Source organism: Winogradskyella sp. J14-2, assembly GCF_001971725.1.
GTDB lineage: Bacteria > Bacteroidota > Bacteroidia > Flavobacteriales > Flavobacteriaceae > Winogradskyella.
In genome coordinates, this window is record NZ_CP019388.1 from 2,622,501 (window position 1) to 2,853,186 (window position 230,686).

Here is a 230,686-nt window from a genome sequence, read left to right on the forward strand (position 1 = left end):
AGTGTACCTGTTGTTCCGCCAGGGGCATTGCAGGGTAGCTACGTTCGGAAGGGATAAGCGCTGAAAGCATATAAGCGCGAAACCCACCACAAGATGAGATTTCTTTAAAGGGTCGTGGAAGATGACCACGTCGATAGGCTACAGGTGTAAAGGCAGCAATGTCATAGCCGAGTAGTACTAATAACCCATAGGCTTATTGTACGCCGCTCTTTTTATAGGTACAACAATCATGTGATTTTTTCAATATGTCAACAATATTAGTGTTGTATATGTTTATGACAACCAAGATTTAAGGTGGTTATAGCGACGGGGCTCACCTCTTACCATTCCGAACAGAGAAGTTAAGCCCGTTTGCGCCGATGGTACTACATCCGTGGAAGAGTAGGTCGCCGCCTTTTTTGAAAACCCTTGCTATTACTTAGTAAGGGTTTTTTGTTTTTTAGCTATTTTAAATAGCTAATACCCTTTTTTGATTTATATTCTTAATTTTACTATTAATGAATAACAATAAAGAGTTACAGTTAGCTTGGGATTTCGTAAATAAAAGCAGTCGAAATATTTTTTTAACAGGTAAAGCTGGTACAGGAAAGACAACTTTTCTTCATAAGTTAAAATTAAAATCACCTAAAAGAATGGTTATTGTTGCTCCTACAGGTGTAGCTGCAATTAATGCTAAAGGTGTAACTATTCATTCATTTTTTCAATTGCCTTTTGGACCAGTATTACCTGATAATATGCGTTCAAGTAAAAATGGATTTAAAAATAAGTTCAGTAAAACTAAGATCAATATTATTAAATCTTTAGACTTATTAGTTATTGATGAGATTAGTATGGTTAGAGCTGATTTATTAGATGCTATTGATAAAATTCTGAGACGATATAAAGATAGAAATCAAGTTTTTGGTGGTGTCCAAGTTCTTATGATTGGTGATTTACAACAATTATCACCAGTTGTAAGAGATAATGAATGGGAATTGCTAAAACCATTTTACAACAATCCTTATTTTTTCAGTAGTCATGCTTATCAATATTGTAACCCAATAACTATTGAGTTAAAACATATTTATAGGCAAGACAATCCCAAATTTATTGAGATTTTAAACGAAATAAGATCTAATAGACTATCTCAAAATTCAATAGAAGAACTTAATAAACGTTTTGATTCAAATTTTTCACCTTCAGAAAATGAAGGCTATATATTTTTAACGACTCATAATAGTAAAGCTGATCAAATTAATAATTCAGAATTAGATAAACTTTCAACAAAAAACGTAAGTTATTCAGCTAAAGTAGAAGGTAAATATCCTGAACATTCTTTTCCTAATGAAGATAAATTAGTATTGAATGTAGGTGCACAAGTCATGTTTATTAAAAACGATAGCTCACCAGAAAAACGTTATTTCAATGGTAAAATTGGAAAAGTTATTCATTTAGACAGAGACGAAGTTGTTGTTAAATGTCCTGATGATGATTTTACAATTATTACAAAACCTGAAACTTGGGAAAACATTACCTACAAAGTTGATAAGGAAACAGACGCTATAACTGAAGAAAAGATTGGTAGCTATACTCAGATGCCTTTACGTTTAGCTTGGGCTATCACAATTCATAAAAGTCAAGGCTTAACCTTTGAAAAAGCTGTAATTGATGCAGATGGTGCCTTTGCCCATGGCCAAACTTACGTAGCCCTGAGTAGATGTAAATCTTTAGAAGGTTTAGTCTTAAAGAGTAAGATTGATTCTAGACATATTATAAATGATACTAATGTTCTTAATTTTACTAAACAAGCTGAAGAAAACCAACCAGATGAAACAGAATTAAAACAATCAAAATCTATATTTCAGCTTCAATTAATTTCTGAAGTTTTTGATTTTTTTCAATTTATATATCCCGTTAATAGAATTTTAGATATCTATTATAAAAACAGAGGAAGTATCGAAGGTCACTTAGAGCAACCTTTAACTAGTATAAAGAATCGTGCTACAAACTTACTGAAAGTAGCTAATACATTCAAAAATCAATTAAAAGAATTAGCTCAAGATAAGTTGCCAGAAAACGATCAAGTGATACAAGAACGTTTTAAAAAAGCTATCAATTATTTTTCTGATGAGACTAAAAGCAAGATTATAGATGAATATCAAAACTTTAGTTTTAGCACAGATAACAAAGCTTTAGATAAAGATATTAGCAAACAATTAGATACGATTGAAGAACTTATAGCAACTAAAAAACTCTATTTCTCTGAATTGAAAGATGGTTTTGAAGTCAATAAGTTTTTAGGATTAAGAGCAAAATCGGTTTTTTTAACTAAAGACCAACCTAAAAAGCTTAGAAAAACGGTGATTGATGTTACAACAAATATCGAGTTATTTGAACTGTTAAGAACCTTAAGAAACACACTAGCGCAAGAACATGATTTAATTCACTATCAAATATTCACCCAAAAATCACTTTACGAAATGTGTAAGACCTTACCAACGACCAAAAAGGAACTGTTACAAGTAAATGGTTTTGGTAAACTGCGGGTTGAAAAGTATGGAAACGATATTCTATCGGTAATCAAAGATTACTGTGAAGATAATGGTATTGACACTTCAGATGTTAGTCAATTTCAATTGGTAGAAGAAAAAAAGCCAAAACGAAAAAAAGGTGACACACAAAAAGAATCTCTAGCACTTTTTAAGGAAGGAAAAACAATAGAAGAAATTGCTCACCTTAGAGAATTAAATGAAAACACAATTTTTGGTCATTTAGCTAAATTTATTAAATCGGGTGAAATTAAAATTTATGATTTAATGCCAAAAGCGCATTATCAAGAATTAAAAAAATTGATACCAAAACATTCATTTGATACGCTTTCAGATTTAAAACATCAACTAGATGATAAATATAGTTATGGCGAAATCAGGTTAGTTTTAGAGGAGTTAAATTCATAAAAAAGGCTTCAACATTATATGCGAAGCCTTTTCAATTTTATATAATTGAGATATTATCCTTTAATAACACCTCTAGAAATTACAATTTTTTGGATTTCAGAAGTGCCTTCATAAATTTGAGTGATTTTTGCATCACGCATTAAACGCTCTACGTGGTATTCTTTTACAAAACCATTTCCACCGTGTATTTGTACAGCTTCTACCGTTTGTTCCATTGCAACTTTACTAGCGTATAATTTTGCCATAGCACTTGCCATGTCATAATTATTACCTTGGTCTTTGTCCCAAGCCGCTTTCATTACTAACATACGAGCAGCTTCAATTTCGGTGTACATATCAGCAAGTTTAAAAGCAACTGCTTGATGGTTGCAAATTTCAGTACCAAAAGCTTTACGCTCTTTACTATATTTTAAAGCAAGCTCGTAAGCACCAGAAGCAATACCTAAAGCTTGTGCAGCAATACCAATACGTCCACCTGAAAGTGTTTTCATTGCGAATTTAAAACCAAATCCGTCTTCACCAATTCTGTTTTCTTTTGGTACTTTAACATCGTTAAATTGAAGTGTGTGTGTATCACTTCCTCTAATGCCTAATTTATCTTCTTTAGGACCAATATCAAAACCTTCCATACCTTTTTCAACTATAAAAGCATTGATTCCTCTGTGTCCTTTTTCTCTGTCTGTTTGTGCAATTACTAAATAAACATCAGATCTACCTCCATTAGTAATCCAATTTTTTGTTCCATTAATTACATAATGGTCACCTTTATCAATTGCAGTTGTTGTTTGTGATGTTGCATCACTACCAGCCTCAGGTTCACTTAAGCAAAATGCACCAATCTGCTCACCAGTAGCTAATTTTGTTAAATACTTTTGTTTTTGTTCTTCAGTACCATAAGCCTCAAGACCATAACAAACCAACGAATTATTTACAGAAACCATTACAGAAGCAGACGCATCAATTTTAGAAAGCTCCTCCATAATAAGCACGTACGAAATTGTATCCATACCGCTACCACCATACTTTGGGTCTACCATAATGCCCATAAACCCTAATTCGCCCATTTTACGAACTAATTCGTCCGGAAAAGTTTGTGTATTATCACGTTCAATAACACCAGGAAGTAATTCTGTTTGAGCAAAATCTCTGGCCGCATCACGAATCATTAAATGTTCTTCAGTTAAGCTAAAATCCATATAGTAAATTAATTATTGATTTGTTAAAAAATTCATGCAAAGATAACGCTTTCTTGCTGTATTTTCAATAAGTAATATTATTTTTACTAATATGATAAAAACTGAATATAAAGTTGTTGCGGTAATGTCTGGAACGTCTTTGGATGGTATAGATCTTATGTATGCAAGTTATAATTTTCATGAGGATTGGAGCTTCAAAATTTATCATGCGGAAACACTAAAATATTCAACCGAATGGAAAACTATCCTAAGCGCTCTCGTAGACAATTCTCTCGAAGAATTAAAGGAATTAGATTTTGCCTATTCTGAATATTTGGCTAACGCGATAAAAAGTTTTATAACCAAGCACAATCTCAGTGAAATAGACTTTATATCTTCCCATGGACACACTGCATTGCATCAACCAGATAAAGGGCTAACCTATCAAATAGGTAATCAACAGATTTTGGCAGATATCCTTAATAGAAAAGTAATTTGCGATTATAGAGTGCAAGATGTTGAGTATGGTGGACAAGGGGCACCATTAGTACCAATAGGCGATAAAATGCTTTTTTATGATTATGATTACTGTTTAAATTTAGGTGGGTTTGCAAATGTTTCGTTTGAAAAAAGTAATAGGCGTATAGCCTTCGATATTTGTCCAATTAATATCGTAATTAATCATTATGCTTCTACAATTAATTTAGAGTATGATGACAGAGGAAAGACAGCCTCAACAGGTAATGTACACCAAGGTTTATTACACCAATTAAACCAACTTGAGTTTTATAAACAATCCGCACCAAAATCACTGGGTTTAGAATGGGTTAAAGCACACATCTTTCCAACTATAGATAGATTTGAACTTAAAACCAGAGATATATTAAGAACTTTTACAGAACATATTGTGGCACAGATAGCCTTAATTTTAAAAGGGAAAGAGTCGAAAACATTAATTACTGGAGGTGGAGCTTACAATGATTTTTTAATAGAACAACTTAAATTAAAAACCCAGTCCAAGATCATAATTTCTGATAACCAAATAATAGAATTTAAGGAGGCTTTAGTATTCGGTTTATTGGGCATTCTTAGAGATAGAATTGAAATTAATTGTCTTAAAAGCGTAACTGGGGCAACTAGAGATCATTCCTCGGGTAAAATTTTATATCCCAATACTTAAAATTAATAATTAATTCACTTTTTAGGTATCTGAGTTTTTTATATTTGTTACCACTAACTAATATATATAAGTTGATAAAGACATTACTTCACAAATACGAAAACAAATCCCCAGAAATAGTATTTCACTGGAATGATCCAGAGACAGATGCCGAAGGATGGACAGTTATAAATTCTCTAAGAGGAGGTGCCGCTGGTGGCGGAACAAGAATGCGCAAAGGCTTAGATATGAATGAAGTACTTTCGTTGGCAAAAACAATGGAAGTAAAATTTACGGTATCTGGTCCAGCTATAGGCGGCGCAAAATCAGGAATTAACTTTGATCCACACGATCCAAGAAAAAAAGGAGTTTTAGAGCGCTGGTATGCTGCGGTTTCGCCATTACTTAAAAGCTATTACGGAACAGGAGGAGATCTCAATGTTGATGAAATACACGAAGTGATTCCAATTACCGAAGAAAGTGGTGTTTGGCATCCGCAAGAAGGAGTTTTTGAAGGGCATTTTAAACCCACCCAAGCTGATAAAATTAATAGAATAGGCCAGTTAAGGCAAGGAGTCATCAAGGTTATTGAAAACCCTGAATATTCCCCAAATGTATCTAGAAAGTATACGGTCGCAGATATGATAACAGGTTTTGGGGTGGCTGTGGCAGCAAAACACTTTTACGATTTATACGAGGGCTCAATAAAAGGGAAACGTGTCGTTGTACAAGGTTTTGGAAACGTTGGTGCTGCAGCAGCATTTTATTTTGCTCAAATGGGAGCAAAGATCGTTGGCATTATCGATATCGTAGGCGGTTTAATCAATGAAGAAGGGTTCACCTTTAAAGAGATTACAGACTTATATCTCAATAAAAACGGAAATACACTTGTGGCTAAAAATCTCATTCCGTTTAATGAAATCAACAAAAAAATATGGTCTCTAAAGACCGAAATATTCGCACCATGTGCAGCATCTAGATTAGTTACAAAAGAGCAGATTGACCAAATGATAGATACAGGTCTAGAAGTCATTACATGTGGGGCAAACGTACCTTTTGCAGATAAAGAAATTTTCTTTGGACCGATTATGGAGCATACTGATCAAAAGGTAAGTTTAATACCAGACTTTATTTCTAACTGTGGGATGGCACGAGTATTTGCATATTTCATGGAACGAAAAGTGCTAATGACAGATGAAGCCATTTTTAGTGATACTTCAAAAGTTATAAAAAAAGCACTACAAGAAGTTAAAAACAACAATCCTTCAAATACAGGAATAAGCGAAACTGCATTTGAGATTGCACTTAGACAATTAATTTAAAAAATAGATCCCTTAATTTATGGAAACCGTAATAATCCTAGTTTTTGTATTTGGCTATTTAGCCATTACTCTCGAACATAATATTAAAATAGATAAACTTATTCCTGCATTAGTAATGATGGCTATAAGTTGGGCGTTAATATCATTGGGTATAGATGATTTCTCACAATGGTTTGATTCTGCCAAGCATAACCTCATGGAGAACTTTGGACTGCTAAACCACGATGAGAAAATGCATCTTATGGAAGAGACACTGCTGCATCACTTAGGTAAAACAGCCGAAATTTTAGTGTTTCTTTTAGGAGCCATGACTATTGTAGAGATTATAGATTATTTTGATGGCTTCTCTACAATAAAAGCAGCTGTTAATTTTAATAGTAGAAAAAAATTACTTTGGATGTTTTCTATCTTGGCTTTTATCTTATCAGCAATAATCGATAACCTTACAGCTACGATCGTTTTAATTTCCATCTTACAAAAAATAGTAAAAGACAGAGATGTAAGAATTTGGTTTGCAGGTTTAATAATAATTGCCGCTAACGCTGGTGGTGCATGGTCGCCAATTGGTGACGTTACAACTACTATGCTTTGGATTGGGGACAAAGTATCTACAGGAAAACTATTCTCGTATTTATTTATTCCATCAGTAATTTGTATGGCAGTACCTACCTTTATCGCGTCCTTACTTCCTGCATTTAAAGGAACAGTAGAATTGCAAGAAGCTGATGAAAAGCCGAAAAGTAAGTTTAGTTCTACCATGCTGTTTTTAGGATTGGGAGCCATAATTTTTGTTCCAATTTTTAAGGTCATTACGCATCTGCCTCCATATGTAGGCATGATGCTATCGCTTGGTGTAGTTGCAATTTTTGCAGAAGTGTATAGCAATTCTAAGTTTGCTATTTCTGCTGCATCGGCAGGGCACAGTGAGCATGAAGAACACGCAAGCCATAGCCCAGTGCACTACTCATTATCTAAAATAGAATTACCTAGCATATTATTCTTTCTAGGAATTTTAATGGCTGTAGCCGCACTAGAATCTTTAGGAATTTTATTTGGCTTTGCAGATTCACTACAAACATCCATGCCAATGATGGGTACTGAGTTACACGGAGAAGGCGTTTCAGATTTAGTCGTGTTATTACTAGGTGTCGGTTCTGCGGTAATAGACAATGTACCACTAGTAGCCGCAAGTTTAGGAATGTTTTCTGAACCTATGGATAACGAACTATGGCACTTTATAGCCTATTCTGCCGGAACAGGCGGAAGCATGTTAATCATTGGTTCTGCCGCAGGTGTCGTAGCAATGGGAATGGAAAAAATTGATTTTTTCTGGTACTTAAAGAAAATCTCATGGTTAGCTCTTGTTGGGTTTTTAGCAGGTGCAGCTGCATTTATGGCTACCAGAGCTATATTCTAACATACTTAAGTTAAAAACTCAGCGTTATAACTTACAGTAACTTTTAAACTTAAAACTTATTATATGATATTACTAAGTAATATTCAAGATGGTGCAGAAGTATTAGCAGAAGGGGAGCAAGTAGAAAAAACACTTTCCATTATTGAGTTAATCACTAGTGGTGGAACTTCAGGAATGGTAATAATTCTTATCCTATTCCTACTTCTTATTGTAGCAACCTATATTTATTTTGAAAGAATTTTTGCCATCAAAGCAGCTTCTAAAGTAGATTCTAATTTTATGAATCAGATTAAAGATCATGTTAGTAATGGAAAAATAGATTCTGCCCAGATGTTATGTGCACAACAAAACTCACCAGTTTCTCGATTAATTGCTAAAGGCATTACTCGTATTGGTAAGCCACTAGAAGATATTAATACCGCAATTGAAAACGCTGGACGATTAGAGATTTATAGCTTAGAAAAGAATGTAAGTGTACTTGCAACGATCTCAGGTGTAGCACCAATGATCGGTTTCTTGGGAACTGTAGTTGGTATGATACTTTCTATTTTTGAACTAGCTAATGCAGGCGGAACAATACAAATGGATGTTTTAGCTAGCGGACTTTATACTGCAATGACAACTACTGTTGGTGGCCTTATAGTGGGTATTATAGCTTATGTTGCCTATAATCACATAGTTGTAAAAACAAATAAGGTTGTTTATCAGATGGAAGCCAACTCTGTAGAGTTTTTAGATCACTTAAACGAACCTATCTAATTTATGAATATTAGAGGACGAAATAAAGTAACACCAGAATTCAATATGGCATCAATGACCGATATTGTATTCTTGTTATTGATCTTTTTTATGATTGCTTCAACTTTGGTAACTACTAATGCAATAGATATTATTTTACCAAAAGCCAGCGGTAAAACCGAAAATAAAAAATCTACAGCCGTAAGTATTAAGAAGGATTTAACCTATTACATAGATCAGAAGCGTGTTGGGGAAAGTGTTTTAGAAAATGAATTGGTAAAAGCGCTTTCAACACAAGAGCAACCAACAATTGTGTTGCGTGCCGAGAAGTCTGTTCCTGTTGAGAATGTTGTTAAGGTTATGGACATAGCCAATAGAAATAAATTTAAAGTGATTTTGGCAGTGCAACCAAATTAAAACGGCATCGTTTTTGAAATTAAGCTTTTAAAGTGTTTGATTTGAAGTGAAATATTTAGAGACCATACATCAACGTAATGCTGCAAGAATAACAGTGCTTATTGCACTCTTGTTATTTTTGTTATTGTTTTTTGTTGGTCCTCAATATTTAGATCCACCAGAAGAATATGGCGTTGCAGTAAATTTTGGAACTACAGATTTTGGGAGTGGAAACAAACCTTTGGCACAACCAAGAGAAGCAGTAGAAGAAAAAGTAGTTGAAGAATCTCAGCCAGAGCCATCAGTATCTGAACCTACTGAAGCTCCTCAAAAAACTGAGGATGTAATGACTCAGGAAGACGCAGAAGCCATCGCTATTAAAAAGCAAAAGGAAGCAGAGGCAAAAGCAAAAGCTGAAGCAGATCGTATTGCACGTGAAAAGCGTGAAGCTGAAGAACGCAAAAAACGTGAAGAAGCGGAGAAAGTAAAAAATCTTGATAATCTTATTGGAGGTGTGAAAAATTCAAAAGGTAATGATGATGGAGGTGAGGGACCAGATAACAAAGGAGCAAACAAAGGACAGCTGGATGGTGACCCATATGCGCCAAGTTATTTTGGTGGTTCTGGACCAGGAAAAGGAGGTGTTGGTTATGGACTAGGAGGTAGAGGAAAACCTTCTCGTCAAATCTTTAAACAAGATTGTAACGAATATGGTCTAGTCGTCGTAAGAATTGAAGTTAACAGACAAGGAAAAGTTGTTAAAGCTACTCCAGGTGAACGAGGTACAACTAATACAGCACCTTGCCTATTAGAGCCAGCAAAAAAAATTGCATTATCTCACAAATGGCCAGCGGACTCTAATGCTCCTGAGACACAAATAGGTTTTGTAAGTATTAATTTTGATTTAGGTCAATAACTCCTATGAATTATCAAGATACAGTCAATTGGATGTTTCAACAACTGCCAATGTATCAAAACAAGGGTAAATCTGCTTTTAAAAAAGATTTATCTAATACACTAAAACTTTCAGCACAACTTAATCATCCCGAAAAAAAATTTAAGTCTATTCATGTTGGTGGTACCAATGGTAAAGGCTCAACTAGCCATATGCTGGCATCCATACTCCAAGAAGCAGGTTACAAAGTTGGACTTTATACATCACCGCATTTAAAAGATTTTAGAGAACGCATTAGGATTAACGGAAAGGTTGTTTCAAAACAATTTGTCATTGGTTTCATAAAGCGGAACAAAGCTTTTTTAGAATCTAATAACTTATCTTTTTTTGAAATGACCGTTGGTATGGCTTTCGATTATTTTGCAAGGCAAAAAGTTGATATTGCTGTCATAGAAGTTGGTTTAGGTGGTCGTTTAGACTCTACCAACATAATTACTCCAGTCCTTTCTATAATTACCAATATTGGTTTTGACCATATGCAGTTTTTAGGTGATACACTCCAAAAAATTGCAGGTGAAAAAGCAGGAATTATTAAGCAAAATATTCCGGTTGTAATTGGTGAAACACAGCCTAAAACACGAGCAGTTTTTGAAGCAAAAGCTAAGTCTACAAATTCTGAAATATGCTTTGCAGATCAAATAGTCAAAGATGTTTTTGAAAGTGACTTAAAAGGGTCGTACCAAAAGCATAATATAAAAACCGTCATTCAGTCAGTTAAGGTCCTAACACATTTTGGGTATAATATTTCAAATCAAAACTTAAAAAATGGATTATTAAACGTTGTTAAAAATTCAGGTTTACAAGGACGATGGCAAGTATTACAAGAGAACCCAAAAGTTATTTGTGATACAGCACACAATAGCGAAGGCTTAAGTTATACCATGAGGCAATTACAATCGGAAAAGTATAATAATTTACATATTGTTTTTGGTGTTGTAAGCGATAAAGACTTAGAAGCCATACTGCCATTATTACCAAAAACAGCCACTTACTATTTCTGCAAACCCAATGTGCAGCGTGGACTAGATGCTAAAGTTTTAAAAACAGTTTTTAATTCAAACAATCTTCTAGGTAATGCATACGCAAGTGTAAAAGAAGCATTTAGCTGTGCTAAATTGTCGGCAGATAAAGATGATTTAATTTATGCTGGCGGAAGTACTTTTGTGGTGGCAGAAATAATTTAATTTTTTTAAAAAAATCTTTTGAGATTTTAAAAACTAGTCTATATTTGCAGTCCTAATAATTAGGGCGCGTAGCTCAGTTGGTTCAGAGCACTTGGTTTACACCCAAGGGGTCAGGGGTTCGAATCCCTTCGCGCCCACAAGAGTTCACAATTATGTGAACTTTTTTGTTTTATAAAGGGTCATTAACTCAGTTGGTTCAGAGTGTTACCTTGACAGGGTAGAAGTCACTGGTTCGAATCCAGTATGACCCACTTTAAAAATTAAATCCAAACACAAGTTTGGATTTTTATTTTAATAGAAATTCTAAAATTCGTTCTAAAGCCATCCCTCTAGATCCTTTAATTAAAATCGTAGCATTTTTTATATCTAGATTTTTTAAATAAGGCTTTAAATCTTCAAACGTTTTATATTTTTTAGTCGTTGGTTTGGTGGTAGTTTTGTGAAAATTCTCACCTACTAGAATAATATTTTTATCAAAATTATATTCCGCAAAATTGGTTATTGCCTGATGTTCCATTGCAGCTTCATTGCCAAGTTCAAACATGTCACCAAGAAAGAGATACTTGAGTTCTGCGTTGAGCTGCTTTAGATTTTTAAGTGCTGCTAACATACTGGTAGGGTTGGCATTATAAGCGTCTAAAATAATTTTTGTAGAGCCTCTTTCAATAATTTCAGAGCGATTATTATTAGATTGGTACCCTTCAATGGCTTTTTTTATGGCATCTGGTTCTACTTTAAAGTGTTGGCCAATGGCAACTGCTACTGCAATGTTACTATAATTATAATCTCCTATCAGTTGACTTTCAATTTCAATATGTTTGTAGTTTAAGATTACAAATGGGTTTGCACTTTTAAACTCAACAGTACAGTCGTTTTTTCGATCTTTGCCGAAACTCACAATGTTATTATAATTGCCAATTTGTTTTAGTTGTTTGGGATCGTCTGCGTTTATGAATGCGATTTTTTTATTTGTTTTTATAAAATCATACAATTCAGACTTGCCTTTTATTACACCTTCCACACCACCAAAACCTTCTAGATGGGCTTTTCCAAAATTTGTGATTAATCCAAAATCGGGCTCGGCAATACTGCAAAGAAATTCTATTTCTTTTTGATGATTGGCACCCATTTCAACAATACCAAAATCTAAATCTTTGGTAAAGGATAATAATGTAAGCGGTACGCCAATATGGTTGTTAAGATTTCCTTTGGTTGCATTTACCTTGTATGTTGTTGAAAGTACAGCTTTAATAAGTTCTTTTGTAGTGGTTTTACCATTACTGCCTGTTAAAGATATTATAGGGACCTTAATTACTTTGCGATGGAAAGTAGCTAAGTTCTGAAGTGTAATCAACACATCATTCACTAACAAACAACGATCATCTATTACTGCGTTTTTATCATCAATGACACAATATTTTGCTCCGTTTTCAAACGCTTGCTTTACAAATTTATTACCATTAAAATTATCGCCTTTTAATGCAAAATACATATCATTTTTACTGATTGTTCTTGTATCCGTAGAGACAGAAGCACAGGCTTCGAATTTTTTATAAATAGACGCTATTTCCATAAGCTAAAAATAAAAAAAGTCCTGATTATTATATCAGGACTTTTTCAATATTATTTACTAAATTATTTTAGTTACGTTTCTTTTGTGATTTTACTGATTTTGAACCTACTCTAGAAACTGCACATCTAAATCCTATATAGTCTGTGGCCATGTCTTGAGGGAAGTAACGACGTTGAGCAGGATCTATCCAGTATGCTCTATCTCTCCAAGAACCACCCTTGTAAACTCTAACTTCGTCATTTATTAAAGAGGTTCTATTGTTAGACTTGTCATATTCTCTTATCAGTTTACCACCAGCAGAGTCTACAGATACAGTATGCTTAGGTGAGTTGTACATCTTTCCTGTTGCATCTACTCTATTGTCACCTTCATCAAAACTTTCTCTGTAATAACGGGAAGAGCGTTTATCACCGTCTCTAAAGTTTCTGTTATCACTTTTATCGAACTGAGTTCTAAGATAAGTATCTTCATTATCAACAGGAACTTTTGCAATTTCGCCAGGAAGGTTACGAGCTATAATTTTACCGTTACTTAGCGTGTCGTAAACTATCTCATCTACAGTAACAATTTTTACTGTACCGTCTTCGTTTAAAGCATTTTTAGTATAAACATTACCTCTGTAATAGTTAAAGTCATTAAACTCGTCATCAACAATAGGACGATAAACATCAGCAACCCACTCAGCAACATTACCTGCCATATCATAAAGACCGTAGTCGTTCGGTTGGTAAGATTTTACTTCGGCAGTAATGTCAGCACCATCATCAGACCATCCTGCAATTCCACCGTAATCACCTTTGCCTTGCTTAAAGTTTGCTAATTGGTCTCCACGGTTTACGCGCTTGCCAGATCTTGTGTATTGTCCATCCCAAGGATATTTTTTACGTCCTCTGTAAACGTTATAGCTTCTTAACTCACTCATTCCTAAAGCTGCATATTCCCACTCTGCTTCAGTTGGAAGTCTGTATTTTACAGGAATTAACCCAGACTCTCTATTTGCATAGACATTGATAGGATTTCCATCAGCATCTGTTTGTTGTCTCCTTCTACCACCTTGTAATACATCTTCACTCCCTCCATATGTTTCGGTTGGCGCATTGATGTAAGTGTCTACATCAAAAGTGCTTTCTGCGCTTAGATCTGTATACTGAGCATCTCTTTTAATGTAACCTGCCTCTTGCAATGACATTTCTGCGACACGGTTAGATCTCCAATTCGCATATTCTACAGCTTGTATCCAACTAACGCCAACAACAGGATAGTTAGCATAACCAGGATGGCGCAAATAATTTTCTGTCATCATTTCGTTGTATCCTAAACGATTTCTCCATACTAAGGTATCAGGAAGTGCACCCTTGTAGATTAAAGCATAATTTGGGTCATCTGGTGGATATACTCTCTTAAGATAATCTAAATAAAATAGGTAATTTAGGTTTGTAACCTCTGTCTCATCCATATAGAACGACTGTATGTGTTGCTGATTTGGTGTGTTGTTCCAATCATGCATTGGGTCATCCTGTACTTTACCCATTGTAAAGGTTCCACCTTCTACAAATGCAGTCCCAGGAGGTGTTTCTTGTTCCTTAAAGCTAGTGTTGTATTGAAAACCACCATTTTTGTCATTGATTTTCCATCCAGTTGCACTATCTACGTTGCCTGAATTAGAGTTGCGCTTGCAACTAAAAATACTCGCGCAAAGCGTCAGTACAATTAAAAATTTTAGGTTTGAGACATTTTTCATATCCATATGTTTAAGTAAGCTCGTTAAATTTTAGTTCCGCAATATAACAATTAAAGGTAAACCAACAACTTTTTTTAACTCGAAAATTCAAAAAAATATGCATTTCATCCTTTTTTTTGAACACAATAACGGATTTTTGGTCGGTTTAACGTGTTATTTTGCTCTTTAATAACGTCCGCTAAAATAAATTATTGTTGTATTTTTGAAATAAAAATTGAAGGATCATAATAAGCCTGTAATATAGCCGTTATTTTACTGTGCCTAATACAATGTCAGGTTAGTGATATTTATTTTTGTTAATGGTGGGCTTTTAAATTATAACAAGTTAGATGAAAAATTGCTTTGTTCTTATTTCTACACTATTCTTCTTCTTCACTTTTGCACAACAAAAGCAATTTACTATTGATTGGAATGGTGATAAAGTGCTAGAAACGTCATACGGAAAGATTACGGTTCCTAGTTTTAACGAAAAGTATTTTAGTTATGATGACAAAAATGGATTATTATTTTTTACTCAATGGGATGCTGCAAGTGGCTATGTCGACGAAAATTCAGTAACTATTTCTAACATTTCTTACGAAACGATAAGTCAAGCTGCGCTAAAAAACTTGAAGACTAACCTAATTCCTAAGTCGGTTAAGTATAACTTTCGTAATACTAATGCTAGAAACAAACTCAGTTATTATTTTGAGATAAGTCCTATAATAAATGATAAAGGTATCTACAAGAAGGTTAAATCCTTTACTGTAAATTATAATGCTAGAACCAACAGGCCAAAATCTGTAGCAAAATCTGAAATTACAAATTCAGTATTAAGTTCTGGTGAATGGTATAAATTTTATATAGAAGAGTCTGGTGTTTTTCAGTTAACAAAAGGGTTTTTAACCAGTTTAGGTATTAATACGAATGCTGTAGACCCGAGAACCATCAAAATTTATGGCAATGGTGGTAGAATGCTCCCATTACTTAATTCCGCTAATTATCCGTTTGACGTAGTGGAGAACGCCATAAAATTTGTTGGTGAAGAGGATGGTAGTTTTGATAATGGTGATTACATCTTGTTCTACGGCGAAGGGCCAAAAACCTATAGTGAAGAAAGTCAGACCAATCTAAACCTTTACTCAGATAAGACTTATTATTACGTAAATGTAAGTTCTGGAAACGGTAAAAGAATTCAACAAATGCCAAGTATAGGAGCAGCTGCAGATATTCAAATTAATACGTTTCAAGATTATCAGTTTTATGAAGTAGATGCCTTTAATTTAGCTAAATTGGGCAGGCGATGGTTTGGGGATGATTTTGCGATTGAAAACCAACGTGTTTATAACTTTCAGTTTCCAAATTTAGTAACTAGTGAGACGGTTAGATTTGACATAGCAGTAGGGTCGGTTTCAGAAACTGATGGTACAACTATGGGCATTACCATAAATGGTAATTTTGTTTCTAGCCTTGGTCTAGGAACTATTAGTCCTGGCTCAGTTTTAGGTACTGCAAATGCATATGGTGATGATCTTAATATCACCACAGATGAAATTACAGTAACGTTAGATTATAACAATAATGGTAACCCATCAGCAAACGCATATTTAGATTACATAAATATTGAAGCTACCAGAAACTTAGCCTACGTTGGTGAGCAATTAATCTTTAAAAATAGAGAGGTTATAACAACACCTGGCATTGCCGAGTATAATCTTTCTAATGCCTCAGGAGTTCAAGAAGTTTGGGATATTACTGATAGATTTAATGTTTCTAATGTTTTAAATACTGAAGGATTAAGCAACTTAAGTTTCAAAACGGTCTCTGGTGAGGAACGTACATATTTAGCGTTTTCTATTTCTAACGTTATGCAACCCAAAAAGGACTCAAGATCTACCTTGGCAAACCAAAACCTAAAAGGGACAATATTTCTCAACAGCCAAGGTGCTTTTGAGGATATAGATTACTTAATAGTAACACCTGCAGAGTTAGTTTCTCAGGCAGAGCGTTTAGCTCAAATTAACAGAAACCAGTACAACCTTAACGTTAAAGTTGTAGAGCTTCAAACTATTTATAATGAGTTTAGTACTGGTAGTCAAGATATCGCTGCAATAAGAAATTTTATAAAATACGTCTACGATAATGCAAGCATTCCTAACAACAGGTTAAAATACGTATGCTTGTTTGGCGAAGGTTCTTATGATTACAAAAACAGGATAAATAATAATACTAATTTGGTGCCTTCATGGTATTCTACCGCAAGCTTTAGTCTTACCAATTCTTTTGTTTCAGATGATTTTTATGCCATGCTAGATGATAGTGAAGGAGGTATGGGAAGTGCTGACAGAATGGATATTGCTGTTGGTAGAATATTGGCCGAGGATATTCAGCGCGCAAAAGAACTGGTAGATAAAATTGAAGCGTATTATCAACCCGAGGCCTTCGGAAATTGGCGAAACAACGTCTTATTGGTATCTGATGATGTTGATGTAGCCTGGGAGAACACCTTACAAGTTACTACAGACGACTTGGGTACCAATATAGAAACAGATAAACCTTTTTTTAATGTTGTAAAGATACATTCCGATGCTTTTGAGCAAGAGTCTTCCTCTGCGGGTAACAGATACCCTCAAGTAAACGAAGCATTTAAAGATGCTATTGAAGTTGGTGCTTTGGTTGTAAATTATTTTGGTCATGGTGGTGAAGATGGGCTAGCGAAAGAGCGTATATTCGATAAGTTTGATGCTCAAGAAATCAATAACATTTGTAAGTACAACCTATTTATTACAGTAACCTGTGAGTATACTAAGTTTGATGATCCAGGTAGACCTACAGCTGGTGAATTTACCTACTGGAATAAAACAGGAGGTGCTATTGCATTAATGACAACAACCAGGCAAATCTTTGTAACGGTGGGAGAGAGTTTTAATGAGGTATTAGATGATTATTTGTTTGCCTATGGCTCTAATGACTATCTCCCTCTAGGTGAAGTTTTAAGATTGACAAAAACAGACAATGGAATTGCAGGAATCACGCAAAAAAGACTAGTTTTTCTTATTGGAGATCCTGCTATGAGATTGGCCTTTCCGCAACCCGATATTAGATTAACAAGAGTTAATGATGTAGAAATTACACAACCAATAGATACACTTAAGGCTTTAAGTTATACCAAGTTGTCCGGTGAGGTTACGGATGTTAATGGTAATTTATTATCTAACTATAATGGTACATTAACTGCAACTGTTTTTGATAAGAGAATTCAAAGACAAACATTAGCTAATGATGGCACTACAGATGGTAATGGCACAATAATTTTAAACTTTAGCACCCTTGGAGAAATTATTTTTAAAGGACAAGCTACGATTGAAAACGGACAATTTGAGTTCGACTTTATAGTGCCAAGAGATATTGGTATACCTATAGGCAACGGAAAAGTAAGTTTTTACGCCCAAACGAGCAACCCTTTATCAAATCAGGCTGGTGCTAATTTTGATATTAAAGTAGGAGGTATTAATGAAGATGCACCAGAGGACAATATTGGTCCCGTAATCAATCTTTTTATGAATGATGAAAATTTTGTTTCAGGTGGCATTACTAACGAATCACCTAGTCTTTTAGCGAAACTACAAGACGATAATGGAATAAACACAGCAAGTGGTATAGGACATGATATTACAGCTATTATCGATGGTGATGAAACCAATCCCATAGTACTAAACGATTACTATCAAGCCAATGTAGATGATTATACAAATGGCACGGTATCTTTTCCTTTTAGAGATTTAGAACCTGGGCCGCACACACTTACCTTAAAAGCTTGGGATACCTATAATAATTCTTCAACTGCAGAAATTCAATTCGTGGTTTTTGATAAAGATGAAGAATTAGTTATCAATAACGTACTAAACTATCCTAATCCATTTGTTAACTACACAGAGTTTTGGTTTAATCATAATAGTGTAGAGCCACTAGATGTCTCTGTTCAAATTTTTACCGTATCAGGTAAGTTGGTAAGAACGTTAAACGGACAAACCTCAGGAGGTAGTAAATCTGTTAGTTCCTTATCTAAGGACATAGTTTGGGACGGAAGAGATGATTTTGGAGATAAAATAGGAAAAGGAGTTTATATCTATAAACTAAAAGTAAGATCTAACCGTTTAAATAAACAAGTTGAAAAAATTCAAAAACTTGTTATACTCTAATAATAAATTATATTTGCTAATGAATTAGCGCTAGGTAATTAGCACTAATAACCCAATTATTAACATGAAGAAATTTGCAATAAACCTTATCACTTTATTAACAATAAACCTTGTTTTAGCGCAAGAAACTATAACATTTCCAGACCAGTCTTCTGTAATTACAACTGGAGTTCCATTTATGCTTATAGCCCCAGATGCAAGGTCTGCATCAATGGGAGATATGGGTGTTGCAACTTCCGTAGACGGATTTTCTCAACAGTGGAATCCTGCAAAATATGTATTTTCAGAAGCAAAATCAGGAGTAAGTCTAAGCTATACGCCTTATTTAAGTAGATTGGTAAATGATATCTCAATAAGCTACGTCACCTATTTTAACAGACTAAATGAGTTTAGCGCAGTTTCAGCAAGTTTCAAATATTTTAGCTTGGGTGAAATTCTGTTAACCCAAGGCGAAAATGACCCTGGCGTTAATGTAAAACCAAACGAACTCACAGCAGATGTAGCATACACACTTAGACTAGCCGACCAATTTTCTATGGCTGTAGCTGTGCGTTATATGAGGTCAGATTTAAGAATAGATCAGGTAGATCCAAATGCCGATGCAGCAAGTACATTTGGGGCAGACATTACAGGATATTATCAAAGTGAAGAAGAAGCCTATAATGATTTTAACGGTCGTTGGAGAGCTGGTTTTGCGATTCAAAATTTAGGACCAAAGTTTAAGTACGATGATGGTGGCAGAGAAAATTTTCAACCTACAAACTTAAGATTAGGCGCAGGTTTTGATTTTATTTTTGACGAATACAGTAAATTAGGTATAACGGCTGAGGTGTCTAAATTATTAGTTCCAACACCACCAAAATTTGGTTTTGTAGATACCAATGGTGACGGAGAGCAAACAGATGACGATCCTAGTACTCCAAATATTGACGAAAGCGAACCAACAATAATAACGCAAGGGCAAGATAATGATGTCAGTTTTTTAAACGGAATTTTTCAATCTTTCGGAGATGCGCCAGGAGGTTTTAGTGAGGAGCTTAGAGAGTTTACATGGGCTTTAGGTGCAGAATACACCTACCAAGAAAACTTTGCCTTTAGAGCAGGTTACTTTAACGAAGCAGAAGATAAGGGAGCACGTAAGTTTTTTGCTATTGGAGCTGGTTTTAAATACACAACCATTAATTTGGATTTATCATATTTGTTTTCAGCATCAAGAGTGCAAAGTCCATTAGAAAATACATTGCGATTTTCACTGACATTTAATTTTGGTGATGGAGAGTATAATGAATATTAAAACGACATAAATAAAAAAGTTTCAAAAAACTATTGTCTAAAAGCAATAGTTTTTTTGTCTAAAAAAGGTTCGAGTATGAAGGAAGTTAAAATTGAATCCACGTTTAAAGTTTACGAAACCTTAAGTGAGCTTCCTGATGATATACAACAATTAATGAAGTCTGCCATAAATGCTAGAAAAAAAGCATATGCACCCTACTCAAAATTTAAAGTAGGAGCTGCAATTCTCTTAGATAACAACCAAGTTGTTAGTGGAAGTAACCAAGAAAATGCATCATACCCTTCTGGTTTGTGCGCAGAGCGTACTGCCATTTTTTATGCAGGTGCAAAATATCCTAATGCTAAGGTTTTAAAAATAGCAATAACAGCATCATCTCAAAATCAAGTAACAGATACACCAATTCCGCCCTGTGGTGCCTGCAGGCAATCCATTTCAGAATACGAAATAAAGCAAGATCAGCCCATTGAGATTTACTTCATGGGAGCCATGGGCAAAGTTGTAAAATCAAACTCTTTAGCAAATTTATTACCACTTAGTTTCGATAGAAGTTTTCTATAACGTTTTCGTTACAAATTTTACAATTTTGAGCTTTTTGGTTACTAACTAATGTGTTATTTTTGTTATTCGGATAAATAGAACGAATCAAAAAATGCAAAAAATCACCAAAGAAGTTTACCTTAAGTGGTACGAGGATATGTTGTTTTGGCGAAAGTTTGAGGATAAACTTGCCGCAGTATATATTCAACAAAAAGTAAGAGGATTTCTCCACTTATATAATGGTCAAGAAGCTGTTTTAGCAGGAGCTTTGCATGCCATGGACCTAACCAAGGATAAAATGATTACAGCTTACCGTAACCACGTACAGCCTATTGGTATGGGTGTAGATCCTAAACGTGTTATGGCAGAGTTATACGGTAAAGCAACAGGAACCTCTCAAGGATTAGGCGGTTCTATGCACATATTCTCTAAAGAACACAGATTTTATGGTGGTCATGGTATTGTAGGAGGTCAAATTCCACTTGGAGCTGGTATAGCATTTGGTGATAAATATCATGGTAGCGATGCTGTAACTTTATGTTGTTTTGGTGATGGTGCTGCAAGACAAGGCTCGTTGCACGAAACGTTTAATCTTGCAATGCTTTGGAATTTGCCAGTAGTATTTGTTTGCGAGAATAATGGTTACGCTATGGGAACCTCAGTAGAACGTTCTGCAAACCATACAGATATCTGGAAACTAGGTTTAGGGTACGAAATGCCGTCAGGACCAGTGGATGGTATGAATCCTGTGAAAGTAGCCGAAGCATTTGACGAAGCTATACAGCGCGCAAGAAAAGGAGGTGGGCCTTCGTTTTTAGAGGTTAAAACTTATAGGTACAGAGGACATTCAATGTCAGACGCTCAGCACTATAGAACAAAGGATGAAGTTGAAGAATACAAAAAAATAGATCCAATAACTCAGGTAAAAGAGGTTATTTTAGAAAATAATTACGCAACTGAAGACGAGATTAAAGCTATTGATAAACGTGTTAAAAAACATGTTTCTGAATGTGAGAAGTTTGCAGAAGAATCTCCTTACCCAGAAAAGAGTGTGATGTACGATTCTGTATATGAGCAAGAAGATTACCCATTTATACAACACAAATTATAAGCTATGGCAGAAGTTATAAATATGCCGCGTTTAAGCGATACAATGGAAGAAGGAACTGTTGCCACTTGGTTAAAGAAAGTTGGTGACAAGGTTGAAGAAGGAGATATTTTAGCTGAGATTGAAACCGACAAGGCTACAATGGAGTTTGAGTCTTTTAACGAAGGTACGTTGCTTCATATTGGAATTCAAGAAGGCGAAACAGCCAAAGTAGATGCGCTTTTAGCGATTATTGGTGAAGAAGGAGAGGACATTTCAGAATTATTAAATGGAAGCATTTCATCAGAAGAAGAAACCAAGTCAGAAGAAGAAACCAAGTCTGAAGATAAAAAAGAAGATACAACAGAAGCTGAAAATTCAGACAAATTACCAGAAGGAGTTACTGTTGTAACTATGCCTCGTTTAAGTGATACAATGGAAGAAGGAACCGTGGCTACATGGTTAAAGAAAGTTGGTGATGAGGTAGAAGAAGGTGATATCCTTGCTGAAATTGAAACAGATAAAGCTACGATGGAGTTTGAATCTTTTCAGTCAGGTACTTTACTGCATATTGGCTTAGAAGAAGGTGAATCTGCAAAAGTAGATGCATTACTAGCTATTATTGGTCCTTCAGGAACTGATGTATCTGGTATTGCAAAAAACTTTAAAGCTGGTGGTTCAGAATCTAAATCAGAGCCGAAGACAGAAAGTAAAGCAGCTCCAAAAGAAGACAAGAAAGAAGAGTCTAAGAAAGAAGAAGTGAGGTCAACACCTACGAGTGCATCAACAACAACTACTTCTTCATCAGATGGAAGAATTTTTGCCTCACCTTTGGCCAAAAAAATGGCTGAAGAAAAAGGCATTAACCTGTCTCAGGTAAAAGGCTCAGGCGAAAACGGTAGAATTGTAAAACGCGATATAGAAAACTTTACACCATCACAAACATCGGCATCCGTTGGTAAATTTGTCCCGACTGGTACAGAAGATTTTGATGAAGTACCAAACTCCAGTATGCGTAAAGCGATTGCTAAGAATTTAGCCAAATCCAAATTTACTGCACCACACTATTATTTAAATGTGGAGTTTGATATGGAAAATGCTATTGCATTTAGAGCTCAGTACAATTCTTTACCCGATACAAAAATATCATACAATGATATGATAGTTAAAGCCTGTGCATTGGCATTAAAGCAACATCCACAAGTTAATTCTCAATGGTTTGATGATAAGATGAGGTTAAATAACCATGTGCATATTGGTGTGGCTGTTGCTGTACCAGATGGCTTGGTGGTTCCTGTTGTAAAGTTTGCAAACGAGCAAAGCTTAACTCAGATTGGCGCTGCTGTAAAAGAATACGCAGGTAAAGCGAGGAACAAGAAGCTAACCTTAGACGAGATGGAAGGTAGTACATTTACTATTTCTAACTTAGGTATGTTTGGTATTGAAAGTTTTACATCGATTATCAATCAACCTAATTCGGCAATTTTATCTGTTGGTGCAATTGTATCAAAACCAGTTGTTAAAAACGGGCAGGTTGTTCCTGGCAATACTATGAAGTTAACTATGGCATGCGATCATAGAACCGTAGATGGTGCAACCGGTGCGCAATTCCTTCAAACACTAAAAGGATATATTGAAAATCCGGTGACGATGTTAGTATAATAAGTCTGCTTTTTTTTCTGAAATATCACATTGTGCGGAGTGCAATGTACAAAGTTGTAGCGTTGTTTCAGAAGCTCATTATAATTTTAAGACCTGATTTGGCATGTTTCAAATCAGGTTTTTTTATCTTTAAACTCTAATCAAAAATTAATATGAAATATATATGGTCTGCACTTAGCCTGTTGCTTTTAATGGCTTGCGGTACAAAACAAAATGGCTCTAGAGGCAAAGAGAATATTTCAGAAAAAATTACCATTACAGCCCAAGATGTTAAAATGAGTATGGATTATATGGCTTCAGATGAGCTAGGAGGTAGAGCAACAGGAAGTGAAGGTATAGAAAAAGCTGCTGTCTATATTGAAAACTACTTTAAAAAGAATGGCATAAAGCCCTATTTTGAAACCTATAGAGATAGTTTCAAAATAGGTGAAATTGATGGTTATAATGTAGTTGGAATGATTGAAGGAACAGATGATACACTCAAAAATGAATTCATAATTCTTGGTGGTCACTACGATCATATAGGAAAAGGAAAAACAGTAGAAGGAGACAGTATTGCCAATGGCGCCAATGACGATGCCTCTGGTACCATAGCAGCTATGGAGTTTGGTAGATATTTTTCAAAATCTAAAAGTAATAAACGCAGTATACTTATTACGCTATATGACGCTGAAGAAATGGGTCTAAAGGGTTCAGCGCACTTAGCAGCTAGACTTAAAGAAGCTGGTTTAAATGTCTATACCATGCTAAACTTTGAAATGATTGGTGTGCCAAGGGCAGAGGATAAGTCATTAGCTTATATGAGTGGCTATAACCGTTCTAATTTAGCACCAACACTAAATAAGTATGCAGGTGAAGAGATCGTTGGTTTTTTTCCAAAGGCTAAAGAATTTCAATTGTTTTACAGATCGGATAATTTTCCGTTTTTTAAAGAATTAAATGTTCCTGCACATGCCATTTCTACATTCGATTTTACAAATTTTGAGTATTATCATCATGTAGATGACGAAGCTGATAAAATGGACTATGATCACATGGCAAACTTTATTAATAAAATGATACCTGCTTTAAAAGGTATGATGAATTCCTCCACAAAAGAAGTCGTATTAAATGAAGAGTAAGAATATTATTATAACAGGAACGAGTAGAGGTATAGGTTTTGAGTTAGTACATCTTTTTGCCAGCCAAGGACACAATGTATTGGCACTATCAAGAAACGCCCAACCGGTTAATAACTTGCATTTTGAAAATATAACCTCTTTTGCTTTTGATTTGTGCAGAGATGAAGATTACAATAAAGTCGAAGATTTTATTGGCAATGAGTGGAAACATGTAGATATTCTTATTAATAATGCTGGTATGTTGCTAAATAAGCCTTTTGCAGAAACCACATTTCAAGATTTTGAAAACGTATATAGAACAAATGTTTTTGGAGTATCAGAAATGACCAGAATAGTCCTTCCTTTTATGAAACAAGATGGACATGTAGTCACTATCAGTAGCATGGGAGGCATACAAGGGAGTATGAAGTTCCCTGGACTTTCCGCTTACAGTTCCAGCAAAGGAGCGGTAATCACATTAACAGAGTTGCTCGCTGAAGAATATAAAGAAACAGGACCGCAATTTAATGTTTTAGCTCTGGGTGCTGTACAAACAGAGATGTTAAAAGAAGCTTTTCCAGATTATCAGGCACCAACAACTGCTATGGAAATGGCAGAATATATTTTTAACTTTTCGCTTAGCGGAAATAAATACTATAACGGCAAAGTACTGCAAGTTTCTAATTCTACACCTTAGTATGTCTAAATACAAATGCATTATTTTTGATTGTGATGGTGTTTTAGTAGATAGTGAGCCTATAAGCAATCAAGTTATGGTGGATTTGGTAAATGCGCTTGGAGCAAATATAGATTTAGATTATGCATATCGGCATTTTAAAGGTAATAGTTTCAATGAGTGTGCAAATAAAATTTCAAAACTAATTACGCAAAAACTACCAATTGATTTTGAAGAGCAATACCGAAAAGAATCTTACCAGAGATTTCAAAAAGAGATTAAGCCTATTGATGGTGTAAAAGATATTCTTCAAGATTTAAAAATTCCGTTTTGTGTAGCTTCTAGTGGTCCGGTAAAAAAAATAAAACTCAATTTAGAACTTACAGGTCTATCATCTTTTTTTCAGGATAAAACGATATTTAGTTGTTATACTATTAAAAAGTGGAAGCCAGACCCATCTGTATTCTTATGGGCCGCGTAAACTATGGGGTTTAGAAATAAGGAATGCTTAGTTATAGAAGATAGTTTAATAGGAATTGAAGCAGCGATAAGCGGAGGTTTTGATGTTTTTGGATTTACGGCCCACGACTATAGTGGTGAATTGCATAAAAAAGCGACAAAAACCTTTTTAGACATGAAAAATCTAAAAGAATTGTTAAAATTATAACGTATTTTCTATATTTAGAAAAAACTTATGGTTATAAATTTACACAACTATAAGCCCCTTTTTCTTGTTCTTCTTATTAATAGCTACATGGGAGCTCAAAACTTTGAGCGCGTTGAAACCGTTGTTGGTTTACAAAACTTAGCTCATAACAATGGAGTGGCTGTAGCAGATTATGATGGTGATAACGATCTAGACATTTTTGTCGTAGCTAACGCTGTTGAAAATCCTGATGACATTACTAGTTACAGTCGTCTGTACCAAAATAATAATGATGGTTCTTTTACAGATGTTACCGAAGCATCTGGTCTGGTTGAATTGCTAACAGCAGAAGAAGATGTTCAGCTAACTCTAGCGCAACAAGGCTATAAGTTTAGCGCATCTTGGGGAGACTATAATAATGATGGTTTTCCAGATTTATTTCTAACATATTCCTTAAAAGTTCAATTATGGAGAAATCTCGGCAATGGAACATTTGCAAACGTAACTGAAATCTCTGGATTTAGTACAACTAACGATTGTTTAAACATTAGTGCTACTTGGTTAGATTATAATAATGACGGTTTATTAGATATCTACATCACTGATTGGAGTGGGTGCGATTCTAATTCAATGTACAGAAATAATGGCAATAGTACTTTTACAGATGTAACGGCAGAATTAGGACTTACAGAAGTTGAATCAAATTACAGCTATACACCATTTCCTTTTGATGTAAATAACGATGGCTGGATGGATCTAATAGTTACAAACGATTTAGAAGATCCAAATTATTTATACATCAATCAGAATGGCATTTCGTTTACAGAAGAGGCAGCAACCTATGGATTAGATAATATGATAGATGATATGGGTCTAGCTGTAGGAGATTTTGATAATGATGGTGATTTTGATTTTTTTCATACTGGAATTGACGAAAATGTTCTTTTGCAAAATAATGGATCAAACAATTTTACTAATACTTCTGCCTCTTATGGAATTTCAGGAACAGGCTGGGCTTGGGGAGCACGATTTTCAGACTTTGATTTAGATGGTGATGAAGATTTATTTATTGTTAACGGTTACGATTTTGAAGCCAGAGGGCCAGAACAAAATGTATATTACAGAAATCTTCATAGTCAAGGACAGCCGATTTTTGAAGATGTTTCTGTAGAATTAGGTGTAAATGATAATACAGAAAGTGTAGAGATTCTAGATTTTGATTATGATAATGATGGTGATATAGATGTGTTAATTACCAATGGTAATGGTTCTGCAATTTTTTATGAAAACAAACTTCTTAATTTTGATGACACCGAGACAACTTCAAATTGGTTTAAAGTTCATTTACAAGGTACCACATCTAATAGAAACGCAATAGGCACAACTTTAACAATAACAACAACCAACGGAACACAAAAACGTTACTACACAGGAGTTGGTTTTTTAGGTCAAAGTCTTCAAGCAGTACATTTTGGGTTAGATGACGCAACGGAAGTTCTAACTTTAGAAGTAAAATGGCCTTCAGGATTAGTTGAGAATTATTCAAACATATCTTCAAACACTACAATAAAGTTAACCGAAGGAACTGGTCTAGAAATTCTAAATATAGAACCAAGCCAAAAAATTTATGGTTGTACAGACCCAACATCCTGTAATTATAATCCAGATGCTACGTTATACGATGACTCTTGTGTGTATCTACCTTCTCAAAATATTGTAGGAAGTACGAGTTCCTCTTTTTTAAGAACAGAGATTTACACCTATAATATTGCCGCAGGTTCAACAGCAAATTGGTTAGTCTCAGGTGGTGAATTAGTAAGTGGGCAAGGCTCAAATTCAATTACCGTAAGATGGCATTTAGAAGAATCAGGAAGAGTAGCTATTACTGAAACGGATGACCAATGTTCTAGTCAAGAGGTGTCAATAGACATTGAGTTAGGTGTAGATAATCTTCCAGAAAACATTTCGATTGCAAGACTATGGAATGAAGCTTTACTTGAAGCTATTAGAGACGATTTTGCAAGACCGACAGTACACGCAAGAAACTTGTTTCACACCAGTGTTGCAATGTACGATACTTGGGCAATATATGATGATACAGCAACACCTTATTTAATTGGAAATACAGTCAACGACTTTACTACAGTATTAGAAGAATTCTCAACAAATGAAGATTTAAACACTTCTGTAAATAAGACGATTAGCTATGCTATGTACCGTTTGTTGACGCATCGATTTCAAAATTCTCCAGGATTAGAAGAAACTCAAGCAAGATTTGATTTACTGATGGAAAAATTAGGTTACGATGTTAATAATACCTCTTTACTGTACGAGGATGGTGATGCTGCGGCTCTAGGTAATTTCATTGCTCAGTCTATTATAGATTATGGACTACAAGATGGATCGAGAGAAGCAACAGGTTATGACAACGCCTATTATGAGCCAGCAAATCAGGCTTATGCATTAGATGATAATAATAATCCACCAATTCAAGATCCTAATCGTTGGCAACCTCTTGGTTTAGATTCATTCATCGATCAAGGAGGAAATATTATAGATAGTAATGTACCACCATTTCTAAGTCCTGAGTGGGGAAATGTTTATAGTTTTTCTCTCAAAGAAGAAGACAAAGTTACTTACCAACGCGACGGAAATAATTATCATGTATTTCATGATCCTTCTGATCCTCCATACCTTAGTTTAACCGAAGAGAATGCTGCAAGCGATGCTTATAAATGGGGATTTTCTATGGTGTCTGTATGGCAGTCACATTTAGACCAAACAGATGGAGTTATGTGGGATATTTCTCCGAATTCTATAGGTAATGTTGACATAAGTACCTTTCCAACAAATTATGCAGACTATCCTGCTTTTTATGACTTTTTTAATGGCGGTACAAACAGTAATGGGCATGCAATTAATCCTGTAACAGGTAATCCATATGAAGTAAATATGGTACCTAGAGGAGATTATTCAAGAGTTTTAGCTGAGTTTTGGGCAGATGGCCCAGACTCTGAGACTCCGCCAGGACACTGGTTCTCTATATTAAATTATGTAAACGACCATCCTTTGTTTGAAAGACGATTTGAAGGTCAAGGAGATATTTTGGATCCATTAGAATGGGATGTTAAAGCTTATTTTATTTTAGGAGGTGGTATGCATGATGCAGCTATTTCTGCGTGGAGTGTTAAAGGTTGGTATGATTATATAAGACCAATTTCAGCTATACGATCTATGGCAGAACGTGGGCAAAGTACAGATAACACATTAGATAACTATCATGTTGGTGGAATAGAATTGATAGATGGTTATATAGAAGTGGTTGAAGCTGGTGATCCGTTGGCAGGTTTTGCCAATCAACATGTTGGAAAGATAAAACTATACACATGGAAAGGTCACGACTTTATAGGTGATACAGAAACTGACCAGGCAGGAGTTGGCTGGATTTTAGCTGAGGATTGGTACCCATACCAAAGACCAACTTTTGTAACACCGCCATTTGCTGGCTATGTGTCTGGTCATTCTACATTTTCTAGAACAGCATCAGAGTTAATGACTATGATAACAGGTAGTGAATTCTTTCCTGGTGGTTTAGGAGAATTTGTTGCGAAAGCTAACGAGTTTTTAGAGTTTGAAGAAGGGCCTTCAGTTGATGTTGTGCTGCAATGGGCAACATATAGAGATGCATCAGATCAAACAAGTTTAAGTAGAATTTGGGGAGGAATTCATCCTCCAGCTGATGACATACCTGGTCGATTTATTGGTCAAGAAGTGGCGGAAGACACGTTTGATTTTGCAGTTCCTTACTTTAATGGGTCTCTTGGTTTTGGTGAGCATGAGGTTTCATTTAATATTTATCCAAACCCTGTAACTGATGGTGAAGTTTTTATTGCCAATACTGATGGTACAGAAACTATAGAAATTTATGATATAGCTGGAAGGAAAATACAAGGTTTAATTAAGGCTTATGATACCTCAAATGCTATAACTACAATAAAATTTAAGGCGGACACTTCAGGTGTATACCTCCTCAAAGTGAATAGCACTTCTAAAATGATTATAGTTAAGGATTAATAACTCAAATCCACTACTTTTGTTTTAATGCAAAATCAACTTTTAGAGTTTATTCCAGATCAAGCACAAGCTCAGGTTAAAGCCTTACTGGCAAAGGACAATTTAGTGGTTAAAGTAAAGCAAGAACGTAAGACCAAACATGGTGATTACAGACAATTGCCTAACGGTAAGCACCAGATTACCGTAAATGCAAATTTAAATGCGTATCGGTTTTTAATTACACTCGTTCATGAAATTGCTCACTTCGAAGCATTCACTAAATTTGGACGATTTATAAAACCACACGGCAAAGAGTGGAAACTAACGTTTCAACACTTAATGTTACCATTTTTAAGGCCAGAAGTCTTTCCGTTAGAATTACTACCATTACTTGCCAAGCACTTTAAAAACCCTAAAGCATCAAGCGATACAGATACGCAACTCGCCTTAGCCTTAAAGCAATTCGACGAAGGTGAAGATAAAACCTACGTTTTTGAAGTACCTTTGGGCAAAACCTTTAGGCTCTATAACGGTAGAGTGTTTAAAAAAGGAAATACAAGAAGAAAACGAATAGAATGTGTTGAGGTTAAAACAGGTAAATTATATTTGTTTAACCCAAATGCTGAGGTAGAAATTTTAGACTGATGAAAAACAAAAATTATTACGCCATTTTAATGGCAGGTGGAGTAGGCTCACGATTTTGGCCAGTAAGTACACAGAACTTTCCTAAACAATTTCATGATATGTTAGGAACAGGAGATACTTTAATCCAAAAAACCTTTAATCGCCTAGCAAAACTTATTCCCGAAGAAAATATTTTTATTCTTACCAATGAGCGTTACAATGATCTGGTTTTTGAGCAATTACCAAGTGTTACAAAGCGTCAGGTTGTATTAGAGCCAGCAATGCGTAACACGGCGCCATGCATATTATATGCGTCTTTAAAAATACAAAAGGAAAACGAAAATGCAGTAATGATTGTGGCTCCAAGTGACCACTGGATTGAGGATGAAGATGCCTTTTCTAACAATGTGAAAACAGCCTTTGATTATTGCGAATCTAATGATGCCTTAATGACTTTAGGTATTACACCAACTTTCCCAAATACAGGTTATGGTTATATTGAATTTGATACGGTCACTGAGCGAGGTCATAGCGAAGAAGAAATAAAACCTGTAAATCAATTTAGAGAAAAGCCAGATTACCAAACCGCTAAATCTTTTTTAGCACAAGGTAATTTTCTTTGGAATGCAGGAATTTTTATGTGGAGTGTAAAATCTGTAGTCGCTGCGTTTCAAAGCAATCAACCAGAATTATATCAACTTTTTAAAAGTGGGTATAGTGTCTATAACACAGAGTCTGAAGACGACTTTATAAAAGATAACTACCCAAAAGCAGAAAACATATCTGTAGATTACGCGCTTATGGAGAAAAGTAACAATGTCTATGTGATTCCCGCAACTTTCGATTGGAACGATCTTGGTACTTGGGGAAGTTTATATGATAAATTAGAAAAAGATTCTGATGCTAACGCAGTGGTAAATGCTAGAATTTTAGCCGATGATGCTTCTGGCAATATGATCAGATCCAAAAAAGATAAAATAGTCGTTGTCGATGGATTAAAAAACTATATCGTTGTCGATAAAGACGAAGTTTTGCTTATCTTTCCTAAGGCAAAAGAACAAGATATTAAAAAAGTACTCCAAAATGTAAAAGCAAACTTTGGAGAAGAATATGGTTAACATATGAGTAACGAAAATAAATTCAATTTTTCTGAGGAAGAAAACTCAAGAGTAACAAACGAAATGAATAAAGAAGCCGCCGTTGAAGAGAAAAAAGAAGCGGTAAGAAAAGATGCTCAAGGCTTATTTGCGAGTATTAAAACATTTCTCAGTGAGTTATTAGATTTTAGAGACGATACAGATAGAGATGCAACAATAGATGCTATCAAGGCAGATATATCTTTTAAAGGTGCAACAGCATGGATTTTAGTTTGCTCAATTATGGTAGCGTCTGTAGGTTTAAATGCTGACTCAACTGCAGTAGTCATTGGTGCCATGCTAATTTCTCCTTTAATGGGCCCAATTCTTGGTGTGGGTATGTCAATAGCTATTAACGACATTGATACGCTCAAAAGATCCCTAATTAACTTAGCAACCATGATTGTACTAAGCTTACTGACTGCTTGGTTGTTTTTTAAACTTTTTCCTCTTAGCGAGGACACTAGCGAATTATTGGGACGCGTACAACCAGATATTAGAGATGTCCTCATTGCCTTTTTTGGTGGTTTAGCTCTAATTATTGCCAGGACAAAGAGAGGCACTATAGCCTCAGTGATCTTTGGCGTTGCAATTGCTACAGCATTAATGCCACCGCTTTGTACCGCAGGCTATGGTTTAGCAAAGGCTAATTGGACCTATTTTTTAGGTGCCATGAACTTATTTACCATTAATACCATATTTATTGCTTTAGCCACATTTATAGTGCTAAAATTATTGCGCTTCCCAATGCTAAAATATGCTAATTCTTCAAAAAGAAAGCGTATTGCAAGATTTGCAGCTTTAGTGGCTATTGTTGTAATGGTATATCCAACAATCACGTTTTTAAGAGTACTAAAGCAAAGTGGTCTTGATCACGACTACCGTAAGTTTATTTTAAATGAAATTGACTCTAATAACGATTTGTGGTTTCAGAAGGGAATTCCAAATTACGATGAACAAAAAATTACGCTTTACTTTAATGATGAAATTTCTGAAGCTACCGAGACAGATCTCAAAAACGAGCTTAAACAATATGAAAATATTAGCAATTTTAAATTAGAAATCTTCGGAAACAAAAACAGAAGTTTTGATAAACTATCTGATGCTTACGACAGAGCAATTGATGAGTTAGATAAAAAGGATTTTATCATTTCGGGCTTACAAAAACAAATTACAGAACTTCAAGAAACCGTCTCTGGCCTTAATAAGCAAATTGAGGCCAAAAATACAGCGTCTGGTAGTGTGGCGTTTTCTAGTTTAGCCAAAGATGCAAAGATTAGGTTTTCGGACTTAGAATACTTTGGGTATGCAAAAATGTTAGAGTCTAGAGACTTTATTAAAGTAGACACACTCACCATTGCTAACATAAAGTGGAAAGAATCTGTAAATGATAGCTTGGCTTTGGTTAAAGAGAGCGAACTGTTAGTGTGGCTAAAGCAACATCTCAATACAAATAAGGTTACAATAAAACGTAATTAGAAATTAAGAGTGTTCTTCTAAATACATTTTGCGTACTTTTTTAAATAGCTCAGATGAGTACACAAAATCGGTAACGGCTTTGTTGTCTGTTCTAAATATGGTGTCTTTAGAGCCTTCCCATTCCTTATAGCCATCTTTAAGAAAAACAATTTTTTCACCAATCTCCATAACAGAGTTCATATCGTGAGAATTAATAACTGTAGTTATTTGATATTCATCAGTAATCTCTTGAATGAGGTTATCAATAACGATAGCAGTTTTAGGGTCTAAACCAGAGTTGGGTTCGTCACAGAATAAATATTTTGGATTGTTTACAATGGCTCTGGCAATAGCAACACGCTTTTGCATACCACCAGAAGCTTCGCTAGGCATTTTGTGATGCGCGCTCTCAAGATTTACACGTTTTAAAACAAAGTCTACTCTGTCTTCCATTTCACTTTTGCTTTGCTTGGTAAACATTCGTAAGGGAAACATAACATTCTCTGCAATGGTCATAGAATCAAAAAGTGCACTGCCTTGAAACACCATTCCTATTTCAGAACGTAACTCGGTTCGTTCGTCTCTACTTAAATTACTAAAAATCTTACCATCGTAAGAAATACTTCCTTGCTCATATTCAAAAAGACCAAGTAAACACTTTAAAAATACCGTTTTACCAGACCCACTCTGACCAATAATAAGGTTAGTTTTGCCTTTGTCAAAAGTCGTAGAGATACCCTTTAAAATATGAGCATCGCCAAACGATTTATGTAAGTCTTTAACTTCTATCATTAGCCTAATAATAAACTGGTTAATAAAAAGTTGAGTAGAATGATTACCACACTCGTCCACACAAAAGCGGTTGTACTCGCTTTTCCAACTTCTAAAGCACCACCTTTCATAAAATATCCGTAGTAAGATGGTATCGTAGCAAGTATAAAGGCAAATACCATAGTTTTAATAAATGCATAAGCCATATGAAAAGGTATAAAATCATTCTGCACACCTTCAATATAATCTTCTAAAGTGCCATAGCCACCATAAACACAGGCAGCTAAACCACCAAGGATTCCTAGAAACATAGCAATTGAAATTACAAAGGGATACAGTGTTAACGCAATTAATTTAGGAAAAACCAAGTAGTTAATAGCGTTAATTCCCATAACTTCCAAGGCATCTATTTGTTCCGTAACACGCATTGTACCTATGCTAGAAGTGATAAAAGAACCAACTTTACCTGCCATAATTATAGATATAAAAGTTGGTGCAAATTCTAAAATTATAGATTGGCGCGTAGCAAAACCCACTAGATATTTAGGGATAAAGGGATTGGTGATATTAAGCGAGGTTTGTATAGCAACAACTCCACCAACAAAAAAACCAATAAATGCCACAATACCTAGGGATCCTATAATAAGATCATCAATATCTTTAAGAATTAGTGTTTTTAAGACAGACCATTTTGTAGGTCTGCGAAACATATCCTTAATCATTATAAAATAAGTGCCAATGTTATGCAGGTACTTCATGCAAGATTTTCTTATTGCTAAAGTATAAAAAAAGATGAGTTTATTAATGTTAATTTAAATTTAAGATACCAAGAAAACTGTATTTTTGACAGCTAGAATAAGCCTAAATTATAATGAAAAAAGTTCTCATCCCCTTCTTGTTAATATTACTGATTTATTCTTGTGGAGCTCAACAAGAATCCTCTAATAGTGTATCTCAAAATACCGAAAACAGCTTCATTTCAAGACCAAAACTCGTAGTTGGTATTGTTGTAGATCAGATGCGATATGATTATCTCACACGGTTTGAAGCAAAATTTGGTAAAGGTGGTTTTAAAAGAATGATAAACGAAGGCTTTAATTGCAAGAACAACCATTTTAATTATATACCAACATACACTGGTCCAGGACATGCCTCTGTTTACACAGGCACAGTACCAAAATATCATGGTATTATATCTAATAATTGGTATGATAAAGTCGTACAAAAATCTGTCTATTGTGCTCAAGATGATAATGTAGAATCTGTAGGTACGGAAAGTAGGGCAGGCAAAATGTCTCCACACAGAATGCTTACCACGAGTGTGGCAGACGAGAATAGATTGTTTACTCAAATGCGCGGAAAAACAATAGGAATAGCTATAAAAGATAGAGGTGCTATTTTGCCTGCTGGTCATACAGCAAATGCAGCATACTGGTTTTATGGTAAAGACGAAGGAGTATGGATAACCAGTACCTTCTACAGAAACGATTTACCAAAATGGGTAAAAGACTTTAATGATTCAGATACTGTGGAGTCCTATATTAAAGTTTGGGACACTCACCTACCAATTGAAACGTACCAAGAAAGCGGACCAGATCTTAACAATTTTGAAGGAGGTTTTAAAGGAAAAGAAAACGCAACATTTCCTTATGACTTGGCAGCCTTAAAATCTGAAAATGGTGGTTTCGATATTTTAAAAGCTACCGCTTACGGTAATAGTCTCACAGTAGATTTTGCAATTGCAGCTTTAAAGGGTGAAGCTTTGGGGCAAGATGATGATACAGATGTTTTAGCCGTAAGTTTCTCAAGCACGGATTACGTAGGACATAATTTTGGTGTAAATTCAAAAGAAGTAGAAGATACATACATAAGACTAGATAGAGATTTAGAACGTCTTTTTAATTATTTAGATGAACATGTAGGCGAAGACGAATACACTGTTTTTCTTACAGCAGATCATGGCGCAGTAGATGTGCCTGCGTATTTGCAATCCGTAAAAATTCCTGCGGGTTATTTAGATTATAACGATAGAAAAGAACGTTTTCAGAAGTTTTTGGTTGAAAAATACGGAACAGCTGATATTGTTGAAAATGTAAGCAACAACCAATTATTTTTTAATAAACAAAAATTAAAAGAATTAGGGCTAAACATACACGACGTAGAACAAGCTCTTGTGGATGAGCAAATTAGCTATCCTAATATTGCTAAAGTATATACAGCAACAGCTATGAACAGTACCAACTTTACCACTGGTATTGAAGCATTGTTACAAAATGGATTTAACCAAAAACGTTCTGGCGATGTTATTGTTGTAGATGATATTGCACACATAGCATATAGCAAAACAGGCTCTACACACGGTAGCGGACTTAATTATGATACACACGTGCCCTTACTGTTTTTTGGAAAAGGTATTAAGCATGGGCAAACGTATAAAAAAACCGTAATTCCTGACATTGCACCAACAATTTCGGCACTTTTAGGGATTAGTTTTCCTAATGGAGCTACAGGTCAGCCTTTAGGTTTTGTAATAGATTAAGCTTTATTTTGAACAAAAAACAACTATATTCCATAATAGCTATCATAATTTTGATAGCTATTTATGTTTTTGAGCATTACCTTAATTCTGAAGAAAAATCAACTATTGTAGAAGAAGGTCAACAACCAAAAACAGAAACCAACGAATACTTTTTACCCACTAGTACTACAGGTCAAATTGTGCATCATCAAAACTATTCATTATCATATAGTGAGCCATACGAACAGGCAGAGTGGGTAGCATATGAACTTAAGTCCTCACATTTGAGTTCTACAAATCACAAAAGACCATATTTTGAAATTGACGAAGCTGTAAAAAGCGGAGCAGCACATTGGAGAAATTATAAGCAATCGGGTTACGATAGAGGGCATCTTTGTCCTGCAGGAGATCGTAGGTATAGTAAAGCAGCACACGATGAGACTTTTTTAACCAGTAATATTAGTCCGCAAGAACATCAATTTAATGCTGGTGTATGGAACAGATTAGAACAGAAAGTAAGGTATTGGGCTAAAAAATACGATGGTGTTTTTGTGGTTACAGGAGGGATTTTAGAAGACGGTCTAAAAACAATAGGCGAAGAGAAGGTTGCTGTGCCCAATCAGTTTTATAAAATTGTATTAGATAATACCAACGGAAAACCAAAAGTATTGGCTTTTTTGATGAATCATAATGACTCAGATTTGCCATTATATACCTTTGTGGTATCTGTAGATGAGGTTGAACGATTAACAGGAATAGATTTCTTTCCAGAATTAGATGACGCTATTGAAAACAAAATTGAAGCATCAAGCAGTTATAAAAATTGGAGTTTTTAATAAATATTTTTTAATGAGATTTAGTATGAGATAGGCGAAGACCGCATTAAAAATTTAGCTATGGTTTGATTTTAGACTTTATCCCCTCCCAACGCAAGTCTCTAATAAATTTACCTTCATCTTTAGAAACCAGAAATTCAGTTTTTGAGGATTTAGCTTTAAAATATCCAGCCATATAATCTTTGAATAATCTAAAGCTGCCTTTCTTTGACGCTAATTTTATGGCAGAAATTAAAGTAATCCAAAAACCATAGCGCATTCTATACATCGCTTCGCCTTGTAGGTATTTAGAAGCCTTGTTGTAAGATTGTCCTGTAGGTTTCATGTGTTTTACATGAAGTGATTTGTCTGTTAAAACCTCCCAACCATGAAACTTTGCCAACAACTCATCTACCGTATCCCAACCCATAGAAGGTTTTAGTTGCCCAATTTCATAAAAACAGGTTTTACGATACGCTTTTAAAGCACCTCTAATATGATCCTTATTGGTGAGGTTTTCAAGAATCCATTGGTTGTTTTTTTCGATGTAACAAAAACCAGAAGCCATACCAAGTTTAGGATTTTTACTAAAATGCTTAGCCAGCGTTTCTAAATAATTATCCGGAAAAATAAGGTCTGCATCAAATTTACAAATCACATCATAGTTATCGTCTAGAGTTTCGAAACCTTTATAAAACGCATTTATAATTTTAGAACCAGGTAAATGCTGATCTGATGATTTTGAAATTATCTGAGAAATCCAAGGATGTGTTTTTGAAAAGCCATTAACTATGGCTTCTGTTGCGTCAGTAGAATTATCATTAACCACAACCAACTTTTTTGGCAAAAGTGTTTGGTTGGCTAGTGACTCTAGTGTTTTACCAATAAAGTTATCTTCGTTATGAGCTGGTATGATGATGTAAATGTTCAAATTATAAATTCTAAATTCCAAAACTAGATAAAAGGAATTATAATTTAGGATTTGCTATTTGGAATTTTTTATAGCATAAACAATATAATATCGATTTGTAAAGTGTCTTAAAAGCGGTCTAATACCGATTTTTTTTACAGGATTGGTCCATTGTTGTCGGTCTATAATTTTCCAGCCTGTTTTTTCTAATAGCCAGTCGAGTTGCCAATCTTCAAACTCATGGTAATGTCTGTCCCTTTTATCAGTTTTACTTCTATACGCTGAAGCAAACCATAATCTCAGAGGAACACTAATAACAAGTTTTTCGGTCTTAATAGATTTCAAAACTTCGTAAGGAGAGAGTAAGTGTTCAAAAATTTCGAATGCAGTAACAACATCTGCAGAAGAATTTTCTATTTTAGAACGGTCTTCGTCAAGGTCTTCTCCTTTGGTGTTTTCAACAGTGTAACCTTCAGTAAGCATAACTTCTGAAAATGGATTCTTAACACCTAAATCTAAAATAGTCTCAGAGGTAGAAATGTGTTTTTGTAGAAACTGAAGTGTGCGTTTAAACCGCTTATTGGGATATGTTTTTTCGTACATTACATTTCCGCAGTAGCGGTAATATTTTGTTAGTATCTATAAACAATGGCATTGATATGCATACCTGCGCCAACACTTGCAAATATAATAACATCTCCTGTGTTGATTTGGTGATCTTCGAGTTTATTGTTTCGTATTAAATCGAAAAGGGTAGGAACAGTGGCCACAGAACTATTTCCTAGTCTATGAATGCTCATTGGCATAATACCCTCTGGAGCTTTAGATTTAAAGAGCCTGTAGAAACGCTTAATAATGGCGTCGTCCATTTTTTCGTTGGCTTGATGTATAAGAATTTTTTTTACGTCTGTAATGTGTAGGCCACTTTTTTCTAAGCAATCTTTCATAGCTTTAGCTACGTTGGTTAATGCAAATTCATAGATTTTACGACCATGCATTTTTATATAGCGCGTGTCTGGGCATAAGTCTTTATTATTAGAATTTCCAAAAAATAAATAATAGGCTTCATCGTATGTAAAAGAAGCAGACTCGTGCGCTAAAATGCCACTGACCTCAGCAGTAGCCTCAACAATACTGGCACCAGCACCATCTGAGTATATCATAGAATCTCTGTCGTGTTTATCAACTACACGAGATAAGGTTTCTGCACCTATAACCAGACAACGTTTTGCCATACCTGCTTTAATAAAGGCATGCGCTTGTATAACTCCTTCTATCCAACCAGGACAGCCAAATAAAATATCGTAAGCGACACATTTTGGATTTTTGATGCGAAGTCTGTGTTTAATACGAGAAGCTAAACATGGTAAAATATCACTCTGAATGGTGTTGGCTTTTACGTCTCCAAAATTATGAGCACAGATAATATAATCTATCGTTTCAGGATCTATGTTGGCATCATCAATTGCTTTTTGGGCGGCCAGAAAACCAATATCAGATGCTACCAATTGATCATCAGCATATCTGCGTTCAACAATTCCTGTAATATCTTTGAATTTTTCTACTATAACTTCGTTAGGATAATCTATCTTAGAGCCATCTGCATTTAAAAATTGATGTTGGTGAAAATCCTCGTTCTTTTCTATGCTATTTGGAATATAACTACCTGTACCTGTGATTTTGATTCCCATACCTCAAAAAAAATTGCTATTAATTTACTAAACTAGTTAAACTCTTACAGATGAGAATGAATTGATCTTGTAAAAATGATATTTTTTTTAAATTCTCAATTATTCTTAGTTCTATTGTAAATACCATAAAAAAAGTGCTCGATTCGAGCACTTTTTTAATTAATGTTTATGAAAAACTAAGCTTCAATAAAATCTTCAATTGGTGCGCAGCTACAAATTAAGTTTCTGTCACCATAAGCATCATCTACACGTCTAACGCTTGGCCAAAACTTATTGTCTCTAATATACGCTAATGGAAAAGCCGCAGCTTCGCGACTGTAGGGTAATAACCATTCATCTGAAGTTAGCATTTCTAGTGTGTGAGGTGCATTTTTTAGCACGTTATTAGGCTCTTCTTTTGAGGCATTGTCTATTTCTTTTCTAATAGAAATCATAGCGTCGCAAAAACGATCCATCTCTGCTTTGCTCTCGCTCTCAGTGGGTTCAATCATCATAGTTCCAGCCACTGGGAATGATACTGTTGGTGCGTGAAAACCATAATCCATTAAACGCTTTGCGATGTCAGTAACTTCAATACCTTTAGCTTTAAAATCGCGACAGTCTATAATCATTTCGTGTGCAGCTCTACCGTTTTCACCTGTATATAATGTTGGGTAGTAACCCTCTAAACGCTCTTTAATATAATTAGCATTAAGAATTGCTACTTCGGTAGCTTCTTTTAGACCTTTTGCGCCAAGCATGGAAATATAGCCGTAAGAAATTATACATGCTAACGCAGAGCCAAAAGGTGCCGCAGAAATAGCGGAAATAGACTGATGACCACCTGTTTTAATTATTGGATTACCTGGTAAAAAAGGTACCAATTGTTTTGCAACGCAAATAGGGCCTACGCCTGGGCCACCACCTCCATGAGGAATAGCAAATGTTTTGTGTAAATTGAGATGACACACATCCGCACCTATGTTGCCAGGATTGGTTAAGCCTACTTGCGCATTCATGTTAGCACCATCCATATACACTTGTCCGCCATTATCGTGGATGATTTTTGTAATCTCTTTAATTGCAGATTCGTAAACACCGTGTGTAGACGGATAAGTTACCATCAACGCAGAGAGATTATCCTTATGTAATTCAGCTTTTTCTCTCAAATCGTCTACATCAATATTACCGTCTTCAGAAGCTTTTGTTACAACAACTTTCATGCCTGCCATAACAGCACTTGCAGGGTTTGTTCCGTGTGCAGACGATGGAATTAAGCAAATATTTCTGTGGTGATCTCCACGAGATTCGTGATAAGCTTTTATTACCATAAGACCAGCAAATTCACCTTGAGCTCCAGAGTTTGGTTGTAAAGATGTTGCAGCAAAGCCAGTGATTTCGGTAAGCTGATTCTCTAAAGTATTTAGCATTAATTGGTAACCTGCAGCTTGTTCTTTTGGTGCAAACGGGTGCATATTGCCCCAACTTGGCCAACTAAGTGGTAACATTTCTGCAGCGGCATTTAATTTCATTGTACAAGAACCTAGAGAAATCATAGAATGATTTAAAGCCAAATCTTTACGCTCTAGTCTTTTTATATAACGCATTAACTCTGTTTCTGAGTGGTATACATTAAATATATCGAAGGTTAAAAAGTCTGATTTACGCTTTAAATGATCTGGAATTGTGTCTGATTCGGAAATCGTTGTTATCTTCTCTGTAGTTGTTTCTGTTACAGCTTCAAAGATTGAAATAATTTCATTTAAGTCTGAAATTGTTGTCGTCTCGTTTATAGCTATGGTAACAGTGTTGTTATCTGGGTAATGGAAATTAACTTCTTTTTTTAGGGCTTCGTATTTTACTTTAACAGAATCTGCTTTAATTTGAATCGTGTCAAAATAATTTGAATTAACTTGCTCTAAGCCTAGTTTTTCTAGAGCAGAGGCCAAAGTTACTGCGGTATTCTGAACTTTATTGGCAATAAATTCTAAACCTTTTGGTCCGTGATATACAGCATACATTCCTGCCATAACAGCTAATAATACCTGAGCTGTACAAATGTTAGAAGTTGCTTTGTCTCTCTTAATGTGTTGTTCTCTGGTTTGTAAAGCCATGCGCAAGGCTCTGTTGCCATTAACATCTTTAGTAACACCAATGATACGGCCTGGAACATCTCTCTTATACGCCTCTTTGGTTGCAAAATAAGCTGCATGAGGGCCTCCATAACCCATCGGAATACCAAAACGCTGGGTTGTACCAAGAACTACGTCCGCACCAAATTTGCCTGGTGCTTCTAATTTTACTAAGCTTAATATATCTGCAGCTACAGCAACTTTAATATTTTGAGCGTTTGCTTTTGCTATAAAAGATTTTATGTCTGTGATTTGCCCGTTTTTACCAGGATACTGTAAAAGTGCACCAAAATAGTCTTCAGATAAATTATATTCAGCTTCATTACCTATTTCTAACTCTATACCAATTGGAGTTGCTCTTGTTTCTAATAAAGCAATGGTTTGAGGCAACACTAAATCTGAGACAAAAAATTTGTTAACTCCGGCTTTTTTCTGTGCACGATCTCTTACAGCAAATAGCAAGCTCATTGCTTCTGCAGCAGCTGTACTTTCATCTAAGAGTGAAGCATTGGCAATTTCCATTCCGGTTAAATCAATAACCATAGTTTGAAAATTTAACAAAGCTTCTAATCTACCTTGAGCGATCTCTGCTTGATAAGGCGTGTATGCTGTATACCATCCTGGGTTTTCTAAAATATTTCGCTGAATAACAGCTGGTAGATTGGAAGGATGATATCCTAAACCGATGTAAGATTTAAATACTTTATTAAGCTGAGATAGCTTGTTAATGTGATTTAAATATTCTTGCTCGCTCATGGCAGGTTCTAGATCTAGATCTTTTTTTAATCTAATACCTGCAGGTATAGTTTCTGAAACTAATTGCTCTATACTAGTTGCACCGATGGTGTTTAGCATAGCCTTTTGTTCATCTTGGTTTGGGCCAATGTGTCTAAGTGCAAAAGAGGTTGTGTCCATTCTTTATTCTGCTATTTTTTTTTGATATGCAAAAATACGGAAATCGGCTATTTTATTGGTCATTGATTATTAAAGTTTTTAACCGAAATTAAGGGTTATTAACACAATCATTATTTTTGTGATGTGCAGGTATTAAAGCAATTTTTAAATTTTTATATTAACAGTAGTATTCATGTGGCTTTAGCAGTGGTTGCGATGACTTGGGTAACACTTGTGAGGTTTCAATTACGGTACGACTGCGTTCTACTTTCTTTTGTGTTTTTTGCAACTGTAACTGGCTATAATTTTGTAAAATATTTTGGTGTCGCAAAGTTTCATCATAGAAGTTTAGCAGCCTGGTTAAAAGCAATTCAGGTATTTTCTTTCTTTGCTTTTTTTGGTATGTGCTTTTTTGCTTTAAAACTTAGCATTAATTCTTTAGTATTCCTTTCGGTTTTTGGACTTATTACTTTTTTGTACGCAATACCTTTATTACCAATGCGATATTTTAGAGATCATCAAAAAAATTTGAGACAAATAAGTGGGTTAAAGGTCTATGTCATTGCATTGGTATGGGTATTTACCACTGTCTTTTTACCGTTTTTAGAGTATAGTGATTTTATAGATGCAGATGTTGTAATAACTGGTGTTCAGCGTTTTGCTTTTGTAATTGTATTGATGCTCCCTTTTGAGATTAGAGACCTTGCTTATGATAGTGTAAAACTAGCTACAATACCTCAGCGTATTGGTGTAAAGAATACTAAGATGATGGGTGTTTTATTACTGCTATTGTTTTTCTTTTTAGAATATTTTAAAGATGAAATGCGATATGTAGATGTACTCTCAAATGGTGCTATAGTGGTTGTAACACTATTTTTTGTGCTGTCTGCCCACAAAAACCAGTCTAAATATTACAGTGCGTTTTGGGTAGAAAGTTTGCCAATTTTATGGCTACTGGTTGTATTGATGCTTTGTTAATTCTTCTTCGAATTGTTGTTTTATTTTATGGCGTTCATCATTCTTTAAGCAATCAATTTCAAGATGTTCTATAGCATCTGTCAGTTTATTATTTTTATTAGAATAGGCTCTTGTAACGCGACACCATGAAAGTCTTAAGGCTAACTTTATGCGTTCCCAGCTTGTAGCTTCGCCATATTGTGTTTTGTCACAAATGTGTTTGGCTTCTTCGCAACTTATAAATAAAAAACTTTTTTTCATTCTCATCTTGTCTTCCAAAAAGGAAGAACTATTTTGTTTAAAACCAGTTTTCTTCCATGCAATCAGCTAAAGCTGTTCTTGCTCTGTGTATTATTACCCAGAGGTTAGACGCAGTTATATCTAATTCATTACAAATAGTTTCAGTGTCGTAACCTAAAATTGTTTTCATCTTAAAAACATCAGCTTGTTTTTGAGGTAATTTAGATAAACAATCATAAATAGCATTACCCAATTCTGCGTTTTCTAGGGTATCTTCTGCGGTTTTATCAAAAGGGTCGGCTACACGTTCTTCTAACCAATCGCCTTCAGATTCTGAATTATTGTTGTAGGTCATCCTCACTTCAGCTTTTCCTTTGTTAGAATTTATTTTTCTGTAATAGTCTATGATTTTTCGTTTAAGAATAGAGATCAGCCAAGTGCGCTCACTTGCTTCCCCTTTAAAATTATTCATAGATTTTAAACCAGCCAAAAAGGTTTCAGATACCAAATCTTGAGCCATAGCTCTATCGTTAACCCTAGATATAGTATAGTTAAAAAGGTAGTCTGAATACAAATTAATCCAGTTATTAGGATTTAATTGATGGTTAGCCATTTGTTGTGCTCATTGCTGAGTCAAAAATAGGATAAAAAATTAAGACCTTAAATAAGTGTTTGTGTTTTCCTAGCGTTTAGTTGCGCTAATTATGTAATACCCAAAACTTTTAAGGTGAAAACCTGATAGAAGCGCATAGAAGGAGCCTTTTAAATTATGAAGGCTTTCTCTTTTAAGACTTTTAAATCTAAATACCTTTTTTAAAATAAAACCAGCAATGGCAAAAGGCACATGAAGTACAGATGGAGCAACTTTAAACGACACATCTTCAATTTTTATGTCTGTAAAACCTATATTTTCTAAACCTTGTTTGATGAAGTGATGTGTTTCTAACTTTTCTAAACTCCAATGATTACATAATTTATTGTAGGCAAATTTGCCACCTTTACAAAGTTGAGATCTGTCTTTTTTAAGAAAAGCATCCGCCATAACAAAGCGTCCACCTGACTTTAAAAGTCTATGCATTTCTTTTAGAGAATTATAATTATGACCAGAATGACAGAAGCTTTCAATCGCTACAGCAGCGTCAAAAGAGTTAGATTGAAATGAGGTGTTATTATAGTTTTCTTTGAGTATGATGCCGTTTTTACCTTTTAATAATTCATTTCCTTTTTTAACCTGAAAATCGGATAACGTTACTCCGTAAGCTATGATATTTTTATAGTGTTTTAATGCATATCGCATTGTAGCTCCCATGCCACAGCCTAAGTCTATAAGTCGGTTTTTAGTTTTGCCTATGTTTAGTCTTTTAGTGACTTGGTTGTTCATTTCATTTAGCATGGAATCGCGTTTAAAAGGATTTGTTTTAAACGGAATGAAATACCCAAAATGCATATTATAATCACTACTCCAAAACTCGTAATCTTCGGTAGCTTCGTTATAGAAGTCTACCATTTCTATTCGGTTTTGTTCTGCGTAATTGGTGTAGGGTATGGTTTGTGTTTTCATGGTGTTATTGGTTTAATAGGTTGTGGCTGAATAGCCAAGTGAAGACAACTGCAAAAAGAGTAAATAAGAAGTTCATGAAGTAACTACCTATCTTAAAAATTAACTTTTGAGGGATTTGGTACATAGGATAATAAGCGATTTGCGTAATCACTTTTCCAACCCAATAAGCTCCTATTAATCCTGTGAGAGCTAATGCTAGGTTTGTGCCATTTTTTAAATCATTTGGTAAAAGAATAGCTATTAAGCCGAAAGCGAAATTCAGTCCTTGAATGTATCTTCCATAAGTTTTGGCAATTTCTTGATTTAAAGGTTTTAACTGTTTAACATCATTGTACTAATCAAAAACTTTATGCCTAATGTAGGGATAAATAAGAGCTGTGAATATCTGACCACATCCTGCAAGTATGATCAACCAATTTGGAACTTGAGTTTTCATGATTTTTGAATTTTATAGGTGATATATAAATGGAAAAAAGCAATGAGCATTGGTATTACGAGATGTATGGTTATAAAGCCTGTGCTTATAATTTTTCCAAAGGCAATAACTGAAATTATAGTTACGACTGATACTAAATAAATGTTGAAAAGAAATTTTATCTGCTTTTCAAGCTTATTGTAATTATAAAGCATGTAAAAACTCATGAGCACCTGACCAACACCTAAAACCATCTGAAAGAGCATTCCTAGATATAATGTTAAGTAGAGGAGAAGCGTAATTATGACTAACCATTTGTTAATATTGTATAATTTTTTCATAATTCTATTGTTTTAAAACTTTCAAAAAAAATTGAAAGTTTGATTTAAAAAAAATAGTCTACTTCATTAACTTTAAAACAGACTTTGTTAACCAGTTTTGTTTTTGGTTTACTAATTTGTTCATTAAGGTGTCTAAATCGTCTGTAAGTTCTTTTAAAGCTTTGGTTTGTTTAATTAATTCCTTTGTTTTTTCTGTACCATCATCTTTAATAGAGGAGACCTCCTCTAAAACTTTAATTACAGGCTTTATTTCTCTACGGCTACGTTCTTTGGCAACAATACGAGCAAGTTCTTGTACATCCTTTTCTGTTGTAAAAAACTCTTTGCGTTCACCGCTTACTAAGACTTTGATTACAATTCCCCAATCTATAAGTTGTCTTAAGTTCATACTAGTGTTACCACGAGAGATTTTAAGTTCTTCCATAATCTCTTCCATAGATAATGGCTTTGTAGAAATAAAAAGCAAAGCTTGTATCTGAGCCATCGCTTTGTTGATGCCCCAAAGTGTACCTAAACTTCCCCAAGTACTAATAAATTTTTCTTTTGCTTCTACATACTCCATATAACAAAGATATAATAAATTTTAAACTTTCAATAATTATTGAAAGTTTATTTTGTAAAGAATTTATTATCTTAGATTAAAATAGCCTTAAATATGAAAACAAAACTACTATTTCTAACGTTACTTATGTTCGGAATAAGCCAAGCCCAAGTAGAGCTTGTTCCAAATCCATGCGATATAAATTCTGGTACCATTACCTTTAAATATGGTGAGTTAGGAGACTATTCGGTTTTTGACCCTTTAAGTGACCCTAATTTGTATTTATATACAGGTTTACAAACCGATGCAGATCCATTGACTTGGGATTATCATGATGATTTTTCTGATGTGTCCACACTGATTCCTTTAACTTACGATGCTGTTTTAGGGTATTATGTGGCGACTTTTAATCCAGCCACTAGGACGTATTTAGAAGAGCCTATGTTAAACACAACTACAATTCCATCGGGTACTGAAGTTTTTGATTGGTATTTTTTAATTACCAACTCTGACCAGTCACGTCAATCAGCAGATTTAAAAGGTAGTGATTATGGTTTTGGTTCGGCACTTTTATCAGTTGAAGCGTTTAATAGAACTAATGATGTAAGTGTTGGAAATGGAACAATCACCTTTAACAGTGCGGCACAATATGAGATCGCAGTTTATGATGTGCTTGGTAAAAACGTAGTTGATAAAACCTTAAATATTACTTCTCAAACCACTCACAATCTCCAGTTAAGAAAAACAGGTGTTTATCTTGTAAAAATTAGTTCTGGTAGTTACAGCCGAACGGTTAAGATGTTGAAATATTAGCTTAGCTATTTTATTTCAAAATGAATGTGATCGTCGTGCCTTACAGCTTGGCATCCATGAAATCTGATTTTGTCATATTTGCTTAGTCCTAATTCTTTTTTTAAATAAGGTTCTATAAAAATTTTTGAGTTTTTATCTCTGTAAAGTAACCCTTGAATAAGCGTTTTAGTGTTTTCTTCATCTAATTGGAGTACATCATTTTTATCTGGCGATAAGTATTTTGTTAAGTCATATTGCCAATAGCCTTGTTTTTTACACTGATTAGTAGTAGGGTTTGTATCATCTATAAAAGCGCCATAACCCATAAACGAAGGTTTTTGGTCTGTTTTGTTGTTATTTTCTAAATACATAAATGCGATATCTATTTTCTTTCCGTCATTATGACTAAGATGAGGAAATAGCGGAAACCCATTTAAAAAAGGGAAATTAGCATCTAAGTAAGTTGTTTTAATACCTAAGTGAGCCAAAACTGCTGTTGATTGTTGTAAAACATCATAAAGCTCATTGTCTACGTAATTTCTAAACAATAACGGATAAATAAGGTTTTGAGGCTTAAGTGCACTTTTTATAACAGGGAGTTTTGTTCTTCCAAAATAAGGAGCTACACTTGGAACAAAAAGGAGATTACAGGCAAGATATACTATCGGGAAAACATACCGTTTTCTTTTTTGAAGTTTTACAGCAATAAAAACACTCATTAACCATAGTAATCCTCCGACTTGGGTTAGTAAGGTTAAGAGTGCTATAAATGAGATGTGCCCTATGAGTTTTAGAAACTTCATGAAGTACTAAAACGAAATAAGTTTGTGCTTATTTTATCAACCCAGCACGTCGTAACAACGCTTCAGGTTGAGGTTCTTGCCCTCTAAACTTTTTATATAATGTCATTGGGTTTTCTGTACCACCTTGAGACAATACAAAGATTTTAAATTTATTGGCAACCGTTTTATTGAAAATGCCTTCTTGTTTAAAATATTCAAACGCATCTGCATCTAAAACTTCAGCCCATTTGTAGCTGTAGTAGCCAGAAGAATAACCTCCTTGAAAAATATGAGCAAAAGCTGTACTCATGCAGTTTTCCTCGACATCAGGATATAGTTTTGTTGCGCCAAAAGCTTCAACTTCATGTGCTTTTACGTTTGTAATTGCTGTTGGATCTATACCATGCCAGCTCATATCTAGCATTCCAAAACTCAGCTGGCGTAAGGTTTGCATACCTTCATGGAAAGTTGCTGATGCTTTTATCTTTTCAACGAGTTCCATCGGAATCACTTCTCCGGTTTCGTAATGCGTAGCAAAGAGTTTTAGAGATTCTTCTTCGTAACACCAATTTTCTAAAACCTGACTTGGTAATTCTACAAAGTCCCAATACACGCTTGTGCCAGAAAGGCTAGGATAGGTGGTATTGGCTAGCATACCATGTAGTGCGTGTCCAAATTCGTGAAACAAAGTCGTAACTTCATTGAAGGTTAATAACGAAGGTTTACTCTTTGTTGGTTTGGTGAAATTACAAACGATAGATACGTGAGGTCTCTCGTTAACACCATTTTTTATCATTTGCGGTTTGTAAGAGGTCATCCAGGCACCATTACGTTTTCCGGATCTTGGGAAAAAGTCGGCATAAAATATAGAAACCAATTCGCCTTCACTATCTCTAACTTTATAGGTTAAAACATCTTCATGATATTTATCTATGGTATTAATTTCTTCAAACTGAAGTCCGAATAATTTATTGGCAACAGTAAAAGCACCATTAATAACATTTTCTAATTTGAAATATGGCTTTAGTTTTTCATCATCCACATCGAATAATTTTTGTTTCAATTTTTCTGAGTAGTAAGCCGAATCCCATTTTTGTAATCGATCTATATTATCAATTTCTTTTGCAAAATCTTCAAGTTTTTCAAACTCTTCTTTTGCCGCTGGTTTTGCTTTATCTAGTAACTCGTTTAAGAAAGCATTGACTTTCTCAGGTGTTTCTGCCATGCGCTCTTCTAAAACAAAGTGAGCATGGGTTTTGTAACCTAAAAGTTGAGCACGTTCAAAACGAAGATTAGCAATTTTTAAAACAATATCTTGGTTGTCTAAGTCGTCGTTATGAAATCCTTTACTACCAAAAGCTTTGGATAGTTTTTCACGAAGTTCACGATTATCGGCATAAGTCATAAATGGAATGTAACTAGGATAATCTAAAGTGATTAGCCAGCCATCTTTACCTTTGCTTTCAGCCAGTTGTTTTGCTGCTTCTTTTGCCCCTTCTGGTAATCCCGAAAGATCATTTTCATCGGTAAGAAGCATTTCAAATTTGTTGGTTTCGGCTAAAATGTGCTCACCAAATTTTAGTTTTAGCTGACTTAATTCTTTATCAATAGCACGTAATTTTTCTTTTTTGTCTTCAGGTAAATTAGCACCATTTCTAGAGAAGCTTTTATATTTTTTATCCAGAAGTGTTTCTTGTTCTGTTGTTAAATCTAGTTCTGATTTTGAATCATAAACTGCCTTTACACGTTTGAATAAATCTTCATTTAAGGTAATATCGTTACTAAATTCAGATAATAAAGGTGAAACTTCTTGAGCGATTTTTTGAATCTCATCATTTGTTTCAGCTGAATTTAAATTGAAGAAAATACTAGAGATTCTATCTAGTTGTTCTCCCGAATAATCTAGAGCCTCAATGGTGTTTTTAAAAGTTGGTGATTCAGTACTATTTACAATCGTATCAATCTCATTTTTAGCATTCTCAATAGCTATTTTAAAAGCCGGAAGAAAATCTTCATTTTTTATTTTTAAGAATGGTGCTGTATTGTATTGAGTATCAAAAGTTTTATTTAGAATAGTCATTGTCTTATCGTCTAATTTTTCTTACGTATATTGTTGATAATGTGAATTTTAACGCTATTTTATGATGTTCGTTTTTATCAGTTAAATAAGTTTAATTACCTTTGTGCCATCTTTGACGAACAAGAACTTTTTGTTCTTAAGGATTGGTTAATAGCGAAAAAAGCCTTGACGAAAGTTGAGGCTTTTTTATAGGTCTTTTGCAGACTCGATAACTTTAGCTTTTAAACCTTCTTTGTAAACGATTACCTTGTCTAGAATACACTGGTCAGAACTGCCTAAAATTTGAGCTGCTAAGATGCCAGCATTTTTAGCTCCATTTAATGCCACAGTCGCCACAGGAACTCCACCTGGCATTTGTAAAATAGAAAGTACAGAATCCCATCCATCAATAGAATTACTACTTTTTACAGGTACACCAATTACTGGTAATGGAGATAGCGAAGCTACCATGCCAGGTAAATGTGCAGCGCCACCAGCACCAGCAACAATTACCTTAATGCCTCTGGTATGGGCATTTTTACTATAATCGAATAATTTTTCAGGTGTACGATGTGCGGATACGATATCAACTTCTACTTCGATATCAAATCCTTTTAGTATATCTATAGCGTCTTGCATTACTGGCAAATCGCTTTTGCTTCCCATTATTACTCCTACTTTACTCATGCTTATAATATATTTTATGTGAGGTCGAGCGCAGTCGAGACCTCTTAGATAGAAAATAAATTTTTTAGAATGACCTCCCGACTACGCTCGAGGTGACATTTTTATTCGCTTATTACTTCTATAGTTCGTTTTACATTTTCGGCAATTGCTCTAGCCTTATTGATGTCTTTATTTACAATGGTTACATGACCCATTTTACGGAACGGACGTGTTTGTTTTTTACCATAAATGTGTGGTGTTACACCATCCATTGCCATAATGTCTTCAATGTTTTTGTACAGTACGTTTCCTGTATGGTCTTCTGCGCCAACCAAATTCACCATAACACCAGCTACTTTACTTTCGGTGTTACCGAGTGGTAATCCTAAAATACATCTTAAGTGCTGCTCAAATTGATCTGTATAACTTGCTTCTATGCTGTAATGACCAGAATTGTGTGGTCTCGGTGCTACTTCGTTTACAATAATATCATCATTTTCAGTTTGAAACATTTCTACAGCCAAAAGTCCTACATGTTCAAAAGCGGCTGCAGTTTTTAAGGCCACAAGTTCTGCCTTTTTAGCAATATTATCAGGAATTCTTGCCGGACAAATTACATACTCAACTTGATTGGCTTCAGGATGAAACTCCATCTCAACCACTGGATATGTTTTTAAATGGCCTTTGCTATTTCTTGCAACAATGACTGCCAGTTCGTTTTTAAACGGGATTAAGTCTTCTGCAATGCATTCAACATTTGGTAAATCTGCCAAGTCTGTGTAACGTCTTACAACTTTTACACCTTGACCATCGTATCCAAATCGTGCGCTTTTCCAAACAAACGGATACTCTAATCCACCATTATCTACTGCCTCATCAATTTGAGATGTATGTGCAAATCTCGAAAAATCAGCCGTTGGGATATCGTGATCGCGATAAAATAATTTTTGTGTTGCTTTATTTTGAATGGTGCGTAAGGTCTTTGCAGAAGGATAAACTTTTACACCTTCCTTTTCAAGTGTTTCCAGAGCTTCAACGTTTACGTTTTCAATTTCAATAGTAAGGATATCAACTTGTTTTCCAAAGTTAACAACCGTTTTGTAATCTAATAAATCGCCTACCGAAAATTCATCACAAGCTAATCTTGCAGGTGCATCTTTGCTAGGGTCTAACACGCAAGTGTGTATGTCGTATTTGCGCGTATGATACAACATCATTTTGCCTAATTGTCCACCACCAAGAATGCCGAGTTTAAAGTTTGAAGAAAAGTAGTTCATGTTTACTTCCCAAGTAAAAGGGAAATTTTTAAAGATTCAACATTAATTCAATGCAAAAATAAGCTAATTATAGCAGATACTATTAAATTCGTAATTCAAAAAATCGGCAAACGGCAATCAATTCATTATCTTTGCATTTCTAAAATAATACCATGGTTGTTAAGCTTCACGATTTATATTTCAAACCTTTTGTTAATGCAAATGAAATTGATGGTGTAGTACAGCGAATGGTCAATGAAATCGCTGCAGATATAGGAGATGAAATCCCTGTGTTTGTTGGGATTATGAATGGGTCGTTTATGTTTGTGAGTGACTTCGTAAAAAAATATCCAAACCCTTGTGAAGTTACGTTTATAAAATTGGCTTCTTACGAAGGAGTTAAATCTACCGAAGACATTCAGAGACTGATTGGATTAACTCAAGATTTAACTGGTAGAACGGTTGTTATTTTAGAAGATATTATAGACTCAGGTAATACGCTTGAAGAGGTGCATCGCATTTTTAAGAACGAAAATGTTAAGCAGCTTCTTATTGCGACATTGTTTTACAAGCCTGAAGCTTATAACAAAGATTTTAAACTTCATTATATAGGTAAAGAAATTCCGAATAAATTCATCGTGGGTTATGGATTAGATTACGATGGTTTAGGAAGAGATTTACCAGATGTATACCAATTAAAAACAACACAACACATGACAAACATCGTGCTATTTGGCCCTCCAGGAGCAGGCAAAGGAACACAAGCAAACTTCTTAAAAGAAAAATACGATCTCGTACATATCTCAACTGGAGATGTATTTAGGTACAACATTAAAAACGAAACTGCCTTAGGTATGTTGGCAAAGTCTTACATGGACAAGGGTGAGCTAGTGCCAGATCAAGTAACAATTGACATGTTGAATAAAGAGGTTGAAAAAAATGCCCATGCTAACGGTTTTATTTTTGATGGTTTTCCGAGAACAAATGCACAAGCCAAAGCACTAGATGAATTAATGGATAGCAAAGATTCTCAAATTAATGCAATGGTAGCCTTAGAAGTTGATGATGAGGTGTTAGTGGAGCGTTTACTAAAACGTGGTGAAACTAGTGGAAGAGCTGACGATGCAGACGAAAGTATCATAAGAAACCGTATTAAAGAATACTACGATAAAACAGCGATATTAAAAGATTACTATTCTGCACAAGACAAATATTACGGTGTTGATGGTGTAGGTAGCATTGAAGATATCACAGAGCGTTTGAGTGCTGTGATTGATAAATTATAGAAGTTTATTCGTTTAACTGTTTATTGGTTTAATTGAAACGAGTTCAACATGTATCAACATTCATTTGAGAAATTAACTGTTTGGCAAGACTCAATTGATTTGGTTGAATTGATTTACAAAACAGTTAGCTCATTTCCTAAAGAAGAGAAGTTTGGATTAATTAGCCAAATGAAAAGATCAGCAGTGTCTATCTCTTCAAATTTAGCAGAAGGAACATCAAGAATAACAAAGAAAGATAAAGCACATTTTTCTACTATGGCATTTAGTTCTACAATGGAACTTCTATGTCAAACTGAAATTTGTAAACGTTTAGCCTTTATAGATGAAGTTCAATATGATAATCTTAGAAGTAATATTTTGAAAATTTCTAATAAGATTAATTCATTGAGAAAATATCAAATAAACGCTTAAACAAATAAACCATTCAACTTTAGATGACAGAAGGAAATTTTGTAGACTACGTAAAAATGCATGTTGCTTCCGGTAATGGAGGTAAAGGTTCTGCGCATTTACATCGCGAAAAATATATTGCCAAGGGTGGACCTGATGGTGGTGATGGTGGTCGTGGTGGTCACGTGATTATAAGAGGAAATGAAAACCTATGGACGCTTTTGCATCTTAAGTTTAAGCGACACATTAGAGCAGGTCATGGTGAGCATGGTAGTTCTGGTAGAAGTACAGGAGCCGATGGAGAAGATGCTATTATTGAAGTGCCTTTAGGTACAGTTATACGTGATACAGAAACCAACAATGTCTTATTCGAAATCACCGAAGATGGCGAAGAAAAAATCGTTGCCGAAGGTGGTAAAGGTGGTCGTGGTAACTGGCATTTTAAGAGTTCTACAAACCAGACTCCGCGTTATGCACAGCCTGGTATTCCTCTGGAAGAAAGAGATATTACTTTAGAGTTAAAAGTATTAGCAGATGTTGGTTTGGTTGGTTTTCCTAATGCTGGGAAATCAACGTTGCTGTCTGTGTTAACGTCTGCAAAACCAAAAATTGCAGATTACGAGTTTACAACGCTCAAGCCTAATTTAGGTATTGTGAAATATCGTGATTTTCAGTCGTTTGTTATGGCTGACATTCCTGGAATTATTGAGGGAGCAGCAGAAGGAAAAGGGCTAGGTTACTATTTTCTAAGACATATTGAACGTAACTCGATCTTATTGTTTTTAATTCCCGCAGACGCAAAAGATATTGTTGAACAGTACGAAATATTAGTAGATGAGTTAAGACGCTACAATCCGGAAATGTTAGATAAAGAGCGTTTTGTTTGTATTTCAAAATCTGATATGTTAGATGACGAATTAAAATCTGAAATGTCTACCATTTTAGACAAAGATTTAGAGTGTGAGTATATGTTTATTTCATCTGTAGCGCAACAAGGACTTACAGCGCTAAAAGATAAACTTTGGAAAATGCTTAACCATTAGCATTTTTTTTATTTGTAACTTTATTAAAAAATGAAAGTTGTAAAATACCTATTGTTATTATTCATAATCTCGTCTTGTGGTACTGTAGTGAATTATGATTACGAGAAATCCACAGACTTTACAAAGTATAAGACGTATGACTATTTCAGTGATATGCAAACGGGTTTAAGTCAGTTAGATACCAAACGCCTTATGCGTGCAATCGATACAAAGTTGGCATCAATGGGTATGTCGCGCTCAGAAAATCCAGATTTTTATATCGATATACAAAGCCAAGATGTGATGAATAGAAATAACTCTACCGTTGGCGTTGGTGCAGGTGGTGGAGGCGGAGGCGGTTTTGGTGGTATCTCCGTTGGAATCCCAATTAACAACAACCAAAATACACGAGAAATTGTAATAGACTTTGTAGATAAGAAACAAAATGAGCGCTTATTTTGGCAAGCTGTTAGTGAAAGTAGCTATCGTCAAAATGCCTCACCTGAAAAACGTCAAGCCTATTTTGATGCTTTGGTTGATAAAGTTTTTGCGAAGTATCCTCCTAAGAAATAGTTTTGTCATTCCGAAATTGATTCGGAATCTATGGTAAGTTTTGAACTTTATCATTTTCCTAACATTATAAACTTCATCGTGGTCATTCGGTTTTGTAATTTTGATTGAATTCAAAAAAACAAACAAATAATGAGCATATTAGAAGGTAAAGTAGCACTTATTACTGGTGGAACTAAAGGTATTGGTTATGGTATTGCAGAAGCGTTATTGAACCAAGGATGCAAAGTTGCTATTACAGGAAGAGATCAGGAATCTACAGAAGCAGTAGCGAAAGAACTAGCATCTAAAACCAATTCAGAAAACGCAGTAATCGGACTTGAAGCAGATGTGAGACAATTAGAAAGTCAGGAAAACGCAGTAAAAGCAACACTTGATGCTTTTGGTCAGTTAGATTTAGTAGTTGCAAATGCAGGTTTGGGACACTTTGGGAGTATTGAAGATTTATCCGTAGACCAGTGGAACGCAGTTATAGATACCAACTTAACAGGTGTTTTTAATTCTATTAAAGCCAGTGTTGAGGCGCTAAAAGAAAGCAAAGGTTATTACATCACGATTTCAAGTTTAGCAGGAACCAATTTCTTCGCAGGAGGTTCTGCTTATAACGCTAGTAAGTTTGGTGTTACAGGATTTACACAAGCTGTAATGTTAGACTTGCGCAAATACGGTATCAAAGTCAGCACGATAATGCCAGGTTCGGTGTCTACATATTTTAACGGTAACGAACCAAGTGAAGCTGGTGCTTGGAAAATTCAAATTGAAGATATAGGAGAATTGGTCGTAGATTTATTGAAAATGAATCCAAGAACTTTGCCAAGTAAAATTGAGGTTAGACCAACGACGCCTCCTAGTAGTAAGTAAATTTTAATGTCATTGCGAGCGAAGCGTGGCAATCTCTTCAAATAATAAGATTGCGTCGTTCTGCGTCCTCGCAATGACATTTGTCTCTTTGCGCCTTTGCATCTTAGCGAGAAAAAACCTATTCAACAGTAACTCTCACTCCCTCACTATGACTACTAAACTCAGGTGCATACATCGATTGAATCGTGCTAATGCCATTACTCATATCTCCAGCATTGTTGACGCGTAAATCATATTCAAACACATAGACACCTTTTGGTAAATAATCCATAAAGAAATTTGTCGCTGCATCTTTTGTGCTTTCGTAATAACCCAAGCCATCCTGCCATTTGTATTGCGATAGTACGTTGATGGGCTCAAAACCTGCAGCACGCATATCTTTTAAATGCACAAATTCCATGTCTCTATCAGAACGCAACTCAATACGAACGCGAACTAGATCACCAACATTTAGTTTAGTGTCTTTATTAATTTCTGAAATTTCTTCACCTTTATCAGTATTCGATTTTAAGAATAGTTTTTTACTCAACTTTAAAGGTGTCTCTGCTGACGTAATTTTATCTAAATCTTCAAAATACTGCCAGTAAAGTGCTCCCCAAGCAATACCATCTCCCTTTTTAGAAATAGTAACATTGGCTTGTTCTGCTGTAATTTCTTCACCTGTCCACGAGGTTTTGTAGTAACCTGTGCCAGCTTCAACTTTTACATTATCTAATGTTGAAGGGTTTATAGTTTCGTTACCAACTTTTACGTCAACCATTTCACTGGCATCCAACCAAGAAATACCTTGAAGCAATAATGCATAAACAGCTTCTGTGGTTGCTTTGGTGGTTTTCCATTTGTTGGTTTGCTTGTTTTTGAGCAACCAGATTTTTAGGTTGTCAACAATATTAGTCGTTTCTTTTTGCGCTTCGACTGCGCTCAGCGTGACATCATAGCTAGCCACACCAACTTCAGAAAATGCTTCAATTAAAAGTGCTTGCGTTTCAATAGGTGCTTGGTGCCAGTACCAAGAATTGGTGTTGGCTTTCCAGTACATGCCTAATTCGTCTGAGGTAATGCTATTTTCTTTTAGTGATTTTAAAATCTTTCCTGCTGTTGCATCATCATTCATTCTATGAAGTGTTAAAGTCATTAAACCTTTGGCATATAACGAACGTTTTAACCAATATTTCTGCATTTGCGATTTGTAGTAATCCATTATAGTTTCTACTTCTTTTGAAGCTTTTACTTCAGGATAAAAACTACGTACATACATATAGTGCAGTTGCGTGTAAGATAAATGGTCTTTGCTTAAATCTGCATCCTTATTATACTTTTTGATGTCTTTATACTCTTTTACGAATTCAGTGTCTAGGTATTGGATGGCGTTTTTAATCATAGACATCTCGACTTCGCTCGATGTGACAGAAAGGTGTTTGAGATGACCAAACCCAGAAATAATATGTTGCGTAATAAAACGATTAGCATAACCACCATTAAACCAAGGCCAAGCACCAGATGGCAATTGGTTTTGTTTCAGTTTTCGCAATGCTGAATTGAGTTCATTATTCATTTTATTTAAGTCGAATAACAAGCCAATACGCTTTTTCTGCTCAGTTTCAGATTGAGCATCGCGTAACCAAGGTGTTTCTTGAATTAAAAGTGATTTTAACTCTTGATTTTTCTCAAGGTTAGACAATAAACTGTTGGCTGAGGTACTCGAAGCCCATTGATTGAAAACCGCTTCAATCTTAGGATTAGAGGTCACGATATGCTGTGCTAAAGCATTCGCATAATATCTAGAAAACGTCTGCTCGTTACAATCGTATGGATATTCCATTAAATATGGTAAAGCCTGTACAGCATACCATGCAGGATTGGAGGTCATCTCTAAAGTTAGCTTGTGGTGTCTGAGGGTACTCGAAGACACATTTTTGTGTCCATTCTCTTGCACTTCGAGGGCCTCAGTGCCCAGTTTTGCCAACTTATCTAAAGTAAACGTCTTCGTTTCATTAGAGCGTATCCACATTGGTAGTGTTTCGGTTACCAACATTCTGTTGGATAATACTGGTAAAGCGTTTTGTTCACCATCACTAAAATCTCCTGATTTGGCAATGATTTGGTATTGTACAGCTTGTAACCCTTTTGGTATTGCTAGCGACCAAGAAACCTGAGTGTTGCCTTTGGCATCAACAGAAAAGGCTTCATTTGCTTTGTATTTTGATTCTGTTGTCCGGTAGTCTAAAGACTTAATCACAAGATCGTAAGAAATATCACTGCCTGTTATTGCATCTGTTAACACTAAAGTAGCTATACCAGACAATTCCTTCTCAGTAAGATTAGCAATTTTTGTACTGATCGTAATTTGATCTCCTTCTCGTAAAAAACGTGGTGCATTTGGTATCACCATTAACTCTTTTTGAGTTACAGCCTCTAGTTGCTTTACCGAACTTTCTAAAGTTTTGGTGTGTGCTAATAATTGCAATTTCCATTTGGTTAAGGCTTCTGGTGCTTTAAAGTTAAAACTTACATTACCGTCTTCATTAGTTTGTAGTTGTGGAAAGAAAAAAGCGGTTTCGTTGAGGTTTTTACGGATTTGGATAGTTTCTTTTTTTGGAACTATTTTCGCTTTTTCCATTTTAATATAATATTCAGGGTCTTCTAGGTTGTCTGAAGTTGTAAATTTTCCTTCAGACTTAAAATGTACACTATCATTGGCTCTACCACTTGCATTCATATATTCGATTCCCATATCAGCTTCTTGTACTTCTACATTTCCAATTTCATCTTCCGTAATAATTAAATATTCTTCTGGTGTGTCTTTATAATTTTCATACTTCACACCTGGTGCTCTGGCTAGTAAACTTCTCATTCTAGAACTTCCATAACCGAAATACAACCCAAACCAATCTAACTGGTCATAGCTTTGCGATTCTATACTGTTAGGATAAGCAAAACGATTAAATAACCTAAAGCTGGTAGTGCCAAAACTACGTCCACCATTTTTGTTTAATCTTCCATTATAATATGGTCTCTTAATAGGACTGAAACTCCAGTTGTGCCCTCTAAATTCATCTAAAGATGCATCGTACATACTTGCTAAAAGTTCAGCAGAAACTTTATCTCCTTTTGGTCCTTTAATTTTAAAACTCCAGGTTTCATCTTGTCCTGGCTGTAACTTGTCTCTAAAGGTTGTGGTTTCAATCTCTAAATCGGTTTTAGGATATGGTACATTAACTCTAAAACTTTGGTAAACATAACTATTGTAAGCCGCAAAACTTGTGTGAACTTCAAAACCACCTAAATCGTCTTCTAAAACAGGAATGCTGATTGTTTGTTTAGAGTTGTTCAATTTTACCAACTGTGTTACAATGATGTTGTTGTCTTTTTCAACTTCTACAGTCACTGTGATGTCTTTTGCTGCTGAGCCAATGGTGAGTTTTGCAACGTCACCAGCTTTGTAGCTGTCTTTATCTAGAGTGGCTTCAAAAAGTTGATGGTCTGCAACGGTTTTATCTTTTTCGCTAAATAGGTTTGTATAGGCTTCTGCTTTTACGTCTGCTCCAAATTTATCCTTGCTTTCTGCAATAATAATGTACTGACCAGAATTCCATTTTTTTAGTTTCTTTAATGTGATGGTTTTTTGTTTTTCAGTATCGAAATTTGTTGAGAACACTTCCTCTCCTTTATCCCAATTGATCGATAAATGCTCGTCGTTGTATGGATCGTGAGGAAATATACGTTTAAATTCTTCCTTTGAAATTATCTGAAAATCTGGTGCATCCCAAGGTCTGGCTCTCAGAACATAATCAGGAGCTTGGAGTTTGTAAATTTTTAAGGTTCCTTTTGCTGGTACTTCTTGACCATTCAAATTTTTTGAGTTGAGGGAGATTTCAACCTCTTTTTTAGTTTTATCAATCTGGTTTGGATTCGTAATCTCCAAAGTCATAGCATGATAGCCGACATTTACAACCGTGGATGTAGAACGTGTTTCTCCATTAATATCCGTAATATCAGCAGTAACTTCATAATTAAAAACAGGAAGGTTGTCTTTAGAAACGCTTTCATCTGGTAAGGCTTTAAATGTGATTTCAAATTCGCCTTTGTCGTTTGTTGTGCCTTCTCCAAAAGTGATTTCTTGTGCTTCAGAACTGTAATAATCTGGTCGTCTCCAATACCACCAACTCGGATATTGCACTTGGCGTTTTACACGATACACCACCTTAGCATCTGTAATATTACTACCTGCAAAAGCAACGGCTTTTCCATTTACGGTAATACTGTCGTTAACTTTAAACGTTTCAGTAATAGGCTGAAATTCTGGTTTAAATTTTGGACGTTTGTATTCTTCGACAGAGAAGTACGTGTAGCCTTTTTTACCACAAACCATTTCAATTGTAAAGCTTCCTGTCAGTCCATCGTTAGGTAAAATAAATTCGCCAGCAACAGAACCAAATTCGTTAGTTTCAAGTGCTTGTTCGCTTACAACTTCACCATTAACATTTTTTAATCTTACAGTCGCTTTTTCGTTGGCATACACTTCGGTTTTGTCATTTTTGGTAGCTGTAACAATACCTTTAAAATAAGCTGTTTGTCCAGGTCTGTAGATGCTACGGTCTGTAAATAAAAAGACGTTGTATTGCGTGTCTGTATTTTTGCGAGGTTTGTATGCTCTAGAAAAGTAGTAATCGCCAAAATACGCTTCGTTGTTATTGTGGTCTACTTTAATTTCTACTTGTCTGTAATAGTTACGGTCTTTTTTAAAGTTGAATTTTCCAAAACGATCTGTTTTTAAATTTTTAGAAAAAGACTTGTTTCTATTATTTGTGTAAAAGATTTTTATAGAAGCATCAGAAATCGGCTCACCATTATTTCTGTTAATAAGCTGATAATGTATAGCCTCGTTTTGTATGCGCTCTAAAAGTGCAAAATCTGTAATCTGAATGTGTGTAACGGCAAATACATTGTCTTTGTTGGTGTCTGCTTTGATGAGGTAAAATCCGTTGGCTAATTTTGGAATTACAATTTCTGTGCTATGCTGTTGAAAATCGTCTTCAGACTTTAAGTTGCTAGTAAACTTATGAATAGGTTTTAGTTTGCTGAAAAATTCAAGCCTTTGCTCAGTATTGTTTTTCTTGTTGAAAATTTCAAGTTGGTTAATATCAACTTTGTAAATATTAAAATCTAGCTCAGCAAGGTTTTTGTAATTCACTAAAATTCTAGACGGAGTATTTACAGAAATAAATTCTTCAGCTTGAAGTCCTAAAGATGGTTGAAGAATTTGCTGTTTAAGAATTTCGCATTTTTTGGCACCATCACTTTCCGGAAATGCAGCTATCACTTTGTTGCATAGGTCAATAGCTTCTTTGTTTTTCCATCTGTTTTTTTCGTTCACTTCAGTGTTTAATATCTCTGAATCATATTCAAAACCTTGTTGTTGATAAAGGTTTGCTGTTTCATAATTGTAAAGTGCAGATAATGGTGAGGCTTTTAAAGCTTCAGCATTAGTTGTTAAAGTTTTAATTAATACATCTTCTTTTTTATCAAAAGTGGCATGTTGTAAAACAAAATTTAGACGCTCAATATCTACATTTACAAAGGCTTTACTTTGCTTATCCTTACGATGAAATTTTAAAAGATTCTGATAAACTTTAAGTGTATTTAACTCTAGGTTTGTGGAATCTTTTGAGCTTAATTTTAAATTGATAAAAACCTCGCTATCATCTAAAAAGGAAGGATTGTCAATCTTAAATTGATATGCAGGTTTGGTAATGCTATTTTCATCGGTTTTATAAAATTGAAGTGCGTTATGACTCAATAAATCAAACAACGTAGGTCTGTAGATTTTAGAATTTTTGTATTCGTTTAAAAGCACGCTGTAGTTTTCTAACGACTCTTGTTGAAGCAGCAGACCATTTTTTAAAGAACGTTGGTAATACACATGAATTTCATTGAACAAGGTTTCTAAATCCCAAGTTCTAAAGTCATCGCTTACTTTTTCTTCGGTTTTAGATCTATTGTAAAACTTATAACGATTTTGCTGAAAATACTGCCAATACATCGTTGCCAACATGTTTTCTAATAAGCGTTGTGCTGGAATATCTTTAGTGGCTTCAATTTCAGATTTAAAAATATTAACAATATTAAGCTGAGCGTCTTCTTCAAGAATCAGCATGTATTTACTCTTGTGCAACAGTGCTTTTATCTGTTGTTGTTTGTTTTTAGAAGATTTTGCGTTTTTATAAATCGTATCAACAAGCTCTGCAGCACTTTTGGTTAGGCCTTCATTTTCTAGTTGTATCACCTTTTTCCACAGGTCATCAAGGTTGTCTTGGGCTTGAGAAAAGGAAGCAAAGCAAATGAGCATTAGGATTGGTATATAGTTTTTCATAAGTATTATAATTTTCTGTAAAATACCTTCAAAAGACGCACCAAACAAAGTCATAAAGCGTCAAAAGGGCATTTGGGTGAGTTAAGTTAAACAATTTGTGAGTGAATGCGCTCGTTATTATATTGTATTTTTGTAAAAAATAGTCTTAAGGTATGAATAAGTTTCTATTGATTTTTTTAATGTCTGCCTACTGCTTTGCGCAATCATCTAAAGAGAAAGCAAAAACATATTTAATAGAAAAGAATTATAACAAAGCACAGCAAGAACTCACCACTTTTTTAGAGGCTAATCCTAGTGATACTGAGGCTATTGAGCTATTAGGAGACGCGTATGGTTACCAAAAAAAATGGGACAACGCTGTGGAGCAATACAAAATTTTAAAAGATAATTACCCTAAAAATGCTAATTATCATTATAAGTATGGTGGTGCTTTAGGTATGAAGGCTCTTAGCATAAGTAAGCTAAAAGCCCTTGGTATTATTGGCGACGTTAAGCAAGCTTTTTTAAAGGCTGCAGAGTTAGATGAAAAACATATTGATACTCGTTGGGCTTTGGTAGAGTTGTATGTGTCTCTTCCTGGTATTGTTGGCGGAAGCAACTCTAAAGCCTTAAAATATGCTAACGAGCTTCAAAATCTATCTAAGGTTGACGGCTATCTAGCAAAAGGTTATGTTTATGAATATGATGATGAACCAGAACTGGCCGAAAAGTATTATAAATTGGCTATCGAAGTAGGAGGCTCTGTTACATGTTATGAAAAATTAACCAATTTTTATGAGACTAATAATCAGCCAGATAAAGCTATTGGGAACCTAGAAGAAGCGCAAAAAAAACACCAACGCAATGCCATGCACTACCAAATAGGTAAAGTTTGCGCAGATTATAATATTCAATTAGAGAAAGGCGAAAAATGTTTAAAAGCTTATTTGTATAACCACTCTGCAAAAGATGGTGTACCAAAGGCATGGGCTTATTATCGTTTGGCTCAAATCTACAAGCATAAGAAAGATAAAACTGAAGCTTTAAAATGGATAAACAAAGCTATAGTGGGCTTGCCAGAAATTGAGGTGTTTCATGACGAAAAAGCTGCAATATCAGAGTTGTAGTACAGACTACATAAATAATAGTTATAAAAAGTATTAAAATTATTAATAGCTTAAATATTTGTTAAATTCGCAAAAACGATAGTATTACTATTATATTTGCAACCAAATATTTTAAGTATGATAAATTTACTGTCAAATTTAAAGATTGCTGTACCAGACAAGATATTTATCAAAGATCCCGAATCGTCGGATTTAGGCAAGCGCATCATAGAGCACAGTATTTTGCTAATCGATGAGATAGGCTTTGATAGTTTTACATTCAAAAAACTTGGTGTTAAAATAGGCTCTAACGAAAGCTCAATTTACCGCTATTTTGAAAGCAAGCACAAATTACTTCTGTACTTAACCTCATGGTATTGGGCTTGGATAGAGTACCAAATGGTATTTACAACTCATAATGTTCCAAATGCAAAGGAACAACTATTTAAAGCCATTGAAGTCATTACGCAGACCATAAAGGAAGACATTACAATTACACATATCAATGAGGTAATTTTAAATAGAATTATTATTAACGAATACTCTAAATCTTATTTAACAAAAGAGGTAGATAGTGAAAACAAAGAAGGGTATTTTGTTGCTTATAAACGCGTGGTAAAGCGTTTAAGTGAAATTATAAATGCAGTAAATCCGCATTATGAGTTTCCTTCTAGTTTAGCAAGTACAATTGTAGAAGGTGCTTTGCATCAGCATTTTTTAAAGGCACATTTTAGATCTATTACAGACTGTGGTAAAGATGTAACACCAACCGAATTTTTTCTCAACCTAACCTTAAACGTATTAAAGTCTACATCAAATGAATCAAAATAAACCACTACTAACACCTTGGCAACGATTTGTTGGTATTTTAAGACTTGAAAAAAAGGATCTACTCCAAGTTATTTATTACGCTGTTTTTTCAGGGCTTATTAGTTTAACATTACCTCTAGGAATTCAAGCCATAATAAATTTAATCCAAGGAGCTCAAGTTAGTACATCTTGGATTGTTCTTGTCGTTTTGGTAACATTGGGTGTTGTCTTTGTAGGTGTTTTGCAGCTTATGCAGATGCGAATTATAGAAACGGTTCAGCAACGTCTATTTATGAGAGCATCTTTTGAATTTACTTACCGCTTTCCTAAAATTAGAATGAATGAACTCCGTAACTTTTATCCGCCAGAATTGGCCAATCGTTTTTTTGATGTACTAACGGTTCAGAAAAGTTTGGCAAAGTTATTACTCGACGTACCAGCAGCCGTATTGCAAATTGTGTTTGCGTTAATACTATTATCCTTTTACCATCCGTTTTTTATTGCTTTTGGTATTCTTTTAATCATACTTATCTATATCGTATTTAAGTTTACCATTCAAAAAGGTATGGAAACCAGTTTAAAAGAATCTAAGAAAAAATACATGGTGGCACACTGGATACAAGAAGTTGCCAGAGCGATTATAAGCTTTAAAATTTCGGGCAGAACATCCTTAGCCTTAGAAAAAAATGACAAACTGGTAGAGGGTTATTTAGAAGCAAGAGAAAGCCATTTTAAGATTTTGGTGATTCAGTTTATACAAATGATTGGTTTTAAGGTAATCGTTACGGCTGGTTTATTAATTATTGGCGGACTATTAGTACTGAATCAAGAAATGAATATAGGTCAATTTGTCGCTGCCGAGATTATCATTTTATTGGTAATAGCCTCTGTTGAAAAGCTGATACTCGGATTAGAATCTTTCTACGACGTGCTAACATCGCTAGAAAAAATGGGCCAAGTAGTAGACAAAAAATTAGAATCACAAGAAGGAATTGAAGTAGATAAGGCTAAAAGTCTTAAGATAGAACTCGATAAGGTAACTTATGAAGTACCCAACAGATCTGTCCCAATTTTAAATAACATATCAATGACTATAAACCCTTCGAGTAGAGTTTTGCTTCAAGGACCTAGTGGCTCTGGGAAATCCACATTACTTCGAATGATTTCGGGAATTATTGAACCCACAAAAGGCAGAATTTTTGTTAATGACGAGGCTATTCAGAATATTCATCTTAATAACTACAGATCTTGTCTTGGCTTATCTCTAGCAGATGAGACACCGTTTGAGGGTAGTATTAAAGATAATTTAACCTTAACAAATAAAAATATCACCGACGAAGAAGTAAATAAAGCAATTGAGATCGTTGGCTTAAGAGATTATCTTAAAGAAACAGAGAAAGGATTAGAAACTATTATATATCCCGAAGGCAAGCAGATGTCTTTTACAGTGGCCAAAAAATTAATTTTAGCAAGAGCTATCTTAAAAAAACCAAAGATCCTTGTTTTAGAAGAACCTCTTGAGCATTTTGAAACAGCAGAAGCTCAAAGAATCATTAAGGCACTTACAGCTCCAGAAAACCCTTGGGCATTAATTGTTGCTAGTTTTAATAAAGATTGGGCAAGTGAGTGTACTGACATAATTACTTTAAACAGTGGTGAAATTATCTAAAAACAAATCGCAATGTTGAATATATCTAAAAATCCATTAAATAAAACAGTAGATTTATCTACTTACAACTCAAGTAAGCGTGTTTTTGATAAATATTATTATAAGTATTTTAACCGGTTTCTTGGTGCATTTGCTATTGTTGGTTTAATTATACTGTTTTTGCCATGGACGCAAAATATTACCGGAAGAGGTAATGTTACCACCTTAACGCCAGGTCAAAGACCTCAAACCATTCAGTCTCAAATTCCAGGTAGAATAGAGAAGTGGTTTGTAAATGAGGGAGACTATGTAAAAAAGGGAGACACCATAATGCAAATTTCAGAAGTAAAAAGTGAATACTTCGATCCTAACTTAGTAGAACGAACGGCTCAGCAGCGCGATGCAAAGGCATTTTCTGCCAAGTCCTATGAGGAAAAAGCACGCTCTGAAGATGTGCGAATAGTTGCGCTTTTAAACGAAAGAAAACTAAAGCTAGAACAAGCTCAAAATAAGCTTTTACAAGCAAAGTACAAGGTAGAAGCAGATAGTATAGACCTCGAGGCGGCCAAAACTAATCTTAGAATTGCCCAAACCAAATACAATCGTGCAGATACCCTCTATCAAGACGGTTTTACTGCCTTAAAAAATGTAGAAGACGCGCGGTTAAAATTGCAAGAGACCCAAGCCAAATTAGTGTCGCAAAAAAATAAACTCTTAGAAAGTAAAACTGAAGTCATTAATGCCAGGCTCGAAATTAACAGAGTAACACAAGAATTTGCAGATAAGATATCTAAAGCCCAAAGCGAAAAATTCTCCGCAAAATCAAATCAGTTTAGTACCGAAGCAGAAGTACAAAAGCTCGAAAATCAATACTCAAACTACAAAATTCGTAACAGTTTATTACATGTAACGGCACCATATGACGGTTTTATAAATAAAGCATTACGAGGTGGTGTTGGCGTTACATTTAAGGAAGGCGAAGAATTAGTAGGTATAATACCAGATAATGTAGATTTAGCTGTAGAAACGTTTGTAGAGCCAATAGATTTACCATTAATTCATAAAGGTGAAAAAGTACGCGTACAATTTGATGGCTGGCCTGCAATTGTTTTTAGCGGTTGGCCAAATGTATCCTACGGTACCTATGGTGCAGAGGTGGTTGCGGTAGAACGTTTTATTAGTGCCAACGGAAAGTTTAGAGTGCTGCTAAAACCAGATCCAGAAGACCATCCTTGGCCAAAAGATGTACGTGCAGGCTCTGGCGCATTTACAATGGCACTGTTAGACGATGTTCCAATTTGGTTTGAGCTATGGAGACAGCTCAACGGTTTTCCACCAAATTACTATCAGCCACAAGATGGTAGTGCATCAACAAAAGCTAAGAAATAAACAATGAAGTATTTAAGCACACTACTTTTTATTTTTATAAGCACATTAAGCTTTGCCCAAACAGATAGCATTAAAGAAGTTTTACGCTTTAATGAGTATTTAGGTTACGTTAAAAAGTTTCATCCTATTGTAAAGCAAGCAGAACTTGTAATAGACGAAAGTCAGGCAAAACTATTAAAATCACGTGGTGCTTTTGACCCTAAGTTTGAGGTAGATTATGATCGCAAAAAGTTTAAAGGAATAGAATATTTTGATAGACTCAACGGGATGTTTAAAATACCAACGTGGTACGGCATTGAACTCAAAGCAACATTCGAAGAAAATTCAGGAAATTTCTTAAACCCTGAAGGCTTTGTGCCAGAAGATGGTTTGTACTCCGCAGGTGTTAAAGTATCTGTAGCCCAAGGTCTTTTAATCAACGATAGAATGGCATCTTTAAAACAAGCCAAATTGTTTAGAGAGCAAGCCAAGGCAGATAGAGATATTTTTGTTAACAATATTCTTTATGAAGCATCCTTAGCATATTTTAAATGGTTGCAAGCTTATAATGAGTTAAAGTTGTTTGAAAACTTTTTAACCAATGCAGAATTGAGATACAGAGGTATAGAACGTGGTGCAGAAGTTGGCGAACGTGCCGATATTGATGTGGTTGAAGCTAGAATTGCAATTAACCAGCGTAGATTAAGTCTAGAACAATCTAAAGTAAAGTTGATGAAAGCATCTTTAGAGCTTTCTACATTTCTATGGTTAGAGAATAACGTTCCTGTAGAATTACAACCAAACGTTATTCCAGATGTAGAGTCTGAGCCCATTGTAGATACGACGTTTAGCATCAATCAATTACGGGAAGATGAGGTTATTATAGAGACGCATCCAAAGTTAATTTCGTTAGACTATAAATTGCAAAGTCTAGAAGTAGACACCAGACTTAAAGCCAATAAGCTCTTACCCAAAGTAGATGTAGAATATAACTTTATTACCGAAGTACCAGAAGTTGCGCGTTCTTTTAATACTGCCGAGTATAAAGGAGGTCTCAATGTAAGTTTTCCTTTGTTTTTACGCAAGGAGCGCGGAGATTTAAGATTGGCAAAACTAAAAATGCAAGACACGGAATTTGAGATTAATGCCGCCCGAGTTAATCTTCAAAATAAAATTAATGCCATTCGTCAAGAGTTAGATTCTTATAGTACACAAAATGAGTTGGTTGCGCAAATGGTGACCGACTACTCAAAAATGTTAGAAGCAGAAGAACGTAAGTTTTTCTTAGGTGAAAGTTCTCTATTCTTGGTAAATTCTCGAGAATCTAAGCTTATTGATGGACAGCTAAAAGCTATTGAAGTACAATACAAGTTTTTTAGTACTAAAGCAAAACTGTTTAATAGCCTTGCGGTAAATCCAGATCTTTAGAAGATATTTTCTCTTATGTCTAGTCTAATATCTCTCATCTATAATTTATATTTGTTTTATGAATGTACATTTTATAGCTATAGGTGGTGCAGCAATGCACAATTTGGCGTTAGCGCTACATAATAAAGGATATAAGGTTACTGGAAGTGACGATGAGATTTTCAATCCTTCAAAATCACGATTAGATGCAAAAGGACTTTTACCTGAAACTTTTGGTTGGTTTCCAGAAAAAATCACAACAGATTTAGATGCCGTGGTATTGGGTATGCATGCCAAAGCCGATAATCCTGAGCTGTTAAAAGCTCAAGAATTGGGTCTGAAAATCTATAGCTATCCAGAGTTTTTGTACGAGCAATCCAAAAACAAAACCAGAGTCGTCATTGGTGGAAGCCACGGAAAAACAACGATTACGTCTATGGTTTTGCACGTAATGCATTACCACGATAGGGATGTAGATTACATGGTTGGAGCGCAGCTTGAAGGGTTTGATGTGATGGTAAAACTCACCGAAGACAATGATTTTATAGTTTTAGAGGGTGATGAATACCTGAGCTCACCTGTAGATAGACGCCCAAAATTTCACTTATATAAACCAAATATTGCATTATTGAGCGGTATCGCTTGGGATCATATCAATGTTTTCCCTACCTACGAGAACTATGTAGAGCAGTTTAAAACCTTTGTAGATTCTATTGTTTTGGGAGGAAGCATTAATTACAATGAGGAAGATGAAGAGGTAAAACGTGTTGTTGAAGCTTCGGAAAACCAAATACGTAAAATTCCATACAAAACACCAGAATATACGGTTGAAGATGGTGAAACCTTATTGGATACGCCAGAAGGGCCAATGCCAATAGAGATTTTTGGCTCACATAATTTAAACAATTTAGCAGGCGCCAAATGGATTTGCCAACATATGGGTATTGATGAAGATGATTTCTACGAAGCCATTGCTACGTTTAAAGGAGCAAGCAAACGCCTAGAAAAAATCGCAGAAACTCAGAAAAGTGTCGCTTACAAGGATTTTGCACATTCGCCAAGTAAAGTTGAGGCCACGACCAAAGCAGTAAAGGCACAATACAGCGACAGAACTTTATTAGCTTGTTTGGAGTTGCACACCTACAGTAGCCTTAATGCAGAATTTTTAAAAGAATATAAAGGTGCTTTAGATGCAGCCGATGTTGCCGTAGTTTTCTACTCGCCACATGCTGTAGAAATTAAAAAACTAGAAGAAGTTACTCATGAGCAAATCGCGAATGCTTTTGAGCGCGATGATTTAGTTATTTATACCAACCCAGCAGAATTTAAAGACTTTTTATTCTCTCAAAATTTTGATAACAAAGCCTTGTTGTTAATGAGTTCTGGCAATTATGGTGGTTTGGATTTTGATGCGGTGACAAAACTGTTTTGACGATTTGTCATCCTGAACTTGTTTCAGGATCTCATTTCTCATCGGCACTGTTCCCGCACGCAGACCGTGTTCTAGATGTGATGCGGAATCCTTTTCTTAGTCTTGTTGTTAAAATTGCTTCATGCTTTTGCAGGATCATAAATTCTGGACTTGTGGAATGATGCAATTAGACTCACCCAATCTTAGAATTAATTAAAAATGCCAAAATCAAAATATTGAGAGGCAATAACCACCAAACCCAATTGGTATTGTTGTTTCCAAATATGTTGTTAGAGATAAAACCATTCATCTTGTTGTAGAGTTTTGAGCTGGCTTCAACTTTATTACCGCTTGTAATTTCTTCTTTTAGGTCTATGAGCATACCAGCAAAAGGAATTTTACTTAGAATTAAGATGATGCCTTTTCGCAAAAACTTAGGTGTTTTTTTGTATTTGGAATTAACCATTTTACCAAAGTCTAAGGTTTTATGTAGCTGATTGTCAGACACCTTGCCTTTACCTTTAAATACCTGTTCCGTTTTATCAATAATGAGTTCACTTATTTTGTGAAAAAGCGATGATAGATTTTCATAAATAACTCTCATAGTATCAATAATGACGTACTAGTATGCTCTGTAAGAGGCATAAATAGTTACGGCAAGTCCAATTATAAAAACCAGAAAAACAAACATAAGTTTGCCAATCTCAAAGTCCGTAGAGAAAAGCTGCTTTATAACATAAAAAAACAAAATGGTATTAGATATGGCAAAAAGAAATAACACGGTAAAAAAACGCCTTACACCATTCACACCTAGTTTTCCCCCTTCTTTTATCAATCGCCATGGATGATTGAGTAGTTTCAGAAGTTTGTTGTTGTTTTCTTCGTTTTCAGGAAGGTTGTTGTATTCTATTTCAAACGCTTTTTCCTCACCACCATTTACTTAATAGCTACCATGAATTGAAAATTTCTTTTTCATCTGTATTGATTAGTCAATTTTTGTAAAAGGTCGTTTAAATTTTTGAAAAAGACAAAATCTTGTTGAAAGTTGGTTTGGTGGTTTAGGTTTTAGTGTATTTGTAGAAGTGTCGCTATCGGTTCGCATATGATTTGTGCGACTTAAAATCCGCTAGGATTTTTAGCTAGTCAAATCAGTTCTTAAATATTTTTTTTTTAATTGTGTTAGAAAGTAAATAAGTATTATGTACAGCGTTAGAAAACGTTTTTACTCAAATGAGTTTTCAGTTTTGGTATTATTCTTAAATTATAACCTATCTTTAATTCTATCCTTTAATTGATTCATTTCAATATGAAAATCTATATTAAATATATGGTAAGTTTAAGATGCAAGCTTATGGTAGAAAGTGAATTAGAAAAACTTGGGATTCATCAAACCAATATTGAATTAGGTATGGTAGAAACGAAAGAAGAAATTAATGATGACCTTCTGTTGGAACTAAAATCAAACCTAGCAAAATCTGGTTTAGAACTAATGGATGATAACAAAAGTATTCTTGTAGATAGGATAAAAAATGTCATTATAGAAATGATTCATTATTCTGAAGAGATTCCGAAGGTTAATTATTCAGATTACATTGCTGAAAAATTAGACTATGATTATACTTATTTATCGAATCTATTTTCTGAAGTTAAAGGCATTACTATTCAGCATTTTATAATTAAGCACAAAATAGAAAGGGCAAAAGAATTGATTCTTTATAACGAACTCAATCTTACTGAAATTGCTTATAGATTAAATTATAGTAGTGTCGCTCATTTGTCTAACCAATTTAAAAAGGTAACTGGTCACACACCTACTTATTACAAAAAAATTGGTCAAATAAGGAAAAGTAATCTAGAGAATCTGTAAGATGTGTAATCTTATAAACTACTTGTGTAATAGGCAGAAAGGCATTAGTTCTCATCTTTGTATTAATAATGCAATTAAGCATTAGGTTAAATACAATATTATGGAAACCAAGAACAAAGTAGGCGAGAGAAAGTCTAGTGAGTTATTTAAATTTAGTGGTGATTGGGACAAGCAATCCAAAGCATTAAAAGCAAAATTTCCTAAGCTTACGTCAGAAGATGTAAAATTTGAGAGTGGTAAAGAGTTAGATTTGATAAAGCGTTTAGAAAACAAGTTAGATAAAGACCGTAACGAAGTGGTTGGGATTTTAAAATCAAACTATGCAACAGTTACAAAAGCAATCTAATCTAATTAATACTAAAATTTATTTAAAGAGCAGTTTATTAATAATCTGTTCTTTTTTTTAATTATTTCAACCTGTAATATCTGTAACTAAAGGTATTTATTCTATAACGAAATTATTGTCATTGATAATGATATTTGTAATGCTATTAATCAATTAGGGAAGACCAAATATTAATTTATTTGGCTTTAAGAAGCAGACTTAAAAATCTGCTTTTTTTATTCCCATTTCATAGATTTTATTTTTTGTATAAATGTTATTTGTCTTCTTCCATTTTTAGCCAAGTTTAAATGTATTGACTTATCCTTAAAAGCAGACCTGATTTTTTGAAATATTGGTTTTAATAGAGTTTTAAGTTTTGCCTTTTTTTATTTGGTTTAATACCCTTTTCTTTTAAGGTTATGGCGCAATTAATCTGCAAATTATTCATAGAATAACTTTTTAATAGTTTCTACAAAGTTGAGACTATTATTTCCGTCAAGTTTAAAGCCTATTAATCTATGTTTACATAATTGACTGATATTTATGCCTTGTCAAATAATCTGTGATATCTACAACTTATCTTATTGTTAATGTAACTAACTAGCTGCTAGTAATGGTATCTTATGCCCTAATCAAATAATTTAGAAGAAGATGTCAAAAGAAAATAAGGGTAAGAAGAAAAATGACAAAACGCCTGCAGCAACAACAGCAAAAGAAAAAAGGACTGCTAAAGTTTTAAAGCGGAATTTAAGGCGAAATTCAGAATAGTTTTGAGATGGAAAATGAAGATTTTGAAGAAGCAATTACATTTAACCTATCAGATATCATAGATTATAAATCTAATGATATTGTAGTTAAAAATATATTAATAAGAGATGCCGTCGTCATTCAATACCTACTTTTTGATTTTGGAAAAGTTCAAGCTTTTGAAAAGTCACCTTTTTTGAGGTTTATTTATATAGCGGAAGGTAAGGCAGAGGTTGTCATTAATAATAACTCTTCTTTTTTGCAGAAAGGCGATTCGATACTTATCCCTGGAAATACAGAAAGTTCAATTGAAGCTAACCAACCGTTTAAAATGATTTGTACTACAATTAAGAACGATTAGAAAATACGCAAATAATAAAGTTTAAAAATTATTATGAAAAATAAATTTAAATCTGGTGACATAGTCTGTGCAAAAATTAATCCAACAACGCCTTTAAAGGTTAGAGTTTTTGCTCGTAAAGTTTATTATTGTGATGTGTTAAATAAGCCAGACGAAAACGAAAAAGTTTACTTTGAAAGAGAAATCGAGTTGTATGATTCTTAAAGGATAAATTTGTAATGTAGAGTTCTTTAACTAGCAAATGTTATTTCCATATGTTGCCAATTTTAATGATATAAGTGCAGCTAAATTTTTGAGAAAGTCAAACTACAAACTCTCAACAAAATCCAAAAACACAGCCTTATGCTTTTCCAAATCTAAATCTGGTGAAACCGCAACTCTGGCAATATAATCTTTGTCTCCTTCCTTGGTTGTACCTTGCGTAGAGGTGGCAGGAATGGTCCAATAACAACCTTTTAGTTGGCCATAACTCACACAGTATTTGCTTTCTGTAGGAATTTCAGTAATCATCAAATTAATTAATCTGAGATTTAAAGCACGCTTGTACGCTTCACGTTCTTCATCTGTATTACCTTTTGTCGGTAAGTCTAACGAAAAAACTGAAGGAGTGAAGCCTTCAGCAGCCAGTTTCTCTGAAACGAAATTAATTTTAGCATCTGGTAATACCTCGTGGATGTAATTAACAAAAGCTCTTGTGTTTTTATAAGCATCTTCAATACGCTTTAACATTGATGGCATTTGAGTAGCCAAAATTTGGTATTGTAACGCTGTAGCTTCGTTATCGCAAAGCTCTAAATGTTTAGCTATTGGTTGAATTAAATATTCGGCTTTTGCATTGGCTACAGCATAACCAGCAGTACATTTTCCACCACTAGGAAATTTAGAGCCACTCACATAAGCAATGGTTTTTACATTTGAGAGTATGCCATTATCACCTAAAAACTGTACGTTGGGACAAAATGTTTGATCTAAAATAAACACAGGTGCAATGGCAGTTGTACCATTTGGAGCTTGGCGCACTTTGCTAAGAGCCGAATTAAGTTGTTCTAAATCTGGAACTTCGACACGAGGATTTGTTGGTATTTCGGCAATGATGTATGGTATAGTATCTTCTTTAGCAAGTTGAGTTAGCACCTTTTCTACGCTGTTTACCATATCATTGTCACCATCAACTGGCAAGTCAACAATTTCCACATTGTCAAGACAGGCAGCAACACGTCTGGCTTGGTCGTTTGTACCGCCATAACAGTTTGGTGGCACCACAAATTTTATGGCTTTGCCAGGATGCTCTTTTTGAGCGTTGTCTATCAATCCCATCATAATGGCATATTGCATAGACAATCCGCTAGAAGCTACTAAAGCTTCGCCAGAAGTCGCGTTAATTGCATTAATGATAGATTTTACTTTGGCTTTGTGAGTAGCTGTATCTAATTGCTGAGGTAAAAAAGAAGTTTCAGTAGTGTAGGCTTTTAAAGCCAACAAACAATTAGCAGGTGTCATAGCAATAGTCTCACGACGTCTAACATGTTGAATGTCTGAAATAAAACTCGTTTTTGCTTTACCAGAAATTAATAATACACTACCTAAACCTTCATAAAGATTGACATAAAAATCGATCTTTTCATTTTGAAGATTAGCAGCAACAGTTTGATGTTTAGAAATTAGAATTGTTGAACCATCAAAGGCTTCAATAGCATCAAGATTTTGGATGTGTTCAATTTCAAAATTGTAGTTATAGACTGATTTTAAAAGGTCAGTACTGAAACGTTTTGGTAAATCTTCAGTATGCAAAATGCGTGTGGCTCTTTGTTCTAAAAGATTAGTACGTAAGATGGCCAAAATAGGCATGCTTTCCGAAGAAAAGCTAATCACATGTTCTGAATTGAGGCCATTGAGTTTGGCAATAGTCCATTCTAAAACTGAAGACAGCGGATGGCCAAGTCTTATGTAATCGTAAGCTGTTGGCAATTGGCTTAAGGATTCGGTACTGGAATCTCTAGAAATGTAAAGATTTTCAAATTGCGCTATAAATTGCGTTTTTGCTAATTTTTCGTTGTAAATGTCTAAGCGATGAGTTGTTAAATTTAACCAATCGCTAGGTATATTTTCTACAGTGTTTTTTATGTAATTCAGCATTTGAAAATCTTTCATGTATTCCTTTTTCTTTTGGATTACAAAGATACGCTAGTTGATAATTCTTTTGAAATCTTATAAGCGTTTTGTTCGTGCTTGCAATAAATGAAAATATCTTTCGTTATTGGTTAAAATCAACTAAACACGTTTACCCATAAATTAAAATTACGTTTCAATTTATTAACCAATCTAAAAAAATTATGAAACGTATAGTTTATGCCTGTCTTATTGTTGTTTTATTTTCTTCTTGTACATCGAACGATGACGGCAATTCGCCAAACGATAATTCTAATTTTTATGCCCTTACTGTAGGAAATCAATGGGTTTATAAAAACTATGGGTTTAATTTTAGTTCTCAGGAATATGTTGATACTGGAATAGTGGACTCTGTAAGTATTATTGGTATAGAAAATATTAATTCTAAAGATTATTATAAATTCAGAATTTTTACTTCTGGAAATGATGACGATATTCCTTTGTATAATCTAAACGGTGAGCGCTTTGAATTGTTGAGAGACTCTTTGGGTTATTTAGTATATGATGATGGTACAATAAAATATACTAATAGTGATTTTTCACCAAGGCCATTGTTTTCATCAGATTGGGGAAGTGTTTATGAACAACTTATTGCTTTAGATCATGAGATTACTGTGGAAGCAGGTACTTTTAATAGTAGTTATACGCAACGTTTCGTTATTTTAGAAAATGGGGAACAAGCCGCAGGAATGGACCATATTTATTATGCAGATGGTTATGGCTTAATATATGATACGGTTTCTTTTGTTTCTCAGGAAAATCCTAGGGTCGTAAGACGTCTTGATTCTTATTTTGTTCAAAACTAAATCATATCAATTTATCCAAAAACTGTCTTATACTTTCTTGATTGACTCTAATCAATTCTTCACGAGCTGCTACTTTATCACTCGTTTTTTTGTCTTGAGAAAGTTTAAACTTTCCTTCCCAATGCATAATGTCTATTTCAAACATTTTAATATAATTAAGGTTTGCATTTAGGCGAGGATTATCTGGTTCTAGCGTGTATTTTGGATTTGGGTTTTCTAGAAACTCAGTCATTGCTATTAGTGACTGTTTTAAGGAGTCTTTATCTTCAATCGCAGTAACTTTTCCTTTAAGATGTACTCTAATGTAATTGTATGTTGGTAATTGTGTAGTGGAGTATATGCTTGGTGAAATATAGCATTGTGGTCCATAAAAGATCACTGTGATATCCTTGTTGTCTTTTAAATATTCGGTTTGTGGATTGTAAATATCAATATGCCCAATTAGTTTTCCGTTTTCATAAATTAAAGGAAGATGGGTTATTAAAGGTGTATTATCCACAACCGAAATAATGGTTGCCAAAGGGTAAGCTTTAATAACTTCTATAATGTGATTTTTATCTGAGTCTTGGTGGTGCTTTGGTGGGTACAAACTATTTACGATTTACCATTATTGATTTAAGAATTACGATTTTTGCCTACTGCCTACTGCCTACTGCCTACTGCCTACTGCCTACTGCCTACTGATTTATACACCAAACTGCTTTAAATGATGATCTAAATGTTTGTATTGCATTTGTCCCCATTGTTGTGCCGTAAAATACCCAAAAGCAGGATGCGGATTCCATTCTGTTTTGTCTTTATGTGCATAGGTTTCATCTAATAAAGCTTCGAGTTTGGCTTTTTCTGTATTAAAGTCTTTAGTGTCCTTGGTTTTAAGAAATTTAGCTGTCGGTAATCCTTTTTTCCAAGGTTTGTCATTATACAATGATTTTTTAAAAAACACCTTTGCAAGCCAACTGGGCTTCATGCCATAGTCCTCTTTTTCCAATATGACATTTAATGGTCCTTGGCAATGCCAAACCATCTGGCCAACATTCATTTTTCCCCAATTAGCTTCAGCATTTTCATTAAGGTTTTCTAGTCGGCTTTTTATGTCGTTATAAGCGTTTTCTTCAAAAATAGATTGCATTATTATTGATTTAAATAGACGCTTAAAGTTACAATTTTTTATCTTTAGAGCATGTCGGAAAATTCAAGTTCATTCTCTATAAAAAACTGGTCTCAAGACGATCAGCCTAGAGAAAAATTACGGGATAAGGGTAAGACTGTACTTTCGGATGCCGAACTGGTTGCCATCTTAATTGGTTCTGGAAGCAGGGAAGAAAGTGCCGTTGATCTGTGTAAGCGCATATTAGCCAGCGTAGATAATAATCTAAATGCTTTAGGGAAATTGTCGATTAAACAATTAATGGAGTTTAAAGGCATTGGAGAGGCTAAAGCCATAACCATAGCTGCCGCTATGGAATTGGGTAGAAGACGACGATTAGAAGATGCTGTACAGTTAGATAAAATAACATCGAGCCGTTCTGTTTTTGACGTTATGCAACCTATTTTGGGAGAGCTACCACATGAAGAATTCTGGATTCTCTATCTTAATAATTCTAATAAAGTTATTCAGAAAAATCAGCTAAGTAAAGGAGGTATCACAGGCACTTTAGTAGATGTACGACTAGTGCTAAAATCTGCTTTAGAAGTGGGCGCAACAGCATTAATACTCTGCCATAATCATCCTTCAGGTACTTTAAAACCTAGTCAGGCAGATAAAGATATTACTCAAAAGTTAAAAACGGCTGCACAAAGTTTAGATATAAAAGTTTTAGATCATTTAATTATAACAGAGAACACCTATTTTAGTTTTGCAGATGAGAGTATTCTGTGAAGATTAAATTCAAAAATCAAATACTAAATTCCAAGATTTTAAAATCAGAGCTAATATTTTGATTATTGGCTTTGGAATTTGTTACTTTTATTTTTTTTGGAATTTGCTGCGCTTCATGCTATTAGTTTACACACATAAGATTACACCAAGATTAAAGTTTACCTTTAAGCACATTTGCAAGCGTATCTTAGGGTTAGACGTAAAATTTACTTCAAAAATAGAAGATTTTATTGCGCACGATAGCCTTAAAATGTCTTACACTAAACAGCCGTTGAGTAACGAACTATTTGTGCGTTGTCATAATTTATTATTCGAGAATGGTATATCGGATATAGATATTAGTGTGCAGCAATGGGATAGTACCAAAGGCTTTTTTTCTACTGGTGATCGTAGCGATTTACCGTTTGATATTTTTGCAGCTTCATTCTATTTACTAAGTAGATACGAGGAATACTTACCGCATGTTAAGGACGATTTTGGACGGTACATGGCTAAAGAAAGTATAGCATATAAACATCGGTTTTTAAACCAGCCAGTTGTAGATATTTGGGCTTATAAGCTTAAAGATGTACTGCAAGAGCGTTTTCCAGAGTTTAATTTTCCAAATCGCACATACAAAATACAACCTGTAATAGACGTACCTATGGCCTTTTACTTTCGAAAAAAGGGATTTTTGCGCACTATTGGTGGTACGATAACAGATATTGGCAGATTTAAATTTAAACAGTTATATCAACGCTACTCTGTACTAATGGGCTTTAAACGCGACCCTTACGATACCTTTAAATGGGTGATTACTAAGCAAAAACAATGCAATTTCAAGTTTATGGTATTGTTTCTAATAGGAGATTATTCTACTTATGATAAAAACATAAGTGTTAATAAAAAAGAATTTGTATCTCTCATTAAATCTGTTGCAGATTATTGTAATGTGGGTATTAAAGCGTCTTACTTTGCGTTAGAAGACATTTCTATCTTAAAGAAAGAAAAGTTAAAGATGGAAGCTATAGTCAATAGAGATTTAAAGGCAGTAAGACATTCGTTTTCTAAGCTTAACCTACCACAATCGTATAGAAATTTGGTTGAGTTAGAAATCCATCAGGATTTTACAATGGGCTATATAGATGCGCTTGGTTTTAGAGCAGGCACATGTACACCATTTCAGTATTATGACCTAGATTTTGAGGTGCAAACACCTCTGCAAATTAACCCTTATCAGTGTTTAGATTTTGCCTTACTAAAATACCAATCAGCGTTAGACAAAAAAGAACATCTACAAAAGCTTATAAAGGAAATTAAAAAAGTTAATGGTACTTTTACACCAGTATTTCATAACTATACATTTAGTAATATAGACCGTTGGGATGGCTTTAGGTCGCTGTTTAGTTTAATATTAGATTCAGTTGATGAAGGATAAAATAAAACACGTTTTTTTTGATTTAGATCACACGCTTTGGGATTTTGATAAAAACTCTGGATTAACATTCGAAAAGATTTTTAAACTCAATAGCTTAGATGTTAATCTATCAGCTTTTTTAGAAGTTTATGAACCCATAAACCTACAATATTGGAAACTCTACAGAGAAGAAAAAGTTACTAAGGCCGCATTGCGCTATGGTAGGTTGAGAGAAGCATTTAATGCTATAAATGTTGAGGTAGAAGACGATATGATAAATCATCTATCTGTAGCATACATAGATTATTTAACAACATTTAATAATTTGTTTGAAGGTACATTAGATATTTTGAATTATTTAAAGGGTAAATACGAATTACACATCATTACCAATGGTTTTGAAGAAGCCCAAGAACGAAAGATGTACAACGCTAAAATTAAGCATTATTTTAAAACCATAACAAACTCAGAAATGGTTGGTGTAAAAAAGCCAAACCCAAAAATTTTTAATTTTGCATTACATAGTGCTCAAGCCAATGCTGCCGAAAGTGTAATGATAGGTGATAGCCTAGAGGCCGATATTGAAGGTGCACACAATATAGGCATGGAAACGATTTATTTTGACTATAAAAATTTGAATAATTCTAATGGCTACAAAAGCGTAACAACTTTAAAGGCGATAGAAGATTATCTCTAAAAATTACAGCAAGTTATGAAAAAGACGTTATTGGTTTCAATCCTTTTTTTGAGTGTCTCTATTTCTGCAGTAGCTCAAAAAACCATCAACAATTACAAATATGTTATCATACCTTTAAAATTCGATTTTTTAAGCGAAAAAGATCAGTATAGATTAAACACCCTAACTAGGCATTTGTTTAAACAGAAGGGTTTTATAGCTTTGTTTGATAAAGAAGAATTTCCGGAGGAGCTTATCGACGACAGATGCAAAGCATTGTTTGCTGATGTAGAAAAGGAAAAAAGTGGTCTTTTTTCAACAAGAGTAAATATAACCCTTAAAGATTGCCTAGGTAAAGACGTCTATAAAACCGAAACAGGATCTAGTAGAGAAAAGGATTTTAAAAAAGCTTATAACGAAGCTCTAAAAAGTGCATTTTCTTCTATCGAGTTTTTAGATTATAAATATAAACCAGCAGAAGCAAAAGTAGAAAAAGGCGATGACGAAATGAAAGAGCTTGCTGTGAATGTTGACAAAGTAAAAACCGAAACTCAAACTGAAGATATAAAGGTGTCCACTAAAAATGGTGAAACAGCACTTAAAGATGAAACACTTTATGCGCAAGAAAAAGAGTATGGCTACCAAGTGGTAGATGCAACTCCAAAAGTGGTGATGCAGTTAATGAAAACTACAGCCACCAATGTTTACATAGTAAAAGACCAAAATGCAATTGTTTATAAAGAAGATGGGTTTTGGTATTACTCCGAAAATAACGGAGAATTAAAAGAACCAAAAACTTTAGATATTAAGTTCTAAAATCAATACCCATATTTCTCTTTCCAGCGCGCTTTTAAAAATTGACGCTGGGCGTTTTCGCGAGTATTATTTCCTGGATTGTAGAGTTTTGTGTTTTTTATTTCGTCTGGTAAAAATTCTTGGTTTACAAAGTTGTGCTCATAGTTGTGAGCATACTTATATTCATCTCCATAACCGAGTTCTTTCATCAGTTTTGTTGGTGCATTTCTAATGGATAATGGTACGGATAAGTCACCTGTTTCTTTAACGAGCTGCTGCGCTTTATTAATAGCGTCGTAAGCAGCATTGCTTTTAGGTGAGCTTGCTAAATATGTAGCACATTGACTCAAGATAATACGAGATTCTGGATTACCAATGACAGAAACAGCCTGAAAGGTGTTGTTGGCAATGACCAAAGCTGTTGGGTTGGCATTACCAATATCCTCACTTGCTAAAATTAACAAGCGTCTGGCAATAAATTTTACATCCTCACCACCTTCAATCATTCGCGCTAAATAGTAAACAGCAGCATTTGGGTCACTACCTCTAATGGACTTTATAAACGCTGAAATAATATCGTAATGTTGTTCGCCGGTTTTGTCGTAGAGAGCGGCTTTGCTTTGTACTTGTTTTGTAACAAGGTCATTGGTAATTACAATAGGTTCCTTTTTAAAAGAGGTAACTAATAATTCAAAAATATTAAGCAGTTTTCTGGCATCTCCACCAGAACATCGCAATAGTGCTTCTGTTTCTTTTAACTCAATACTTAATTTAGATAAAACTTCATCTTCAGACATTGCACGTTTAAGTAAGGCTTCTAAATCGTCTTTGCTAAAAGCGTTCAGAGTATATACCTGACAGCGCGAAAGTAATGCAGAAATGACTTCAAAACTTGGGTTTTCTGTAGTAGCGCCAATCAAGGTCACCCAACCTTTTTCTACAGCTTCTAATAATGAATCTTGTTGTGATTTGCTAAACCTGTGAATCTCATCAATAAATAAAATTGGATTTTTCGCAGTAAAAAGCCCTCCGCTTTGTTTTGCTTTATCAATAACATCTCTAATGTCCTTAACACCAGAATTTATAGCACTTAGTTTAAAAAATGGTCGCTCAGATTCATTAGCAATAATATTTGCCAAAGTGGTTTTTCCAATTCCTGGAGGTCCCCAAAGAATCAGCGAAGGTATAATACCACTCTTAATTTGGTGGTACAGCATGCCATTTTTACCAACTAAATGGTGTTGGCTCAAATAGTCATTAAGGGTCTTTGGTCTTAAGCGTTCTGCTAAAGGAATATTCATAAATCAAAATTACAAAATGAGAACTTAACGATGATGATTATGACAATATTTCATGCAATTCATTTTTGGTCATAAATTTGAAGATCATCTGGAAAATAGATTAATGTCTAAGCAACAATTCAAATTTTCAAATAGTGTCATCATCTACCCGGTTTTGATGTTGCTTGCTCTATGGTTGGTGTTTTGGTATCAAACAACCATTAACTATGGTATAAAGTCGTATGGTATAAGGCCACAAAAAATTGAAGGCTTGTTAGGGATTGTAACAAGTCCGTTTTTGCATGGAGATTTAAACCATCTTTATAATAACTCCTTTCCGTTATTAATTTTATCACTTGCATTATTCTATTTCTATAAAAATACCGCATGGAAAGTAATAAGTTTTGGTGTTTTGTTTTCGGGATTTTTAACTTGGCTTATTGGAAGTTCTGGAAATCATATTGGAGCAAGTGGTCTTATCTACGTGTTGTTTAGTTTTATTTTTTTTAAAGGTATTTTTGCAAAGCATTATAGGCTAATTGCGTTATCTTTAGTGGTGATTTTCTTGTACGGAAGCATGATTTGGTATGTGTTTCCTATAAAACAAGGCATGTCTTGGGAAGGGCATTTAGGAGGTCTAATTACAGGATTAATATTTGCGCTTTTATTTAAAAATAATGTGGCGAAACCAGAACGTTACGCATGGCAACAGTCAGATTATAACGAAGAAGACGATCCTTTTATGAAGCATTTTGATGAAAATGGAAACTTCATAGAATCCTTACCAGAAGAAGCTATTGATCAAGAAGCAGAAACTGAGCAGTCGACTCAGATAAATTATATTTTTAAGGAGAAGGATGATTAGTTTTTCAGTAAAAAAGTGAGTTTCACTAACTACTAACTACTAACTACGCTGCCTTAGAGCCTCATACAAAAAAGCGCCACAAGCCACTGAAACATTAAGCGATTCAATTTCACCTACAATAGGAAGCTTAGCTTGTTCGTCTACCACTTTTAAAACCGAAGGGTTAATACCTCTACCTTCAGATCCCATGATTATGGCACAAGGTTCTTTGAAGGAAACGTCGTAAATAAAATTATTCGCTTTTTCAGTAGCAGCAATTACTTTTATACCAGAAGATTGCATATGAAAAACAGCGTCTTTAATATGATCTACCTTGCAAATAGGAATTTTAAAAATAGCACCTGCACTGGTTTTTATGGTGTCGCCATTAATAGGTGCACCTCCTTTTTTCTGAATGATAATTCCTGAAACACCTGTACATTCAGCAGTTCTTACAATGGCACCAAAATTTCTAACATCACTAAGTTGGTCTAATAGAAGAAATAAAGGAGTTTTACCAGATTCTATAACATTTAATACTATGTCGTCTATGTTATGAAACGCAATAGGAGAGATATTGGCAACAGCACCTTGGTGATTTCCTCCTTTGCTTAGTCGGTTTAATTTTTCAACAGGAACATAGGATGAATTTATACCTTCAGTACGAAGCAGAGCTTCTAATTCCTGAAAGAGTTCTCCCTTTAATCCTTTTTGAACAAAAACTTTGTCTATTGTTTTATTAGACTTTATAGCTTCAATTATGGCTCTAATGCCAAATATGGTAGTTTCATTTTTCATCGTTGTAAAGGTATAAAAAAACCATCCTTACTTAGGATGGTTTCATTGAATTTAGTTTGTGTTAATTTTTAACGATTTTCCTTGTAATGCTTTTGCTACCCGAATGAATTTTTAAGATGTAAATACCACTTGATTGTTGCGATAAATCTATCTTAGATTGTGTACTTACAGAAATTCGTCTTCCTAAAATATGATATAACTCAATTTTGTCAATTTCGTTTATCGATTCAATTTGGATAATATTGGATGTAGGATTTGGATAAATAACAACAGAATTAATTTCAAATTCTAAAGTACTCAAATTGTTACATGGTGTTAAATCTGGATTTAACTCTATTGGGTTACTTGGTGTTAAATCCCTACCATTAAAAGCTGGGTAGTCGGTTGGATACTTTTCAGCCCTAAAGGTGAGATTGGCATTTGGTGGAGGATCACCTTGAGTAGAAATATTACCAGTATTACTATTAACGGGGTTAATATACTCCCAAACCTTTTCTTCATTACTATTAATTTCAAAAACATAACCTTGATTGCCTTCGCAAATTAGAATGTTTCCATTAGGTAATTGCTGAGCACTACTTACTATAGGGCTAAAAAAATCTGAATTGCCAGAGGTAAATTCATCATAAGTGTAATCTGTAGTGCTTGGTAGGTAGGCTGTGTTTGGTGTATAATCGTATACTCCCAAAGTGTTCTCAGGAGGTGAGATTATGTCTACTTGAGAGTAAAACGGAGCTCTATCAATACCATTGTTATATAAAATAATTTTTCTTTCATTTGGAAACCCTACAGGTATAAAATACGGTGTATGCTGACCAAATAAAGTGCGATCTGCAGGTGTACCTTGTCTGTAGGCTTCAGGATTTCCCCATCGATATAATAAATCTCCGCCTCTACCATAATTTCCTCCTGTGTCAGATGCTGCTTCGGCAGTTGTTGTAGAATGATCGATAATCCATATTTCACTCAAATTACGAGAGCTCATTATAATCTGATCACGTTCTTCATTATATTGTATAGAATTTATATGCAGCCAGTTTGAGCCACCAGATCCACCATTTAAAAAGTTAATATCCAGTTTATTTGGACTAAGCCCAACATCTCCAAAATTATCTTTTGTGGCATCAAAATCTTGAATGAGATGGTCTTTTATGTTCCATTCCCAAACAATGTTAGCGCTACTAAAGCCAATAGGAGTAACTTCAATGATTTGCTCATTGTATAAATCTGTTTCAGTAAGCAACATTGGGTTTCTGCCAGCTTGTATAGCTTCACTGTTATCCATAACAGTAGCGGCTAGTATAAGTACATTGCCATTGGGCATTGGGTAAACATCGTGATGTTGCCTCATGGTAGGTGTATCATAAAAATATTGCCAAATTAAAGTGCCGTCCCAATCATAAAGTTCTACAACACCACCTTGACCACCAAAAGTTATGTCTGTTGAGCTTGTTCTTCCGGCTCTTAGCAAATTTCCATTTTCTAATAAATAAACAGAGTTACCTGGTGGAAAAGTGCTAATCCATTGATTTATAACTTCACCACAGTTATTTATTAAATAAGAATTATTAGAGACTGTAAATAATGTATAACCATCATAAACACCATCTGAAATAAAGGTAGTGCCTACAGTGTTTTGTGCAACAATAAGATTTGAAACAATGAAAATTGTAAAGCGTAGTTTTTTTAACATGATTTTCCTTTTTCTAGCACTTCAAAAGTATTAGATTATTTCAATTTATCAAAAAGTGGCAGTTAAGCTGACGTGAACCTTGGAGTCTGAGAATCGAAATTGTCGATTTTCTGATTTACCGCTAGAGTAATTTAATCTAAACAAACCAGCATTGGTTAAAAGTCCTAAACCAAAGCCAAAACCAAATAATTTTTCTTTAGTATCGGTAATCTGGTTCTCAAAGTAAGCAGCATCTAGCACAGAATGTACAAAAATGCCCTTATTTAATCGGTAACGATACTCAGTGTTAATTACTCCATAAATATTAGCTACCAAACTATTTTCTTCAAAACCTCTTATGGAATTTATACCTCCAAATCTAAAAAGCTCATTATCAAGGTAGTCGTTAGATGATAATAGGGCACCACTTAATCGCGTGTAGATACTATTTTTAGGATTGAGGTTAAATATCTTATAGGTGTCTAAGTTAAAAACTGTTTGACTTTGTTTACCAAGATCATTCTCTCTGTTGCCAAAACCAGTGGAGAAATCAAACCAAAAATTAACAGGGAATAAAATATCGTAATACTGAGGTTTTGTGTAAGTATATCCTAGAGTGTAGTAGTTAGTGGTATAGTCGTTTAATATTGAAGTATTATTGTTTAGTAAATTTGTAGATTTAGTCAAAGAAACACCGACCGCAACACGATGCTGTGCATTGATTTGATAATTAACTTTAGCATACTGCTTAGCATTGGAAAATGTGGTATCTTTTCTAAAAATGCTTAATCCAGCTTGTATTCCTACAGGAGATCTTAATAAATAAGGTAGGTCGGCTTCTGCCCTAAAAGTTTGCTGATCTATTTCATCACTTTTATAAAACAAGTTAATAGTTTCGCCATAGTTAAGGTTATTAACTAATCGTAAATCTAAATAGCCATCAAATTCAATTTTATTAGTGTTTTCATTAGTGCCAAAGCCAAGAAAACCATCAAAATTATTCGTTTTAGCTTTTTCAACATATAGATATAATGTTGTAGAGTCTTTAGTAAATAAAACTTCTGGTTCTCTTATTTTTTTAGCAAAACGTAAATCTTCAAGTAATTCTACCCTCTTTTTAATCTCGTTAAGGTTAAAAGTTTTACCTGTTTTTAGCTTTAAAAATCTTTTTATGTAAGACACTGGGAATTTTTCATAGCCCTTAACCATAATCTTGTCAATTCGCCTTTTTTGATTGGTAACAATTTTGAGATCAGCCGAAATTAATTCAGAATGTTCTTTGGAAATGTTTATTAATTGAAGCGTAGAAAAAGGGTCTCCCTGTTCAGCGATCTTAGAATTTAGTGTGTTTAAAGTATTTTCTAATTTGGTAATGCTAACCTCAAAATACCCTTTACCTGCCTTATGATTAATAAAACTGAGCAATCTTTGGTTAAAATCGTTACTGTAATTAACTCTAATAACGTTTATTTTTTTACCTAAGAACAGACTTACGTTAAAGAGCGAGTCATTCTTTCTTACAATGCTATCTGTAGAAGTGTCTATATAGCCTAATCTGGTAAGTTTATTTTTGAGCTTTTTTAATTCACTCTCAATACCATTGTAGTTGTCAAATAATTTTACATAGCCAATTGAGTCTAAAACTTTGGTTTTTATTTCGTTTTCGCCAAGAACATTTAGGCTTAACGACTGGCCAGAAATTTGATGGCATAGTGCCAGCAGAAAAATACAAATACAACGTTTAATTTTCGACATTAAGTAAAAATGAAATATCCAAAAAGATAACGTAAAAATAGGTCAATATATATAGGTATAAAATGAATTATGGCAATTCTTTAAAAAATAAATTCTCAACTATTTGAATTATAAATATATATTTCTACCTTTGCAGCCCTCAAAAGTGAGGGTTAACAAATATTTATTAGTAATATATGCCAACAATTTCACAATTAGTACGAAAAGGAAGAGCCAAAATAACTAAGAAGAGTAAATCGGCTGCTTTAGATTCGTGTCCTCAAAGACGTGGTGTATGTACTCGTGTTTATACTACGACACCAAAGAAGCCTAACTCAGCAATGCGTAAGGTAGCAAGGGTTCGTTTAACAAACGGAAACGAGGTTAATGCATACATTGGTGGTGAAGGTCACAATTTACAGGAGCACTCGATAGTATTAGTTAGAGGTGGAAGGGTAAAAGATTTACCAGGTGTTAGATATCACATCGTTCGTGGTGCATTAGATACAGCAGGTGTTGCTGGTCGTACCCAACGTAGATCTAAGTATGGTGCAAAACGCCCTAAAAAGTAATTTAAAACTTTAAGAAGAAGACATGAGAAAAAGAGCAGCAAAGAAAAGACCGCTTTTACCAGATCCAAGATTTAATGATCAGTTAGTGACGCGTTTCGTTAACATGATGATGTGGGATGGTAAAAAGTCTGTAGCTTTTAAAGTATTCTACGATGCAATTGATATTGTTGAAGAGAAAAAAAATGATGACGAAAAAACAGCTTTAGAAATTTGGAAAGACGCTTTATCTAACGTTATGCCACACGTAGAAGTACGTAGTCGTCGCGTTGGTGGTGCTACATTCCAAATTCCAATGCAAATTCGTCCAGATCGTAAAGTTTCTACAGCGATGAAGTGGTTAATTGGCTACGCACGCAAAAGAAATGAAAAATCTATGGCACAGCGTTTAGCAGCAGAAGTTTTAGCAGCTGCTAAAGAAGAAGGTGCAGCCGTTAAGAAGAGAGTTGATACTCACAAAATGGCGGAAGCAAATAAAGCATTCTCACACTTTAGATTTTAATTAGAATGGCACAAAGAGATTTAAAATACACAAGAAATATAGGTATTGCAGCACATATTGATGCTGGAAAAACAACAACAACAGAACGTATTCTTTACTACACAGGTGTCTCTCACAAAATTGGTGAGGTACATGATGGTGCGGCGACTATGGACTGGATGGAGCAAGAGCAAGAAAGAGGTATTACAATTACTTCAGCAGCGACTACTTGTACATGGAAATTTCCAATGGAAAACGCACAGCCTTTACCAGAAACTAAAGACTACCACTTTAATATCATTGATACTCCTGGTCACGTAGATTTTACTGTTGAGGTAAACCGCTCATTACGCGTACTAGATGGTTTGGTGTTTCTATTTAGTGCTGTTGATGGTGTTGAGCCACAATCTGAAACTAACTGGAGATTAGCTGACAATTACAAAGTACCACGTATTGGTTTCGTTAATAAAATGGACCGTCAAGGATCTAACTTTATGGCAGTTTGTCAACAGGTTAAAGATATGTTGGGTTCAAATGCGGTGCCAATTGTAATGAACATTGGTGACGAAGTTGATTTTAAAGGGATAGTAGACTTAGTGAAAAACCGTGCTATCGTATGGCACGATGAAACACAAGGGGCAACTTTTGACGTTATCGACATTCCTGAAGAATTAAAAGCAGAAGCTGCTGAATTAAGAGGTAAACTCATTGAAGAGGTTGCTGCTTATGATGAGAATCTGTTAGAAAAATATATGGAAGATGAAGATTCTATTACAGAAGAAGAGGTGCATGCTGCATTAAGAGCTGCTGTAATGGATATGTCTATTATTCCTATGATTTGTGGTTCTGCATTCAAAAATAAAGGTGTACAGTTCTTGTTAGACGCTGTGTGTCGTTATTTACCGTCACCAGTTGATAAGGACGCAATCATCGGTACTGATCCAGATTCTGATAAAGAGATAGCTCGTAAGCCAGATGTAAAAGAACCATTTTCTGCATTAGCCTTTAAGATTGCAACAGATCCTTTCGTTGGTCGTTTGGCATTCTTTAGAGCTTATTCAGGACGCTTAGATGCCGGATCTTATGTTTTAAATAACAGATCAGGTAAGAAAGAGCGTATTTCTCGTATTTACCAAATGCACTCTAATAAGCAAAATGCTATTGAGTATATTGAAGCTGGTGATATTGGTGCTGCTGTTGGGTTTAAAGACATTAAGACAGGTGATACACTTTCGGATGAAAAATCTCCAATTGTATTAGAGTCTATGGACTTCCCAGATCCAGTAATCGGTATTGCAGTGGAGCCTAAAACTAAGGCAGACGTAGATAAGTTAGGTATGGCTTTAGCTAAATTAGCAGAAGAGGATCCAACATTTACAGTTAGAACAGACGAAGCTTCAGGACAGACTATTATTTCTGGTATGGGTGAGCTTCACTTAGATATTATTGTAGACCGTCTTAAGCGTGAGTTTAAGGTAGAGGTTAATCAAGGTCAACCTCAGGTAGAGTACAAAGAAGCTATTACAAGACGTGCAGAGCACAGAGAAGTTTACAAAAAGCAATCTGGTGGACGTGGTAAATTTGCTGATATAGTCTTTACGCTTGAGCCAGCTGAAGAAGGTAAGCAAGGACTTGAATTTGTTTCTGAAATAAAGGGTGGTAACGTTCCTAAAGAATTTATCCCTTCTGTAGAGAAAGGATTTAAGATGGCAATGGTTAATGGCCCATTGGCAGGCTACGAAGTTGACGCTATGAAGGTTACTTTAACTGATGGTTCGTATCACGATGTGGATTCTGATCAATTATCATTTGAGTTGGCTGCAAAACTTGGCTTTAAAGCTGCTGCAAAAGCGGCAAAAGCTGTAATTATGGAGCCGATCATGAAACTTGAGGTGTTGACTCCAGAAGAATATATGGGTGATATCGTAGGTGACTTAAACCGTCGTCGTGGTCAAGTTAATAACATGAGTGACAGAGCAGGCTCTAAAGTAATTAAAGCTGAAGTACCATTATCTGAAATGTTCGGTTATGTAACATCATTAAGAACGTTGTCTTCAGGTAGAGCAACATCGACTATGGAATTCTCTCACTACGCGGAGACACCATCAAACATATCAGAAGAAGTAATCAAAGCAGCTAAAGGCGTAGAAGCTTAAAACTAAAAGAAAATGAGTCAGAAAATTAGAATAAAATTAAAGTCTTACGATCATAATTTAGTTGATAAGTCTGCTGATAAGATTGTAAAAACTGTAAAGAGCACAGGTGCTGTAGTAACTGGTCCAATTCCTTTACCAACACACAAGAAAATTTTCACTGTGTTACGTTCACCACACGTTAATAAGAAGTCAAGAGAGCAGTTTCAGTTAAGCTCTTACAAGAGATTATTAGATATCTACTCTTCATCTTCTAAAACAATTGATGCTTTAATGAAGCTGGAATTGCCAAGTGGAGTAGAAGTAGAGATTAAGGTGTAATTGATATTTCTGCGAAAGCAGAAATCTAAAAATGTCCCACCGATGCGGTCGCGGGAAAAACGGAAAAAAATACAATTCAAGGCTGAAACGTATTTTTCAGCCTTGAGTTTTAAATAAAGAATAATAATTAATAAATAATAAATATGTCTGGGTTAATTGGAAAAAAAATCGGTATGACCAGCATTTTCGATGAAAATGGAAAGAACATTCCATGTACAGTAATCGAAGCAGGTCCATGTATCGTTACCCAAGTCAGAACTGAGGAAGTGGATGGTTATAACTCCCTTCAATTAGGTTTCGATGACGCGACAGAAAAAAGCGCTACTAAAGCTGCTCAAGGGCATGCTAAAAAAGCGGGTACTTCTGTAAAACGCAAAGTCGTAGAATTTAAAGGTTTTGACAAGGAGTACAAATTAGGTGATGCTGTCACTGTAGATCAATTTATTGAAGGAGAATTCGTGGATATTTCAGGAACTTCTAAAGGTAAAGGTTTTCAAGGTGTTGTAAAGCGTCATGGTTTTGGCGGTGTTGGTCAAGCAACTCATGGTCAGCACAACCGTTTAAGAGCTCCAGGTTCTATAGGTGCTGCTTCATATCCTGCGAGAGTATTCAAAGGAATGAGAATGGCCGGAAGAATGGGTGGAGAAACAGTTAAAGTAGAAAATTTAAGAGTTTACAAAGTTGTTCCTGAAAAGAACTTACTTGTTGTGAAAGGTTGTGTACCTGGTCACAAAAACTCTTATGTAATCATTGAGAAGTAATGAAGGTAGCAGTTTTAGATATAAACGGAAAAGATACGGGTAGAAAAGCTGAGCTTTCTAAGGACGTATTTGCTATAGAGCCTAATAATCACGCTGTCTATTTAGATGTTAAACAATATTTAGCAAACCAAAGACAGGGAACACACAAGGCTAAAGAAAGAGCAGAGATTGCTGGTAGTACACGTAAGATTAAAAAGCAAAAAGGAACTGGTACAGCCCGTGCTGGTTCTATTAAGTCTGGTGTATTTAAAGGTGGTGGTCGTATGTTTGGTCCTAGACCAAGAAACTATGGGTTTAAATTAAATAAAAACCTTAAAAGATTAGCACGTAAATCAGCTTTGAGTATTAAGGCAAACGATAAAGCAATCGTAGTGTTAGAAGACTTTAATTTTGATGCTCCAAAGACTAAAAGTTTTGTGAATGTCTTAAAGGCATTAGAGATAGATAATAAAAAGTCTTTGTTTGTGTTGGGTGACTCAAATAATAATGTATATTTGTCGTCGCGCAATTTGAAAGGCTCTGAAGTTGTAACAAGCTCAGAATTAAGCACTTACAAGATAATGAATGCTAATAAAGTAGTTCTTTTAGAGGGTGCATTAGAAGGAATTGAATCGAATTTAATTAAATAAAACACAGATGAGTATCTTAATTAAACCTATCATCACAGAAAAAGCAACTACTCAGAGTGAGTTGTTAAATGCCTATGCATTTGAAGTGAACACAAAGGCGAACAAGGTAGAAATCAAAAAAGCAGTAGAGACTGCTTATGGTGTTTCTGTTGAAAAAGTTCGAACGATAAATGTCCGTCCAGATAGAAGAACGCGTTATACAAAAACGGGTATTCAGCATGGTAAAACAAATGCTATTAAAAAAGCAATTGTACAACTGGCGGAAGGTGAAACAATAGATTTATACGCTAACATGTAATTAGACAAAAATGTCAGTTAGAAAATTAAAACCGATCACATCAGCTCAGCGTTTTAGAGTAGTAAATGGATTTGACGCCATCACTACTGATAAGCCGGAGAAAAGTTTACTTGCTCCGAAAAAAAGATCTGGTGGTAGAAACAGTCAAGGAAAAATGACCATGCGCCACATGGGTGGAGGTCATAAGAAGAAGTATCGTATTATTGATTTTAAACGTAACAAAACTGGTATTCCAGCAGAAGTTAAGTCAATTGAATATGATCCAAACAGAACAGCATTTATTGCGTTGCTAAACTATCAAGATGGTGAAAAAAGATACATCATTGCTCAAAACGGTTTGCAGGTAGGCCAAAATGTTGTTTCAGGTAAAAGTGGGATTGCGCCGGAAATTGGGAATGCAATGCCATTAAGTGAAATACCTTTTGGAACTATTATTTCTTGTATAGAGTTGCGTCCTGGTCAAGGTGCTGTTATGGCGCGTAGTGCTGGAGCTTTTGCTCAACTAATGGCAAGAGATGGTAAGTTCGCAACTATAAAATTGCCTTCTGGTGAAACTAGGATGGTGTTAGCTACTTGCATGGCTACTATAGGTGTCGTTTCAAATTCAGATCATCAGTTATTAGTATCAGGTAAAGCAGGTAGAAGCAGATGGTTAGGAAGACGTCCAAGAGTAAGACCAGTAGTAATGAATCCAGTAGATCACCCAATGGGTGGTGGTGAGGGTAAATCCTCTGGTGGTCACCCAAGATCTAAGAATGGTATTCCTGCTAAAGGTTATAGAACACGTTCTAAGACGAAAGCGAGTAATAAGTATATTGTAGAACGTAGAAAGAAATAATTAAGATAGTATGGCACGTTCATTAAAAAAAGGACCTTATATTCATTATAAGTTAGAAAAGAAAGTTGCAGAGAATGTAGCTTCAAACAAGAAGACGGTTATCAAGACTTGGTCAAGAGCGTCTATGATTTCTCCAGATTTCGTAGGTCAGACTATAGCTGTACACAATGGTCGTCAATTTGTTCCAGTATATGTAACTGAGAATATGGTAGGTCATAAATTAGGAGAATTTTCACCAACACGATCATTTAGAGGTCATGCAGGTGCTAAGAATAAAGGTAAAAAATAAGAATCATGGGAAGTCGTAAAAAACAAATGGCGGAAGCTATTAAGGCTGAGAAAAGGCAAGTTGCTTTTGCTAAGCTAAATAACTGTCCTACATCTCCAAGAAAGATGCGTTTAGTTGCAGATTTAGTTAGAGGTGAAAAGGCTGAGAAAGCTCTTCAGATTCTTAGATTTAGCCCTAAGGAAGCCTCTCGTCGTTTAGAAAAATTGGTAATGTCTGCAATTGCAAACTGGCAAGCTAAAAACGAAGATGCTGATGTTGAGGCAGCTAATCTATTTATCAAAGAGATTAGGGTAGATGGTGGTACAATGCTAAAGCGTTTACGTCCTGCTCCTCAAGGTAGAGCACATAGAATTAGAAAAAGATCTAACCACGTGACTGTAGTGGTAGATTCATTAAATAAAACACAAAGCTAAGATAGAGATATGGGACAGAAGACAAATCCAATCGGAAATCGCTTAGGAATTATCAGAGGATGGGAATCTAACTGGTATGGCGGAAATGATTATGGAGACAAACTTGCAGAGGATGATAAAATCCGTAAGTATATCCATGCTCGTTTATCTAAAGCTAGTGTAAGTAGAGTAATTATTGAGCGTACACTTAAACTTGTAACCGTTACTATCACTACCGCTAGACCTGGTATCATTATCGGTAAAGGTGGTCAAGAGGTAGACAAGCTAAAAGAAGAGCTTAAAAAAATTACTGGTAAAGAGGTTCAATTGAACATCTTTGAAATTAAAAGACCTGAACTAGATGCACATTTAGTAGCAGCAAGTATTGCTCGTCAGATAGAAAGTCGTATTTCTTACAGAAGAGCAATAAAAATGGCTATCGCTGCAGCAATGCGTATGAATGCTGAAGGAATCAAAGTTCAAATTAGTGGTCGTTTAAACGGTGCGGAAATGGCACGTTCTGAACACTACAAAGAAGGACGTATTCCGTTATCTACATTTAGAGCAGATATAGATTATGCTCTAGTTGAAGCACATACTACATACGGTAGATTAGGTGTGAAGGTGTGGATTATGAAAGGCGAAGTTTATGGAAAAAGAGAGCTTTCTCCATTAGTAGGTCTTTCTAAGCAAAAAGGAAAAGGTGGACGTGGAGGAAACAAAAACCAACGTCGCAGAAAGTAATTTTTTAAAGAAAAGACAAAATGTTACAGCCTAAAAGAACAAAATTTCGTAAGCAGCAAAAAGGTCGTATGAAAGGTAATGCCGGAAGAGGTCATTTATTATCAAATGGTACTTTTGGTATAAAATCTTTAGACTCGTCATTTATAACTGCGCGCCAAATAGAAGCAGCTCGTATTGCCGCTACGCGTTACATGAAAAGAGAAGGGTCGTTATGGATTAAAATATTTCCAGACAAGCCTATTACTAAAAAGCCTCTTGAAGTACGTATGGGTAAAGGAAAAGGTGCTGTGGAATATTGGGCAGCTGTCGTAAAACCAGGACGCGTATTATTCGAAATAAGTGGAGTGCCGTTAGAAACTGCTCAAGAAGCATTACGTTTAGCAGCGCAAAAACTTCCTGTAAAAACTAAGTTTATCATTGCTAGAGATTACGAAGCATAATAAATAAGAATTATGAAGCAATCAGAAATTAAACAGCTTTCAACAGCTGAGTTACAAGAAAAACTTAGTGAGACTAAAAAGAGTTATTCAGACCTAAAAATGGCTCACGCAATATCTCCTTTAGACAACCCAATACAGTTACGTACTGTAAGAAGAACTGTAGCTAGATTAGCGACAGAATTAACTAAAAGAGACGGACAATAATTGTATTCTGCTGAAAGATGGAAAAAAGAAATTTAAGAAAAGAACGTATAGGAGTAGTTACCAGTAACAAAATGGAGAAATCTATTGTTGTTTCAGAAGTAAAAAAGGTAAAACATCCTATGTATGGAAAGTTCGTGTTAAAAACAAAAAAATATGTTGCACACGATGAGAAAAACGACTGCAACGAAGGAGATACTGTAAAGATCATGGAAACAAGACCTATGAGTAAATCTAAGTGTTGGAGATTAGTAGAAATAATTGAAAGAGCGAAGTAATTATGGTACAACAAGAATCAAGATTAAAAGTAGCAGATAACACAGGAGCTAAAGAAGTTTTAGTAATCCGTGTTTTAGGTGGTACAAAAAGAAGATATGCTTCTGTTGGAGATAAGGTAGTAGTTTCTGTAAAAGACGCTACTCCTAATGGAAGTGTAAAGAAAAAGGCAGTTTCTACTGCTGTTGTTGTACGTACAGCTAAAGAAGTAAGACGTCCTGATGGCTCTTACATAAGATTTGACGATAATGCATGCGTATTATTAAACCCACAAGGTGAGATGAGAGGAACACGTGTATTTGGTCCAGTAGCAAGAGAACTTCGTGATAAACAATTCATGAAAATTGTATCATTGGCACCAGAGGTGCTTTAATTGATAAATAAAATGACAAAGCTTAAAATAAAATCAGGAGATACTGTAAAAGTAATTGCTGGTGATCATAAAGGATCAGAAGGTAAAGTACTTAAAGTATTTAAAGATAAAAACAAAGCCATTGTGGAAGGCGTAAATATGGTTAAGAAACATACTAAACCTAGCGCACAAAACCCACAAGGTGGTATTGTAGAGAAAGAAGCGTCTATCCATGTTTCTAACTTGTCTTTATTAACCAACAAGGGTGAAACTACAAGAGTAGGATATAGAATGGACGGTGACAATAAAGTAAGATTTTCTAAAAAATCTAATGAAGTAATTTAATTATGGCTTACGTTGCAAGATTAAAAAAAGAGTATCAGGATAAGGTAATTCCTGCGCTTACAGAAGAATTTGGATATAAAAATGTAATGCAAGTACCTAAACTTGAAAAGATTATTCTTTCTAGAGGTGTTGGTGCTGCTGTTGCAGATAAGAAATTAATTGATCATGCTGTTGATGAATTAACAAAGATATCTGGGCAAAAAGCCGTAGCTACAATTTCTAAGAAAGATGTAGCTTCTTTTAAGTTACGTAAAGGAATGCCAATAGGTGCCAAAGTAACCTTACGTGGTGAGCAAATGTATGAGTTTCTAGATAGATTAGTAACAACTGCACTGCCACGAGTAAGAGACTTTAACGGTATCAAAGCCACAGGTTTTGATGGTCGTGGAAACTATAACCTAGGTATTACAGAGCAAATCATTTTCCCTGAAATAGATATTGATAAAATCAATAAAATCTCAGGAATGGATATTACATTTGTGACTTCTGCTGAAACAGACAAAGAAGCGAAGTCTTTATTAACAGAACTAGGATTACCATTTAAAAAGAATTAAGTATGGCTAAAGAATCAATGAAAGCTCGTGAGGTGAAGCGTGCAAAGACAGTAGCTAAATATGCTGAGAAAAGAAAAGCTTTAAAAGAAGCTGGCGATTACGAAGCATTACAAAAGCTACCAAAAAATGCATCACCAATACGTATGCATAACCGTTGTAAACTTACAGGAAGACCAAAAGGTTATATGAGACAGTTTGGTATCTCTCGTGTAATGTTTAGAGAAATGGCTAACAAAGGGTTAATTCCTGGTGTGAAAAAAGCAAGTTGGTAACATTGAGGAAGCGAATTAGCTTCTGTACAATTATCAATATAAACTATTGTATAATCGGAATCTAGGTTCGAAAAGTTCGAAAACCATTTTCCTAAATTTTAAACTATGTACACAGATCCAATAGCGGATTATTTAACGCGAGTTAGAAATGCTGTGAAAGCTAACCACAGAGTGGTAGAGATTCCTGCATCTAACTTAAAAAAGGAGATAACTAAAATATTATTCGATCAAGGATATATTTTAAGTTACAAGTTTGACGACTCTACGGTGCAAGGTACAATTAAGATTGCCTTAAAGTACAACAAAGAGACAAAAGAGTCAGTCATCAAAAAAATTCAAAGAATCAGTAAACCAGGTTTACGTAAATATGCTGGTGCTAACGAAATGCCAAGAATCTTAAATGGTTTGGGTATTGCAATTGTTTCGACCTCTCATGGAGTAATGACAGGTAAACAAGCGCAAAGAGAAAACGTTGGTGGCGAAGTATTATGTTACGTTTACTAAAAACAGGAAATTATGTCAAGAATAGGTAAAAGCCCAATCACAGTTCCTGAAGGTGTAACTGTAGAAATTAAAGATAACGTAATAACAGCAAAAGGAAAGTTAGGAGAGTTGACTCAAACTTTCTCTGATGTTGAAATTACTGTAGAAGACGGTACCATCACTTTAACCCGTCCGTCGGAGAAGAAAGATCACAGAGCAAAACACGGTCTATATAGAGCGTTAATAGCAAATATGATAGAAGGTGTTTCTAAAGGATTTACTAAAGAATTAGAATTAGTAGGTGTTGGTTACAGAGCATCAAATCAAGGTAATAAATTAGATCTAGCGATTGGATTTTCTCACAATATTGTAATGGACATCGCTCCTGAAGTTAAAGTTGAGACAGTTACCGAAAAAGGTAAAAATCCGATTGTTAAATTAACATCTCACGACAAACAGTTAGTTGGTCAGGTAGCAGCGAAAATTCGTGGCTTCCGTAAGCCAGAACCTTACAAAGGAAAAGGCATCAAGTTTGTTGGTGAAGAAATTAGAAGAAAAGCAGGTAAATCAGCTTAATAATTAAGTTATGGCATTGACAAAGAACGAAAGAAGAATTAGAATAAAAAACAGAATCCGTAAAGTAGTTTCTGGTACAGAAACTAGACCGAGACTTGCTGTTTTTAGAAGTAATAAAGAAATTTATGCTCAGGTCGTAAATGATGTAACTGGTGTAACTATAGCTGCTGCATCTTCTAGAGATAAGGATATAGCAAAGTCTAAAGGAAATAAGACTGAAATTGCTGCTCTAGTAGGAAAAGCTGTTGCAGAAAAAGCTATGAAAGCTGGTGTAGAAACTATTTCTTTTGATAGAGGTGGTTATTTATATCATGGTAGAGTAAAATCATTAGCAGAAGGTGCTAGAGAAGCAGGACTTAAATTTTAAGACATTATGTATCAAAAATATAAAAACGCAGAATTAGTAAAACCAGGCGGATTAGATTTAAAAGACCGTTTAGTAGGTGTACAGCGTGTAACTAAAGTAACAAAAGGTGGTAGAGCATTTGGTTTTTCTGCTATTGTAGTTGTTGGTGACGAAGCTGGTGTTGTAGGTCATGGATTAGGAAAATCTAAAGACGTAGCAACAGCAATTTCAAAAGCTGTAGAAGACGCTAAAAAGAATTTAGTAAGAATTCCTATTGTAAAAGGTACTTTGCCACACGAGCAAAAAGGAAAGTATGGTGGTGCTAGAGTAAATATTATTCCAGCTGCACCTGGTACCGGAGTTATTGCTGGTGGTGCTGTAAGAACAGTACTCGAAGCTGTTGGTGTACATGATGTATTATCAAAATCTCAGGGATCTTCAAATCCTCATAACGTAGTAAAAGCTACTTTTGATGCTTTATTACAATTAAGAGATGCAAAAGCTGTAGCAAGAGAGCGTGGAATTTCACTTGAAAAAGTATATAAAGGATAATCTAGGACAAGATGGCAAAGATTAAAGTAACTAAAGTAAAAAGTGCAATCAATCGTACTAAAAGACAAAAGCAAACATTAGAAGCTTTAGGTCTTAGAAAGATTGGACAAGTAGTAGAGCACGATGCCACACCAAATATCCTTGGTATGGTAAAAAAAGTTGAACATTTAGTTTCTGTAGAAGAAGCTTAAAAATATACACTTAACAATGGATTTAAGTAATTTAAAACCTGCAGAAGGTTCAGTTAAAAATCAAGGAAAACGTGTTGGTCGTGGTCAAGGATCTGGTAAAGGTGGTACTGCGACAAGAGGACACAAAGGTGCGAAGTCACGTTCTGGATACTCTAAGAAGTTAGGATTCGAAGGTGGTCAAATGCCTTTACAGAGACGTGTTCCTAAGTTCGGATTTACTAATATCAATAGAGTAGAGTATCAAGGTGTAAACCTAGATACTTTACAAGAATTGGTAGATGAAAAGAAAATAAAGGATACTGTAGATTTAGAAACACTTGTATCATTAGGAAAAGCTGGAAAGAACGATCTGGTTAAAATCTTAGGTAGAGGTGAGCTAAAAGCTAAATTAACAGTAACCGCACATAAATTTACTGCAACAGCAAAGGCTGCTATTGAAGCTGCTGGTGGTGAAGCCGTAACTTTATAATATTAAAAGATGAAGATAGTAGAAACGTTAAAAAATGTCTGGAAAATCACCGAGCTTAAGGATAGAATTATTCTTACCTTAGGCTTACTGTTAGTGTATCGTTTTGGTGCCCAAGTGGTTTTACCAGGTGTAGATTTTCCAAAGTTAGCAGAGTTGCAAAGTTCTGCAGCTCAAGGTGGTTTATTATGGTTAATTAATGCCTTTACTGGTGGTGGTTTTTCAAAAGCTTCGGTATTTGCATTAGGTATTATGCCATACATATCTGCATCTATCGTTGTGCAGCTCATGGGTATTGCAATCCCTTATCTGCAAAAACTTCAAAAAGAAGGCGCTAGTGGACAAAAGAAAATAACTCAGATAACACGATGGTTAACTATCGGAATTTGTTTAGTTCAGGCACCTGCCTATTTAGGTACCATTCCGTCTCTATCTGGTCTTCAGTCAATTAACCAAATGTTAATTCCTGGTTTTTCAGAAAATGTTTTTTATTTTTCATCAGTAGTGATACTAGTTACAGGTTGCGTTTTTGCTATGTGGCTAGGTGAAAAAATTACGGATAAAGGTATAGGTAACGGTATTTCATTATTAATTATGGTGGGTATTATTGCAACTATGCCACAATCATTTGCACAAAATATGTTCTCAAGGTTAGAAGGTGGAAATGGTGGATTTATGATGATTTTAATAGAATTGGTTATCTGGTTCTTAATTATCTTAGGTTCAGTATTCTTAGTAATGGCAGTGCGTAAAATTGCTGTACAATACGCAAGAAGAACAGCTTCTGGTGGCTATGAGAAAAATGTATTTGGATCACGTCAGTTTTTACCATTAAAGTTAAATGCTTCAGGTGTTATGCCTATTATATTCGCTCAAGCAATAATGTTTGCACCAGCATATATTGGTAAGTTGTTTGGTCCTGAGAGTGGTGTTGGTCAGTGGATGCAAACTAATTTTCAAGATATTTTTGGATTTTGGTACAACCTCGTATTTGCATTATTAATTATAATATTTACATATTTCTATACTGCAATTACAGTACCTACTAACAAAATGGCTGATGATTTAAAACGGAGTGGTGGATTTATTCCTGGTATTAGACCAGGTACAGAAACAGCGGAGTACTTAGATAAGATAATGTCTCAGATTACATTACCAGGATCTATCTTCCTCGCCTTGGTAGCAATATTCCCTGCGTTTGTTTATCAATTAGTAGGTGTGCAACAAGGGTGGGCACTGTTTTTTGGAGGTACCTCCCTTTTAATTATGGTAGGTGTTGCTATCGATACCATGCAGCAGATTAATTCTTATTTATTAAATAAGCATTACGACGGGTTGATGAAAACAGGCAAGAACAGAAAATCTGTAACCTCATAATTAAAAAATAATAAAATGTTCAAGAACCGTATCAAGCATTGACTAACTGAAGTTTTGAACATTAAACGCAAATTATGGCAAAGCAAGCAGCAATAGAACAAGACGGAACAATTATAGAAGCATTATCTAATGCAATGTTTCGTGTAGAACTAGAAAATGGTCACATTGTGACGGCACATATATCTGGTAAGATGCGTATGCATTACATTAAACTATTACCAGGTGATAAAGTAAAATTAGAAATGAGCCCTTATGATTTAACAAAGGCTCGTATAACCTATAGATACTAACAAGATGAAATCGTGAGATTCCATCTGACCGTATTAAACAAATAAAAAGAAACAGATGAAAGTAAGAGCATCAGTTAAAAAGAGAAGTGCTGATTGTAAATTAGTACGTCGTAAAGGAAGACTTTACGTTATTAACAAAAAGAATCCAAGATTCAAGCAAAGACAAGGATAAAAAAGTCATTAGTAATTAGTAGTTAGATGAATCTGTTCGAAATCGAAAGGTTTAGGATTCTAACAACTAAAAGCTAACAGCTAAAAACTAAATTATATGGCAAGAATTGCAGGTGTAGACATACCAAAACAAAAAAGAGGAGTAGTATCCTTAACTTATATCTACGGAATAGGTAGAAGTAGAGCGAAAGAAATTTTAGAGACTGCTAAAGTTGACGAGAGCACTAAAGTACAAGATTGGACTGACGATGAAATCGGAGCCATCCGTGAAGCAGTTGGTTCTTACAAAATAGAAGGTGAATTACGTTCTGAAACACAATTAAACATTAAGCGTTTAATGGATATTGGATGTTACAGAGGTATTCGTCATAGAGCTGGTCTTCCATTAAGAGGGCAGCGTACTAAGAACAACTCTCGTACTAGAAAAGGTAGAAGAAAAACAGTTGCTAACAAGAAAAAGGTAACTAAATAATAACAGACATTAGTCATTAGTAATTGGTAGTTAGATGAATCTGTTCGAAATCGAAAGGTTTAGGATTCTAACAACTAAAAGCTAACAACTAGAAACTAAAAAATATGGCAAAGTCAAGTTCAAAAAAACGTAAAGTTATAGTAGATGCTATAGGTGAAGCGCACATTACTGCTTCATTTAACAACATCATTGTTTCTTTAACAAATAAAAAAGGTGACGTAATCTCTTGGTCATCTGCTGGTAAAATGGGTTTCAGAGGTTCTAAAAAGAACACTCCTTACGCAGCACAATTAGCTGCTGAAGATGCTGCAGGTGTAGCAAAAGAAGCTGGTTTAAAGAAAGTAAAAGTATACGTTAAAGGTCCTGGTAACGGTAGAGAATCTGCTATCAGATCTATTCACAACTCAGGTATTGAAGTGTCAGAAATTATTGATGTAACTCCAATGCCACATAACGGTTGTCGACCTCCAAAGAGACGTCGCGTATAATAACGTACACATAGTAAGGTTAATATCAGTCGATTATTCGGTTGATATTATCTTTTTTTATGTACATTTGCAAACTGAAAAAATTAAAACAAGTATCACCGAGAGATTAACGGTTATAGAAGGATAAGCTTTAGACCTTAATTTTATAATCACTCTCAAAATTAATTTAAAATGGCAAGATATACTGGTCCTAAAACTAAAATAGCCCGTAAATTCGGACAAGCTATATTCGGAGACGATAAAGCCTTCGAAAAAAGAAATTACCCTCCAGGTCAACACGGAAACAACAGAAGACGTGGAAAAAAATCTGAATACGCAATCCAATTAATGGAAAAGCAAAAAGCAAAATATACGTATGGTATATTAGAGCGTCAGTTCAGAAACATGTTCAAAAGAGCAACTTCAGCTCAAGGAATTACAGGTGAAGTTTTATTACAATTATGCGAATCGCGTTTAGATAACGTTGTTTTCAGAATGGGAATTGCTCCAACCAGAAGCGCTGCGAGACAATTAGTATCTCATAGACACATTACAGTAAATGGTGAAAAGGTAAATATTCCATCTTACCAACTAAAAGCTGGTGATGTTGTAGGTGTAAGAGAAAAATCTAAATCTTTAGAATCTATTCAAAATTCATTAGCTAACTCTAGTAGTGTCTACGAGTGGATTACATGGAATAACGATACAATGGAAGGAACTTATGTTTCTGTACCAGCGAGAATCCAAATCCCTGAACAAATTAACGAGCAGTTCATCGTCGAACTTTACTCTAAATAATAAATTAATCATATTGGTATTTGGCCAAAGGGTTTATTAGTCTTCTTCAAACTTCTAAACCGCGCAACTAAATAACAATTAAAACGAAGAACACAATGGCAATATTAAATTTTCAGAAACCAGATAAAGTAATCATGATTGATTCTACTGATTTTGAAGGTAAGTTTGAATTCAGACCTTTAGAACCAGGATACGGATTAACAGTGGGTAATGCTTTACGTAGAGTATTATTATCTTCTTTAGAAGGTTTCGCAATCACTTCTGTTAGAATAGAAGGTGTAGATCATGAGTTTTCTACAATTTCTGGCGTAGTAGAAGATGTAACTGAAATGATCTTGAACTTAAAGCAGGTAAACTTTAAGCGTCAAATAGACGAAGTAGATAACGAAACCGTTACTATTTCTATTTCAGGTCAAGAGCAAATCACAGCTGGCGATTTTCAGAAGTTTATTTCTGGTTTTCAAGTTTTAAACACAGATTTAGTAATATGTAACTTAGACCCAAAAGTAAACATCAATATGGAGTTAACTATTGAAAAAGGTAGAGGATATGTTCCTGCTGAAGAAAATAAAAAAGCTTCTGCACCAATGGGAACAATCTTTACAGATTCTATCTATACTCCAATAAAAAATGTTAAGTACAGTATCGAAAACTTCCGTGTTGAGCAAAAGACGGATTATGAAAAATTAGTTTTCGAAATCATTACAGACGGATCTATACACCCTAAAGATGCTTTAACAGAAGCAGCTAAAATACTAATTCACCACTTTATGTTATTCTCTGATGAGCGTATTACATTAGAAGCGGATGAAATTGCACAAACAGAAACCTATGATGAAGAATCACTTCACATGAGACAACTATTGAAGACTAAATTAGTAGATATGGATCTCTCTGTACGTGCATTAAACTGTTTAAAAGCTGCAGAGGTTGATACTTTAGGTGATTTAGTATCATTCAATAAAAATGATTTAATGAAATTCAGAAACTTTGGTAAGAAGTCATTAACTGAGCTAGAGGAACTAGTTAACGTTAAGGGTCTTAACTTTGGTATGGATTTAAGTAAATACAAATTAGATAAAGACTAAAAATTTTTGATTGACGAATTACGAGTGGCGAGTCTTTGAATCGTAAATCGTAAATCTGATATCGTAAATCTAAAATCAATAATAATCATATTTTGCTCCTCAAAAAATGAGTTTGGTAGCAAGATGATAAAACAAGAGTCATGAGACACGGAAAAAAATTCAATCACTTAGGTAGAAAATCGGCGCACAGAAAGTCAATGTTAGCTAACATGGCATGCTCATTAATAGAGCACAAGCGTATTAACACAACGACTGCAAAAGCTAAGGCCTTAAAACAGTTTGTAGAGCCATTAATCACAAAGTCTAAAGAAGATACTACTCACAATAGAAGAATAGTAATGTCTAGACTTAGACAAAAAGAGGCAGTGGCAGAATTGTTTAGAGATGTAGCAACCAAAGTAGGTGATCGTCCTGGTGGTTACACACGTATCATTAAGTTAGGTAACCGTTTAGGTGACAACGCTGATATGGCTATGATTGAATTAGTAGATTACAACGAGCTTTATAATGCTGGTAAGCCTGCTAAGAAATCTACTCGTAGAAGCAGAAGAGGTGGTAAGAAGAGTACGACTGCTGTGCCACCAGTAGAAACTCAAGCTTCAAACGAAGAAGAATAATAAATGTTAATAATCATTTATAAATATAAAGGATAGACTTTTTAAGTTTATCCTTTTTTTTTGGAATTTTGTAAAACTTTTTCTGCCAAAGCAGAAATCTCATAAACACTGCACATGAAATATAAACAAAGAAAAAAAGCACTGATTCTATTAGAGGATGGTACAATATTTTACGGTAAGTCCATAGGAAAAGACGGTACAGCATTCGGTGAAGTATGTTTTAACACTGGTACAACTGGTTATCAAGAAATTTTCACCGATCCTTCTTACTATGGTCAGCTTATGGTAACTACAAACGCTCATATTGGCAACTATGGAACCAAGGAAGATGAGATGGAATCTGATAATGTAAAAATTGCAGGTTTAATTTGTAAAAACTTCAGTTTTGAATACTCTCGCCCAGCAGCAGATGATTCTTTAGAAAACTTTTTTGAAAAGTATAATACACTAGCTATTGCAGATGTAGATACAAGAGCCTTGGTAAGCTATATAAGAGATAATGGAGCTATGAATGCTGTCATTTCTACTGAAGTAGAAGATATAAATAGCCTAAAAAAGCAATTAGCAGAACAGCCAAATATGAAAGGTTTAGAGTTAGCCTCAAAAGTGTCAACAAAAGAACCGTATTATTTTGGTGATGAAAATGCCACTTACAAAATTGCTGCATTAGATATAGGAATTAAGAAAAACATCTTGAGAAATCTTGCTAAAAGAGATGCTTATATAAAAATCTTTCCATACAATTCTAAATTTGAAGATTTAGAAGCGTTTAATCCAGATGGATACTTTTTATCAAACGGACCAGGTGACCCAGAACCATTGGTAGAAGCTCAAGCAGTAGCAAAAGAAATTATTGCAAGAAACAAACCATTATTTGGTATATGTTTAGGACATCAGGTTATTGCTTTGGCCAATGGTATTTCAACTTATAAAATGCATAATGGTCATAGAGGAATAAATCATCCTGTAAAAAATTTATTAACAGGTAAAGGTGAAATTACGTCTCAAAATCATGGCTTTGCTATTAATAGAGAAGAAACAGAAGCCAATAAGAATGTAGAAATAACACACGTACACCTTAATGATAATACAGTAGCAGGTATTAAAATAAAAGATAAAAATTGTTTCTCAGTACAATATCATCCAGAAGCAAGTCCTGGACCCAACGATTCAGTATATTTATTTGATCAGTTTATAGAGAATATCAAAAACCACTAATATAAAAAACGCAACAAAATTTTAGATTTGTTGCGTTTTTTTAGTTCCGAAAACATTATAGTAAATATTAATCGTAAATATGATTTTTGTTCTGTTTTACGGTCTATATTTTCGTAATTTTGAAACTATCAACAATTAAAAAGATAACAAAATGAGCATTATAGTTAATGTACACGCAAGACAAATTTTGGACTCTAGAGGTAATCCAACTGTAGAAGTAGATGTTGTAACAGAAAATGGTATCATGGGAAGAGCGGCAGTGCCTTCTGGTGCTTCAACTGGTGAACATGAAGCTGTAGAATTAAGAGACGGTGGAGATACTTATATGGGTAAAGGCGTGTTAAAGGCTGTAGAAAATGTAAATTCAACCATTGCACAAGAGTTACTTGGGATATCTGTTTTTGAACAAAACATGATAGATCAATTAATGATTGAGATTGATGGAACAAAAAATAAAGGCAACTTAGGAGCTAACGCAATTTTAGGGGTATCACTTGCTGTTGCAAAAGCTGCAGCTAATGAATTAGGAATGCCATTATATCGCTATGTTGGTGGTGTATCTGCAAATACGCTACCATTACCAATGATGAATATTATTAACGGTGGTTCTCATAGCGACGCACCCATTGCATTTCAGGAATTTATGATTATGCCTGTAAAAGCAAAAAACTTTACTCACGCTATGCAAATGGGTACCGAAATCTTTCATAATCTCAAAAAGGTACTCCATGACAGAGGCCTAAGTACTGCAGTTGGTGATGAAGGTGGTTTTGCGCCTAACTTAGAAGGCGGTACAGAAGATGCTTTAGATTCTATAAAATTAGCCGTAGAAAAAGCAGGATACACTTTTGGCGAGGACGTTAAGATTGCTTTAGATTGTGCAGCAGCAGAGTTTTATGTAGATGGTAAATACGACTATACAAAGTTTGAAGGCGAATCAGGAAAAATAAGAACATCTGCAGAACAGGCAGAATACTTAGCCGAATTAGCTTCTAAATATCCAATAATATCTATCGAAGATGGTATGGATGAAAATGACTGGGACGGTTGGAAAGTTTTAACCGATAAGATTGGAGATAAAGTACAATTAGTTGGTGATGATTTATTTGTAACAAATGTAGAACGTTTATCTCGCGGTATTGAAAACGGAATAGCAAATTCTATCCTAATTAAAGTAAACCAAATAGGTACTCTAACCGAAACTATTTCTGCTGTAAATATGGCGCACAATGCAGGTTATACATCTGTAATGTCGCATAGATCTGGAGAGACAGAAGATAATACTATTGCAGATTTAGCAGTCGCATTAAATACAGGTCAGATTAAAACAGGGTCTGCGTCTCGTAGTGACCGTATGGCAAAATACAACCAGTTATTGCGTATTGAGGAAGAACTTGGTGATGTAGCCTATTTTCCTCAAGAGAAAGCTTTTAAGGTGAAGTAAAGTAGACTACAAAAATAAATTTTTAAAGCGGTTGTCAATTAGATGACCGCTTTTATTTTTTATTGCGGTTTAAGGTGTTAAATCCATGATAAATTGACTTCCGAAATCGTTTGATATTTCGTAAATTAGCAATCCCTAATATTCATAAAAACAAGAAAAAAAATATGTCAGACAAAGCTACTCTAGAAATCAATGGAGAAAAATATGAACTACCAGTAAAAGTAGGAACCGAAAATGAAGTTGCCATTGATATAAAAACCTTAAGAAGTGCCACAGGTGGTGTTATAACCATAGATCCTGGTTACAAAAATACAGGAAGTTGCGAAAGTGCTATCACCTTCCTTGACGGAGAAAAAGGAATACTAAGGTACAGAGGTTACTCCATAGAAGAGCTTGCTGAAAAGGCAGACTTCTTAGAAGTTGCATATCTTTTAATATTTGGTGAGCTGCCAACCCAAGCGCAACTTGACAAGTTTGAAGCCGATATTAAGGATAAGTCAATGGTAGATGACGATATAAAGAAGATTTTAGATGCTTTTCCTAAGTCGGCGCATCCTATGGGTGTGTTGTCTTCATTGACAAGTGCATTAACAGCTTTTTACCCTTCTTCGGTAGATGTAAATTCTGAGGAGGCAATGTATAACGCCATAGTTAGAATTTTGGCTAAGTTTCCAATACTTGTGGCATGGACTATGCGAAAAAAACACGGTTTACCATTAGAGTATGGTGATGACAATCTGGGCTATGTTGAGAATGTATTAAAGATGATGTTTAAAAAGCCAAATAGTGAGTACACACAAAATCCTATCTTGGTAAATGCGCTGGATAAACTCTTAATTCTTCATGCAGATCATGAGCAAAACTGTTCTGCTTCAACAGTAAGAATCGCAGGCTCCTCTCACGCAGGTTTATTTGTATCTTTAGCATCTGGAATTTCTGCGCTTTGGGGACCATTACACGGAGGTGCTAACCAAGCTGTTCTAGAAATGTTAGAAGCCATAAAAGAAGATGGTGGAGATACTAAAAAATACATGGCAAAGGCAAAAGATAAAGACGATCCGTTCCGTTTAATGGGCTTTGGTCATCGTGTTTATAAAAACTTTGATCCTAGAGCAAGAATTATTAAAAAAGCTGCCGACGAAGTATTGGGAGATTTAGGGGTAGAAGACCCTATTTTAGATATTGCTAAAGGACTAGAGAAAGAAGCCTTAGAAGACCAGTATTTTGTGGATAGAAAATTATATCCTAATGTAGATTTCTATTCAGGCATTATTTATAGAGCAATGGGTATTCCTGTAGAAATGTTCACTGTTATGTTTGCACTGGGTCGTTTACCAGGTTGGATTGCGCAATGGAGAGAAATGCGCATGCGCAAAGAGCCAATAGGTCGTCCGAGACAATTATACATAGGTGAAACCTACAGAGCTTTTAAGGCGATTGATCAACGATAAATTATTGAATAAAAAAGCAACAAAGCTTCATAAAACTATGAAGCTTTTTTTGTGCTTACACAAATAAAATAGCTACTTGTATAAGCTAAGAAGATACGGATAACAAGTAGCAAAATCTATTTGATAAAAATAACAAACGTTTACAGATGAAACTTAATATACCAAACGAAACGTCTCGATTAAGAGCTGTAATTTTAGGAACAGCCGAGAGTAATGGTCCTGTACCTTCAATTGAAGATGCTTATGACCCTAAGTCATTAGAGCATATAAAAGCAGGAACATACCCTACAGAAAAAGACATGGTAAAAGAAATGGAAGCCGTAGCCAAAGTATTTGAAAAATATGATGTAAAAGTCTACAGGCCAAAAATTATTAAAGACTGTAATCAAATATTTACCAGAGATATAGGTTTTGTAATCGATGATGTTTTTGTAAAAGCAAATATATTACCAGATAGAGAAGAAGAGCTAGATGCTATTCAATACATTATAGATCAAATCGACCCGCAAAAAGTAATGCGTCCACCAGTAGAAGCACATATAGAAGGAGGTGATGTCATTGTATGGAACGACCATATCTTTATAGGTACATACCGAGGTGACGACTATGCAGATTATATTGTGGCTCGCACAAATAAAGCAGGTGTAGACTATATTACTAAGGAGTTTCCTCAAAAAACAGTTAAGAGTTTTAACCTAAGAAAGTCTCAAACAAATGCTATGGAGAATGCACTACATCTAGATTGCTGTTTTCAGCCTATCGGAAAGGATAAAGCCATACTACATAAAAACGGATTTTTGAAAGACAGAGAGTACCAATGGCTGGTCGATTTCTTCGGAAAAGAAAATATATTTGAAATTACAAAAGAAGAAATGTATAACATGAATAGTAACGTGTTTTCAATTTCTGAAGATGTTATTATTTCAGAACGAAATTTTACACGATTGAATACTTGGTTAAGAGAAAATGGCTTTACTGTTGAAGAAGTACCATATGCTGAGATAGCAAAACAAGAAGGATTGCTGCGTTGCTCCACTTTACCTTTGATAAGAGATTAACGTATTTACTTTCTATACAAAAAATAATTGTTAACTAAATTGATGTACTCCCTTTTTGCCTCGTCTTGACTAATATCTTGTACTTGAAAAAGCGCATTGGTCTTAAATGCGTTAATTATTGGTTTTCGGCTGCTTGGTCTGCCGTAATCATTAGTAGCTTTTTTATAGTAGGCATACAAGCGAAGTAAAAAGTCAGCAGGGAAAGGCTCTGTGTGCGCGTTTATGCGCTCTACAGCATCTTCAAACTCAATATTTAATTCTTCTGAGGTCATTTCATTTCGGCAATAACACTTTCACCACCTTTTACTTTCTGGTTAAGCTTTACCTTAATTTCTGCATCTAAAGGTAAAAATAAATCAACTCTCGAGCCAAATTTTATAAATCCAGAGTCTTCACCTTGCACTGCCTCTGAGTTTATTGATGCATAATTTACAATTCGTTTTGCAAGTGCACCTGCAATTTGTCTATATAATATTTTACCAAAGGATTTATTTTCAATTACAACAGTAGTACGCTCATTTTCTTCACTTGCCTTAGGGTGCCAGGCTACTAAATATTTACCGGGATGATATTTGCTATAGCTAATATTTCCGCTAATTGGGTATCTAGTAACATGAACGTTTATAGGCGACATAAATACTGAAACCTGAATGCGTTTATCTTTAAAAACCTCATTTTCCATCACCTCTTCTATAACTACAACTTTACCATCAACAGGAGATAACGCACATTTTTCATTAATATGAGTATGGCGTTTTGGGTTTCTAAAAAATTGCAGAATAAGAATAAAGAAAATGAGTATGGCAATCATAAGGCTCTTTCTAACCCACTCATTGGTAACAAATTCATCTATTAAAAAAAATGAGCCCACAACTAGGACTAATGTGATAAAAATAATTTTATGACCCTCTTTATGAAACATAGCTAAGTATTCTTAAAAATAAATATATAAATGGTGATGCAAATATAATACTATCTAATCGGTCTAAAAGCCCACCATGTCCTGGCATTATAACTCCACTATCTTTTACACCTGCCTGACGCTTAAATTTAGATTCTATTAAATCGCCCAAAGTACCAAATACACTTACTATTATTCCCATAATTAGCCAGCTCGTAAAACTTAAAGTTTCGGTATATTTTGCAATGAAGTAACTAGAAATACACGCAAAAAACAATCCGCCAAGAAATCCTTCAACTGTTTTTTTTGGAGATATGCTTGGAAACAGTTTTTGTTTCCCAAAGTTTTTACCCACCAAATAGGCAGCACTATCATTTACCCAAATAAGGATAAAACTCCCTAAAAGTAAAAGTGGTGTAAATTCTTTTTTATAATTGGCAATGAGTAGCATAAATATAAAGCCATTAGTTAGGTAAAATGTGGTTACAATAAAACTCTTTGAGCTAAAAAGAGGAATACGCTTTGTGGTAAATAAGTCTTTTATAAGAATGAGATTAACAAAAATCGTGGTAACCAGCATAATTTGAATAGCTTCATCGCTACCCGTTACACTTTTATTTAACAAGCACAAGTACCAAAACCCACCAAAAAGTAGCATAAAAATTATATACTGAGCAAAAGATTTTAGTGCAATAAGTTTACTAAATTCTGCTAAACTTAAAATACCGAATAGTAAGAGTAGCGTGGTAAGCGCATTTTGCGTATACAACGAACCAATGAGTAATAAAACATATACAACGCCAGATATGGCTCTAATGGATAATTCTTTCATTACAGATCTTCTAAAAGAAGTAGGTATAGATTTTTTGCACTACTTCCGTAGGTAAGGAAATCTTTATCGTCGGCAGTTTTAAAATGTTTTATGGTGGTAATATTTGTTGGGATTTTAGATTTACTCTTTGCTTTAATGCCCTTTAAACCTTCACCAATATTTTCTGCAAATTGACTCGTTGTTGCGTAAATTATAAAATGTTCAGGAAGCTCTTTAAGCTTTTTTTCTGCAATTTGATTAGAAGAAATTAATAAAGAACCGTCATCAGAGATTAAGTATTCGCAAGTGGATAGAAAGTATTTGCCCTCAGTAATTTTATTGGTATTATTGAGTTTAAAATCTTTAAACAAGTCGAGTAAGCGTTCATCAATTATAAAGACTTTATCACTATGCCATTGATTTTCGTCTAAAATAGCATTGAAGCTTTCCTTTACTTCGTTCATGTTTTCGCAGTACAGAAATTTACCACCATTAGCTTTGAAGTTTATGGTAAAACGTTCATCTGCAGGCAACTTAATTTCTGGCATATATTTGCCACGCTCTTGATTTGGTATTTGTTCTTCGGACTGGTTTGATTTTTTTCCGAAGAGTTTACGAAATAAGCTCATTCAACCGCTACTATTAATCCTAGGTTAGTGCATTTCTCAAATATAAAAAAACTTAAACTAACATAAAGTCAATTTAAGTTTTTTATATGATAGTAGTATAGGTTATTCTTCTTCCTCTACAATTGCTTCTTCTTTTTTAAAAGCACGTTTTCCAAATATTTTCTCAAGATTATCTTTAAAAATCACTTCTTTATCTAATAGAACTTCGGCAAGTTCTGTAAGTTTATCTTTATTCTCTTCAAGAAGTTTTACGGCTCTGTCATATTGCTTTTCTATGATATCCGAGATTTCTTTGTCAATGAGTTCTGCAGTTTGTTCGCTGTAAGGTTTTGTAAATCCATATTCAGATTGCCCAGAAGAATCGTAATAAGTAAGGTTACCAACTTTATCGCTTAGACCATAAATGGTTACCATGGCTCTGGCTTGTTTAGTTACTTTTTCCAAATCGCTTAAAGCTCCTGTAGAAATTTTACCAAAAATTACCTGTTCTGCAGCTCTACCACCCAACGCAGCACACATTTCGTCTAGCATTTGCTCTGGCCTTACAATAAGTCGTTCTTCGGGCAAATACCATGCTGCACCAAGAGAGCGACCTCTGGGTACTATAGTAACTTTTACCAACGGAGCCGCGTGTTCTAGCATCCAGCTTACAGTGGCGTGACCAGCCTCATGAAATGCAACTGCTCGTTTTTCTTCAGTAGTTATAATCTTGTTTTTCTTTTCTAATCCACCAATAATTCTATCTACTGCATCCAGGAAATCTTGTTTATTAACCGCTTTCTTACCTTTTCTTGCTGCAATTAAAGCTGCTTCGTTACAAACGTTAGCTATATCAGCACCAGAAAAACCAGGTGTTTGCTTGGCTAAGAAATCTATGTCTAAAGTTTCTTCCTTTTTAAGTGGACGAAGGTGTACTTCAAAAATTTCTTTACGCTCTCTTACATCAGGAAGATCAACATAGATTTGCCTATCAAAACGACCTGCGCGCATTAAGGCACTATCTAAAACATCTGCACGGTTGGTAGCAGCGAGCACAATAACATTTGTGTTAGTGCCAAAACCGTCCATCTCGGTCAATAATTGATTTAAGGTGTTTTCTCTTTCGTCATTAGAACCAGAAAAATTATTTTTCCCTCTCGCTCTACCGATAGCATCGATTTCATCTATGAAAATAATTGATGGTGATTTTTCTTTAGCCTGTTTAAATAAGTCTCTAACACGAGATGCACCTACACCAACAAACATTTCAACAAAATCAGATCCTGATAGTGAGAAAAAGGGAACTTTTGCCTCACCTGCTACAGCTTTTGCTAATAAGGTTTTACCTGTTCCTGGAGGCCCTACAAGTAGTGCGCCTTTTGGGATTTTGCCACCTAGTGAGGTGTATTTTTCTGGAAATTTTAAAAAATCTACAATTTCTTGTACTTCTTCTTTTGCACCCTCTAAACCTGCTACATCTTTAAATGAAGTTTTTGTATCAGATTTCTCATCAAAAAGCTTGGCTTTAGATTTTCCTATGTTAAAAATCTGACCACCAGCTCCGCCACCTCCACCAGATGACATACGTCTCATTATAAAAATCCAAACACCAATAATGAGAATAAAGGGAAGAAGCGTAAGCAAGAAATCTCCCCACACATTTTGCTCGGTTTCGTACTCGACAACAGTATTAAGATTATTCGCTTCAATACTTTCTCTAATGTCTTTTTCAAAATTCTGAAGATCTCCAAATTCAAACTTATAATTAGGAATTGGTGTTACCGATGGTAAGATGGTTTGGGGTTTAGAATTTTTGTGAACCTCTTGTTGTTGGGCTTCTTTGGTTAAATATACTCTTGCCTCTCGCTTGTTTACTATCTCTACTTTAGCGACATCGCCTTTATCTAAATAGTCTATAAATTGAGATGGGTTGATTTGCTTACCCGTAGATCCGCCAAATCCTCCAGAAAATAACTGTATTGATAAGAATATAGCGATGATTACACCATAAATCCAATAAGGATTAACTTTTGGTTTTTTATTCGAATTTTTATTGTCGTTTGCCATTATTAGCTTTTCTCTTTTAGTAACTTGTTTCTATTTGGGTCATTATAGCGTCTCCCCAAAGACTTTCTATGTCGTAATATTCTCTGATATGTTTTTGAAAAACATGAACAACTACGTTAACATAATCCATTAAAACCCATTCGGCATTGTCAGTGCCTTCTATATGCCAAGGCTTGTCTTTAGTGGTTTTACTAACTAACTTTTGTATGGAATTGACGATTGCATTAACTTGCGTGTTAGAAGTACCTTCACAAACTATAAAATAATCGCAAACCGTATTTTCAATATCTCTTAAATCTAAAATTGTAATTTCTTTTCCTTTAACCTCTTCTATTCCAGCAATGATTGTTGTAATGAGTTGGTCTGCACTAGTTTTTTCTTTCGTCATTTAATTAAATAAAATTTATGCAAAGTTATTATTTTTTTAGTTCTTGTGAACGCTAAATGTCATAAGAAAACTATAAAAATAGACCGTTGTTTGTATGTATATTATCAAACTTAATGCCATTGACTCTACTAACAGTTACCTTAAGGCTTTAACTTCTACTGTTATGCCTAAAGATTTTACGGTTGTTGTGGCTAACCATCAGACAAAAGGAAGAGGACAGATGGGTACAGTATGGCAAACAGAAGAGGGTAAAAACCTCACGGCTAGCGTATTTAAAGAGGTTAGTGCACTTAATGTAGAGAAGCAATTTTACATTAGTATGGTTGTGGCTTTGGCAATTTGTAAGACACTGAGACAATTAAAAATACCTCAGCTCTCAATAAAATGGCCTAACGACATTTTGTCAGCAAATAAAAAGATTTGTGGCACGCTCATAGAAAATGTGATAAAACAAAACAAACTCAAAGGTTCTGTAATTGGGTTTGGATTGAATGTAAATCAAAAGAATTTTGAGGGTTTACCAATGGCTTCATCTATGAATTTAATCACAGGTGTATTATTTAACAAAGATGAGGTTTTATCAGCTATTTTAACGCAACTCCAATTCTATTTTAAGTTGTTAGATTCTAAAGACTATGCTGAAATCAAAAAGCAATATGAGGCGCTTTTATTCAGAAAAGACAAACCTTCAACATTTAAAAATGAAGATGGTAGTATCTTTTCTGGAATTATAAAAGGTATAACTGAAACAGGTAAACTCAACGTTTGGACGGAAGATGGTATTGTAAAAAACTTTGATTTAAAAGAGGTAACATTACTCTACTAAACTGCAGTTTTCATATTAGTTACTAGGGTTTCAATAAATTTATTGATAGGTCCTTTTATCATCATTGCCATCATGGCATTGAACTCTCCGCTAAAAGTTAACTGTACCTCACTTTTATTAGTTTCAACTTCTGTGATATGACCAATGAGTGAGAAATCTAACTTTCCGCCTGCTGCTCCTAGGACAATTTTGTTGTGAGGAACCGCTTCTTTTTTCTTAAGTACTATTTCTGGCATACCTTTTAAAGCAAAGAGAAATTTGTCATTGTCAAGAACTTCAAATTTGCTTATATTCTCGGGCATTAAGCTTTCAAAATTTTTAACGTCTGATAAGAAATTGAATGTTTCTTCTGATGATTTATCTAAAGTTACCTTTGGTGATTCTAAATTCATGTTTAATAATGTTAAGTTGTTTATTAGTTTATGCGTTAAGTTGATGTTGTATTAATTTTAATTAATTTAAACGAATCAACAACTAAACGACTCAACGATACTATATCAATTAGTGTTCCATTGGCTAGGATTAGCATTCCATTGTGCTAAAATGTCTTGTTCTGCTTTGGTGATATAACTAGTATCTAATGCTTGTTCTAAAAGATTTTCGTAGTTACCGAGAGTGTGTAATTCTACTTTGGCATCCTTAAAATTTTTTTCTGCAACGTCAAAACCATAAGAGAAAATAGCGACCATACCCTTTACATTAACGTCGGCTTCTTCTAAAGCTGCGACGGCATTTAAACTGCTTTTTCCGGTACTTATTAGGTCTTCTACCACAATTACAGATTGACCACTTTCTACGTGTCCTTCAATTTGGTTTTGGCGACCATGCTTTTTAGCCTCTGGTCTTACATAAACAAAAGGAAGATTAAGATAGTCTGCTACCAACGCACCAATACCAATTGCACCAGTGGCTACACCAGCTATTACATCGGGTTTTCCATGAAGTTCTTCAATAGCTCTAGCTAGTGTTTCTCTTATATAGTTTCTTATTAAAGGATAAGAGAGTACAATTCTGTTATCGCAGTATATTGGTGATTTCCAACCAGAAGCCCAAGTAAAGGGGTCTTGAGGCTGTAATTTTATAGCATTAATTTGCAATAAAACTTCTGCGGTTTTTTTGGCGGTTTCTTTGTTAAAAATCATAATTGCAAAATTAATGAATTTTAGAAGTTTTTAAATTTTTAAACTAATTTAATTCTTTGTTTAAAATCAGTTTAATAAAAAATAATATTTTTACAATTTACTAGTTGTAACTTACCAAATCTATGTACACGATCTATGTAGGTGATAAACCTATTATTTTAACAACAAATGTTGAAAAAGAGACAAATTTTAAGGCGTTTCTTCTTAAATCAGTTAATATAGGTAAAGTTGTAAAAATACTTAATACTACAGACTTAAATGCTGTACACCTTATACATAAAAACCCAGATAAACTACTAAAACATTTTTTAAAACTTTTACCCAATGTTGTTGCAGGCGGAGGTAAAGTATACAATGCAAACAATGAGGTGTTGTTTATTTTTAGAAATAATAAATGGGATTTGCCAAAAGGTAAAATAGAAGGTAAAGAGTCTATAGAAGAAACAGCCATAAGGGAAGTAGAGGAAGAGACTGGAGTGAAGGGGTTGAAAATTACTAAGGCATTACCTACAACCTATCATATATTTAAACGCAATGGTAAGCACAAAATAAAAATTACCTATTGGTTTGAGATGAAAACCAAATTTGATGGTAAACTTTACCCACAAGAAAAGGAAGGTATCACTAAGGTAGAATGGTTAGATGATAAAGCGTCTCAAAAAGCTCTAAATAATAGCTATGCAAACATTAAAGTGCTAGTGTAATAGTTTTTTTAGTTAATTAAGTTACTTACAGCTATATATAAGATTTCTTTTATGCTACCTTGCATCTTGTTTTTTTGGTTAAATTTTTGATTTACCTCAATCTCAATACCTAAATAGTTTTCTAGAAATTGCTTTCTCAAAAATGTTGTAAATCCATCAGCCTTACCTAAGTAGGGATAGTTAAAGCGTACATTTAAACCTGAATCGGTTTTTAATATTTCAGCTTTTAGTTGTCTACAAAAGGTTTGTTCTTCTTTTTTTAGTGAATTGTAAAGTAAACCTATATCACAGTTACGAATTTCATTATTGAGTTTTGGTGTAAAACTATGAATTGATAGATGCAAAACTTTATTATTTGAGCCTATGAGATTAGCTATTTTATGCTCAACAGCCGTCCTGTAAGGCAAATAATAGGTTTCGATAATGTTGTTTTTTTCAGTTTTGGATAGCGATTTTGTAAATTCTGAAAATAATTGTTTATGAAACAAAGATCTATTGAGCTCTATTAATAATCGTGAATTTATACTGTAAAACGATGCCTCGGCCAAGGGCTTTAAGTACTCTAATACATCTAGTGCACCCAGGTCATAACCGAGATGGGTATTTAGAATGTCCTTGTCGTTAAATAGTTGTGCGTAAGCCTTAGGTATAATATTGCCTCCGTGCTCACAGGTTAAAACAAGTTTCAAGGTTGAAACAATTTGTTATTGGTTAAACAATTTTGAAGTTGTTGATATACTTCAATAATTTTTGCTTCTGAAGTGTTATTCTCTAATGCCTTTAAAAGCCTTGAAGATAATGTGCCTTCTTCTAAAATAAGCTCAATGGATTTATGATGATTTTTATCAATTTGCGTTTTTACCCTTTTGTAGAGGTGTTTCCATACCTCGTTTGTTGTAGATATTTTATTTAAGCCAAATAGCTTTAGATAAGGTATCTTTTCAATGATACTATTTTCACCGTTTTTTATGCTGTCATCTAAAATCAGAAACAACTCTTGTTTTGTCCAAAGTTTTTGTGCTTGTAGCGTGCAGAATTCCTTGTTGATGATGGCTTTTAAAACTTCGATTACCAAAGCACACAAGGCGATATCAGCCTTTGGACATTCTTGAATATCCATTAGTCTTATTTCTACAGCATTTCTATCGAAACGCGCAATAGCACCGCGAGAATTTAAAAAATGATGGTCTAAAATTTTATGCGTATCATAAGGTCGCATAGCACGCTTAATGGGTTCAAAAATAGAGGCATGATAATCTAATTTTGAAAATACCCGTTCAGGTATAACCATACCGGTTAAGCTAGGTATTTCTTTCTGGTTGGTCTTGTAAAATTCTAATCGGGTGTCTTTAAAGCCTGTAATTTCGCCTTCTAAGATTGGTGAACTTGCACAAATTCCAGGGAGCAAAGGGAGAATGATTCTTATTGCTGCGTGCAGTTTTTCAAATTCTTTATCGTCATAAAAAGGTAGATTAAGATGTGTACTTTGTACGTTGCTCCATCCATGGCCTTTGCAATTAAAAATCGTATTGTAAAGGGTATAAACTTCACTATAGCTATGTTTCCAAAGTTGTGTGTCTAAATTTGGATGCATCAATGGATGGGCTGCTGTTCCTAATAATTTTAATTGTAGATTACTTAAAAGCTCATCTATCTCTAATACATTTGCATGAAATTTTGATGCTAGATCATGTAGGTTTGCCGTTGGTCCATTTGTTTTTAATTCCACCACATGAGCCACCAGTTCATTGCTCCAAGCTATATCGCCATTGTCAATATCAGAGGTGATTTTTCCCGCTTTTTTTGTTAAAAGTTCATCTACTTGTGGTGCAACCTTAAACGTGTTTTTATGTACCAGCATATACTCGAGTTCTATACCATATACCTCGAATAAATGATATTTTCTTGCCATTATTGGTTTAATCGTTTTTTTAATGCAGAGAGTATTTTAGTGTATACCAAATCGCCATAGTGTAAGTCCTCAACGCCATTATCAATGTTAGGGTTGTCATTAATCTCAATAACCATAAGTTTTCCGTTGACTACTTTTATATCTATACCATAAAGGCCTTCACCCATAAGTTTTGCAGATTTTAATGCTATATCTATTACATTTTTTGGCACATCTTCTATAGCTATACAATCGGCATTACCATCTTTTTCGGTTTTCTTTTTGGCTTTCCAATTATAAATTTGCCAGTGCCCTTTAGCCATATAATAACGACAAGCATAAAAGGGTTTGTTATCAATAATGCCAATGCGCCAATCGTAATCTGAAGGGCAATACTCTTGGGCAATAATGAGGTCTGATTCTTTAAGCATCTCAGTTACAAGAGTTTCAAATTCTGTTTTGGTATTGGCTTTTTTTACACCAAAAGAAAATGTAGAATCTGGAGCTTTTAATACACAGGGTAATCCTGTTTCTTTTAATACTTTGTTTCTATTATTGTTATGAACGATAACGGTTTTTGGTGTATTGATATTTGCATTTTGCAAAGCCTCTGCCATGTAAACCTTATTACAGCATTTTAATATAGCATCTGGGTAGTCAATGATAGCGATACCCTCTTGCTGTGCTTTTCTGGCAAAGGTGTAGGCTTCGTTATTAACTTCGGTACTTTGTCTTAAGAACAACGCATCAAATGATGACAGGCGCGATAGGTCCTTAGGCTCTATAATTTCTGCGTAGATATTCATTTTTTCCGCAATATCCACAAACTTTTTAAGGGCTTTAGCGTTGCTTGGTGGAGCAGGATCTGTTGGGTTAACCAATATGGCTAGGTCAAAATCATAATTAATTATTTTTGCTGTATCATATCGTTTTTTAGAAAAGTACTGATTGGCAAATTCGTGAACACTTGACAAATGCTCCTCTGGTATTTCAGATTCTGAAATTGCCTTTATGCTCTGTACATTCCATTTGTTACTATAATTAAACTTTACACGTAAAAATGGCACCTGAAAATGCTTGTAAAAAAGTGAGCTCAACACTTTATACTTTTGGGCTACATTTTGCCCAAAGTAAATGCTTAGCGTGAATTCTCGAGACTTTATGTTTTTAAGACTCTTTTGTATTTCGTCATCAAACTCGTCTGAAACAATCCTAACAAGTTTTAATTTTTTTAGATCTACAATATTTTTAGTGGTAGGAATTGGTAAATGTCCTCTCGCTTCTGCCAAAAGCGATACGTAATACCCTTTTGATTGGTATGAATAATCTTTGCATAAATTAAAAATACGTGCAGTTTTTAAAAGTGCGTATTTTGGATTAGTAAGATAATCTTGAGAGGAAATTATTTGAATATGATCGGCCGAAAAATTCCAGTTTTCAGGCTGATTTACAATAATGTATTTGTTCATTTAGAGCGCATAACGCTATTAATATTATAAACAAAATTATACTATTTTTTGATTGGTTTTACGTAGGTATAAAAATATTTTTTTGTGTTTTTATTACTAAAAAAAGCTACTCACCAATTGCAATGTTTACATCTTTTTTTATTTAGTGATGTAACCTATATATAGGATATTGCAAATGTGCTTTTTCGTAGTGCTTACTTTTTTTGTGTATCCAATCGAGTTGGGCATACCAGTTGTTAGCAAATTTTTCATCGTAGCTTATTTTAACATTGTACTCAATTTGTAATCTTGGGTTTTCTCTAAGTACTTGTTTTGCTCTGTCTTCCCATACATAAGGCGAAAAACTTTCTTTTTGTTGTAAAATGGTATCAAAGAAATTCCAATTAAAAAACGAGTCTGGTGCAGTAGGTTCTAAAGTTTCCATAAGGTACCGCATGGCTTTTTGATCGGTGTTTACCAAATAATCTCCTTGTCTAAAAGTAATATTTTCTTTAGCGGTTGCTACCTTAACATTGTAATGTGGATAATGGCCTTCGTAAGGTGATGTTCTGGTTTTATAATCATCAATTTTGTATGACTCTACAGTTAAAGTAGTGTCTTTTTTAAACGGAGTTAATTCTACCTTGTTTAATTTTAATAATTCAATAACCGTGTGCCACCCTTGCGGAATAACGTATGCCTTTGGAATAGTTACAGAATCTTTTGGCATAAAAAAGTTTTGATAAGCCACATCTTTAGTATATGGTTTGCTTCGGTCATATTTTAGGCGTTGGGCACCAGTTAACTCACTAAGAATCATTTCTCCTTCATAACCTTTAAATTGCAGAATAGTTGATTTTGTAGTGTCTACAGTCCATGCCAGAGGGTAGTAATTTTCATGTGTCCAAGTAGTTTGTTGGGGTTTTCTTAGTTCAGCAATTTTTTCAGCATCTTCTTCTGTAATTTCTATCATGCTTTTCATTAGCTCATAAGTACCTTCAACTCGTTGTTTGTAAGGTTTTAGCATGTGCGTTTCTACCATCATGCCAAGTGTGTTAAATAAGGATGTATAACCTGTGGAATAACGTGGTGAATCCAAAAATTGTGAAAAACCAGACTCAGGTGTACGATTAAAAACATTGACATATGGAGTGATGTCCCACCCTTTTTTGGCTAGTTTTTGTTCTAGTTTTGGCATCATTTCCGAGTGAAGATACGCTCCCAGGTCACCGCCCAATTTATTGTGTTGGGTAAATAGATGTGTTAAGGTGTATTGGTAATCTGCACCGTTGCTCACGTGGTTATCGATAAAGACATCTGGCTGTATTGTATGAAATATTTCCGCAAAAGCCTTAGCATTTTTGGTATCACATTTTATAAAGTCTCTGTTTAAATCATAGTTGCGAGCATTGCCTCTAAAACCATATTCTTGTGGTCCGTTTTGGTTGGTGCGCGTGCCAGAGTTTCTGTTAAGGCTTCCACCAACATTGTAGATAGGTATTGTTACTAAAACCGTGTGTTTTGGAGCTTCAAGTTCCCCTTGAACCAAATCTCTGTATAGCATCATAGTAGCATCTATGCCATCAGATTCGCCTGGGTGAATACCATTGTTAATTAACATGATTCTATTTTTATTTCTTAAAAGATTAAAATCATTATGAACTTGCGTTGGATTGTAAATTACAATATGCAGTGGTTCACCAGAATCTGTCTCACCCATCTCTCGGATTGAAATTTCACTGTAATTATCTGCTAAATCTTCGTAGAACTTAATGGTCTCTTGGTAGGTTGCTGTCTGGGTGCCGTTACTTTTTTCAAAAACAGTTTTGAAATCTAAATTAGATGTACTGGCATCTTTTTTTTTGTGATGATCTGAACAAGAACTAATTAGTAATATTAAAACTAAGAGTTTTTTCATGATGAATAGGATTGTTGTTCAAACTTACAGATTTTAGTTCTAAAAAATGTTAACATCGTAAATTTCAAAATATAAAAAAGATTAATTTTGCATCGCTTTCAAAAATTAGATAATGCAACAAACTACAGACACAATTTTAATGATTCGTCCGGTGAATTTTAGGATGAATGAGCAGACCGCTGTAAATAACTATTTTCAAGAAGATATTAATTTAAAAAATGCAGAAATTAATACTAAGGCGCAACAAGAATTTGATGTTTTTGTTGAAAAGTTAGAGGCGGTTGGTATTAATGTTGTTGTAGAAAGTGATGACGAGCTAATGGACACACCAGATTCCATTTTTCCAAATAATTGGGTGAGCTTTCATAATAATGGTAATATAGCGTTGTACCCAATGTTTGCAGAAAATAGAAGAAAGGAACGACGGGAAGAGGTGTTTATTAGGTTAGAGAATGAAGGGTTTAAAATTGAAAATATTATAGACTATACTTCGGCTGAGGATGAAGGTATCTTTTTAGAAGGTACAGGTAGTCTCATTTTAGATCGTGTCAGTAGAAAAGCATATTGCGCGCTATCACCAAGAGCTGATGAAGACTTGTTTATTGAGTTTTGCGAGGATTTTGAATATACTCCTGTAATTTTTGTTGCCAACCAAACCGTTAATGGAAAGCGTTTACCAATTTACCACACCAATGTAATGATGTGTTTGGCAGAAACCTTTGCAGTGATTTGTTTAGATGCTATAGATGACAAAAAAGAGCGTAAAAATGTGCTTAAGCATTTAAAAGCAGATGGTAAGGAAATTATAGCGATTTCCGAGGCACAAATGCATCAGTTTGCAGGTAATATGTTACAACTTAGAGGAAAGGAAGACAAACGTTATTTAATAATGAGTGAGGCTGCTCATAGAAGCTTAACAAAGGATCAGGTCAATAAAATTGAAAAGCACTGTTCGATAATTTCAAGTTCGTTAGAAACTATAGAAACCTGTGGTGGCGGAAGCGCACGTTGTATGATGGCTGAGGTGTTTCTGCCAAAAGCCTAGTGAAAATGGTATAAAGTAAAAAGTGTAAAGAAATCATTAAATATCAATGAATTAAATTACTTTATAATCTACACTTTTTTACTTAGTACTAAACTAGTCTTGTTTATTAAAGATATAAGGCCCTTTTTCTGCACCCCAAACGTAGTTGCCTTCAGCATCAAAACCTCTGTCCCAAGACATTATTTTATCCTCGAGTATCTCTACTTCGCTTCTGGCAAAAGAAGCTCCTCGCATGGTGCTAATACAAGTAGTATCACCTGTTTTTCCTATATAATGCTTTGCGGAAATGCGTTTCAATATAACTTCACAGCCTTCCTTAAGTGCAATATCCTTTATTGAAATAGAATCAAAGGCTTTTGGTGTTTTCCATTTCCCAATCCAAAGCGAATCTACATCTAATGTATAAACTGAAGAGCTAAACGTGCTATCGTTCATTGCTATTACCTCATAAATGCGTTGACGATAAGGCTTATTCTGCATGCTATTTAAGGCCTGTTCTACGTAAAGAAAGTTACCTTTATCTTCCCAGATAGGGTACATGTGCAACGAAATGTTGTAGTAGGAAGAATCTACTTGTGATTGTACTTCAGAATTAAAAGAACCTTGCATTAACGTAAAAAGTTCCTCGAGACCTTCAGCTTCTTTGTTTTCTTCGGTTAACGTAGTTTTTTTAGTGTTTTTACAATTGAAAACTAGAACAAAGATTAAAACTATTGGAAGAATACGTTTCATAAAAGAATGTTTAAAGAGCTTAAAGATATAAAATAAGTTAGGCTTTTGGAGCTGACTTAGGAAGTTCTATGAAGAATTTACTACCCACATTTACAGTACTTTCTACCCAAATACGCCCATTGTTCAGTTCAACTAAATCTTTAGCAATTGTTAGTCCAAGACCTGTGCCTTTTTCATTCTTGGTGCCTACGGTTGTGAAGTTCTTGTTGGCGTTGAAAAGTTTTTTGATATTTTCTTCAGAAATACCAACACCTGTATCTTCAACACAGATTAAAACTTTACCATCAACGTTTTGGTTTGAGACCGTTATGACATCACCGGTTCTACTGAATTTTACGGCATTGGTAATTAGATTCTGAATTACAATTTCTATCATACTCTTATCAGCGTATGCAAAGTCGCGTTGCGACTCATCAATAAGTACTATACGTTTATCTTCAACCTTTTGCTCAACCAATGCCATTTTGGTATGAAACACTTCTTGAATGTTAAACAACTCAGGGTTTGGCTCTAAATTCTGCATCTGCGATTTAGACCAGTTTAATAAATTAAACAAAAGTGAAGATGCGTTGTTTGCATTTTCGCTAAGCTCAGGGATTAACTCTCTAAATTCTTCCTTAGAAATACTATCTTCTTTTAATAAATCTAGAAAGGCTTTTATGGAGGAAATGGAATCTTTTAAATCGTGAGAAACTATTGAGAATAATTTGTCTTTTACTTGGTTAACTTCTTCGAGATGATGAGCTTGCTCTAAAATAGCTTCGCTTCTTATGTGTTCTTGTTTTAGTTTTTCTCTTTGCTCAACAATGGTTTCTCTATATTTTTTGTTTTTTAAGTAATTAAGTAGTAATAAGGTAAGCAAGATAGCAGTAGCCGCAAGTGCACCATACAAAACTAAGGGATTGTGTAACCAAGTTTTTATAGTTTTATTTTTGTTTTCCTCACCTTCAAAATTTTCTATTTCATCTTCAATAGGATTAGAGTTGAAAAGGTCAATAGGATTTGTATCAGTAATAAAAGTGGGTTGGTCTATTTTTGATAATTTATCTTTTAAATCGTAGTATTTATTTTGCCAAAAAAAAGCATTCTGAAAATATCCACGTGTGGAGTCTAGCGCAACATGAAGTTTGTAATTCTCTAAGAGAGCAGGCTTATTATCAATTTTTTGGGCAATGTTATAAGCTTCGTTAAGTTGAATTTCGGCCAGCTTCACTTTACGTTTTTGAAGATTTAAGTTACCAATAGCATTTAGGGACAACAAAACACCTTCTTCGTTATTTTGCTTGCGATTATACTTTAACCCTTCTACCAGATACACAGAGGCTTTGTCGTATTCTTTAAATTCTAAATATTGATTGCCTAATTTGGGTAGTATTTCACCACGTAGATTTTTATCTTTAGTAGGGTTTAGCATCTCGAGTACGTTCTCATAGTACTCTATGGCTTTACGATGTTCTTTTCTTAGCGCGTAGAGATCTGCTATATTTTTTGTAGAAGTAATAATACCTGTTGGATCGTCTATTTTTTTTCTAACGTCAAGCGCCTTAAAGTTAAAATCTATGGCCTTGTCAATCTGGTTGGTTTTAAAGTATGCTTCTGCCAAATTATTGTAAGCCGTACTGAGTTCATCAAAAAGATTTTGTTTTTCAAAAATGTCAATTGCCGAAAGCGAGTTTTGAAGTCCAACCGAATAGTTTCCTCGCTTTATTTCAATGAGTCCAATGCTATTACTCACTTTTGCTATGCCAAGCGTGTCGCTAATTTGTAGATAGTATTTTCTGGATTTGTCGTAGTTATCAATGGCATTAAAGTAGTCATTACGTTGGGTGTAAATTAGCGCTCTGTAGTATGTGCTTTCCGCAAGTCCTTTGGTGTAATTTAATTTTTCTGAAAGTTTTGCAGTCTGATTTACATAGAGCAAAGCTTTATCAAAATCTTTAACAGCATATAGTTCATCTATAAGCATTAACGAGAGGTCGACCTTTGTAGAATCAGCTTCTTGGTATGCCAATTTTACCGTAAGGTCGTCTATTCTTTCATTTTGAGAAAAGCCAATGAAAGTTAAAATACAAACAGTTAATGTCATCAACTGCTTCATCTTGTAATAGTTGACAGACGAAGTGTTATGTTTTGGTTTACGTAACTTTTATTGAGGGATGTAAAAAGTAAGTCAACACTAAACAATAACAACGTGGTTAATGTTCGATTATAAAGCCTCATTTAATGTTTGGGACATTTGTTAATAGCCTACCAAAAATGCCATATTGTGCTTAAATACGCTAATTATTAGGTTTAGATGCTAATAAATTAGTTGAAACGACAGATGAAATTCATGAAAAAAAAGTTAAATCGACCAACGGTAAAAATCATAGGAAAACGACCGTTTTACCGATGAAATGCACATAAATTATAATGTATTGATATTTAATTAATTAGTGCTATATATTCCTAGCGCTGGTAATGCTTTAAGCTCAAAATCGAAAAGACATTGGTTTTCCCAAGATGTACCATTTGTTGAGGTTGCTTCGTTGCCTTCAAAAGCTACCCAATCTGGTGCCCAATAACAAAAACCAATCCCATGGTCGTTTGGTATGTTTTTAATGGTTTGTATTAACCATTCAAAGTATGCTTTTTGTCCTTGTGGTGTTGGCGAAAATTCTACCAAAGTTTGATCTAAGCTTCCTATATAATTTGTTTGGTTATCATTCCACTGTAACGTAAAAGGATATGCAACTTCTACCATCAAAATATCTTTGCTGAAATTGTTGGCGAGTTCATTTAATTTTGAAGCAACAAGATCTAAATCTTTAATTTGAAACTGAGGATAATAGGATAAACCAATGATATCAAAATCAATGTTATAGGGCACTAGTTCATTAAGAAAGAAAATAGCATTTTCTACGCTAGAGTGGTGCAGCATTATTCTTGTTTTACCTTCGTTATCAACATCTCTTACGGCGCGTATAGCTTCAGATACTAAGTCTGTATAATTGCCCCAATTATTGTTAAAACTACCCCAAACTCTGCCAAAATCCCATAAAAATCCACTGTCAGTTTCATTGCCAATTTGTATAATGTCTGGTAATGTATTTTGAGATTTTAACTGTTGTACAACATCTTTTGTATAATTATAAATTGCCACTTTTAATTGGTCAATATTCAAATTTTGCCAAGCAACTGGAGGGGTTTGCGTACCAGGATCTGCCCAGTAATCACTGTAGTGAAAATTGAGCAAAAAGTCCATATTTTGGGCTTTAATCTTTTGTGCATAAGCCTTTACATCTTCAAGCCCGTTTTGCCCATCTTGTGGAGTGTGCCAGAGTTTTAAACGTACTAAGTTTGTACCTTTAGATCTTACAAAATCTAATAATTCAACCGAGTTGCCCTCTTCATCTTTATAATCTACATTGTAGTTTTCTAACTCGCTTTGAAACGACAAATCCATGCCTTTGTAAAATTGATTTGAAGTCTCTCTATTTGAGTCATCGTCACTAGAACAAGATGCTAAAATGATTAGGCTAATAATCCAATACTTTTTCATTCTGATTTTCTTAAATGTGTATTTGTAACTTATTAAGTTTAAAAACTATTTTCATGAAATTTCCTGACCAAATTTAATCATATTTCCGTCGCGATCTAAAATGGCAAATTCTCGCATGCCATAAGGGTGATTTTTTAAATTACCATTTGGGTGAATAACACCAAACGTTTTTAATTCTTCGTAGAGCGTGTCGATATCTTCTACATCTACATAACAACTTGTGTTTTCTGGGTGAATTTTGTCATTACATTTCCAAAAATGAACCACAAAATTGTCGCGTGCAATTATAGCATAATTATCGTCTAAATAACCAATTTTATTAAAGCCGAGTTTAGTTTTATAGAACTCTACAGTCTTTTTAATATTTAAAGAAGCTAAAACAGGTATGCCTTTGAGGAGGTGCGATTTTCGATCCATTTTTAATTTAATGTTTTTTATGTCTTTAAAAATGGGGATTATGATGCGCTGTTGTCTTAATAGAATAATAAAATTGCTATCTTTGCAGGCGTTTTAAAAGCCTAAATTAAAATTAATATGAAGCTTCAGGATACTTTAGAATTACATGTAAAAACAGCTGTAAAGGAATTATTTCAGGCAGATTTAGAATCTGTAGAATTTCAGGCAACTCGCAAAGAGTTTGCTGGCGACATCACTATTGTTGTTTTTCCTATGTTGCGCGTGGTAAAAGGAAATCCTGTGGTTATTGGCGGGCAGATAGGACAATACCTTCAGGATAATGTTACTCTGGTTAAAGGGTTTAATGTTGTAAAAGGCTTTTTAAACATAGAAATTGATGATTCGTATTATGTAGATTTCTTCAACACCATAAAAGATCAAAACAACTATGGTTTTGCGAGTCTTAAAGACGATAAAGCCGTAATGGTAGAGTATTCTTCGCCAAACACTAACAAACCGCTGCATTTAGGACATGTTAGAAATGTACTTTTAGGCTACTCGGTTTCTGAGATTTTAAAAGCTTCTGGAAAGAAAGTTTATAAAACCCAAATCATCAATGATAGAGGTATTCATATTTGTAAAAGTATGTTAGCTTGGCAACGATTTGGCAATGGAGAAACACCAGAATCTACTGGATTAAAAGGTGATAAACTTGTTGGGAATTACTATGTTGAATTTGATAAAGCCTACAAAGCAGAAATTGCAGAATTGGTGGCACAAGGACAAAACGATGAAGATGCCAAAAAAAATGCACCGATTCTTTTAGAAGCCCAAGAAATGCTTCGTAAATGGGAAGCAGGAGATGCTGAGGTTGTAGCACTTTGGGAAAAAATGAATGGTTGGGTTTATGAAGGTTTTGAAGAGACATATAAAGCTATAGGTGTAGATTTTGATAAATATTACTATGAAAGCCAAACCTATCTTTTAGGAAAAGAATTTGTTGCTGAAGGTTTAAAAAGCGGTGTGTTCTTTAAAAAAGCGGATGGCTCTGTTTGGTGCGATTTAACAGAAGATGGTCTCGATGAAAAAATAGTGCTTAGAGCAGATGGAACCGCAGTTTATATGACGCAAGATATTGGTACCGCTATACAGCGAATTAAGGATTATCCAGATGTTGGTGGTATGGTGTATACTGTTGGAAATGAGCAAGACTATCATTTTAAGGTGCTGTTTTTAATTCTTAAAAAACTAGGCTTTGATTGGGCAAAAAATCTATACCATTTAAGTTATGGTATGGTAGATTTACCAAGTGGTAAAATGAAGAGTAGAGAAGGTACTGTAGTAGATGCAGACGATCTTATACAAGAAATGGCAGATACCGCTGAGGAAATTTCTAAAGAATTAGGAAAGCTAGATGATTATTCTGAAGCCGATAAAAAAGCACTATACAAAACCATTGGTTTGGGGGCGCTTAAATATTACATCTTAAAAGTAGATCCTAAAAAGCGAATTTTATTCGACCCTAAAGAATCAATAGATTTTCAAGGAAATACAGGACCTTTTATTCAATACACTTATGCACGAATTCAATCTATTTTAAGAAAGTCTAACATAGATGAAAATATTACGCTGAGCGCGGTCGAAGTTTCACTTCAAGATAAAGAAAGAGAGCTTCTTAAACAGTTAGAGCAATTTCCTGAAGTTATTCAAAATGCAGCAGAAAACCACAGTCCTGCATTAGTTGCAAATTATACTTACGATTTGGTCAAAGATTTTAATTCGTTCTATCAAAATGTATCTATTCTTGGTGCTGATGAGGAAGAAGAGAAAGTCTTTAGAGTGCAGTTGTCTAAAACTGTAGGGCAAACTATAAAAAATGCGTTTAGTGTTCTCGGTATTGATGTGCCAGAACGTATGTAGGTTTATTAAGAAATATCTTACTAAGTGTAGTGTTTACAGTAGTTTTAACAGATTGCTGTGTAGTAATATGTTCGTTTTTTAGTATCTTAGGTGAGGTTAAATTAAGGAACTATGCTATGAAATGAGCAATGATAATAAATTTTAGATAGACTTAAATTTTATAGCGAATTCCATCTGACAAATAAAAAAAGCAATAACAACTAACAGATGAAAACTACACAGTATTTTAAATCTTTATCCAACACATTTTTAGCTATTTTGTTGGTGACTTTTACTCTAAGTGCTCAAGAGAATTACTCAGAATTTAGTGGTAAGGTGGTAGACGGTAAAACAAATAAGGCACTTGAAGCTGCAAGTCTTAACGTTAATGAAACTAATGTTGGAACGATTACAAATTCTGAAGGTGAATTTGTATTAAAAGTTTCAAAAGAATATTTAGACTCTAAAGTTATTATCAGTGTATTGGGCTATAGTACTAGGGTTATTCCATTATCAGAATTGTCTGCTAAGGACAATAAGATTGAATTGTACAGAACAGTTACTGAGTTATCTGAGGTGAGTATTTCTGCCTTTAAAAATGCCGAAAGTCTAATTAGGAAGGTATTTGATAATAAAAGTAAAAATCACCAAGATGAATCGGTGTATATGACCGCATTTTATAGGGAAACCATAAAACGACGAAATAGAAATGTGTCTTTAACCGAAGCAGTAGTTAATATTTTAAAATACCCAAATAAATCTTCTGTAGAGGATGCTATAGCTCTTAATAAAGCAAGAAAAAGTACAGATTATAAGCGGCTAGACACGATTTCAGTTAAATTACAAGGTGGTCCGTTTTCAACTATTTATTTGGATATTATGAAATATCCTGAATATATTTTCACAGATGCTACTATAAATAGTTATAAGTTCTCGTTCGACAAGCCATCTAATATTAATAACAGAAACGTTTATGTCGTTAATTTTACACCAAAAAACAATGCTCTTAACTATAGTTATAAAGGCAAGTTGTTTATAGATGTAGAGTCTTTGGCATTGGTTAGTGCAGACTATTCATTAGATTTAAGTAATAAAAACAGAAGTAAAAATCTTTTAGTAAAAAAGAAGCCCAGTAACGTTATCGTTTATCCATTAGAGGCTAAATATAAAGTAAACTACAAAGAAAAAGGCGGAAAATGGTATTATAGCTATTCAAATTTATTTTTAGAGTTTAAGGTAAATAAAAAACGACAAATCTTTAACAAAGTATATTCCCTCTCGAGTGAAATGGCCGTAACAGATTGGGAAATTAACTCAACAGATAAAAAAATAAAAAGTAAAGATAGATTGAGACCTTCGGTTATAATAACTGATGCGATTTCAGGTTTTTCTGATCCAGATTTTTGGGGAGAATATAATCTTATAGAGCCAGACAAGTCTATTGAGACTGCAATAGAGAAAATTTTAAAAAGTATCGAGAAGCAAAGGCTAAAAGAAGAATCTACAGTAAATGGTAGGCCTTAAAACGCACCAATACACCGAAGAGTCTAATTGATATAGTTAATATTTTGTCAATCTGAACTCGTTTCAGATTCTAATAAAAAATTAAAATCAGTTTTTTGAGATTCTGAAATACACTTCGACTGCGCTCTGTGGGACAATTCAGAATGACAGATTTTTGTACCTTTCAGACAGCCTCTTTTTTTAGTTAAACGATCCATTGTATTTTAATGCTTGCTCTATATGGGCAAAATGATGATTACTATGCCATGCATAGACACCAATGGTTTCTTCAATCGAGAATTGTTTACCATGTTCTGGGTGTATAAATGTTCGTTTTAGATCGTCTTCAGAAAAATTATTTAACAGTATACCTAGCTTGTGATGTACTCCTATTAAAATTAATAGTGAAGCATCAAGGGGTTGAGAGTAATCTGTAAGCGTCGCAAATCTATCTTCAAAATAGGGTCTTATAGTTGGCGTATTTTCAGTAATTGCAAGCTTAAATCTAATAATGCTGTTGATATGGCTATCTGCGCAATGATGCACTACTTGTTTAATGGTCCAGCCATTTGGTCTGTATTTGTAATTGAGTTGTTCTTCGCTAAGATTCTTTGTGATATTCTCTATTTTTTGAGGAAAATCTTCAATAATAGAAATCCAACTATTGATATGGTTTTTAGTAATTTGTTTGGGCTTTTCAAATTCTCCCACCGGAAACTTAAGTTTATATAATTCTTGTTCAGTCATCATCTAAGAGTATTAAACTTTTGCGGTATTTTGCCTTAAATAATCACTCTGCTCAGAATTTATGTACACTATTGGTATTGCATAAATTATAGGCATATGCTCACCATACTTTAGCTGTAATAATTGGTCAATCGCATTAAATAAAAGAGCCTTGGTAGTACCTACAATTAGAACTTCTTTTTCACTGGTTAAATTACCTCGCTCGTTTGGGTTTCTGCCAGTCATATCATTGATTATGAATTCGTTAACAACTAATCTCTCTTCAAATAAAAGTGTGGTTATTTCCTCTGCTTGTTCTCTGTCTTTGGTAATTATATTTATCTGTATCATAATTGCATTTTTTGAAAAAAATAGTTCAGATTTTATGCAATATGTAAATTAAGCATAATTAATTAAAAACTGACTCTAAAGCTTAGATTGGGTGTGAATTTTAATGATCGATTATCAATTTCAACAATAGTATTGTCTGTGTCTAAGGTGTAATAACGATTTATAATGTTATTTTGATTAAACATATTCCAGACAGAAGCACCAGCTACTGCTTTTATACCTTTTGAGATCTGAAATTTATAAATTGCAGATACGTCGGCTCTAAAATAATCTTCTAATTGAGCACTATTTGGGCTTTGGTATTCTATAGAAGAATTACTGTTATCTTGTACTTGTAATGGCTTTGTATAAGCTCTGCCAGAGTGCCAATTAATGCCTAAACCTATTTTAAAGTTTTTTAAGCTGTACGTTAACGATGCATTGGCTACGTGAGTTAAATCTACGCTGTTAGGAAATGAATTACCGTCATTAATAACATCAAACTTATAATCGTTATTACTTAAAGTGTAGCTTAGCCAAGTGCTAAAGTTATTAAAACGTTTATTTACTAAAAAATCCAAGCCAGTAATGGTGTAAGCACCTATATCATTTACAAATTGAAATTGATTTTGAAACCCTTGACTTTGGGCAGTAATACCTTCAACATTTTTATAATACCCTTCTAGCGAAACCAAAAAGTTGTTTTGGTTGTAACTTAATCCAAAGGAAACTTGCTGACTTTTTACCAGCGGAACATTCTCTAAATTAGATAATTGCCAGCGACGTTTTTCGATACCAAAAAAGTCTTGCTGTAGATCTATTACTTGAGAAATAGTTTGACTCTTTAGTTCGCCTAAAATTTCTAATCTGATATCGTCAGAGATTTTTTGATTAAAGGTAAATCTTGGTTCTAACACAAGTTCTTTTAGTTTTTCAAAGTAGCTAATGCGTGCACCTAGTCGTATATATGTGTTACGAGATTTTGAATAACGCTCTATTTCCCCAAAAACGGCATGAGTTCTTATAATTTCTTTTACTAAACGTGTAAAGTCGGGATTAGATACATCTTCAAAATTAGTAACTCCCACTTCATTAAATTGGTAACCACCTCTTACCTCAACGTTATTATCTATTGTTTTATTTATATCGAAACGTAAGCCGTAATCTTCAACTTTATTTTCCTGTATAAGTAATTGACTATTGGTTATATCATTATTTTGAGCATCTAAATCATAATGAGAATAATATACCTGTGCGGAAGCCTGTATGTCATTTTTAAAAACTTTAGAATACCTTGCACTTGCGCCATAGCTTACTTGGTTGAGTGCACTTCTTGTTTCTTGAATATTATTATCTGAGTTGGCAAAGGTTTGGTTGTAATCGAGATTGTTATAGATATTTAATAGACTTACTCTAAGTTTAGATGTGTCGTTAATATCGTAAAGAAACTTGGCATTGACATCATAAAATAAAAAGCGCTCGTCTAATGCCAAAAGTGTATTAACATCATTGGCAATGTTAAGTTCTGAGTCTCTAAAAATTCTGTCAAAATAAGCGTCGTAAGTTTGAGACACCAATATATCTGTAAAAGAGCGTCTGGCAGAAAGTTGTAATTCTGTTTTTTTACTTAAAGGTACTTTTGCATAACCATCTAAATTAAGTAAATTACTGCCTAGGCCTGCATTAAAGGTCTGGTCTATTTTATCTAAATTTTTAATGGATATTGTACCAGAAACAGCATCACCATAAAGTGCACTTGTACCATTTTTTGAAATACGAATATCATCTGACAAATAAGGATTAAATGCTGAAATTAGCCCAAAGAAATGACCAGATTGGTACATACGAATACCTTCGTAAAGTATAAGGTTTTGATCGTTGGTGCCACCTCTTACATTGATGTTAGATATACGTTCGTCTACACTCACAATACCAGGTAGATTTTGTACTATTTGCAAAACATCTGGTTCTATTAATCCAGGTAAAATATCAAAGGCATTGGCGTCTACAGTAATGGTACCATTGTTGGTTTTAGAAATACCTCTAGATAAATAGTTGTTAACGACGACTTCTTCTAATGTGTGCACTGTTTTATCGGTTGGTGTAATAGCAATAAAACGTCTACTTAAAACTTCAAAATTAAGGTTGGTAATTGATTTGAGTTGGTTTAACGCTTCTTCTAAGGAGAGTTCTTCCTTTAATGGGTAAAGCTCAATATTCAGAATAGTTTTGGTTTCAAAAGAAAACTTTACTTCATAGCGTTCTTCTAGGCGCTCTAGTATTTGAACGAGTTGTTTTGGTTCCTCTTTTTGGCTGAATGCAAGATTAGAGAAGGTAAAAATTAGTAGAAATAAAACAATACGATGTATAAGTTTATTCACGCTTTAATACAATAGAAGTTCCGGACTTACTATAGCTTAAATTTAATGGTATTGTTACAGATTTCAATGCCAATTCTAGATTTTTATGTGTAAAACCTCCAGTATATAGTCGGTCAGCATCAGCTTTATCTACAACTATTTTTATATCGTAATAGTTTTCTAACTCCGAAATAACATGTTTAAAGGGAATATTGACAAAATTACTTTCACCACGCAACCAATTGGGTTGCGTAGTGATTTCTTTTTCATTGGCAAATAACTTCCCATCAATTATTTTTAGTCCATTTCCTGGCGTTAACTCAGTGTAATTATCTTTTGTTTTTACGCCAACTAAACCTTCATAGCATTTTACTTCAAAGTAGTTGTCACGGTTTTTTACATTAAATTGAGTTCCAAGGACACTAACAATACCTTTGTCTGTAACCACATCAAATTTCTCACCCTTAGCAACTTTAAAAAATGCTTCACCCTTAAGTTTTACTTCACGTTTGTCGTCCCAACTATTTTTATTAAAAACCAAATTAGAATTTGTATTTAGAATAACTTCAGAAGTATCTGGTAAATCTATAGTGGTTTGCTGTGCAATTTCAGTGTTAAATGTGCTGTCTAATGTAGTTGTGTAATAATACACGCTAAAGCATATTGCTACTACGGCAGCAACTTTAAGTAATGGTTTATGCCAAGATTGTGTAGACTTGTTCTTCAAACTTGGTCGTAATGCTTGGTAGTTTTTATCAACAGAGAATTCAGGAGACTTAAAAGCGTTTAATGCTTTATCGAGTTGCATTAGATCTTTGTAGTCCTCTAACTGCTCAAAAGCCCTTTGTTCTTCTGAGTTAAGGTTATGGTCTAGCCATTTTTGTATGAGTTCTTCTCTTGTCATAAATTTCAATTCAGTTATAGAACAGTTAACTTATTAAATGTCCTACCTACTACCATATTTAAAGTTTAAAATTCAAAATTTTAGATTATTAATAAGAGCAACTACTAACTACTCACTACTAATTACTGTGTACTACAACTCATCAATGTCTTCTCTTAGCTTTTTTAGCGCACCATAAATGCGTTTTTCTACAGCTTTTGTAGAAATGTCTAATAGTATAGCAATCTCTTTAAATTTTTTGCCCTCAACTCTATTCATCAAAAAAGCAACACGTTGTGCTTCTGTTAATTTACCAAGTGCTTTTTGAAGCTTTTCGTGGTATTCTTTTTCCTGTAAAACAAACTCAGGAGTCTCATTTGTGGATTTTTTTTGAGGTATTTTCTCGTATTTTAAAACGACCTTACGATGTGCAACAGCATTAAGCATTAGGTTGTTTGCAGTGGTAAATAAAAAACTTTTAGCCTTATCTGGCGTTACCTTTCCACAATTTTGCCATAGTTTAATAAAAGCTTCTTGTACTTTATCACTAGGATTTAAGTGATTACCAAATTTGTAATACAAAAAATCATGCAGATTTTTTGAGTGTTTCTTATACAAACGCTCAAATAACAATTCCTCGCAAATATGATCTTTAATTGGTTGACTCATAATTTCGCGCACAAATTATGAATAAATTTTCTATTGCAATGGTAGGAGATTTAAAACGCTAACTGTTACATAATTAAATAATAAAGCTCCAACAAAAATGAAAATTAAATTCAATCATTTCATAATTTATGCGCTTTTTGTCCTTTTGGCATTTACATCATGTCAAGACGAAACCATAGATGTTAATAGTCCTCAAGATCAGGAGATGATTCAGCCTAACTCAGAGTTGGCAAGATTTATGGGTAATGTAACCGCCAACTATGGCGAATACGATAATATTTTAGATGACTCTAGCTGTTTTTCTGTGGAATTACCAGTGACAATAATAGTTGGCGATATTACAATTGTTATAGAAACTTTAAACGATTTAGAAGAACTAGAAGATATATTTTCTCAATATGAAGATGAAGATGATTTCTTCGATTTTGTGTTTCCAATTACAATAATTTTTAACGATTACAACCAAGTTATAATAGAAAACGAAGAGCAATTAGAAGATTTTATCGAAGATTGCGACCTCGAAGATGATGATGTTATTGAATGTGTAGATTTTGTATATCCAATAACGTTCTCCGTGTTTAATGGTGACTTTAATATTGTAGATACGGTAACCATAGCTAATGATGAAGCACTATATAATTTTCTAGATGATTTAGAAGATGATGATAATGCACTTATTGTTAGTCTCAACTATCCTGTAACACTTGTTTATGCAAATGGAGCTACTGTTGAGGTAAATTCAAACCAGGAATTATCGGATGCTATTGAAGCCGCTGAAGACGATTGTGATGACGATGACGACGATTGTGATCTTAATATTGAAGATATTGAAAATCTATTTCTAGAATGTGGTCTTGAAGCTGAATTTTATAACGAAAGTGGAGAATTAAGCGACACACTTCATCTTTATTTTAATGAAAACGGTGAAGTAACAGTAACTGGAGATCCAACGGTTGTTGAAACAGGTGAATGGGATGTCATAGAAACAGATTTAGGATATAAACTTGTTATAGAAGGATTAGAAACTTTCGGTACTGCTAATGGCTTATGGTTATTAATAGATTGCGACGACGATGATGAGCTTGAGTTTGAAAAAGAAACTGAGGACGGCATAGTTACTATGAAGCTAGAGCTAGATTGTGAAATCAACAATGAAGTTTTTGAATGTTTCGGTGATTTTGAACTCCAAGAATGTTTAGGTCCAAATAATGAGGCTGAGTTTAATCTAAGTGCAGATACCATTGGTTTAATAGATTGCCAGTATGCTTTTGTAGCTAGTTTCCATGAAACTGAAGCCGATGCTGAAGCAGGAGTAAGTGCTATTGTAGAAACAGAATCGTATTGGTCTGGTACTGGTGAAGTGTACTTAAGAATTGAGGCAGAGAATGGTAATTTTGAAGTGTTTACTATTTATCTCAATACAGAAGAATGTAACTATTTTGAATGTTTTGAAAGTTTTGATGCTGTTATAGAACAATGTGACAATGGTACTGATGGACCATATAGTTTTGACCTAACCATTGCATTTTCAAACTGTAATCCTAGTGCTGATGTTGTAACTTATCATGAGACTTTGGTAGATGCTGAAACTGGTGTTAATGCAATTTCAAATCCAGAATCATATACAATCATTGGAGTAGAGGGTGTTGTGTATACTCGAGTTGTAATCGAAGATCAATTCGAGGTGTTTCCTATTGTTCTAGTTGTTCAAGACTGTAATCCATCAGGTTGCTCAGAACAAGATGTAGACGGCTTTTTAGTGGAGTGTATTTGGAATGCAGTAAACTACAATGGTAGTGATAATCTTATGAACTGGAATTTTGATTTTGAACCAAATAGCCAAACTGTTGTAATTTATAATAACGACACTACAATAGATGCAACATGGACAACGTCTCAATCTAATGATGGTGTAATCCTCACATTTTCTAATGTGGCAGGACCAAATATTCAAGCAATAAACGGAGAGTGGTTGGTTGTAGAATGTGAAGAAGATCGTTTACAGTTGCACAGTGGAGATGATATTTTAGTTCTTGAGAGAACATGTAATTAACATATAAACGAACCGCTTAGTTAGTAATTTTAGTAAGTTTAAGTTGATGAAGGGAGTTGCCAACCGCTAGGCAGCTCTTTTCTTTTGTGCTATTCTTAAATACATAAGTGCATAATTATAAATATCCCATTCGTTTATCTCTTGTAAATTCTTAAATTTGCAACTTCTAAAAGAGATAAAGATTATGTTCAATAATTTAAGTGATAAGTTAGATAAAGCGTTACACGTATTAAAAGGACATGGAAGCATTACCGAAGTTAATGTTGCCGAGACTTTAAAAGAAGTAAGACGTGCGCTTTTAGATGCCGATGTTAACTTTAAAATAGCTAAGGAATTTACCAATAAGGTTAAAGAAAAAGCACTTGGCCAAAATGTATTAACGACACTTCAACCAGGCCAATTAATGGTTAAAATCGTTAAAGACGAATTAACCGAACTTATGGGAGGCGATGCAGAAGGTATTAACCTTTCTGGCAACCCGAGTGTAATTTTAATGTCTGGTTTACAAGGTTCTGGTAAAACGACGTTTTCTGGTAAGCTTGCTAACTATCTTAAAAATAAAAAAACAAAGAAGCCTTTATTAGTTGCCTGTGATGTTTACCGTCCAGCAGCGATAGATCAGCTTCATGTCGTTGGAGATCAAATCAACGTTGAGGTTTATAGTGACAAAGGAAATAGTGATCCGGTTGCTATTGCACAAGCAGGTATAGCTCATGCAAAAGCTAACGGTCACAATGTTGTAATAATAGATACCGCAGGTCGTTTGGCGGTTGATGAAGCAATGATGACTGAGATTTCTAACATTCATAAAGCTATTCAACCACAAGAAACCTTGTTTGTGGTAGACTCTATGACAGGTCAAGATGCTGTAAATACAGCAAAGGCCTTCAATGATATTTTAAATTTTGATGGTGTTATCCTTACCAAGTTAGATGGTGATACACGTGGTGGTGCGGCAATATCAATTAAGTCGGTTGTAAACAAACCAATTAAGTTTATTGGTACAGGTGAGAAGATGGAAGCTATTGATGTCTTCTATCCTTCGCGTATGGCAGACAGAATTCTTGGAATGGGAGACGTTGTATCTCTTGTAGAGCGTGCCCAAGAACAATTTGATGAAGAGGAGGCACGCAAACTTCAAAAGAAAATTGCTAAAAACCAGTTTGGGTTTGATGATTTCTTAAAACAGATTCAGCAAATCAAAAAAATGGGTAACATGAAAGACTTAATTGGCATGATACCAGGAGCTGGAAAAATGATGAAAGATATAGACATTGATGATGATGCTTTTAAAGGTATTGAAGCCATTATTCATTCTATGACACCTGCAGAACGTGCTAATCCTTCAATTATAAATTCAAGTAGAAAGAAGAGAATTGGCAAAGGATCGGGAACCTCAGTACAAGAAGTAAACCAGCTCTTAAAGCAATTTACGCAAATGAGTAAAATGATGAAGATGATGCAAGGTGGTGGCGGAAAACGCATGATGCAGATGATGAAAAATATGCCGAGATAGTTAGCGGTAAACAGTATAAAGTAAGCAGTCACTTCGAGCGTAGTCGAGAAGTTATAAATATATTTTCAATTAGCTTTTGCGCCTTCGCGTCTTAGCGAGAAAACAATAAAAAATGACCATACTAGACGGAAGAAAAACCAGTAACGACATTAAAAACGAAATAAAAGCCGAAGTTGATAAAATGAAGGCTAATGGCGAAAAGGTGCCTCACCTTGCCGCAGTAATTGTTGGCAATGATGGTGCAAGTTTAACCTATGTAGGAAGTAAAGTTAGAGCTTGCGAGCGTGTTGGTTTTGAATCTACGATGGTCCGTTTACCAAATACTACAAGCGAAATAGAACTTCTAGATACTATTGAAGATCTTAATAACAATGATGACATAGACGGTTTTATCATTCAATTACCATTACCACCGCAGATTAATACGCGCAAAGTGTTAATGGCAGTAAATCCCGATAAGGATGTTGATGGTTTTCATCCAACCAACTTCGGAAAAATGGCGTTGGATATGTCTACCTTTATACCAGCAACACCATTTGGAATTTTAGAGCTCTTAGATCGTTATGGTGTGGAGACTAAAGGAAAACATACGGTTGTTATAGGTCGTTCGCACATTGTAGGTCGCCCTATGAGTATATTAATGGGAAGAAAAGGATTTCCAGGAAACTCAACGGTAACACTAACCCATAGCCATACCAAAAACATAACTCAAATAACATCACAAGCTGATATTATTATTTCAGCATTGGGTATTCCACAGTTTTTAAAAGCCGAGATGGTAAAGGATGATGCAGTTATAGTAGATGTAGGTATTACACGTGTCCCAGACGAATCTGAAAAAGGCTACTACATAACGGGAGATGTAGATTTTGAAAATGTTAGTAAAAAGGCAAGTTTTATAACACCTGTGCCAGGTGGTGTAGGACCTATGACCATTGCTATGCTCCTTAAAAATACATTGTTGGCTAGAGAACAGCATAGGCAAAAGTAATAACGTCTTAAAAATTCAAAGTAATTTCTTAACTTTAGAAGAAACAAATTTTTTAAAAAAGTCCCAATGTTTTTATTGCTTAAAGACGTATCTGCTGGCTCTTTGCAACACTTATTACCTATTGGCATTGGTATTGTTTTTTGCATTAGTGTTATTTTGTTTGCTAAACGTCGGTTAAATTTTAAAAACCGAAGCCTCCTTTTCAAAGGTCTAGGTGTTTTTGTAGCAGGCACGATTCTATTAAATCATGCGTTTCTAATAATTATTGGCGACTACGATTACCGCAACGATTTACCGCTTTGGATTTGTAGTTTTGCAGGTTTGTTAGTGCCTTTCTTTACGTTTACTCGGAAATTTTGGATGTTTGAAATACTATTGTTTTGGACCCTAGGTGGTTCTATACAAGGTGTTATAACCCCTAATATTTCTGAAGGCTTTCCGTCTTTTGAATATTTTAGGTATTGGATAACACATATTTTTATGTTTTCAATTGTATTCTATAGTATCGTTATTTTTAAAATGTGGCCCAATTTTAAAAGTCCTCTAAAATCTATTGTAGCACTGCAAATATACGTGGCACTTATATTTTTACTTAACATCGTATTAAAAACAAACTTTTTCTTTTTAAATGCAAAACCAGACTTTCCTTCATTGTTAGATTATATTGCTGACTGGCCGTATTATATATTTATAATACAACTCATAATCATCCCTTATTTTTTGCTTTTATATTTGCCTTTCTATCTCCTAAAGAAAAGACGAAGAAAAAAAATTACGTTGCAAACAACTGACTCATATCCCTAAATGCTTTAAACTCTAAGGCATTTCCTGAAGGGTCTTTAAAAAACATTGTGGCTTGTTCACCTACTTGTCCTTCAAAACGTATATAAGGTTCAATAATAAATTTAATGTTTTTGCTTTTTAGTAATTCTGCAAAATCCTGAAAGGCTTGCCACTGTAAGACCACACCAAAATGTGGCACAGGTACATCTTTACCATCTACAGAATTAGTATGTGCGTCCTCCTTGGTTTTTGGTTTCAGATGGATCACTAATTGATGTCCAAAAAAGTTGTAATCTACCCAATGGTCGCTACTTCTGCCTTCTTCAAAATTAAGGATATTGGTGTAGAAATTTCTACATTCTGCAAGGTCGTCTACCGGAATTGCAAGATGAAATGGAGATAATGCCATAATTAAATATTAGTTTTTTCTGGTTCGACGTTGGTTTGGTTGAAACGTTTTCTTAGAGTCGCTTATTAATTCACTCAAAGTTTTAAACTCTTCTTTAGTAAGTTCTCGATATTTTCCTATTGGTATATCGAGTTTAATATTCATTATTCTAACCCGTTTTAAGGTTTGTACTTCGTAGTTTAAGTACTCGCACATTCTACGTATTTGTCGGTTTAAGCCTTGAGTTAGTATGATACTAAAGGTGTGTTTATCTATTTTTTTAACAACACATTTTTTGGTGCGCTGCTTAAGTTCTTCAATATAGATACCGCCTGCCATACGTTGAATAAATGTTTGCGAAATAGGCTTATCTACGGCTACAATATACTCTTTTTCGTGATTGTTGCTAGCACGTAGAATTTTATTAACGATATCACCATCGTCTGTAAGCAAAATCAATCCTTCACTCGGTTTGTCTAATCGACCAATAGGAAAGATGCGTTTTGGGTAGTTGATGTAGTCTATAATATTATCTTTTTCAACACGTGTATCTGTAGTACACACAATACCAACAGGCTTGTTAAATGCTAAATAGACGAAGTCTTGTTTGCGTTGACCAATAACGTCTCCATCTACTTTTACCACATCGTCAGGTGCAACTTTAGTTCCCATTTCTGGTACAACATCATTAATCGTTACTCTGCCAGCATCAATTAATCGATCGGCTTCACGACGTGAGCAATAACCTGCTTCGCTGAGGTATTTGTTAAGGCGTTTTAAATCATTAGACATGTGGCAAAAATACAATAAAGTCTTTTAGGATTTAGGTAATAATAATGTCATTTCGTCAAAAACGACGCTGTCTAAGTGTCCCATTTTAGTTTCGTCTTTGGTGATAAGATGCATGTGTAAAAAAGAATCATGATGGGTGAAAACACCTTGGTGTTCAGTTGAGAAGAAACCAATGATTTCAACACTCTCATTATCTAATTCATAGTTGGTCTGGCCTTGATGTGCTTCTTTTGGAGAAGATACTTTAGTACCTTCAGGCAAATTTTGAATATGAATTGTAGCTTTAGAAATATCACCTTCTAGTTTAAAAGCGAAAGGCCTTTTTTTGTCTTTTGTTTTACTATCGATAAACGTTTCTAAATCTTTAATAGATTTTAAAGTGCTAGGCAATCTAATTTTATTCCATTCATTAACGTGTGCATACACAAAAAATGGTGCTTCGGCATCAGGTATTTTTTTAACAGTCATTGTAGTGTCTGTAAGTACCTTCGACACATAAGTTTTGCCATTATTGATGAGGATTTCACCACGCAAAAAGGCTTCAGGACCAAGACCGTAAAGTCCCTTTTTGGGATTAATGGTGTCTAATTGTATTTTACTAAATAGTTCACCTTTCCACATAACATCTTTCATGGCTGCAACACTAATAACATCTGCATAAGTATTGTTTTGTTGCGCTTTGGTGTTTGGTTTGCAGCTAAAACAAAGCGATATTAAAAGAATGAAGAGTGTTTTATTATTCAGCATAATAAAGAACTAACGATTTATAAACTCTATAATTTTTGGTGTAAGGGACGCATCTTTAAGACCATGGCCAAAACCTTCGGTTTCTATAAGCTCAGAGTTTTTATAGCGATTGGCAAATAAGAGTGCATCTTCAAAAGGAATAATTTTATCTTTTTTATCATGAATGATTAACCCTTCAGCTTCAATAGTCTTTGTGAAGTTGGCTGCAGAAAAATAATCTACAGGTTTCCCAAAACGTTCGTAAACGATATTGTCGAGGCCTTTAGAAATGCGTTTGTTATAACCCATCATAGATTTGTATCTAGAGAATACTCCACTAAAATGAGCTGGTGCACCAAGCGAAACAATCTTGTTTACAAAAGGTAAATTATAGTTGTGTAAACTGAAAATTGTTGCCATGCCACCTACGGAGTGACCAAGAATAACTTCGGGTTCAAACTTTTTTGCAACTACAGAAATACAATCGGCATATAAAACAGCATTAAATTGACGACCACTGGATTTTCCATGTGCAGGTGCATCTAAAGCAATAATATTGTACTCTTGAGCTTTTAAGTCATTGAGAATATAACTCCAACGCGATGCATTACTTTCCCATCCGTGAGCTAGTAAAATTGTTGGTCCATGACCTTGCCAATGGTATGTTGCAATGTTATATTCGTTGTGGGACAAGGTTTCAAATTTAGCAGAATCAACTATTGTTTCTTGGTTGTCTGTATAGCGACCTTTACGAGGTGAAGCAAACAGATGTAATGCCTTTTTTGAAGCGTATTTAGAAGAGATTAAGCTTGTAGCATTTAAAGCGTTACCGATAGATTTTATAACAAAACTACTCATTTTTACTCGTTTTCTCTGTTTACGGCTTCTATTGAAAATGCAGGTAAGCAAATAGCAATATATTCACAGGGTTGATCAAAAGGATTAGAATATTGAAGTCTTGTATTCTTCTCAACTTTAATAGATTGTCCTGCTTCTAAAACTATAGTTTCACCTTCTATGATAAACTGTTTTTTTCCTTTTATGATAAAGGTGTATTCATCAAATTCTGGTGTTTGAAAAGGTTCACTCCAGCCAGGAGGTGCAACCATGTGAGCAATACTTATTTCTGAATTGCCATCAGTTGCATTTCCAAAATGCTCTTTAATGATTTTACCGTCATCAGTTGGTACAACAAATGGTGAGTTTTGGATGGTGTATTTTTTCTCTTTCTTCAACGTTTTTCCTATTTCATACTGTTTACTGCGACTGAGTACTGGTTACTGAATACTAAATCACCAATGAATCATAAAGTACTTAATCTTTGCCTTTTCTGGTATTTGAATTGGATCAATAGTTGCGTCCATGTCAAATCTTAGACTGCTCGGTAATTCTTTTTTGTCAATAGTAAAAGACGCATTTATCTCATTAACAGAAACAACGACAGTATTGATAAGGTTATCAACTTTAGAAATTTTATAATTGTCTTTTATATCCTTAAAGGTACTTAATGTTGAGATGTTTTTTTCTGTTCTGTAGCGCTCATCGTTAATACGTACGCTAGAAATTACAGAAGTAGAGTCTAGTGCTTCTTTCGGTGATAAGTCTAAGAGTTTTTTACCGGTTTTATCAAATATTTCAATAACATTAACAGTACCTGCAAATTCATCGCCAGAAACATATTTTACAACAGAGTCATTGCTGAAAACAGCATCTAAATCTTTTACAGTTGTTGAGTCTGTTAGCAATCCTATATTATACTTTTTAACTAAAAAAGGGTCCATAGGTTTATCGTTAGAGCAACTTGTTATAAATACTGATGCAATTACAATTGCATAAAAAATGTTTTTCATCTGAGATTCAGGGTTTCTTATTTTAGCATTTTGGTTAATATTCCCAATACACTTCTAATTACTGTTGGACTAGAGAGTACTTTTACTATTGGGTTTTGTCTTGTACTTCGTCTTCTACTTGTACTGGCTTTGCGTTTACTTTCTGCCTTTTTTAAAGCTGCTTTTTCGGCTTCAGCTTTACGTTTGGCTTCTTCAGCTTCTGCTTGTTTTATTTTTTCGTTTAGCATTTCATAGGCACTCTCTCTATCAACCTCTTTATTATATTTTTGAGCTAATTTAGATTGTGCTAATAAACTACCAAGTTCACTTTCTTTTAAGATATCCATACGGCTCATTGGTGCGCGCATCATTGTAGCAGCAAGTGGTGTTGGTTTTCCTTTTTCGTTTAATGCCGAAACTAAAGCTTCACCAATTCCTAAGGAAGTTAAAACTTCTGCAGTATCGTAATATTCTGTGTCTGGGTAGTTTTGTGCAGTTAACTTTATTGCTTTTCGATCTTTAGCAGTAAAAGCACGTAAGGCATGTTGCACTTTTAAGCCTAATTGTCCAAGCACAGCTTCCGGAACATCTGTAGGATTTTGAGTTACAAAATACAAGCCAACTCCTTTACTACGTATGAGTTTTACTATACTTTCAATCTGGTTTAAAAGAGCATCTGAAGCCTCATTAAAAATCAAATGTGCTTCATCAATAAACATAATCAATTCTGGTCTTCCGCTATCTCCTTGTTCTGGGAAGGTAGAATAAATCTCAGCCAAAAGACTCAACATAAATGTTGAAAACAACTTTGGTTTATCCTGAATATCTGTTAGTCTGATAATGTTGATATAACCACGACCATTCTCATCTATTCTTAATAAATCTTGCGTATCAAAAGAGGTTTCACCAAAGAATAAATCACCACCTTGTTGTTCTATTTCAATAATTTTTCTCAGAATTGCTCCTGTTGACGCTGTAGAGATACGACCATAGGCTTCTTCGAATTCTTTTTTGCCGTCTCCAGTCGCATATTGTAAAATTTTCTTAAAATCTTTTAAATCTAAAAGCGGTAATTTATGATCGTCACAATATTTAAAGATAACAGATATAATTCCGGCTTGTGTTTCGGTAACACCTAATATTCTTGAAATAAGAACTGGTCCAAATTCACTAATAGTAGCTCTAAGTCTAACACCATCTTGTTCGGATAAGGTTAAAATTTCAACAGGAAAAGATTTAGGATCAAACGGAAGTCCTATTTTTTCGTGACGCTCGTCAATTTTTGGATGACCTGGACTTGCCTTTGCTAATCCACTTAAATCACCTTTTATATCCATTAATAAAACCGGTACACCTTTTTCAGAAAGATTTTCCGCTAACACCTGAAGTGTCTTTGTTTTTCCTGTACCTGTTGCTCCAGCAATGAGACCATGACGGTTCATTGTTTTTAAAGGAATATTAACAAAGGCATTTGTTTTAGTTTCGCCATCTAACATAGCAGCACCTAAGGTGATGTAATCTCCTTTAAAAGTGTTGCCAGAATTAATATCGTTTATGAATTTTTCAGAATTACGCATTGATCAGAAAATTTGCATAAAAATAGTGTAATTTTAATCAAGTATAAAATTGAATTCATTGCTAAAACACCAATCTGTCTAGTACTTTAGTACTATCAACAACAGAATACTGAAGACTTATTGATATATTTGCCGACTATGACGAGAAGAGAACGACAAGAATTAATAGATAAAGGACATCTGTTACCTTTAATGGAAGAGTTTTATACTATTCAAGGTGAAGGATATCATAAAGGTACTGCTGCATATTTTGTAAGAATTGGTGGTTGCGATGTAGGTTGCCACTGGTGCGATGTAAAGGAAAGTTGGCTAGCAGAGTTGCATCCACCTACTGAAACAGAAAAAATTGTAGCCAATGCTGTAAAGTATAGTAATACAATTGTTGTTACAGGAGGTGAACCACTAACTTGGGATATGGGACCACTAACTGAGCAGTTAAAAGCCAAAGGTGTGCAAACACATATTGAAACTTCTGGAGCATATAAATTAACGGGTCAATGGGATTGGATTTGTTTATCTCCTAAAAAAGTAAAATTACCTACCGAAGAAATTTACGATAAGGCACACGAGTTAAAATGTATAATCTACAATAAAGACGATTTTAAATTTGCAGAACAACAAGCAACCAAAGTAAATAGGGATTGTATTCTGTACTTGCAACCAGAGTGGAGTAAGCGCGAAAAAATGATGCCACAGATTGTAGATTATGTAATGGCTAACCCAAAATGGAAGGTGTCTTTACAAACACACAAATACCTAAACATACCGTAAATACTAGTAAGAATTAAGCTTTCTTATTTTTTTTGTATTTTTACAGAACCCTTAATTAATAATAAATACGCAATGATTCGAAATTTCTGGAACGAGGAATGGAAAATCGTAGTTTTTGATGATTTTGTTCATCCAAATGAACAATTTAAAGTTTCTAATTATGGCCGTCTAATTCGAATTAGAAATGGTGAAGAGAAACTTTTTAATCCTTATAATATGCATGGCTACCTCTATTTTAGAGTAAAAAAAAAGCAAAAAGGAAAATTCAAAACCTACTATGTCCATAAGCTCGTGGCGCAACATTTCTTAGTGCAAAATGATGGTATTTACGTTATACATTTAGATTATGATAAGTTAAATAATCATATCGATAATCTTAAATGGGCTACAAAACGAGAAAAAGAAATACATCAGTTTAGCAATCCTAATTACAAAAAGCCCAAAAAATTAACATCAGCGAAGCTTACTGAAATTGATGTTATGAGAATAAAAAAAATGCTAAATAACCCAAACAGAAAAACACGGTTAAAGATTATTGCTAAACAGTTTGGTGTAAGTACAATGCAATTACAAAGGATTAAAACAGGAGAAAATTGGGCACATGTTCCTGCCTTAAAATAGGTACTATTTTATTTATTTTTAAATAAAAAATCGATTGAAACCAAAGCATTTCAATCGATTTGTATTTTTAATTCTTAAATACTTATTTAGTAAAGGGTACCACAACTCTAACAGTGTCCCAACCCATGTGCATGTGTACACCATTATCAGATGCCTCAAAAGCTACAGAAAAAGCCTCTAGAGATTCATCATCTTTACTAGTAGGTACGGTAATTCTGGCTACATCATTTTCTTCATTATAAAAATAACTGCCCCAAACATTTAAATCTGTACTAAGAATAACGGTCCATTCTTTTTCTCCAGGAATCGCATATACAGTATAGGTGCCTTCTTTCACATCAGCTCCATTCAGTTTCATATCGGAATATACATGGAGTTCAGCTGCTTCATTGGCTCCAAGTCTCCATACTTTTCCAGGCTTAGCTAAATCATATACCTCTCTGTCCTTTAACTGAGGTCTGCTGTAAACTATTTTTATTAGTTTGTCAGATACTTTGTAATCACTTGGGTAAGATGCCGCATCCATAGGGCTTTTATCTAATCCTGAAAATTTTTGAGCTTCAGCATTAAAAGATAGAAGTAAAGCAAATGCAAATGCAATAGTTGAAATTAATCGTGTTGTTTTCATGTTTTTGGTTTTTAGTTGTTCTAAAATTAGGCTTTAATACATCAAAAGGTCGAAAAAAAATCCCAAAGTTTACAGATTAAAAGTTAAATAGGTGAATTGAGCTGTTTTAACTTTTAATAATTTGCAAAATCACTTATAAATGTTTTGTATTGAAACTATTTTAGTTATTTATGTTTAATAATTAAAACTTTAATTTCATATTTGTTTTAAAATTAATAATTAAAGAAAGAGTTATGTGCGGAATAGTATGTGCGTTTGATATAAAACAAAAATCAGAAGATTTAAGACCTCAAGTGTTAGAAATGGCCAAATCAATTAGGCATCGTGGACCCGATTGGAGTGGTATTTACAGTAATGAAAAAGCTATTTTAGCACACGAGCGTTTGGCCATTGTAGATCCTGCTTCAGGAAAACAGCCACTATTTAGTGAAGATAAAAAGTTGATTTTAGCAGCAAATGGTGAAATCTATAACCATAAAGCCTTACGGGCTCAATTTCCAGATTATAAGTTTCAAACTAAAAGCGACTGTGAAGTTATTCTTGCCCTCTATAAGGAGAAAGGTGTTGACTTTGTAGATAAAATGAACGGCATTTTCGGTTTTGCTATTTACGATGTTGATAAAGATGAGTACTTCATTGCAAGAGATCATATGGGAATTATCCCTTTATATATGGGCTGGGATAAGCACGGAACATTCTATGTGGCTTCAGAATTAAAAGCTCTAGAAGGTGTATGTACAAAAATTGAATTATTCCCTCCTGGGCATTATATGTCTAGTACAAATGGCGAGTTGGTAAAGTGGTATAAGCGCGATTGGGAAGATTATGATGCTGTTAAAGACAATGAAACTAGTATTGAAGAAGTTAAGCAAGCACTCGAGGATGCGGTGCACAGACAGTTAATGAGCGATGTGCCTTATGGTGTTTTATTATCAGGTGGTTTAGATTCTTCGGTAACATCTGCTATAGCAAAAAAATATTCGCAACGACGTATAGAAGCTGATGATAAAGAGCAAGCTTGGTGGCCACAATTACATAGCTTTTCTGTTGGATTGGAAGGATCACCAGATTTGGCTGCAGCACAAAAAGTTGCAGATCATATTGGAACTATTCATCATGAAATAAAATTTACCATACAAGAGGGATTGGATGCTATAAAAGATGTTATCTATAACATTGAGACATATGACATAACAACGATTCGTTCCTCTACACCAATGTATTTAATGGCGCGTGTTATTAAATCTATGGGAATAAAAATGGTACTATCTGGCGAAGGAGCAGATGAGATTTTTGGTGGCTATCTTTACTTTCATAAAGCGCCAAGTGCACAAGAATTTCACGAAGAGACGGTTCGTAAGTTAGATAAATTGCATATGTACGATTGTTTGCGCGCTAATAAAAGTTTAATGGCTTGGGGAATTGAAGGCCGTGTACCGTTTTTAGATAAAGAGTTTATGGATGTTGCCATGCGTATCAACCCAAAAGACAAAATGATTAATGGCGAGCGTATGGAGAAATGGGTAATTCGTAAAGCCTTTGAGGATTATTTACTTAAAAGTGTAGCGTGGAGACAAAAAGAACAATTTAGTGATGGTGTGGGTTACAGCTGGATTGATACTTTAAAAGAAATTGTAGAAAAAGAAGTCACGGACGAGCAATTGACAAATGCTAAATTTAGATTTCCAATAAACACACCATTAAATAAAGAGGAATATTATTATCGCTCTATTTTTGAGTCGCATTTTCCGAGTGATGCAGCAGCATTAAGTGTACCGCAAGAAGCAAGTGTAGCTTGTAGTACTGCCACAGCACTAGAATGGGACGAAGCGTTTAAGAATATGAATGAGCCTTCTGGTAGAGCTATTGCCAATGTGCACGATGATGCATATTAGTATATTAAGTTTAAGTTTTTTCAAAGGATTATTTCCTTCGATAATAACACTGGCTTCAATACATTGTTTGACGAAATTAAAGTTTTTCAAACTAAAGGATACTGTTTAAAATAAAAACGATGTCAATTTTGAGGATTTATTGATGAAAAAATGACCTAAATTTCACTTCCATTTATGTTATGGTTCATCCAAAACTTCACTTCTAAGCCACTTTTTTAAATTTCAACTTTTAGCTAGGTTCAAAAATCAGTAAAATCGAATTTAAGGTGCTTTTTAAGCGTTTTAAGACGTTTTTGTGTTTTTAACAATTGTTGATAATTATTGCTTATAGTCGATAAAAAGCTATGTTTAGGCTTTAATTTTTTGTATCTTTGAAAGTACTCATAAGAGACGCACTAAGCGTCTTTTTTGTTGTAAAATTAAAACTAAATCTTATCTAAATAAAAAATGAGCGAAGAAAACAAAAAACAGTATGGCGCAGATAGCATTCAGGCCTTAGAAGGCATGGAACACGTGCGTATGCGTCCATCAATGTATATTGGTGATGTCGGAGTAAGAGGATTACACCATTTAGTTTACGAAGTTGTAGACAACTCAATTGATGAAGCTCTTGCCGGTCATTGTAACAATATCACAGTAACCATTAATGAGGATAACTCAATAACTACAGAAGATGACGGTCGTGGTATTCCTGTCGATTTGCATAAAAAAGAAGGCGTATCTGCCTTAGAGGTCGTTATGACTAAAATTGGTGCAGGTGGTAAGTTTGATAAAGATTCCTATAAAGTTTCTGGTGGATTGCACGGTGTTGGTGTAAGCTGTGTTAACGCCCTTTCTGAGCATTTAAAAGCCACGGTTTACAGGAGTGGAAAAATCTGGGAACAAGAGTACGAAAGAGGGAAGACCCTTTACCCTGTAAAAGCGGTTGGCGAGTCCGATAAAACAGGAACCATAGTTACGTTTAAACCAGACCCTCAAATTTTTCAGCAAACATTAGAATACAATTACGACACCTTAGCAAGCCGTATGCGTGAGCTAGCATACCTAAACAAAGGAATTACAATTCATCTCGTAGACAAACGAAGTAAAAAAGATGATGGTTCTTTTGAAGGCGAAACCTTTCATTCAGAAAATGGACTTCCAGAGTTTGTAAAATTCTTAGACGGCAATAGAGAGCCCTTAATGAATGACGTCATCTCTTTTGAAGGAGAAAAAAATGGCGTTCCGGTTGAGGTAGCCATGGTTTATAATACCTCATATGCAGAAAACCTTCATTCTTATGTAAACAATATCAATACGCATGAAGGTGGTACACACTTATCTGGTTTCCGTCGAGGATTAACGCATACCCTTAAGAAATATGCAGACAATTCTGGTATGTTAGATAAGTTAAAATTTGATATATCTGGTGATGATTTCCGTGAAGGATTAACAGCTATAGTTTCTGTAAAAGTAGCAGAGCCTCAGTTTGAAGGTCAGACCAAGACCAAACTTGGTAACCGTGAAGTTTCGGCATCTGTTTCCCAAGCGGTTTCCGAAATGTTAACCGACTATTTAGAGGAGCATCCAGATGATGCTAAAACTATTGTGCAAAAAGTAATCTTAGCAGCGCAAGCACGTCATGCAGCACAGAAAGCTCGTGAAATGGTGCAGCGAAAAACCGTAATGAGCATAGGTGGATTGCCAGGAAAACTGTCTGACTGTTCTGAGCAAGATCCAGAAAAATGTGAGCTATATCTCGTAGAGGGAGATTCTGCTGGCGGTACGGCCAAAGCTGGTCGTGATAGAAATTTTCAAGCCATACTGCCTTTGAGAGGTAAGATATTAAATGTAGAAAAAGCAATGCAGCACAAGGTTTTTGAAAACGAAGAGATAAAAAATATCTTCACTGCACTCGGTGTAACGATTGGTACCGAAGAAGACCCAAGAGCTCTTAACCTTTCAAAATTACGATACCATAAAATAGTAATTATGTGTGATGCCGATATTGATGGTAGCCACATCGCCACATTAATCTTAACATTCTTCTTTAGATATATGCGAGAGCTGGTAGAAAATGGACATGTATACATTGCAACACCACCACTGTATCTTGTAAAGAAAGGAGCCAAAAAACAGTACGCTTGGTCAGATAAAGAGCGCGATGCTATTGTTGCAGATTTTGGTGAAAACTCTAAAATTCAACGTTACAAGGGACTTGGGGAAATGAATGCAGAACAACTTTGGGATACTACAATGGATCCAGAATTTAGAACTATGCGACAAGTGCAAATAGACAACGGTACTGAAGCAGATCGCATCTTCTCAATGTTAATGGGAGATGAGGTACCACCGCGTAGAGAATTTATTGAAAAAAATGCTATTTATGCTAACATTGATGCATAACTAAAATTTAGAACCCTAGGATTATAAGCAATTACATGAAACGTGTAATTGCTTTTTTTTACCATAAAATTCCGATAAAAAGCATTTAATAGCGATAAAATACACCGTTTAGGATTCTTTTAATACCTTTATTACAAATTATAAACTTAACCACAATGAGATATTCTTTTCTAACACTCGTGTTTTTTTCTTCGTTTTTAGCATTAAAATCACAAAATGATATAGATGTTCTCCTTTCTGCAGGAATAGAGGATGCAAAACGTTTTGCAAATGACTATTTGGCACCAGGAACAAATGGTGTTATGCATAGTATGAATACCAATTGGTTTAATTCTGCTAAAGTAAAACCATTAGGAGGTTTTGAGATTTCGCTTTTGGCTAATGCAGCTTTAGTTGGTGATGATGATAAAAGTTTTAGTATGAACACAGCTAATTATAATAACGTTCAGTTTGTGACAGGGCCAAGTACTCAGAATGTAGCTACGGTTCTGGGAGAAAACAATCCTTCAATTTTTGTCCAAGTAGAATATGACGATCCTATTTTTGGTTCTCAAACAACTGAGTTTGAGCTCCCTCAAGGAATAGGTGAAGATAGCTATAATTTAATTCCTTCTGCGACCTTACAAGCCGCAGTTGGTTTAGGAAGTGGTATAGAAGTTAAAGCACGTTACTTGCCAAAAATAGATACAGATGAAGTAACCTTTAATATGTATGGTGCTGCACTACAGTTAGAATTTACAGAATGGTTACCAGCAGATAAGTTGTGGCCAGTGGCTTTATCAGGTATTTTGGCCTATAGTCACTTAGATAGCTCCTACGACTTAACAGAGTCATCTGGTATTGAAGGAGAAAATCAAAGGTTAGAAAATAACACAGACACATGGTTATTTTAGTTAGTTGTTTCAACTAAGTTACCTGTTTTTAATCTATATGGTGGATTAGGCTATTTAACCGGTAAAGCTGAGTCTGATTTATTAGGCGATTATAGAGTAACCGATGGTATATTAACTTCAGAAACAATAACAGATCCCTTCTCGGTTTCTAGTGATGTCTCTGCAATGAGAGGTACTCTAGGTTTTAAATTGAAGCTAGGATTTTTTAGATTAAATGGTGAATATCATATTTCAGAGTTTGATGCCTTCTCCGTAGGAATTAATTTTGGTTTTAGATAAAAACGAATTAAATATTCTAAAGCAGTCTCAAAAGGCTGCTTTTTTATTTAGATAGATGACATAAATCATGGAATTTAGCTAGTAAAGTCTTAAATTTGTGGTACATAATTAATGATTAAAAAAACAAAAATAAAATGAAAGTAACCGTAGTTGGCGCTGGTGCAGTAGGCGCAAGTTGTGCAGAGTATATCGCTATTAAAAATTTTGCTTCAGAGGTGGTATTATTAGACATTAAAGAAGGCTATGCAGAAGGTAAGGCAATGGACTTAATGCAAACCGCTTCTTTAAATGGTTTTGATACTAAAATTACAGGAAGTACAAACGATTATTCAAAAACTGCAAATAGCGATATTTGTGTTATTACCTCTGGTATTCCTCGTAAGCCTGGCATGACGCGCGAAGAACTTATAGGTATTAATGCAGGTATAGTAAAAACAGTTTCTGCCAGCTTGGTTGAGCATTCACCAAATACAATTCTAATTGTTGTGAGTAATCCAATGGATACAATGACGTATTTAGCTCACAAAACTACAGGTTTACCAAAGCATAGAATTATAGGTATGGGTGGTGCATTAGACTCTGCTCGTTTTAAATATAGGTTAGCTGAGGCCTTAGAAGCGCCAATTAGCGACGTAGACGGAATGGTAATTGGTGGACATAGCGATAAAGGTATGGTGCCATTAACATCTCATGCCACCAGAAACAGCATTAAGGTTTCTGAGTTTTTATCAGAAGAGCGTTTAGACCAAGTTAAAGAAGCTACTAAAGTAGGCGGAGCAACTTTAACAAAGTTATTAGGAACATCTGCATGGTATGCACCAGGCGCTGCAGTAAGCGGATTGGTACAAGCAATAGCTTGCGATCAAAAGAAAATGTTTCCTTGCTCAACATTATTAGATGGTGAGTATGGTTTAAGAGATCTGTGTATTGGTGTACCAGTTATTTTAGGAAAGAATGGGATTGAAAAAATAGTAGATGTTCCACTTAGTGACGCAGAAAAGCAGCATCTAGCAGAAAGTGCTGATGGTGTAAAAAAGACAAATGCCCTATTAGAGCTATAAGGTTTTTATAAATCTTTAAAATAAAATAAACCTTACCAACGTATTTGTTGGTAAGGTTTTTCTATATTACACAAAATAAACTTTATAAAGATGAAAAAAATATTAATGTTGGCCTTACTATACAGCTTCGCCTTTATAGTTAACGCACAAGAAAAAGTTACAGAAGGTGTTATCACGTTAAAGCAAACCTATAAGTCCAATGACGAAGCAACACAAGCTCAGTTTGCAATGATGGGCGACATTGTAACAACCACTTTTTTTAAAGAAAAAAAGTCTAGAATAGAAATGTCTAATCCCATGTCTGGCGATGTGGTAATTATTACAGATTCTAAAAGTATGGAAAGCCTAACTCTGTTAGATAATCCAATGATGGGTCAGAAATATCAAAAGCAAACTATAGATCTGCCTAAAGATAAATCTGATGATATAAACATTGAAGAAGGAAGCGAGACCAAAACGATACTAGGTTATAAGTGTAAACAAAAATTAATGACTATATCTGAAGGAGGTAATGACATAAAAATGGTGATGTATACTACAGACAAAATTGCGCCTGTTTTAAGTCAACAAAATGCACAATATAGCAATAAGCTTGGCGGCTTTCCAATGTACACTGAGATGAGTATGACTCAAGGCGAAGTAGTATTTACAATTATCTCTGAGGTTACAGAAGTAAAAAGCGAAAGCGTAGATGATTCAAAATTTAGTTTAACGCCACCAGAAGGTTATACCAAGATGGAAGGCATGTAAATTAAGTTTAACATAATCTTAAAACAAAGGCTGCAGAAATGCGGTCTTTATTTTTTGTTATATTTGCCGCATGCGCACCATGTGTCATTTTGGTATTATAATTATTCTGTTCACTTTTTTAGGGAGGTTTATAGATGCATCTGCTACTCCAAATCAAGAGATAACCGTTCAGTTTACTAATACCAACGTTTCTGAGATTGAAATACAGAATGCTGTTAGCGAAATACAGAAAAAACTCCAAAAATTAGGTGCCGAAAATTTTTACGTTGGTCATGATAAGAATGGAAACCTTAAAATTACCTATTACAGTGGTAGAGATGTTAAAAGTATTGAACAAGTACTAAACAATAGTAGCGATTTAAGTGTTTTATTAACAACTGACAATAGCAGCAATCATCAAAATTCAGATAAAAGATCACTTCAAGACTATAGACTCAATGTTTCTAAAATTCAGAAGAAAAATCAAAAAAATGATTGGGGTTTCGATGGAGTTCAGATTGTTGAGCATAATCAAAAAACCGACAGGTTTAATAGCTTAAAAAAAAGTGTTTCTGGTCTATTAAAACATTCGGCTACATTACATCAATTAGTAAAAACTGTATGTAAGATAAATTCTGGTGTTTTCTTATTAGATAATAAAAACACCTATGAAATACCAGAAGCAAGGGCTGGCCCATTATCTTAAGGAATTTATAATAAATTCTATGACACTTCATTTAACTTTTGAATCAATCAAAAGGCACAAAAAAATAATTTATAACATAAAAAAAATTAATTGTCTGATTATGTGGTAAATTCTATATTTGCCCGTTAAAAAATTAGATATAAAACAAAACAAAATGCAAAACAAAGGAATAATTAAACTGTTTGCGCTACTATTTGGTTTGGTAAGTATTTACCAATTGTCTTTTACCTTTAAAGCCAATCAAATTGAAGACGAAGCAAAGCAAGCTGCTATAGCTAAGTATAACGAAACTCAAGAAGGTTATAACGACCTTAGAACACAAGCTGAGATTAATTACTTAGATTCTCTAAAAACTTCTAAAGTACAAGTTGGTGATACCTATGAGCCCATCGAGGTGTATAATCTACTGGGTGTTTCTCAGTACACTTATAATGAAGTTGAAAACAATGCCATGAAATTAGGTTTAGACCTTAAAGGTGGTATTAACGCTATTATTCAGATCTCTGTAAAAGATATCCTAAAAGGATTGGCAAACAATAGCAAAGATCCAGTATTTAACAAGGCATTAGCTGATGCCGAAGAGCTGCAAAAAGATGCACAAGAGTCTTATTTAGAATCTTTTTTTAGAGCATTTGACGCTATTAAAGGTGATACTAAATTAGCATCACCAGATATTTTTGCAAATAGAGATTTAAGCGATGACATTAAGTTTGATATGTCAGACGATGAAGTTAAAACCATCTTAGAAAAGAAAATAGATGAGTCTATAGTATCTGCCTTCGAGGTATTGCGCAATCGTATTGATGGTTTTGGTGTATCATCACCAAACATTCAACGTTTAGGAAACTCTGGTCGTATATTAATAGAATTACCTGGTGCAAGAGATAAAAAGCGTGTAGTAGACATTATTACTAAAACCGCCCAATTACAGTTTTGGGATACGTACAAGGCAGAAGAAATGCTTCCATATGTATTTCAAGTTAACCAAGCCATGGTAGAAGCTGCCAAGGAAAAAGAAAGTGAAGACGATGTAGCTGATGCTGATACTTCTGAGGAAGATCAAGATTCAACAAAAAGCACCATTGACGAATTAACAGGTCAAATCGAAACAGATTCAACAAGTGTTGCAGACGCCAATCCTCTGGGTATTCAAGGCCCAGGTGGTGGACCAGTTATTGCCAACTTTTTAGCGAAAGATAAGGAAAAAGTGTTGGAGGCTCTAAATGATCCAAAAAATAGAGCTTTATTACCTGCAGAAATGCGTTACGCAAAATTTGTTTGGGGTATACAGTCTAAAGATTCTGAATTTTCTGAACTATATGCTATTAAAAGTAACAGGGATGGTATACCACAACTAAGTGGTGCAGTTATTACAGATGCTAGGCAAGATTACGATCAGTTAAGCAGACCAGCCGTAAGCATGCAGATGAATGCAAAAGGATCAAAAACTTGGGAAGAAATGACCAAAGTTGCTTACGAGACACAAGGATATATTGCTATTGTATTAGATGATATTGTTTACTCTGCGCCGAGTGTAACTTCAGGGCCAATTGCAGGAGGAAGATCTCAAATATCGGGTGCATTTACGCTGAATGAGGCTGTGGATTTGGCAAACGTGTTAAGAGCAGGTAAATTACCAGCTTCTGCAGAGATTATTCAGGCAGATGAGGTTGGACCGTCTTTAGGGCAAGAAGCCATTGATAGCGGAATGATGTCCTTCCTAATAGCATTGGCCTTTGTAGTGTTATGGATGGTGTTTTACTATGGTAAAGCAGGTATTTTTGCTGATATAGCTTTATTGTTTAATATCTTATTAATTTTTGGTGTTTTAGCAAGTTTAGGTGCAGTACTTACCTTGCCAGGTATTGCAGGTATTGTATTAACTATTGGTATCTCGGTTGACGCGAACGTACTTATATTTGAACGTATTAGAGAAGAATTAGCAAAAGGAAAATCACAAAAGGAGTCTATTAAAGACGGCTTCTCAAATGCGTTATCTTCAATTTTAGATGCCAATATTACTACAGGTTTAACGGCATTAATTTTATTTGTATTTGGTACAGGACCAATCAAAGGTTTTGCAACAACGTTAATCATAGGTATCTTAACATCATTGTTTACTGCAATTTTCATCACACGATTACTTATAGATTGGTGGGTGAATAGAGGTGGTACTTTAGATTTCTCAACAGCAATGACTAAAGGTTTATTTAAGAATGTAAACATAGATTTCTTAAAGAAACGTAAGATTGCTTATGTTATTTCTGGTGTGTTAATTCTAGCTAGTTTAGGGTCTTTATTCACAACTGGATTAGATCAAGGTATCGATTTTGTTGGAGGGCGAACCTATCAAGTTCGTTTTGAGCAGGCAGTAAGCACAGAGGAAATTACAAGTGTGCTTAACGATCCTAATGTTTTTGGAAGTGCTGAAGTAAAAACTATCGGTGCCGCAAATCAGTTGAAGATTTCAACTAAGTATAAAGTAGAAGACAACTCGGTTGAGGCTGATGAAGAAGTACAGACTAAATTGTTTGAAGCACTTAAGCCTTACCTACCAGATGGTATGACCTATTCGGAGTTCCAAGATGGCTCAGGTGAAGCTAAAATTGGTAAAATGTTATCGAGTAAAGTGAGTCCTACCATTGCAGACGATATTAAGAAGTCATCATTCTGGGCGGTTTTAGGTTCTTTAGTAGTCGTATTTCTTTATATTTTATTTAGATTTAAGAGATGGCAGTTCTCATTAGGTGCTGTGGCGGCAGTGTTCCATGATGTTCTAATTGTATTAGGGATTTTCTCTTTAACATGGAAGTTTATGCCATTTAGTATGGAAATTGACCAAGCATTTATTGCGGCAATCTTAACGGTTATTGGGTATTCATTAAACGATACCGTGGTCGTTTTCGATAGAATTAGAGAGTTCTTAAATGAACATACCTCTTGGGAATTTGGAAAAACAATTAACGCTTCTCTTAACAGTACATTGAGCAGAACATTAAATACCTCAGTAACAACATTAGTGGTGTTATTGGCTATGTTTATTTTTGGTGCAGAATCTTTAAGAGGTTTGTTATTCGCATTAATCGTTGGTGTGGTCGTTGGTACCTATTCTTCAATGTTTATTGCAACCCCTTTAATGTACGATACAGCCAAGAAAGGTGACGCTGCTGAGTCATTAAAGAAGAAGGTAAAAGAAGAAGACGAAGACGAAGCATAAAACTTCGATTTCATAATTAAAGTAAAACGCCTTTCTTTTAAAGAAAGGCGTTTTTTAGTTTTTAGACGCAGCCATTCACCTATCTATACATCTAATAACGAAGGTTAAAAAAATAAATCTTATCTTATAACTCAATAACACAATCAACCATACTCATGAAAAAAATACTACTCTTAGTTTCTATTGTTATATCAAGTTTTGTCCACGGTCAAAATATCGTAATGCAAAATGGAACTATTAGTACGTGCTCAGGGATGTTTTATGACTCTGGTGGTGCGTTTTCTAATTACGCAAGCAACGAAAATTATACTTTAACGATTTGCCCTGAAGATGAAGGGCAAAGAATTAGACTAGATTTCATCGATTTTCAAACCCAACTCAACCTAGATTTTATAACCATATATGATGGTGATGATAATACAGCATCAATGATTGGTAGTTTTACTGGTGTAAGTTCTCCTGGACTAGTATTTGCCGGATTTAATAACCCTACGGGTTGCTTAACCATCGAGTTTACTTCAAATGCAACAGGGCAAGCTTCAGGTTGGGAAGCCAATATTTCTTGTGCACAACCTTGTCAAGACATCACCGCGGTTTTAGATTCTACATTACCTATGCCAAATAATGAAGGTATTATAGAAGTCTGTGTAGGTGACACTATAAATCTAAATGGTAGTGGAGTTTTTGAAGTCGATGGCACTGATGCCACTTACACTTGGTTACTTGGTGATGGTAATACTGTAGATGGTGAAAATGTTACTATTTCTTACAACCAACCAGGAGTCTACCTGGTAAATCTTCAAATAAGGGATACCAATATGGATAATTTTATGGATGGTTGTCCCAGTACTAATTCTATAAATCAAGTAATAAGAGTATCTGGTATTCCAAATTTCGGTGGCACAGAGGCAGCAGATGCAACGCTATGTTTTGGGGACTCAACAACCATTACTGGTGTAGCAAACCCTTTAACTCTGGTGTATAATTGCCCACCACCAGAGAGTGAGGAGACTTTTCTGCCAGATGGAAGTGGAATTGCGTACAGAACCTGTATCAATGTAACCTGTTTTGGACCAAATGAAGTTTTAACCGATGTATCTCAAATTTTAGATATCTGTATGAATATAGAACATTCTTATTCCGGCGATTTAGACATTTTTCTCGAAAGTCCAACAGGCCAAGAAGTAAGATTATTCGATCAGGCTGGTGGTGGTACCTACTTTGGTGGAGCTAATGATGATGAAACTCTCATGCCTGGAATAGGGGAAGACTATTGTTTTTCTATGAGCGCCTCTACATTTTTGGCTGATGCACCTACTGAGATTAATGGTACACCACCTCGAGACTCATGGATTCCTGGAACCTATCTGCCCGTTGAGAGTTTTAATGCCCTATTAGGAAGTCCACTTAATGGTGAATGGTGTGTTAGAATTGTAGATAATTTAGCAATAGATAATGGCTATATTTTTTCATGGGAACTCAATTTCGACCCTGCTCTCGATTTACAAGATTTTACTTATACACCTCAAATAAATGCTCAATCTTGGGATGCAGACTCGAGTATCACAGAAATTAATGGCAATACAATTACAGTTGCACCAAACTCTGCAGGAGAACATTGTTACACCTTTAGAACGGTAGACGAATTTGGATGTGAATACACTGAAGAAGTTTGTGTTACGATGACAGAAGAAGGTCAGCCGCCAACAACCTTTTACGAAGACTTAGATGGTGATGGGTATGGAGATCCAAATAGTGCCATCGTAGATTGTTCCGATACTCCACCTCTGGGATATGTGGTAAATGGCCTAGATTGTAATGATGCAAATAATCAGATAAATCCCGATGCCACTGATTCTGAAGGCAATGGTGTTGATGAAAACTGTGATGGAGTTGATGGGGATTTATTGAGTATCGATGACTTAAGTATAAATAGTATCGAGATTTTACAAAATCCGTTTAAAGATAATATTACTTTAAATCTACCAGAACAGCTTATAGGCTCAAAAATAGATGTTGTAATTTACGATATGAGTGGTCGCAGCATCTACAATAATACTTTAGATTGTATTGCAAGCGAAATGAAAATAACAGGCTTGAGTACTCTAGAGAAGTCCCAATACTTTATTGAAATATCAAATGAAGCTATAGGGTTAAAGGCTGTTGAAAAAATCGTGAAGCATTAATATGAATACTGTTTTATTTACTTCGTAATAAAATGCATTTAGTTGTTTTTAAACTCAATTTTATCACCAACATTAAGTTGCCACTCATCAGCAAGTCCGGCGTTAATCTCTAAAACATATTGGGCTGGAGCCTCTGAGGGAAGTGCAGTTTCATCAAGTGGTTTTGCATTTTTTTGAAAACTAACAATCTCCATATTTTCATTGATATAAATAATATCTAATGGTATTTTAGTGTTCTTCATATAGAAGCTACGCATTTGCACTTTAGGAAATATAAATAACATGCCTTGATTAGTGCCAAGTTGGTTTCTATACATTAAACCTGTTTGCGTTTCGTAATCGTCTTCGGCAAATTCTATATCCAGAATTTTTATAATAGAGTCCGTATTTGCCTTTTTAAGTTGTAAAGTGCCTTCTTTTGCAAAACTCACTTCTACTTTATCTTTAGCGGCATCACTCGTTTCATTTTTGCAATTAAAAAGCAAAAATAAAATGAGAAGAACAGAAATTTTTAAATACGAAATTTTACGCATTACGTCATCTTATTTTTTTGGTGTGTAAACAAACATAAAGTAGAAGCCTATGAGTATAAAAGGTATGCTTAAAAGCTGTCCGTTGTTAAGAACGTTGCCAAAGAAAGCAGCTAAATCTTCATCTCCTTGAGGTTCTTTAACAAATTCAACAAAGAATCTAATAGACCATAAAAGCACTAAAAATAAACCAAACAAAAACCCTTCTTGTTTAGGCTTATTGGTTTTCCAATAAAAATAAAGTAGCGTAAAGAATACAAAAATATAACAGAATGCTTCGTATAATTGTGCTGGATGTCTAGGCTCGGTTTCACTCAGCTGTCTAAATACCACACCAAAATCACTTTCAGTATACTTGCCTATAATTTCTGAATTAATAAAATTTCCTATTCTAACAAAGACTGCTCCTAAAGCTGTAGCAATAACAACGCGATCTAGAATCCATAAGATAGATTTCTTCAAAATCTTTTTATTAAATAGATACATAGAAATAATCATGCCTATTGCCGCGCCATGGCTTGCCAAACCTTGAAAACCTGTAAATCTAATGCCGTCTTTAAAGCTAAAAGGTAAAAATATGCTGAAAAAATCTTCGGTTATTAATTCAGACTGATAAAAGATTACATGGCCTAGCCTGGCACCAATCATTATTCCTAATACAGAATAAATAAATAAGGAGTCAAGTGATTCATTTGATTGATTTTCGTTTTTCCAAATCTTCTTGGTGATGTAGAAGCCAAGTATAAAAGCAATAATCCACATCACACTGTAGAAATGAAGTTCAAAAAAACCAAGATCGATCGATTTAATAGGCTCCCAGTATATCTTTAATGCGTTCATGTTTTAATCTTTTCGCTGTAAATATACTATTTTGTAAGAGAGTGAAAATAGGATTAACGTAATATTAATCTTCTTTTGGTGGTACTGGGTCAAATCCCTTACCTCCCCAAGGATGACAACTAAAAATTCGTTTCAATGCCAATTTTCCACCTTTAAAAAAACCATGTATCTCTAAAGCTTCTTTGGCATAATGCGAACAGGTTGGTTGATATCTGCAAGTAGCTGGAGTAATAGGAGATATAAAAGTTTGATAGACTTTGATTAAAAAAATAAACGGTGCAATCAGAACTTTTTTCATATGCGTTTTATAGTCCTTTCCTTTGTAAGGGATTAAGGATAAGGCATTAATTTGTCGTAAATGTAGTGCCTTCTCTACTATCGTTTAGTTGTATGCCAACTTCTGCGAGTTGATCTCTAATCTTATCGGACAATGCAAAATCTTTATTTTGTCTAGCTTCTTTTCTAAGGTTAATTAAAATCTCTACAGCACCAGATAACTTGTCAGAACCGTTACTTTCTTTAGAAACATTAACTAAACCTAAAATATCAAAAGTGAAGTTTTCCAAGGTTTCTTTCAATAAGCCTAAATCTTCTTTGGTTATTGTTGCGCTACCATCTTTAACTTGATTAATAAATTTTGCAGCTTCAAATAAGGTTGCTATTAAAATAGGAGTATTAAAGTCATCATTCATAGCATCATAACATTTTTGTTTCCATTCAGAAACATTAAATGAAGATGAAGAATCGCTTGTTTTTAAATCATCGATTAAATTAATGGCGTCCATTAATCTGTAAAATCCTTTTTCGCTCGCCAATAAACCATTATTGGTAAAGTCTAATATACTTCTATAATGTGCCTGAAGCATAAAAAACCGAGCTACACTAGGCGCATATGCTTTAGTAATGTGAGGATTGTCGCCAGAAAAAATTTGGTTAGGCAGAATGAAGTTACCTGTAGATTTTGCCATTTTTTTACCGTTCATTATCAGCATATTGGCGTGCATCCAATAATTTACGGGTGAATGGTTATTGCAAGCTTCAGCCTGAGCAATTTCACATTCGTGATGTGGAAATTTTAAATCCATTCCGCCACCATGTATATCAAACTGTTCGCCAAGGTATTTGGTGCTCATGGCAGTACACTCTAGATGCCAACCTGGGAAACCATCACTCCAAGGAGAAGGCCAACGCATAATGTGTTGTGGCTCGGCTTTTTTCCAGAGTGCAAAGTCTTGTGGGTTTTTCTTGTCAGATTGTCCGTCGAGCGCTCGGGTATTATGAATTAAATCTTCTAGTTTACGCTTGCTTAAGATTCCATAAGTTTTAGATTCGTTGTATTTATGTACATCAAAGTAAACGGATCCATTTACAACATATGCCATACCATTATCTATAATGGTTTTAATGAGTTCTATTTGCTCAATAATATGCCCAGTTGCAGTGGGTTCTATACTCGGCGGTAGAAAGTTGAATGTATTTAAGATGTTATGAAAATCTACAGTGTAGCGTTGCACCACTTCCATTGGTTCAATAGCTTCTAGTCTTGCCTTTTTTGCAATACGATCTTCACCTTCGTCGGCATCATTTTCTAAATGACCAGCGTCGGTAATATTTCTTACATACCTTACTTTATATCCAAGATGCTTAAGGTACCTAAAAATAACATCAAAAGACATAAAGGTTCTTACGTTTCCTAAATGTACATTGCTATACACCGTTGGCCCACAAACATACATGCCTACATACCCATCATTTAGAGGTTTAAAGATTTCTTTTTCTCCAGATAAGGAGTTATATATTTTTAGGGCTTGGGTATCGTATAAAGGCATGTTTTAAAATTCAATAAGTTTCAACAAAACTAAACAACATTTAAGAGGAAACAAACTAAAACTGCGTGTCTAATTGAATGTAATCAAGGAATTCTCTTCGTGTTTCTTTTTCTTTAAACTTTCCGCCAAACTCAGAGGTTACTGTACTACTTTCAATGTCTCTTATGCCACGAGAATTTACGCACAAATGCTTAGCATCTATAACACAAGCAACGTCTTCAGTTCCTAAAACTTCTTGTAATTCTTTCACAATTTGAATAGTTAACCGTTCTTGTACTTGTGGGCGTTTTGCATAATAATCTACAATTCTATTCATTTTAGAGAGGCCAACTACCGAGCCTTTAGAAATATAAGCTACATGAGCTCTTCCTACAATAGGTAATAAGTGGTGTTCGCAAGTAGAGTAAACTGTGATGTTTTTTTCTACGAGCATTTCGCCATATTGATACTTATTTTCAAAAGTTGATGCGCTTGGTTTTTTATTAGGATCTAAACCACCAAAAATTTCGTTAACAAACATTTTTGCTACACGGTTTGGTGTGCCTTTTAAGCTATCATCGGTAAGATCTAGTCCCAAGGTTTCCAGAATATGTCTTACATCGTCTTTAATAATATCTATTTTCTCTTCTTTTGATAAGTCAAAAGCATCATCTCTCATAGGAGTGTCACTCGATGCGCCTATATGGTTATCACCAAAAGCATCTATATCATTAAAATCGTTATCGATTTTCATAGTTAAATAATTATTAATCAATATATAAAAAGAAGTTGCAAAGATACGCAATAAAAATAGTATGGTAACGGTAGGAGTTTTACAATTCTGGTTGTTATATAGATAAAACCGTTAAAATGTTAATATCATTGGTGAATTAACAAAGGTTTTTATAAAATTTTCTTAATTTTCCAAACTTTAATAAAGGTTATGCTATGAAAAATTTTTTTACAATTTTCATTTTAATACTGTTGCCACTATGTTCATCTGGGCAAGAAAAAAGTAATAAAATCCCACTAAAAGTAATTGAGTTTAATGACAATGTAGACTTGACGTTAACGGCTAAGGAACGACTTCAGATCGATGAGGTTTATGGTGAATATGCTGAAAAATATATTTACAGTAATGCTTTCCGCTTAAAGAGTATTAAAGATTTATTGAGAAATAGAATAGTAATTGAGTATATCTCTAAAGAAAGTGATAAAAAAGATTGTCAGAAGCTATCTGAGATTCCTCTTCTTAATAGTTTTGTTTCAGATTTAGAGAGAGATAAAACTTTTGACCCGAAGAACTTCAATCCTCTTAAGTATAATTTCATTTTTCATTCTAAAGGCGATAAAATGTATCGGGTAGACAATACTAATTATTTTATAACCATAAAATCTCAATATCACTAAAAAATTACAAAATGAAGTATTTATTAACTTTAATAGCAGTAGTATTTTCATCGGTATTGATAGCTCAAGATGTGAATATGCAAAATGGGACAGTTAGCCAATGTGGTGGAGTTTTTTATGACTCTGGCGGTGAGTTTGGGAATTATGGAAATGATGAAAGCTTTGTCTTAACAATTTGTCCTGAGAATCCGGGACAGAGGGTTATATTAGATTTTACAGAGTTTAATACCCAGTTAAATGCAGATGTAATGGTCATTTACAATGGTGACTCAACGGCAGCAGATGCTTTTGGTACATTTTCTGGTGTTACCTCCCCTGGCTTGGTTGCTGCTACTGAAGAAAATACTGGTGGCTGTTTAACAATTCAATTCACATCAAATGGTTCTGCCAATGGTAGTGGTTGGGCCGCAAATATTTCGTGTTTAACACCTTGTCAATCTATTAATTCTCAGATAGACTCTTCCATTCCCACACCAAATGCAGATGGTTATATAAGAGTGTGCCCTAATGAAGAGATAACTTTAAACGGTAGTGGTATTTTTGAAGTAGACGGTACAGGAGCTACCTATGAATGGGATTTAGGAGATGGCAATACGGTAAGTGGTCAAACAGCTGTTTTTTCTTATCCAGACCCAGGCGTTTACATCGTAAATTTAAACATTAGGGATGCCAATACATCTGAAGATCCAGAAGGTTGTCCCAATACCAATCTTATAAATCAAGTAATACAAGTTGGTACAGAGCCAGACTTTGCTGGTACTGTCGCTGCAGAAACTACAATATGCTATGGTGAAAGTACAGATATCACAGGAGTTGTTAATCCGGTTCAATTCATAAACGACTGTACACCGCCAGTAGCCGAGCAAACATTTTTACCAGATGGATCGGGTCAACAATATACCTCTTCAATAGTGGTAGATTGTTTTGAGTCTTCTCAAACACTTACTGATCCTAATCAATTAATAGAGGTCTGTCTCAATATGGAGCATTCTTACTCAGGCGATTTAGATATTTTTATTGAGGGTCCAAGCGGACAGGAGATTAGGTTATTCGATCAAGCTGGTGGTGGTACATATTTTGGAGGAGCCAATGACGACAATTCTCTAGCACCAGGAACCGGAGAGACCTATTGTTTTTCTATGAATGCTTCTGTCTTATTAGAGGATGCGCCAACAGAAATTAACGGTACAAATCCACCAAATAATTCTTGGGTGCCAGGTACTTACCTGCCGTTTGAAAGTTTTAACGGTTTACTTGGTACTCAATTAAATGGAACTTGGACTATTAGAGTTGTAGATAATTTAAACATTGACAACGGATATATTTTTGAATGGTATATGAATTTCGATCCAGCTATTCAACCACCAGAATTATCATTTACTCCAGTAATTACATCAGAAGAATGGGATGCAGACCCTACAATAACCAATACAAATGGAAATATTATAACTGTAACTCCACCTGATGCAGGTCAATATTGCTACACATACAGAGCTATGGATGATTTTGGTTGCGAGTATACAGAAGAAGTTTGTATTGATGTATTGCCAGAAATAGTTACAGAAGCACCGAATAACCTGTTTATTTGCGACACTGGTGTGCCACCATACATATTCGACCTAGAAACTAATACGGCAGTTGTTTTAGCAAGTGCAACAAATGCTAGTGAACTAGAGGTTACTTATCATAATTCACAAGCAGATGCAGATGCGGACGTCGGAGCCATAACAGGTTTGAATGCTTATTCTGGTGCCGACGGTGAAATTATTTATATGAGAGTTGAATATTTAAACTCTGGCTGTTACGAAGTAGTATCATTTACGTTGAATGTATCTGGTCAACCAGATATTAATCCTGTTCCAGATTTAGAGCTATGTGATGATCCATCAGGTGATGGAGTAGAAGAATTTGACCTAAGTTTACAAACTGTTGGAATCCTAGGTGCTCAGGCTGCCTCAGATTTTAACGTTACCTACCATTTAAGTTTTGCAGATGCAGACTCAGGTGTTGGTGCTTTACCTAATTTATATACTAGTGGGAATGCTCAAATTTTTGTGAGAGTAGAAAGCGTAGGAGATTCTAGTTGTTACAATGCTTCCGCTAACCCAGTTTTTAATTTGGTCATTATCCCTCGCGATGATGCTACATTTACAATGACACCAACTTGTGACGGTGCAACAGTCGATGCTCCTTTGGCCACTCCTGGTGGAGTATTTGAATTTACCGGCTTTCCTGGCGTAGGCGTAAATATAGATCCTGCTACTGGTGAAGTTACCGGAGCAACTTCTGGATTACCATACGAAGTCCAATACACCACGTCTGGTGTTTGTTCGAGTGTTTTTACATTTACATTTACAGTATTAACTGAAGATGATGCTAGTTTTACCGTAATACCATCTTGTGATGGTGGTACCGCGAATATATCAGGAGATGTAGGCGGAATATTTAGTTTTAATCCTATTCCAACAGATGCAGCTGTAATTGATGCAGTCACTGGGACCGTTACCAATGGTACTCCTGGTGCCACGTATACTATAGAATATACAACTACAGGTACATGTCCTTCTACCAATACTCAAGATCTTACAGTTTTAAATTTAGATAATCCAAACTTTACGTTAACTGCGACTTGTAATGGTGCAGTCGCTGCTGTCACTGGCGATTTAGGAGGTACGTTTGAACTAAATCCCGTACCTACCGATACCGCTGAAATAGATCCTATTACAGGAACTATAACTAATGGAGTTTCTGGGACAACATATACCGTTGAATATACAACCAATGGTGACTGTCCACAATCCTCTGTTCAAAATGTTACAGTACTAGATTCAGATGATGCTAGCTTTACAGTAACACCTACGTGTGATGGAGCCACAAGTGTTATAGACGGAACGGTTGGTGGAATATTTAGTTTTACTCCAGATCCTGCTGATGGTGCTATATTAGATGTCACTACAGGTGAAGTAACAAATGGAATACCAGGAAGCACATATACTATTTCATATACAACTACAGGTGTTTGCTCAAATACTCAATCTGTAACATTTGATGTTTTACAAGAAGAAGACGCCAGCTTTAATGTTTCACCTACATGCGATGGCGGTGAAGTAACTGTAATAGGTGATTTAGGTGGTACGTTTAGCTTTAATACAATACCCTCAGATGCTGCAATTATAGATATAAATACAGGTGATGTTACTAATGGTACACCAGGTGAAACTTATACCATTGAGTATGTAACTTCTGGTGCTTGCCCAAATAATAGTATTATAACTTTTACTGCTAACCCTTTACCCACGTTAGTATCTCCATTACCGTTAGAGGTATGCGACGACGGAACACCAGACGGATTTACGGCGATAGATTTAAACGTTAAGAATGGTGAGATCAGTGGCAATAATCCAACCTATACGGTAAGTTATTATTTTGATCTGGCGGATGCAGAATCAGGGTTAAATCCCTTAGCGATACCATACACCAACGTTAGCAATCCACAGACTATTTTCGTACGCGTAGAGGACAACGCAACAGGTTGTTACGACACCACGACCATGGTATTGGAAGTACAACAGGCGCCAGTAGCCAACACCCCAACACCGTTGTATTATTGCGATCCGGACAATGATGGCTTTGGTGTATTTGATTTAACAGCAGCCGATAACGAGATTACCGGAGGGGCAGCAGGTCTAACGGTAACATATCACGAGACCTTTGCCAATGCAGACAATAATGTGGACGCTATAGACACTACAACGAGCTATAATAATATAGTTGAAGGCGCCCAATTACTCTATGCAAGAGTAGAGAGTGAAACGATTGCCACCGATTGTGCCACCATTGTAGAATTAGCGTTATTTGTAGAAGAGACCCCTCAAATTATAGTGCCGTCGGCATTAGAAGTATGTGATGATGACACAGATGGTTTTGCACAGTTTGATTTAACGAGTAAGGAAGATGAGCTGTTAAACGGTGCAGCGCCTTCAGATTACGATATAACGTATTACCAGACAGAGCTCAATGCCAACGACGCCAACAATCCAATCGCAAACCCGACCGCCTACACCAATACGATAGCAGAGATGGATGAAGTGTGGGTACGTGTAGAAGACCCAGATACCACAGGCGGTTGTTACAAGGTAACACGCTTAGAGCTCATCGTAAACCCATTACCAGTATTGGTTCAGTCAGCGCCATTGGTGTTGTGTGATGCCCTAACCTTAGGGGATGAACAAGAAGCCTTCACGCTTGAAGATGCTAATGCCGAGATACTGAACGGACAGACAGGAATCACACTGACCTATTATGAGACCCAGCAAGATGCGAATGATGCAGAAAACCCAATAGCGAGTCCATATGTCAATACAATGAATGCACAGACGATTTACGTACGAGGGGAAAATGATGTTACGGGCTGTTACAGTACGATAACCCTCACGTTACGAGTAGACCCAATACCATCACCAAGCCCAGACCCAGATCCAATCGAGGTCTGTGACGATGACAATGATGGTTTTGCGGAGTTCGATCTGGAGGTCCGTACGGTAGAGATCACCAATGGTGAGGCAGATGTGGTTATCACCTACCATGAGACTGAGGAAGAGGCCGAACAAGGGGTTAATGCCATCACAGGGTTATATACCAACATTGTAGCCAATACCCAAATGATTTATGTGCGTTCAGAAAGTACGATTACAGGGTGTTACAGTTTAACACAAAGCACATTAGAGCTCGTTGTAGTACCATCGCCAGAAGTACCGACCAATCTAGCGCCGATAGAAATCTGTGATGCTAACGCTGACGGTTTTGCACAATTTGATTTAAACCAGCAAGAAGCTGTAATTTTAGGCACACAAGACCCATCAGAGGTAGAGTTAACCTACCATGTAACAGCAGCAGATGCAACGGCAGGGAATAACCCAATAATAAACACGGGTAATTATACCAACACTGTCAACCCACAGATCATCTATGTAAGGTTATCCAACCCGAGCACAGGCTGTCAAGACACAGGTGCGTTTGAGATCATCGTGCAATTACCACCAGAGCCAGTACAGCCAACACCTTTAGAGCTGTGCGATGACCTAGATGAAGACCCAGGCGATGAGATCACCGTATTTGATTTAACAGTAAAAGACTCTGAAATCACCAACGGTAACGCAAGTTGGTCAGTAGCCTATTATGAGACCAGTGCAGATGCGCAATTGCAGACCAATGCCATAGCAGACCCAACGCAGTATACCAACACCTCGGTAAATGGACTTCCGGCGAATCCGCAGACCTTATATGTTGTAGTTACCGATACCGATACAGGATGTGTAGCCTTTACGACAATGACCATACGCGTATTGCCAAATCCAACACCAACGCCAAGCGACCAAATTCCAGACTTAGAGTTGTGTGATGATATCAATACAGGAGATGGAGTAGAAGTGTTCGATTTAACGCAAAACGAAGTATTGATTTTAAATGGTGAAAATGGGGTAACGCCAACCTACCATGAGAGTTCAGAAGATGCCTATGCAGGGGATAATGCCATAGCAGACCCAACACAGTACACCAATGTAGACATACCAGAACAGGACATTTACGTAAGAGTCACCAACAATGCAACCGGTTGTTATGCTGTAGTTAGCTTTACAATATTTGTGCACCCATTACCAGAGGTAGTGGCCGTAACGGACTTTATACAGTGCGAACTGAATACAGACGGAATAGATAATTTTGACTTAACAACAAAAGATGAAGAAGTCCTAAACGGACAAGATCCAACACGTTATATCGTCACCTACCATGAGACCTTGGCAGATGCTGAAGCAGAGATGAACGCGCTTGTAAGTCCGTACACCAACACAAGCAATCCCCAAGAGCTCTATGTAACCATTACAGACAACGTAACGGGATGTTCTATAAGTACACAGCGCTTTAATCTACAAGTAGATGAAGCAGCACAAGCCAATCCAGATATGGTAGATCTAACCTATGAGGAATGTGATGATGATATAGAGAACGATTTGGACCCAAGTAACGACAGTACACAGTTTACCTTATCAACACAAGATGCGTTTGTGTTAGACGGACAAGATCCGGCAAATTATATAGTAACTTATTATGCAACAGAAGCCGATGCTAATTTAAACGTAAACCCATTGCCAGACCTGTACGAAAATGTTGTGAACCCACAAGTGGTTTATGCAAGAGTGGATAACAATACTCAGGTCGTAATACCAATAGCCTTAGATCTAACAGCCTTAACAACGGGATTAGATTTAGACGGCGACGGTACAATAGATACCTACGACACGGATGCCGATGGTGTGTTTGATTTGATAGACGTGGACGGAGACGGACTGTCAGACGGTATCGATGCCAATGGCGACGGTCTGTTCGAGTTTGTGGATATAGATGGGGACGGCAACGGAGATCCGGTAGACCTCAACAACGATGGGGTGTTTGATAATCAGCAAGACGGATCCATATGTTACGAAGTAGCGCCACTGACACTTCAGGTAAACCCAAAGCCAAACTTCGATTTATTGGAGAGTTATATTCTATGTGTCGGCACAAACGGAACAGAGTTTTTAGATCCATTAGTATTGGACACCGAGTTGTCGGGTACCGGCTATACTTTTGAGTGGACCCTTAACGGAGAGGTCATCGCAACGGCAACAGGCCCTAGCATAATGCCAACACAGGGAGGAACCTATGGTGTTACGGTAACCGATATAGGCACCTCAATGGAGACCAACTGTGAGACCTATGATGAGACTATTGTAGTAGAAAGTGCGCCGCCAATGCTAACCGCAAACTTTGTCACACAATTTTTTGGTGAAAATAATGTTATAGAAGCAACGGTAACGGGAATAGGGGAGTATGAGTTTAGTTTAGATGGAGGTCCCTGGGAAGACGCATTAGAAGACGGAACCATACAATTTACCAATGTATCACAAGGATTACACACGGTAACGGCAAGAGATAAGACAGGTTGTGGCATTGCTACAGAGACGGTATTTGTTGTAGATTACCCCAAGTATTTTACACCAAATGGGGATGGTATACATGAAACATGGAACATAGAAGGTATTGGAAGTAATGCCAAAATTTATATATTTGACCGCTACGGGAAACTGTTAAAGCAGTTAAGCTCGACAGGTCAAGGATGGGACGGGACGTTCAACGGTAACAACATGCCATCGAGCGATTACTGGTTTACGGTAGAGTACCTAGAGCCCCTGACCAACCAAACCAAAGAGTTCAAAGCCCATTTTACCTTGAAACGTTAAAAGAAATTATGTTAAATAAAAAAGCCTGAACAGTATGTTCAGGCTTTTTTGTGATTGTCAATGTTCTGTAATTAAATTTTAAATCCAAAAGTTAAAATAATATCTGTAAACTTGGATTGAAATTCTGCTGAGTCAGTAAGGCCGACATTATATAATTGGTAATTTGTATCACGTTGGGCCTGACTAAAAGCTAAATCAAGATTTAGACTTCCAAAATTATACCCTAGGCCAAGTGAATATCCGGTTAAATCACCAAAAAAAGTATCATCCTTATAAGGGCTTTCTTCAAATCGGTAACCACCTCTAAAGCTTAGTTGTTTATATCGGTACTCGCCACCAATTCTATAAGAACTTGCTGTAGCTAAAGCATTATTAATAGAGCTATTTAATGCTGAAAAAAACATATCAGAAGCTGGTCTAAATTTAACCCCACTAAAGTCTTTAATGGTATAATCAAAACTAATCAATCCTTTTTTACCAAAAACATAAGCTAAACTTCCAGTAAGCTTTGAAGGTGTTTGTAATCTATATTCAGGGAAAATATTAACCACGTTTGGATTTATAATTGTATTGCCTTCAGTTGTGCTCGAGGTCGCTAGATATTGAGAGGTTTCTTCAGATATTCTAAACCAAGTAGGTGAATTATAAGATAGGCCAACTCTAAACTCTTCAGTGATTTTAGCAATTCCACCTAACTGAAAAGAGAAACCGTTTCCTGTTGTTAGAAGATTATTTTCAAAATCAACATTTGTAATGGTTGAGTTTTCGTTTGAGTTACTTTCGTTTAAAAATGTACTTCTTTCATAGTTAATAAAATGAGCGTTAAGATTAACTCCCAGAAATATTTTATCCTCATAACTTGTCGCCAAATTAAATGCTAATTTTCCATTATAACCTCTACTTGAATAAAAGAACTCTTGGTTAAAATTTGTTCCATTTAGATCTATATTTGAGGTATAGGCAGTATTCTCATCTGTGTTTTCAACTGGGTCAATTATAAATCCTTCAAAACCTAAAAAAGCTTGTTGATTTCTAAATCCATATAAAGAACCAATTTCAGAGTACGCTTGAGGTATCGTTTCATCAGGAAAAGCGGAAATTTCATCAAGCCTTAAATTTTGAGCATTTGATAGAAAATAACTTCCTATAGTATTATTTGGATTAATTCCTCTAGCCATCCAATCTTCATCAAAATCAGCGGATCTATCGTATGCAGCGCCTAGTGTGAATTTTTTCCATGGTGAACTTTCATTTCTATTTGCAAAAACAAATGTTGCTCCAAGCTGATTCAAATCAAAATTATGATTTGAAGAGTTTGTAAATCCGCTGAAATAATTGATGTCATCATTCTTATTAAAAATACCAACAGAAATTGAGGCATGACTATTGTTAAAAATAGCAGATCCTGCTGGGTTTATATTCACGGCCGACATATCGCCACCAAGTGCACCAAAGGCGCCACTCATAGCTCTAAAACGAGCTGTTCCTTGAATTTCATCCATAGAATAGCGAACGGCGTCAGATAAATCTTGTCCCAGAATATAAGAAGTACTCGCTAGGCCTATGCATAATAACATAAGTAATTTTTTCATAAGTTAATTATTTAAAGGAATTTAAAACTAAAGTGCTATCCTCTACCTCGTCTACCACCACCAGAGCGTACACCACCAGATGACCTTGAGCTTCCCCCAGATCTCATACTACCCGATGATCTCGATGAAGAACCCCGTGACGATCTTACTGAACCAGACGATCTAGAGCTTCTTGAAGATCTCATTGTTCCAGATGATCTACTGCTTCTTGTAGATCTTGTGGCTCTTGATGATCTTGTTGTGGTAGGCCTTGTCATTCTACTATTAGATGATCTAGATGAAGAATTTCTTATAGTGCCATTTCTGGATGAGCGAATCGCTGAGTTAGATCTCCTAGCGCTGGTACGTGAAGCATCTCGCGATAGTCGGTTTGTAAAATAATCTCTTCTAGATAGAGCAGAATTACTTCTACTAGATCTGTTTAGGTAACTATTATTTAGTACAGAGCCCCTTCTTCCACCATTAAAGGCATAACGATTACCTCTGTAATAACCATTCCAGCCCCAATTATTCCAACCATTGCCCCATCCAGGGCCCCAGCCCCAATTGTTCCAGCCTAAGCCCCAGCCTGCATTCCAGCCCCAGTTGTTCCAACCTAAGCCCCAACCTGCATTCCAGCCCCAAGGTCGTCCCCAACCCCAGTTATTCCAGCCCCAACCAGCGTTCCAAAGCCATGGATCGTTCCAACCTAACCAGCCGTTATCTATAATGTTAATGGTAACATTATCGTTATTTTGTCCCCAGCCACCATAGGCAGGTCTTTCTTCAATAGTGTCTTGTGTATTATTTAAGTAATTACCTTCATAAGAATCTACATCTGTAAAAATTTCATTATTTTCTCTAGCAGCATCTATTTGGGCAGCATTTTCAGCAAAATAATTCTTGTAATAATCAGAACCAGAAGAAGAAGTGGTTGCTACTGGTTGTTCAACAACAGTTGTTCCATAATTTTCATTATTTCCATTTTCGGACGAATATATACCGTCATCATCGTAACCTACATATTGAAAAGAACCACATGACGTTAACACGGCAATTAAACCGATTGCAACAAAAAATGGCAATTTGTGTTTTGTAATAGTTTTAAATTGCATATCTCTTATATTTTATTGTTGAACATAGCAAAAATAGTTAGTTTTGCGAAACTATTTTTTTATTTAACATAGTCACAATATTTGTGCCAAAACTTTGAAAATGAGTAAAAATCTTACTACAAGGGCTGAAGATTATTCAAAATGGTATAATGAGTTGGTTGTAAAGGCCGATTTAGCTGAAAATTCTGCTGTTCGTGGATGTATGGTTATCAAACCTTATGGTTATGCAATTTGGGAGAAAATGCAGGCAGAGCTAGATAGAATGTTTAAAGAAACAGGGCATCAAAATGCTTATTTTCCTTTATTCGTTCCAAAAAGTTTATTTGAAGCTGAAGAGAAAAATGCAGAGGGTTTTGCCAAAGAGTGCGCTGTAGTAACCCATTATAGATTACAGTCGGATCCCGATAATAAAGGTAAGCTTAGAGTAGACCCAAATGCTAAACTTGAAGAAGAACTTGTTGTTAGACCAACCAGCGAAGCGATAATTTGGAATACATATAGAGGATGGATTCAAAGTTATAGAGATTTGCCAATTTTGGTAAACCAATGGGCAAATGTTGTACGCTGGGAAATGAGAACCAGATTATTTTTAAGAACAGCTGAGTTTTTGTGGCAAGAGGGACATACAGCCCATGCAACCAAAGAAGAGGCGATTGCCGAGACTATACAGATGAATAACGTCTATGCTCAGTTTGTTGAGAATTTTATGGCGATACCTGTTATTCAAGGTATAAAAACAGAGAGTGAACGCTTTGCTGGTGCCGAAGATACCTATTGTATAGAAGCCTTAATGCAAGATGGAAAAGCTCTACAAGCTGGGACATCGCACTTTTTAGGACAAAATTTTGCTGAAGCTTTTGATGTTAAATTTACTAATAAAGAAGGAAAACTAGATTATGTTTGGGCCACGTCTTGGGGAGTTTCTACGCGATTGATGGGTGCTTTAATTATGACGCATAGCGATGATAAGGGTTTGGTGTTACCACCTAATCTGGCTCCGCATCAGGTAGTGATAGTTCCTATTTATAAAAATGAAGAACAGTTTGATGCTATAAAAAAAGTAGCAGACCAAATAATTAGTGATTTAAGAGAATTAAACATAAGAGTAAAATTTGATGCTAGAGACACATTGCGTCCTGGTGCGAAATTTGCACAGCACGAATTACAAGGTGTGCCACTTAGAATTGCTATTGGGCCAAAGGATTTAGAAAACGAAACTGTAGAATTAGCTCGAAGAGATACTTTTACTAAAGAGACTGTAATTTTAGATAGAGTTAATGTAGTTGTTGAAGATTTGCTTGAGGAAATTCAAGAGAGTTTATTCAACAAAGCTTTAAGTTTTAGAAATTCTCATATTACAGAGGTCAATAGTTTTGAAGAGTTTAAAAAAGTGCTAGAAACGAAATTAGGTTTTGTTTCCGCTCATTGGGATGGCACGGCAGAAACTGAGCAAAAGATAAAGGAGCTAACAAAAGCAACTATTAGATGCATACCTTTAGACAATAAAAAAGAAGAAGGAAAGTGCGTGTTTACTGGTAACCCATCCAATCAGCGCGTATTGTTTGCCAAGGCATATTAAAAATTTTTTAAAAAAAATTAATTAGTTGTTGCAACATTTAAAAATAGTTGTATTTTTGCATCCGCAATGGAAACATTGTTGGTTCATTAAATAAATAAATAACCAAATGGCCCGTTCGTCTATCGGCTAGGACGCCAGGTTTTCATCCTGGTAAGAGGGGTTCGATTCCCCTACGGGCTACAATTTTTAATTAGAAAAAATAAAATGGCAAATCATAAGTCAGCATTAAAAAGAATTAGAAGTAGCGAAAAAAAAAGAGTGCTAAACAGATATCAGCATAAAACTACGCGTAATGCTGTAAAAAAATTACGTGAGTTAACAGATGCTAAGGAAGCACAAAACATGTTACCTTCGGTAATTAGCATGATTGATAAGTTGGCTAAGAAAAATATTATACACTCTAATAAGGCTGGCAATTTAAAGTCTCAGTTAACTAAACATGTTGCCGCATTATAATTGCAAAATTAATTTATATTAAAAGTCTTCCGATGGGAAGACTTTTTTGTTTGCAATATACCAAGCAGTATTAAAGAACATAAAAAAAGCTTAGAATCTAGATTTCAAAGCTTTTTTAGGTTTATAAAGATTTTAGAGTTAATCTGTTATCCGTTCATAGAAATAAGAAACTCTTCATTATTTCTCGTTTGCTTAAAACGATCATTTATAAATTCCATGGCTTCAACAGGGTTCATATCTGCGAGATATTTTCGCATAACCCACATTCTTTGAATGGTGTTATCATCTAGTAATAAATCATCTCGTCTTGTGCTAGATGATGTAAGATCTATAGCAGGGAAAATACGACGGTTAGAAATCTTACGATCTAACTGTAATTCCATATTACCAGTACCTTTAAACTCTTCAAAGATAACTTCGTCCATTTTAGAACCGGTTTCTGTTAATGCCGTTGCAATAATGGTTAAAGAACCACCATTTTCGATATTACGAGCAGCACCAAAGAAACGTTTTGGTCTATGTAAAGCATTTGCATCAACACCACCAGATAAGATTTTACCAGAAGCAGGTTGTACGGTATTATATGCTCTTGCTAAACGAGTAATAGAATCTAATAAAATTACAACATCATGTCCACACTCTACTAAACGTTTTGCCTTTTCTAAAACAATATCTGCAATTTTTACGTGCTCGTGAGCTTCCTTATCAAAAGTAGAGGCAATAACTTCACCACGTACATTACGTTGCATGTCTGTTACTTCCTCAGGTCTTTCATCAATAAGTAATATCATTTGATAAACTTCAGGGTGATTAGCAGCTATTGCATTAGCCACGTCCTTGAGTAACATGGTTTTACCAGTTTTTGGTTGAGATACAATCATGCCACGTTGGCCTTTTCCTATAGGAGAAAACAAATCCATGATTCTTGTAGAAATTGTGCTTTGTCTTTCTGCTATGTTAAATTTTTCTTTTGGGAAAAGTGGAGTTAAGTGCTCAAAAGCAACACGATCTCTAACTACGTTTGGATCTTGTCCATTGATTTTACTCACCTTAATAAGAGGGAAATACTTTTCACCTTCTTTAGGTGGTCTTACATGGCCAAGTACTGTATCACCTTTCTTTAAACCAAATAAACGTATTTGTGATTGCGATACATAAATATCGTCAGGCGAGGTTAAGTAGTTATAGTCAGAAGATCTTAAGAATCCATAACCATCTTGCATAATATCTAAAACGCCTTCACTTTCAATAATGGCATCAAACTCAAAATCTGGTTCGCGATAACGGTTTCTGTTATCCTTATTACCATTATTTTTTTGGTTGTTGTTATTGTTATTTCGGTTTTGTCTATTATCGTTTTTCTGATTGCCGTTAGAGCGTCTATTGTCGTTTTTACGATCATTAGACTTATTATTGTCTTGGCGCTGAGTATTCTGCTCGTCTTTATTCGACTTTTGATCTTGATCCTTTTGGTCTTCTTTTTTATCCGAAAACTCTATAGATTTTTGTTCGTTATTATCTTTTGGTTTTCTCTGTACTCTAGCTCTTTTTGGTTGAGGCTTATTTTGTTTTTGCTCTGGCTTTTGGTTAGAGTCTGTTTCAACTTTTGCTTTTACTGCTTCCGGATTTGCAGCTTGATAATCTAAGATTTGATATACCAAGTCTAGCTTTTTCATTGAGCGATACTTAGGTACATTGAGTTGTTTAGCTATATCCTGTAATTCAGGAAGCTTTTTAGCTTTTAACTGTGAAATTTCAAACATTCGTATGTTATATAATGTATTACAATTTGATATTATTAATTCAAAATTTTCTAAATGAAATAAAAAGAAAAAAAGTGAAATTAATCTGGAAGATAGAATGATGCTTTTCAGTAATTTGCTTCATTCTATTGCAATAATACAATTTTATTTTAAAACAATTTCTATCTTTTTAAAAAATAAACTACTAATTTTGCCAAGCAATTTTTAATTGAAGATATGATTCAACGTATACAAACACTTTATTTATTTTTATCTGTAGTTATTTCTGCAGGACTAATATTTGTGTTTTATCTGTGGACTAACACTGAGGATACGAAAGTTTTTGCAACAGATAATTATTTGTATTTGGGCTTGTTTTTAGCGTCGGCTTTATTATCTTTAATCTCGATTTTTAGTTTTAAAAATAGAAAGTCTCAATTTGTAATGGGACGAGTTAATATAATATTAAACTTTATTTTACTAGGAATCTTTGTATATCAATCTCTAAATTTATCTGGAGAGACGAATGTTTCTGAGAAAGGTATTGGGATTCTTCTTCCTATTTTTTCTATTGTGTGTTTAGTCTTGGCAAACAAGGCTATTAAAAAGGACGAAGATCTTGTAAAATCTGTAGATAGATTACGATAGAACCTAAAATCTTAGTAGTATTAGTGCGAAAAACCCAGACGCTGCCGTCTGGGTTTTTCATTTTTTATCTATCAAATTCTATAACTTCTAACTCTTTAATTTGTTTACCATCAATTTTAAATCTCAGCATTGTTCTTTTTTGATGGAATCCATGTTTGCCAACAGCGCCTGGATTCATGTGTAGTAGATTCAATTTCTTATCTGGAATCACCTTTAGTATGTGAGAATGACCACATATAAATAAATCTGGAGGATTATTTTGAAGTGTTTCTCTAACCCGACCATTATATTTAGGAGGATAACCACCAATGTGTGTTATCCAAACATCAACATCTTCACATTTAAAACGCAGATTCAAGGGGAATTCAGCTCTTGCTTTGGTGTCATCAATATTACCATAAACGGCTTTTAATGGCTTATGCTTCCTTATTTCATCAGTTACTTTTAAGTCTCCGATATCACCAGCATGCCAAACTTCATCGGCTTGCATTACATATTTAATAATAGTGTCATCAATGTAACTGTGTGTATCTGATAAGAGGAGTATCTTTTGCATTAAGATAATATTGTGATTTTAACTACCGATTCTATGTATCTTTGTGATCTAAAAAGCAAAAATAGCCAATCTTTTGAGATATTTTTTAGAGTTATCATACAATGGTAAAGCCTATCATGGTTGGCAAAATCAGCCAAACGCTATTTCGGTACAAGAAGTTATAGAAAAAGCACTGAGTACTATTTTAAAAGAAACTATCCATATTGTTGGTGCAGGTAGAACAGATGCAGGTGTGCACGCATCCCAAATGTATGCTCATTTTGATTTTGAAGGCGACTTTAAAGAAAAAGATCTTACTTATAAGTTAAATTCCTTTTTACCTAAGGACATTGCAATACATGATATCTTTGAGGTTAAACCAGAATCTCATGCCAGATTCGATGCTTTAAGTAGAACGTATCATTACAGAGTTTCAACATTAAAAAATGTATTTGATTACGATTATTCATATCAAATGCATTTACCTTTAGATGTTGATGCCATGAACAAGGCTTGTAAAATTTTATTTGAGTATAAAGACTTTCAATGCTTTTCTAAGAGTAATACAGATGTAAAAACCTATAATTGTAATATTATGGAAGCGTTCTGGACTCAAAATGATGATGAACTCTTCTTTACCATAAAAGCTAACCGGTTTCTACGAAATATGGTTAGAGCCATTGTTGGTACTATGGTAAATATTGGTTTAGGGAAATTAAAACCTGAAGATTTACATCAAATAATCGCATCAAAGGATAGAGGCAATGCAGGATTTTCAGTTCCTGCACATGGACTATATTTGGTAAATATTGAATATCCTGAAGCAATTAAAATTTAATAAGCATTTATAGAGCTAATTTTGGCTTACGATGGCAGAAAAAAATAAAAAGAAAATATTTGACACAACGCTTTTTAAGCGTTTATTGGATTATATAAAACCTTACAAAACAGTATTTATAATCTCTTTGATTTGTGTTATTGGTTTGGCTGTTTTTGGTGCGTTAAGGCCAAGGATTTTAAAGGATGCAATAGATATTAAAATAGCCAATAAAGAGTATAGTGGTTTTGTGTTTTACATGGGTATTATGCTTGTGCTTCTTGTTTTAGAAGTTGTATCTCAGTTACTATTTATTTATTACGCAAGTTGGTTGGGTCAATCAGTTGTAAAAGATATTCGTGTCAAACTTTTTAAGCATATCCTAAAGCTTAAAATGACTTATTTTGATAAGTCGTCTGTTGGTGTTTTAATAACCAGAGCTGTAACAGACATGGAGCGTATTGCGGATATTTTTGGGCAAGGACTATTCATGATTTTTAGTGATATTCTAAAAATGTTGGTTGTGGCGATTTTTATGGCATTTATCAACTTAAAATTGAGTTTAATTGTTTTTGCAACGATGCCTGTAATTATTGTTGCTACTAAGATTTTTCAGAAGTATATGAAGAGAGCTTTTGAAGATGTACGAACTGAAGTCTCCAACCTTAATTCTTTTGTGCAAGAGCGTGTTACCGGAATGAAAATTTTACAGCTGTTTACACGAGAAGCTACTGAATACAAAAAGTTTAAAGAAATAAACGAACGTCATAAAAAAGGCTGGTTAAAAACCGTTTGGTATAATTCTATTTTCTTTCCAGTAGCTGAGTTTGTGTCTTCGCTTACTATGGCCTTGGTAATTTTAGTTGGAGGATTTACAGCTATAAACCAAGGTGCAACCACAACCTTGGGTGATTTGATTTCGTTTACAATGTTTATCCCTATGCTTTTTAGACCATTGTATCAAATTGCCAATAAATTTAATACGCTGCAAATGGGAATGGTTGCTGCAGATCGTGTATTTAGAGTGTTAGATACAACCTCTAATATAGATGATTTTGGTACAATTGAAGCCAATCATTTTAAAGGTGCAATTGAGTTTGATAATGTTAGATTCTCTTATGTTAAGGATGAAGAAGTTTTAAAAGGCATTTCTTTTAATGTAGAAGCAGGTGAAACAGTGGCTATCGTAGGTGCTACAGGAGCCGGAAAATCTACAATCATCAACTTATTGAATCGTTTTTATGAAATAAATTCTGGACATATAAGAATTGATGGTACAGACATAAAGGATATGACCCTAAGCTCATTACGTAACCAGATCGCAGTCGTATTGCAAGACGTATTTTTGTTTGCGGATACCATTCTAAATAACATTACGCTTAATAACGAATATATCACAGAAGACGATGTTGTTACTGCAGCTAAAGCTATTGGTATACACGACTTTATAACAAGCCTACCAGGTGGATATCATTACAACGTAAAAGAACGTGGTGTTATGCTCTCTTCTGGTCAGCGTCAACTGATTTCGTTTTTAAGGGCTTACGTCACTAATCCAAGTATTCTAATTTTGGATGAAGCTACTTCTTCTGTAGATTCATACTCAGAGCAATTAATACAAGATGCTACAGATACAATTACCAAAGGAAGGACATCTATTGTTATTGCACATAGATTAGCGACTATTCAGCAGGCTGATAAAATTATTGTCATGGATGCTGGTCAAATAGTTGAGATAGGAACACACAAATCTTTACTTAAGAAGAAAGATGGTTATTACAAAAATCTTTATGAAGTTCAGTTCTTAAAGGCTGAGGCAGTTTAATTAATTGTATCTTTTATTGTTTTGGTAGCTTCAATTTCAGCTCTTTTGGATTCTATCATAGCGTCCAATGACCCATTATAATACATTATAATGGTAGATGCTATTGTTATAATGACAAATAGTACGATTAGAATACCAATAAATAGAAGAGATCTAAGTAGTATTTGGGTAAAACTAAGACCGTAAACACGTTTAAGGCAGTATGTAAAATATAAAACCATAATTGGTATCGTAAGCAATCCAAATGCTTCAAAAGATATTAGTTTAGTGGGTACTAACGCAACTGTTAAGATGGCGATACATATAGATAGTTGTGCTTGGCCGTACAAAAAAATAACAATTAATTCCGTGTAATTATATGTTTTTATACCCATAAAAGTAAGCCTCGCGATTAAGGCATAGATTGGTATATATAACATCATTATAAGTGACTGATAGTCGGTCATAAAACTATATGTAGAATCAAAGACAGCTTGCTGCGTTTTACCGATTTCTGTATTTAAATCGTAAAGTGAAATCTCAGTCTGAAATTGCTTCAAGACATAAATTTGTAGACCAGACAAAGTAATGGCTAAGGCAAAATAGCTGATAACGTTTACGTACTTTTTTCTGGTGCCATTTATATAACCAACAATAACATCTTCTGGTTTTTTAAAAAGCTGAATAAAAGTTTGGAGCAGCTTGTTGTCGTAATTAAAAAAGGTTTCACTAAGATGTGTAAATAAGTTTTTTAAGGTAAGTCTGTTACGGATTACTTTTCCACCACAACGACTGCAATAATCATATTGCTCTTTTAACTCGGTATTACAGTTTTTACAATTCATTGATTAAGAATTTGCTGAACTACTAAAATTATAATAACCAATACCATTAAGAATAATATTGACACCATATAAATAATCATTGTGATTAAGAATTTGGCCAAAGTATTCACAAAGCTTTCTCTAAATATACGCTTGAGTACATAGAATAAATATAGGAACGTAGGTAACGTAAGTATGGTGGAAACAATTAGATAGTTTAAACCAAATAGTAAAAATAAAATGCTAAAAAAAGCTGTAATTATAATAATTTGGGCAGAGTAGTATAGGTTTAATACAAGATGTTCAGTGTAATTATATTTTCTATTGCCAGTAACATAGTATGCTAGCCATGAGCCTAGAGCAGATAGAGGAACTGTTAAGATATAAATAAGGCCTTGGTATTTTGTAAACATGTCGTATTCTATACCAGCAAAAGGGTTGTTTTCTTGTCCTGGTAGATTTTGAACACCTTCAATAAATTCAGTATTAAACCCAATAACATCTTTAAAAAAAGTAGTCATTAAAAACACCTGAATACCAGCAAGAGTTAAGGATACAGCGAAGTATTGTAATACATCAATATATTTTTTCCTTGTACCCTCAATATAATTGACTATAACTGATTCTGGTTGTTTAAAAAGATCAATAAATGTTTTTAAAAACTTGTTGTCTAAAGAAATAAACTGCTCATTTATTTGGTTTGCAATAATCTTTGGTGTTAAACGGTTTTGAATCACTTTTGCACCACACTCATCACAATACTTTTGTGTATCCCTTAGAGCTTTATGACAATTTTTACAATTCATTACTTAGTTTAAGTCTTCTTTAATCTTTTTTACAAGATCATCAGTGTCTTTAAACATTACAAATTCACCATTTTTAATATATGATATTTGTCCTGTTTCTTCACTCACAGCAATGGCAAGTGCATCTGTTTTTTCAGTAATACCTATGGCAGCTCTGTGGCGCAGGCCAAAACGTTCTGGTATGTGTTTTTCGTTATTAACCGGTAAGATAACACGTGTTGCTTTTACTACGTTTTTGTCAATGATAATAGCACCATCATGCAGTGGGCTATTTTTAAAGAAAATACTTTCTATAATGGGTTGCGAGACTAAAATATTGGTGTCGTCACCAGTATTGGTTAAGAAATCTAAATTGTTGTTGCGTTCTATAACAATTAATGCTCCAGTATTGGTAGCGCCCATTCTATTGCAGGCGTTGATAATAGCTTCGACATCGGTAGAAGTCTGATTTTCGTTTTTAAGAAATTTAAAATTTTTAAAAATTCCTTTTTTGCCTCCAATATTGGTTGAGCCTACAAGTAGTAAAAATTTTCGTATTTCTGGCTGAAAGACCACGATAAGTGCAATAATACCAACTTTCATAAACCCGTCAAAAATGCTGTAAAGCATCTGCATTTGTAGGTAGTCTGTAAGTCTCCATGCAAAATAGATGATAAGAATACCAATAAAAATATTGATAGCCACAGTGCCTTTTACAAGCTTATAGATGTAATAGAGTAGAATAGCCACAAGGAAAACATCTACAAAATCTATAAATCTAAATTCCCAAAGTTGAAGGTTTTCCAAGGTTAGTGCTTTTTGCTAATTTAATAATTTATTACAACTAGGTGCATTAGACCTAACAGGTTTTTAAAACCTTGTAGGTCTTTTTTATGTTAATAAATGAATTCAAAAGGACTAACAATAATATCCTCTCTTTCTATTTGTGATAATTCTGATTTGATAGAAATGTAATCTTGAAATGTTAGTGATTCATCAAAATATAAATCTAGCGAAAATCCAAGGGCCACTATTGGAAATTCTGTCTTAGGAATCTCACTTATATAATCAGAAAATGTGAGTAATCTATTTTTATATTCGATAGTTTTATCTCTGTCAAAAACTACAGATATAGTGATATATGCATGCTCAACAAAACCTTTTTTATACAAATCGTTTGAAGGTTCTAAAATTTGAAGATTTAAAGAGTCATTTGTTATGTCAACATATTTGTAATTCACATCAGTAAACTCTAAAAACCCCAAATTCTTAATACTTGTATCATTACAAGTAAAGTAATTCTTTGCATCTTCATTTTTGTGCATCGATTCTTTTTTACGTTTGTTTTGCAGATATTGAATATGAGGAATAGCCTGCCTCAAAGTTAAGCGCCTGTCTACATTAACTAACCAGTTTGTAGTGCCAATAAGATTTTTTCTATTGAAAAGGGTAGAGTCTGGTTGGGTTTCGTCATAAAAAATATAAACAGGTGAAACATCTAAAACTTCTGTGACTTCAGCATTTTCAATTTCAGGTAGCAGCAGTACGCGTTCATTGTTGCAGCCTAAAAAAGTAGTTATTGCTAAGACATATAATAACTTTTTCATTTAGTTCTTAATTAATTTATTAAACAATATCACACACTCAACAGCTTCCTTTACATCGTGCACTCGTAAGATTTTTGCACCTTTTTGCAAAGCCACCATGTGTAATGCGGTTGTGCCATTAAGTGCGTTTTCAGAAGTTGTATTTAATGTTTTGTAAATCATAGATTTTCTAGAGACACCTGCTAAAATGGGTTTGTCCACAATTTGCAATAACTCCATATTGTTGAGGAGCTCGTAATTTTGTTCTGTTGTTTTAGCAAAACCAAAACCAGGATCTATAATAATATCGTTGATTTTTGCAGCATGCGCTATTGCAATACGTTCGGCAAAATAGCTGTTAATGTCTTTAATTAAATCGTCATAATCGGTTTGTTGCTGCATGGTTTTAGGATTTCCTTTCATGTGCATCATAATGTACGGTACACCTAGTCGCCCAACAGTTGCAATCATGCTTTGGTCCAAATATCCAGCAGAAATATCATTGATGATTGCAGCGCCAGCTTCAATACTTTGTTTGGCAACTTCACCTCTAAATGTGTCAATAGAAATTAGAGTTTCAGGATAATGTTTCAGAATAAGTTTTACAACAGGCACCACACGATTTACTTCTTCAGTTTCACTAACATTATCTGCACCAGGGCGTGAACTATAACCACCAATATCTATAAAAGTAGCTCCTTCGTTCAGCATGGTTTCAACCTGATTTAAAATAGATTGTTCATCTTTATATTGTCCGCCATCATAGAAAGAATCTGGTGTAACGTTGAGAATTCCCATCACCTTGGGTGTAGAGATGTCTATAAGTTGGCCTTTGCAGTTTATGGTCATGCTAGAGTTATAAAATTTCATTTTAAAAAAGCCAAAGTTAACATATTCATAAACTTTTAAGTCCGAAATAAATCAATGGAGACAGAACTTTGAACTTTAAACTAAATAAGCGAAATTTACAGAAATTTTTACGGAATTATATGCAAGATACATCAAAACAATACGATGCTGTTATAGAAAAGTGCAGATCGCTTTTTGTTAATAAAATGAGCGATTATGGAAGTGCATGGAGGATTTTAAGATTACCGTCGCTTACTGATCAGATTTTTATAAAAGCACAACGTATTAGAAGTTTACAAGAAAATGATGTTAGAAAGGTGGATGAAGGAGAAGTAAGTGAGTTTATAGGTATTATAAACTACTGTGTTATGGCATTAATTCAGTTAGAAAAAGGTGTCGTAGAACAACCAGATCTGGAGACGGAAGAAGCTACGGAGCTCTATGACGAAAAAATTGCACTCACCAAAGAATTAATGATGAACAAAAATCACGACTATGGTGAAGCTTGGAGAGATATGCGTGTAAGCTCGTTGACCGATTTAATATTACAAAAGCTATTGCGCGTAAAGCAGATTGAAGATAATGCAGGCAAAACCATTGTAAGTGAAGGTATAGATGCTAATTATCAAGATATGATAAATTATGCTGTTTTCGCCATGATTCATCTTGGTGAAGGTGAATAAATTCCAAATTACAAAAACTAAATTCCAAAAGATTTGGGAAATGATAAGATTTATAATTTAGAAATGAGAACTTTTGTTTTTGCAAGAGATTGTCGTTTTTTGGTTCGAGATTTAAAGAGTACAATTTCTAATATTGAAGATGGTAAACAATTGGTAAAATCTTCTGGTTCTGTTGGAGCAAATTATATTGAAGGAAATGAAAAACTCGGTGATAAAGATTTAAAGTTTAGATTAAGAATCGCAAGAAAAGAAGCTAAGGAGAGTGAATATTGGTTAAGACTATTGAAAGAGTATAACGAAAGCGAAAACGATAGGATTGAAAATTTAAGAAACGAAGCTAATGAAATTAGAAAAATACTCTCGGCTATTATTAATAAGTTAAAATAAAAGAAAAAGTTTAATTTTAATTATTTGTTTGGAATTTAGTTTTTGATTTTTGGAATTTAATATTTATGAAATACATCACACACATAAGCAGAATATTCGTTGGAGTTTTATTTATAATCTCAGGATTTATAAAGCTTAACGACCCATTAGGGTTTTCTTATAAACTGCAAGAGTATTTTGGAGCAGACGTGCTAAATATGGAATTTATGATTCCATATGCCTTATTGCTTTCTGTTTTTGTGGTAGTCTTTGAAGTTGTTTTAGGTGTGTTTTTACTCATTGGTTACAAACCAAAATTTACAGTTTACAGTTTGTTGGCAATGATAGTTTTCTTCACATTTTTAACCTTTTATTCAGCATATTTTGATAAAGTTAAAGACTGTGGTTGTTTTGGCGATGCATTAAAATTAACACCATGGGAAAGCTTTACTAAAGATGTTATTTTATTAGTGTTGATATTGATTTTGGTAAAAGGTTTAAGGCATATACAACCGCTATTTACTAAATTACCAACTACTGTTATAGCCTTACTCAGTTTTATTGTGTCTTTATGGTTTGGTTACCATGTATTAATGCATTTACCAGCTATAGACTTTAGAGCTTACGCCATTGGTAAAAATATACCAGAGCAAATGGAAATTCCAGAAAATGCTGCAAAACCAGTTTTAGAATACACGTGGACGTTTAATATCGATGGCGAGAAACAGGAATTTGTGACTAACGGAAGTTATCCAGAAGTTGATGGTGAGTATGTAGGTGTTGAAACTAAGACGATTGATGAAGGTTATGTGCCACCAATTCAGGATTTTTCTATTGAGTCTGAAGATGAAGACCTAACAACTTATTTCATGGAAAAGGATAAGTTGGTCGTAATCGCAATGTATAATATTGCTGCATCTGAAACTGATGGAGTAGCTAAATTAAAAGCCTTTACAGATAGAGCTACTAAAAAAGGCTACACAGTGATAGGTCTGACCTCTTCTGGTGCGTATGAAAAAGAAAAGGTGAAACAAGATTTTGACCTTAATTTTGATTTTTACTTGTGTGATGAAAAAGTGATAAAGACCATAGTGCGAGCGAATCCTGGTGTTGTTCTTTTAGAAAGGGGTACGGTTGTTAATAAAGCACATTGGAATGATATTGAAGATGTAAATTTATAATTTGATAAGATACTTTGTAAATAAACTGTTCTATGCATTCATCACCTTATTAGGTGTTGTTACAGTTATTTTCTTTTTATTTACAATTCTTCCTGGTGATCCTGCAAAGATGATGTTGGGTCAAAATCAATCTGCCGAACAAGTAGAAGCAGTAAAAAAGAAATATGGTTTCGATAAGTCTTTAGGAACGCAGTTTTTGTATTATTTAAATGACTTATCTCCAATTTCATTTCACTCTAATAATTCAGAAGATTACACGTATTTAAGTACTAATAAGTATAATGCGGCAAAATTATTTACAATCAGAAATACTACGACGGTTGTAAAAACACCTTACTTAAGAGAATCTTTCACCAAACAAGGTAAAAAAGTAACAGATGTTATTGGTGAAACTATTCCAAACACCTTTGTTTTGGCAGTTTCAGCAATTATTATTGCTATAATTCTTGGAATTATCTTCGGAATTATTTCAGCGTTATATAGAGATACTTGGGTGGATAAAACCATACAAGTTTTAAGCACGTTTGGTATGAGTGTACCTTCTTTTTTTAGTGCTATTCTTTTTGCATGGTTGTTTGGTTTTGTGTTGCACAAATACACCAATCTAGAAATGACAGGAAGCCTGTATGAATTAGATGATTTTGGTGAAAAAATGACCATAAAATGGAAGAATCTAATTTTGCCTGCCATTGTTTTAGGTATTCGTCCCTTAGCTGTCGTCATTCAGCTAATGCGTAATTCGCTATTAGACGTAATGAGTCAAGATTACATAAGAACCGCAAGAGCAAAAGGGTTAAGCGAGTTTAAATTGATAAAAAATCATGCTGTTAAAAATGCATTAAATCCAGTGGTTACGGCAATTTCAGGATGGTTTGCATCGATGCTTGCTGGTGCCGTTTTTGTTGAGTATATTTTTGGATGGAATGGGCTTGGAAAAGAAATAGTTAATGCTTTAAACACTCTAGATTTACCAGTAATAATGGGTTCTGTTTTGGTTATTGCTATTGTCTTTATAACCATTAATATTCTTGTAGATTTAGTCTATGCATGGTTAGATCCTCGCGTTAAGCTATCTTGATAATTAACTGACTATTATCAACTAGCATTGTGCTTTAAAAGCTTATTTTTGTATACTTCAAACTAAAGTAAAATCAATTTATAAAATCATGAGAAAACATATTGTTGCCGGTAACTGGAAAATGAATAACGGATTAATTCAAACCAAAACCTTAATTACAGAGTTAAAAAAACAAGAAAAATCGTCTGATGTAGAGGTAATGATTGCACCAACATTTACCAACTTATGGCATGCTTTTGAAGCAACAAGACAATATGATATAGAAGTGATTGCCCAGAATATGCACTTTGCAGAAAATGGTGCATATACAGGTGAGATTAGTGCAGGTATGCTAAAAAGTATTGGTATTAAATCAGTGATTCTCGGGCATAGTGAGCGCAGAGCTTATTTTAACGAAACAGATGCAGCTCTAGCTAAAAAAGTTGATGCAGCATTAGCTAATGATATGCGAGTGATTTTTTGTTTTGGTGAAGAATTATCTGACCGCAAAGCAGGTAATGAGGAAACTGTTGTAGAAAACCAAATAAGAAACGCACTGTTTCATTTAGACGCAAATGCCTTCAAGCATATTGTTTTAGCTTATGAGCCTGTTTGGGCAATAGGTACAGGAGAAACTGCTACACCAGACCAAGCACAAGATATGCATGCATTTATTAGAAAAACTTTAGCTGAAAAATATGGTAACGACGTTGCAGACGAAGTTTCAATTCTTTATGGTGGAAGTGTAAAGCCAAACAATGCTAAGGAAATTTTCTCTAAGCCAGATGTAGATGGTGGACTAATTGGAGGCGCCTCTTTAAAGGCAGAAGATTTTTTTGCTATAGTGAACGCGTTTTAAATGAACAACACTATATATATAGGCTACGAATTTAAAGTAGAACCTCTTCAGCCAGCAACAGAAATTTTAATTGCAGAGCTTGGCTATGCAGGTTTCGAAAGTTTTGTAGAACACTCAGAAGGTGTTACTGCGTATATTCAAAAAGACGATTGGAATGCTTTTATACTAGAAGATATACAAATTTTAAACTCTGAAGAATTTGAGATTACCTATGAGTTTAATGAGATAGAGCAAACCAACTGGAATGCAGAGTGGGAGAAGAACTTTAAGCCTATAGTCGTCGATGATTTAGTTACTGTGCGTGCACCATTTCACGATAAACCTAGTACTAAATACGATCTTATTATTGAACCAAAAATGAGTTTTGGTACAGGTCATCATGAAACCACACATATGATGATTCAACATATTTTAAAGAACGATTTTGAAAATAAATCAGTTTTAGATATGGGTTGTGGCACTGGTGTATTAGCGATTTTAGCTGAGAAAGTTGGAGCAACAAAGTTAGATGCTATAGATATAGATAATTGGTGTTATCTCAATAGTTTAGAGAATGTAGAACGAAATGATTGTAAAAATATTTCGGTTTATGAAGGTGATATAAAACTGTTAGAAGGAAAGCAATACGATACAATTATTGCAAATATTAATAGAAATATTCTATTAGCAGATATACCTATGTATATTAAATGCCTAAGCAGTAATGGTGAATTATATTTAAGTGGTTTTTACGAAGAAGATATACCGAAGCTTGAAGATTTATGTAATAAGCACCTGTTAAAATTGAAAGAAACAATAAAAAGAGGTGATTGGGTATCATTAAAATTCATAAATTAGTAACAAGAAATTGTCCGCTTGAGGGGATGCACTGAGCATGTCGAAGTGGGACTTTAGGGGTGTTTTCAAAAACCTTTTTAAAAATTAGATACAATTATATAATTATATGACGAAAGAAAAATTATCAGAAGAATTACTCCTCGAAGAAGAAGTGCTAAAACAAAATGAGATTGTTTTATTTAATGATGATGTGAATACCTTTGATCATGTAATAGATACACTTATTTATGCCTGCGATCATGTACCAGAGCAAGCAGAGCAATGTGCAATAATAGTGCATTATAAAGGAAAGTGTACTGTAAAGACAGGCTCTTACGATGATTTAAAACCGCGTTGCTCTAAACTGTTAGAAGCTGGTCTTAGTGCGGAAATAGTATAAAAAAGAAATCCCTCAAGCGAGGGATTTTTTATTTAGTCATTCTTCCGACAGCGCAACTTACAAACGATTTTGCTTTTTTAGGTAAAGAGTTTTGTTCACCTACCATTGGGTATCCTAAATCTGAAAGTTTTGTTTTTGCAGCTTCAAACGCTTCATCATTATTATGATTAAAGCTTACTTCATCTGTATCATTGTTAACTGAAACATCAGATATGTCATCGAGTTTGGATAATTGTGTTAGTATAGTATTAGCACAACCACCATATTTTAGATTTTGTATTTGTATTGTTGTAGTCTTCATTTTGTAATTATTTGCGTTTACAGGTGTTCCATCCAAAAGGAAAATAAAGCGGACAGAAACTAATAAAACTTGTGAGTAAGAAAATGATAGCTAATACCATTAAAACATAAGCCAGTGTACCTTCAATTACATTGAAATAATACAATAAGGCTATAGCAATAGCAATTATAATTCTAATGCCTTTGTCTAAACTTCCCATGTTCTTTTTCATAATAAAAGAGTTTTAAAGTGTTGATGGACAAACAAAATCGGTAGTAGGTAGGTTTGTTTTCTTAATAGCACCAAATCCGCCAGCAATGTCTACCAAATTATGGTAACCTCTTGCTTTTAGTATGGAAGCTGCGATAACAGAACGATAACCACCAGCACAATGTACATAATAGGTTTTATCCTTATCTATTTGATCCATTTGATTGTTGATATAATCTAGTGCAAAATGCTGAGCATTTTCTAAATGCATGCTTTTATATTCACCATCTTTACGAACATCTAAAACATTTAATTCTGATGTATTTGCTCTTTTTTCAAATTCTTCAGCAGAGATAGATTCTAAAGAATCGATTTCTTTTCCTGAGGCTTCCCATGCGTCTATACCACCTTCAAGATAACCTAAGGTATTATCGTAACCAACTCGAGATAATCTAGTTACAGCTTCTTCAGACTTACCTTCTGGGACTACTAGTAAAATAGGCTGTTTAATGTCTGTAATTAAAGCACCAACCCAAGGCGCAAACTGTCCGTTTAATCCAATAAATATTGAGTTAGGTATGTGAGCTTTAATATAATCTGATTGTGTTCTTACATCTAAAACCAATGCAGATTCATGATTTGCTAATGCTTCAAATTCTTCTGGTGTTAAGGGGTTGTTTCCGGTGTTAAGAATGTCGTCAAAAGCATCATAGCCCATTTTATTCATCATCGCATTCTTAGCAAAATATTGTGGAGGTGGTGCAATACCATCAAGCACTTCTTCAATAAACTCTTCTCTGGTCATATCTGCACGCAAAGCATAGTTTGTTTTCTTTTGTTCACCTAAAACACCAACTGTTTCTTTACTTAAGTTTTTACCGCAAGCAGAACCAGCACCATGTGCAGGGTACACAATAACATCATCAGCCAAAGGCATAATTTTTTCTCTTAATGAATCATATAACATACCAGCTAAATCACGTTCTGTCAAATCTGATTTTATGGCCAAATCTGGTCTGCCAACATCACCTAAAAAAAGTGTGTCTCCTGAAAATATGGCGTAATCCTTACCGTTTTCATCTTTTAGTAAGTAAGTTACAGATTCTAAGGTATGACCTGGTGTGTGCAGTACTTTTATAGTAATATCACCGAGTTTTAATTCCTCACCATCGGTTGCCGAGTGAATGTTGTATTCTGTTTCTGCACCAGGACCGAAGACGATAGAGGCTCCAGTTTTTTCAGCTAAATCAACATGTCCTGAAACAAAATCGGCATGAAAATGTGTTTCTAAAACATACTTGATTTTGGCATTGTTAGCATGTGCTTTGTCAATATATTGTTGGGTCTCTCTTAAAGGGTCTATTATCGCTACTTCACCTTGAGATTCTATATAATAAGCCCCTTGAGCTAAACATCCTGTGTATAGTTGTTCAATTTTCATATTTTTAAAATTGTATGCATTAAGGCTACCTTAAGCTTTGTTATTGCTCTTTTTTAAATTTACGCTAAATTACAAAAGCAAAGAAAACTATTTTGTGCTATTTGTTACATAGGTTTTAACTTAGTGAGGAAGCCTACGTTTTAAAACACCGTATGCAAAGGTGCCCAATAAAGCGGCGGCAATGACAATGAGTATTGAGAAAGCACCTGTGCCAACTAAAATGTACATGGGTCCTGGACAGGCACCACACAATGCCCAGCCAAGTCCAAAAATACTACCTCCAGCAATATATCTAATAAATCCTTTATCTTTTAATGGTACTCGTAAATAGGTGCCCTTTGTTGTTTTAAGGTGGCTTCGTTTGGCTATTAGAAGTAGAAAAATACCCATAATTACAGCGGTACTAATAATTCCATACATATGAAAAGATTGAAATTTGAACATCTCAAATATGCGGTACCAAGACACAGCTTCAGATTTTACCAATACTATGCCAAAGAATATGCCAACTAGAAAAAACTTTAAAAACTTCTTCATCTTAAAATAGTATTGGAAAGATTAAATGAATCATAATTAGGCCACCAATAAAAAAACCAATTACAGCAATTAAAGAGGGTAACTGTAGACTGCTTAAGCCTGTAATAGCATGCCCAGATGTGCAGCCACCAGCATAGCGTGTTCCGAAACCAACTAAAAATCCTCCTGTAACTAATATAGTAATGCCTTTTATTGTAAATACATTATCCCAAGCAAATAATTCTGGCGGTAAAAGACTTTCTCCTGCATTTTTAAAGCCAAGCTGGTTTAAATCTGAAATAGTTTCTGCACTTAAATTAATATTAGTTGGGTTAGAGAGGACGAAATGGGCAATACATCCACCGATAATGGCTCCAATTACCACAATAAGATTCCATCTTTGGCTTTTCCAATCAAACTTAAAAAAATCAGAATATTTACCAGCGCCACCAATAGCACACATAGTTCTTAAATTAGAAGACATGCCAAAGGTTCTTCCGAAGTAGAGTAGTAAAAACATTACAACAGCAATACACGGACCAGATATATACCATGGCCAAGGGTCTTTAATTAGTTCCATTTATTTTAAAAAATTTTTGAATGTTAAGAGGTGTTGTTTTAAATATACTAAAAGTCTACAACATGTATTTTATTTCTTCCGAGTGTAATTTTTTCTTGCTTTTCAAGTTGTTTTAATAACCTTGAGACTACAACTCTAGAGGTGTGTAAATCTTCTGCAATTTCTTGGTGTGTAATTTCTAAATCTGTAGATGCAGAGAGTTTTACTTTGTCTGTAAGATACTTAAACAATCTCTCATCCATTTTCATAAAGGCAAGAGTGTCTATGGTTTCTAACATTTCATCAAAGCGTATCTGGTAGCTTTGCAGAATAAAGCTTCTCCAGCTTTTGTTAGTATCAAACCAACTTTTCATCTGTTCTAATGGTATCATAATTACCGTTGTGTCATCGTCGGCAATAGCTCTTATTTTACTAACAGATTTAGCCATGCAACAGGTTAGGGACATGGCGCAAGTATCGCCAGATTCTAATACATAAAGTAATAATTCACTTCCGTCAGTATCTTCTCTTAGTACTTTAATATTGCCTTTTATTAAAAGTGGAATATGTCTTAGGTCCTCACCAATATCAATGATAATATCATTTTTTTTGTAGGTTTTAATGGTTGCTACTTCTAATATAGTATTGAGGATTTCCTGGTCAAACAAATAAGAAAAAGGTTCTAAAATATCTTTTGAAATCATGTCTCAAAAATAATCAATTTGAATTTTGAAATAAATAGTTTGGTTGTTTTTTAATAAAAGTTATATATTTGCAGCCCTTTATAAGGCCACGTGGCGCAACTGAATAGCGCATCTGATTACGGCTCAGAAGGTTGCAGGTTTGAATCCTGCCGTGGTCACAAGTTTTTATAGAAAGCAAGCCCTATAGTGCTTGCTTTTTTTGTGTTGGGTGCATATTGTTAAGATTTTACCTTACCTGTTATATCACCAATTTTTATAAGAAATACAATAGGTATCTCCATATTGTAGGTTTTACTCGAAAACTGACTTATATAATCTAAATCCTTGTATTCTTTCTTTAAAACAAGATTTTTAATACCTAAAGAAAACTCGTGTAAATATAGCTTGGCCGTACCACCATCAATTTCTTCGTATTGGCCATGAGCCATAACAGATTGCCAACTATTGTTGTTAAAAATGTCTGCTACAGTCATAGAAACTGATGTCTGTTTTCGCATTGACTCAATTTTGTGCCCATGGCTAGAGTAGCAAATAATATATTTTTCATTAGCATTGTAGTAATATGTAATAGGTACGGTATAGGGTCTATTATTACTTATGTAAGACAAATAGCCTATGTAATTATTCTTTAATACATCAGAGCACCTTTTTTGTTCTAAACTTTTAATCATAATTATAACGTTTGTTTAAAGTTACTAACTAAGTTGTTGCTTTTTAATGATTTTAGTCAGCTTTATGAAGAAAAATATCATAACTGTTAGCTACCTAACATTTTAGGTCTTAGATGAGTTCTAGCTTTGCTTTGTAATATTTAAAAACAATAAGCGATGATTAAAAAAACATTTTTAGGATTACTGGCATTTAGTTTTTTTGCAGTGTCCTGTAGTAGTGATGACGATAATAATACGTCTACAACATCAGATTTAACTCTAAATTTACAAGGATTAGAAGCTTTAGGAAGTGATTATGTTTACGAAGGTTGGATAATTGTAAACGGACAACCAGTAAGTACAGGTACTTTTACTAGTGTTACTTTTCCACAAACATTTCCTGTAAATACTGAACAATTAGATAATGCAACAACATTTGTATTGTCTATTGAGCCAGCTGTAGATCCTGATCCTGCACCAGCAGATACAAAGATACTGGTTGGAGATTTTAATGGAACTATAGCTACAGTTAATACAGATATTGTTGGTGATTTTTCTAATGCTTCAGGTGCATTCTTTTTAAGAACTCCAACAGATGAAATGGGAATGAACAACGGTAATGACGAAAATGGAGTTTGGTTTGGTACACCAGGAATGCCGCCAACTCCTAATTTTGTATTGCCAACATTACCAGCTGGTTGGGCTTACGAAGGGTGGGTAGTCGGAGACTCTGGACCTTTAAGTACAGGCGTTTTCACAGCATTTAACTCTGCTGACAATGCAGCACCATTTAGTGGGCCAGCAGGAGGACCACCAGTACCTGGAGAAGACTTTTTTGAGAATGCACCAACAGGTGAAACATTTCCTCTAGATGTTAGAGGGCGTACTGTGGTAATATCAGTAGAACCAGTACCAGACGACTCACCAGCACCTTTTGTTTTAAAGCCATTAGTTGGTACTGCAGGTAATGAGACTGCACCTGCTACGCACAGCTTAGGTGCTAACTTAGGTTCTTTGCCAATAGGTTCAGTAACCAGAAATTAATGTTATTAAGGAAAATTTACCGCTAGAGCGATAGATTATATTGAGTTTTTTAAAAGGCTGCCTATTGGCAGTCTTTTTTAGTCTAAAGCATTCTTGGTAACATATGCTCGCCAACCTATAATAGCAAGTTGAAATTTACTCGCTTTACTTAGGTCTAATTGCTTCTTAGAGTAACTAGGAAGTATCGCTTTGTTGATTTTTGCAATTACCTTAAAGATATTTCTCCTCATTTTTATTGATTAACAAAAGTTTGATTATCTCTTTTGTATGTTTAATGAGTGATAAAAATAGTAAAACTTATTCTAGAACTAAGTTTTACATGTTTTTTGATTGGTTGTCTTAGAACACCATCGCTGATGCAATGATGTATTGATTGGTTGGGTTTAGAATATCGAAAATATTATATCGATAATCAGTTTTGCTAAAGTCATCATAATTTTTTTGGTTTAGAGGTTAATTATTTGTTTTAAATTCTTGATTGAGTTTTCAATATATATCGACAAACAATAGTCTTCCAAACGTTTTTATAAAAATCGACGAATTTGCATTTAAATTTATAACTAAAAAAATGAAATATATTACTAAAAAATGTGACTTATCTTAAAATAAGTTATTAAATGAAATAATAAATAGCAATTAACCTTTCAAAATTATATGTTTGTAGAAGGTTTTTTAGTCAGTTTTATAAATCGTAGAGGCATTTCATCTTAAAAATGCTCAATTTTTAAGTTTTCATCTTTTTAGTGTTCTTCATTACTGATAATTATCATAGGATTCTTCAGTTGGTTTTTGTAAATAATTTTTAATTAACATCTATAGTCTTTTTTACGCTTATCTTTGGAAAAAATTAGAGTATGAAACGTTTTTTAATAGTTCCAGTAATATTTATATGTCAGATCTCTTGGAGTCAGGTTTTAGTTATTAATGAGTTAGATCCGGATTCGCCAAGTACAGATACAGCAGAATTTGTAGAGTTAAAGTCGCAGACACCAAATTTTTCCACTGATGGTTACATTTTAGTGTTTTTCAATGGGTCTTCAAGTGGTGCAGATTCTAGTTATATGGTAATTGATTTAAACGGTTATCAAACTGATAATAATGGATTATTGGTAATTGGTAGCGAGGGTGTATATCCTTTTCCTCAGTTGTTAATATCAGAAAATGTTATCCAGAACGGAGCTGATGCTGTTGGCATTTATCAGGCTTCAGTAAACGATTTTCCTGAAGGTACTCTCGCAACTCAAGCAAATCTAATTGACGCTATGGTTTATGGAACTAACGATCCCGACGATACGGTGCTAATGGGTTTGTTGGGAGAAACTGTTCAATATAACGATAATGGTACTAATGCTACAGAGAGATCTATTCAACGCTTTGTGGATGGTATGGGAGTAGAGTCTTATTCTGCTGCAACACCAACACCAAGACGTGAAAATGATGGTTCTGGTACAGCTATAAATCCTATTCAGATTTCTGTTGTAGAAACACAATATGATGAAGGTGCTTCTTTTGATATTACTTTTACTGCTGAAGTAAATGTTACTTCAGATTTGAACTTTACAATTAGCCTTAATAATTTTGGTTTTAATACTTCAGATTATACCGGAAATACCAACCTTACTATTTTAAGTGGAACCAATTCAACTTCCACAACCATAACATTAACGGATGACTCTGATGATGAAGGTGATGAAGTGATGCGAATTCAATTTACGGATTTAGAAGAGCCAATTGTTCCTGGCAATAACTTTGTAGAAGTTAGGGTTGTGGACAACGATTTTACAGTTGCAGCATGGGGAACACCAACAAACCCAACAACTGGAATTGTACAGAGTACACAGCCAGATGGGTACTATGACAGTTTAGATGGTTTGTCGGATTTGGCATTAAGACAAGCATTACAAGATATTATTGCAGATCCTAATGTGGTGAGGGCACAAACCTATGCTGATGTCATCGATATTTTAATGGAAGCAGATCAAAATCCAGCAAACAGCAATCAGGTTTGGTTGCTTTACATAGAAGAAGGTAGAGCAAAGCTAGATTTACAAACAGGAAGTAGTAACTCAGGTAAATGGAACAGAGAGCACACATTTCCACGTTCTAGAGGTGGTTTTTTTGATATTGAAGAAGACGAAGTTGCCGATGGTATTGATGTATTTTGGACAACAGAAGCAGACTCGCTTCGCCACGGAAACTCAGATGCCCATGCCCTGAGAGCAGCAGATGCTGCTGAAAACAGTTCTCGAGGAAATCAGCATTATGGACAGTATATTGGTCCAAGTGGAACATTAGGCAGTTTTAGAGGTGATGTGGCGCGAAGTGTATTGTATATGGAAATTAGATATAATGGACTTGAAGTGGTAAATGGATTTCCTACAACAACAGGGCAATTAGGTGATTTAGCAACTCTATTAGATTGGCACAGAAATGATCCGCCAGACGATTTTGAAATGAATAGAAATAACGTGGTGTACACGTGGCAGTTTAACAGAAATCCATTTATAGATCAACCCGATTTGGTGGAGTATATTTGGGGCAATAACGTTGGAGATGTTTGGGATCAGCAACTCAGTGTAGATGAAAATGAATTACAAGGTGTTTCGCTGTATCCTAACCCAACATCTGGAAGATTGTACATAAACACAACCAATGCAGTAAATGTTGAGGTATATTCTGTCGAAGGAAAACGATTAAGACAATATAGTGCTATAGATGGTTACTTGGATTTAGATTTAGCTTCTGGTTTGTATTTGGTAAAACTTGAAACTGAAAAAGGATCTATGACAAAGAAAATTATTGTTGAATAAACAAAGTTTGGGGCATTTTGATAAAATTCGTCAGTTCGAGTGAATTTTTCGATTGAAATAAGAAAAATTAGTATCGAGAATTAGAATTTTAGTGATTAAAAAGTTCTCGACACAATTTTTAAGTTACACTTAGGTATCTTCAAACAAAATATATTTTGTTTTTCATAATCTCAAAATCACCCGAATTGACGCTTTCATTAAACAGTATGTTTAATTAATGACCAGTGTAAAAAAGCCAAACTCAATAACTGATGTTTGGCTTTTTTCGTTTTTATAGATTGATGAAATTTAATCCTTTTTGGTTTTTATAATAATTACTCCATTTTTGGCTTTATCACCATATTTTTCTATCGCAGACTTATCTTTAAGAACTGTTACAGACTCAATATTTTTTGGTTTCATTTTTATAAATTTATCTTTAGAGACTTCCTTATCGTTTACCATAAACAATGGATCCTTACCATTAGATGTTGAAATAAACATGTTTTCGTCGTCATAAGCATTTTGAATAATAATTATATCGTCTTCTTTGGTTATATTCTCATCACTTATCCACACATTGTTTCCGATTTTTTCTTCTAAAATAACCTCAACTTCATCATCATCTTCAGCGATGACCTCTATAGTCTTTGCTCTTTTGTCTTTATCTACAACAACATACATGGTGTCGCCTTTAACTTGGTTAACTTTCTCTTTGCTAATTACAAATACATTGTTACTGTTCCCTGTTTTTTGAATTTTGTGCTTATCTCCATCCTCAGTTTTTATGATGTAAGAATGCTTTTTTGTTTTGTGATCTTTGTTGCTAATAGTAATAGTGCTGTGCTCTTTATCAAAAGCAATGTGTATTGGTTCTATGGCTTCGTCATCAGAGCTTATTTGATATTTGGTACTTGAGTTTTTGGATTTGGCTTCAATTTTTATAGCTCTAATTTCGCCTTTTTTGTTGCGTTTAATTCCTTTTATTTTTATGGTAACACCTTCTTGATTGAGTTTTTCTTTTATGCTTTCTAGTTCAGCATCTGTAGTGTTTTTATTTATAGTTGTTATAATAAACTCTTTTTCCGAAGCTATAGACTCCTGCTTTACTTTTTGTTTTTCAGACTTTTTAGATTTCGGTTTTTCTTCTTTTTTAGTAGAAAGATCCTTATGTTGCATGCCGAGAACTTTCATTTTAGAGATAGCTCTTTTTTGTAGTGCTCTATAGTCAGATTCATTTTGTTTTTTGTCCCTATCAAAATGAAAAGTGGCATTTTGGGGACTGCCTACATAGCCGGCATAATCATCAAAAAACTCTTTGTAAATAATAAAATCTTCAATTGGAGTTTCTGCATTTCCACCACCATAACTACGATTGTAGAATTTTACAAAAATATCAATAAGCTCATTATTTGAGTTTCGTTTTATTTGGCTAAACACTAGCGTTCCTCCTTTGTCCTCAATCGCTTTAGACATGGCTTTTAATTCTGTGTCTGTTGAGTTTTTAGTGACTAAAAACTCAATCGTTTCATTTGTGTTTTTGGTTGTGGTGATTTCGTTTACATACACTTTTTCGGTATTCATACTCATTAATAAACCTGCTAAAAGTGGAAGAATCAATAGATATCTCAACTGTTTTTTCTGATGTGATTTAGATTTGTGTAACATAATGATTCGATTTTTGATTTGTGAATTATAAAAATTATTTGATAATGAATTATTTGTGTTATATATACTGGTTTTTAGTAGTAGATGCTGGTAGGCTTTTTCATTCTTTGTAGTAGCTTGCGTTTCACGATCTGCGATATATTCAAGATTTTGATGCACTTCTTTTTTGTAAAACCATATCAGTGGATTGAACCAAAAGATTACGCATGCTAGTTGAGAAAAAAGAACGTCTAAAGAATGCATTTGGTTAACGTGAACCTTCTCGTGCATTAATATGAGTTCTAATTCTTCGTTACTAAAGTCTTTTGGATTATAAACTATCCATTTAAAAAATGAAAACGGAGAAATTTTGTGATTTACAATAACATAAGTGTAAATACCATCCTTGTCCTTTGGGTTTTTAAGTAGTAGTCTAATAAGTGACCCAAACTGAAATAAAAACTGAAGAAATAAAACGCTAAAACCAATGATGTATAGGATTGGTAGTAATGACATCCAATTAAATGTTTCTTCTATTGTAACAGGTGCTTTATCGGTTGTTGCCTCGCTCACTTGAAATGCAATTTGTGGTGATGCAATAGTTTCAACAGGAATACTAATTGGTATAACAATTAATGGAAATATTAATGCAATGACTAAACCCAGTAACAAAAACCAACGGTTATGGTTAAAAAAAGTTTCTCGTTTTAATAATAGCTGATAACATATGTAGAATATGCAAACAACGGCCGATGCTTTTAATAGATATTCCATGATTACTTTTTGTTTTCTATAATTTCAATTATCTCCTTCAGCTCTTCAACACTAATTTTTTCCTCTTTCGCAAAAAAGGACACGACGTTTTTATAAGAACTGTTAAAGTAGTTCTCAATAGCAGTATTCATAAAACGCTTTTTGTAATCTTCCTTAGATATAATAGGATAGTACTGGTGTGTTTTGCCGTAGGCGTTATAACTCACATACCCTTTTTCTTCCAGATTTCTAATTATGGTTGATAAAGTGTTGTAGTGTGGTTTGTCTGTTTCTATTTCTGCCAATACATCTTTAACAAAAGCTTTTTCTAGCTTCCATAAAATGTGCATTATTTCTTCTTCTTTATTAGTGAGTTTCTGCATCTTAGAAGTATTAAATCATTGATCTTAAACTCAAATATAACTATTTTTATAGTTAAATAACTATAAAAATAGTTATTTAACGAGAAATTTAGTTTTTGTTTGCTTTGAAAATGAAATACTATCTTCGCAATTCTTAAAAGCATGAATTAAATATTTGGGTTGTAGATGAGTGTATTTCTTGTTATAGCAGGCTTAGCATTGTTGGTTGTTGGTGGTGATTTTTTGGTAAGAGCATCTGTGGGATTATCCTTTAAGTTGAAAATCTCTAAGCTTGTTATTGGTATGACAGTGGTGTCTTTTGCAACGTCTGCACCAGAGCTTTTGGTGAGTTTACAAGCCGCTTTTGATGGTATTACAGATATTGCATTGGGTAACGTTATAGGGTCTAATATTGCCAATATAGGCTTGGTTTTAGGTATAACAGCAATTATTTCTCCATTAGTTGTAGATCGCGATTTTTATCGGCTAAATTGGCCAATGATGATGTTGGTATCGTTTGCGCTATATTGTTTTTTGAAGAATGATGGATTGCTTTCTGCATTAGAAGGAGCAGTTCTTTTTATAGCTTTAATTGTATTTTTGGTTATACTTATTAGAAGTTCTAGAAAAACAATAAAGGCAAATTTAGATGAGGTTGACGATGCTTTGGCAGAGGTGTCTAACTTTAAGATTGTGATATGGCTTATTATTGGTGCTGCAGGACTATATTTTGGATCAGAGTGGCTTGTACAAGGAGCAAAAGACCTTGCAAAAGCGGTTGGTATAAGTGACTATGCAATTTCTGTAACGGTTATTGCTATTGGTACCAGTGTGCCAGAATTGGCAGCTTCCGTAATAGCGGCTTTAAAACGAGAGAAGGCCATTTCTTTAGGAAATTTAATTGGCTCTAACATATTTAATATTGCTTCGGTATTGGGTTTAACGGCTGTAATTAAGCCTATTGCCGTAAATCCTGAAACACCAGAAATCTTATCAACTAATATCTTTTGGATGATTGCTTTTGCGGCAATATTGGTGCCGTTAATGCTTATTCCAAAACGATTTGTTATTGGGCGTTACAAAGGCATGTTGTTATTTGGAGCTTACATGGTTTTTATCTTTTTAGCTTTAAAATAGGGTACAAAAAAAAGCTCATAATTATTATGAGCTTTTTTTTGTTTATAAGTAGTGCTATTGATTAAACATCTGCACTTTTTACTGTCTTTACAATTCTGCCTGCTACTTTATAAGGATCTGCATTGGAAGCAGGTCTACGATCTTCTAACCAACCTTTCCAGCCTTTTTCTACAGTAATAATTGGTATACGAATTGAGGCACCTCTATCAGAAATACCAAAGCTAAACTCATCTATAGATTGTGTTTCATGCTCACCGGTTAATCGTTGGTCATTAAATTCGCCATATACTTCGATGTGTTCTTTAACAACAGGTCTAAATGCTTCACATATTTTCTCGTAAGTAGCCTTGTCGCCACACGTTCTTAATGTAGTGTTAGAAAAGTTAGCGTGCATACCAGAGCCATTCCAGTCCATTTCTTTACCTAATGGTTTAGGGTGATATTCAATATAATAACCATATTTTTCGGTTAAACGATCTAATAAATAACGCGCTACCCAAATTTCGTCACCAGCCTTTTTTGCACCTTTTGCAAACAATTGAAATTCCCACTGACCAGAGGCAACTTCTTGGTTAATACCTTCAAAATTTAATCCGGCAGCAATACATAGATCCGCATGCTCTTCAACTAAATCTCTACCGTGAGTATTTCTACCACCTACAGAACAATAATATAAGCCTTGAGGTGCAGGGTAACCACCAACAGGAAATCCTAAAGGTAATTGCGTTTTCTTATCCATAATAAAGTACTCTTGCTCAAACCCAAACCAAAAATCATTGTCGTCATCATCAATAGTAGCTCTACCATTAGAAGGATGTGGAGTGCCATCTGGATTTAAAACCTCTGTCATTACTAGGTAGCCATCCTTTCTGGCAGGATCAGGATAGATTGCAACTGGTTTTAATAAGCAATCCGACGATCCACCTTCGGCTTGTCTTGTAGAACTTCCATCAAAAGACCAAATTGGGCAGTCTTCTAGTTTTCCACTAAAATTGTCTTCAACTTTAGTTTTGCTTCTCATGTTTTGAGTTGGCTTATAACCATCTAGCCATATGTACTCTAATTTAGATTTACTCATCAGTTTAAGATTTATTATTAGATGATGCAAATATTAGTTTTTTTTTAATACCGTCAAAAAAAATAGGGTATTTTGGGTTTAATGTTATTAAAAGTCGTTAATAAACCCTAAAATTTAAAGGGGTGTGTCTTCTTAAATATGATTAATTTGTATTTTTGGGTTAAAATATAATTAATATGTCAACATTGAGATTTTTCGCAGTTAAAGAATCATTAAAAAGAGAGCCATTAAAAATAGATGAGTCCAAAAGACGCTCAGAAGTATTTGGTGCAAACGTGTTTAATGAAAATGCCATGCGCCAATATTTAACTAAAGAAGCCTTATCGAGTATTATGGAAGCCATAACGAAAGGGACAAAAATAGACCGTGTATTAGCAGACCATATATCTACAGGAATGAAAGAATGGGCTATATCTAAAGGAGCAACGCACTATACGCACTGGTTTCAGCCTTTAACAGGTGCAACGGCAGAGAAGCATGATGCCTTTTTTGAAACTATAGGAGATGGAATGGCTATTGAAAAGTTTGGTGGTAGTCAGTTGGTACAACAAGAACCTGATGCGTCGAGTTTTCCGCATGGTGGTATAAGAAACACATTTGAAGCAAGAGGTTACACAGCTTGGGACCCAACATCTCCTGCGTTTGTATACGGCACAACATTGTGTATTCCTACCGTTTTTGTGTCTTATACAGGTGAAGCTTTAGATTATAAGACGCCTCTATTAAGAGCCTTACAAGCTGTTGATAAGGCTGCAGTTGCCGTTTGTAAATATTTTGATAAAAATGTGAGGAAAGTAACTGCTTCTTTAGGTTGGGAACAAGAATATTTTTTAATAGATAATGCTTTGGCAACTTCAAGACCAGATATTGTGCTCACAGGCAGAACTTTACTTGGGCATTCTCCTGCAAAGGGGCAACAATTAGATGACCATTATTTTGGTAGTATTCCTGCTCGAGCAATGTCGTACATGAGAGACTTAGAAAATGAATGTATGCTTCTCGGTATTCCTGTAAAAACTAGACACAATGAGGTGGCGCCAAATCAATTTGAGTTAGCGCCAATTTTTGAGGAAGCTAACCTTGCGGTAGATCATAATTCGTTGTTAATGGATGTAATGCAGAAGGTGGCTAAACGTCATAATTTTAGTGTGCTAATGCACGAAAAACCGTTTGCAGGTGTTAATGGGTCTGGTAAACATAATAACTGGAGTCTTAGTACGGATACTGGAATTAATCTTTTGTCTCCGGGAAAAACTCCAATGAGTAACTTACAATTTCTAACCTTTTTTATTAATACTATAAAGGCTGTACAAATTTACGAGGAGTTATTAAGAGCAGCTATTGCATCTGCGAGTAATGATCATCGTTTAGGAGCCAACGAAGCACCTCCAGCAATAATCTCAGTTTTTATTGGTTCGCAATTAACTAAAGTTTTAGAAGAATTAGAAACAGTTACTAAAGGTAAGTTATCACCTCAAGAGAAAACAGATTTAAAGCTAAATGTGGTGGGTAAAATTCCTGAAATACTTCTAGATAATACAGATAGAAACAGAACCTCTCCCTTTGCATTTACGGGTAACAAGTTTGAGTTTAGAGCAGTAGGTTCTAAGGCAAATTGTGCAAACCCTATGACCGTATTAAACACCATTGTTGCCAAGCAATTAATGGATTTTAAGGAAGAAGTTGATGTGTTGATTGATAAGAAATCGATGAAGAAAGATGATGCTATTTTTAATGTGTTGAGAGAATATATCAAAACATCAAAAGCGATCCTTTTTGAAGGAAACGGCTACAGCGAGGCGTGGCAAAAAGAAGCAAAAAAGCGAGGCCTTAGTAACAATAAAACAACTCCAGAAGCCCTAAAAGTCAAGGTTTCAAAACCGTCAATAGAGTTGTTTAAAAACCTTGGTGTTATGAATGAAGTGGAGTCTAAAGCGCGTTACGAAATAGAAATGGAAGAGTATATACTTCATGTTCAAATAGAAAGTAGGGTTATTGGTGATATTGCTCGTAATCATGTGGTCCCAACAGCAGTAAGATATCAAAATATACTTATCGAAAATGTTAAAGGACTTAAAGCTATTTATGGAGAGCAGTTTAGGGATTTTGCAAAAGAACAATTAAATATCATCGAACAAATATCTAAACATATTGAGGCTATAAACTCTTTAGTAACCAACATGATTGAAGACAGAAAAAACTTAAATGCTCAAAATAATATTGAAAAGAAAGCCAAAGGGTATTGCAACAAGATAAAACCGCTTTTTGATGATATAAGATACCACTGTGATAAGTTAGAACTTATGATAGACGATGAGTTGTGGCCACTTACTAAATACAGAGAGTTATTATTTACCAAATAAAAAGTATAAAGTTTCATTTGTACGTAGTTATACGTACAAAAATCTCAATAGAAAGTAGAATAAGTGTCGTTGGTCGATAACAAATGCCGTATTGTCGAAAACCCTATAGATTACCACAAAAAAACCAGTTCTCTTCATTTTTGCATGCGCTTTGTTTAGTATATTTGTAGTGCTATTAATCAATATTTGAAAAAATGAAGAAGTTACTACTAAGCGTAGCTATTCTAGTGGGTGCAACCTTAATGCTCTCACAAGATAATTCTAAAGACATTAAAGATGTTGTAAATGATGAGGTTGTTAATGTACAACCAACGCTACAGACAGAATCTTAAATTTGAGATATTAACAAGGCTATTAGCCACAAAAAAAATTAAGAAAAGGATATTTCTACATTAGATGGATTTATCCTTTTTTGTTTTAGTTGATTTTTTTGTTTTTTATGAATTGTAAAATATTTTTCTATATTGTACACCCTCAGATACTTAAATGACCTAATCTTCTTTACTAATTAAGTTTCTATGATTAATGATAAAAATAAATTGCTAACCATAATTTTTATTTTTATAAACCTATGCTTTGTAAGCGCCCAAGAAGAAAAGATACAAAACAATACAACCAAACAAAATAACAAGAATCTTTATAAAGAGCTAGATTTTTTGCAACTAAGGGGAACCCATGCTGCAGATGCTGGTATAGGTACTTCAATGATTCTTGGCGATTACCCAGATTCAGAACTTGATATTTTTTTTAGAATAGGTTACAAGTATCATATACTAAGCAATCTTAACGTAAATCTTTCATTTAACAAGTACAATATTGCACTTAGCGATACAATGAATGAAGGTTTTATGTCTTTTGATTTAAATCTCGAATATTTACTAAGCCCATGCAGTGAAGTTTCTCCTTTTATTTTTGGAGGTTATGGGTATAATGCATCTAATTCTTTTGAAGAAACACATACAAAAGTTCAAGTTGGTCTGGGCATAGAATACATGATTATTGATGGGTTAGGTATTAAATTATTTGGAGATTTTAATTACGTACTCTCTAATGAGATGGAAGGTTTAATACAGCCAGATAATGATGAGTCTATTGTGAGAGTAGGGTTAGGCTTAAATTTTTATTTTGGAGGTAACAAAAGAAAAAAGCAAATTTTAGAAAACATAGATACAGTAATTAATTCTAATTTAATAGAATAATTAATTTCTATTCTTACTTTTGCATTACCAAGAATCATTACCTGTTTCCATGAGTAATTCTGTAAGCAAGAGATATGCGCAAAGAGGTGTTTCTGCCTCAAAAGAAGATGTGCACAATGCCATAAAAAACATAGATAAAGGTTTATTTCCTAAAGCCTTTTGCAAAATAGTACCAGATTATCTGGCCAATGATGACGATTACTGCATAATTATGCACGCGGATGGAGCAGGTACCAAATCCTCTCTAGCTTACATGTATTGGAAAGAAACAGGAGACCTATCGGTTTGGAAAGGTATAGCTCAAGATGCTTTAATTATGAATATTGACGATCTGCTTTGTGTTGGAGCAACAGAAAATATTATGCTGTCATCTACAATTGGAAGAAATAAAAATCGTATTCCAGGCGAAGTAATCTCGGCTATTATTAATGGTACAGAAGATCTAATAGAAGACTTAAGGAATTTTGGAGTTACCATCCACTCAACAGGTGGTGAAACTGCAGATGTTGGAGATTTGGTGAGAACCATAATTGTAGACTCAACTGTTACGGCTCGTATGAAGCGATCAGATGTAATAGATAACGCTAATATTTCTGAAGGAGATGTTATAGTAGGTTTAGAATCGTCTGGTCAGGCAACCTACGAAACTGAGTACAATGGTGGTATGGGTAGTAATGGGTTAACGTCTGCGAGACACGATGTGTTTTCAAAATATTTAGCTAAAAAGTATCCCGAAAGTTTTGATCCTTCAGTGCCAAAAGATTTAGTGTATACTGGTAATACAAAACTAACCGATGCCATAGAGAATTCTCCATTAAATGCAGGTAAATTAGTATTGTCACCTACTAGAACTTATGCACCAATAATTAAAGAAATACTTAAAACATACAAGAGTGATACAGTCCATGGTATGGTACACTGTAGTGGTGGCGCTCAAACAAAGATTCTTCACTTTGTAGACAAGCTTCACGTTATAAAAGATAATATGTTTAGTATTCCACCGTTGTTTAAGCTTATACAAGAACAGTCTAAAACAGATTGGAAAGAAATGTATCAAGTATTTAACTGTGGTCATCGTATGGAGTTGTATGTAAAGCCAGACATTGCTAAAGACATTATTGGGATTTCAAAATCGTTTAATGTTGATGCTAAGATTATCGGCAGAGTAGAAACTTCAGAAACTAAAAAACTAACAATTACAAGCGAATACGGCACATTTACATATTAATTAAGGCGCATATGCAATACATAAAGCGATTAATATTTGTTTGTTTCTTTTTAATGTCTATTACGGCTGGTGCGCAACCAGACTCACTTTTTTTTGTAGACCCTACATCAAAACTAGATTTAGGTTGGAATACTAAAAACGAAGTAGGCCTCACACTAAACCAAGTCTCATTTACCAACTGGAATGCTGGTGGTACCAACTCAATTTCAGCAATTCTTAGTGGTAGAGCCGTAGCCAAATATAGAGCAGAAACATACTTTTGGAATTCTTCATTAAGTCTACGTTACGGCTTAAATAAGCAAGAGGATAGAGCATTGTTTAAAACAGAAGACGTTATAGAGGTGATTTCTAACTTTGGTTTAGAGAAAAGTCCAGAAAGTAATTGGTTTTATTCTGCAAGGTTTAGTTTTAATACTCAATTTGCAAATGGATTCAGCAGCCCTAATGATAATAACCCGATTTCAAGATTTATGGCACCAGGCTATGTGTTTTTGGGAGCAGGTATGGAGTATGGAAGACATATAAATAGGTTTTCTCTTTATGCTTCACCATTAACATTAAAAACAACATTTGTACTAGACGAAGCCCTCGCAAACCAAGGCGCATTTGGGGTAGAACCTGCAATTTATGACATGGATGGAAACGTTATAAAGCGAGGTGAAAATATTCGTCAGGAATTTGGTGTGTTATTCACAGGGCAATTTGAAGATGATATTTTTGAGAATATAAAATTAAATTCACGATTAAGATTGTATACAGACTACTTGGTAAATTTTGGTAATGTTGATGTAGATTGGGAAGTTAACTTAGATATGAAAGTCAACAAATTCGTTCAGGCAACCCTTGGCTCGCACATAAGATATGACCACGACATTAAATCTGAGGTTGAAACCAATGAAATTACTAATGAAGAGGTCGTTATTGAAGGTCCTAGAATTCAATGGAAACAATTGCTAGGTGTTGGTGTTGTTGTAGACTTAGATAGTCTAGTAAGCAACGCTTCTCAACCTTGATTTTACTTTAGTTGCCCTTCACTCAAGTATCTGTAATCTTCTAGCTCTTTTATATTATTTATGGCTTTAGAGCTGGCATTTTTTAATAGGTAAATAGCGTCTGAGCTTTCAATGATGTGTTTATAAAGATGATCAGAAATAAGAATTATTTTTTGTTTCTTTTCTTTTTTAATCAGTGTTTTTATGGTTTCAATATACAAAGGTGCAATATGAGAAAAGGGTTCGTCTAATATGGTAATACTGCTTTTAGATTTTAATACAATGTAGGTCTCAATAACCCGTCGCTCACCACCAGAAAGCTTATGTGCTTTGTAGGTGGCATATCTTTCAAAAGTGCCAAAAGTATCTACAAAAGCTTTCCAATCTACATCAAAAAGTTGAAAAGCAGTTTTTATACTTATGCCATTTGGGATAAAATGATATTGAGGTAAGTATTTTATAATTCCTGTTTTGTAAAGCGGTTTTAATACGGCTTTACCATCTACCCTTATGAGCTTATATTTTGGTTTAAGATTTCCAAAAATTATATTTAGTAAACTGCTTTTTCCACTGCCATTACTTCCCAAAATTGAAGTAACTTTACCTGTTTCAGCCCTTAAGTAAATGCCACTTAAAATTCGTTTGTTTTTAAAATTTAATTCTATATTATCTACTTCAAGAACCATTACTTCAAATTTTGAATAAAAAAATAATTAACACGGTTAAAACACTGTCAACAATAAACATAGAAAAGAAGAGTGTATACGTTGAGATTCCTAAGTTTTTATAAAAGGTTAGCTTGCGATTACTTGACGTTTCTTTGGTAACATACCCGGCAAAAATGGTTAAAAAAAGCTTAGTTACTATAGCAGGAACATAATGCGAATCAACAAACCCTAATAAAATAGTAACAACAAAAGACCATGCAACATAGGTTTTGTAAAAGTGAAAGAAAATAAAAAAAAACTTCATGCACCTAAAAGTAAGATTCTTTAAATAAACCCCTTTATCAACGAAAGAAAAATACTAGTAATTAAGCTGTCTAACATAAAAATAGTGAAGAAGAATTTAAAATTAGACACACCACTTATTTTATAAAATTTTAAGCGTTGCCTAAATTTTCTGTCGCTAATCATTATCCATAGCAGAAAAACCAAAAATAATTTAGTACAAAGCGCTAAAATCAATTCTGGATTAATTACCGTAATAGCTATGGTCACTAAAAACGACCATAGAGCAAGCGGCTTGTAGTAGTTTAGTATAGAGGTAAACTGCTTTCGCATACTACCTAAAACGCTAAAAGGATAGAAAATATTTTTTAAAATAGGCGTAAAATACATTTTTGATATAATCCATAAATTCAGACATAAGTTTCTAAAGCGTTAAATCTCCATAATCAACTAAAAAATTGTACTTTTGGTTTCCAATTTTTTGAAGAGCGATGTTAGAGAAAATACAGATTGTAAAACAACGATTCGATGAGGTAAATGACCTCATTATTCAACCAGATATTATTGCAGACCAAAAGCGTTACATTCAGCTAAATAAGGAATATAAAGACCTTAAGAAAATAGTTGATAAAGGAAACGTCTATAAGGAGTTGTTAGATAATATTTCTGAAGCAGAAGAAATTATAGCAGATGGTTCTGATGCCGAAATGGTAGAAATGGCAAAAATGCAGCTAGATGAAGCCAAAGAAGATTTGCCCAAAATTGAAGAAGAAATACGATTCTTACTTATACCAAAAGATCCAGACGATGCTAAGAATGTTGTTGTCGAAGTACGTGCTGGAACTGGTGGAGATGAAGCCAGTATTTTTGCAGGAGATTTATACCGCATGTATTCAAAATATTGCAGTAATAAAGGCTGGAAAGTAGATGTAGTAAGTACAAGCGAAGGAACATCTGGTGGTTTTAAAGAAATCATATTCGAAGTTTCTGGCGAAGACGTTTACGGTACTATGAAGTTTGAAGCAGGTGTACATCGTGTACAACGTGTGCCACAAACCGAGACACAAGGTCGTGTGCATACCAGTGCGGCAACTGTGGTAGTAATGCCAGAAGCAGAAGAGTTTGACTATGAATTAGATATGACCGAAGTACGTATAGAGCGCACCACATCAACAGGACCTGGAGGTCAGTCCGTAAATACAACATACTCTGCAATTAAGCTGCACCATGAACCAACAGGTATGATTGTGAGTTGTCAAGATCAGAAATCATCGCACAAAAACTTAGAAAAAGCTTTAAAGGTTTTACGTTCGCGTTTATACGAAGAAGAATTAAGAAAGCGTCAGGCAGAAGCTTCAGAAAAGCGCAAAAGTATGGTGAGCTCTGGAGATAGAAGTGCCAAGATTAGAACGTATAACTATCCTCAAGGTCGCGTAACCGATCATAGAATTGGGTTAACCTTATATGATTTATCAAACATCATAGACGGAGATATTCAAAAAATAATTGATGAATTAATGCTTGCAGAAAACACAGAGTTGTTAAAAGCAAGCGACGATGTAATTTAAATTTAGGCCTCTTTTTTGAGGCTTTTTTTATGAAAAGAAAACTTTTATATGCTTTATCATTCTTGGCTGGAATCTTTATTTTAGCTAGACTTACAGGTGCATTATCATATTACAAACTTCCAAGCACCTCAAATGAACCAAATTTAAAATTAAATTCAAAAATAATTGGGTCTAATTTAATTAAGCCAAGGCCTATGGATTTTGCTTATTTTAAATTTTCGGATAGTTTAGATGGTTGGACTTTGATTAAGCGATTGGTAGCTGTTCCTGGAGATAAACTAGAGTGTAAAAGAGGTGTGATTTATGTAAACGATAAAAATATAGATACCTTGTTAAACTTAAGACACTCTTACATCGTTGCAAATAATGATGCTAGAAAAATAATAGAAAAATTTAAAAACGATGAGTCTTTTCAAATGTATCAAAAAGGTGCTGATTCTATTGTAGTTTTTTTAGATTCTGATTATGTTGCAAATAATCAACTCAATCTAAAGAGATATATTCATAATAACGAATTTTCATTACTTTCTAAAGATATTGCTTCTAAAAGAGATAATTGGAGTATAACGGATTTTGGACCAATCGTTTTACCGCCAAAAAAGTACTTTTTACTTGGTGATAATAGAGATAATTCATTAGACTCGAGATATAGAGGTTTTGTAGATGAAGAGAATATTATGGGAACATTAATCTATAACTTTTAATGACAACACAACAACTAATCACTCAAATCAAGAAAAAACAATCCTTTCTTTGCATAGGGTTAGATGTAGATTTAAATAAAATCCCTCAACATCTTTTAGAGGAAGAAGACCCAATATTTGCTTTTAATAAAGCTATAATTGATGCAACACATCACCTTTGTGTGGCATACAAGCCTAACACTGCTTTTTATGAAGCTTACGGAATTAAAGGTTGGCAGGCTTTAGAAAAAACCATAAACTATCTTAACGACAAGCATCCTGAAATTTATACCATCGCTGACGCAAAACGCGGAGACATTGGTAACACAAGTACAATGTATGCAAAAGCTTTTTTTGAAGATTTAGGTTTCGATAGTGTTACCGTAGCACCATATATGGGCAAAGATTCGGTAGAACCTTTTTTGGCTTTTGAGGACAAGCACACCATTTTGTTAGCATTAACATCTAATCAAGGAGCTTTCGATTTTCAAACTAAAACCGTTGATGGAGTAGAACTTTATAAGCAGGTTTTAAAAACTTCAAAAACTTGGAAAAATTCAGAAAATTTAATGTATGTGGTTGGTGCTACAAAAGCAGAATATTTAGCAGATATTAGACAGATAATTCCAGATAGTTTTTTACTAGTGCCAGGAGTTGGTGCACAAGGAGGTAATCTTCAAGATGTTTGTAAATACGGGTTGACTGATAATGTAGGTTTGCTTATTAACTCTTCCAGAGGAATAATATATGCATCTCAAAACGATGATTTTGCACAGGCTGCAACAGCAAAAGCAGAAGAATTGCAATTGCAGATGCGTGAAATTCTGAATGCTTAAAATTAGCAGCACTAAACTCGTTTCAACATCTCAAGATGAAATACTTAGATCAGTTAAATAGAAATGTTGCGCTAGAGCATATACCAAAACGAATTGTATCTCTGGTGCCTTCTCAAACCGAATTGTTAGTTGATTTAGGGCTAGAAAATGAACTTGTAGGTGTTACAAAATTTTGTGTACACCCAAGTCATCTCAGAAAACAAAAAACCGTTGTTGGTGGTACAAAGCAGATTCATGTTAATAAAATAAAAGCGCTTCGGCCAGACATTATACTTTGTAATAAAGAAGAAAATACAAAGGAAATCATCAAAGATTTAGAAGATGTAGCTCCAATACATATCAGTGATGTAGATACTGTAGAAGATTGTTTAGAGCTCATAAAAATGTATGGTGCTATTTTCAATAGTTCTAAAAATGCGTCAGAGTTAATTGAGGCTATTAAAATTGAAAGACAAAAATTTCAATCTGCATTACAATCTAAAAAGAAGAAGAAAGTAGCTTATTTTATATGGAAGAATCCTTGGATAGTGGCAGCTTCCAATACGTTTATAAATACAATGATTAATGAAGCTGGTTTTAGTAATATTTTTGAAAATCAAGAACGTTATCCTGAAATAGATTTAGAGGATTCAAAATTAAAAGAAGCCGATTTAATATTTCTTTCAAGTGAGCCATATCCTTTTAAGACTAAAGATATAGATGCTTTTAAAGAGCAGTTTCAGGATAAGGAAATAATTATTGTTGATGGAGAAATGTTTTCGTGGTATGGAAGCCGATTATTAAAGTCTTATAAGTATTTTCAAACATCATTTTATTAAATAAAAAAGTCGGTACCTAACTAATACCGACTTTAATCTAACTAACTTGTTCTAATCTCTTTTAAGACTTAATCTCTTTTGCATTACAAAGATGTTGACTTTACTTGATTTAAATGTTATGTTAATATTAGCATATAATTAAATGTAGTTTAATAACTTAGATTAGAATTATACCAATTATGAGAATAGTCGTGCATCTCTTGGTCTTTATCGTGTTTAATACACTCGCTACTGCACAAAATTCTACTTGCAAATGTTGTACAGAAAAGCATTCAGAGTTCGATTTTTGGATAGGTACTTGGGAGGTCACTAATGCTGACGGTACAAAAGCTGGCCAAAACACTATTAAAAAATTACAAAATGGTTGCGTGCTACAAGAAAACTGGATTAGCTCTACACCTGCATACTCAGGAACTAGTAATAATTTTTACAACAATAAAACCAAACAATGGGAACAAATCTGGATTGACAATCAAGGGCAAAGTTTACACCTCAAAGGAAATAAGGTTGGTAATCAAATGATTTTACAAACGGATGAAGAAACCAATTCCGAAGGAAAAACAGTTTATCATCGTGTCACATGGACAGATAATTCAAATGGTACGGTGAGACAGCTTTGGGAAACCGTAACAGATGGTGAAGATGTAACTGTGGTCTTTGATGGTTTATACAAGCGCAAAAATTAGTTAGCTTGTAATTTAGAGTCACCTATAATGAATTTAAGTTTATTTAATTGGTGTAAGACTTTCGTAGCCCTAAATTCTGAAAAATCACTTAGTGCATGATCAGTTTGCCTCAGATTGTAAGCATCCTCAATAAGTCGAAGGTATTCCTTATATAATTTTAACCTTTTTTTAATTTTAACCTTTTTTGAAGTAAGCGCTCTGTATTCTGCACGATAATTGATGATTAATTTAGTAACCTAAGTTACTAAAAAAAAGTATATAAGGTGCTGGTTTAGGTTGAAAATAATGTTAAATTATTAATCTTGAAGCGCAAACACCTTTTTCAATAAATCCGTAGTTCTTGATGATACTTTGTTTCTTATTTCCTTCTCTTCTAAGGCAATCATAGTATAAACACCTTTTAAAGCTTCTGTAGTCACATAGTCTGTTAAATCTGGATTTACATTATTAGTAAGCGGTAAGTTATTGTATTTGGTAATGAGATTATGCCATATTTGGTCTGCGCCAACTTTACCGAAAGAGTTGCTTATTACAGGCTTAAATTTGTTGTACAGTTGTGTCTGTGTCTTAGAAGTTAGGTATTCGGTAGCTGCGTTGTCTTCGCCAAGAAGAATAGCTTTTGCATCATTAAAAGTAATGTCCTTAACGGCATTTACAAAAATGGGTGTGGCTTCTTTTACGGCATCTTCAGCTGCCCTATTAAGTGCCTTAATACCTTCGTCTGCCAAACTGCTTAAGCCTATTTTCCGTAATGCGTCGTCTACTTTTTGTAACGCTTCTGGTAAAAGAATTTTAACCAGTTCATTTTTATAAAATCCATCGGTTTGTGTCAGTTTGGTAACTTGCTTGTCAATACCCATATTTAAGGCTTGGCGCAAACCAGCAGCTATATCGGTATTACCAATACCACCAGACTGTGGTAATTGATTTACTACATCTTGCAGTTCGGCACAGGCAGTTAAATTGAAAACCACAAGTAGAATAAAAATTCTTTTAAACATAAAATTTAAGCTTTAGTTTTAACAAAGATATTTTAAAAAAATAGAGTAGCATAAAGTATGGCAATTTTAACGACAGAAAAACGTTAGAATGCATTAACTGGTTAAAATTCTTATTTTTAGCATAGTATTTGATTATTCATTTGTAAACTGTAAAATGTATTATGAAATTCTTCAACAAAAAACTTCTCTCATTTGTCGTAATAGTATTTTTAGTACTTGGCTATGGAAATAGTCAGATTAAGGTTTCAGAATTTCTTCAAGAATCTAAGATTGCTTCACCTGATAATAATAAATTATATTTTGTTGATTTTTGGGCAACATGGTGTGTGCCATGTATTGCAGCTAAAGAACATTTAAAAGTATTGCAAAGCCAGTTTCCAGATGATTTTTATGTTGTCTCATTATCGAGCGAAAACCCAATAAAGGTAGAGAAGTTTTTAAAGAAAAAACCAAACGATTTAGCTGTTGCCATAGATTATAACAAGGAGACATTCGGTAAGTACAATGTAAATGTTTTACCTGCAGGTGTTTTGTTTAATGCTAATGGAAAGGTACTTTGGGAAGGCGGAGCTCCAGATCTAAAGAAAGAAATGGTGGCAAAGTTTTTAAGACAACAAACCGCTAGAACATCATTAAGTTCATTTTTTAATATTATAAGGGTAGAAGATGAAACTTCAAACGAGTACATCCCTACAAAAGCAATGGAAGTTAAACCTTTGGCAAGTGGCTTTGAAGAATTGAGTGTAGTGGATAATGATAACTATTTAAAAGTTTCAGGATCTTTAAAGGCTGTATTAGGATATTTAGCAAAAATATATAAGAATCAAATTGTCATTGCTGATGGTTTGGATAGCAACTATGCGGTATATTTTAAAAAACCATTAAATACAAATGAAAATATAGCCTTTAAATTAATTACAGAATTAAACTTGGGAGTAGATAGAAAATTCAACGAAGGAGAAGGTATAAGCTTTACTGTAGACACACCAAAGTTTTGGGATACTAACCAAATAGACTGGGGAAAAAACAACGCTAAATATTTAATTGGAGATGCTCAAATACAAGGGGATAATGTGTCATTGAAAGATATCGCCTATCAATTAGCATATGTCTTAGATATGCCTGTAATTGTGCCAGATGATTCGGGTATGAGCTTAACACTGCACGACTGGGATTTTCATTATAAATTTTTTCAATTAATGCAAACCGATTTAGAAGATAACTATGGTATTAGAGCCGAAAAGAAAATAATTTCATATCCAGTATATTATATACAAAAAAAAGCTCCTTGAAAAAGGAGCTTCTTCATTGAAAAAAGTAACTCTTAGTTAGAGATAACTCTAAACTCGGTACGTCTGTTTCTTTGGTGTTGCGCTTCAGAACACTCAACTCCGTTAGAACATCTGTTAGTCAATCTTGTTTCTCCAAATCCTCTAGCAGTTAATCTGCTTCTTGAGATGCCTTTAGAAACTAAATAATTAACTACAGAGTTTGCTCTTTGTTGAGATAAAGACATGTTAAAGTCATCATTACCTCTAGAGTCTGTATGAGACATAATTTCAATACTAACATTACTGTCACTTAACATTGGTAGTAAAGTGTCATCGATAGTCTTTTTAGAAGACGATGTTAATCTAGCGCTACCTAATTCATAAAATACAGGTAATACATTTGGGTTTAATAACTCACAATCGACTTCTTCCCAAGTCGTAATACCTCCTTTTTTGTCTAATACAGTTCTTGTAACTGTTTGGTATTGTGCAGGTATTGTGGTAGTTTCAGTTCTAGCAGGAGTGTCAACAACTCTTCTTTTGATAGTTGTGTACTCAGCAGGAATTTCAATCTCATCCATTCTAGCAGGAGTCTTAATAACTCTTTTCTTGTAAGTAGTTGTTTGCTCTGGTACTGGTACAGAGTTAGTACTAGCGTCAGACGCTAAAGTTGTAAAGCTAACATCTTTAGATTGAGCAGGATACTCAACAAAACAAGCAGCAACACAATCATCTTTGTTTACAGAAGGGCAATCTTCTAATACCTTGTACTCCCAACCAGAAGTTTTTGGATAAATTTCAAAAGTTCTAGAGTCTCTTCCAAAAGTTGCAGGAACTACTTTTAAGTCCGTTCGAGCTTCTTGCTTTACGTAAGGTACGTCAACAGTTTCATATGTAGCAGGTACATAGACAAACTTTTTTGATGCTTCTTTTACTAAAACACGCTCTTCAACAGTTTTGTATGTTGCAGGCACAACTTGTAATGTTGTATATGCTGGATACGTTTGAATAGTTTCTTCAACTTCTTTAAACTCATCTTTAGTAATACATTTTACATAACATTTACCTGGTTCAGGGTTTGTTGGTAGTCCTTGTGCTTGAGAAAATCCTATCCCAACAACAAAGCAAATTAGTAATAATAGTTTTTGTTTCATAAGAATTAAATAATTAGTTAATGGTTATAGTTTATTTATGTAAGGAATATCCTTACGTTTCTTAGACACGCAATAACAGCAATGGGTCACAAATAGCTTTGAGATTTGAGAAAGAGAATAAAAGCTTGAAAGTTAGACATCTAAAGTAGTGATTTAAATATTAAAAACATAAAAAAATTATAATATTGACGTTTTCATAAAATAATAGTCTGCAATACAAAAAAAATATCTGGTGACTTTTAATAGTTCTCTTAAAGAAAACCCTAAACAATTGAGGTATCTTGTCCAAGTTATATAATTTACATTTTAAGTAAGTTTTTTTTGGATATTCAGTAAATTTGCACCTCAATTAAGCAAGATTTTTACGAATGGAACAAATTTCACCATATAAACCAAAGCATAAAGTACGAATTGTAACTGCTGCATCTCTTTTTGATGGGCACGACGCAGCAATAAACATTATGCGTCGCATTATTCAGGCAACAGGAGTAGAGGTGATCCACCTTGGGCATGATAGAAGTGTGGAAGAGGTGGTAAATACTGCAATACAAGAAGATGCTAATGCTATAGCTATGACATCTTATCAAGGTGGTCATAACGAGTATTTTAAATACATGTACGATTTATTGCAAGAAAAAGGTGCAGGCCACATCAAGATTTTTGGTGGTGGAGGTGGAGTAATCCTACCAGAAGAAATTAAAGAGTTAATGGATTATGGAATTACCAGAATCTATTCGCCAGATGATGGAAGGGAAATGGGCTTGCAAGGAATGATTAATGATTTGGTTGAAAAATCAGATTACGAAAGCCCATCCTTAATCCTTCCCAAAGGGAAGGAAATTAAGCAGTCCGTAAAAGATAAAGATGTCAATACTATTGCAAGATTAATTTCTTTTGCTGAAAATAAACACGATGAGTTTGAAACTCTTTTTTCCCCTTTGGGGAAATCAAAAGGGGCTGTTCCAGTCCTCGGAATTACTGGTACAGGTGGTGCAGGTAAATCGTCGTTAGTAGATGAGTTAGTACGTCGGTTTTTAATCGACTTTCCTGAAAAAACGGTTGGATTAATTTCTGTAGATCCTTCAAAACGTAAAACTGGTGGTGCATTATTAGGTGACAGAATCCGAATGAATGCCATCAACTCACCGCGTGTATACATGCGTAGTTTGGCAACACGTCAGTCTAATTTGGCATTATCTAAATATGTAAACGAAGCTGTTGAGGTTTTAAAAGCTGCTGAATACGATTTAATCATCTTAGAGACGTCTGGTATCGGACAATCAGATACCGAAATATTAGAGCATAGCGATGTATCACTTTATGTAATGACACCAGAATTTGGTGCAGCCACACAGCTTGAAAAAATCGATATGTTAGATTTTGCCGATTTGGTAGCGATTAACAAGTTCGATAAGCGTGGTGCTTTAGATGCGTTGCGCGACGTGAAAAAGCAATATATGCGTAACCATAATTTATGGCACGCAGATCCAGATACAATGCCTGTTTTTGGTACTATCGCCTCTCAGTTTAACGATCCAGGAATGAATACGCTTTACAAAGCAATAATGGATAAGGTTGCTGAAAAAACCGAAGCAGACTTAAAATCGACTTTCGAGATTTCTAAGGAAATGAGCGAGAAGATTTTTGTCATTCCGCCATCACGCACACGTTACTTATCAGAAATTGCTGAAAACAATAGAGCCTACGATAAAACAGCAGATGCTCAGGTAGAGGTGGCTCAAAAGTTATACGGAATTTTTAAGACTATTTGTTCCGTTGGAAATGTCACCTTGAGCGCAGTCGAAAGGTCTTTTATAGGAAAACAAGGTTTAGACCAAGACGAGATTCTTCGCGTTGCTCTGAATGACAAAAACTCTGTCAGTTCGAGCGCAGTCGAGAACAAAGAGTTTCTAAAGTTACTTATTGCAGAATTCGATCGCGTAAAACTAAACTTAGATCCTTACAATTGGGAAATCATAACAGGTTGGAATGATAAAGTAAACCGTTATAAAGATCCTATTTATAGCTTCAAGGTAAGAGATAAAGAAATTAAGATAGAAACGCACACCAAGTCGTTATCGCATTCCGATATTCCAAAGGTAGCTTTACCAAAATACCAAGCTTGGGGAGATATTTTAAGATGGTGTTTACAAGAAAATGTACCAGGAGAATTCCCATATACTTCAGGATTATACCCTTTTAAAAGAACAGGTGAGGATCCAACACGTATGTTTGCAGGAGAAGGTGGGCCAGAGCGCACCAACAGACGTTTTCACTACGTGAGTTTAGGTATGCCAGCAAAGCGTTTATCTACAGCTTTTGATTCGGTAACTTTATACGGAAATGATCCGGATTACAGACCAGATATTTATGGTAAAATTGGTAATGCAGGTGTGAGTATTTGTTGTTTAGACGATGCTAAAAAACTCTATTCAGGGTTTAATTTGGCAGATGCTATGACATCGGTAAGTATGACCATTAACGGTCCTGCACCAATGTTACTAGGGTTTTTTATGAATGCAGCCATAGATCAACAATGCGAAATTTATATCAAAGAAAATGGTTTAGAAGATGAGGTTGAGCAAAAGATAAAAGCGATTTACAAGGACAAAGAACGTCCTAAATACAATGCCGAAATTCCGGAAGGAAACGACGGTTTAGGGTTGATGTTATTAGGTGTTACAGGTGATCAGGTATTACCAAAAGACGTCTACGAAGCCATTAAAGCAAAGACCATTGCACAAGTAAGAGGAACGGTTCAGGCAGATATTTTAAAAGAAGATCAGGCACAAAATACTTGTATTTTCTCAACAGAATTTGCCTTACGTTTAATGGGTGACGTGCAAGAATATTTTATTGAAAATAATGTGCGTAACTTCTATTCGGTATCTATTTCAGGATATCACATTGCAGAAGCTGGTGCAAATCCAATTTCGCAGTTAGCGTTTACGTTGGCTAACGGATTTACATACGTAGAATACTACTTAAGTCGAGGAATGGACATCAATAAATTCGGCCCTAATTTATCATTCTTCTTTTCAAATGGTATAGACCCAGAATATGCAGTTATTGGTCGTGTAGCACGTAAAATTTGGGCAAAAGCCTTAAAGCATAAATATGGTGCCAATCCAAGGGCACAAATGTTGAAGTATCATATTCAAACCTCTGGTCGTAGTTTACATGCTCAGGAAATTGATTTCAACGATATCAGAACCACGCTTCAAGCATTATATGCGATTTATGACAACTGTAACTCATTGCATACTAATGCTTATGATGAAGCGATTACAACACCTACGGAAGAGTCTGTACGTCGTGCAATGGCAATTCAGTTAATCATCAATAAAGAATTAGGTTTAGCTAAAAATGAAAACCCAATTCAAGGCTCTTTCATCATTGAAGAATTAACCGACTTAGTAGAAGAAGCTGTATTGGCTGAGTTTGACAGAATTACAGAGCGTGGTGGTGTACTTGGTGCTATGGAAACGATGTATCAACGTAGTAAAATTCAGGAAGAAAGCTTGTACTACGAAACCTTGAAGCATAATGGTGAATTCCCAATTATTGGTGTAAACACATTCTTAAGCAGTAAAGGTTCGCCAACAGTACAACCTGCGGAAGTAATTAGAGCGACTGAAGAAGAAAAAGAGAACCAAATTAAAACGCTTCAAAATTTACATAAAGCAACAGACACAACTGAATTGCTAAAAGATTTACAACACAAAGCCATCAACAATCAAAATATTTTTGAAGCTTTAATGGACGTTTGTAAAGTATGTAGTTTAGGACAGATTACATCAGCTTTATTCGAAGTTGGTGGACAGTATAGACGAAATATGTAAGTCAACAGACTCTTGATGTTTTTATCAAAAACATCATAGAGTTCGTTGATACTGAGCGCAGTCGAAGTACCTTTTTTTTAAAAAGTGTGTGAGTCGCTTATGCTGAGCGTAGCCGAAGTAAGCATCTAAAGCACTAGGTTTTTGTATTAAACGACTTATTTGAGCCCTTTACCCTGAGCTTGTCGATATGCTTTATAAATTAGATTACCAAAAACCAAATTAAAGCGTTAACATCCAATTACGTTTCAGTTTTCTAAATGTTTTGATTTCGCCACGCAAAAGCGGTAAGTAATCTTTGCCATTGCTCTTAGAACGCTCTAAACGTCTGCAGTTACTGTATAGTTTGCTGGTTAAACGCTCTAGGCTGTCTAGATGTTTGTGTTTTTTGTCAGAATGGCGTTCACGTTCTGCATTAATAATTTCTGGTGCTAGATTTGTGGACTGTTGCACAATATCGCCAGAAAAGTAAATGTCGCTATCTTCTGTACCATCTTCATTCAAATATGATAAATCGTGATTGATATATGTCGAGATACTTCTCGAAAGCATAATGATATCCATTGCCTTTTGATACACAGGCAAATCCGATAAATGAGAGGGTAGGTTGTAGCTCATAATTTCAATAGCAATTATTACGAATTTACTCAAGAGAAATGAAAATTTACTTTAAATATTAAGGTTAAATTGTATATTAGCTTTAATAATTATGTTATTGTGATTTATTTTGTTTAAATGAATATTGATAATCTAAATTGGAGGATTTTAAAGTGTTTGCAACAAAACGCGCGCATGTCTAATGCTGAAATCGGAAGGCGTGTCGGCATCAGCTCACCTGCTGTAGGTGAGCGTATTAAAAAGATGGAAGATGCCGAAATTATTCAGGGCTATACCACATTTGTTTCACCTTTTGAAGCAGGTTATCAATTAAAGGCATTAATTACGTTAAGAGCGTTTATGGGAATGTTAAAGCCGTTTTTAGAAAAGGTAAAAACGTATGATGAAGTCGTCAATTGCTACCGAATTACAGGCAATGAAAATATTGTAATGGAAGTAGTTTTAAAAAATCAAAAACACTTAGAGGCATTCATAGACCAATTAATTACCTATGGCGAAACCAAAACGCAGATTGTATTATCTCACGTGGTAAAACATAGCGAGATTAAGCCTTTAAAGTAATTCTATTTAAATCCGCCAAGGTGGATTTTTTCTGTTCTCACCAGCTGTGTAAATTATAATTTGATTGTGATCTGGGTCTTTCAGTCTTATTTCTTTCCATAACCAAGATTGTTCGGTAATTTCCGTGTTGAAAGCGATACCTTTTTGTTTGAGCATTTCTACAGTTTGGGTAAGGTTATCCACTTCAAAATAAATGATGGTTTGATTATCGTTAGATAGTTTTTCAACCTTATGAATTGAAAACGTGGTATCACCATCAGGACATAAAAACCTAACATATCTTGGTGCTGCATCAACAATGAGTTGTAATCCTAGAGTTTTATAAAATTCAACAGATTTTACAACATTCAGAGATGGTATGGTCACTTGATTTAAATTCATAATTCCAAATTATTCAATTGTATTTGCAATATGTTCTGCAATCATTTTAGCGTGAATACGAGAGTTTTCAATAAACCATTTGTGCGTTTCCATTCCACCACAAATCACACCTGCTAGATACAAACCCTTAACATTAGATTCCATAGTCTTATCATTATAAGTTGGGATGTGCCGTTCATCCTTTGAAAACGCTACACCAGCTTTTGCCAAAAATTCAAAGTTGGGTTGATAACCCGTTAAAGCCAAGACATAATCGTTTGGTAAAGTGATTTCGCCATCAGGTGTTTCAACAGTAATTTGGTTTGCTTCAATTTTTGTAACTTCAGAATTAAAATAGGCTTTAATGCTGCCCTCTTCAATTCGGTTAAGAATATCTGGTCTTACCCAATATTTTACACGCTCTCCTATACTCTTGCCACGCACAATCATTGTAACATTTCCACCTTTGCGGTATATTTCTAAAGCAGCATCTACAGACGAGTTACTGGCACCGACAACAGCAATATTTTGCAAAGTAAAAGGATGTGCCTCCTTGTAATAATGAAACACTTTTGGTAAATCTTCGCCAGGTACATTTAGCAAGTTTGGTATATCATAAAACCCAGTCGCTATAATGATTTTTTTTGCGTTGTAATGATTTTTGCTGGTAGCGACTTCAAAATGATGTTCAACCTTATTTATAGTTGCAACTTCTTCATACAATTTAATGTTTAATTGATTCGAAGTTGCCACTCTTCGATAGTACTCTAAAGCTTCGTTTCTGGTTGGTTTAGGATTGTTGCTAATAAAAGGAATTTCGTTAATTTCCAGTTTTTCAGAAGTTGAAAAAAAGGTCATATTCAAAGGATAATTAAAAAGCGAATTGGTTAAGGCACCTTTTTCAATGACAACGTAATTCCAGTTATGTTTTTTACATTCTAAGGCGCAGGCAATTCCGATAGGTCCTGCGCCAATGATTATGATGTCTAAATCTTTGGTCATAATTTAAATTTAACTCTATTACTTAACCAGTACGACAAAATTACAGCTATGAGTCCATATGTTCCAGTAACTAGCCAATTGATTTGGTAACCATAATTTTCAACAATGGTTAAGCCAATTTTTGAACTAAAAATATGAGATACAGAAAAGGCAATAGCGTACAATGCCATATAACTGCCTTCAAACCCTTCCTTTGCTCTGCTTAACGCAAATCTATTGGTGTAAGGGAAACCTAACATTTCGCCTACGGTTAACAAAATCATATTAATTATTAAAATACCAAACCAAAAGTTTTGGAATAGTAAATAAAATCCTAAACTCATTAAAAGTGATGCTGTTAAAATATGCTTGGTTACAGGTATTAGCTGTTTTTCGAGAAAATTTAAAAAAGGCATCTCAAGTAAAATAATAAGTCCAACATTAATAATCCAAAACAGACTGATTTGAAATTCATTTAAACTAAAAACTTCTTTGTAATACAAAGGCATCGTAACTACGAGTTGAAAAAATGTCATTCCCATAAAGAAACAAATGACAATAAAAATCCAATACGTTGTATCACTATAAACTATGTTTTTAGCTTTAGTGACAACATCTTCTGTAATCTTAGCAATCTTTTTCTCAGGTTCTTTCACTAAATATTTAAACAGAATAATGGCAGAAATACAAGTAACACCATCTATCCAAAACAATAAATTATACCCTTGGCTTACAATGATTAAACCTGCAGCTGTAGGGCCAACAGCCATACCAGCATTAATTGCCAAACGGATAAGACCAATTGCTCTGGTTTGGTTTTCGGGTGTGCTATAAGCTTTTATTGATACATAAATAGCAGGTCTAAAGCTATCTGCTACAGACATTATAAAAAGTATTGCAAAGCATAAGCCCCAAAATGATGAAATAAACTGAAGTCCAATAAAGCTAAAACCAGTTATTAATAGGCTAAAGACCATTACTTTGTAAAACCCAAAGAGGTCTGTAAGTTTACCACCAAGCCATCCTCCAATAGCAGACCCAATTCCGAAAAAGGCCAAAATCCAGCCAGCATCATCTTTACTAAAGTCTAAGTTATCGGTAAGGTAAAGTGATAGAAAAGGAA

219 protein-coding genes, 4 tRNA genes, 2 rRNA genes and 1 pseudogene (2 of these 226 only partly in view) are annotated in these 230,686 nt (G+C 34.6%); 137 read left to right on the forward strand and 89 right to left on the reverse strand.

Translation table 11 applies throughout. From position 1 onward, the window contains the following. The 3 genes from BWZ20_RS11730 to BWZ20_RS11740 all read left to right on the forward strand — a co-directional run. Nucleotides 1–201 (forward strand): 23S ribosomal RNA (locus tag BWZ20_RS11730) (it extends 2,612 nt beyond the left edge of the window). An 89-nt stretch (nucleotides 202–290) separates the two neighbouring features. Further along, nucleotides 291–398, forward strand: a 5S ribosomal RNA gene (gene rrf / locus BWZ20_RS11735). 99 nt (nucleotides 399–497) lie between these two features. Beyond that, nucleotides 498–2,936 (forward strand): helix-turn-helix domain-containing protein, encoded by a 2,439-nt coding sequence (locus BWZ20_RS11740; RefSeq protein ID WP_076620200.1) that lies wholly within the window; start codon nucleotides 498–500, stop codon nucleotides 2,934–2,936. 53 nt (nucleotides 2,937–2,989) lie between these two features. On the opposite strand, the gene BWZ20_RS11745 is transcribed toward BWZ20_RS11740, so the two are convergent. Continuing rightward, nucleotides 2,990–4,132, reverse strand: a complete 1,143-nt coding sequence (locus BWZ20_RS11745) for an acyl-CoA dehydrogenase (RefSeq protein ID WP_076620202.1) — start codon at nucleotides 4,130–4,132, stop codon at nucleotides 2,990–2,992. A 91-nt stretch (nucleotides 4,133–4,223) separates the two neighbouring features. Here BWZ20_RS11745 and BWZ20_RS11750 point away from each other — a divergent pair, with 91 nt between their 5' ends. The 9 genes from BWZ20_RS11750 (at nucleotide 4,224) to BWZ20_RS11790 (ending at nucleotide 11,533) form a co-directional block, all read left to right on the forward strand. Then, the gene (locus BWZ20_RS11750) at nucleotides 4,224–5,291 is read left to right on the forward strand and encodes an anhydro-N-acetylmuramic acid kinase (RefSeq protein WP_076620204.1); all 1,068 of its coding nucleotides are present in this window, start codon (nucleotides 4,224–4,226) and stop codon (nucleotides 5,289–5,291) included. Nucleotides 5,292–5,365: 74 nt separating this feature from the next. Then, nucleotides 5,366–6,592: a Glu/Leu/Phe/Val dehydrogenase dimerization domain-containing protein gene (locus tag BWZ20_RS11755; protein ID WP_076621351.1), complete on the forward strand. Its 1,227-nt coding sequence runs from the start codon at nucleotides 5,366–5,368 to the stop codon at nucleotides 6,590–6,592. A 19-nt stretch (nucleotides 6,593–6,611) separates the two neighbouring features. Beyond that, on the forward strand, nucleotides 6,612–8,009 hold the full coding sequence (gene nhaD, locus BWZ20_RS11760; protein WP_076620206.1) for a sodium:proton antiporter NhaD: 1,398 nt from the start codon (nucleotides 6,612–6,614) through the stop codon (nucleotides 8,007–8,009). Between the two features lie 63 nt (nucleotides 8,010–8,072). Beyond that, nucleotides 8,073–8,768 carry a MotA/TolQ/ExbB proton channel family protein gene (locus tag BWZ20_RS11765; RefSeq protein WP_076620208.1) on the forward strand — a complete coding sequence of 232 codons (696 nt, stop codon included), beginning with the start codon at nucleotides 8,073–8,075 and terminating at the stop codon, nucleotides 8,766–8,768. Nucleotides 8,769–8,771: 3 nt separating this feature from the next. Beyond that, the gene (locus BWZ20_RS11770; RefSeq protein ID WP_076620209.1) at nucleotides 8,772–9,164 is read left to right on the forward strand and encodes an ExbD/TolR family protein; all 393 of its coding nucleotides are present in this window, start codon (nucleotides 8,772–8,774) and stop codon (nucleotides 9,162–9,164) included. Nucleotides 9,165–9,210: 46 nt separating this feature from the next. Further along, the gene (locus tag BWZ20_RS11775) at nucleotides 9,211–10,059 is read left to right on the forward strand and encodes an energy transducer TonB (protein ID WP_076620211.1); all 849 of its coding nucleotides are present in this window, start codon (nucleotides 9,211–9,213) and stop codon (nucleotides 10,057–10,059) included. A 5-nt stretch (nucleotides 10,060–10,064) separates the two neighbouring features. After that, nucleotides 10,065–11,282: a bifunctional folylpolyglutamate synthase/dihydrofolate synthase gene (locus BWZ20_RS11780; protein ID WP_076620212.1), complete on the forward strand. Its 1,218-nt coding sequence runs from the start codon at nucleotides 10,065–10,067 to the stop codon at nucleotides 11,280–11,282. A gap of 62 nt (nucleotides 11,283–11,344) precedes the next feature. Then, nucleotides 11,345–11,419 (forward strand) — tRNA-Val (locus tag BWZ20_RS11785). Nucleotides 11,420–11,458: 39 nt separating this feature from the next. After that, nucleotides 11,459–11,533 (forward strand) — tRNA-Val (locus BWZ20_RS11790). 35 nt (nucleotides 11,534–11,568) lie between these two features. On the opposite strand, the gene BWZ20_RS11795 is transcribed toward BWZ20_RS11790, so the two are convergent. Further along, complete coding sequence (locus BWZ20_RS11795) at nucleotides 11,569–12,855, reverse strand: UDP-N-acetylmuramoyl-tripeptide--D-alanyl-D-alanine ligase (RefSeq protein WP_076620214.1); 1,287 nt, start codon at nucleotides 12,853–12,855, stop codon at nucleotides 11,569–11,571. A gap of 67 nt (nucleotides 12,856–12,922) precedes the next feature. Next, nucleotides 12,923–14,602, reverse strand: coding sequence for a gliding motility lipoprotein GldJ (gene gldJ / locus BWZ20_RS11800; RefSeq protein WP_157358409.1), 1,680 nt, complete (start codon nucleotides 14,600–14,602; stop codon nucleotides 12,923–12,925). Between the two features lie 323 nt (nucleotides 14,603–14,925). On the opposite strand from gldJ, the gene porU reads away from it, so the two are divergent. The 13 genes from porU (at nucleotide 14,926) to BWZ20_RS11860 (ending at nucleotide 33,071) form a co-directional block, all read left to right on the forward strand. Further along, nucleotides 14,926–18,777 carry a type IX secretion system sortase PorU gene (gene porU / locus BWZ20_RS11805; RefSeq protein WP_076620216.1) on the forward strand — a complete coding sequence of 1,284 codons (3,852 nt, stop codon included), beginning with the start codon at nucleotides 14,926–14,928 and terminating at the stop codon, nucleotides 18,775–18,777. A 64-nt stretch (nucleotides 18,778–18,841) separates the two neighbouring features. After that, nucleotides 18,842–20,071, forward strand: a complete 1,230-nt coding sequence (porV, locus tag BWZ20_RS11810) for a type IX secretion system outer membrane channel protein PorV (RefSeq protein ID WP_076620217.1) — start codon at nucleotides 18,842–18,844, stop codon at nucleotides 20,069–20,071. 75 nt (nucleotides 20,072–20,146) lie between these two features. After that, nucleotides 20,147–20,629, forward strand: coding sequence for a cytidine deaminase (gene cdd / locus BWZ20_RS11815; RefSeq protein WP_076620218.1), 483 nt, complete (start codon nucleotides 20,147–20,149; stop codon nucleotides 20,627–20,629). A gap of 91 nt (nucleotides 20,630–20,720) precedes the next feature. Further along, nucleotides 20,721–21,719 (forward strand): pyruvate dehydrogenase (acetyl-transferring) E1 component subunit alpha, encoded by a 999-nt coding sequence (gene pdhA / locus BWZ20_RS11820; protein ID WP_076620219.1) that lies wholly within the window; start codon nucleotides 20,721–20,723, stop codon nucleotides 21,717–21,719. Between the two features lie 3 nt (nucleotides 21,720–21,722). Next, nucleotides 21,723–23,357, forward strand: a complete 1,635-nt coding sequence (locus tag BWZ20_RS11825) for a pyruvate dehydrogenase complex dihydrolipoamide acetyltransferase (protein ID WP_076620220.1) — start codon at nucleotides 21,723–21,725, stop codon at nucleotides 23,355–23,357. A gap of 152 nt (nucleotides 23,358–23,509) precedes the next feature. Then, nucleotides 23,510–24,478 carry a M28 family metallopeptidase gene (locus tag BWZ20_RS11830; RefSeq protein ID WP_076620221.1) on the forward strand — a complete coding sequence of 323 codons (969 nt, stop codon included), beginning with the start codon at nucleotides 23,510–23,512 and terminating at the stop codon, nucleotides 24,476–24,478. Next, entirely contained in the window at nucleotides 24,468–25,154 is a 687-nt protein-coding gene (locus tag BWZ20_RS11835) for an SDR family NAD(P)-dependent oxidoreductase (protein WP_076620222.1), read from the forward strand. The genes BWZ20_RS11830 and BWZ20_RS11835 overlap by 11 nt, the downstream gene beginning before the upstream one ends. A gap of 1 nt (nucleotide 25,155) precedes the next feature. Continuing rightward, nucleotides 25,156–25,614, forward strand: a complete 459-nt coding sequence (locus tag BWZ20_RS11840) for an HAD hydrolase-like protein (protein ID WP_232217107.1) — start codon at nucleotides 25,156–25,158, stop codon at nucleotides 25,612–25,614. Between the two features lie 3 nt (nucleotides 25,615–25,617). After that, nucleotides 25,618–25,800 (forward strand): hypothetical protein, encoded by a 183-nt coding sequence (locus BWZ20_RS15495; RefSeq protein WP_232217108.1) that lies wholly within the window; start codon nucleotides 25,618–25,620, stop codon nucleotides 25,798–25,800. 27 nt (nucleotides 25,801–25,827) lie between these two features. After that, nucleotides 25,828–29,853, forward strand: a complete 4,026-nt coding sequence (locus BWZ20_RS11845; RefSeq protein ID WP_076620223.1) for an FG-GAP-like repeat-containing protein — start codon at nucleotides 25,828–25,830, stop codon at nucleotides 29,851–29,853. A 27-nt stretch (nucleotides 29,854–29,880) separates the two neighbouring features. Then, complete coding sequence (locus BWZ20_RS11850; RefSeq protein WP_076620224.1) at nucleotides 29,881–30,477, forward strand: SprT-like domain-containing protein; 597 nt, start codon at nucleotides 29,881–29,883, stop codon at nucleotides 30,475–30,477. Further along, nucleotides 30,477–31,574, forward strand: coding sequence for a mannose-1-phosphate guanylyltransferase (locus BWZ20_RS11855; RefSeq protein ID WP_076620225.1), 1,098 nt, complete (start codon nucleotides 30,477–30,479; stop codon nucleotides 31,572–31,574). Before BWZ20_RS11850 ends, BWZ20_RS11855 begins: the two co-directional genes overlap by 1 nt. 3 nt (nucleotides 31,575–31,577) lie before the next feature. Continuing rightward, the gene (locus tag BWZ20_RS11860) at nucleotides 31,578–33,071 is read left to right on the forward strand and encodes a DUF389 domain-containing protein (RefSeq protein WP_076620226.1); all 1,494 of its coding nucleotides are present in this window, start codon (nucleotides 31,578–31,580) and stop codon (nucleotides 33,069–33,071) included. A 3-nt stretch (nucleotides 33,072–33,074) separates the two neighbouring features. Here BWZ20_RS11860 and BWZ20_RS11865 read toward each other — a convergent pair whose 3' ends face one another. Together BWZ20_RS11865 and BWZ20_RS11870 are read right to left on the reverse strand one after the other, a co-directional pair. Continuing rightward, nucleotides 33,075–33,842 carry an ABC transporter ATP-binding protein gene (locus BWZ20_RS11865; protein ID WP_076620228.1) on the reverse strand — a complete coding sequence of 256 codons (768 nt, stop codon included), beginning with the start codon at nucleotides 33,840–33,842 and terminating at the stop codon, nucleotides 33,075–33,077. Next, on the reverse strand, nucleotides 33,842–34,579 hold the full coding sequence (locus BWZ20_RS11870) for an MlaE family ABC transporter permease (protein WP_076620229.1): 738 nt from the start codon (nucleotides 34,577–34,579) through the stop codon (nucleotides 33,842–33,844). The genes BWZ20_RS11865 and BWZ20_RS11870 overlap by 1 nt, the downstream gene beginning before the upstream one ends. A gap of 113 nt (nucleotides 34,580–34,692) precedes the next feature. Here BWZ20_RS11870 and pafA point away from each other — a divergent pair, with 113 nt between their 5' ends. Both pafA and BWZ20_RS11880 read left to right on the forward strand, forming a co-directional pair. Continuing rightward, nucleotides 34,693–36,360, forward strand: a complete 1,668-nt coding sequence (gene pafA, locus BWZ20_RS11875) for an alkaline phosphatase PafA (protein ID WP_076620231.1) — start codon at nucleotides 34,693–34,695, stop codon at nucleotides 36,358–36,360. Between the two features lie 8 nt (nucleotides 36,361–36,368). Then, entirely contained in the window at nucleotides 36,369–37,175 is an 807-nt protein-coding gene (locus BWZ20_RS11880; RefSeq protein WP_076620233.1) for a DNA/RNA non-specific endonuclease, read from the forward strand. A gap of 58 nt (nucleotides 37,176–37,233) precedes the next feature. Here BWZ20_RS11880 and BWZ20_RS11885 read toward each other — a convergent pair whose 3' ends face one another. From BWZ20_RS11885 to gcvP, 4 genes are all read right to left on the reverse strand, one after another. After that, entirely contained in the window at nucleotides 37,234–38,085 is an 852-nt protein-coding gene (locus tag BWZ20_RS11885; RefSeq protein ID WP_076620235.1) for a glycosyltransferase family 2 protein, read from the reverse strand. A 54-nt stretch (nucleotides 38,086–38,139) separates the two neighbouring features. Then, complete coding sequence (locus tag BWZ20_RS11890; protein WP_076620237.1) at nucleotides 38,140–38,667, reverse strand: methyltransferase domain-containing protein; 528 nt, start codon at nucleotides 38,665–38,667, stop codon at nucleotides 38,140–38,142. A 29-nt stretch (nucleotides 38,668–38,696) separates the two neighbouring features. After that, the gene (locus BWZ20_RS11895; protein WP_076620239.1) at nucleotides 38,697–39,755 is read right to left on the reverse strand and encodes a 3-oxoacyl-ACP synthase III family protein; all 1,059 of its coding nucleotides are present in this window, start codon (nucleotides 39,753–39,755) and stop codon (nucleotides 38,697–38,699) included. 176 nt (nucleotides 39,756–39,931) lie between these two features. After that, nucleotides 39,932–42,781, reverse strand: a complete 2,850-nt coding sequence (gene gcvP / locus BWZ20_RS11900; protein ID WP_076620241.1) for an aminomethyl-transferring glycine dehydrogenase — start codon at nucleotides 42,779–42,781, stop codon at nucleotides 39,932–39,934. Between the two features lie 174 nt (nucleotides 42,782–42,955). On the opposite strand from gcvP, the gene BWZ20_RS11905 reads away from it, so the two are divergent. Beyond that, nucleotides 42,956–43,738: a hypothetical protein gene (locus BWZ20_RS11905; protein ID WP_317041677.1), complete on the forward strand. Its 783-nt coding sequence runs from the start codon at nucleotides 42,956–42,958 to the stop codon at nucleotides 43,736–43,738. Here the strand turns inward: BWZ20_RS11905 and BWZ20_RS11910 are convergent. The 5 genes from BWZ20_RS11910 to BWZ20_RS11930 all read right to left on the reverse strand — a co-directional run bounded on the left by BWZ20_RS11910 (nucleotide 43,712) and on the right by BWZ20_RS11930 (nucleotide 46,836). Continuing rightward, on the reverse strand, nucleotides 43,712–43,978 hold the full coding sequence (locus tag BWZ20_RS11910; RefSeq protein ID WP_083677215.1) for a hypothetical protein: 267 nt from the start codon (nucleotides 43,976–43,978) through the stop codon (nucleotides 43,712–43,714). The two genes, BWZ20_RS11905 and BWZ20_RS11910, sit on opposite strands and share 27 nt — an antisense overlap. Before the next feature lie 37 nt (nucleotides 43,979–44,015). Beyond that, nucleotides 44,016–44,570, reverse strand: a complete 555-nt coding sequence (locus BWZ20_RS11915; RefSeq protein ID WP_076620248.1) for a sigma-70 family RNA polymerase sigma factor — start codon at nucleotides 44,568–44,570, stop codon at nucleotides 44,016–44,018. A gap of 69 nt (nucleotides 44,571–44,639) precedes the next feature. Continuing rightward, entirely contained in the window at nucleotides 44,640–45,518 is an 879-nt protein-coding gene (locus BWZ20_RS11920; RefSeq protein ID WP_076620250.1) for an SAM-dependent methyltransferase, read from the reverse strand. A gap of 432 nt (nucleotides 45,519–45,950) precedes the next feature. After that, on the reverse strand, nucleotides 45,951–46,274 hold the full coding sequence (locus BWZ20_RS11925; protein ID WP_076620253.1) for a hypothetical protein: 324 nt from the start codon (nucleotides 46,272–46,274) through the stop codon (nucleotides 45,951–45,953). A gap of 58 nt (nucleotides 46,275–46,332) precedes the next feature. Beyond that, entirely contained in the window at nucleotides 46,333–46,836 is a 504-nt protein-coding gene (locus tag BWZ20_RS11930) for a GbsR/MarR family transcriptional regulator (protein WP_076620255.1), read from the reverse strand. Between the two features lie 93 nt (nucleotides 46,837–46,929). On the opposite strand from BWZ20_RS11930, the gene BWZ20_RS11935 reads away from it, so the two are divergent. Then, entirely contained in the window at nucleotides 46,930–47,628 is a 699-nt protein-coding gene (locus BWZ20_RS11935; RefSeq protein ID WP_076620258.1) for a T9SS type A sorting domain-containing protein, read from the forward strand. 5 nt (nucleotides 47,629–47,633) lie between these two features. On the opposite strand, the gene BWZ20_RS11940 is transcribed toward BWZ20_RS11935, so the two are convergent. The 4 genes from BWZ20_RS11940 to BWZ20_RS11955 form a co-directional block, all read right to left on the reverse strand. Then, a complete protein-coding gene (locus BWZ20_RS11940) occupies nucleotides 47,634–48,410 on the reverse strand; it encodes a hypothetical protein (RefSeq protein WP_076620261.1) in 777 nt (258 codons plus the stop codon). A 28-nt stretch (nucleotides 48,411–48,438) separates the two neighbouring features. After that, a complete protein-coding gene (locus tag BWZ20_RS11945; RefSeq protein ID WP_076620263.1) occupies nucleotides 48,439–50,469 on the reverse strand; it encodes a M3 family metallopeptidase in 2,031 nt (676 codons plus the stop codon). Nucleotides 50,470–50,655: 186 nt separating this feature from the next. Further along, complete coding sequence (gene purE, locus BWZ20_RS11950) at nucleotides 50,656–51,135, reverse strand: 5-(carboxyamino)imidazole ribonucleotide mutase (protein ID WP_076620265.1); 480 nt, start codon at nucleotides 51,133–51,135, stop codon at nucleotides 50,656–50,658. Nucleotides 51,136–51,236: 101 nt separating this feature from the next. Next, nucleotides 51,237–52,391 (reverse strand): 5-(carboxyamino)imidazole ribonucleotide synthase, encoded by a 1,155-nt coding sequence (locus BWZ20_RS11955; protein ID WP_076620267.1) that lies wholly within the window; start codon nucleotides 52,389–52,391, stop codon nucleotides 51,237–51,239. A 152-nt stretch (nucleotides 52,392–52,543) separates the two neighbouring features. Here BWZ20_RS11955 and BWZ20_RS11960 point away from each other — a divergent pair, with 152 nt between their 5' ends. The 5 genes from BWZ20_RS11960 to BWZ20_RS11980 all read left to right on the forward strand — a co-directional run bounded on the left by BWZ20_RS11960 (nucleotide 52,544) and on the right by BWZ20_RS11980 (nucleotide 56,499). Continuing rightward, nucleotides 52,544–53,656, forward strand: coding sequence for an adenylate kinase (locus BWZ20_RS11960; protein ID WP_076620269.1), 1,113 nt, complete (start codon nucleotides 52,544–52,546; stop codon nucleotides 53,654–53,656). A gap of 48 nt (nucleotides 53,657–53,704) precedes the next feature. After that, nucleotides 53,705–54,067, forward strand: coding sequence for a four helix bundle protein (locus BWZ20_RS11965; RefSeq protein ID WP_076620271.1), 363 nt, complete (start codon nucleotides 53,705–53,707; stop codon nucleotides 54,065–54,067). 23 nt (nucleotides 54,068–54,090) lie between these two features. After that, nucleotides 54,091–55,089, forward strand: a complete 999-nt coding sequence (gene obgE, locus BWZ20_RS11970) for a GTPase ObgE (protein WP_076620273.1) — start codon at nucleotides 54,091–54,093, stop codon at nucleotides 55,087–55,089. 30 nt (nucleotides 55,090–55,119) lie between these two features. Further along, nucleotides 55,120–55,641 (forward strand): DUF4136 domain-containing protein, encoded by a 522-nt coding sequence (locus tag BWZ20_RS11975; protein WP_076620274.1) that lies wholly within the window; start codon nucleotides 55,120–55,122, stop codon nucleotides 55,639–55,641. A 129-nt stretch (nucleotides 55,642–55,770) separates the two neighbouring features. Then, the gene (locus BWZ20_RS11980; protein ID WP_076620276.1) at nucleotides 55,771–56,499 is read left to right on the forward strand and encodes an SDR family oxidoreductase; all 729 of its coding nucleotides are present in this window, start codon (nucleotides 55,771–55,773) and stop codon (nucleotides 56,497–56,499) included. A gap of 118 nt (nucleotides 56,500–56,617) precedes the next feature. On the opposite strand, the gene BWZ20_RS11985 is transcribed toward BWZ20_RS11980, so the two are convergent. Then, nucleotides 56,618–62,872: an alpha-2-macroglobulin family protein gene (locus BWZ20_RS11985; protein WP_076621353.1), complete on the reverse strand. Its 6,255-nt coding sequence runs from the start codon at nucleotides 62,870–62,872 to the stop codon at nucleotides 56,618–56,620. Nucleotides 62,873–63,024: 152 nt separating this feature from the next. Between BWZ20_RS11985 and BWZ20_RS11990 the strand changes: the two genes are divergently transcribed. The 6 genes from BWZ20_RS11990 (at nucleotide 63,025) to BWZ20_RS12015 (ending at nucleotide 70,622) form a co-directional block, all read left to right on the forward strand. Next, on the forward strand, nucleotides 63,025–63,978 hold the full coding sequence (locus BWZ20_RS11990; protein WP_076620278.1) for a tetratricopeptide repeat protein: 954 nt from the start codon (nucleotides 63,025–63,027) through the stop codon (nucleotides 63,976–63,978). Nucleotides 63,979–64,095: 117 nt separating this feature from the next. Next, complete coding sequence (locus BWZ20_RS11995; protein ID WP_076620280.1) at nucleotides 64,096–64,788, forward strand: TetR/AcrR family transcriptional regulator; 693 nt, start codon at nucleotides 64,096–64,098, stop codon at nucleotides 64,786–64,788. Then, the gene (locus BWZ20_RS12000; protein WP_076620282.1) at nucleotides 64,775–66,436 is read left to right on the forward strand and encodes a peptidase domain-containing ABC transporter; all 1,662 of its coding nucleotides are present in this window, start codon (nucleotides 64,775–64,777) and stop codon (nucleotides 66,434–66,436) included. Before BWZ20_RS11995 ends, BWZ20_RS12000 begins: the two co-directional genes overlap by 14 nt. 12 nt (nucleotides 66,437–66,448) lie before the next feature. Continuing rightward, the gene (locus BWZ20_RS12005) at nucleotides 66,449–67,804 is read left to right on the forward strand and encodes an HlyD family secretion protein (RefSeq protein ID WP_076620284.1); all 1,356 of its coding nucleotides are present in this window, start codon (nucleotides 66,449–66,451) and stop codon (nucleotides 67,802–67,804) included. Nucleotides 67,805–67,807: 3 nt separating this feature from the next. After that, nucleotides 67,808–69,211 carry a TolC family protein gene (locus BWZ20_RS12010; protein WP_076620285.1) on the forward strand — a complete coding sequence of 468 codons (1,404 nt, stop codon included), beginning with the start codon at nucleotides 67,808–67,810 and terminating at the stop codon, nucleotides 69,209–69,211. A 58-nt stretch (nucleotides 69,212–69,269) separates the two neighbouring features. Next, nucleotides 69,270–70,622, forward strand: coding sequence for a UDP-N-acetylmuramate--L-alanine ligase (locus BWZ20_RS12015; RefSeq protein WP_076620287.1), 1,353 nt, complete (start codon nucleotides 69,270–69,272; stop codon nucleotides 70,620–70,622). A gap of 172 nt (nucleotides 70,623–70,794) precedes the next feature. On the opposite strand, the gene BWZ20_RS12020 is transcribed toward BWZ20_RS12015, so the two are convergent. Further along, the gene (locus tag BWZ20_RS12020; protein WP_076620289.1) at nucleotides 70,795–71,205 is read right to left on the reverse strand and encodes a hypothetical protein; all 411 of its coding nucleotides are present in this window, start codon (nucleotides 71,203–71,205) and stop codon (nucleotides 70,795–70,797) included. A 702-nt stretch (nucleotides 71,206–71,907) separates the two neighbouring features. Between BWZ20_RS12020 and BWZ20_RS12030 the strand changes: the two genes are divergently transcribed. The 4 genes from BWZ20_RS12030 to BWZ20_RS15415 all read left to right on the forward strand — a co-directional run bounded on the left by BWZ20_RS12030 (nucleotide 71,908) and on the right by BWZ20_RS15415 (nucleotide 74,105). Continuing rightward, the gene (locus tag BWZ20_RS12030; protein ID WP_076620292.1) at nucleotides 71,908–72,468 is read left to right on the forward strand and encodes a helix-turn-helix domain-containing protein; all 561 of its coding nucleotides are present in this window, start codon (nucleotides 71,908–71,910) and stop codon (nucleotides 72,466–72,468) included. A 100-nt stretch (nucleotides 72,469–72,568) separates the two neighbouring features. Further along, entirely contained in the window at nucleotides 72,569–72,814 is a 246-nt protein-coding gene (locus tag BWZ20_RS12035; protein ID WP_076620294.1) for a hypothetical protein, read from the forward strand. Nucleotides 72,815–73,568: 754 nt separating this feature from the next. Further along, nucleotides 73,569–73,901: a hypothetical protein gene (locus BWZ20_RS12040; protein WP_076620296.1), complete on the forward strand. Its 333-nt coding sequence runs from the start codon at nucleotides 73,569–73,571 to the stop codon at nucleotides 73,899–73,901. A gap of 33 nt (nucleotides 73,902–73,934) precedes the next feature. Continuing rightward, a complete protein-coding gene (locus BWZ20_RS15415; RefSeq protein ID WP_198034952.1) occupies nucleotides 73,935–74,105 on the forward strand; it encodes a hypothetical protein in 171 nt (56 codons plus the stop codon). A gap of 102 nt (nucleotides 74,106–74,207) precedes the next feature. On the opposite strand, the gene BWZ20_RS12045 is transcribed toward BWZ20_RS15415, so the two are convergent. Further along, nucleotides 74,208–76,052 (reverse strand): PLP-dependent transferase, encoded by a 1,845-nt coding sequence (locus BWZ20_RS12045; protein ID WP_076620298.1) that lies wholly within the window; start codon nucleotides 76,050–76,052, stop codon nucleotides 74,208–74,210. 182 nt (nucleotides 76,053–76,234) lie between these two features. Here BWZ20_RS12045 and BWZ20_RS12050 point away from each other — a divergent pair, with 182 nt between their 5' ends. Beyond that, entirely contained in the window at nucleotides 76,235–76,876 is a 642-nt protein-coding gene (locus tag BWZ20_RS12050) for a hypothetical protein (protein ID WP_076620300.1), read from the forward strand. 1 nt (nucleotide 76,877) lies between these two features. Here the strand turns inward: BWZ20_RS12050 and BWZ20_RS12055 are convergent, their stop codons facing one another. Then, a complete protein-coding gene (locus BWZ20_RS12055; RefSeq protein WP_076620302.1) occupies nucleotides 76,878–77,465 on the reverse strand; it encodes an FMN-binding negative transcriptional regulator in 588 nt (195 codons plus the stop codon). A gap of 96 nt (nucleotides 77,466–77,561) precedes the next feature. After that, nucleotides 77,562–78,005 (reverse strand): DUF1569 domain-containing protein, encoded by a 444-nt coding sequence (locus BWZ20_RS12060; protein WP_076620304.1) that lies wholly within the window; start codon nucleotides 78,003–78,005, stop codon nucleotides 77,562–77,564. 51 nt (nucleotides 78,006–78,056) lie between these two features. Here BWZ20_RS12060 and radC point away from each other — a divergent pair, with 51 nt between their 5' ends. From radC to BWZ20_RS12080, 4 genes are all read left to right on the forward strand, one after another. After that, the gene (gene radC / locus BWZ20_RS12065) at nucleotides 78,057–78,755 is read left to right on the forward strand and encodes a RadC family protein (protein ID WP_076620306.1); all 699 of its coding nucleotides are present in this window, start codon (nucleotides 78,057–78,059) and stop codon (nucleotides 78,753–78,755) included. 115 nt (nucleotides 78,756–78,870) lie between these two features. Next, nucleotides 78,871–80,172 (forward strand): polysaccharide deacetylase family protein, encoded by a 1,302-nt coding sequence (locus BWZ20_RS12070; protein WP_076620308.1) that lies wholly within the window; start codon nucleotides 78,871–78,873, stop codon nucleotides 80,170–80,172. Then, a complete protein-coding gene (locus BWZ20_RS12075) occupies nucleotides 80,162–80,848 on the forward strand; it encodes a YjjG family noncanonical pyrimidine nucleotidase (RefSeq protein ID WP_076620310.1) in 687 nt (228 codons plus the stop codon). The genes BWZ20_RS12070 and BWZ20_RS12075 overlap by 11 nt, the downstream gene beginning before the upstream one ends. 15 nt (nucleotides 80,849–80,863) lie before the next feature. Next, complete coding sequence (locus BWZ20_RS12080; protein WP_076620312.1) at nucleotides 80,864–81,643, forward strand: hypothetical protein; 780 nt, start codon at nucleotides 80,864–80,866, stop codon at nucleotides 81,641–81,643. Between the two features lie 2 nt (nucleotides 81,644–81,645). Here the strand turns inward: BWZ20_RS12080 and BWZ20_RS12085 are convergent, their stop codons facing one another. Further along, the gene (locus BWZ20_RS12085; protein WP_076620314.1) at nucleotides 81,646–82,923 is read right to left on the reverse strand and encodes a replication-associated recombination protein A; all 1,278 of its coding nucleotides are present in this window, start codon (nucleotides 82,921–82,923) and stop codon (nucleotides 81,646–81,648) included. 52 nt (nucleotides 82,924–82,975) lie between these two features. Here BWZ20_RS12085 and BWZ20_RS12090 point away from each other — a divergent pair, with 52 nt between their 5' ends. Beyond that, on the forward strand, nucleotides 82,976–83,767 hold the full coding sequence (locus BWZ20_RS12090; protein ID WP_232217109.1) for a rhomboid family intramembrane serine protease: 792 nt from the start codon (nucleotides 82,976–82,978) through the stop codon (nucleotides 83,765–83,767). 39 nt (nucleotides 83,768–83,806) lie between these two features. Here the strand turns inward: BWZ20_RS12090 and rlmB are convergent, their stop codons facing one another. The 3 genes from rlmB to BWZ20_RS12105 all read right to left on the reverse strand — a co-directional run bounded on the left by rlmB (nucleotide 83,807) and on the right by BWZ20_RS12105 (nucleotide 87,971). Continuing rightward, nucleotides 83,807–84,544: a 23S rRNA (guanosine(2251)-2'-O)-methyltransferase RlmB gene (gene rlmB / locus BWZ20_RS12095; protein WP_076620315.1), complete on the reverse strand. Its 738-nt coding sequence runs from the start codon at nucleotides 84,542–84,544 to the stop codon at nucleotides 83,807–83,809. 61 nt (nucleotides 84,545–84,605) lie between these two features. Then, nucleotides 84,606–86,237: an aryl-sulfate sulfotransferase gene (locus BWZ20_RS12100; RefSeq protein WP_076620317.1), complete on the reverse strand. Its 1,632-nt coding sequence runs from the start codon at nucleotides 86,235–86,237 to the stop codon at nucleotides 84,606–84,608. Between the two features lie 48 nt (nucleotides 86,238–86,285). Further along, a complete protein-coding gene (locus BWZ20_RS12105) occupies nucleotides 86,286–87,971 on the reverse strand; it encodes a POTRA domain-containing protein (protein WP_076620319.1) in 1,686 nt (561 codons plus the stop codon). A 176-nt stretch (nucleotides 87,972–88,147) separates the two neighbouring features. On the opposite strand from BWZ20_RS12105, the gene rpsL reads away from it, so the two are divergent. From rpsL to BWZ20_RS12285, 36 genes are all read left to right on the forward strand, one after another. Beyond that, nucleotides 88,148–88,522, forward strand: a complete 375-nt coding sequence (gene rpsL, locus BWZ20_RS12110; RefSeq protein WP_008269190.1) for a 30S ribosomal protein S12 — start codon at nucleotides 88,148–88,150, stop codon at nucleotides 88,520–88,522. Between the two features lie 22 nt (nucleotides 88,523–88,544). Then, the gene (rpsG, locus tag BWZ20_RS12115) at nucleotides 88,545–89,021 is read left to right on the forward strand and encodes a 30S ribosomal protein S7 (protein ID WP_076620321.1); all 477 of its coding nucleotides are present in this window, start codon (nucleotides 88,545–88,547) and stop codon (nucleotides 89,019–89,021) included. 5 nt (nucleotides 89,022–89,026) lie between these two features. Beyond that, complete coding sequence (fusA, locus tag BWZ20_RS12120; RefSeq protein WP_076620323.1) at nucleotides 89,027–91,156, forward strand: elongation factor G; 2,130 nt, start codon at nucleotides 89,027–89,029, stop codon at nucleotides 91,154–91,156. 12 nt (nucleotides 91,157–91,168) lie between these two features. Continuing rightward, nucleotides 91,169–91,474: a 30S ribosomal protein S10 gene (rpsJ, locus tag BWZ20_RS12125; protein ID WP_007650482.1), complete on the forward strand. Its 306-nt coding sequence runs from the start codon at nucleotides 91,169–91,171 to the stop codon at nucleotides 91,472–91,474. Nucleotides 91,475–91,617: 143 nt separating this feature from the next. After that, nucleotides 91,618–92,235: a 50S ribosomal protein L3 gene (gene rplC, locus BWZ20_RS12130; RefSeq protein ID WP_076620325.1), complete on the forward strand. Its 618-nt coding sequence runs from the start codon at nucleotides 91,618–91,620 to the stop codon at nucleotides 92,233–92,235. Continuing rightward, a complete protein-coding gene (rplD, locus tag BWZ20_RS12135; protein WP_076620327.1) occupies nucleotides 92,235–92,864 on the forward strand; it encodes a 50S ribosomal protein L4 in 630 nt (209 codons plus the stop codon). The genes rplC and rplD overlap by 1 nt, the downstream gene beginning before the upstream one ends. Before the next feature lie 7 nt (nucleotides 92,865–92,871). Continuing rightward, the gene (gene rplW, locus BWZ20_RS12140) at nucleotides 92,872–93,162 is read left to right on the forward strand and encodes a 50S ribosomal protein L23 (protein WP_076620329.1); all 291 of its coding nucleotides are present in this window, start codon (nucleotides 92,872–92,874) and stop codon (nucleotides 93,160–93,162) included. 10 nt (nucleotides 93,163–93,172) lie between these two features. Beyond that, nucleotides 93,173–94,000: a 50S ribosomal protein L2 gene (rplB, locus tag BWZ20_RS12145; RefSeq protein ID WP_076620331.1), complete on the forward strand. Its 828-nt coding sequence runs from the start codon at nucleotides 93,173–93,175 to the stop codon at nucleotides 93,998–94,000. A 10-nt stretch (nucleotides 94,001–94,010) separates the two neighbouring features. Next, nucleotides 94,011–94,289, forward strand: a complete 279-nt coding sequence (gene rpsS, locus BWZ20_RS12150; RefSeq protein ID WP_008269180.1) for a 30S ribosomal protein S19 — start codon at nucleotides 94,011–94,013, stop codon at nucleotides 94,287–94,289. A gap of 5 nt (nucleotides 94,290–94,294) precedes the next feature. Further along, entirely contained in the window at nucleotides 94,295–94,702 is a 408-nt protein-coding gene (gene rplV, locus BWZ20_RS12155) for a 50S ribosomal protein L22 (protein ID WP_076620333.1), read from the forward strand. Between the two features lie 9 nt (nucleotides 94,703–94,711). Continuing rightward, nucleotides 94,712–95,425 carry a 30S ribosomal protein S3 gene (rpsC, locus tag BWZ20_RS12160; protein WP_076620335.1) on the forward strand — a complete coding sequence of 238 codons (714 nt, stop codon included), beginning with the start codon at nucleotides 94,712–94,714 and terminating at the stop codon, nucleotides 95,423–95,425. Between the two features lie 20 nt (nucleotides 95,426–95,445). After that, nucleotides 95,446–95,865, forward strand: a complete 420-nt coding sequence (rplP, locus tag BWZ20_RS12165) for a 50S ribosomal protein L16 (RefSeq protein WP_076620337.1) — start codon at nucleotides 95,446–95,448, stop codon at nucleotides 95,863–95,865. Between the two features lie 12 nt (nucleotides 95,866–95,877). Next, on the forward strand, nucleotides 95,878–96,069 hold the full coding sequence (gene rpmC / locus BWZ20_RS12170; RefSeq protein WP_076620339.1) for a 50S ribosomal protein L29: 192 nt from the start codon (nucleotides 95,878–95,880) through the stop codon (nucleotides 96,067–96,069). 17 nt (nucleotides 96,070–96,086) lie between these two features. Beyond that, entirely contained in the window at nucleotides 96,087–96,344 is a 258-nt protein-coding gene (rpsQ, locus tag BWZ20_RS12175) for a 30S ribosomal protein S17 (RefSeq protein WP_076620340.1), read from the forward strand. 2 nt (nucleotides 96,345–96,346) lie between these two features. Further along, nucleotides 96,347–96,715 carry a 50S ribosomal protein L14 gene (gene rplN / locus BWZ20_RS12180; RefSeq protein WP_076620342.1) on the forward strand — a complete coding sequence of 123 codons (369 nt, stop codon included), beginning with the start codon at nucleotides 96,347–96,349 and terminating at the stop codon, nucleotides 96,713–96,715. A 12-nt stretch (nucleotides 96,716–96,727) separates the two neighbouring features. Continuing rightward, entirely contained in the window at nucleotides 96,728–97,039 is a 312-nt protein-coding gene (rplX, locus tag BWZ20_RS12185; protein WP_076620344.1) for a 50S ribosomal protein L24, read from the forward strand. Between the two features lie 2 nt (nucleotides 97,040–97,041). Next, on the forward strand, nucleotides 97,042–97,593 hold the full coding sequence (gene rplE, locus BWZ20_RS12190) for a 50S ribosomal protein L5 (RefSeq protein ID WP_076620345.1): 552 nt from the start codon (nucleotides 97,042–97,044) through the stop codon (nucleotides 97,591–97,593). A 2-nt stretch (nucleotides 97,594–97,595) separates the two neighbouring features. Continuing rightward, complete coding sequence (rpsN, locus tag BWZ20_RS12195) at nucleotides 97,596–97,865, forward strand: 30S ribosomal protein S14 (RefSeq protein ID WP_076620346.1); 270 nt, start codon at nucleotides 97,596–97,598, stop codon at nucleotides 97,863–97,865. A gap of 105 nt (nucleotides 97,866–97,970) precedes the next feature. After that, nucleotides 97,971–98,369: a 30S ribosomal protein S8 gene (gene rpsH, locus BWZ20_RS12200; protein WP_076620347.1), complete on the forward strand. Its 399-nt coding sequence runs from the start codon at nucleotides 97,971–97,973 to the stop codon at nucleotides 98,367–98,369. 12 nt (nucleotides 98,370–98,381) lie between these two features. Beyond that, complete coding sequence (gene rplF, locus BWZ20_RS12205) at nucleotides 98,382–98,924, forward strand: 50S ribosomal protein L6 (RefSeq protein ID WP_076620348.1); 543 nt, start codon at nucleotides 98,382–98,384, stop codon at nucleotides 98,922–98,924. Nucleotides 98,925–98,934: 10 nt separating this feature from the next. Further along, complete coding sequence (gene rplR, locus BWZ20_RS12210) at nucleotides 98,935–99,291, forward strand: 50S ribosomal protein L18 (protein WP_076620349.1); 357 nt, start codon at nucleotides 98,935–98,937, stop codon at nucleotides 99,289–99,291. Nucleotides 99,292–99,297: 6 nt separating this feature from the next. Continuing rightward, nucleotides 99,298–99,822 (forward strand): 30S ribosomal protein S5, encoded by a 525-nt coding sequence (gene rpsE / locus BWZ20_RS12215; RefSeq protein WP_076620350.1) that lies wholly within the window; start codon nucleotides 99,298–99,300, stop codon nucleotides 99,820–99,822. An 11-nt stretch (nucleotides 99,823–99,833) separates the two neighbouring features. Then, nucleotides 99,834–100,013, forward strand: coding sequence for a 50S ribosomal protein L30 (rpmD, locus tag BWZ20_RS12220; protein ID WP_076620351.1), 180 nt, complete (start codon nucleotides 99,834–99,836; stop codon nucleotides 100,011–100,013). A gap of 16 nt (nucleotides 100,014–100,029) precedes the next feature. Further along, complete coding sequence (rplO, locus tag BWZ20_RS12225) at nucleotides 100,030–100,482, forward strand: 50S ribosomal protein L15 (RefSeq protein ID WP_076620352.1); 453 nt, start codon at nucleotides 100,030–100,032, stop codon at nucleotides 100,480–100,482. A 9-nt stretch (nucleotides 100,483–100,491) separates the two neighbouring features. Further along, nucleotides 100,492–101,856, forward strand: a complete 1,365-nt coding sequence (gene secY / locus BWZ20_RS12230) for a preprotein translocase subunit SecY (protein WP_076620354.1) — start codon at nucleotides 100,492–100,494, stop codon at nucleotides 101,854–101,856. A gap of 74 nt (nucleotides 101,857–101,930) precedes the next feature. Further along, a complete protein-coding gene (gene infA / locus BWZ20_RS12235) occupies nucleotides 101,931–102,146 on the forward strand; it encodes a translation initiation factor IF-1 (RefSeq protein ID WP_007094967.1) in 216 nt (71 codons plus the stop codon). Nucleotides 102,147–102,201: 55 nt separating this feature from the next. Next, nucleotides 102,202–102,318 carry a type B 50S ribosomal protein L36 gene (gene ykgO, locus BWZ20_RS12240; RefSeq protein ID WP_008269159.1) on the forward strand — a complete coding sequence of 39 codons (117 nt, stop codon included), beginning with the start codon at nucleotides 102,202–102,204 and terminating at the stop codon, nucleotides 102,316–102,318. 96 nt (nucleotides 102,319–102,414) lie between these two features. Beyond that, a complete protein-coding gene (gene rpsM, locus BWZ20_RS12245; protein WP_076620355.1) occupies nucleotides 102,415–102,789 on the forward strand; it encodes a 30S ribosomal protein S13 in 375 nt (124 codons plus the stop codon). A 104-nt stretch (nucleotides 102,790–102,893) separates the two neighbouring features. After that, on the forward strand, nucleotides 102,894–103,277 hold the full coding sequence (gene rpsK, locus BWZ20_RS12250) for a 30S ribosomal protein S11 (protein ID WP_076620357.1): 384 nt from the start codon (nucleotides 102,894–102,896) through the stop codon (nucleotides 103,275–103,277). 171 nt (nucleotides 103,278–103,448) lie between these two features. After that, on the forward strand, nucleotides 103,449–104,054 hold the full coding sequence (rpsD, locus tag BWZ20_RS12255) for a 30S ribosomal protein S4 (protein WP_076620358.1): 606 nt from the start codon (nucleotides 103,449–103,451) through the stop codon (nucleotides 104,052–104,054). A gap of 95 nt (nucleotides 104,055–104,149) precedes the next feature. Then, the gene (locus tag BWZ20_RS12260; protein WP_076620359.1) at nucleotides 104,150–105,142 is read left to right on the forward strand and encodes a DNA-directed RNA polymerase subunit alpha; all 993 of its coding nucleotides are present in this window, start codon (nucleotides 104,150–104,152) and stop codon (nucleotides 105,140–105,142) included. A 140-nt stretch (nucleotides 105,143–105,282) separates the two neighbouring features. Further along, nucleotides 105,283–105,759 (forward strand): 50S ribosomal protein L17, encoded by a 477-nt coding sequence (gene rplQ, locus BWZ20_RS12265; RefSeq protein WP_076620360.1) that lies wholly within the window; start codon nucleotides 105,283–105,285, stop codon nucleotides 105,757–105,759. 114 nt (nucleotides 105,760–105,873) lie between these two features. After that, nucleotides 105,874–106,977 (forward strand): glutamine-hydrolyzing carbamoyl-phosphate synthase small subunit, encoded by a 1,104-nt coding sequence (gene carA / locus BWZ20_RS12270; protein ID WP_076620361.1) that lies wholly within the window; start codon nucleotides 105,874–105,876, stop codon nucleotides 106,975–106,977. 151 nt (nucleotides 106,978–107,128) lie between these two features. After that, nucleotides 107,129–108,421: a phosphopyruvate hydratase gene (eno, locus tag BWZ20_RS12275; RefSeq protein ID WP_076620362.1), complete on the forward strand. Its 1,293-nt coding sequence runs from the start codon at nucleotides 107,129–107,131 to the stop codon at nucleotides 108,419–108,421. Between the two features lie 164 nt (nucleotides 108,422–108,585). Continuing rightward, nucleotides 108,586–109,872 carry a citrate synthase gene (locus tag BWZ20_RS12280; protein ID WP_076620363.1) on the forward strand — a complete coding sequence of 429 codons (1,287 nt, stop codon included), beginning with the start codon at nucleotides 108,586–108,588 and terminating at the stop codon, nucleotides 109,870–109,872. 146 nt (nucleotides 109,873–110,018) lie between these two features. Further along, on the forward strand, nucleotides 110,019–110,930 hold the full coding sequence (locus BWZ20_RS12285; protein WP_076620364.1) for a dimethylarginine dimethylaminohydrolase family protein: 912 nt from the start codon (nucleotides 110,019–110,021) through the stop codon (nucleotides 110,928–110,930). A 5-nt stretch (nucleotides 110,931–110,935) separates the two neighbouring features. On the opposite strand, the gene BWZ20_RS12290 is transcribed toward BWZ20_RS12285, so the two are convergent. The 6 genes from BWZ20_RS12290 to rsfS form a co-directional block, all read right to left on the reverse strand. Beyond that, a complete protein-coding gene (locus tag BWZ20_RS12290; protein WP_076620366.1) occupies nucleotides 110,936–111,202 on the reverse strand; it encodes an acyl-CoA-binding protein in 267 nt (88 codons plus the stop codon). Beyond that, on the reverse strand, nucleotides 111,199–111,852 hold the full coding sequence (locus BWZ20_RS12295; protein WP_076620368.1) for a phosphatidylserine decarboxylase family protein: 654 nt from the start codon (nucleotides 111,850–111,852) through the stop codon (nucleotides 111,199–111,201). The genes BWZ20_RS12290 and BWZ20_RS12295 overlap by 4 nt, the downstream gene beginning before the upstream one ends. Further along, nucleotides 111,842–112,663 (reverse strand): phosphatidate cytidylyltransferase, encoded by an 822-nt coding sequence (locus BWZ20_RS12300; RefSeq protein ID WP_076620370.1) that lies wholly within the window; start codon nucleotides 112,661–112,663, stop codon nucleotides 111,842–111,844. Before BWZ20_RS12300 ends, BWZ20_RS12295 begins: the two co-directional genes overlap by 11 nt. Next, the gene (locus BWZ20_RS12305; protein ID WP_076620372.1) at nucleotides 112,663–113,271 is read right to left on the reverse strand and encodes an LUD domain-containing protein; all 609 of its coding nucleotides are present in this window, start codon (nucleotides 113,269–113,271) and stop codon (nucleotides 112,663–112,665) included. The genes BWZ20_RS12300 and BWZ20_RS12305 overlap by 1 nt, the downstream gene beginning before the upstream one ends. A gap of 102 nt (nucleotides 113,272–113,373) precedes the next feature. Further along, nucleotides 113,374–115,317: an ATP-dependent zinc metalloprotease FtsH gene (gene ftsH, locus BWZ20_RS12310; protein WP_076620375.1), complete on the reverse strand. Its 1,944-nt coding sequence runs from the start codon at nucleotides 115,315–115,317 to the stop codon at nucleotides 113,374–113,376. Between the two features lie 16 nt (nucleotides 115,318–115,333). Further along, nucleotides 115,334–115,705, reverse strand: coding sequence for a ribosome silencing factor (rsfS, locus tag BWZ20_RS12315; protein WP_076620377.1), 372 nt, complete (start codon nucleotides 115,703–115,705; stop codon nucleotides 115,334–115,336). A gap of 94 nt (nucleotides 115,706–115,799) precedes the next feature. On the opposite strand from rsfS, the gene BWZ20_RS12320 reads away from it, so the two are divergent. After that, nucleotides 115,800–116,531, forward strand: a complete 732-nt coding sequence (locus BWZ20_RS12320) for a biotin--[acetyl-CoA-carboxylase] ligase (protein ID WP_076620378.1) — start codon at nucleotides 115,800–115,802, stop codon at nucleotides 116,529–116,531. Here BWZ20_RS12320 and BWZ20_RS12325 read toward each other — a convergent pair. Together BWZ20_RS12325 and pyrE are read right to left on the reverse strand one after the other, a co-directional pair. Then, nucleotides 116,528–116,923, reverse strand: a complete 396-nt coding sequence (locus BWZ20_RS12325; protein WP_076620379.1) for an orotate phosphoribosyltransferase — start codon at nucleotides 116,921–116,923, stop codon at nucleotides 116,528–116,530. The two genes, BWZ20_RS12320 and BWZ20_RS12325, sit on opposite strands and share 4 nt — an antisense overlap. 105 nt (nucleotides 116,924–117,028) lie before the next feature. Next, on the reverse strand, nucleotides 117,029–117,673 hold the full coding sequence (gene pyrE / locus BWZ20_RS12330; RefSeq protein ID WP_076620380.1) for an orotate phosphoribosyltransferase: 645 nt from the start codon (nucleotides 117,671–117,673) through the stop codon (nucleotides 117,029–117,031). 122 nt (nucleotides 117,674–117,795) lie between these two features. On the opposite strand from pyrE, the gene BWZ20_RS12335 reads away from it, so the two are divergent. Further along, a complete protein-coding gene (locus BWZ20_RS12335; RefSeq protein WP_076620381.1) occupies nucleotides 117,796–118,377 on the forward strand; it encodes an NUDIX hydrolase in 582 nt (193 codons plus the stop codon). A gap of 8 nt (nucleotides 118,378–118,385) precedes the next feature. Here BWZ20_RS12335 and BWZ20_RS12340 read toward each other — a convergent pair whose 3' ends face one another. The 4 genes from BWZ20_RS12340 to BWZ20_RS12355 form a co-directional block, all read right to left on the reverse strand. Continuing rightward, a complete protein-coding gene (locus BWZ20_RS12340; protein WP_076620382.1) occupies nucleotides 118,386–119,066 on the reverse strand; it encodes an N-formylglutamate amidohydrolase in 681 nt (226 codons plus the stop codon). Next, nucleotides 119,063–120,289 carry a glutamate-cysteine ligase family protein gene (locus BWZ20_RS12345; RefSeq protein WP_076620383.1) on the reverse strand — a complete coding sequence of 409 codons (1,227 nt, stop codon included), beginning with the start codon at nucleotides 120,287–120,289 and terminating at the stop codon, nucleotides 119,063–119,065. Before BWZ20_RS12345 ends, BWZ20_RS12340 begins: the two co-directional genes overlap by 4 nt. Continuing rightward, nucleotides 120,289–121,737, reverse strand: coding sequence for a RimK family protein (locus BWZ20_RS12350; protein WP_076620384.1), 1,449 nt, complete (start codon nucleotides 121,735–121,737; stop codon nucleotides 120,289–120,291). The genes BWZ20_RS12345 and BWZ20_RS12350 overlap by 1 nt, the downstream gene beginning before the upstream one ends. A gap of 142 nt (nucleotides 121,738–121,879) precedes the next feature. Continuing rightward, on the reverse strand, nucleotides 121,880–123,634 hold the full coding sequence (locus tag BWZ20_RS12355) for a M14 family metallopeptidase (protein WP_076620387.1): 1,755 nt from the start codon (nucleotides 123,632–123,634) through the stop codon (nucleotides 121,880–121,882). A gap of 112 nt (nucleotides 123,635–123,746) precedes the next feature. Between BWZ20_RS12355 and ctlX the strand changes: the two genes are divergently transcribed. Then, nucleotides 123,747–124,679, forward strand: a complete 933-nt coding sequence (ctlX, locus tag BWZ20_RS12360; RefSeq protein ID WP_076620389.1) for a citrulline utilization hydrolase CtlX — start codon at nucleotides 123,747–123,749, stop codon at nucleotides 124,677–124,679. Between the two features lie 93 nt (nucleotides 124,680–124,772). Here the strand turns inward: ctlX and BWZ20_RS12365 are convergent, their stop codons facing one another. The 4 genes from BWZ20_RS12365 to BWZ20_RS12380 form a co-directional block, all read right to left on the reverse strand. Continuing rightward, the gene (locus BWZ20_RS12365) at nucleotides 124,773–125,411 is read right to left on the reverse strand and encodes a chromophore lyase CpcT/CpeT (protein WP_076620391.1); all 639 of its coding nucleotides are present in this window, start codon (nucleotides 125,409–125,411) and stop codon (nucleotides 124,773–124,775) included. 37 nt (nucleotides 125,412–125,448) lie between these two features. Beyond that, nucleotides 125,449–127,509: a tetratricopeptide repeat-containing sensor histidine kinase gene (locus BWZ20_RS12370; RefSeq protein WP_076620393.1), complete on the reverse strand. Its 2,061-nt coding sequence runs from the start codon at nucleotides 127,507–127,509 to the stop codon at nucleotides 125,449–125,451. Between the two features lie 330 nt (nucleotides 127,510–127,839). Further along, the gene (locus BWZ20_RS12375) at nucleotides 127,840–128,952 is read right to left on the reverse strand and encodes an arabinogalactan endo-beta-1,4-galactanase (protein WP_076620396.1); all 1,113 of its coding nucleotides are present in this window, start codon (nucleotides 128,950–128,952) and stop codon (nucleotides 127,840–127,842) included. Between the two features lie 51 nt (nucleotides 128,953–129,003). Continuing rightward, a complete protein-coding gene (locus BWZ20_RS12380) occupies nucleotides 129,004–129,369 on the reverse strand; it encodes a bleomycin resistance protein (protein ID WP_076620398.1) in 366 nt (121 codons plus the stop codon). A 117-nt stretch (nucleotides 129,370–129,486) separates the two neighbouring features. On the opposite strand from BWZ20_RS12380, the gene argS reads away from it, so the two are divergent. Together argS and BWZ20_RS12390 are read left to right on the forward strand one after the other, a co-directional pair. Then, nucleotides 129,487–131,268: an arginine--tRNA ligase gene (gene argS / locus BWZ20_RS12385; RefSeq protein WP_076620400.1), complete on the forward strand. Its 1,782-nt coding sequence runs from the start codon at nucleotides 129,487–129,489 to the stop codon at nucleotides 131,266–131,268. A 207-nt stretch (nucleotides 131,269–131,475) separates the two neighbouring features. After that, on the forward strand, nucleotides 131,476–132,771 hold the full coding sequence (locus tag BWZ20_RS12390) for a carboxypeptidase-like regulatory domain-containing protein (protein ID WP_076620401.1): 1,296 nt from the start codon (nucleotides 131,476–131,478) through the stop codon (nucleotides 132,769–132,771). A 180-nt stretch (nucleotides 132,772–132,951) separates the two neighbouring features. Here BWZ20_RS12390 and BWZ20_RS12395 read toward each other — a convergent pair whose 3' ends face one another. From BWZ20_RS12395 to BWZ20_RS12415, 5 genes are all read right to left on the reverse strand, one after another. Continuing rightward, nucleotides 132,952–133,500: a YfiT family bacillithiol transferase gene (locus tag BWZ20_RS12395; protein ID WP_317041679.1), complete on the reverse strand. Its 549-nt coding sequence runs from the start codon at nucleotides 133,498–133,500 to the stop codon at nucleotides 132,952–132,954. A 9-nt stretch (nucleotides 133,501–133,509) separates the two neighbouring features. Next, nucleotides 133,510–133,827 carry a divalent cation tolerance protein CutA gene (gene cutA / locus BWZ20_RS12400; RefSeq protein ID WP_076620403.1) on the reverse strand — a complete coding sequence of 106 codons (318 nt, stop codon included), beginning with the start codon at nucleotides 133,825–133,827 and terminating at the stop codon, nucleotides 133,510–133,512. 62 nt (nucleotides 133,828–133,889) lie between these two features. Next, nucleotides 133,890–136,187, reverse strand: coding sequence for a TonB-dependent receptor domain-containing protein (locus BWZ20_RS12405; RefSeq protein ID WP_076620404.1), 2,298 nt, complete (start codon nucleotides 136,185–136,187; stop codon nucleotides 133,890–133,892). Then, on the reverse strand, nucleotides 136,180–137,070 hold the full coding sequence (locus tag BWZ20_RS12410) for a FecR family protein (RefSeq protein ID WP_076620405.1): 891 nt from the start codon (nucleotides 137,068–137,070) through the stop codon (nucleotides 136,180–136,182). Before BWZ20_RS12410 ends, BWZ20_RS12405 begins: the two co-directional genes overlap by 8 nt. A gap of 132 nt (nucleotides 137,071–137,202) precedes the next feature. Continuing rightward, entirely contained in the window at nucleotides 137,203–137,718 is a 516-nt protein-coding gene (locus BWZ20_RS12415) for an RNA polymerase sigma factor (protein ID WP_076620406.1), read from the reverse strand. A gap of 97 nt (nucleotides 137,719–137,815) precedes the next feature. On the opposite strand from BWZ20_RS12415, the gene BWZ20_RS12420 reads away from it, so the two are divergent. From BWZ20_RS12420 to BWZ20_RS12435, 4 genes are all read left to right on the forward strand, one after another. Then, nucleotides 137,816–139,771, forward strand: a complete 1,956-nt coding sequence (locus tag BWZ20_RS12420) for a hypothetical protein (protein ID WP_076620407.1) — start codon at nucleotides 137,816–137,818, stop codon at nucleotides 139,769–139,771. A 184-nt stretch (nucleotides 139,772–139,955) separates the two neighbouring features. Then, nucleotides 139,956–141,287 (forward strand): signal recognition particle protein, encoded by a 1,332-nt coding sequence (gene ffh, locus BWZ20_RS12425; protein ID WP_076620409.1) that lies wholly within the window; start codon nucleotides 139,956–139,958, stop codon nucleotides 141,285–141,287. A gap of 112 nt (nucleotides 141,288–141,399) precedes the next feature. Beyond that, on the forward strand, nucleotides 141,400–142,278 hold the full coding sequence (locus tag BWZ20_RS12430; protein ID WP_076620411.1) for a bifunctional 5,10-methylenetetrahydrofolate dehydrogenase/5,10-methenyltetrahydrofolate cyclohydrolase: 879 nt from the start codon (nucleotides 141,400–141,402) through the stop codon (nucleotides 142,276–142,278). Nucleotides 142,279–142,344: 66 nt separating this feature from the next. Continuing rightward, nucleotides 142,345–143,082, forward strand: a complete 738-nt coding sequence (locus BWZ20_RS12435) for a TIGR02206 family membrane protein (RefSeq protein WP_076620412.1) — start codon at nucleotides 142,345–142,347, stop codon at nucleotides 143,080–143,082. Here BWZ20_RS12435 and BWZ20_RS12440 read toward each other — a convergent pair. From BWZ20_RS12440 to BWZ20_RS12470, 7 genes are read right to left on the reverse strand one after another with little or no spacing between them, the layout of a single operon-like run. After that, entirely contained in the window at nucleotides 143,051–143,473 is a 423-nt protein-coding gene (locus BWZ20_RS12440; protein WP_198034986.1) for a VOC family protein, read from the reverse strand. The genes BWZ20_RS12435 and BWZ20_RS12440 overlap by 32 nt on opposite strands. Nucleotides 143,474–143,479: 6 nt before the next feature. After that, nucleotides 143,480–144,241 carry a 23S rRNA pseudouridine(2604) synthase RluF gene (gene rluF / locus BWZ20_RS12445; RefSeq protein WP_076620414.1) on the reverse strand — a complete coding sequence of 254 codons (762 nt, stop codon included), beginning with the start codon at nucleotides 144,239–144,241 and terminating at the stop codon, nucleotides 143,480–143,482. A gap of 24 nt (nucleotides 144,242–144,265) precedes the next feature. Next, a complete protein-coding gene (locus BWZ20_RS12450; RefSeq protein WP_076620415.1) occupies nucleotides 144,266–144,988 on the reverse strand; it encodes an acetolactate decarboxylase in 723 nt (240 codons plus the stop codon). 9 nt (nucleotides 144,989–144,997) lie between these two features. Further along, on the reverse strand, nucleotides 144,998–145,825 hold the full coding sequence (locus BWZ20_RS12455) for an alpha/beta hydrolase (protein ID WP_076620416.1): 828 nt from the start codon (nucleotides 145,823–145,825) through the stop codon (nucleotides 144,998–145,000). Nucleotides 145,826–145,827: 2 nt separating this feature from the next. Next, entirely contained in the window at nucleotides 145,828–146,202 is a 375-nt protein-coding gene (locus BWZ20_RS12460; protein ID WP_076620417.1) for a cupin domain-containing protein, read from the reverse strand. Between the two features lie 57 nt (nucleotides 146,203–146,259). After that, the gene (locus tag BWZ20_RS12465) at nucleotides 146,260–146,817 is read right to left on the reverse strand and encodes a hypothetical protein (protein ID WP_076620418.1); all 558 of its coding nucleotides are present in this window, start codon (nucleotides 146,815–146,817) and stop codon (nucleotides 146,260–146,262) included. A 17-nt stretch (nucleotides 146,818–146,834) separates the two neighbouring features. After that, nucleotides 146,835–148,373 (reverse strand): helicase HerA-like domain-containing protein, encoded by a 1,539-nt coding sequence (locus BWZ20_RS12470; protein ID WP_076620419.1) that lies wholly within the window; start codon nucleotides 148,371–148,373, stop codon nucleotides 146,835–146,837. 138 nt (nucleotides 148,374–148,511) lie between these two features. Here BWZ20_RS12470 and BWZ20_RS12475 point away from each other — a divergent pair, with 138 nt between their 5' ends. Together BWZ20_RS12475 and BWZ20_RS12480 are read left to right on the forward strand one after the other, a co-directional pair. Continuing rightward, nucleotides 148,512–149,144, forward strand: coding sequence for a 7-carboxy-7-deazaguanine synthase QueE (locus tag BWZ20_RS12475; RefSeq protein WP_076620420.1), 633 nt, complete (start codon nucleotides 148,512–148,514; stop codon nucleotides 149,142–149,144). 72 nt (nucleotides 149,145–149,216) lie between these two features. Next, nucleotides 149,217–149,765 (forward strand): HNH endonuclease, encoded by a 549-nt coding sequence (locus BWZ20_RS12480; RefSeq protein ID WP_076620422.1) that lies wholly within the window; start codon nucleotides 149,217–149,219, stop codon nucleotides 149,763–149,765. A gap of 82 nt (nucleotides 149,766–149,847) precedes the next feature. Here BWZ20_RS12480 and BWZ20_RS12485 read toward each other — a convergent pair whose 3' ends face one another. Further along, nucleotides 149,848–150,393 carry a DUF2911 domain-containing protein gene (locus BWZ20_RS12485; protein ID WP_076620424.1) on the reverse strand — a complete coding sequence of 182 codons (546 nt, stop codon included), beginning with the start codon at nucleotides 150,391–150,393 and terminating at the stop codon, nucleotides 149,848–149,850. A 233-nt stretch (nucleotides 150,394–150,626) separates the two neighbouring features. Between BWZ20_RS12485 and asnB the strand changes: the two genes are divergently transcribed. The 8 genes and pseudogenes from asnB to BWZ20_RS12525 all read left to right on the forward strand — a co-directional run bounded on the left by asnB (nucleotide 150,627) and on the right by BWZ20_RS12525 (nucleotide 163,744). After that, on the forward strand, nucleotides 150,627–152,288 hold the full coding sequence (gene asnB, locus BWZ20_RS12490) for an asparagine synthase B (RefSeq protein ID WP_076620425.1): 1,662 nt from the start codon (nucleotides 150,627–150,629) through the stop codon (nucleotides 152,286–152,288). Between the two features lie 447 nt (nucleotides 152,289–152,735). Continuing rightward, nucleotides 152,736–154,673: a DNA topoisomerase (ATP-hydrolyzing) subunit B gene (gene gyrB, locus BWZ20_RS12495; RefSeq protein ID WP_076620426.1), complete on the forward strand. Its 1,938-nt coding sequence runs from the start codon at nucleotides 152,736–152,738 to the stop codon at nucleotides 154,671–154,673. Nucleotides 154,674–154,828: 155 nt separating this feature from the next. Continuing rightward, nucleotides 154,829–155,845 (forward strand): annotated as a pseudogene (locus BWZ20_RS12500) (DUF6588 family protein). A 134-nt stretch (nucleotides 155,846–155,979) separates the two neighbouring features. After that, nucleotides 155,980–156,906: a malate dehydrogenase gene (gene mdh, locus BWZ20_RS12505; RefSeq protein ID WP_076620427.1), complete on the forward strand. Its 927-nt coding sequence runs from the start codon at nucleotides 155,980–155,982 to the stop codon at nucleotides 156,904–156,906. Nucleotides 156,907–156,996: 90 nt separating this feature from the next. Further along, complete coding sequence (locus tag BWZ20_RS12510) at nucleotides 156,997–157,656, forward strand: hypothetical protein (protein WP_076620428.1); 660 nt, start codon at nucleotides 156,997–156,999, stop codon at nucleotides 157,654–157,656. Between the two features lie 70 nt (nucleotides 157,657–157,726). Next, the gene (locus BWZ20_RS12515) at nucleotides 157,727–158,341 is read left to right on the forward strand and encodes a hypothetical protein (RefSeq protein ID WP_157358411.1); all 615 of its coding nucleotides are present in this window, start codon (nucleotides 157,727–157,729) and stop codon (nucleotides 158,339–158,341) included. Between the two features lie 154 nt (nucleotides 158,342–158,495). Then, nucleotides 158,496–161,558: a protein translocase subunit SecDF gene (gene secDF, locus BWZ20_RS12520; RefSeq protein WP_076620430.1), complete on the forward strand. Its 3,063-nt coding sequence runs from the start codon at nucleotides 158,496–158,498 to the stop codon at nucleotides 161,556–161,558. Between the two features lie 155 nt (nucleotides 161,559–161,713). Continuing rightward, nucleotides 161,714–163,744, forward strand: coding sequence for a PKD domain-containing protein (locus BWZ20_RS12525; RefSeq protein ID WP_083677218.1), 2,031 nt, complete (start codon nucleotides 161,714–161,716; stop codon nucleotides 163,742–163,744). 38 nt (nucleotides 163,745–163,782) lie between these two features. Here BWZ20_RS12525 and BWZ20_RS12530 read toward each other — a convergent pair whose 3' ends face one another. From BWZ20_RS12530 to folE, 5 genes are all read right to left on the reverse strand, one after another. Further along, nucleotides 163,783–164,277, reverse strand: coding sequence for a DUF192 domain-containing protein (locus BWZ20_RS12530; RefSeq protein WP_076620432.1), 495 nt, complete (start codon nucleotides 164,275–164,277; stop codon nucleotides 163,783–163,785). Between the two features lie 9 nt (nucleotides 164,278–164,286). After that, a complete protein-coding gene (gene lgt, locus BWZ20_RS12535) occupies nucleotides 164,287–165,114 on the reverse strand; it encodes a prolipoprotein diacylglyceryl transferase (RefSeq protein WP_076620433.1) in 828 nt (275 codons plus the stop codon). A gap of 64 nt (nucleotides 165,115–165,178) precedes the next feature. Further along, nucleotides 165,179–165,412, reverse strand: coding sequence for a membrane protein insertion efficiency factor YidD (gene yidD / locus BWZ20_RS12540; protein WP_076620434.1), 234 nt, complete (start codon nucleotides 165,410–165,412; stop codon nucleotides 165,179–165,181). Between the two features lie 46 nt (nucleotides 165,413–165,458). Next, on the reverse strand, nucleotides 165,459–166,943 hold the full coding sequence (gene cysS / locus BWZ20_RS12545) for a cysteine--tRNA ligase (RefSeq protein ID WP_076620435.1): 1,485 nt from the start codon (nucleotides 166,941–166,943) through the stop codon (nucleotides 165,459–165,461). A gap of 55 nt (nucleotides 166,944–166,998) precedes the next feature. After that, nucleotides 166,999–167,676: a GTP cyclohydrolase I FolE gene (gene folE, locus BWZ20_RS12550; protein WP_076620436.1), complete on the reverse strand. Its 678-nt coding sequence runs from the start codon at nucleotides 167,674–167,676 to the stop codon at nucleotides 166,999–167,001. Between the two features lie 194 nt (nucleotides 167,677–167,870). On the opposite strand from folE, the gene BWZ20_RS12555 reads away from it, so the two are divergent. Continuing rightward, nucleotides 167,871–168,332 carry a hypothetical protein gene (locus BWZ20_RS12555; RefSeq protein ID WP_076620437.1) on the forward strand — a complete coding sequence of 154 codons (462 nt, stop codon included), beginning with the start codon at nucleotides 167,871–167,873 and terminating at the stop codon, nucleotides 168,330–168,332. An 11-nt stretch (nucleotides 168,333–168,343) separates the two neighbouring features. Further along, nucleotides 168,344–175,612, forward strand: coding sequence for a T9SS type B sorting domain-containing protein (locus BWZ20_RS12560; protein ID WP_083677219.1), 7,269 nt, complete (start codon nucleotides 168,344–168,346; stop codon nucleotides 175,610–175,612). Nucleotides 175,613–175,683: 71 nt separating this feature from the next. Here the strand turns inward: BWZ20_RS12560 and BWZ20_RS12565 are convergent, their stop codons facing one another. Together BWZ20_RS12565 and BWZ20_RS12570 are read right to left on the reverse strand one after the other, a co-directional pair. Further along, complete coding sequence (locus BWZ20_RS12565) at nucleotides 175,684–177,204, reverse strand: OmpP1/FadL family transporter (protein ID WP_076620439.1); 1,521 nt, start codon at nucleotides 177,202–177,204, stop codon at nucleotides 175,684–175,686. Between the two features lie 35 nt (nucleotides 177,205–177,239). Then, nucleotides 177,240–178,298: a hypothetical protein gene (locus BWZ20_RS12570; RefSeq protein ID WP_076620440.1), complete on the reverse strand. Its 1,059-nt coding sequence runs from the start codon at nucleotides 178,296–178,298 to the stop codon at nucleotides 177,240–177,242. A gap of 100 nt (nucleotides 178,299–178,398) precedes the next feature. Between BWZ20_RS12570 and proS the strand changes: the two genes are divergently transcribed. The 3 genes from proS to rpsT all read left to right on the forward strand — a co-directional run bounded on the left by proS (nucleotide 178,399) and on the right by rpsT (nucleotide 180,333). Continuing rightward, a complete protein-coding gene (gene proS, locus BWZ20_RS12575; protein WP_076620441.1) occupies nucleotides 178,399–179,877 on the forward strand; it encodes a proline--tRNA ligase in 1,479 nt (492 codons plus the stop codon). Between the two features lie 108 nt (nucleotides 179,878–179,985). Further along, nucleotides 179,986–180,057: transfer RNA gene (locus BWZ20_RS12580), tRNA-Glu, on the forward strand. A gap of 24 nt (nucleotides 180,058–180,081) precedes the next feature. After that, nucleotides 180,082–180,333 (forward strand): 30S ribosomal protein S20, encoded by a 252-nt coding sequence (gene rpsT, locus BWZ20_RS12585; protein WP_076620442.1) that lies wholly within the window; start codon nucleotides 180,082–180,084, stop codon nucleotides 180,331–180,333. Nucleotides 180,334–180,479: 146 nt separating this feature from the next. Here rpsT and rho read toward each other — a convergent pair whose 3' ends face one another. Next, on the reverse strand, nucleotides 180,480–182,096 hold the full coding sequence (rho, locus tag BWZ20_RS12590) for a transcription termination factor Rho (protein ID WP_076620443.1): 1,617 nt from the start codon (nucleotides 182,094–182,096) through the stop codon (nucleotides 180,480–180,482). Nucleotides 182,097–182,312: 216 nt separating this feature from the next. On the opposite strand from rho, the gene BWZ20_RS12595 reads away from it, so the two are divergent. Then, nucleotides 182,313–182,723, forward strand: a complete 411-nt coding sequence (locus tag BWZ20_RS12595; protein WP_076620444.1) for a DUF4293 domain-containing protein — start codon at nucleotides 182,313–182,315, stop codon at nucleotides 182,721–182,723. A 64-nt stretch (nucleotides 182,724–182,787) separates the two neighbouring features. Here BWZ20_RS12595 and BWZ20_RS12600 read toward each other — a convergent pair whose 3' ends face one another. Beyond that, nucleotides 182,788–183,279 carry a metallophosphoesterase family protein gene (locus BWZ20_RS12600; protein ID WP_076620445.1) on the reverse strand — a complete coding sequence of 164 codons (492 nt, stop codon included), beginning with the start codon at nucleotides 183,277–183,279 and terminating at the stop codon, nucleotides 182,788–182,790. Nucleotides 183,280–183,352: 73 nt separating this feature from the next. On the opposite strand from BWZ20_RS12600, the gene truA reads away from it, so the two are divergent. Continuing rightward, nucleotides 183,353–184,096, forward strand: a complete 744-nt coding sequence (truA, locus tag BWZ20_RS12605) for a tRNA pseudouridine(38-40) synthase TruA (RefSeq protein ID WP_076620446.1) — start codon at nucleotides 183,353–183,355, stop codon at nucleotides 184,094–184,096. 31 nt (nucleotides 184,097–184,127) lie between these two features. Continuing rightward, entirely contained in the window at nucleotides 184,128–185,900 is a 1,773-nt protein-coding gene (locus BWZ20_RS12610) for an ABC transporter ATP-binding protein (RefSeq protein WP_076620447.1), read from the forward strand. Here BWZ20_RS12610 and BWZ20_RS12615 read toward each other — a convergent pair. From BWZ20_RS12615 to folP, 5 genes are all read right to left on the reverse strand, one after another. Next, on the reverse strand, nucleotides 185,897–186,724 hold the full coding sequence (locus BWZ20_RS12615) for a DUF3667 domain-containing protein (RefSeq protein ID WP_076620448.1): 828 nt from the start codon (nucleotides 186,722–186,724) through the stop codon (nucleotides 185,897–185,899). The genes BWZ20_RS12610 and BWZ20_RS12615 overlap by 4 nt on opposite strands. Then, the gene (locus BWZ20_RS12620; RefSeq protein WP_076620449.1) at nucleotides 186,721–187,509 is read right to left on the reverse strand and encodes a DUF3667 domain-containing protein; all 789 of its coding nucleotides are present in this window, start codon (nucleotides 187,507–187,509) and stop codon (nucleotides 186,721–186,723) included. The genes BWZ20_RS12615 and BWZ20_RS12620 overlap by 4 nt, the downstream gene beginning before the upstream one ends. Nucleotides 187,510–187,512: 3 nt before the next feature. Beyond that, nucleotides 187,513–188,295, reverse strand: coding sequence for a diadenylate cyclase CdaA (cdaA, locus tag BWZ20_RS12625; RefSeq protein ID WP_076620450.1), 783 nt, complete (start codon nucleotides 188,293–188,295; stop codon nucleotides 187,513–187,515). Between the two features lie 89 nt (nucleotides 188,296–188,384). Continuing rightward, complete coding sequence (locus BWZ20_RS12630) at nucleotides 188,385–189,095, reverse strand: hypothetical protein (protein ID WP_076620451.1); 711 nt, start codon at nucleotides 189,093–189,095, stop codon at nucleotides 188,385–188,387. Next, nucleotides 189,096–189,923 carry a dihydropteroate synthase gene (gene folP / locus BWZ20_RS12635; protein ID WP_076620452.1) on the reverse strand — a complete coding sequence of 276 codons (828 nt, stop codon included), beginning with the start codon at nucleotides 189,921–189,923 and terminating at the stop codon, nucleotides 189,096–189,098. Nucleotides 189,924–190,063: 140 nt separating this feature from the next. Here folP and BWZ20_RS12640 point away from each other — a divergent pair, with 140 nt between their 5' ends. The 7 genes from BWZ20_RS12640 (at nucleotide 190,064) to BWZ20_RS12670 (ending at nucleotide 195,285) form a co-directional block, all read left to right on the forward strand. After that, nucleotides 190,064–190,606, forward strand: a complete 543-nt coding sequence (locus tag BWZ20_RS12640; protein ID WP_076620454.1) for a DUF1599 domain-containing protein — start codon at nucleotides 190,064–190,066, stop codon at nucleotides 190,604–190,606. A 33-nt stretch (nucleotides 190,607–190,639) separates the two neighbouring features. Next, nucleotides 190,640–190,993, forward strand: a complete 354-nt coding sequence (locus BWZ20_RS12645) for a four helix bundle protein (protein ID WP_232217111.1) — start codon at nucleotides 190,640–190,642, stop codon at nucleotides 190,991–190,993. 65 nt (nucleotides 190,994–191,058) lie between these two features. Further along, nucleotides 191,059–192,153 (forward strand): BT_3928 family protein, encoded by a 1,095-nt coding sequence (locus tag BWZ20_RS12650; protein ID WP_076620456.1) that lies wholly within the window; start codon nucleotides 191,059–191,061, stop codon nucleotides 192,151–192,153. A gap of 1 nt (nucleotide 192,154) precedes the next feature. After that, on the forward strand, nucleotides 192,155–193,231 hold the full coding sequence (locus BWZ20_RS12655; RefSeq protein ID WP_076620457.1) for an ABC transporter permease: 1,077 nt from the start codon (nucleotides 192,155–192,157) through the stop codon (nucleotides 193,229–193,231). A gap of 88 nt (nucleotides 193,232–193,319) precedes the next feature. After that, on the forward strand, nucleotides 193,320–194,069 hold the full coding sequence (gene tpiA, locus BWZ20_RS12660; protein WP_076620458.1) for a triose-phosphate isomerase: 750 nt from the start codon (nucleotides 193,320–193,322) through the stop codon (nucleotides 194,067–194,069). Then, nucleotides 194,070–194,906, forward strand: coding sequence for a 50S ribosomal protein L11 methyltransferase (gene prmA / locus BWZ20_RS12665; protein ID WP_076620459.1), 837 nt, complete (start codon nucleotides 194,070–194,072; stop codon nucleotides 194,904–194,906). Nucleotides 194,907–195,012: 106 nt separating this feature from the next. Then, entirely contained in the window at nucleotides 195,013–195,285 is a 273-nt protein-coding gene (locus BWZ20_RS12670; protein WP_076620460.1) for an ATP-dependent Clp protease adaptor ClpS, read from the forward strand. Between the two features lie 28 nt (nucleotides 195,286–195,313). Here BWZ20_RS12670 and BWZ20_RS12675 read toward each other — a convergent pair whose 3' ends face one another. The 6 genes from BWZ20_RS12675 to BWZ20_RS12700 all read right to left on the reverse strand — a co-directional run bounded on the left by BWZ20_RS12675 (nucleotide 195,314) and on the right by BWZ20_RS12700 (nucleotide 198,995). Further along, nucleotides 195,314–195,586 carry a heavy-metal-associated domain-containing protein gene (locus BWZ20_RS12675; protein WP_076620461.1) on the reverse strand — a complete coding sequence of 91 codons (273 nt, stop codon included), beginning with the start codon at nucleotides 195,584–195,586 and terminating at the stop codon, nucleotides 195,314–195,316. A gap of 7 nt (nucleotides 195,587–195,593) precedes the next feature. Further along, on the reverse strand, nucleotides 195,594–195,797 hold the full coding sequence (locus tag BWZ20_RS12680; protein ID WP_076620462.1) for a DUF2892 domain-containing protein: 204 nt from the start codon (nucleotides 195,795–195,797) through the stop codon (nucleotides 195,594–195,596). Between the two features lie 12 nt (nucleotides 195,798–195,809). Next, on the reverse strand, nucleotides 195,810–197,216 hold the full coding sequence (locus tag BWZ20_RS12685) for an MBL fold metallo-hydrolase (RefSeq protein ID WP_076620463.1): 1,407 nt from the start codon (nucleotides 197,214–197,216) through the stop codon (nucleotides 195,810–195,812). 120 nt (nucleotides 197,217–197,336) lie between these two features. Then, the gene (locus tag BWZ20_RS12690) at nucleotides 197,337–197,753 is read right to left on the reverse strand and encodes a DUF6691 family protein (protein ID WP_076620464.1); all 417 of its coding nucleotides are present in this window, start codon (nucleotides 197,751–197,753) and stop codon (nucleotides 197,337–197,339) included. Between the two features lies 1 nt (nucleotide 197,754). Then, the gene (locus BWZ20_RS12695; protein WP_076620466.1) at nucleotides 197,755–198,312 is read right to left on the reverse strand and encodes a YeeE/YedE family protein; all 558 of its coding nucleotides are present in this window, start codon (nucleotides 198,310–198,312) and stop codon (nucleotides 197,755–197,757) included. Nucleotides 198,313–198,359: 47 nt separating this feature from the next. Further along, a complete protein-coding gene (locus BWZ20_RS12700) occupies nucleotides 198,360–198,995 on the reverse strand; it encodes a Crp/Fnr family transcriptional regulator (RefSeq protein ID WP_076620468.1) in 636 nt (211 codons plus the stop codon). Between the two features lie 84 nt (nucleotides 198,996–199,079). Between BWZ20_RS12700 and BWZ20_RS12705 the strand changes: the two genes are divergently transcribed. Beyond that, a tRNA-Arg gene (locus BWZ20_RS12705) sits at nucleotides 199,080–199,153 on the forward strand. A gap of 60 nt (nucleotides 199,154–199,213) precedes the next feature. On the opposite strand, the gene BWZ20_RS12710 is transcribed toward BWZ20_RS12705, so the two are convergent. Then, on the reverse strand, nucleotides 199,214–199,666 hold the full coding sequence (locus BWZ20_RS12710; protein WP_076620470.1) for a pyridoxamine 5'-phosphate oxidase family protein: 453 nt from the start codon (nucleotides 199,664–199,666) through the stop codon (nucleotides 199,214–199,216). 156 nt (nucleotides 199,667–199,822) lie between these two features. On the opposite strand from BWZ20_RS12710, the gene BWZ20_RS12715 reads away from it, so the two are divergent. Then, nucleotides 199,823–200,689, forward strand: a complete 867-nt coding sequence (locus tag BWZ20_RS12715; RefSeq protein ID WP_076620472.1) for an anti-sigma factor — start codon at nucleotides 199,823–199,825, stop codon at nucleotides 200,687–200,689. A gap of 77 nt (nucleotides 200,690–200,766) precedes the next feature. Here BWZ20_RS12715 and BWZ20_RS12720 read toward each other — a convergent pair whose 3' ends face one another. Continuing rightward, a complete protein-coding gene (locus BWZ20_RS12720; RefSeq protein WP_076620474.1) occupies nucleotides 200,767–200,919 on the reverse strand; it encodes an SsrA-binding protein in 153 nt (50 codons plus the stop codon). 624 nt (nucleotides 200,920–201,543) lie between these two features. Between BWZ20_RS12720 and BWZ20_RS12725 the strand changes: the two genes are divergently transcribed. Next, complete coding sequence (locus BWZ20_RS12725) at nucleotides 201,544–203,499, forward strand: endonuclease (RefSeq protein WP_076620476.1); 1,956 nt, start codon at nucleotides 201,544–201,546, stop codon at nucleotides 203,497–203,499. Between the two features lie 288 nt (nucleotides 203,500–203,787). Here the strand turns inward: BWZ20_RS12725 and BWZ20_RS12730 are convergent, their stop codons facing one another. After that, nucleotides 203,788–205,899, reverse strand: a complete 2,112-nt coding sequence (locus BWZ20_RS12730; RefSeq protein ID WP_076620478.1) for a M56 family metallopeptidase — start codon at nucleotides 205,897–205,899, stop codon at nucleotides 203,788–203,790. Between the two features lie 2 nt (nucleotides 205,900–205,901). Continuing rightward, nucleotides 205,902–206,261 (reverse strand): BlaI/MecI/CopY family transcriptional regulator, encoded by a 360-nt coding sequence (locus tag BWZ20_RS12735; RefSeq protein ID WP_076620480.1) that lies wholly within the window; start codon nucleotides 206,259–206,261, stop codon nucleotides 205,902–205,904. A gap of 165 nt (nucleotides 206,262–206,426) precedes the next feature. Here BWZ20_RS12735 and BWZ20_RS12740 point away from each other — a divergent pair, with 165 nt between their 5' ends. After that, nucleotides 206,427–207,377 carry a calcium/sodium antiporter gene (locus tag BWZ20_RS12740; RefSeq protein WP_076620482.1) on the forward strand — a complete coding sequence of 317 codons (951 nt, stop codon included), beginning with the start codon at nucleotides 206,427–206,429 and terminating at the stop codon, nucleotides 207,375–207,377. Between the two features lie 61 nt (nucleotides 207,378–207,438). Here the strand turns inward: BWZ20_RS12740 and BWZ20_RS12745 are convergent, their stop codons facing one another. Then, nucleotides 207,439–208,455 (reverse strand): glutamine synthetase beta-grasp domain-containing protein, encoded by a 1,017-nt coding sequence (locus BWZ20_RS12745; protein ID WP_076620484.1) that lies wholly within the window; start codon nucleotides 208,453–208,455, stop codon nucleotides 207,439–207,441. A 176-nt stretch (nucleotides 208,456–208,631) separates the two neighbouring features. Here BWZ20_RS12745 and BWZ20_RS12750 point away from each other — a divergent pair, with 176 nt between their 5' ends. From BWZ20_RS12750 to BWZ20_RS12765, 5 genes are all read left to right on the forward strand, one after another. Further along, complete coding sequence (locus BWZ20_RS12750; RefSeq protein ID WP_076620487.1) at nucleotides 208,632–210,818, forward strand: glutamine synthetase III; 2,187 nt, start codon at nucleotides 208,632–208,634, stop codon at nucleotides 210,816–210,818. 194 nt (nucleotides 210,819–211,012) lie between these two features. Next, a complete protein-coding gene (locus BWZ20_RS15330) occupies nucleotides 211,013–211,150 on the forward strand; it encodes a hypothetical protein (RefSeq protein WP_157358413.1) in 138 nt (45 codons plus the stop codon). A 186-nt stretch (nucleotides 211,151–211,336) separates the two neighbouring features. Next, nucleotides 211,337–212,017, forward strand: a complete 681-nt coding sequence (locus BWZ20_RS12755) for an outer membrane beta-barrel protein (RefSeq protein ID WP_083677220.1) — start codon at nucleotides 211,337–211,339, stop codon at nucleotides 212,015–212,017. A gap of 49 nt (nucleotides 212,018–212,066) precedes the next feature. Continuing rightward, a complete protein-coding gene (locus BWZ20_RS12760; protein WP_076620489.1) occupies nucleotides 212,067–213,245 on the forward strand; it encodes an AIR synthase related protein in 1,179 nt (392 codons plus the stop codon). 11 nt (nucleotides 213,246–213,256) lie between these two features. Further along, nucleotides 213,257–214,258 carry a DUF3078 domain-containing protein gene (locus BWZ20_RS12765; RefSeq protein ID WP_083677221.1) on the forward strand — a complete coding sequence of 334 codons (1,002 nt, stop codon included), beginning with the start codon at nucleotides 213,257–213,259 and terminating at the stop codon, nucleotides 214,256–214,258. 2 nt (nucleotides 214,259–214,260) lie between these two features. Here BWZ20_RS12765 and BWZ20_RS12770 read toward each other — a convergent pair whose 3' ends face one another. Then, nucleotides 214,261–214,923: an ABC transporter ATP-binding protein gene (locus tag BWZ20_RS12770; RefSeq protein ID WP_076620491.1), complete on the reverse strand. Its 663-nt coding sequence runs from the start codon at nucleotides 214,921–214,923 to the stop codon at nucleotides 214,261–214,263. A gap of 755 nt (nucleotides 214,924–215,678) precedes the next feature. Between BWZ20_RS12770 and prfA the strand changes: the two genes are divergently transcribed. The 5 genes from prfA (at nucleotide 215,679) to BWZ20_RS12805 (ending at nucleotide 219,778) form a co-directional block, all read left to right on the forward strand. Then, nucleotides 215,679–216,755 carry a peptide chain release factor 1 gene (gene prfA, locus BWZ20_RS12785; protein ID WP_076620496.1) on the forward strand — a complete coding sequence of 359 codons (1,077 nt, stop codon included), beginning with the start codon at nucleotides 215,679–215,681 and terminating at the stop codon, nucleotides 216,753–216,755. A 29-nt stretch (nucleotides 216,756–216,784) separates the two neighbouring features. Continuing rightward, a complete protein-coding gene (lepB, locus tag BWZ20_RS12790) occupies nucleotides 216,785–217,459 on the forward strand; it encodes a signal peptidase I (RefSeq protein WP_076620498.1) in 675 nt (224 codons plus the stop codon). Further along, complete coding sequence (gene pyrF, locus BWZ20_RS12795; protein ID WP_076620500.1) at nucleotides 217,459–218,274, forward strand: orotidine-5'-phosphate decarboxylase; 816 nt, start codon at nucleotides 217,459–217,461, stop codon at nucleotides 218,272–218,274. Before lepB ends, pyrF begins: the two co-directional genes overlap by 1 nt. A gap of 35 nt (nucleotides 218,275–218,309) precedes the next feature. Next, entirely contained in the window at nucleotides 218,310–219,092 is a 783-nt protein-coding gene (locus BWZ20_RS12800; RefSeq protein ID WP_076620502.1) for an ABC transporter substrate-binding protein, read from the forward strand. Between the two features lie 179 nt (nucleotides 219,093–219,271). Next, the gene (locus BWZ20_RS12805) at nucleotides 219,272–219,778 is read left to right on the forward strand and encodes a hypothetical protein (RefSeq protein ID WP_076620504.1); all 507 of its coding nucleotides are present in this window, start codon (nucleotides 219,272–219,274) and stop codon (nucleotides 219,776–219,778) included. On the opposite strand, the gene BWZ20_RS15565 is transcribed toward BWZ20_RS12805, so the two are convergent. Then, nucleotides 219,775–220,002, reverse strand: coding sequence for a Lacal_2735 family protein (locus tag BWZ20_RS15565; protein WP_317041698.1), 228 nt, complete (start codon nucleotides 220,000–220,002; stop codon nucleotides 219,775–219,777). The two genes, BWZ20_RS12805 and BWZ20_RS15565, sit on opposite strands and share 4 nt — an antisense overlap. Before the next feature lie 72 nt (nucleotides 220,003–220,074). Then, nucleotides 220,075–220,779, reverse strand: coding sequence for a DUF4197 domain-containing protein (locus BWZ20_RS12815; protein WP_076620506.1), 705 nt, complete (start codon nucleotides 220,777–220,779; stop codon nucleotides 220,075–220,077). 161 nt (nucleotides 220,780–220,940) lie between these two features. On the opposite strand from BWZ20_RS12815, the gene BWZ20_RS12820 reads away from it, so the two are divergent. Next, nucleotides 220,941–222,071 (forward strand): TlpA family protein disulfide reductase, encoded by a 1,131-nt coding sequence (locus tag BWZ20_RS12820; protein WP_076620508.1) that lies wholly within the window; start codon nucleotides 220,941–220,943, stop codon nucleotides 222,069–222,071. A gap of 32 nt (nucleotides 222,072–222,103) precedes the next feature. Here BWZ20_RS12820 and BWZ20_RS12825 read toward each other — a convergent pair whose 3' ends face one another. Further along, entirely contained in the window at nucleotides 222,104–223,204 is a 1,101-nt protein-coding gene (locus BWZ20_RS12825; RefSeq protein WP_076620510.1) for an OmpA family protein, read from the reverse strand. A 368-nt stretch (nucleotides 223,205–223,572) separates the two neighbouring features. Here BWZ20_RS12825 and BWZ20_RS12830 point away from each other — a divergent pair, with 368 nt between their 5' ends. Next, the gene (locus BWZ20_RS12830) at nucleotides 223,573–227,046 is read left to right on the forward strand and encodes a methylmalonyl-CoA mutase family protein (protein WP_076620511.1); all 3,474 of its coding nucleotides are present in this window, start codon (nucleotides 223,573–223,575) and stop codon (nucleotides 227,044–227,046) included. Between the two features lie 219 nt (nucleotides 227,047–227,265). Here the strand turns inward: BWZ20_RS12830 and BWZ20_RS12835 are convergent, their stop codons facing one another. After that, on the reverse strand, nucleotides 227,266–227,694 hold the full coding sequence (locus BWZ20_RS12835) for a hypothetical protein (RefSeq protein WP_317041680.1): 429 nt from the start codon (nucleotides 227,692–227,694) through the stop codon (nucleotides 227,266–227,268). A gap of 84 nt (nucleotides 227,695–227,778) precedes the next feature. On the opposite strand from BWZ20_RS12835, the gene BWZ20_RS12840 reads away from it, so the two are divergent. Further along, nucleotides 227,779–228,222 carry an Lrp/AsnC family transcriptional regulator gene (locus BWZ20_RS12840; RefSeq protein ID WP_076620513.1) on the forward strand — a complete coding sequence of 148 codons (444 nt, stop codon included), beginning with the start codon at nucleotides 227,779–227,781 and terminating at the stop codon, nucleotides 228,220–228,222. A 6-nt stretch (nucleotides 228,223–228,228) separates the two neighbouring features. Here BWZ20_RS12840 and BWZ20_RS12845 read toward each other — a convergent pair whose 3' ends face one another. The 3 genes in view from BWZ20_RS12845 to BWZ20_RS12855 are tightly spaced (at most 9 nt apart) and all read right to left on the reverse strand, a layout consistent with a single transcriptional unit that may run on beyond the window. Then, nucleotides 228,229–228,603 (reverse strand): VOC family protein, encoded by a 375-nt coding sequence (locus tag BWZ20_RS12845; RefSeq protein ID WP_076620514.1) that lies wholly within the window; start codon nucleotides 228,601–228,603, stop codon nucleotides 228,229–228,231. Nucleotides 228,604–228,612: 9 nt separating this feature from the next. Beyond that, nucleotides 228,613–229,584: a YpdA family putative bacillithiol disulfide reductase gene (locus BWZ20_RS12850; protein ID WP_076620515.1), complete on the reverse strand. Its 972-nt coding sequence runs from the start codon at nucleotides 229,582–229,584 to the stop codon at nucleotides 228,613–228,615. Then, on the reverse strand, nucleotides 229,581–230,686 hold the 3' portion of the coding sequence (locus BWZ20_RS12855) for an MDR family MFS transporter (protein WP_076620516.1). Its footprint extends 106 nt past the window's final position; 1,106 of the gene's 1,212 nt are visible here — the last part of the coding sequence; its start codon lies off the right edge, out of view; it ends in the stop codon at nucleotides 229,581–229,583. Before BWZ20_RS12855 ends, BWZ20_RS12850 begins: the two co-directional genes overlap by 4 nt.

Coding starts and splice junctions, on each gene's coding strand:
- BWZ20_RS11740 (WP_076620200.1), top strand. CDS start 498: ATGAATAACAATAAAGAGTTACAGTTAGCTTGGGATTTCGTAAATAAA.
- BWZ20_RS11745 (WP_076620202.1), bottom strand. CDS start 4,132: ATGGATTTTAGCTTAACTGAAGAACATTTAATGATTCGTGATGCGGCC.
- BWZ20_RS11750 (WP_076620204.1), top strand. CDS start 4,224: ATGATAAAAACTGAATATAAAGTTGTTGCGGTAATGTCTGGAACGTCT.
- nhaD (WP_076620206.1), top strand. CDS start 6,612: ATGGAAACCGTAATAATCCTAGTTTTTGTATTTGGCTATTTAGCCATT.
- BWZ20_RS11765 (WP_076620208.1), top strand. CDS start 8,073: ATGATATTACTAAGTAATATTCAAGATGGTGCAGAAGTATTAGCAGAA.
- BWZ20_RS11770 (WP_076620209.1), top strand. CDS start 8,772: ATGAATATTAGAGGACGAAATAAAGTAACACCAGAATTCAATATGGCA.
- BWZ20_RS11780 (WP_076620212.1), top strand. CDS start 10,065: ATGAATTATCAAGATACAGTCAATTGGATGTTTCAACAACTGCCAATG.
- BWZ20_RS11795 (WP_076620214.1), bottom strand. CDS start 12,855: ATGGAAATAGCGTCTATTTATAAAAAATTCGAAGCCTGTGCTTCTGTC.
- gldJ (WP_157358409.1), bottom strand. CDS start 14,602: ATGGATATGAAAAATGTCTCAAACCTAAAATTTTTAATTGTACTGACG.
- porU (WP_076620216.1), top strand. CDS start 14,926: ATGAAAAATTGCTTTGTTCTTATTTCTACACTATTCTTCTTCTTCACT.
- porV (WP_076620217.1), top strand. CDS start 18,842: ATGAAGAAATTTGCAATAAACCTTATCACTTTATTAACAATAAACCTT.
- cdd (WP_076620218.1), top strand. CDS start 20,147: ATGAAGGAAGTTAAAATTGAATCCACGTTTAAAGTTTACGAAACCTTA.
- pdhA (WP_076620219.1), top strand. CDS start 20,721: ATGCAAAAAATCACCAAAGAAGTTTACCTTAAGTGGTACGAGGATATG.
- BWZ20_RS11825 (WP_076620220.1), top strand. CDS start 21,723: ATGGCAGAAGTTATAAATATGCCGCGTTTAAGCGATACAATGGAAGAA.
- BWZ20_RS11830 (WP_076620221.1), top strand. CDS start 23,510: ATGAAATATATATGGTCTGCACTTAGCCTGTTGCTTTTAATGGCTTGC.
- BWZ20_RS11835 (WP_076620222.1), top strand. CDS start 24,468: ATGAAGAGTAAGAATATTATTATAACAGGAACGAGTAGAGGTATAGGT.
- BWZ20_RS11840 (WP_232217107.1), top strand. CDS start 25,156: ATGTCTAAATACAAATGCATTATTTTTGATTGTGATGGTGTTTTAGTA.
- BWZ20_RS15495 (WP_232217108.1), top strand. CDS start 25,618: ATGGGGTTTAGAAATAAGGAATGCTTAGTTATAGAAGATAGTTTAATA.
- BWZ20_RS11845 (WP_076620223.1), top strand. CDS start 25,828: ATGGTTATAAATTTACACAACTATAAGCCCCTTTTTCTTGTTCTTCTT.
- BWZ20_RS11850 (WP_076620224.1), top strand. CDS start 29,881: ATGCAAAATCAACTTTTAGAGTTTATTCCAGATCAAGCACAAGCTCAG.
- BWZ20_RS11855 (WP_076620225.1), top strand. CDS start 30,477: ATGAAAAACAAAAATTATTACGCCATTTTAATGGCAGGTGGAGTAGGC.
- BWZ20_RS11860 (WP_076620226.1), top strand. CDS start 31,578: ATGAGTAACGAAAATAAATTCAATTTTTCTGAGGAAGAAAACTCAAGA.
- BWZ20_RS11865 (WP_076620228.1), bottom strand. CDS start 33,842: ATGATAGAAGTTAAAGACTTACATAAATCGTTTGGCGATGCTCATATT.
- BWZ20_RS11870 (WP_076620229.1), bottom strand. CDS start 34,579: ATGAAGTACCTGCATAACATTGGCACTTATTTTATAATGATTAAGGAT.
- pafA (WP_076620231.1), top strand. CDS start 34,693: ATGAAAAAAGTTCTCATCCCCTTCTTGTTAATATTACTGATTTATTCT.
- BWZ20_RS11890 (WP_076620237.1), bottom strand. CDS start 38,667: ATGTACGAAAAAACATATCCCAATAAGCGGTTTAAACGCACACTTCAG.
- BWZ20_RS11895 (WP_076620239.1), bottom strand. CDS start 39,755: ATGGGAATCAAAATCACAGGTACAGGTAGTTATATTCCAAATAGCATA.
- gcvP (WP_076620241.1), bottom strand. CDS start 42,781: ATGGACACAACCTCTTTTGCACTTAGACACATTGGCCCAAACCAAGAT.
- BWZ20_RS11910 (WP_083677215.1), bottom strand. CDS start 43,978: ATGAAAAAAAGTTTTTTATTTATAAGTTGCGAAGAAGCCAAACACATT.
- BWZ20_RS11915 (WP_076620248.1), bottom strand. CDS start 44,570: ATGGCTAACCATCAATTAAATCCTAATAACTGGATTAATTTGTATTCA.
- BWZ20_RS11920 (WP_076620250.1), bottom strand. CDS start 45,518: ATGAAAACACAAACCATACCCTACACCAATTACGCAGAACAAAACCGA.
- BWZ20_RS11925 (WP_076620253.1), bottom strand. CDS start 46,274: ATGAAAAAATTATACAATATTAACAAATGGTTAGTCATAATTACGCTT.
- BWZ20_RS11930 (WP_076620255.1), bottom strand. CDS start 46,836: ATGGAGTATGTAGAAGCAAAAGAAAAATTTATTAGTACTTGGGGAAGT.
- BWZ20_RS11935 (WP_076620258.1), top strand. CDS start 46,930: ATGAAAACAAAACTACTATTTCTAACGTTACTTATGTTCGGAATAAGC.
- BWZ20_RS11940 (WP_076620261.1), bottom strand. CDS start 48,410: ATGAAGTTTCTAAAACTCATAGGGCACATCTCATTTATAGCACTCTTA.
- BWZ20_RS11945 (WP_076620263.1), bottom strand. CDS start 50,469: ATGACTATTCTAAATAAAACTTTTGATACTCAATACAATACAGCACCA.
- purE (WP_076620265.1), bottom strand. CDS start 51,135: ATGAGTAAAGTAGGAGTAATAATGGGAAGCAAAAGCGATTTGCCAGTA.
- BWZ20_RS11955 (WP_076620267.1), bottom strand. CDS start 52,391: ATGAACTACTTTTCTTCAAACTTTAAACTCGGCATTCTTGGTGGTGGA.
- BWZ20_RS11960 (WP_076620269.1), top strand. CDS start 52,544: ATGGTTGTTAAGCTTCACGATTTATATTTCAAACCTTTTGTTAATGCA.
- BWZ20_RS11965 (WP_076620271.1), top strand. CDS start 53,705: ATGTATCAACATTCATTTGAGAAATTAACTGTTTGGCAAGACTCAATT.
- obgE (WP_076620273.1), top strand. CDS start 54,091: ATGACAGAAGGAAATTTTGTAGACTACGTAAAAATGCATGTTGCTTCC.
- BWZ20_RS11975 (WP_076620274.1), top strand. CDS start 55,120: ATGAAAGTTGTAAAATACCTATTGTTATTATTCATAATCTCGTCTTGT.
- BWZ20_RS11980 (WP_076620276.1), top strand. CDS start 55,771: ATGAGCATATTAGAAGGTAAAGTAGCACTTATTACTGGTGGAACTAAA.
- BWZ20_RS11985 (WP_076621353.1), bottom strand. CDS start 62,872: ATGAAAAACTATATACCAATCCTAATGCTCATTTGCTTTGCTTCCTTT.
- BWZ20_RS11990 (WP_076620278.1), top strand. CDS start 63,025: ATGAATAAGTTTCTATTGATTTTTTTAATGTCTGCCTACTGCTTTGCG.
- BWZ20_RS11995 (WP_076620280.1), top strand. CDS start 64,096: ATGATAAATTTACTGTCAAATTTAAAGATTGCTGTACCAGACAAGATA.
- BWZ20_RS12000 (WP_076620282.1), top strand. CDS start 64,775: ATGAATCAAAATAAACCACTACTAACACCTTGGCAACGATTTGTTGGT.
- BWZ20_RS12005 (WP_076620284.1), top strand. CDS start 66,449: ATGTTGAATATATCTAAAAATCCATTAAATAAAACAGTAGATTTATCT.
- BWZ20_RS12010 (WP_076620285.1), top strand. CDS start 67,808: ATGAAGTATTTAAGCACACTACTTTTTATTTTTATAAGCACATTAAGC.
- BWZ20_RS12015 (WP_076620287.1), top strand. CDS start 69,270: ATGAATGTACATTTTATAGCTATAGGTGGTGCAGCAATGCACAATTTG.
- BWZ20_RS12020 (WP_076620289.1), bottom strand. CDS start 71,205: ATGAGAGTTATTTATGAAAATCTATCATCGCTTTTTCACAAAATAAGT.
- BWZ20_RS12030 (WP_076620292.1), top strand. CDS start 71,908: ATGAAAATCTATATTAAATATATGGTAAGTTTAAGATGCAAGCTTATG.
- BWZ20_RS12035 (WP_076620294.1), top strand. CDS start 72,569: ATGGAAACCAAGAACAAAGTAGGCGAGAGAAAGTCTAGTGAGTTATTT.
- BWZ20_RS12040 (WP_076620296.1), top strand. CDS start 73,569: ATGGAAAATGAAGATTTTGAAGAAGCAATTACATTTAACCTATCAGAT.
- BWZ20_RS15415 (WP_198034952.1), top strand. CDS start 73,935: ATGAAAAATAAATTTAAATCTGGTGACATAGTCTGTGCAAAAATTAAT.
- BWZ20_RS12045 (WP_076620298.1), bottom strand. CDS start 76,052: ATGAAAGATTTTCAAATGCTGAATTACATAAAAAACACTGTAGAAAAT.
- BWZ20_RS12050 (WP_076620300.1), top strand. CDS start 76,235: ATGAAACGTATAGTTTATGCCTGTCTTATTGTTGTTTTATTTTCTTCT.
- BWZ20_RS12060 (WP_076620304.1), bottom strand. CDS start 78,005: ATGCAATCTATTTTTGAAGAAAACGCTTATAACGACATAAAAAGCCGA.
- radC (WP_076620306.1), top strand. CDS start 78,057: ATGTCGGAAAATTCAAGTTCATTCTCTATAAAAAACTGGTCTCAAGAC.
- BWZ20_RS12070 (WP_076620308.1), top strand. CDS start 78,871: ATGCTATTAGTTTACACACATAAGATTACACCAAGATTAAAGTTTACC.
- BWZ20_RS12075 (WP_076620310.1), top strand. CDS start 80,162: ATGAAGGATAAAATAAAACACGTTTTTTTTGATTTAGATCACACGCTT.
- BWZ20_RS12080 (WP_076620312.1), top strand. CDS start 80,864: ATGAAAAAGACGTTATTGGTTTCAATCCTTTTTTTGAGTGTCTCTATT.
- BWZ20_RS12085 (WP_076620314.1), bottom strand. CDS start 82,923: ATGAATATTCCTTTAGCAGAACGCTTAAGACCAAAGACCCTTAATGAC.
- BWZ20_RS12090 (WP_232217109.1), top strand. CDS start 82,976: ATGCAATTCATTTTTGGTCATAAATTTGAAGATCATCTGGAAAATAGA.
- rlmB (WP_076620315.1), bottom strand. CDS start 84,544: ATGAAAAATGAAACTACCATATTTGGCATTAGAGCCATAATTGAAGCT.
- BWZ20_RS12100 (WP_076620317.1), bottom strand. CDS start 86,237: ATGTTAAAAAAACTACGCTTTACAATTTTCATTGTTTCAAATCTTATT.
- BWZ20_RS12105 (WP_076620319.1), bottom strand. CDS start 87,971: ATGTCGAAAATTAAACGTTGTATTTGTATTTTTCTGCTGGCACTATGC.
- rpsL (WP_008269190.1), top strand. CDS start 88,148: ATGCCAACAATTTCACAATTAGTACGAAAAGGAAGAGCCAAAATAACT.
- rpsG (WP_076620321.1), top strand. CDS start 88,545: ATGAGAAAAAGAGCAGCAAAGAAAAGACCGCTTTTACCAGATCCAAGA.
- fusA (WP_076620323.1), top strand. CDS start 89,027: ATGGCACAAAGAGATTTAAAATACACAAGAAATATAGGTATTGCAGCA.
- rpsJ (WP_007650482.1), top strand. CDS start 91,169: ATGAGTCAGAAAATTAGAATAAAATTAAAGTCTTACGATCATAATTTA.
- rplC (WP_076620325.1), top strand. CDS start 91,618: ATGTCTGGGTTAATTGGAAAAAAAATCGGTATGACCAGCATTTTCGAT.
- rplD (WP_076620327.1), top strand. CDS start 92,235: ATGAAGGTAGCAGTTTTAGATATAAACGGAAAAGATACGGGTAGAAAA.
- rplW (WP_076620329.1), top strand. CDS start 92,872: ATGAGTATCTTAATTAAACCTATCATCACAGAAAAAGCAACTACTCAG.
- rplB (WP_076620331.1), top strand. CDS start 93,173: ATGTCAGTTAGAAAATTAAAACCGATCACATCAGCTCAGCGTTTTAGA.
- rpsS (WP_008269180.1), top strand. CDS start 94,011: ATGGCACGTTCATTAAAAAAAGGACCTTATATTCATTATAAGTTAGAA.
- rplV (WP_076620333.1), top strand. CDS start 94,295: ATGGGAAGTCGTAAAAAACAAATGGCGGAAGCTATTAAGGCTGAGAAA.
- rpsC (WP_076620335.1), top strand. CDS start 94,712: ATGGGACAGAAGACAAATCCAATCGGAAATCGCTTAGGAATTATCAGA.
- rplP (WP_076620337.1), top strand. CDS start 95,446: ATGTTACAGCCTAAAAGAACAAAATTTCGTAAGCAGCAAAAAGGTCGT.
- rpmC (WP_076620339.1), top strand. CDS start 95,878: ATGAAGCAATCAGAAATTAAACAGCTTTCAACAGCTGAGTTACAAGAA.
- rpsQ (WP_076620340.1), top strand. CDS start 96,087: ATGGAAAAAAGAAATTTAAGAAAAGAACGTATAGGAGTAGTTACCAGT.
- rplN (WP_076620342.1), top strand. CDS start 96,347: ATGGTACAACAAGAATCAAGATTAAAAGTAGCAGATAACACAGGAGCT.
- rplX (WP_076620344.1), top strand. CDS start 96,728: ATGACAAAGCTTAAAATAAAATCAGGAGATACTGTAAAAGTAATTGCT.
- rplE (WP_076620345.1), top strand. CDS start 97,042: ATGGCTTACGTTGCAAGATTAAAAAAAGAGTATCAGGATAAGGTAATT.
- rpsN (WP_076620346.1), top strand. CDS start 97,596: ATGGCTAAAGAATCAATGAAAGCTCGTGAGGTGAAGCGTGCAAAGACA.
- rpsH (WP_076620347.1), top strand. CDS start 97,971: ATGTACACAGATCCAATAGCGGATTATTTAACGCGAGTTAGAAATGCT.
- rplF (WP_076620348.1), top strand. CDS start 98,382: ATGTCAAGAATAGGTAAAAGCCCAATCACAGTTCCTGAAGGTGTAACT.
- rplR (WP_076620349.1), top strand. CDS start 98,935: ATGGCATTGACAAAGAACGAAAGAAGAATTAGAATAAAAAACAGAATC.
- rpsE (WP_076620350.1), top strand. CDS start 99,298: ATGTATCAAAAATATAAAAACGCAGAATTAGTAAAACCAGGCGGATTA.
- rpmD (WP_076620351.1), top strand. CDS start 99,834: ATGGCAAAGATTAAAGTAACTAAAGTAAAAAGTGCAATCAATCGTACT.
- rplO (WP_076620352.1), top strand. CDS start 100,030: ATGGATTTAAGTAATTTAAAACCTGCAGAAGGTTCAGTTAAAAATCAA.
- secY (WP_076620354.1), top strand. CDS start 100,492: ATGAAGATAGTAGAAACGTTAAAAAATGTCTGGAAAATCACCGAGCTT.
- infA (WP_007094967.1), top strand. CDS start 101,931: ATGGCAAAGCAAGCAGCAATAGAACAAGACGGAACAATTATAGAAGCA.
- ykgO (WP_008269159.1), top strand. CDS start 102,202: ATGAAAGTAAGAGCATCAGTTAAAAAGAGAAGTGCTGATTGTAAATTA.
- rpsM (WP_076620355.1), top strand. CDS start 102,415: ATGGCAAGAATTGCAGGTGTAGACATACCAAAACAAAAAAGAGGAGTA.
- rpsK (WP_076620357.1), top strand. CDS start 102,894: ATGGCAAAGTCAAGTTCAAAAAAACGTAAAGTTATAGTAGATGCTATA.
- rpsD (WP_076620358.1), top strand. CDS start 103,449: ATGGCAAGATATACTGGTCCTAAAACTAAAATAGCCCGTAAATTCGGA.
- BWZ20_RS12260 (WP_076620359.1), top strand. CDS start 104,150: ATGGCAATATTAAATTTTCAGAAACCAGATAAAGTAATCATGATTGAT.
- rplQ (WP_076620360.1), top strand. CDS start 105,283: ATGAGACACGGAAAAAAATTCAATCACTTAGGTAGAAAATCGGCGCAC.
- carA (WP_076620361.1), top strand. CDS start 105,874: ATGAAATATAAACAAAGAAAAAAAGCACTGATTCTATTAGAGGATGGT.
- eno (WP_076620362.1), top strand. CDS start 107,129: ATGAGCATTATAGTTAATGTACACGCAAGACAAATTTTGGACTCTAGA.
- BWZ20_RS12280 (WP_076620363.1), top strand. CDS start 108,586: ATGTCAGACAAAGCTACTCTAGAAATCAATGGAGAAAAATATGAACTA.
- BWZ20_RS12285 (WP_076620364.1), top strand. CDS start 110,019: ATGAAACTTAATATACCAAACGAAACGTCTCGATTAAGAGCTGTAATT.
- BWZ20_RS12290 (WP_076620366.1), bottom strand. CDS start 111,202: ATGACCTCAGAAGAATTAAATATTGAGTTTGAAGATGCTGTAGAGCGC.
- BWZ20_RS12295 (WP_076620368.1), bottom strand. CDS start 111,852: ATGTTTCATAAAGAGGGTCATAAAATTATTTTTATCACATTAGTCCTA.
- BWZ20_RS12300 (WP_076620370.1), bottom strand. CDS start 112,663: ATGAAAGAATTATCCATTAGAGCCATATCTGGCGTTGTATATGTTTTA.
- BWZ20_RS12305 (WP_076620372.1), bottom strand. CDS start 113,271: ATGAGCTTATTTCGTAAACTCTTCGGAAAAAAATCAAACCAGTCCGAA.
- ftsH (WP_076620375.1), bottom strand. CDS start 115,317: ATGGCAAACGACAATAAAAATTCGAATAAAAAACCAAAAGTTAATCCT.
- rsfS (WP_076620377.1), bottom strand. CDS start 115,705: ATGACGAAAGAAAAAACTAGTGCAGACCAACTCATTACAACAATCATT.
- BWZ20_RS12320 (WP_076620378.1), top strand. CDS start 115,800: ATGTATATTATCAAACTTAATGCCATTGACTCTACTAACAGTTACCTT.
- BWZ20_RS12325 (WP_076620379.1), bottom strand. CDS start 116,923: ATGAATTTAGAATCACCAAAGGTAACTTTAGATAAATCATCAGAAGAA.
- pyrE (WP_076620380.1), bottom strand. CDS start 117,673: ATGATTTTTAACAAAGAAACCGCCAAAAAAACCGCAGAAGTTTTATTG.
- BWZ20_RS12335 (WP_076620381.1), top strand. CDS start 117,796: ATGTACACGATCTATGTAGGTGATAAACCTATTATTTTAACAACAAAT.
- BWZ20_RS12345 (WP_076620383.1), bottom strand. CDS start 120,289: ATGGCAAGAAAATATCATTTATTCGAGGTATATGGTATAGAACTCGAG.
- BWZ20_RS12350 (WP_076620384.1), bottom strand. CDS start 121,737: ATGAACAAATACATTATTGTAAATCAGCCTGAAAACTGGAATTTTTCG.
- BWZ20_RS12355 (WP_076620387.1), bottom strand. CDS start 123,634: ATGAAAAAACTCTTAGTTTTAATATTACTAATTAGTTCTTGTTCAGAT.
- ctlX (WP_076620389.1), top strand. CDS start 123,747: ATGCAACAAACTACAGACACAATTTTAATGATTCGTCCGGTGAATTTT.
- BWZ20_RS12365 (WP_076620391.1), bottom strand. CDS start 125,411: ATGAAACGTATTCTTCCAATAGTTTTAATCTTTGTTCTAGTTTTCAAT.
- BWZ20_RS12370 (WP_076620393.1), bottom strand. CDS start 127,509: ATGAAGCAGTTGATGACATTAACTGTTTGTATTTTAACTTTCATTGGC.
- BWZ20_RS12375 (WP_076620396.1), bottom strand. CDS start 128,952: ATGAAAAAGTATTGGATTATTAGCCTAATCATTTTAGCATCTTGTTCT.
- BWZ20_RS12380 (WP_076620398.1), bottom strand. CDS start 129,369: ATGGATCGAAAATCGCACCTCCTCAAAGGCATACCTGTTTTAGCTTCT.
- argS (WP_076620400.1), top strand. CDS start 129,487: ATGAAGCTTCAGGATACTTTAGAATTACATGTAAAAACAGCTGTAAAG.
- BWZ20_RS12390 (WP_076620401.1), top strand. CDS start 131,476: ATGAAAACTACACAGTATTTTAAATCTTTATCCAACACATTTTTAGCT.
- BWZ20_RS12395 (WP_317041679.1), bottom strand. CDS start 133,500: ATGATGACTGAACAAGAATTATATAAACTTAAGTTTCCGGTGGGAGAA.
- cutA (WP_076620403.1), bottom strand. CDS start 133,827: ATGATACAGATAAATATAATTACCAAAGACAGAGAACAAGCAGAGGAA.
- BWZ20_RS12410 (WP_076620405.1), bottom strand. CDS start 137,070: ATGACAAGAGAAGAACTCATACAAAAATGGCTAGACCATAACCTTAAC.
- BWZ20_RS12415 (WP_076620406.1), bottom strand. CDS start 137,718: ATGAGTCAACCAATTAAAGATCATATTTGCGAGGAATTGTTATTTGAG.
- BWZ20_RS12420 (WP_076620407.1), top strand. CDS start 137,816: ATGAAAATTAAATTCAATCATTTCATAATTTATGCGCTTTTTGTCCTT.
- ffh (WP_076620409.1), top strand. CDS start 139,956: ATGTTCAATAATTTAAGTGATAAGTTAGATAAAGCGTTACACGTATTA.
- BWZ20_RS12430 (WP_076620411.1), top strand. CDS start 141,400: ATGACCATACTAGACGGAAGAAAAACCAGTAACGACATTAAAAACGAA.
- BWZ20_RS12435 (WP_076620412.1), top strand. CDS start 142,345: ATGTTTTTATTGCTTAAAGACGTATCTGCTGGCTCTTTGCAACACTTA.
- rluF (WP_076620414.1), bottom strand. CDS start 144,241: ATGTCTAATGATTTAAAACGCCTTAACAAATACCTCAGCGAAGCAGGT.
- BWZ20_RS12450 (WP_076620415.1), bottom strand. CDS start 144,988: ATGCTGAATAATAAAACACTCTTCATTCTTTTAATATCGCTTTGTTTT.
- BWZ20_RS12455 (WP_076620416.1), bottom strand. CDS start 145,825: ATGAGTAGTTTTGTTATAAAATCTATCGGTAACGCTTTAAATGCTACA.
- BWZ20_RS12465 (WP_076620418.1), bottom strand. CDS start 146,817: ATGAAAAACATTTTTTATGCAATTGTAATTGCATCAGTATTTATAACA.
- BWZ20_RS12470 (WP_076620419.1), bottom strand. CDS start 148,373: ATGCGTAATTCTGAAAAATTCATAAACGATATTAATTCTGGCAACACT.
- BWZ20_RS12475 (WP_076620420.1), top strand. CDS start 148,512: ATGACGAGAAGAGAACGACAAGAATTAATAGATAAAGGACATCTGTTA.
- BWZ20_RS12480 (WP_076620422.1), top strand. CDS start 149,217: ATGATTCGAAATTTCTGGAACGAGGAATGGAAAATCGTAGTTTTTGAT.
- BWZ20_RS12485 (WP_076620424.1), bottom strand. CDS start 150,393: ATGAAAACAACACGATTAATTTCAACTATTGCATTTGCATTTGCTTTA.
- asnB (WP_076620425.1), top strand. CDS start 150,627: ATGTGCGGAATAGTATGTGCGTTTGATATAAAACAAAAATCAGAAGAT.
- gyrB (WP_076620426.1), top strand. CDS start 152,736: ATGAGCGAAGAAAACAAAAAACAGTATGGCGCAGATAGCATTCAGGCC.
- mdh (WP_076620427.1), top strand. CDS start 155,980: ATGAAAGTAACCGTAGTTGGCGCTGGTGCAGTAGGCGCAAGTTGTGCA.
- BWZ20_RS12510 (WP_076620428.1), top strand. CDS start 156,997: ATGAAAAAAATATTAATGTTGGCCTTACTATACAGCTTCGCCTTTATA.
- BWZ20_RS12515 (WP_157358411.1), top strand. CDS start 157,727: ATGCGCACCATGTGTCATTTTGGTATTATAATTATTCTGTTCACTTTT.
- secDF (WP_076620430.1), top strand. CDS start 158,496: ATGCAAAACAAAGGAATAATTAAACTGTTTGCGCTACTATTTGGTTTG.
- BWZ20_RS12525 (WP_083677218.1), top strand. CDS start 161,714: ATGAAAAAAATACTACTCTTAGTTTCTATTGTTATATCAAGTTTTGTC.
- BWZ20_RS12530 (WP_076620432.1), bottom strand. CDS start 164,277: ATGCGTAAAATTTCGTATTTAAAAATTTCTGTTCTTCTCATTTTATTT.
- lgt (WP_076620433.1), bottom strand. CDS start 165,114: ATGAACGCATTAAAGATATACTGGGAGCCTATTAAATCGATCGATCTT.
- yidD (WP_076620434.1), bottom strand. CDS start 165,412: ATGAAAAAAGTTCTGATTGCACCGTTTATTTTTTTAATCAAAGTCTAT.
- cysS (WP_076620435.1), bottom strand. CDS start 166,943: ATGCCTTTATACGATACCCAAGCCCTAAAAATATATAACTCCTTATCT.
- folE (WP_076620436.1), bottom strand. CDS start 167,676: ATGAAAATCGATAACGATTTTAATGATATAGATGCTTTTGGTGATAAC.
- BWZ20_RS12555 (WP_076620437.1), top strand. CDS start 167,871: ATGAAAAATTTTTTTACAATTTTCATTTTAATACTGTTGCCACTATGT.
- BWZ20_RS12560 (WP_083677219.1), top strand. CDS start 168,344: ATGAAGTATTTATTAACTTTAATAGCAGTAGTATTTTCATCGGTATTG.
- BWZ20_RS12565 (WP_076620439.1), bottom strand. CDS start 177,204: ATGAAAAAATTACTTATGTTATTATGCATAGGCCTAGCGAGTACTTCT.
- BWZ20_RS12570 (WP_076620440.1), bottom strand. CDS start 178,298: ATGCAATTTAAAACTATTACAAAACACAAATTGCCATTTTTTGTTGCA.
- proS (WP_076620441.1), top strand. CDS start 178,399: ATGAGTAAAAATCTTACTACAAGGGCTGAAGATTATTCAAAATGGTAT.
- rpsT (WP_076620442.1), top strand. CDS start 180,082: ATGGCAAATCATAAGTCAGCATTAAAAAGAATTAGAAGTAGCGAAAAA.
- rho (WP_076620443.1), bottom strand. CDS start 182,096: ATGTTTGAAATTTCACAGTTAAAAGCTAAAAAGCTTCCTGAATTACAG.
- BWZ20_RS12595 (WP_076620444.1), top strand. CDS start 182,313: ATGATTCAACGTATACAAACACTTTATTTATTTTTATCTGTAGTTATT.
- BWZ20_RS12600 (WP_076620445.1), bottom strand. CDS start 183,279: ATGCAAAAGATACTCCTCTTATCAGATACACACAGTTACATTGATGAC.
- BWZ20_RS12610 (WP_076620447.1), top strand. CDS start 184,128: ATGGCAGAAAAAAATAAAAAGAAAATATTTGACACAACGCTTTTTAAG.
- BWZ20_RS12615 (WP_076620448.1), bottom strand. CDS start 186,724: ATGAATTGTAAAAACTGTAATACCGAGTTAAAAGAGCAATATGATTAT.
- BWZ20_RS12620 (WP_076620449.1), bottom strand. CDS start 187,509: ATGAATTGTAAAAATTGTCATAAAGCTCTAAGGGATACACAAAAGTAT.
- BWZ20_RS12630 (WP_076620451.1), bottom strand. CDS start 189,095: ATGAAAAAGTTATTATATGTCTTAGCAATAACTACTTTTTTAGGCTGC.
- folP (WP_076620452.1), bottom strand. CDS start 189,923: ATGACCATAAACTGCAAAGGCCAACTTATAGACATCTCTACACCCAAG.
- BWZ20_RS12640 (WP_076620454.1), top strand. CDS start 190,064: ATGCAAGATACATCAAAACAATACGATGCTGTTATAGAAAAGTGCAGA.
- BWZ20_RS12650 (WP_076620456.1), top strand. CDS start 191,059: ATGAAATACATCACACACATAAGCAGAATATTCGTTGGAGTTTTATTT.
- tpiA (WP_076620458.1), top strand. CDS start 193,320: ATGAGAAAACATATTGTTGCCGGTAACTGGAAAATGAATAACGGATTA.
- prmA (WP_076620459.1), top strand. CDS start 194,070: ATGAACAACACTATATATATAGGCTACGAATTTAAAGTAGAACCTCTT.
- BWZ20_RS12670 (WP_076620460.1), top strand. CDS start 195,013: ATGACGAAAGAAAAATTATCAGAAGAATTACTCCTCGAAGAAGAAGTG.
- BWZ20_RS12675 (WP_076620461.1), bottom strand. CDS start 195,586: ATGAAGACTACAACAATACAAATACAAAATCTAAAATATGGTGGTTGT.
- BWZ20_RS12680 (WP_076620462.1), bottom strand. CDS start 195,797: ATGAAAAAGAACATGGGAAGTTTAGACAAAGGCATTAGAATTATAATT.
- BWZ20_RS12685 (WP_076620463.1), bottom strand. CDS start 197,216: ATGAAAATTGAACAACTATACACAGGATGTTTAGCTCAAGGGGCTTAT.
- BWZ20_RS12690 (WP_076620464.1), bottom strand. CDS start 197,753: ATGAAGAAGTTTTTAAAGTTTTTTCTAGTTGGCATATTCTTTGGCATA.
- BWZ20_RS12695 (WP_076620466.1), bottom strand. CDS start 198,312: ATGGAACTAATTAAAGACCCTTGGCCATGGTATATATCTGGTCCGTGT.
- BWZ20_RS12700 (WP_076620468.1), bottom strand. CDS start 198,995: ATGATTTCAAAAGATATTTTAGAACCTTTTTCTTATTTGTTTGACCAG.
- BWZ20_RS12710 (WP_076620470.1), bottom strand. CDS start 199,666: ATGATTAAAAGTTTAGAACAAAAAAGGTGCTCTGATGTATTAAAGAAT.
- BWZ20_RS12715 (WP_076620472.1), top strand. CDS start 199,823: ATGATTAAAAAAACATTTTTAGGATTACTGGCATTTAGTTTTTTTGCA.
- BWZ20_RS12720 (WP_076620474.1), bottom strand. CDS start 200,919: ATGAGGAGAAATATCTTTAAGGTAATTGCAAAAATCAACAAAGCGATA.
- BWZ20_RS12725 (WP_076620476.1), top strand. CDS start 201,544: ATGAAACGTTTTTTAATAGTTCCAGTAATATTTATATGTCAGATCTCT.
- BWZ20_RS12730 (WP_076620478.1), bottom strand. CDS start 205,899: ATGGAATATCTATTAAAAGCATCGGCCGTTGTTTGCATATTCTACATA.
- BWZ20_RS12735 (WP_076620480.1), bottom strand. CDS start 206,261: ATGCAGAAACTCACTAATAAAGAAGAAGAAATAATGCACATTTTATGG.
- BWZ20_RS12740 (WP_076620482.1), top strand. CDS start 206,427: ATGAGTGTATTTCTTGTTATAGCAGGCTTAGCATTGTTGGTTGTTGGT.
- BWZ20_RS12745 (WP_076620484.1), bottom strand. CDS start 208,455: ATGAGTAAATCTAAATTAGAGTACATATGGCTAGATGGTTATAAGCCA.
- BWZ20_RS12750 (WP_076620487.1), top strand. CDS start 208,632: ATGTCAACATTGAGATTTTTCGCAGTTAAAGAATCATTAAAAAGAGAG.
- BWZ20_RS15330 (WP_157358413.1), top strand. CDS start 211,013: ATGAAGAAGTTACTACTAAGCGTAGCTATTCTAGTGGGTGCAACCTTA.
- BWZ20_RS12755 (WP_083677220.1), top strand. CDS start 211,337: ATGATTAATGATAAAAATAAATTGCTAACCATAATTTTTATTTTTATA.
- BWZ20_RS12760 (WP_076620489.1), top strand. CDS start 212,067: ATGAGTAATTCTGTAAGCAAGAGATATGCGCAAAGAGGTGTTTCTGCC.
- BWZ20_RS12765 (WP_083677221.1), top strand. CDS start 213,257: ATGCAATACATAAAGCGATTAATATTTGTTTGTTTCTTTTTAATGTCT.
- BWZ20_RS12770 (WP_076620491.1), bottom strand. CDS start 214,923: ATGGTTCTTGAAGTAGATAATATAGAATTAAATTTTAAAAACAAACGA.
- prfA (WP_076620496.1), top strand. CDS start 215,679: ATGTTAGAGAAAATACAGATTGTAAAACAACGATTCGATGAGGTAAAT.
- lepB (WP_076620498.1), top strand. CDS start 216,785: ATGAAAAGAAAACTTTTATATGCTTTATCATTCTTGGCTGGAATCTTT.
- pyrF (WP_076620500.1), top strand. CDS start 217,459: ATGACAACACAACAACTAATCACTCAAATCAAGAAAAAACAATCCTTT.
- BWZ20_RS12800 (WP_076620502.1), top strand. CDS start 218,310: ATGAAATACTTAGATCAGTTAAATAGAAATGTTGCGCTAGAGCATATA.
- BWZ20_RS12805 (WP_076620504.1), top strand. CDS start 219,272: ATGAGAATAGTCGTGCATCTCTTGGTCTTTATCGTGTTTAATACACTC.
- BWZ20_RS12815 (WP_076620506.1), bottom strand. CDS start 220,779: ATGTTTAAAAGAATTTTTATTCTACTTGTGGTTTTCAATTTAACTGCC.
- BWZ20_RS12820 (WP_076620508.1), top strand. CDS start 220,941: ATGAAATTCTTCAACAAAAAACTTCTCTCATTTGTCGTAATAGTATTT.
- BWZ20_RS12825 (WP_076620510.1), bottom strand. CDS start 223,204: ATGAAACAAAAACTATTATTACTAATTTGCTTTGTTGTTGGGATAGGA.
- BWZ20_RS12830 (WP_076620511.1), top strand. CDS start 223,573: ATGGAACAAATTTCACCATATAAACCAAAGCATAAAGTACGAATTGTA.
- BWZ20_RS12840 (WP_076620513.1), top strand. CDS start 227,779: ATGAATATTGATAATCTAAATTGGAGGATTTTAAAGTGTTTGCAACAA.
- BWZ20_RS12845 (WP_076620514.1), bottom strand. CDS start 228,603: ATGAATTTAAATCAAGTGACCATACCATCTCTGAATGTTGTAAAATCT.
- BWZ20_RS12850 (WP_076620515.1), bottom strand. CDS start 229,584: ATGACCAAAGATTTAGACATCATAATCATTGGCGCAGGACCTATCGGA.